Below are 173028 nucleotides of genomic sequence, written 5' to 3' on the forward strand. Positions count from 1 at the left end.
CGGGCTTTCCTCCGGGCTTTTCCCTTCGGTCTTGCGTTTCCGACTCTATCAGATCTTTCCGATCCGATTTCCCCGGTGCTTTCCGGTCCCTTTTGCTTTCGCTCCGGGCCCTTCCGGCGGTTCCGACTCTATCAGATCCTTTCGGCGTCTGATTCCCGGTCAGCGGGAGTCGTCTTTCCGGCTGTTGGGCCGTTCCGACGAGTGAGACTTTAGCGGATTCCCCGCCTCCGACGCTAATCGGGGGCCTGCGCTCAAACCTTCGAACGCGGATTCCTCATTTCGCAAAAACGCGCGGAAAGCACGACGGCACGGCAAAGCGCTGTCGGCTTCTGAGGTTCTTGCGGAATGGCTGTCCGGGGCCGACCGGGGTCGGTGCTCACGTCGGACAACTCGGAGAACACTACGGATCCGGTCGGGGGGTGTCAACCCCGGTCCGGGGCCCGGTGGCGGAAGGCGTTCCGGTAGGCGCGGGGGCTGGTGGAGAGGTGGGAGGCGAAGTGCTGGCGCATGGTGACCTCGCTGCCGAAGCCGGCGCGGCGGGCCACCTCGGGGAGGGGGTGGTCGGTGAGCTCCAGGAGCTTCTGGGCCGCGGCGACGCGCTGGGTGATGAGCCAGTGCAGGGGGGTGGTGCCGGTGGTGGCCTGGAAGTGGCGGGCGAAGGAGCGGGGGGACATGCCGGCGACGGCGGCCAGGCTCGCGACCGTGTGGGGTTCGGAGAGGTGGGCCAGGGCGTGGGCGCGTACGGCGGCCAGGGCGTCGGCGTCGCGGTCGGCGCGGGGCGTGGGGTGCTCGATGAACTGGGCCTGGGTCCCCGTACGGAAGGGGGCCGTGACCATGGCGCGGGCCACGGTCGCCGCCGCTTCGGCGCCGTGGGCCGTGCGGACGAGGTGGAGGCAGAGGTCGATGCCCGCCGCGGTGCCGGCCGAGGTCCAGACGCCGGAGTCCTCGACGAAGAGGGCGTCGGGTTCGACCCGTACCGCCGGGTGGCGGGTGGCGAGGGTCCGGGCCAGGTGCCAGTGGGTGACGGCCCGGCGGCCGTCGAGGAGTCCGGCGCGGGCCAGGACGAAGGCGCCCGCGCAGAGGGAGGCGACCGGGACGCCGGCGGAGTGGGCGCGGCGGAGGGCGTCGAGGACCGGGGGCGGGACGTCGGCGTCCGGGTCCTCGATGCCGGGGACGATGACGAGGTCCGTGGGCGCGAGGTCGTCCAGCCAGGTCAGGGGGCGGTCGGGGGTGAGGGTGAGGCCGCCTCGGAGGGGGACGGGGGCGTGCGGGTCGACGGCCGCCCGGTGGAGGGCGAACCGGGGCACGCCCCGGAGGGTGCGGTCGCTGTCCCAGACCTCGGTGATGACGGAGACGTCGAAGGCGCGGATCCCCGGGAAGACGAGGAGCGCGATGCGCTGGGGGCGGGCTTCCGGGGGCGGTGCCATGGGTGGCAGTAAACCATCGGTCGGTGGCATTCCGCCCTCTGGGACGCGGGGGCCTGCGGCGGAAGGATCGTCGGTATGGAGATCGCGGAGAACGCAGCGCTGGTGGTCGTCGACGTGCAGAAGGGCTTCGAGGAGGAGTTCTGGGGGGAGCGGAACAATCCGGACGCGGAGCGGAACATCGCCGCGCTGATCGATCTGTGGCAGGAGACCGGGCGGCCGGTGGTCTTCGTGCGGCACGACTCGGTGGAGGGGTCGCGTTCGCCGCTGCGGGCGGGGCACGTGGGGAACGGCTTCAAGGACTTCGTGGAGGAGCGGCGGGGGAAGGGCTCCGGGCCCGAGCTGCTCGTCGTGAAGTCCGTGAACTCCGCCTTCTACGGGGAGCCGTCCCTGGACGCGTGGCTGCGGGGGCGGGGCGTCGGGCAGATCGTGGTCGTCGGGATCCAGACGAACATGTGCAACGAGACGACGGCCCGGATGGGCGGGAACCTCGGGTACGACGTGGTGTTCCCGCTGGACGCGATGCACACCTTCGGCCTGGAGGGGCCGTACGGCTGGACGGCGACCGCCGACGAGTTGACGCGGGCCACGGCGGTCTCCCTGCACGGGGGCCGCTTCGCGCGGGTGGTGGCCACGGAGGACGTGGTGCGGGGGGCCTCCGCCGGGGCTCGGTGACCCCGGCGGAGGCGCGCGGCGGTCAGCCGTTGCCGGAGGCCAGTTCGCGGCTGCGGTCGCGGGCCGCTTCGAGGGCGGCGATGAGGGCGGCCCGGACGCCGTGGTTCTCCAGCTCGCGGATGGCGCTGATGGTGGTGCCGGCCGGGGAGGTGACGGCCTCGCGGAGCTTGACCGGGTGCTCGCCGCTGTCGCGGAGCATCACGGCGGCGCCGATGGCGGCCTGGACGATGAGGTCGTGGGCCTGGGCGCGGGGCAGGCCGAGGAGGATGCCGGCGTCGGTCATGGCCTCGACGAGGAAGTAGAAGTACGCGGGGCCGGAGCCGGAGAGGGCGGTGGCGGCGTCCTGCTGGGACTCGGGGACGCGGAGGGTCTTGCCGACGCCGCCGAAGATCTCCTCGGTGTGGGCGAGGTGATCGGGGGTGGCGTGGCTGCCGGCCGAGATGACGGACATGCCCTCGTCGACGAGGACGGGGGTGTTCGGCATGACGCGGACGACGGGGGTGCCGGTGGTGAGGCGCTCCTCGATGAAGGAGGTGGGGATGCCGGCCGCCGCGCTGATGACGAGGCGGTCGGCGGCGACGTGCGGGGCGAGCTCGTCGAGGAGGCGGCCCATGTCCTGGGGCTTGACGGCCAGGATGAGGGTGTCGGCGCGCTTGGCGGCCTCGGCGTTGGTGACGGTCTCGACGCCGTAGCGGGTGCGGAGCTCCTCGGCGCGGTCGGCGCGGCGGGCGGTGACCAGGAGGTTCGCGGGGCGCCAGCCGGCGCGGATCATGCCGCTGAGGAGCGCTTCACCGATCTTGCCGGTGCCGAGGACTGCGACGGTCTGGGTCATGGCTCTGTTCACCTCGCCGGAGGGGGTACGTCGTGCCGTCATCCTCGCACCGGGGGCGCGGTGGCGCGGCGGGTGTCCGAGGGGCGGTCAGGCGGTGCGGCGGCGGAGGGTGGCGGCGCCGAGGACGAGGACGAGGAGGGCGCTGCCCGCGACGACGAGGACGTCGCGGACGAAGTCGCCGGTGACCTCGGGGTGGTGGAGGACCTCGTTCATGCCGTCGACGGCGTACGACATGGGCAGGACGTTCGAGACGGCTTCGAGGGCGGGGGTCATGCGGTCGCGCGGGGTGAACAGGCCGCAGAGGAGGAGCTGCGGGAAGATCACGGCCGGCATGAACTGGACGGCCTGGAACTCGGACGCGGCGAAGGCGGAGACGAAGAGGCCGAGGGCGGTGCCGAGGAGGGCGTCGAGGAGGGCCACCAGGAGCAGGAGCCAGGGGGAGCCGACGACGTCGAGGCCGAGGAACCAGAGGGCGAGGCCGGTGGCCAGGGCGGACTGGACGACGGCGAGGAGTCCGAAGGCGAGGGCGTAGCCGGCGATGAGGTCGCCCTTGCCGAGGGGCAGGGCGAGCAGGCGCTCCAGGGTGCCGGAGGTGCGTTCGCGCAGGGTGGCGATGGAGGTCACCAGGAACATCGTGATGAGCGGGAAGATGCCGAGGAGCGAGGCGCCGATGGTGTCGAAGGTGCCGGGGCTGCCGTCGAAGACGTACCGGAGCAGGAAGAGCATCGCGCACGGCACGAGGAGCATGAGCGCGATCGAGCGCGGGTCGTGGCGCAGCTGGCGCAGGACGCGGGCGGCGGTGGCGAGGGTGCGGGCGCTGCTCATGGCCGGGGCTCCTGGTCCTGGTTCCGGTTCTGGTTCTGGTTCTGTTCCTGACCCTGCTCCTGGCCCCGCTCCTGGTCCTGGTCCTGGTTCCGTCGGGTGGTTCCGGGATCGTGCCTCTCGCGGGCCTCGGCCGCGTCGACGAGGTGGAGGAAGGCCTCTTCGACGGTGGGGGCGTCGTTGCGGCGGCGGAGGGCCCCGGGGGTGTCCTCGGCGAGGATCTCGCCCTCGCGCATCAGCAGGAGCCGGTGGCAGCGCTCGGCCTCGTCCATGACGTGGGAGGAGACGAGGAGCGTGGTGCCGCGGTCGGCGGCGATGCGGTGGAAGAGGTCCCACAGGTCGCGGCGGAGGACGGGGTCGAGGCCGACGGTGGGTTCGTCGAGGACGAGGAGTTCGGGGGTGCCGAGGAGCGCGACGGCGAGGGAGACCCGGCTGCGCTGGCCGCCGGAGAGCCGGCCGGCGAGGGAGTCGGCGCGGGAGGTGAGGTCGACGTCGGCGACGGCCCGGTCGACGGCGGCGCGGCGCTCGTGGCGGCGGGCGCGACCGGGGAGGAGGACGGCGGCGAAGTGGTCGAGGTTCTGGCGGACGGTGAGGTCGTCGTAGACGGAGGGGGCCTGGGTGACGTAGCCGATGCGGGAGCGGAGGGAGGGGTCGCCGGCGGGGCGGCCGAGGACGGTGAGGGTGCCGCCGACCCCGGCCTGGGTGCCGACGATCGCGCGCATGAGGGTGGTCTTGCCGCAGCCGGAGGGGCCGAGGAGGCCGGTGATGCGGCCGGCCGGGAGGGTGAAGTCGAGGCCGCGCAGGACGGTGCGGTCGCCGCGGACGGCGGTGAGGGCGCGGGCGGTGATCGCCGCGGGGGCGGGGGCGCCGCCGTGGTCCCCGTTCTCGCCCGCCGAGTAATTCATCATGTGATGAATAGTGCGCCTGGGGGTGCCGGCCGTCAAGCCTCCGGAAGGGGTGGGGCACTCGCCGTGCACGGGCTGGTCGCCGTGCACGGGGGGCTCGGGGCGCTCGCCGTGCCTGGGCCGCTCGGCGTGGCTGGGCCGCTCGCCGTACTCGGGGGGCTCGGGGTGCTCGCCGTACTCGGGGGGCTCGGGGTGCTCGCCGTGCCTGGGCCGCCCCCCGCGCTCGGGTTACTTGCCGCGCTTGGGCTTCTTGCGGGCGGCCGGGTTGCCCGTGCGGGAGCCCCGGCGCTTCTCGTGGCGGGCGAGGGCCGCCTCGTACTCGGCGCGGCGCAGCTTCTCGCCGGGTGCCTCGGTCAGGCAGCGGGCGCCGTACGCGAGGAGCGAGCCGATGAAGCCGATCGTCTTGAGGCCGCGCAGGGAGTCCTCGCGGGCCGGGTCGTCCGGGCGGCGCCGGAAGCCCTCCCAGGTCTTGCGGCAGGCGATGGCGCTGCAGACGGCGAACATGACGATCACCAGGCCGTTGACGAGGCCGCCGGTGTCCGCGATCTGCAGGCCCTGGAAGGCGAAGCGCAGCACGAAGCAGGCCGCGACGGCGGCGGCGAGCGCGCCGACGGCCAGGCCGGCGCGGCGCAGCCCGTAGTGGCCGGTGTGGTCGACCCAGGTCGTGCCGAAGAAACGGATCTCCTCGGGGCGGGGGCCGCCGGTGGTGCCGTCGGCCCCGCCCGCGGCCCTTCCGTCCGCCGTGCCGCCTGCCGTACGCGGGGTCTGCTCGTCGTCGCTCACGAGGTCGATTATCCCCGGGCGACGGTGGAGCGGGTCGGGCGCGGTCAGGCGCAGCGCGGTGCCACGAAGCCGTCGCTGCCCGTGCGCACGTAGGAGTCGGAGACGTACTCCCCCGGCCCGATGCCGTCCCAGACCCGGGTGGTGCCGTACGGGCCGGTGACCGACTCGCCGTACTTCTGGCAGGAGATCGCCACCGTGGCGCCCAGGGGCAGGGAGCGGACGATCGGGTACTGGGTGCTCGGGCCCGAGCGCACGTTGAGGCGGTAGCCCGGGGCGACCGGGTAGCGGGTGGTGTTCGCCACCGCCACCGCCGTCTGCCCCTCCGTCGCCTGCCCCTCCACCGCGATGCCGTTCGCGTCCGGCGTTTCCGTCGTGTTCGTGGTGTCCATCGTGTTCTCCCCCCTTGGCGCAGAAGCGCTCCGCCGAGACTCACTCTCCGCGACGCGCAGGCTAGCAAGCCCCACCGACATCGGAGGTGCCATCGACTAGGCTCCGTCGGGTCGCGCACGCGGGCGCGAGGTGAACGGGGAATCACACGGGGGTGGGCGATGCCGCCGTTGCGCGGTGCCGGTGCCGACCGGGAAGCGGAGGGGCCCGAGTACGCGGGCGACTACCGCCTCCAGGCATGTCTGGGCGCGGGCGGCATGGGCGTCGTGCACCTCGCCTCCTCGGCCTCCGGGCTGCGGCTCGCGGTCAAGGTCGTGCACGCGCGGTACGCGGAGGACCCCGAGTTCAGGGCGCGTTTCCGCCAGGAGGTCGCGGCCGCCCGCCGGGTCAGCGGGGCCTTCACCGCTCCGGTCGTCGACGCCGACCCCGACGCCGTGCGCCCCTGGATGGCGACCCTCTACGTCCCCGGCCCCACCCTCGCCGACCAGGTGAGGCGGAACGGGCCGCTGTCCCCCGCCGAGCTGCGCCGGCTCACCGCCGGGCTCGCGGAGGCGCTGCGGGACATCCACCGCGCCGGGGTCGTGCACCGGGACCTCAAGCCCAGCAACGTCCTGCTGACCGACACCGGACCCAAGGTCATCGACTTCGGCATCTCCCGGCCCGTCGACAGCGACCTGCGCACCGAGACGGGCAAGCTCATCGGCTCGCCGCCGTTCATGGCGCCCGAGCAGTTCCAGCGGCCGCGCGAGGTCGGGCCCGCGGCGGACGTCTTCGCGCTCGGCTCGGTCCTGGTGCACGCGGCGACCGGGCACGGCCCGTTCGACTCCGACAGCCCGTACGTCGTGGCGTACCAGGTCGTCCACGACGAGCCCGATCTGACGGGCGTCCCCGGCGAGCTGGCGCCGCTCGTGGCGCGCTGCCTCGCCAAGGAGCCCGGGGAGCGGCCGACCCCGGCCCAGATCATGCGGGCGTTGCAGCCGCCCTCGTACGCGGCGGAGGCGTTCATACCGGCCCAGCGGCGGCGGCCCGCGCTGCCGGGCGGCGGGGACGACGGCACGGGCGGCGGCGGGTACGGCCTCGCGGGCGGCGGGTACGGCGGTGCCGAGCCGGGCCACGCGCCCGCGTGGGACGCGGACACACCGGTACGGGCTCCCGCCCCGGCCCGCCGGGGCCCCCGCCCCGGCGGGCGGTTCGGCGGACGGGTGCGACCGCGGCCGACGATCGCCGTCGTCGCCGCGCTCGCGCTCGCCGGGGCCGGTCTGTACGCGGCCCTGGGCATCGCGCCGGGCGACGGGCCGGAGACCGCGCCGCCGCGCCCGGACAAGGTGGCCACCGCCTTCGCGGGCTGGCACACCGAACTCCAGAAGCGGGGTCCGGAGGCGGCTCCCGCCTGCGCCGCCGACGGGGACGCGCTGTACTGCGCGGCCCGGGGCGTCGGCCTGGCCCGGCTCGACCCCGTGACGGGGAAGGTCCTGTGGTCGCGGGCCGGGACCGTCGAGGAGGAGGCGCCACGCGCGCCCGTGCTCCTCGGAGACGGCGGGAGCGGCGCCGCCGGCGCTCCGGTCGGGGCCGCCGCGCCGACCGGTCCGCTGGGGGCGTACGCGGGCGGGGACGGCACGCCGCTCTGGACCGCCCGCTCGGGCCTCCCCGAGGTCTACCGGCCGGCCGGTTCCGCCGTCGTCCTGACGGACGGGGTCGGCGGGGTCCGGGCCGTCGACGCGCTCGGCGGGAAGGAGCTGTGGCGGCGCGGCCTGTCCGGCTTCGAGGCGCCGCGCACGGGACCGTACGACGCCTTCTCCGATCTGCTGGTGGTCTCCGAGGTCTCGGCCGACGGGACGCACACGCGCGTGGGCGCGGTCGAGCCCCGGACCGGCCGGGTGGTCCGGCAGCGGAACCTGGCGGGCGACCTCGAACCGCTGGGGCACGCCGGGGACGGGTCGCTGGTCCTCGCCTCCCGGTACGAGGGCGCCCTGACGGACTCGCTCGTCCTGCTCGGTCCCGACGGTGGGAAGGCCGGTCCGGTGCGCGAGCTGGCCCTGCCGCACCGGTTCGACCTCCGGGGCGCCGTCGTGCGCGGCACCGTCGTGTACCTGCTCGACGTGGACGGGCACGTGACCGCCTTCGACACCGCCGCGGAGAAGGGGCGGGTGCTGTGGGACCTGGAGACGGCCGCGAAGAACGTCTCCGAGCCGGTCCTCGGTCCCGGCGGCCGGCTCTACTTCTCCGTCCAGGACGGGCGGCTGCTCGCCGTGGACACCGCGCGCGGGGCGCTCGCCGGCCAGACCCGGCCGCGCCTGGCGAACGGGCGGCTCGGGTACGTGCCCCTGGTGCCCGCGCCGGTGGCCGCCGGGGACCGGGTGTTCGGGACGGCGCCGGACGGTTCGGTCTTCGCGGTGGACGCGCGCGACCCGGCGTCCTGGTGAACTCCCGGCGGGCCCCGCACGCGCACGCGTGAGGGGGCCCGGAGCTTCGAACGGCTCCGGGCCCCCTCATCGGGTGCGCCGCCGGGCCCGGCCCGGCCCCGCGTGCGTCTCCGCCGGGCTCAGCCCAGCTTCGTCACGTCCCGGACCGCGCCCTTGTCGGCGCTCGTCGCCATCGCCGCGTACGCCCGCAGCGCCGCCGAGACCTTGCGCTCGCGGTTCTTCGGCGCGTACACCCCGCCGAGGGCCTCGCGGCGGGCGGCGAGGACGTCCTCGTCGACGAGGAGGTCGATCGAGCGGTTCGGGATGTCGATGCGGATGCGGTCGCCGTCCTCGACGAGGGCGATGGTGCCGCCCGAGGCCGCCTCCGGGGAGGCGTGGCCGATGGAGAGGCCCGAGGTGCCGCCGGAGAAGCGCCCGTCGGTGACGAGGGCGCAGGTCTTGCCCAGGCCCCTGCCCTTGAGGAAGGAGGTCGGGTAGAGCATCTCCTGCATGCCGGGGCCGCCCTTGGGGCCCTCGTAGCGGATGACGACCACGTCGCCGTCCGTGATCTGCTTGTTGAGGATCTTCTCGACGGCCTCGTCCTGCGACTCGCAGACGACCGCCGGGCCCTCGAAGGTCCAGATGGACTCGTCGACGCCGGCCGTCTTCACGACGCAGCCGTCGGCGGCGAGGTTGCCGCGCAGGACCGCGAGGCCGCCGTCCTTCGAGTACGCGTGGGCCGCGTCGCGGATGCAGCCGTTCGCCGCGTCCGTGTCGAGGGCCTCCCAGCGCTCGGACTGGGAGAAGGCGGTCGCGGAGCGGACGCAGCCGGGGGCCGCGTGCCACAGCTCGACGGACTCCTCGGACGGGGAGCCGCCGCGCACGTCCCAGGTGTCCAGCCACTCCTTGATGGAGCGGGAGTGGACGGAGTGGACGTCCTCGTTGAGCAGGCCGGCGCGGTAGAGCTCGCCGAGGATGGCGGGGATGCCGCCGGCGCGGTGCACGTCCTCCATGTAGTACGTGCGGTCCTTGGCGACGTTCGGGGCGACCTTGGCCAGGCAGGGGACGCGGCGCGAGACCTCGTCCATGTCGGTCAGGCCGTAGTCGAGCTCGGCCTCCTGGGCGGCGGCGAGCAGGTGCAGGATCGTGTTGGTGGAGCCTCCCATGGCGATGTCGAGGGCCATGGCGTTCTCGAAGGCGGCGCGGGTCGCGATCGCGCGGGGCAGGACGGAGGCGTCGTCCTCGTCGTAGTACCGGCGGGTGATGTCGACGACGGTGCGGGCGGCGTTCTCGTACAGCGCCTTGCGGGCGGTGTGGGTGGCGAGGACCGAGCCGTTGCCGGGGAGGGAGAGGCCGATGGCCTCGGTCAGGCAGTTCATCGAGTTGGCGGTGAACATGCCGGAACAGGATCCGCAGGTCGGGCAGGCGTTCTCCTCGATGCGGAGGATGTCCTCGTCCGAGATCTTCGGGTTCACGGCGTCGGAGATCGCGTCGACCAGGTCGAGCGTGCGGACCGTGCCGTCGACCAGGGTCGCGCGGCCGGACTCCATCGGGCCGCCGGAGACGAAGACCGTCGGGATGTTGAGGCGCAGGGCGGCCATCAGCATGCCGGGGGTGATCTTGTCGCAGTTGGAGATGCAGATCAGGGCGTCGGCGCAGTGCGCCTCGACCATGTACTCCACGCTGTCCGCGATCAGGTCGCGGGAGGGCAGGCTGTAGAGCATGCCGCCGTGGCCCATCGCGATGCCGTCGTCGACGGCGATGGTGTTGAACTCGCGGGGGATGGCCCCGGCGGCCGTGATGGCCTCGGAGACGATCCGGCCGACCGGCTGGAGGTGGGTGTGACCGGGGACGAACTCCGTGAAGGAGTTGGCGACCGCGATGATCGGCTTCCGGCCGATGTCCGCGCCGGGTACACCGGAGGCGCGCATAAGGGCGCGTGCGCCCGCCATGTTGCGGCCGTGGGTGACAGTGCGGGACCTCAGCTCGGGCATCGTCGCTCGCTCCTCGTGACGGGTGTGCTTGTTTTCGAGCGTACGCCGCCGGACCAAGATCTGGACAGCGCGTCCGCATGCCGGACGGGGTGTTCAGCTTTCGGTCAGGTGTCCGGCGGGCCTCCGGTCGGTTCCCGGGCGGGTGCCCCCGGGCTTCCGGGCGGGCCGGGTCCGGTCCCGGCCGCTCCCCGGCGCGCCGGGGCCGGTCAGCCCTCGGTCAGGTAGCGCTGGAGGCTCGGGGCCACCTGGGCGACGATGTCCTCCGGGTCGGCGGAGGCCAGCGGCTCCACCCGGATCACGTACCGCAGGATCGCGATCCCGATCATGTGCGAGGCGGCCAGCTCGGCGCGGAACTTCGGGTCCGGCACGTCGAGCTCGGCGGCGATCCGCTCCAGGAGCCGCCGCAGCACGAAGGTGCGGAGGACCGCGGCCGCCGCCTCGTGGGTCAGGGCGGAGCGCACGATCGCCAGGAGCGGGGCGCGGCTGGCCGGGTTCTCCCACACGCCGATGAAGAAGCGGGCGAGGCGCTCGCCGATGCGGTCGCGGGGGCCGGAGACGATCGCCGGGACGACGGCCGCGGGCTCGAAGGAGACCTCGACGGCGGCGGCGAACACCTCGTCCTTCGACCCGAAGTAGTGGTGCACGAGGGCCGGGTCCACGCCGGCCGCGCGGGCGATGCCGCGCACCGAGGCTTTGTCGTAGCCGCGCTCGGCGAACTGGTCCCGGGCCGCCTCCAGGATGCGGGCGCGGGCGCCCGGCCCGTTCTCCTCGGCGGCGCGGGAGGGGCGGCCGCGGCGGCGGGGGGCGGGGCCGGGGGGCGGGGCGGCCGGTCCGGTCGCGGAGTCCCGTCGGGCGGCGGGAGCCGGATCCGGCTCCGTCGCGGGGTCCGGTCCCGTCACGGGCGCGGGGTCCGGGAGGGGCGGCCGGCGGCGGAGGCGAGGTGGAGCCGGGTGAAGGCGAGGGCCTCCGCGAGGTCGGCCTCGCGTTCGGCGGCCGACATCGCGCGGCGGGTGTTGACCTCGATGACGACGTGCCCGTCGAAGCCGGTGACCGCCAGCCGCTCCAGGAGTTCGGCGCAGGGCTGGGTGCCGCGCCCCGGGACCAGGTGCTCGTCCTTGGCGGACCCCCGGCCGTCGGCGAGGTGCACGTGGCCGAGCCGGTCGCCCATGCGGTCGATCATGGCGAGGGCGTCGGTGCGGGCGGTCGCGGTGTGCGAGAGGTCGACGGTGAAGTGCCGGTAGTCGTCCTTGGTGACGTCCCACTCGGGGGCGTACGCGAGCATCTCGCGGTCCTTGTACCGCCAGGGGTACATGTTCTCGACGGCGAACCGCACGTCGGTCTCGTCGGCCATCCGCCAGATGCCGCTCACGAAGTCCCGGGCGTACTGGCGCTGCCAGCGGAACGGCGGGTGCACGACGACCGTGGAGGCGCCGAGCTTCTCGGCCGCCGCCCGGGCCCGCCGGAGCTTGACCCAGGGGTCGGTGGACCAGACGCGCTGGGTGATGAGGAGACAGGGGGCGTGGACGGCCAGGATCGGCACCCGGTGGTGGTCCGAGAGGCGGCGCAGGGCCTCGACGTCCTGGCTGACGGGGTCCGTCCACACCATGACCTCGACGCCGTCGTAGCCGAGGCGCGCGGCGATCTCGAAGGCCGTCGCCGTCGACTCCGGATAGACCGAGGCCGTCGACAGGGCGACCTTCGCATCCGGTACGCGCACCACTTCTGCCACGCAGAACAGGGTACGGGGCGGGCCGGGGGGCCGGAGGGTGGTTCCGGTCACGCCCGTTCCGGCGGCGGGGCGCGGGGGCCGCCCGGGCGGCGCGGGGAGGCCCCGGGATGCCCCGGGCCGTAGGGCCTCCCCGCGTACGGGTCTTCCCGTACGGGCCGCCCCGCGTACAGGCTCCCGTACGGCCCTCCCCGTACGGGCCCCCGTACGGGCCGTCCCCGCCGTCTCCGGTCTACTCCTCCGGCAGGTGGTCCAGGCGGCGCAGGATGACGCCCTCGCGCAGGGCCCAGGGGCAGATCTCCAGCTCCTCGACGCCGAGGAGGTCCATCGCGCCCTCGGCGACGAGCGCGCCCGCGAGGAGCTGGCCGGCGCGGCCCTCCGAGACGCCCGGCAGGGCCGCGCGCTCGACGACGGTCATCCCGGCGAGGCGCGGCACCCACTCCTCCAGGGACCTGCGGGTCAGGATCCGCTGGACGTGGAGGCCCTCGCCGGAGCCGGGCGCCCCGGCGATCCGGGCGAGCTGCTTGAAGGTCTTGGAGGTGGCGACGACGTGGTCGGGGCGGCCGAAGCGGCTGAACTCGCCGACCGTGCGGGCGATCTGCGCGCGCACGTGGCGGCGCAGGGCCTTCACGTCGGCGCCGTCGGCCGGGTCGCCCGGCAGCCAGCCGGCGGTCAGCCGGCCCGCGCCGAGCGGCAGGGAGACGGCCGTGTCGGGGTCCTCGTCGATGCCGTAGGCGACTTCGAGGGAGCCGCCGCCGATGTCGAGGAGGAGGAGCTTCCCGGCGGACCAGCCGAACCAGCGGCGGGCGGCGAGGAAGGTGAGGCGGGCCTCCTCCTCGCCGGTGAGGACCTGGAGGTCGACGCCGGTCTCGTCCTTGACCCGGGCCAGGACGGCGTCGGCGTTGACGGCCTCGCGCACGGCGGAGGTCGCGAACGGCAGCACCTCCTCGCAGCCCTTGTCCTCGGCGGCGTGGAGCGCGTCCCGGACGGTCGCGACGAGCCGCTCGACGCCGTCGGGGGCGATCGCGCCCCGCGCGTCGAGGAGTTCGGCGAGGCGCAGCTCCGCCTTGTGGGAGTGGGCGGGCTGGGGGCGGGCGCCGGGGTGCGCGTCCACCACCAGGAGGTGCACCGTGTTCGAACCGACGTCGAGGACTCCGAGTCTCATGGGCGGAACGCTACTGCGCGCGCCGCATACGCTTGACGGCGTGCCAAAGACGAAAAAGGCGAAGCAGGACAAAGACAGTGCCGCCGCTGCGGACGTGAGGGCCGCCGGGGCGGTCAGGGGCGCCGGGAAGCGGGGCAAGGACGTGGTGCCGGACGAGAAGGGCCTGGACTTCGCGCGCGCGTGGGTCGAGTTTCCCGATCCGGCCGACGAGGAGCAGGTCTTCCGGTGCGACCTGACCTGGCTGACCTCGCGCTGGACGTGCGTCTTCGGCAGCGGCTGCCAGGGCATCCAGGCGGGCCGGGCCGACGACGGCTGCTGCACGCTGGGCGCGCACTTCTCCGACGAGGACGACGAGAAGCGGGTTGCGGAGCACGTGGCCCGGCTCACGCCGGAGCTGTGGCAGTTCCACGACGTCGGTACGGAGACGGGCTGGACGCAGCTCGACGAGGACGGCGACCGGCAGACCCGCCGCTGGGAGGGCTCCTGCATCTTCCAGAACCGTCCCGGGTTCGCGGGCGGCATGGGCTGCTCGCTGCACATCCTGGCCCTGAAGGAGGGCCGGGAGCCGCTGGAGACCAAGCCGGACGTGTGCTGGCAGCTTCCGGTGCGCCGGACGTACGACTGGATCGACCGGCCCGACGACACCCGGGTCCTCCAGGTGTCGATCGGGGAGTACGACCGCCGGGGCTGGGGGCCGGGCGGGCACGACCTGCACTGGTGGTGCACCTCGGCCACCTCGGCGCACGGCGCCGGGGAGCCGGTCTACGTCACGTACCGTCCCGAGCTCACCGAGATGATGGGCGAGGAGGCGTACGGGGTGCTGGCCGGGCTGTGCGAGGCCCGGCTCGCCTCGCAGCTGCCGCTGGTGGCCCCGCACCCGGCGGACCCGCCGGTCCGGTAGCTCAGGAGGGCGGGGGCGGTTCCTCCGTCGCCGGCGGCGGGGTCGTGCCCGGGTCCGTCGCCGGCGGGGGCTCCTCCGTGGCCGGCGGCGGGGTGGTCGGCGGTTCCGTCGTGGGCGGCGGGGTCGTGGGCGGTTCCTCCGTGGCCGGCGGCGGGGTGGTGGGCGGCTCGGTCGTCGGCGGCGGGGTCGTGGGCGGGGTGGTCGGGTCCGTCGTGGCGGGCGGGGGCGTCGGACCCGGCGGCCGGGGGAGGTCGGGGGCCGGGTGGAAGACGGCCTCCGCCCCGGCTCCGGTGATGCGCACCACCGCGCCCGAGGGGTCCGCGCCGACCCGGGCGCTCCACACGCCCGCGGGTTCGCGCCCGTGGTCGACCCGGACCGCGATCGTGACCCGCTCGCCGGGGCGGAGCGTGCCGGAGGCGCGGCTCACGTAGATCCAGGGCGCGTCCGTCCACAGCGACCACGCGACGGGCGAGCCGCCGTCGGCGGTGAGGGTCAGGAGGGTCAGGTCGCCGTGGCCGCGCGCGGTGACCGTGATCCAGCCGGGGGCGGGCCCGCCGGGGGCGGAGGGCGCTCCGGAGCCGGCCGGGCCGCCGGGGCTGACCACCTCGACGGAGACGTCGGGCACGCGGCTGCCCCGGGTGGAGCGGGGCTCGGGGGTGGCGCGGGCGCTGCCCGCGTTCTCGTACCGGTCGTGGGGGCGCCCGTCGGCGTCCGTCCCGTCGTCCGTCTCGCGCGCGCTGACCCGCCCCCCGTCGTGGGCGGCCGTGTCGGTGGTGCCCCGGTAGGAGGTCCACAGGGCGAGGACGGGGGCGGCGACGACGGCCGCGACGACGGTGGTGGTCACCGCGCGGGACCGCATCCGGTCGCGGCGGGCCGTGTGGTCCTTCGGGTCCACGGGGAAGCCGGTGGGTGCGAAGCGCGGGGCTCCGGCACGCGCGCGGGGCACGTGGAGCATCGCCATGTACGCGGCGGCCCGGGGCGCCTCGACGAGCGGCAGCCGGTCCGGGGGGAGGGCTCCGGCTCCGGGCCAGGGGCCGCCGGCGCCCACGCGCTCGGCGGCGCGGCGGCAGCGGGGGCAGTCGTCGACGTGGCGGACGAGTTCGGCGCGCAGGGCCGCCGAGAGGAGCACCCGGTGGTCGCCGGTGAGCCGGGCGACGGTGGGGCAGCTGCCGGTCTCGACGACGGCGAGGGCGGCGCGGGTGCGCTCGACCTCGCAGCCGGCGGTGGCGAGGAGTTCGCGGGCGGCGAGCGGGTCGAGGGAGAGGACGGCGGCGACCTGGCGGTGGTTGAGGCCGTGCCGGACGGCGAGCTCCAGGGCCTCGCGCTGCTCGGGGGTGGTGCCGGCCGCCTCGGGCCAGGCGAGGAGGGCGAGTTCGGCGCGGTGCCGCTCGGCGGTCTCGGCGGAGACCCGGGGCGGCTCGGGCGGGGTGACGGCGGGGCGGCCGGTGTGGGCGCCCCGGCGCTTGTGGCGCTGCTCGCCGAGGCTGCGCAGACAGGCCCAGCGGGCGAGGGCGTACAGCCAGGCCGTGCGCCCGTCCTCGTCGGAGGGGCGGCGTCCCCGGTGGCGCTCGGCCACGGCGAGGACGTCGCCGAGGACGGTGGTGGCCGTGTCGTGGTCGCAGAGCACGGAGAGGCAGTACGTGAAGAGGCCGTCGAGGGCGGCCTCGTAACGGGCGGGGGGCCGGCGGCCGAGCGTGCGCGGTCCCTGGTCCGTGGCGCGGTGCGCCCGGTGTGCGCCGGTGGTGCGTGCGGGGGTTTCCAGCCTGCTGCTCGTCACTGGGCGACCGTAGGCAGGCGCGGGGGCATTCTTCGTACCGGTCGCCTGGTTCTCATCCCTACGGGTGAAGGTATCGCTCGAAAGACGACGGGAACACGGCGTCGTGTGGACGGTCCGTGCGGGGTCCGGGGGCCCCGGAGGCCGGGCCGGGGCCCGTTGTCGGTGGCGGCGGCTACGGTGGGGCGCATGGCTGCCCGTACGAAATCCGCCAAGGAGCGACCGTCCTACCGCTGCACCGAGTGCGGCTGGCAGACGGCCAAGTGGCTCGGCCGCTGTCCCGAGTGCCAGGCCTGGGGGACGGTGGAGGAGTACGGCGCGCCCGCCGTCCGGACGACCGCCGCGGGCCGGGTCTCCACCGCCGCCCTGCCCATCGGCCAGGTCGACGGGCGGCAGGCGACCGCCCGCTCGACCGGCGTCGACGAGCTGGACCGGGTCCTCGGCGGGGGGCTGGTGCCCGGCGCCGTGGTGCTGCTGGCGGGCGAGCCGGGCGTCGGCAAGTCGACGCTGCTGCTCGACGTGGCGGCGAAGGCGGCGAGCGACGAGCACCGCACGCTGTACGTCACGGGCGAGGAGTCCGCGAGCCAGGTCCGGCTGCGCGCCGACCGGATCGGCGCGATCGACGACCACCTGTACCTGGCGGCGGAGACCGACCTGTCGGCGGTCCTCGGGCACCTCGACGCGGTGAAGCCCTCGCTGCTGATCCTGGACTCGGTGCAGACGATCGCCTCGCCCGAGATCGACGGCGCGCCCGGCGGCATGGCGCAGGTCCGCGAGGTCGCGGGCGCGCTGATCCGGGCCTCCAAGGAGCGCGGGATGTCCACGCTCCTGGTCGGCCACGTCACCAAGGACGGGGCCATCGCGGGCCCCCGGCTCCTGGAGCACCTGGTCGACGTCGTGCTGAGCTTCGAGGGCGACCGGCACGCGCGCCTGCGGCTCGTGCGGGGCGTGAAGAACCGGTACGGGGCGACCGACGAGGTCGGCTGCTTCGAGCTGCACGACGAGGGGATCACGGGGCTCGCCGACCCGTCCGGGCTCTTCCTGACCCGGCGCGACGTGGCCGTGCCGGGCACGTGCCTGACGGTCACCCTGGAGGGCCGCCGGCCGCTCGTCGCCGAGGTCCAGTCGCTGACGGTGGACTCCCAGATCCCCTCCCCGCGCCGGACCGTCTCCGGTCTGGAGACCTCCCGGGTGTCGATGATGCTGGCGGTCCTGGAGCAGCGCGGCCGGATCAGCGCGCTCGGCAAGCGGGACATCTACAGCGCGACCGTGGGCGGCGTGAAGCTCTCCGAGCCGGCCGCCGACCTGGCGATCGCGCTCGCGCTGGCCTCCGCGGCGAGCGACACCCCGCTGCCGAAGAACCTGGTGGCGATCGGCGAGGTCGGGCTCGCGGGCGAGGTCCGGCGGGTGACGGGCGTGCAGCGCCGCCTCGCGGAGGCGCACCGCCTCGGCTTCACGCACGCGCTGGTCCCGACGGATCCGGGGAGGGTCCCGCCGGGCATGAAGGTGACGGAGGTCGCGGACATGGGCGACGCGCTGCGGGTGCTGCCGCGCGGACGCCGCGCGAAGGCGGACGCGCCGGAGAGGGCCGAGGGGTAGCGGGGGCGCGTCCGGACGGGACGAGGGGTAGCGGGGGGCGCGCCCGGACGGGGCGGGCGGGAGAGGAGCTTCGCCGGACGCCGCGGCCCCGGCCGTGATCCGCCGGACACGCCCCGGGGCTCCGGCGGGGAGGCCGGGAAGGCGCCCGGCCGGAGCCCCGGAGCGTCCCGCGAAGGCCCCGCGAGGCGGCCGACGAGGCCTCCGGTGAGGCTTTCCGCAAGAGGAAGGGTTGGCTCCGCACCCAGGTGGGGACCCCTTTCGCACCACCTGCGTTCGGTCGGGGGCGGAGGGCGGCGGGGTGGTGTCGCTAGACTTTGCCCTGGTCTCGCCCATCCGTACGAGCCGGAGGAGTGCAGTGGCAGCCAAGGACGGGGCATCGGCTCCTGGGAAGTCCGGCGCGGGCTCCGGCAGTGAAGCGCTGATGCGCGCGGCCCTGAGCGCGGTCGCGCCGGGCACCGCGCTGCGCGACGGCCTGGAGCGGATCCTCCGGGGCAACACGGGCGGGCTCATCGTGCTCGGCCTGGACAAAGCGGTCGATTCGATGTGCACCGGCGGCTTCGTGCTGGACGTCGAGTTCACCTCCACCCGCCTGCGCGAGCTGTGCAAGCTCGACGGCGCGCTCGTCCTCGACAAGGACATCACCAAGATCCACCGGGCGGGCGTGCAGCTCGTCCCGGACGCCTCCATCCACACCGAGGAGACCGGCACCCGCCACCGCACCGCGGACCGGGTCTCCAAGCAGTGCAACTTCCCGGTCGTCTCCGTCTCCCAGTCGATGCGCCTGATCGCGCTGTACGTGCACGGCGAGCGCCGGGTCCTGGAGGAGTCGGCCGCGATCCTGTCCCGCGCCAACCAGGCGCTCGCGACCCTGGAGCGGTACAAGCTCCGGCTCGACGAGGTGGCGGGCACGCTCTCCGCCCTGGAGATCGAGGACCTGGTCACGGTCCGGGACGTCACCGCCGTCGCGCAGCGCCTGGAGATGGTCCGCCGGATCGCCACCGAGATCGCGGAGTACGTGGTCGAGCTCGGCACCGACGGGCGCCTCCTCTCGCTCCAGCTCGACGAGTTGATCGCGGGCGTGGAGCCGGAGCGCGAGCTGGTGATCCGGGACTACGTGCCGGAGCCGACGGCGAAGCGCTCGCGGACGGTCGCGGAGGCGCTCACCGAGCTGGACGCGCTCACCCACACCGAGCTGCTCGAACTCCCGGTCGTGGCAAGGGCGCTGGGCTACAGCGGCTCGCCCGAGACCCTCGACTCGGCCGTCTCGCCGCGCGGCTACCGGCTCCTCGCGAAGGTGCCGCGGCTGCCCGGCGCGATCATCGAGCGGCTCGTGGAGCACTTCGGCGGGCTGCAGAAGCTCCTCGCGGCCAGCGTCGACGACCTCCAGGCCGTCGACGGCGTCGGCGAGGCCCGCGCCCGCAGCGTCCGCGAGGGCCTGTCCCGGCTCGCGGAGTCCTCGATCCTGGAGCGGTACGTCTAGGACGCGTCCGGCCGCGGACCAGGGCCGGGCGCGGGCCCCGGTGGTCCCGGAGGACGGCCCCGGGTCTCCCCGGGTGCCGCTCAGTCCTCGGCGAGCGTGAACGGGGCCGGGAGGACCTTCACGCCCGGCATCGCGGCCTCGACCAGGTAGGTGCCGGGGCCGGCCCTGCCCGCCGGGGCGGTGGCGCACTGCGGGGCACTGCGCCCGCGGTCCCACTCCACGGTGTGGACGACGGTCGCCCCCGCCGGGAGGCTCAGCAGGAGCGGGGTGCCGGGACGCGGGCAGTGGTCGGAGGACCAGACCTCGTCGTCCTTGGCGCCGGTGATCGTCAGGACCGCGTTGCGGGGACCGAAGTCGGCCTTGCAGTCGACGGACGAGCTGTTCTTCGCGACGAGCTGGAAGCGGGGCCTCTCCCCCGCCTCGTAGGTGAGCTTGACGGACTTGAGCGTCAACTGGAGCGATCCGGCGGGGCAGTTGGGGATCGGCGAGTCGGCCGGGAGCCGCCGGCCCGCGCCGGTGCCCGCGCCTCCGTCGCCCCCGGCGCCGGTGCCGTCGCCGTTCTTGTCCACGCCGCCGGGACCGGCCGTGTCCGCGCCGCCGGAGCCGGCGCCCGCGTCCGCGCCCCCGGAGCCCGCGCCGGCCGAGCCCGCGCCGCCGTTGCCCCCGCTGCCGCCCGGGGACTCGCCGTCCTCGTCCGACTCGTCGCGCCCGCCCGGCTGTTGACTGATCGCGGGGCCCGAGCCGGAGGGTCCGGGCGTGATCGAGGGCGGGGTGGGCGACGGGCCCTTGGCGGAGTCGTTCGGCTTCTTACCGCCCCCGCCGCCGGACGTCACGGCCCACACGGTGAGCAGGGCGAGAAGGGCGATCAGGCACAACGCCACCGCCCTCCGTCGCCAGTAGATGGTGGAGGGAAGCGGCCCGACCGGATTGCGCAAAGATCCCACGACCCGAACCTTACGAGAGATCGCGCCCAACTCCCGCCCCACCCGCCGCCCGAGACCTCAAGTTTTGCCGATGATCACATCCTTCTTTCCGGGAACTTTTTCCGGGCCCGCGAGTGAAAACGGGTCCAACCGGAGCGAATCGGCGCCCCCCACTTTCGTCGGGGGTCGTTCTGGCCGATGGCCCGGGGCGGGACGTCCGGGATTCCGGTTAGCGTCGTTCCCCATGGACACCCTCCTCGACCTCTCCGACCGTCTGTATCTCGACGTCGCCGACTTCGCCCATGCCACGCCGCACTGGTTCCAGCTGCTCGCCGAGGTCTGGACCGAGGCCGGACTGCTGCTCTTCGGCGTGCTCTTCCTGGCCGGCTGGTGGCGCACCCGCGACGGTTCGAGCCGGGCGATGTCGCTCGCGCTGCTCGCCCCGCTGGCCACCGCCTTCGGCTACGTGGTGAGCGAGTCGCTGAAGTCGCTGATCGATGAGGAACGTCCGTGCCGCGCGGTCGCCGGAGCGCCCGCCGCGCTGGTCACCTGCCCGCCGTACGGCGACTGGTCCTTCCCCAGCAACCACTCGGCCATCGCGGGCGCCGCCGCGATCGCGCTCGCCCTGTCCTGGCGCGGGACGGGCCGGTTCACCGTGCCGATGGCGCTGCTCATGGCCTTCTCCCGGGTCTTCGTCGGCGTCCACTACCCGCACGACGTGACCGCGGGCCTGCTCCTCGGCGGCCTGGTCGCCTTCCTGGTGCTGCGGTTCGCCGAGCGGCCGGTGCGGACCCTGGTGGAGACGGCCCGGTCGAGCCGGAACACGCTGGTCGTGTGGTGCGCGGGTCGGGGACCCCGTACGACGGCGCCCGCCGCCGCTCCCTCCTCCTCCCTGTTCGAGCCCGCCCCCGCACAGGGCTCCGCCCCGGCGTACGGCGCCCCGGCCCCCTCGTACGAGAACCCCGCCCCCGCGTACGGCGCCCCCGCCCCGTACGGCTCCGCTCCCTCGTACGACCCCTCCGCCCCGTACGGCTCCGCTCCCTCGTACGACCCCTCCGCCCCGTACGGCTCCGCGCCCGCCCACGACCCCTCCGCCCCGTACGGCCCGGCCGCCCCGGCCGCCCCGCAGGGTTCCGCTTACCCGTACGGCCCGGCCACCCCGTACGGTAACCCCACCGCCCCGTACGGCAACCCCGCCTCCCCCTACGGGAACCCCGCCGCTCCCTCGTACGGGGACCCCGCCCCCTCGTACGAGGACCCCGCCGCCGCCCCGTACGAGGCCCCCGCCCCCCCGTACTCCACCGACCCCGGCGCCCCGCCCTCCGGGCAGGGCCGGCGCGGTCCGTACGACGCGCACTGAAACGCCCCGGAGTCGTGTCAGGATCGGAGGTGCCATGACTTCCATCGACACGCCCTCCGCCTCCGGGATCCCCGGAGTGCCCGCCGTCCCCGCCGAACTGCACCGGCCCGTCCTCGCCTGGTTCGACCGGCACGCCCGTGACCTGCCCTGGCGCCGCCCCGAGGCGGGCGCCTGGGGGGTCATGGTGAGCGAGTTCATGCTCCAGCAGACCCCGGTCGTCCGGGTCCTGCCCGTGTACGAGCAGTGGCTCGCGCGCTGGCCGCGCCCGGCCGACCTGGCCGCCGAGGCCCCCGGCGAGGCGGTCCGCGCCTGGGGCCGGCTCGGCTACCCGCGCCGGGCGCTGCGGCTGCACGCGGCCGCCACGGCCATCACGGAACGGCACGGCGGAGAGGTGCCGAGCGACCACGGGCAGCTCCTCGCGCTGCCCGGCGTCGGGGAGTACACGGCCGCCGCGGTGGCCTCCTTCGCCCACGGGCAGCGGCACGCCGTCCTGGACACCAACGTGCGCCGGGTCTTCGCGCGGGCGGCGACCGGCGTCCAGTACCCGCCGAACGCGACCACGGCCGCCGAGCGGCGGCTCGCCCGCGCCCTGCTGCCGGACGACGAGACGACGGCCGCCCGCTGGGCCGCCGCCTCCATGGAGCTGGGCGCGCTCGTGTGCACGGCGAAGAACGAGGACTGCGGGCGCTGCCCGATCTCCGGGCAGTGCGCCTGGCGGCTCGCGGGGAAGCCCGCGCACGACGGCCCGCCGCGGCGCGGCCAGACGTACGCCGGGACCGACCGGCAGGTCCGGGGGCGGCTCCTCGCCGTCCTGCGGGACTCGACGGACCCGGTGGCGCGCGAGGCCCTGGACGCGGTCTGGGACGAGCCGGTGCAGCGGGCCAGGGCGCTCGACGGCCTGGTCGCCGACGGCCTCGTCGAGCCGCTGGACGACGGCTTCTACCGCCTGCCGCTGGCCTGAGGCCCCACCGCCCGCCGCTCCCCGGGGCCCTGCCGTCCGCCGGTCCCGGGGCCTCCCCGTCCGGCGCGCTCCGGGGCCCCGCCGCCCGGCGCTTTCCTGGGGTCCCGCCTCCGAAACCTCTTCCTCCCCCGCTGTTACACAACCGATGGGTAGCCGTGCGTCCACCGACGGCTGCCCCGCACAGCCCCGTGACAACCGCTCCGTAGCGTCGTCCACGACACGAGGGAACAAGCAGGTCACGGGGATGGAGGCGGTTCGGATGAGGCACGGTGAGGTGCTCGACTTCGAGGAGTACGTACGCACGCGGCAGGACGCCCTGCTGCGCAGCGCGCGCCGTCTCGTGGCCGACCCCGTCGACGCCCAGGACCTCCTCCAGACGGCCCTGGCCCGTACGTACGGGCGCTGGGACGGCATCGCCGACAAGTCCCTCGCCGACGCCTACCTGCGACGGGTCATGATCAACACCCGGACCGAGTGGTGGCGCTCCCGCAAGCTCGAAGAGGTGCCGACCGAGCAGCTCCCCGACGCCAGCGTGGCCGACGCGACCGAGCAGCACGCCGACCGGGCCCTCCTGATGGACGTCCTGAAGGTGCTCGCGCCGAAGCAGCGCAGCGTCGTCGTGCTGCGCCACTGGGAACAGATGAGCACGGAGGAGACGGCGGCGGCGCTCGGCATGTCGACCGGTACGGTGAAGTCCACGCTCCACCGCGCGCTCGCCCGGCTCCGGCAGGAGCTGGAGAGCCGCGACCTCGACGCCCGCGCCCTGGGGCGGACCGGGGAGCGGACGACCGTGCGAGGCGACGAAGGGGGGCGTGAGCGGTGCGCGGCATAGACGGCGGACCCGACGGCGAGGCCGACGGCGAAAGACGCGGTGGCGTCCCCGCCGACGGCTCCGGCGGTTCCACGGGCCTTTCCGGGCGCCTTCCCGGGGGCTTCGGCAGGAGCCTTCCCGGGGGCTTCGGCAGGGGCTCCGGCCCCGAAGGCGGCGGCGCACGGCTCACGGCCGGGCGTCGCCGCTCTCGGCGTACCGTCCGGGCGGCGGGCGCCACGGCGACGGCCGGGATCGTCGCCGTCGGCCTCTCCCTGGCCGCCTGCTCCACCGGCGGCACGGGTTCCCGCGACGAGGGCGCGGCCCGGACCGACGGGGTCGCCGCGGCCGCCTCCCCCACCGCCGCCTCCCCGTCGGCCACCACGGGCCCCCAGTCGGCGAAGCGGGTGGACCCGATCGGGCTGCTCAAGGCCGATCCGAAGCTCAGCGAGCGGGTCAAGGCCGACCTGAAGCCGTGCGCCGCGGACTCGTACCCGGTGGACGCCTCCTACGGCAACCTCACGAACGCCCCCGCGCCCGACGTCGTCGTCAACGTGATGACCTGCGGTGACGGCATCGGCATCGGCACGTACGTCTACCGGAACCTGAGCGACGGGTACGAGAACGTCTTCGCGGCCGAGGACGGGGCGGTGTACGCCACGATCGACCGGGGCGACCTGATCGTCACCAAGCAGGTGTACGCGAAGGGCGACCCGGTCGCCTACCCCTCGGGCGAGGACGTGATCACGTACCGCTGGACGGGCAGCGGGTTCACCCAGCACGACTGGGTCCACAACGACTACAGCCGGTCGGTCGGCGAGGGCCAGGGCCTGGAGCCCGCGCCGAGCGAGCCCCACGCGAACTGAACCCCACGCGAACCGAGCCGCACACGAACCGCACCGCACGCGCGGACGACGCGCGGAGAAGGCACCGACCCCCGAAGGAACGCTCACGATGGCCGAAACCCATGTCCTGTTCGTCGAGGACGACGACGTCATCCGTGAGGCCACCCAGCTCGCCCTGGAGCGGGACGGCTTCCGGGTCACGGCCGTGCCCGACGGCCTCTCCGGCCTGGACTCCTTCCGGGCGCGGCGGCCGGACATCGCCCTGCTCGACGTGATGCTGCCGGGCATGGACGGCGTCAGCCTCTGCCGCCGCATCCGCGACGAGTCGACGGTTCCGGTGATCATGCTGTCGGCGCGCGCCGACTCCATCGACGTCGTCCTCGGCCTGGAGGCCGGGGCGGACGACTACGTCACCAAGCCCTTCGACGGCTCGGTCCTGATGGCCCGCATCCGGGCCGTGCTGCGCCGCTTCGGGCACGCCGGCGGCGGCGAGGCCGGGGACGGGACGGGCGACGGCGGGCTGCTCGTCTTCGGGGACCTGGAGGTCGACACCGAGGGCATGGAGGTCAGGAGGGGCGGGGCGACGGTGGCGCTGACCCCGACCGAGATGCGGCTGCTCCTGGAGTTCTCGTCCGCGCCCGGCACCGTGCTGTCCCGGGACAAGCTCCTGGAGCGGGTCTGGGACTACGGCTGGGGCGGCGACACCCGGGTCGTGGACGTCCACGTGCAGCGGCTGCGGGCCAAGATCGGCCAGGACAGGATCGAGACCGTCCGCGGCTTCGGCTACAAGCTCCGGGGCCAGGGCGGGTGAGGCCGTTCCCCCTGCGCACCGGGGTCCGCTGGAAGATCGCCGTCGCCATCGCGGCGGTCGGCGCCCTCATCGCGGTCACCCTGAGCGTGGTCGTGCACAACGCCGCCCGCATCTCGATGCTCGACAACGCGCGCGAGGTGCAGATGGAGCGGCTGCTCTTCGCACAGCGGCTGTACGAGACGTCGAAGCCGAAGGAGCCCCGCTTCGGCACCAAGATCAACGATCCGGCGCTGCCGCGCCAGCTCGACCGGCTGATGCGGGACAACCGGCGCGGCACGTACGTGCAGGAGCACCGGCACGGCGGTCCGCCCGACGTGTGGGCGGCCGTGCCGCTCGCCAACGGCGACGTGCTCTCGCTGCACATCCCCTTCGCCGACCGCAGCGCGAAGATCATGAGCGATCTGGACCGGGCGCTCGTCATCGGCTCGGTCTCGGTGGTCTTCGGCGGCTGCGCGCTCGGCGTGTTCATCGGCGGGCGGCTCTCGCGCCGGCTGCGGAAGGCGGCCGTCGCGGCCGGCCGGGTCGCCCAGGGCAACACGGACGTACGGGTGCGGGAGGCCGTCGGCGGGGTCGTACGGGACGAGACCGACGACCTGGCGTGGGCGGTCGACGCCCTGACCGACGCCCTGAACGAGCGGATCGAGGCCGAGCGGCGGGTCACCGCGGACATCGCGCACGAGCTGCGGACCCCCGTCACGGGGCTGCTCACGGCGGCCGAGCTGCTGCCGCCGGGGCGTCCGACGGAGCTGGTGCGGGACCGGGCGCAGGCGATGCGGACGCTGGTCGAGGACGTCCTGGAGGTGGCCCGGCTCGACAGCGCGTCGGAGCGGGCCGAGCTCCAGGAGATCGCGCTCGGGGAGTTCGTGGAGCGGCGGGTGCGGGCCCTGGACCCGGAGGTCGTCGTCCGGGTCGTGCACGACTCCTGGGTGAACACCGACCCGCGCCGGCTCGAACGGGTCCTGGGCAATCTCCTCGCCAACGCGGCCAAGCACGGGAAGCCGCCGGTGGAGGTGACGGTCGAGGGCCGGGTGGTGCGCGTCCGCGACCACGGTCCGGGCTTCCCGGAGACCCTGCTCAGGGAGGGCCCGAGCCGGTTCCGCACGGGGTCGAGCGACCGCGCGGGCCAGGGCCACGGCCTGGGCCTGACGATCGCGTCGGGCCAGGCGCGGGTCCTCGGCGCCCGGCTGACCTTCCGGAACGTGGCCTCCGAGGCGGCGCCGAACGGGGTGGGCGGAGCCATCGCGGTCCTGTGGCTCCCGGACCACGCGCCGACGACCACGGGCAGCTTCCCGATGCTGCGGCCGCCGGAGCAGTAGGGGCGCCGGTACGGCGGCGGGTCCGGACCCCTTCCGGGGTCAGCCCGTCACGGCGATGGGGCCGGTTCCTCTTCCGAGGGCCGTCCGTCACGGCGGTGGGGCCGGACCTCCTTCCGAGGCCCGTTCACGGCGGTGGGGCCGGACCTCCTTCCGAGACCCGTTCACGACGGTGGGGCCGGTTCCTCTTCCGAGGGCCGGCCCCACCGTCGTACGCGCGGGTCTCAGACCTTCTCGGAGACCTTCGCCGCGCCGCCGTCGGCGGGCTCCTTCGGGGCGTCCGGGCCCGCGCCGCGGAGCGCCACCTCCCTGACGAAGAAGGCGAGGACGAAGGAGAGGACGGCGACGGCCGCGGCGAGCAGGAAGGCGCCGTGGGTGCCGGCGGCGACCGCGTGCTGGTAGGCCTCGCGGAGCTGGGCCGGGAGCTTGGCGAGGCTGGCCGCGTCGAGCTGGGCGGTCCGCGCCGTCAGCTCCGAGCCGCCCCGGGCCGCCATCTCGTCCTGGACGCGGGTGGTGAAGAGCGCGCCCATGATCGCGACGCCGAAGGAGGAGCCGAGCGTCCGGAAGAGGGTGGTGGAGGAGGAGGCGACGCCCATGTCCTTCATCTCCACGCTGTTCTGGGCGACCAGCATGGTGATCTGCATGAGGAAGCCCATGCCGGCGCCGAGGACGGCCATCCAGACCCCGGAGACCAGGCGCGAGGTGCCGGTGTCCATGGTGGAGAGCAGGAAGAGGCCGGCCGTCATGAGGGCGCCGCCCGCGACGGGGAAGGCCTTGTACTTGCCGGTGCTGGTGGTGACCCGGCCCGCGACCAGCGAGACGACCATCATCGAGAGCAGCATCGGCAGGAGCAGCAGCCCGGAGTTGGTGGCGGAGGCGCCCTGCACGGACTGCTGGAACAGCGGCAGGTAGAGGACCGCGCCGAACATCACGAAGCCGGCGATGAAGCCGATCAGGGACATCAGGGTGAAGTTGCGGCTGCGGAAGATGTGCAGCGGCACGATCGGGTCGCTCGCCCGGGTCTCCACCCACAGGAAGGCGAGGAGGGCGAGGACGCCGCCGACGGCGAGGCCGACGATGGTGGCCGAACCCCAGGCGTACTCCGTGCCGCCCCAGGTGGTGACCAGGACGATCGCGGTGATGCCGGCGGTCAGCAGCGCGGCTCCGGCGAAGTCGATCCGGGTGTCCTTGTTCCGCGGCTTCTTCGGCAGGTGCAGGACGGTGGTGACCATGGCGAGGGCGACGGCGCCGAGCGGCAGGTTGATGTAGAAGGACCAGCGCCAGCCCCAGTGGTCGGTGATGGTGCCGCCGACGAGGGGGCCGCCGATCATGGCGAGGGCCATCACGCCGGCCATCATGCCCTGGTACCGGCCGCGCTCGCGGGGCGGGATGAGGTCGCCGATGATCGCCATCACGCCGACCATGAGGCCGCCGGCGCCGAGGCCCTGGACCGCGCGGAAGCCGATGAGCTGGCCCATGTCCTGGGCCATGCCGCTGAGCGCCGAGCCGATCAGGAAGATCACGATCGAGGTGAGGAAGACGCCCTTGCGGCCGAACATGTCGCCGAGCTTGCCCCAGAGGGGGGTGGAGGCGGCGGTGGCCAGGGTGTAGGCGGTGACGACCCAGGAGAGGTGCTCCAGGCCGCCGAGCTCGCCGACGATCGTCGGCATCGCGGTGCCGATGATCATGTTGTCCAGCATCGCGAGGAGCATCGCGATCATGAGGGCGAGCAGGACGACACGGACGCTGCGTGCCGGCGGTGCCTCTCCCTCTGCCGTTCGAACGTTCTGTCGCGTCGCCATGCCATTCCCTTACTTGCCGCCCGGCTAGTTACTACACTGAGGGACGGTAGGCCCGTAACTAGCCGGTCGTCAAGTAAGTTCTTTGGAAAGTGGAGGGCACCCCATGGCCCGAGGCAACACCCGTCAGCGCATTCAGGACGTGGCCCTCGAACTCTTCGCGGAGCAGGGCTACGAGAAGACCTCCCTGCGCGAGATCGCGGAACGCCTCGACGTCACCAAGGCGGCGCTCTACTACCACTTCAAGACCAAGGAGGACATCCTGGTCGGGATCTTCGAGGACCTGACCAGGCCCATGGACGAGCTGATCGCCTGGGCCGGCGAGCAGCCGCGCACGGTCGAGACCAAGCGCGAGGTCGTGCGCCGCTACCAGGTGGCGCTGCGCGCGGCGGCCCCGCTCTACCGCTTCATGCAGGAGAACCAGGCCACCGTGCGCGAGCTGAGCGTGGGACTCACCTTCAAGGAGCGCATGGTCGCGCTGACCGGCCTGCTGTACGACGACGACTTCCCCGTCAAGGAGAAGGTCCGCTGCATCAGCGCGGTCTTCACCCTCCATGCGGGCACGTTCTTCATGCAGAACGTCGAGGGCGACCCCGAGGACAAGCACGAAGCCGTCCTCGAGGTCGCCCTCGATCTCATCGACGAGGCCCACCGGGCCTCATAGGTTCACAGCGGGTCCGGCGGATCAGATGCCGACGCCGTGGGCGCGCAGGAAGGCGGCCGGGTTCACGGCGGAGCCGTAGTTCGGGGTGGTGCGGATCTCGAAGTGCAGGTGGGGGCCGGAGGAGTTGCCGGTGTTGCCCGAGAGGGCGATCTTCTGGCCGGCGCCGACCTTCTGGCCGATCTTGACCTGGATCTTCGAGAGGTGGGCGTACTGCGAGTACTTGCCGTTGGCGTGCTTGACCACGATGGCGTTGCCGTATGCGGGGCCGTCGCCGCCGCCGTACGGGCCGGCCTTCACGACGGTGCCGGCGGCGGCGGCCTTGACCGGGGTGCCGACCGGAACGGCGAAGTCCTGGCCGGAGTGCTTGTGGGCCCACATGGCGCCGCCCTGGTTGAAGCTGGCGCTGAGGGTGTAGGAGCCGACCGGCTTCACCCAGGCCGGAGCCTTCTTGGCGGCGGTGGCCTTCTTGGTGGCGGTCGCCTTCACGGCGGTGGCCTTGACGGTGACGGTCTTCGCGGCGGCGGCCTTCACCTGGGCGGCGAGGTGCGCCTGGGTCTCGGCCTGGGCGGCGACGGCGGCGGACGCGGTCGCGGCGGTCGGGACGACGGCCTTGCCCTCGGCGGCGAAGGCGGACCCTGCTCCGGCCACCAGCGACGCCCCCAGGCCGGCAGTGGCGAGAGCGACGGCGGCGGCACGGGTGGCGGGGTTCATAACGCGCTTCGACATACGGGGGAAAACCTCCGGGGAGTACGGGACCCGACGCGCTTTCGCTGCGGCGCCGGGCTTGCTCATCCTTGGTAACCCGGCCCCCCGACCAACCCAAAACACCCCATCTACGACACGGCGTCGTAGCGATCACGGAGGAAGTTCAGGTCTTGACGACCGGGGGCGGGGCCTTCGAAATCGGACATATCGGCCCAAGAAAACCGGTTTAACCGCACGTCTCGGGGGCCCGGACCGCCCAGGAGGCCGGTCCGGGCCCGGCCCGGGACCCGAGGGGCCCGCCAACCCGCCGCTTCGTGCCCGTACGTCCGAAATAAACCCCAATGTTCACCACTATTCCGGTTAGTACCCCTCGAAACCCCTGTGCGCCTTGTCACCAGGCGGCCCGTTCGGATGGGATCTGGGTCACGCGAAAAGGCATTCCACATGGGACCTGGGTCACGTGACGGGGGCCACTGAAAGGGGCTCCGGGACCGTGGAAAGGCCCCGGAAAGCGGCCCGGGTCACACCTCGGGGCCCCGCCCCGACCCCTCCCCCACTACGCTGACCGCTTCGGGGAGACACAGGGGGTCACCATGGAACCGGCACTCATCGGCACGCGCCTCGCCTCGGCCGCGATCGGCCCGCTCCTGAAGAGGCTCCTGGCGGGCGACGGCCCCGGGGCGGGCCTCGTCCGCAAGGACGCCGAGGTCCGGCTCTCCGGCCTCGTCTCCTTCCGGGGCGAGAAGCGCACCCTCACCGAGAAGGACGTCCGCGGGCTCGCTGCCACCCTGGTCGAACGCTCCCGGCAGGGGGCCGGGGAGCCGCCGTTCCCCGCCGACGAGACCGGGGCCGTCACCGACGCCCTCGCCGCGAACCTGCTGGCCCTCGGCGACCTCGACATGGACGACGTCCAGGCCGTCCGCCTCGGCCACCGCGACCTCGCCCGCCGGCTGCGGGCCGCCGCCCCGGCCCCCGACGGCCTCTCCACCGACGCGGTCCTCTACCTGGAGACCATGACCGAGTGGGCCTGCCTCCACATCCTGGAGTTCTTCACCAAGCGCTCCGCCTTCGTCGCCCGCAGCCTGGTCGAACAGACCCGCGCCCAGGCCGAGCTCCTCGCGAAGACGGACGAGCTGATCCGCCGGACGCCGCGGACGGAGACCCGGGACGAGGCCTTCGAGCGCCGCTACCTGGCCCACCTCGCGAAGAAGCACGGCCGCCTGACCATCTACGGCGTCGACCTGCACCACTCGCCGGACGAGTGGCCGCTGGACCTGGCCTACCTGTCCCTGGAGGCGACGGGCGGGGAGGGCACGCCCGGGGCGCCCGGACGGGAGACCGCCCACGAGGCGCCCGGACGGGAGGAGCGCCCCCGTCCCCCGCAGCGGGAACAGGCCTCCGTCCGCGCCGACCTCGCCCTCGCCCGCCACGAGAAGGTGCTCCTGCGCGGCCTCGCGGGCTCCGGCAAGACCACGCTCGTCCAGTGGCTGACGGTCTCGGCGGCGGCGACCGAGGACCGGCCGGAGGGCATGGCCTACCTCCGGGGCCGCGTCCCCTTCGTCCTGCCCCTGCGCACCCTCACCCGCCACGGCGAGCGGCTGCCCTCCCCCGACCGCTTCCTGTCCGCCGCCGGCTGCCCGCTCACCCCGCCCGACGGCTGGACCGACCGGGTCCTCGCGGCCGGCCGGGGCCTGGTCCTGGTCGACGGCATCGACGAGATCCCCGAGGCCGAGCGCGGCCGGGCCCGGGACTGGCTGCGCGACCTCCTCGGCGCGTACGAGGGCAACCGCTGGCTCGTCACCTCGCGCCCCACCGCCGTACGGGACGACTGGCTGGCCCCGGACGGCTTCGCCGAACTGGCCCTCGCGCCCATGGCCCGCACGGAGGTCACCGCCTTCGTCCGCCGCTGGCACGAGGCCGCCGGACCGGACGCGGCGGTCCACGAGCAGCCGCTCCTGGACGCGCTGCGGACCGCCGAGCACGTGGCCCAGCTCGCCACCAACCCCCTGATGTGCGGTCTGATCTGCGCCCTCCACCGCGACCGGCGCGGCTTCCTGCCCCGGGGCCGCAAGGCGCTCTACGAGGCGGCCCTGTCCATGCTCCTGTCCCGGCGGGACCGCGAGCGGGACATGGGCGCCCCGACCGGCCTCGTCCTCGACGAGGCCCCGCAGATCCAGCTGATCCAGCGTCTGGCGTACTGGCTGACGCTGAACGGGCGCACGCAGATGGACCGCGCGCACGCCGCGTCGATCGTCGCCGAGGCCGTCCCGGCGGTCCCGGACGCCTCGGCGCACCCCCCGGACCGGGTCTTCACCCACCTCCTGCACCGCAGCGGCCTCCTGCGCGAGCCCACGGCCGACACGGTCGAGTTCGTCCACCGCACCTTCCAGGACCACCTGGCCGCGAAGGCCCTCGTGGACCACTGGGACATCGGCGTCCTCGTCCGGCACGCCGCCGACGACCAGTGGGAGGACGTGATCCGCATGGCGGTGGGCCACGCGAGGCCGCGCGAGTGCGCGGAGATCCTGCGGGAGCTGCTGTCGGCGGCGGACGCGACGGAGGACCGCCGGGTCCGGCTGCGGCTCACCCTCCTGGCGGCGACGGCCCTGGACCACGCGACGGAGGTGTCCCCGGAGGTCCGGGGGGAGGTGCTGCGGAGGACGGGGGAGGTGATTCCGCCGCGCGACCCCGAAGAGGCCCGGCAACTGGCGGAGGTCGGCCCGCTGGTCCTCGGACTGCTGGGCGGGCCGGAGGAGCTGACCGACGAGGAGGCGTTCACCTCGGTGGTCGCCGCGACCCACGTCGCGAGCGACGCGGCCCTCCCCTACCTGGCACGTTTCGTGCGGCACCCGGCCCTGAAGGTCCGCTCGCAGCTCATCTGGTCGTGGTCCCGGTTCGAGCCGCACCCCTACTCCGAGGAGATCGTGGCGCGCCTCGATCCGAGCGAGCTCATCTTCACCGTCGGCAGCGACGAGCAGGCCGCCGAGCTCGTCCGCCTCGGTCTGACCCCGCGGCGGCTGAGCATCGACAGCCCGGTCTCCGAGGACCTGACGGCCAGGCTCCTGTCCCTGTGCGACCCGGTCCACCTGCAACTGGAACGCTTCGCCGGGCCGCCCGAACTCCCGCCGCTGCCCCCGTCCGCCCGGCTGAGGCAGCTCGAACTGCGCCTCTACAGCTCCACGGTGACCGTGGATCTGGCGCCGCTCGCCGCCCTGGCCCACCTGGAGACGGTGGAGGTGTACGGGCCCGGTTCCGTGACCGGCGCCGAGTACCTCCCGTCCCGGGTCCGGGTCACCGGCCCCTGAACGCGAAAGGGGCGGCCCCGGAACCGTTCGGGTTCCGGGGCCGCCCCACTACGCGCTACGGGCTCGGCGCAGCGTCACGCGTCCTTCGACAGGTTCGGCCCGGGGCCGCCCGCCGCCTCGATCGGCGGGGCGTCCGGCAGGGCCGACTTCTCCTCGCCGCGGAAGGTGAACTTGCGCTCCTCGCCCTCGCCCTCCGTGTCCACGACCACGATGTGACCGGGACGCAGCTCGCCGAAGAGGATCTTCTCCGAGAGCGTGTCCTCGATCTCGCGCTGGATCGTCCGGCGCAGCGGCCGGGCGCCCATCACCGGGTCGTAACCCTTCTTGGCGAGCAGCTCCTTCGCGGACTGGGAGAGCTCGATGCCCATGTCCCGGTCCTTCAGGCGCTCGTCCACGCGGCCGACCATCAGGTCGACGATCTGGAGGATGTCGTCCTGCGTCAGCTGCGGGAAGACGATGATGTCGTCCACACGGTTGAGGAACTCCGGGCGGAAGTGCTGCTTCAGCTCGTCGCTGACCTTCGCCTTCATCCGCTCGTAGTTGGACTTCGTGTCGCCCTGGGCCGCGAAGCCCAGGTTGAAGCCCTTCGAGATGTCCCTGGTCCCGAGGTTGGTCGTCATGATGATGACCGTGTTCTTGAAGTCCACGACCCGGCCCTGGGAGTCGGTCAGGCGACCGTCCTCCAGGATCTGGAGAAGGGAATTGAAGATATCGGGGTGGGCCTTCTCGACCTCGTCGAAGAGGACGACGGAGAACGGCTTGCGGCGCACCTTCTCGGTGAGCTGGCCGCCCTCTTCGTAGCCGACGTAGCCGGGCGGCGAACCGAAGAGACGGGAAACCGTGTGCTTCTCGCTGAACTCCGACATGTCGAGGGAGATCATCGCGTCCTCGTCGCCGAAGAGGAATTCGGCGAGGGCCTTCGACAGCTCGGTCTTACCGACACCGGAGGGGCCGGCGAAGATGAACGAGCCACCGGGGCGCTTCGGGTCCTTCAGACCGGCCCGCGTACGGCGGATCGCCCGCGAAAGACCGATGACGGCGTCCTTCTGGCCGATGACGCGCTTGTGGAGCTCGTCCTCCATGCGCAGCAGGCGCGAGGACTCCTCCTCGGTCAGCTTGAAGACCGGAATGCCGGTGGCGGTCGCGAGAACCTCGGCGATCAGCTCGCCGTCGACCTCGGCGACGACGTCCATGTCGCCGGCCTTCCACTCCTTCTCGCGCTTGGCCTTCGCGGCGAGGAGCTGCTTCTCCTTGTCGCGCAGGGACGCGGCCTTCTCGAAGTCCTGCGAGTCGATCGCGGACTCCTTGTCGCGGCGGACGCCGGCGATCTTCTCGTCGAACTCGCGGAGGTCCGGCGGCGCGGTCATCCGGCGGATGCGCATCCGGGAGCCGGCCTCGTCGATCAGGTCGATCGCCTTGTCCGGGAGGAAGCGGTCCGAGATGTACCGGTCGGCCAGGGTCGCGGCCTGGACGAGGGCCTCGTCGGTGATGGAGACCCGGTGGTGGGCCTCGTACCGGTCGCGCAGGCCCTTGAGGATCTCGATGGTGTGCGGCAGCGACGGCTCGGCGACCTGGATGGGCTGGAAGCGGCGCTCCAGGGCCGCGTCCTTCTCCAGGTACTTCCGGTACTCGTCGAGCGTGGTGGCGCCGATGGTCTGGAGCTCACCGCGGGCCAGCATCGGCTTGAGGATGCTGGCGGCGTCGATCGCGCCCTCGGCGGCGCCCGCACCCACGAGGGTGTGGAGCTCGTCGATGAACAGGATGATGTCGCCGCGGGTGCGGATCTCCTTGAGGACCTTCTTCAGGCGCTCCTCGAAGTCACCGCGGTAGCGGGAGCCGGCGACCAGCGCGCCGAGGTCCAGGGTGTAGAGGTGCTTGTCCTTGAGGGTCTCGGGCACCTCGCCCTTGACGATGGCCTGGGCCAGGCCCTCGACGACGGCGGTCTTGCCGACGCCGGGCTCGCCGATGAGCACCGGGTTGTTCTTGGTGCGGCGGGACAGCACCTGCATGACCCGCTCGATCTCCTTCTCGCGCCCGATGACCGGGTCGAGCTTGGATTCGCGGGCCGCCTGGGTGAGGTTGCGGCCGAACTGGTCGAGGACCAGGGACGTCGAGGGGGTGCCCTCGGCAGGACCGCCGGCCGTGGCGGCTTCCTTGCCCTGGTAGCCGGAGAGCAGCTGGATGACCTGCTGCCGGACCCGGTTGAGATCGGCGCCCAGCTTCACGAGGACCTGGGCGGCGACGCCCTCGCCCTCGCGGATCAGGCCGAGCAGGATGTGCTCGGTGCCGATGTAGTTGTGGCCGAGCTGGAGGGCCTCCCGGAGCGACAGCTCCAGGACCTTCTTGGCACGAGGGGTGAAGGGGATGTGCCCGGACGGGGCCTGCTGGCCCTGGCCGATGATCTCCTCCACCTGCTGGCGGACCGCCTCGAGCGAAATCCCGAGGCTCTCCAGGGCCTTAGCGGCGACACCCTCACCCTCGTGGATAAGGCCCAGAAGGATGTGCTCGGTGCCGATGTAGTTGTGGTTGAGCATCCGGGCTTCTTCCTGAGCCAGGACGACAACCCGCCGCGCGCGGTCGGTGAACCTCTCGAACATCGTTAATCGCTCCTCAGAGCGGTCAGTCAGTTAGGGGTCGATCCCCTCCCTGTCCTTCCGCAGCTTAGTCCCGCAAGCGGGGACCGCTCATTCCAACTGCCGACATCCGTCCGGATCACCCCCTTGTCCGTGGGGAGACCTGCTGCCGAACAGCCGACAAATGCTCCAACCCGATGGTGCGAGACGATGTTCCCGCAGGCCAAGTGGTTAGCCACGCCTCCAGTACGCCGATGGCGAACGTGAGACGCCGGAGCCCGCGGGGTCACCCCTCTCCACTAGGAATGTCTTACCCGTGAGCACCGACACTCCATGCCGCGCACCCCGGTTCCCTCCGCTACCAGCGAACACCCTTGCGCGCTCGAATGCACCCGTACACCTCATCCCGGACACTTCGTGCGTCCGGCGGGGGACCGAGCGTCACCGCGCGGCGGGTGCGGGACCGCTCCGGGGGCGTAACCAAGGGGCCCCCGCGGGAGTTGCCCGGGCATGGCCCCCTTCCTCCCGTCCCCCCGCGCGCCGCTCGACGACGGTCCGGCGCGGTGGTACGAGGACCGGCTCGGCTGGGCGACGGTGGCGGGCCCGCCGGTGGCCCTGGTCACGGGGCTGCGCTTCGACGTCCTGGAGCTGCCCGCCGAGGCCGGCCGGGGCGTCCTGCGCCGGGTCGGCGCGGCGACCGGCCCCGTGGCCCTGGCGGGGCCCCGGATGCGGCTGCTCGTGGCCGCGGGGAGCGCGGAGGAGCTGCCGGGACTGCTCGACTGGCTGGAATGGGGCGGGATCACCCTGGACCTCGTGGTGCTCGGCGCCGACGGCCGGATGACCGCGCCCCTTCCCCCGGGGCGGGGCGGCTCCGGCGCGCCGGACGCCGCGGTGTGGCTGCGCGCCCCCGTGCCGGGCCGCGAGGTCGAGCCCTCGCTCCCGGCCCTGCGGGCCGCGCCGTGGGGCGGAGGGGGTGCCCCCTGCCTGGTGCGGCTGGTGTCCGCCGCCGCCGCCGAGTGCCACCGGGTGCGGCTGCTGAGCGCCCGGGCCCGCGGGCCGGCGGCTCAGCGGCGGTCGCCTCAGCGGTTCGCGTCCTCGTAAGCCGCCTTCACCGTGGCGGGCACGCGGCCGCGGTCGTTGACGTCGTAGCCGTTCTCCTTGGCCCACGCGCGGATCTTCGCGGTGTCGGGGCTGCCCGCCGTCACGGCACGGCCCTTGCCGCGCCCACCGGTCGTGCGGCCACCGGTGCGCCGGCCGCTCTTGGTGTACGGCTCGAGCAGACCGCGGAGCTTTTCCGCGTTCGCGGTGGTGAGGTCGATCTCGTAGGTCTTGCCGTCCAGCGCGAACGTCACGGTCTCGTCCGCCTCGACGCCGTCGAGGTCGTCGACAAGAAGGACCTGAACCTTCTGTGCCACCGGATTTCCTTTCATCGAAAATGCAGTACGCGGAAAGGAAACCGCTTTTCCCGGGAAAACACAAACCCCTGGGAGAGGTTCAGAACCCCGACGGCGCGGGAAACGTGCGCGATTCGGACATAGGGTTCCGGGCGGGGTTCCCTTCGGGGTTCCGTACGGGTTCGGGGCGTCGTTCCCGGACCGGTTCGGGATCGCTTCGTACCGGTTCCGGGTCAGAGGTGCAGAAGCATCCGGCTGTTGCCCAAGGTGTTCGGCTTCACTCGTTCGAGACCGAGGAACTCCGCGACTCCCTCGTCATAGGAACGCAGGAGCTCGCTGTAGACATCTCCGTCGACCGGGGTCTCGCCGATCTCGACGAAGCCGTGCTTCGCGAAGAAGTCGACTTCGAAGGTCAGGCAGAATACCCGCCGCACCCCGAGCCATCGGGCGGTGTGCAACAACTTGTCGAGCACCTGATGTCCGACGCCGGCTCCCCTGAACTCGGGATCGACGGCGAGCGTGCGCACTTCCGCGAGGTCTTCCCACATCACGTGGAGCGCGCCGCAGCCGACGACGACGGCGTCCTCGTCGCGTTCCGCCACCCAGAACTCCTGGATGGACTCGTAAAGCGTCACGGTCGCCTTGTCGAGCAGGATGCCGCGCCGGACGAAAGGGTCGACGAGACGGCGGACGGCGGCGACGTCACCGGTGCGGGCCCTGCGGACGGTGACGGCTTCGGCGGGGGCCGGGTGGACGGCCGGGGAGTCAGACGGCGGCATGGGGGGACGCTATCGCTCCCCGGGCCCGGTTTCCCCGGCGCCCTCCTCGGGCGGGGCGGGCAGGGGCGCGGGGAGCGGGGTGACCCGCTGGACGATACGAATGGCGTCGTCGAGGGCTTCCCGCTGGTCCGGCGACATCATGCCGAAGAAGGCGACGAGGGCGGCGGCGGGATTGTCGCTCCGGCTCCAGGCCTCGTTCATCAGCGCGGCCGCGTAGGCGGCGCGGGTGGAGACCGCCGTATAGCGATAGGCGCGGCCTTCGACTTCCCTGCGGACCCAGCCCTTCTGATGGAGATTGTCCATGACGGTCATGACGGTGGTGTAGGCGATGGACCGTTCCTGCTGGAGGTCTTCCAGGACTTCCCGGACGGTCACCGGACGGTTCCATTGCCACACGCGCGTCATGACGGCGTCTTCGAGCTCTCCCAAAGGACGGGGCACAGCGCCACCATAGTGCGCAAAACGTCGATAAGGGTCTATTGACGCCATCCGGCGCCGGAAACCCGAAGAGAATCGAACACCGCCCGGACGCAGACGGACGGAGTCGAACCGAAAAGGACGCACGACCCGGTGAGGCCGTACGTCCCCGGTGGTGCGGACCCCCGGCGGGATCAGGAGGCGGCGGAACCGTCCGGCTGGCGGGCGGCCTCGGCGCGGGCGAGGGCGGCGTCGACGGCCGCGTCCTCCTTGGCCTTGTTCGGGCCGCCCTGGCTCTTGACGATCGTGACGACGAGGGCGATGAAGAACGCGGCCATCACGACGGGCGGCAGGAGCGCGGATACGTATTCCATGGCGACCAGGGTAGCTATCCGGCGGCCCGCTCCTCGGGCGGGGGCGGCGGAACGGGCCGGCGGCGCGGCGGAAAGACCTCGGAGGGCTTGGGCACCGGGCGCTCCGCGGGGGCGGGCGGGTTCGGCCTGGGCTCGTCGGCCGCCGAACGTCCGCCGGGCAGGGCGAGCAGCCGGGCACGGGGGGCGCGGTCGGCCGCGGGGGCGGTGGCCTGGACGACCCGGGCCAGGCGCGCGCGCACGGAGCGCTCGGCGAGGCCCTGGCAGCGGGCGAGCAGCTCGGCGGCGGCGGGGTTGCGGCGCAGCGCCCGCAGGGCGGCGAGGTCGTCGGCCCCGGGGTCGTACCCGGCGGCCAGCGCGTCCCGGAGGAGCTCCAGGTAACCGCCGAGGGAGCCCGGCAGTGCCTCGCGGTAGCGGGCCAGGTCGGCGAGGAGGAAGGCGCGCAGCCGACCGGCCTCGCGTACCGCCTCGTCCACGGATTCGGCCAGGCGCAGGCAGTCCTGGACGTCCTCGTCCTGAAGGGGGGCGGGGTGAAGGGCGATGGCAAGGGCGCGACGGAGCACACGCAGCTCGTCCGCGCTGAACGCCATGCCGCCACGGGATCCGTATGGCGTGGGCATGGGCCGACGGTACGCGCTAATCGGACAATTTTCGCTTAGGGATCATTACGGCGCGCCGGGCGGCAGCCGTTCGGCCGCCCCCGGAGGGCGGCCGGACGGGCCGGGGCCCGTCCGGCCTCGATCCGCCGGGCGGGCCCTACATGCGCGAGACGTTCCGCTCGTACACCAGGCGCAGGCCGATCAGGGTCAGCCAGGGCTCGTGCTCGTCGATCTCCTTCGACTCGCCGAGGACCATCGGGGCCAGGCCGCCCGTCGCGATCACGGTCACGTCGTCGGGGTCGCCCTGGGGGCCGACGAGCTCGCGCTTCATCCGGGCCACCACGCCGTCCACCTGGCCCGCGTAGCCGTAGATGATGCCGGACTGCATCGCCTCGACCGTGTTCTTGCCGATCACGTTCCGCGGGCGGGCCAGCTCGATCTTGCGGAGCATCGCCCCGCGCACGCCGAGCGCCTCCACCGAGATCTCGATGCCCGGCGCGATCGCCCCGCCCGCGTACTCGCCGCGCGCGGTGACCGCGTCGTACGTCGTCGCCGTCCCGAAGTCCACGACGATCGCCGGACCGCCGTACAGCTCGACCGCCGCGGCCGCGTTGATGACGCGGTCCGCGCCGACCTCCTTCGGGTTGTCGGTGATGACCGGGACGCCCGTCTTGACGCCCGGCTCCACCAGGACCGCCGGCACGTCCCCGTAGTACCGGCGGGTGACCTCGCGCAGTTCGTGCAGGACCGAGGGGACCGTCGCGCAGATCGCGATGCCCTCGATGCCGTCGCTCAGCTCGACGCCGAGCAGCGGGTGCATGCCCATCAGGCCCTGGAGCAGGACCGCCATCTCGTCGGCGGTCCGGCGCGGATCCGTGGAGATCCGCCAGTGCTCGACGATCTCGTCCCCGTCGAAGAGGCCGAGGACCGTGTGCGTGTTGCCGACGTCGATGGTGAGCAGCATCAGGCCCGCACCTCGCGCAGGTCGAGGCCGATGTCGAGGATCGGGGAGGAGTGGGTGAGGCCGCCGACCGCCAGGTAGTCGACGCCGGTCGCCGCGTACGCCGCCGCGTTCTCCAGGGTGAGGCGGCCCGAGGACTCCAGGACGGCGCGGCCCGCGACGAGGGCCACGGCCTCCTCGGTCTCGGCCGGGGTGAAGTTGTCGAGCAGGATCAGGTCGGCGCCCGCGTCCAGGACCTCGCGGACCTGGTGCATCGTGTCGACCTCGACCTCGATCGGCACGTCCGGGAACAGCTCGCGCACGGCCTTGAAGGCCTCGGCCACGCCGCCGGCCGCCACCACGTGGTTGTCCTTCACCAGGGCCGCGTCGGACAGCGACATGCGGTGGTTGACGCCGCCGCCGCAGCGGACCGCGTACTTCTCCAGGGCGCGCAGGCCCGGCGTCGTCTTGCGGGTGTCGCGGACCTTCGCCCTCGTGCCCTCCAGGGCGTCCGCCCACGCGCGCGTGGCGGTGGCGATGCCGGAGAGGCGGCACAGGATGTTGAGCGCGCTGCGCTCGCCGGTGAGCAGGTCGCGGGTGCGGGCCGTGACGCTCAGGAGCTTCTGCCCGGCCTCGACGCGCTCGCCGTCCTCGACGTGCCGCTCGACCTCGAACTCGTCGGTGCAGACGATCGACAGGACCGCCTCCGCGACCCGCAGGCCGGCCACCACGCCGGCCTCGCGGGCGGTGAAGTCGGCGGTGGCCACGGCCTCCTCGGGGACGGTCGCCACGGTCGTCACGTCGACCCCGCCGTCGAGGTCCTCCGCGATCGCCAGGTGCGCGACGTCCTCCACCTGGACCGGGTCGAGACCGGCGTCGGCGAGCAGTTCGGCGAGCGCCGGGTCGAGCCCGCACTCGAACTCCTCGCCGCCGCCGCAGCCGCAGCCGTCGCCGCAGCCGCCGGCCTCCTCGGCGTCCTCGGGACCCGACTCGAAGGCGCTGATCTGGATGAGGGGGACGTCCACGGGCTCGGGACGGGATTCCTCGGGCGTGCTCACTTTCGGCTCCCTGGGGGCATCGACGGTGGGGGGAAGGAAGGTCGGGCGGTGACGGCGGGGGGTCAGACGGTGGGCGGCAGGTCGTGCGCGGCGGTCGTGCGGACGTCGAGCTCCCGCTCCGGCGTCAGGCGTACGACGAGGTGCCGGCGCCAGTGCGCGTCGTCGCGCTCCGGACGGTCCTCGCGCCAGTGGCAGCCGCGGGTCTCCTCGCGGCGGCGGGCGGCGGCGACCAGGACCCGGGCGACGCACAGCAGGTTGGTGGTCTCCCAGGAGTCCACGCCGGGCTCGGCGGCCTTGCTGTCGTCGGTGCCGCCCGCCACGGCCTCCTCGTGCAGCGCGTCGAGCGCGTCGGCGGCCTCCCGCAGGCTGGCCTCCGAGCGCAGCACCCCGGCGCCGCTCGTCATGATCCGCTGGATGCGGGTCCGGGCGTCCGTCGCGGGCAGCGGCAGGACCACCGGGGCCGGGTGCGGCACCGGGGCGCCCGCCGCGCGCGGGGCCGCCGCCACGATGTCCTCCACGATCCGCTCGGCGAAGACCAGGCCCTCCAGGAGCGAGTTCGAGGCGAGCCGGTTGGCGCCGTGGACGCCCGTGCAGGCCACCTCCCCGCACGCGTACAGGCCGGGGACGGTGGTCCGGCCCCGCAGGTCCGTGCGGACGCCGCCGGAGGCGTAGTGGGCGGCCGGGGCCACCGGGACCGGCTCGGTCACCGGGTCGATGCCGTGGGCGCGGCAGGCGGCCAGGATCGTCGGGAAGCGCCGCTCCCACATCTCGGCCCCGAAGTGCCGGGCGTCGAGGTACATGTGCTCGGTGCCGTGCTCCAGCATCCGGCGCGTGATCGCCTTGGCGACGATGTCCCGGGGCGCCAGCTCGGCCAGCTCGTGCTGCCCCAGCATGAAGCGGACCCCGTCCGCGTCGACCAGGTGCGCGCCCTCGCCCCGCACCGCCTCGGAGACCAGCGGCTGCTGGCCCTCGGCGCCCGCGCCCAGGAAGAGCACGGTCGGGTGGAACTGGACGAACTCCAGGTCGGAGACCTCGGCCCCGGCCCGCAGCGCGAGCGCCACGCCGTCGCCGGTCGAGACCGCCGGGTTGGTGGTGGCCGAGAAGACCTGGCCCATGCCACCGGTGGCGAGGACCACCGCGGGCGCGTGGACCGCGCCGACGCCGTCGTGCCGGCCCTCGCCCATGACGTGCAGGGTCACGCCCGCCGTGCGCCCCTCGGCGTCCGTGAGGAGGTCCAGGACGAGGGCGTGCTCGACGGTCCGCACGCCCCGGTCGCGTATCGCCTCGACCAGGGCGCGGGAGATCTCGGCGCCGGTCGCGTCGCCGCCCGCGTGGGCGATCCGGCGCCGGTGGTGGCCGCCCTCGCGGGTCAGCGCGATCTCGCCCTCGGAGGTCTTGTCGAAGTCGGCGCCGGTCTCGATCAGGCGGCGGACGGCGTCGGGACCCTCGGTGACGAGGGTCCGCACGGCCCGCTCGTCGCAGAGCCCGGCACCCGCGACGAGGGTGTCGTCGAGGTGCTGCTCGGGGGTGTCGCCCTCGCCGAGCGCGGCGGCGATGCCGCCCTGGGCCCAGCGGGTGGAGCCGTCGTCGAGCCGGGCCTTGGTGACCACGACCGCGCGGAGCCCGGCGGCGGTGCAGCGCAGGGCGGCGGTGAGGCCGGCGACACCGGAGCCGACCACCACGACGTCGGCGTCGATGGCCCAGCCCGGCTCGGGGGCGTGCAGCCGTATTCCGGTCACTTGGTGGCTCCGAGGGTCGGGGTTTCGGGGCTCGGGGGCCCGAAGCTCAGGGGGATGTTGTCGATGAGGCGCGTGGCGCCCACGCGCGCGGCGACGGCGAGGACCGCCTCCCCGTCGTGGTCGTCGGCGACCTCGGTGAAGTCCGCCGGGTCCACGAGGGCCAGGTAGTCGAGGGTCAGCGGCGGCTCCGCGCCGGCCGCCTCGTCCAGGACCGCGCGGGCGGCGGCGCGCACGGCTCCGGCGCCGCCGCGCTCGGCGGCCTGCGCGACCGCGTGGGCGTCGGCGGCGGCCCGTGCCTCGCCGAGCCGGGAGAGGGCCTCGGCCCGGTTCCCGGCCCGGTCACGGCCGTTCGGCAGGGCGTCGGCCCGCGCGCGCAGCGCCTCCTGGGCGGCGAGCCGCTCCCGGCCGGCGAACAGCGCGCGGGACAGCGCGAGGGCGGTGCGGCGCTCCTCGGCCGACAGGTAGCGGTTGCGGCTGGAGAGGGCCAGGCCGTCGTTCTCGCGGACGGTCTCCACGCCGACGACCTCGACCGGGAAGTTCAGGTCGCGGACCATGCGCCGGATCAGGGCGAGCTGCTGGGCGTCCTTCTGGCCGAAGAAGGCCAGGTCGGGGGCGGTGAGGTGGAGCAGCTTGGCGACGACGGTCAGCATGCCGTCGAAGTGGCCGGGCCGGGAGGCGCCTTCGAGCCGCTCCCCCATGGGGCCGGCGGTGATCCGGACCTGCGGCTCGCCGCCCGGGTAGACCTCGTCCACGGAGGGCGCGAAGACGACGCTCGCGCCCGCGTCGAGGGCCAGCTCCAGGTCGGCGTCCAGGGTGCGCGGGTAGCGGTCGAGGTCCTCGTTCGCGCCGAACTGGAGCGGGTTGACGAAGACGGTGACGACGACGAAGCCGTCCGCCCCCACGCGCGCGCGTGCGGCGCGGATCAGGGTGGCGTGGCCCTCGTGGAGGGCGCCCATGGTCATGACCACGGCGTTGCGCCCGGGGGCGCCGTGCCGCGCCGCGGCGGCCCGGAGCTCCCCGGCGGTGGGCACGGGCCCGGCCTGCCGACGCGGGGCGGGCCGGTCGGCGTCGGTGCCGGTGCCGGCGTGACCGGGGGCGAGGGTCCGCGTGCGGGTGGGGGCCTGATCGGGAGCCGGAGCCTGCGCACGGGCAGGGGCCCGGTCCGGGACGCAGGCCTCGTCGGGAACGGCGGCCTGCGTACGGGCGGAGGCCTGACCGGGAGCCGGAGGCTGCGCACGGGCAGGGGCCCGGTCCGGGGCGGAGGCCTCGTCGGGAACGGCGGCCTGCGTACGGGCGGAGGCCTGACCGGGAGCCGGAGCCTGCGCACGGGCAGGGGCCCTGTCCGGGGCGGAGGCCTGCGTACGGGTGAGGGCCCGGTCGGGAGACGAGGCCCCCGTACCGGCAGGGGCCCGGTCCGGGGCCGCGGCCCGGTCCCGGGTCGCGGCCCGGTCCCGGGTCGCGTCGTGCTCGCGGGCGGACGGGCTGCTCATCGGTCGTCTCCTCGCGGCCCGTCGGCGGACCCGGTGGTGCCGGTCGGGCCCGCCGGGGTCTCGGCGAGCACCCCCAGCAGGTCCTCGGCCAGCTCGGGCTTGAGCAGGCCGTGCGCGAGCGCCCGGTCGGCGGTCGTACGGGCCATCGCCAGGTACCCGGTGACGGTACCGGGCGCGTGCTTGCGCAACTCGGCGACGTGGGCGGCGACCGTCCCGGCGTCGCCGCGCGCGACGGGGCCGGTCAGGGCCGCGTCGCCGGACCGCAGGGCATTGTCGAGGGCGGCGCCCAGGAGGGGCCCGAGCATCCGGTCGGGGGCGGCGACCCCGGCCTTGTGGAGCAGCTCCATCGACTGGGCCACCAGGGTGACCAGGTGGTTCGCGCCGAGAGCGAGGGCCGCGTGGTAGAGCGGGCGGGCCTCCTCGGCGATCCACTCGGGCTCACCGCCCATCTCGATCACCAGCGCCTCGGCGGCGAGCCGCAGCTCCTCGGGCGCCGTCACCCCGAAGGAGCACCCGGCGAGCCGCTGCACGTCCACGGCGGTGCCGGTGAAGGTCATGGCGGGGTGCAGGGCGAGCGGCAGGGCGCCGGCCCGGCGGGCGGGATCGAGGACCCCCGCCCCGTACCGCCCGGAGGTGTGCACGATCAGCTGCCCCGGCCGTACGGCCCCGGTGTCCGCGAGGCCCTCGACCAGGCCGGGCAGGGCGTCGTCGGGGACGGTGAGCAGGACCAGGTCGGCGAGGGCGAGGACGCGCGCGGGCTCCGCGACCGGCACGTCCGGCAGGAGTTCGGCGGCGCGGCGCCGCGAGGCGTCGGAGACCGCAGAGACGGCGACGGGGCGGTGCCCCGCGAGCCGGAGGGAGGCGGCGAGGGCGGGACCCACCCGGCCGGCGCCGACGACTCCGACGGTGAGCCGGGCGGGTCGGTCCTCGGCTCGGGGCTCTGGCGCTGCTGGTGCGTTCACGGTGGGGACGGCCTTCCGTTCCAGTCCTCGGCGGGTACCGGACGATTTCTGGTCATGCTACGCCAGCGGAGACCGCCTTTCCGTGGCTGTCCACAGGGTGTGGGCGGCGGTGTGATGATCGACCCATGGAACCTGTGGAAACCGCTGACACCACGCGTCCCGGGGACGTCGCGGACGAGGAGGCCGCCCGGCTCCACCGGGCGGAGGTCTGGGGCGGGGCCGCCCGGAAGCTGTGGCGCTCCCCGGCGGACGGCACGGTCGGGGAGCGGCTGCGCGAGCTGGCCGGGTGGGCGGAGGACGCCGGGTACGGCGGGGCCGCGCCCGACGCGTACGGCGACGGCCCGGTGGAGGTCCTGGAGCGGCGGGTCGCCGAGGAGCTGGGCCTGCCCGCCGCCGTCTTCTTCCCGACCGGCACCATGGCCCAGCAGGCGGCGCTGCGCTGCTGGGCCGGGCGCACCGGCAGCCCCGTCGTCGCCCTCCACCCGCTCGCCCACCCGGAGGTCCACGAGGGCGGGGCGCTCGGGGCCGTCTCCGGGCTCCGCACCACGCACCCCACCGACGCGCCCCGGCTGCCCACGGCCGAGGAGGTGCGGGACCACCCGGAGCCGTTCGGGACGCTGATGCTGGAACTGCCGCTGCGGGACGCCGGCTTCGTGCTGCCCTCCTGGGAGGAGCTGACCGGCGTGGTGGAGGCGGCCCGGGAGCGGGACGCGGTCGTCCACTTCGACGGGGCGCGCCTGTGGGAGTGCCCGACGCGTCTCGGCCGGGGGCTCGCGGAGATCGCGGGGCTCGCCGACAGCGTGTACGTGTCCTTCTACAAGTCCCTCGGCGGCCAGTCGGGGGCCGCGCTCGCCGGGCCCGAGGACGTCGTGGAGGAGGCCCGGGTCTGGCGGCACCGGTACGGAGGGCAGGTCTTCCAGCAGTACCCGGCGGCGCTCTCCGCGCTCCGGGGCCTGGACGTCGAGCTGCCCCGGCTGCCCTCGTACGTGGCGCACGCGCGCGTGGTGGCCGCCGCGGTCCGGGAGGCGCTCGCTGAGACGGGCACGGGCTGGTTCCGGGTCCACCCCGGGGTCCCGCACACCCACCAGTTCCAGGTCTGGCTGCCGTACTCCCCCGAGGTCCTGACGGCCGCGGCCCTCGCCCAGACGGAGGACACCGGCACCGTCCTCTTCCGCCGCTGGTCCGCCCCGGGCGCGGGCGGCCCGCCGGGGGTCGCCCTGACGGAGCTGACGGTGGCGGGACCGGGCCTGGAGTGGACGGCGGAGGACGTGAAGGAGGCGGTGCGGGACTTCCTTTCACGGGTGGAGGGCGTGGAGGGCTGAGGAGCGTGAAGGGCTGAGGAGGGCGTGGAGGACCGGTGGGCGCCCCGGGCACGGTCCTCCGCGGCCCTCGCCACCCGATGCGTCCGCCCGCCACGTCCGCCCTCCGCGGCCCTCGCCACCCGGTGCGTCCGCCCGACGCGGCCGCTCGCCGCCCGTCACCACCCGCGCGCCGCCGGGCTACGCCGCCCCGCCGCCGCCCGCCCGCACCAGGCCCGACTCGTACGCGAGGACCACGACCTGGACCCGGTCGCGCAGGCCCAGTTTGGTCAGGATGCGGCCCACGTGGGTCTTCACCGTCGCCTCGGAGAGGACGAGCCGGGCGGCGATCTCGCCGTTCGACAGGCCCTGCGCGACCAGCATCATCACCTCCCGCTCCCGGTCCGTCAGGCGCCCCAGCTCCTTGCGCTCGGGCTCCTTGCCCGTGGACGGCAGCATGGGCGAGAAGCGGTCGAGGAGGCGGCGGGTGGTCGAGGGCGCGACCACCGCGTCCCCGCTGTGCACCGAGCGGATCGCGCCCAGCAGCTCCGCCGGCGGCACGTCCTTCAGCATGAAGCCGCTGGCGCCCGCCTTGAGGCCGGAGAACGCGTACTCGTCGAGGTCGAAGGTGGTCAGGATCAGCACCTTGGGCGGGTCGGGCTGCGCGCAGATCCGCCGGGTCGCCTCCACCCCGTCGAGGCGCGGCATGCGCACGTCCATCAGGACGACGTCGACCGCCGTGGACCGCAGCACCTCCAGGGCCTCGGCGCCGTCGCCCGCCTCCGCCACGACCTCCATGTCCGGCTGGGCGGCCAGCACCATGCGGAAACCGGTGCGCAGCAGCACCTGGTCGTCGACGAGCATCACGCGAATGGACATGGGGCCTGTTCCTTAGGGGTCGTCAGTGGGCGGGCTTGAGGGGGAGCAGGGCGCTGATCCGGAAGCCTCCGCCCGGACGCGGGCCCGCGTCCAGGGTGCCGCCGACCATGCCGACCCGCTCCCGCATGCCGATCAGACCGTGGCCCCGCCCGTCGGCGCCCCCGTCCTCGTACATCTCCTGCGGCGCTCCCCGGCCGTCGTCCTCGACGAGCAGCCCGAGGCCGTCGTCGAAGTAGACCAGGCGGACGCTGGCGCCCGCGTCGGGCCCGCCGTGCTTGCGGGTGTTGGTGAGGGCCTCCTGCACGATCCGGTACGCGGTGAGCTCGACGCCGCTGGGCAGCGGGCGGGGGCTCCCCTCGATCGCGAAGTCGACGGTGAGGCCGGCGCCCCGGACCTGCTCCACGAGGTCCTCGATCTGGCCCACGTCGGGCTGCGGCACGTACTCCCCGGCCTCCTGGTGCTCGCCGGTGCGCAGGATGCCGAGGAGCCTGCGCATCTCGGCGAGCGCCTGCCGGCCGGTTCCGGAGATGGTCTCCAGGGCCTGCTTCGCGGTCTCCGGGGAGGAGTCCATGACGTAGGCGGCGCCGTCGGCCTGGACCACCATCACCGACACGTTGTGCGCGACGACGTCGTGCAGCTCGCGGGCGATCCTGGCCCGTTCGGCGGCGACCGCGACCTTGGCCTGGGCCTCGCGCTCCCGCTCCAGGCGGGAGGCGCGCTCCTCCAGCTGCGCGAAGTAGGCGCGGCGGGTGCGGAGGGAGTCGCCGAGGACCCAGGCGAGGACGAACGGCACGGTCATGATGATCGTGAAGAAGATCCGGGCGGCGCCGGAGGTGGGCTCCTCCACCGGCCATCTGAGCTGGGAGAGCGTGGCGGCGCTCAGTCCGCCGGCGAGGGCGAGCCGGGACGCCCAGCGCGGTCCGTCGTGCGCCGCGACCGTGTAGACGATCACGAACATGGCGAAGTCGGCCGGGAACGGTTCCAGGCCGAGGGCGAGCTGGGCCAGGCCGAGGGCGACGGTGAGCAGCAGCATCTTCTCGGGGACCCGCCGGCGCAGCGCCAGGACCAGGGAGAAGAGCGCGGCGACGACTCCGTACGCGACGGGGTGGTCGACTCCGGGGTGGGCCGAGCCCACCCACAGCAGGGAGAACCCGAGGAGGACGAGGGCCCAGAAGCCGTCGACGCCCGTCGGGTGTCTGCGGAGGAAGTCGTAGAGGCGCTGCACGTCACCCAGCGTAGGGAAGGGGAAAGGTTCGGGGATCAACCGTGGGGGCGATCCTCGGCCCGAGGGCCGTACTCCCCGAGGTGGAGACTATGGCCTGTGACGGATGAGACGCGGCGGTGGCGGGGGTGGCGGGAGGCCACGGAGCGGGCGCTGTACGGCCCCGGGGGCTTCTATCTGCGGCCCGAGGGCCCCGCGGGGCACTTCCGCACCTCGGTGCACGCCTCCCCGCTGTTCGCGGGGGCCGTGGCCCGGCTCCTGGGCGAGGTGGCGGAGGAGCTGGGGACGGACGGGGTCGACCTGGTGGACGTGGGCGCGGGGCGCGGGGAGCTGCTCGCGGGGGTGCTCGCGGCGACCGCCGGGAGCGGTCTCTCGGTGCGGGCGTACGCGGTCGAGCGCGCCGCGCGCCCGGAGGGGCTCGACCCCCGGGTGGAGTGGACGGACCGGCCGCCGCGCGGGGCGCGGGGGCTGCTCTTCGCGAACGAGTGGCTCGACAACGTGCCGGTGGACGTGGCCGAGGCGGACGCGGCGGGCACGGCCCGGTACGTGGAGGTGTCCCCGGACGGGGCGGAGCGGCTCGGCGCGCCCGTCTCCGGCGCGGACGCGGAGTGGCTGGCGCGCTGGTGGCCGCTGCGGGAGCCCGGCGCGCGGGCCGAGATCGGGCGGCCCCGCGACGAGGCCTGGGCCTCGGCGGTGTCCTGCCTGGCGGCGGGCCGTGCGGTGGCCGTGGACTACGCGCACGTACGGGGCTCCCGGCCGCCCTTCGGCTCGCTGACCGGCTTCCGGGCCGGCCGCGAGGTCCCGCCGGTCCCGGACGGCTCCCGCGACCTGACGTCCCACGTGGCGCTCGACGCGTGCGCGGCGGCCTGCGGAGGGGCGGACACGGAGCTGGTCACGCAGCGGGAGGCGCTGGGGCGGCTCGGGGTGACGGGGGACCGACCGCCCCTCGCGCTCGCCTCGACCGATCCCGCCGGATACGTCAGGGCCCTCTCCTCGGCCGGCGAGGCGGCCGAGCTGACCGCCCGGGGCGGCCTCGGGGACTTCCTCTGGCTGACCCGGCGGGTGCCGGACGTCCCCTCGGCCTGACGCCCCGGCGGGCGCCGTCGGCGGACGGGCCGTGGGGGCGGCGCCCGTACGGGAGATACTGGCCGCATGACGGAGACGACGGTCGGAATCGGCGGCGCGGCGGAGAGCACCGACATGGTGCTGAACATCGGGCCGCAGCACCCCTCGACCCACGGCGTGCTCCGGCTGCGGCTCGTCCTGGACGGCGAGGTGATCCGGTCGGCCGAGCCGGTGGTCGGCTACATGCACCGGGGCGCCGAGAAGCTCTTCGAGGCGCGGGACTACCGGCAGATCGTCATGCTGGCCAACCGCCACGACTGGCTGTCCGCCTTCTCCAGCGAGCTGGGCGTGGTGATGGCCGTCGAGCGGATGCTGGGCATGGAGGTCCCGGAGCGCGCGGTGTGGGCCCGCACGCTCCTCGCCGAGCTGAACCGGGTCCTCAACCACCTCATGTTCCTCGGCTCGTACCCGCTCGAACTCGGCGGGATCACCCCGGTCTTCCACGCCTTCCGGGAGCGCGAGGAGCTCCAGGCGGTGATGGAGGAGGCGTCCGGCGGCCGGATGCACTACATGTTCAACCGGGTCGGCGGCCTCAAGGAGGACCTGCCCGCCGGGTGGACGGGCCGGGTGCGGCAGGCCGTCGCGGACGTGCGCTCGCGGATGGACGTGTACGACCGGCTCGTCCTCGGCAACGAGATCTTCCGGGGCCGCACGCGCGGGATCGGGGTCCTGTCGCGGGAGGCGGTCCACGGGTACGGGGTGTCGGGGCCGATCGCCCGCGCCTCGGGCGTCGACTTCGACCTGCGCCGCGACGAGCCGTACCTCGCGTACGGGGAGCTGGCGGACGTCCTGCGGGTGGCGGTGCGCGAGGAGGGCGACTGCCTGGCCCGGTTCGAGTGCCTGCTCGACCAGACGCACAACTCCCTGGACCTGGCGGACGCCTGCCTGGACCGGATGGAGGAGCTGCCGCCGGGGCCGGTCAACCAGCGGCTGCCGAAGGTGCTGAAGGCACCGGAGGGCCACACGTACGCGTGGACCGAGAACCCGCTCGGCGTGAACGGCTACTACCTGGTGTCGAAGGGCGAGAAGACCCCGTACCGGCTGAAGCTGCGCTCGGCCTCCTTCAACAACATCCAGGCCCTCGCCGAGCTGCTGCCGGGGACGCTGGTCGCCGACATGGTGGCGATCCTGGGCTCGCTCTTCTTCGTCGTGGGCGACATCGACAAGTAGGAACCGGCGCCGTCCGTGCCGACGGGCAGGACCCGCCGCTGTCCGTACCGGCGAGCAGGACCCGCCACTGCCCGTGTCAACTCGACGAGCAGGACCCGCCGCTATCCGTCCTCGCGGCGCATCACCGCGTACGCGCGCCCCGACGTGCCGGGCGTGCGCCGGTCGTACACGGTCCAGCCCCAGCCCTCGTACCGCTTGGTCAGCTCCGGTACGTCGAGGGTCATCAGCAGGCGTGAGCCCGGGGCCAGGCCGGCGAGGATCGCGTCGTGGAGGGCGCGGCCGACGCCGAGGCCCTGGCGGGCGGGGGCGACGACGAGTTCGGCGAGTTCGAAGGCGGGCTCCCGGCCGGTCAGGACGGTGTCGGTCCAGCCGGCCGTGAAGCCCAGGAGTTCGTCGTCGGGGCCGAGGGCGGCGACGGCCCGGAAGTCGGGCCGCCCGACCGCCGAGCCGAGCAGCCGCTCCACGGTCCGTACGGCGCCGAGCGGCGGCTCGTGCCAGGGCTCGCCGCAGAAGGCCTGGGCGCACAGGGCGAGCAGTTCGTCCCGGCGGCGGGCGGCCTCACCGGCGGGGAGGGCGGCGAGGCGGTGCGTCACGAGTTCACGGCCCCGCGCAGCTCCGCCACGTCGAGCTGTTCCGTCTCGTCGTGCGCGGTCAGGTCGATGACCTGGCCGATCGCCCGCGGCGGCACGGAGGTGCCGATGCCGGTGGCGGGGCCGTCGACCGGGGTGAGGACCGGGGCGCCGAGCGCGGCCCCGGCGGCCAGGACCTCCTCGCCCACGACGTCGGCGAGGTCGGTGTTCTGCACCGCCTCGATGGCGTCCGCCGTCTTCTGCGCGCCGAAGAAGTCGAAGCCGCCCTCGGGGCGCGGGACGGGCCGGCGGGCGGCGTAGGGGACGATCGCGGCGGCCACCGGCACGGGGGCGGCGGGCGGGAGCGCGAGGGCGGCCGGCCGGGTGTGCTGCTCGGTCCCGGCGGCCGCCGCGTGCTTCCCCTGCGGCTCCTCCGTCTCCCGGGCGCGCTCGGCGAGGTCGCGGGCGCGGGCGGTCTCGGCGGTGCGGCGGGCCTGCTGGGCGGCGGCGTTGCGCGGGAGGTCGCGCAGGGCTTGGGCAGCGCGGCGGAAGGCCTCCGGGGTGAGGGCGGAGCCGCCGGCCGGCAGGGCCTTGGCGTCGCCGCCGCCCGCGTTCTCCAGGGCGAGGACGCGGCGGCCCTCCAGGGCGCTGGCGCGCTCGGTCTCGGCGGTGGCGTAGCGGCGGAGCAGGTCGGCGTGCTCGCCGCGCAGCCCGGCGAGCTCGACGCGCTTGGCGCGGAGCTTGGCGTCGAGCCGGGCGCGCAGGGCGCGGGACTCGTCGAGGTCGGACTCCAGTTCGGCGACCCGCTCCTCGGACTTCCACTGGTCGGCGGCGCGCGCCCGCTCGGTCTCGGCGACCCGCAGTCCGGCGCTCCGGTCCCAACTGCGCATGAGGAAGGCGCCGGTGACGGCCGCGGCCGCCGCGGCGGCGGTCAGCAGCCGCACGACCACCAGGTCTCCGGGCAGCCAGGCGGCCGCGGCGCACACGACCGCGGCGCCGGCGACCGCGGAGGGCGGCAGCAGCTTGTGCAGAGGCGGGGAATGGCGGTGGCGTCCACGTGGCATGGCCTGAAATTTACCGTGCGTAGGCGTCACGTGGGGGGTCGGCCCGGCAATCTCTTGGCCACTTCTCGCCACCGGAAGTGGTTATCGACCGTTCCGGTTCCGTTTCGGGCCGACTCCCTCCGTCCCGCGCCTACTTCTTGAGCAGCCCCTTCGTCGTCAGATACTCCTTGGCGACGTCCTCCGGCTTCGCCCGCTCGGCATCCACCTTGCGGTTGAGTTCGGCGAGATCCGCTGTGGTCAGCACCTTGGTGATCCCGTCGAGGGCGGCGGCTATCTCGGGAGAACCGGCGTCCTCGGCGTTGACCACGGGCAGCACGTTGTCGGCGTTCTGCAGCTTCTTGTCGTCCGCGAGGAAGACGAGGCCGTAGTTCTCGATCGTGGCGTCCGTGGTGGTCGTCAGGACGAGCTGGTCCACCCCGTCCTTGACGGCCTGCTTGGCCTGCGGGGTGCCGACGCCCTTCGGGTCTATCCCGGCCACGTCGATCCCGTACGTCTTCTTCAGACCGGGGGCGCAGAAGGGGCGCACGGCGCATTCGTCACCGGCGGCGATCTTCACCTTGATCTTGGACGCGCCGAGATCGGAAAGCGTCTTCAGCTTGTTCTTCTCGGCGAATTCCCTCGACACCGCGAAGGCGTTCTGGTCGACCGCCTCTCCGACCGCGAGCACCTTCAGACCGCGCGGCTCGGCGAGCTTCCGCAGCGCCTCGACCGTGGCCGCCGCGTCGCCGGAGGCGACCGGCTTCTCCTCGGGCGCCTTCGGCCCGTTCACCTTGGCGTTGAGGAATTCCGCGATCGTCGCCGCGTATTCCGGGACGACGTCGATCTCGCCGCTCTCCAGGGAGGGCTCGTACAGCTCGCGGTTCTTCACCGTCGTGATGGAGACGGCGTATCCGGCGTCCTTCAGCGACTGCGCGTACAGCTCGGCGAGGACCTTGGCCTCGGTGAAGGCGGCCGCGCCGACCACGAGCGAGCCCTTCGACCCGCCGGAGCTCCCGGAGCCCTTCTTTCCGTCCTCCAGGCTGTCACCGCCGCACGCCCCGAGGGTGGCGGTCAGCGCCGCCGCACCCAGCAGCGCGCCCGCGATACGCGAGACCCTGTTCACGAGATCACCCATCCAAGTCAGCTTCGTCGAGTCGTTCGGTCGTTCGTCCCGCGCGCGTGCCCCGGCCCCGACAGGAGCCGGTCCGCGCCGGCGAGCACGCCCTCCACCAGGAGGGCGAGCAGGGCCACGAGCACGGCACCCGCGACCACCTGCCCCGTGTCGTACGTGGCGAACCCGGCCGTGATGATCCGGCCGAGCCCGCCCTGGCCCACCATCGCCGCGACCGTGGCCGTGGCGACCACCTGCACCGCGGCCGAGCGGACCCCGGTCGTCACCACCGGCCGGGCGAGCGGCAGTTCCACCCGCAGGAAGACCTGCCCGCCCGTCATCCCCATGCCCCGCGCGGCCCGCACCGCGGCCCGGTCCACCTCCCGCACGCCCACGTAGGCGTTGGTGAGGAGCGGGGGCATCGCGAACAGCACCAGGGCCACCACGGTCGGCACGTATCCCGCGTTCCGCAGCGGCGACACCATGAACAGGGCGAGGACCGCGAAGACGGGGACCGCCCGCCCCACGTTCGACACGTTCACCGCGAGCGCCCCGCCCCGGCCCAGGTGGCCCAGCCACAGGCCGAGCGGCAGCGCGAGCGCCGACGCGACCAGCAGCGCGAGCCCGCTCACGTACACGTGCTCGGCGAGCCGCTGCCCGATGCCGCCGTCGCCCGTCCAGTGCGCGCCGGTGGTGAGCCAGCCCCAGGCGTCCGTCACGACCCCCACCTCACCCACCTCCCGGCGCGGTCCGTATGCGGGCCCAGGGCGTGAGGAGCCGCTGGAGGCCCAGGAGCAGCAGGTCGGCGACGACGGCGAGCAGCACGCACAGCACCGAGGCGGCGAGCACCTGCGCCTTGAAGAAGGTCGGCAGCGCGTCCTCGATGAGGTTGCCGAGACCGCCGCGCCCGACGACCGAGCCGATCGTCGTCAGCGCGATCGTCGACACCGTCGCCATCCGCACGCCGGCCATCAGGACCGGCAGCGCGAGCGGCAGTTCGACCTCCCACAGCAGCCGCAGCGAGCCGTACCCCATGCCCCGGGCCGCCTCCCGCGTCTCGGCCGGCACGGCGGCGAGGCCCGCCAGCGCGTTCCGCACGAGGATCGTCAGGGCGTACAGCACGAGGCCGGTCACCACGAGCGCCGCCGAGAGCCCGAAGAACGGCAGCAGCAGCGAGAACATCGCCAGCGACGGGACCGTGTAGAGCAGGGTGGTCAGTCCGAGCACCGGCCCGGCGAACCGGGGCCTGGCCCGCACGAGCAGCGCCAGCGGCACCGCGACGACGAGCGCGATCAGCACCGAGGCGACCGTGATTCCCACATGCTGGAGCAGCGCGTCGGTCAGCTCCCCGCTGCGCGTGCGGAGGTACTCCCCGCAGATCCAGTCGTTCGCGACCAGACAGTTCGGCGCGCTCATCGTCCCTCCCCCCGGGCTCTCCACCCACCCGAACGCATGTGTGGACGACCCTAACCCCCACCACCGACAATCCCCGAGAGCCGCCACAATGCGGCAACACGCCCTTCACACACCCCCGCCGCCCAGGGGCCAGAATGGGGAACCATGATCCGGTTCGAGCACGTGACCAAGCGGTACGACGACGGCACCACCGCCGTGGACGACCTCTCCTTCGAGGTCGCCGAGGGCGAACTCGTCACCCTGGTCGGCCCGTCCGGCTGCGGCAAGACGACCACGATGATGATGGTCAACCGGCTCGTCGAGCCGACCTCGGGCCGCGTCCTCGTCGACGGGAAGGACGTCGCGGACGTCGACCCGGTCGCCCTGCGCCGCAAGATCGGCTACGTCATCCAGCAGGTCGGCCTCTTCCCCCACCGCACCGTCCTCGACAACACCGCGACCGTCCCGTCCCTCCTGGGATGGAAGAAGGCGGCGGCACGCGCGCGCGCCGCCGAACTCCTCGACCTCGTCGGCCTCGACCCCGCCACCTACGGCCCCCGCTACCCCGCCCAGCTCTCCGGCGGCCAGCGCCAGCGCGTCGGCGTCGCCCGCGCCCTCGCCGCCGACCCGCCCGTCCTCCTCATGGACGAGCCCTTCGGCGCCGTCGACCCCGTCGTCCGCGAACGCCTCCAGAACGAGTTCCTCGCCCTCCAGGCCACCGTCCGCAAGACCGTCCTCCTCGTCACCCACGACATCGAGGAGGCCGTCCGCATGGGCGACCGCATGGCCGTCTACGGACAGGGCCGCATCGAGCAGTTCGACACCCCCGCCACCGTCCTCGCCGCCCCCGCCACCCCGTACGTCGCCGACTTCGTCGGCAGCGACCGCGGCCTCAAGCGCCTCGCCGTCACCCCCGTCACGGAGGCCGACCTCGACCCCGTGCCGACCGGCGGACCCGCGAGCGCCGACGGCACCCCCGTGCCCCTCGGCACCTCCCTCAAGGAGGCGCTCGCCGTGCTCCTCCAGCACGACACCGGACGCCTCACCGTCACCGGCGCCGACGGCGAACCCCTCGGCGTCCTCACCCCGGCCGGCGTCCACCGCGCCCTGCGCCGGGCCACGGCCGCGTGACGGCCGCGCGCCCCGGGCTCACCCCGCGCTGAGCTTCCCGCCCATCCACACGAGCCCCGGCGGGATCTCCCGGTTCCACGTGTTGAAGTTGTGGCCGCCGCTCTCCAGCGTGATCGACGAGACCTCCGCCGGGCCCTTCACCTTCCGGACGAACTCCCGCGTCCCCCTCAGGTTGTCCTCGCCCTTCAGCGACGTCGTCACCAGGAACGACGACCTCCCCTGCGGCAGGTGGTCCAGGCTCCACAGCAGGTCCGCCCGCTTGCGCAGCCGGTCGTCGCCCCGGAAGAGGTCGCCGGTCGTCACGTCCTCCGCCGCCCGGTAGTACGCCGAGAAGCCCGCCCCCGCCGCGAACCGGTCCGGATGGTGCAGCGCGATCTTCAGCGCGCAGTACGCCCCCGTCGAGTTCCCCATGAAGCCCCAGTTCCGCGCCTCCCTCCCCACCCGGTACGCCTCCGAGACCGCCTTCGGCAGGTCCCGCGCGAAGAAGGTCTCCGTCTGCGGGCCCCCCGGCACGTCCACGCACTCGGTGTCCCTGGGCGGCGCCACCGTCGGACGCAGCATCACCAGGACCATCGGCTGCATCCGGCCCCGCTTCGCCTGCTCGTACGCCGTCCTCGGGTACTTCAGGCCCTTGATCAGGTTCTCCGCCGTCCCCGGATACCCCGTGAGCACCACCGACGCAGGGAACGTCCGCCCCGCGTGCTCCTCCTGGAAGTACTCCGGCGGCAGGTACACGTAGGCCGGCGAGACGATCCTCGACCGCTCCCCCGCCACCACGACCTTCTGGATCTGCCCGCCGACCTCCGGACGCCCCCCGCCCGGCACGTCCACCGCCTGCTTCCCCACCACCCGCAGGTCCTTCGAACCCGACCCGTGGTCGACGACCACGCCCATGTCCTGCTCCTGCCCGAACAGGTCCGCCCACGAGCCGTAGAAGAGGAACGACCGGTTCGCCGTCAGGCCCACCGCGGCGAACAGCGTCACCTGCGTCACCAGCAGCAGACCCACCCGCCCCACGACCGAACGCCATCCGCCGCGCGCGAGCCGCGGCCACAGCAGGACCGTGGCCAGGAACAGCGCCACGGCCGCCACGACCGCCAGCACGAGGACCTTGGTACTGGTGAGACCCATGAGTCGACCGAGCCTTCTTTCCGAGAATTTCCTGTGAACCGATGAACCCGGCCCCGCACGGCGCCGTCCTAGAAGGCGCACCAGCCGGAACGGCCCGCCGAACGCGCCGCAGGGCCCGACCGGAGTCAAAGACCCTGCGCAGGACCACGGGAAGTACGGGAAGCCATGTCTGTCACGGTAGATGGGGACAAAAAGGGATTGGTTCCGGTGCGAGCACGCCGGATTCTCCGCGGCCCCGCGCCCGAGAAGGTGCCCTCCCTCGTCGGCACCGCCTGCACCCTCGTCGGACTCCTCGACATCGCCGCCGGAGTCTTCCCCCGCTTCCGCGCCAGCCGCGTCCACGCCGTCGCCGAAGTCCTCCCCGGCACCCTCGGCCCCCTTTCCGCCGCCCTCTCCCTGAGCGCCGGCGTCCTCCTGCTGCTCCTCGCCCACGGCCTCAAGCGCCACAAGCGCCGCGCCTGGCGCGCCGCCGTCGTCCTCCTCCCCCTCGGCGCCACCGCCCAGTTCGTCTGGCGCCACTCGGTCCTCGGCGCCCTCCTCTCCCTCGCCCTCCTCGCCCTCCTGGTCCGCCACCGCGACCAGTTCGCCGCCCTCCCCGACCCCCGCAGCCGCTGGCGCGCCCTCGCCAACTTCGTCGTCATGGGCGCCGGCTCCATCGCCCTCGGCCTCGTCATCGTCAGCGCCCACCCGCGCCGCGTCATCGGCAGCCCCAGCCTCACCGACCGCCTCGAACACGTCCTGTACGGACTCCTCGGCGTCGAAGGCCCCGTCGGCTACACCCACGGCGTCGACTGGACCGTCGGCTACTCCCTCGGCGCCCTCGGCATGCTCACCGCCCTCACCACCATCTACCTGGCCTTCCGCCCCGAGCACCCCGCCGCCCGCCTCACCGACGACGACGAGACCCGGCTGCGCGCCCTCCTCGACCGGCACGGCGGCCGCGACTCCCTCGGCCACTTCGCCCTCCGCCGCGACAAGGGCGTCATCTTCTCCCCCAGCGGCAAGGCCGCCGTCTGCTACCGCGTCGTCTCCGGCGTCATGCTCGCCAGCGGCGACCCCATCGGCGACGTCGAGGCCTGGCCCGGCGCCATCGAACGCTTCATGGACGAGGCCAAGATCCACTCCTGGACCCCCGCCGTCATGGGCTGCTCCGAGACCGGCGGCCAGGTCTGGACCCGCGAAACCGGCCTCGACGCCCTCGAACTCGGCGACGAGGCGGTCGTCGACGTCGCGGATTTCTCCCTCTCCGGACGGGCCATGCGCAACGTCCGCCAGATGGTCACGCGCATCGAGCGCAACGGCTACACCACCCGCGTCCGACGCGTCCGTGACCTCGACGACGCCGAACTCGAACGCGTCCGCCGCGCCGCCGCCGACTGGCGCGGCACCGACACCGAACGCGGCTTCTCCATGGCCCTCGGCCGCATCGGCGCCCCCGGCGACGGCGACGCCGTGATAGCGACCGCCCACAAGACCGACGACACCGGCACCGCGGACTCCCCCTACGGCGACCTCAAGGCGATCATCCACTTCGTCCCCTGGGGCCGCGACGGCATGTCCCTCGAACTCATGCGCCGCGACCGCTCCGCCGACCCCGGCATGAACGAGCTCCTCATCGTCGCCGCCCTCCAGGCCTCCCCCGCCCTCGGCATCGCCCGCGTCTCCCTCAACTTCGCCATGTTCCGCGCCGCCCTCGCCCGCGGCGAGAAGATCGGCGCCGGCCCCGTCCTCCGCCTCTGGCGCGGACTCCTCGTCTTCCTCTCCCGCTGGTTCCAGATCGAGTCCCTCTACAAGTTCAACGCCAAGTTCCGGCCCCGCTGGGAACCCCGCTTCGTCGTCTACCGCACCAGCCGCGACCTCCCCCGCATCGGCTTCGCCGCCATGCAGGCCGAGGGCTTCGTGAACCTCTCCCTCCCCCGCCCCCTCACCCGCCGCCGCCCCGCCCCGGCCCCCCGCCCCTGCGCCCACATCACCCCGGCCCGCCCCGCCGAGCACGAGGCCCGCGCCGCCTGAGACCGCCCGCGCCCCCGCCGGACCGGGGAAGTACCGCGCCGATCGGACCGGGCCCCCGCGTCCGGCCCGATCGACGGGCCACCCCCTACGCTGGTCCCATGAGTACGACGACCGACAGGGGCACGGCCCGGGGCCTGCCGGAGTGGGACCGCTGCGCGGTCATGGGCGTGGTCAACGTGACCCCCGACTCCTTCTCCGACGGCGGCCGCTGGTTCGACACCACGGCCGCCGTCAAACACGGCCTCCACCTCGTCGCCGAGGGCGCCGACCTCGTCGACGTCGGCGGCGAGTCCACCCGCCCCGGCGCCACCCGCGTCGACGAGGAGGAGGAGCTCCGCCGCGTCGTCCCCGTCGTCCGCGGCCTCGCCGCCGAAGGCGTCACCGTCTCCGTCGACACCATGCGCGCCACCGTCGCCGCCCGCGCCGTCGACGCCGGCGCCGTCCTCGTCAACGACGTCAGCGGCGGCCTCGCCGACCCCGGCATGGTCCCCGCCGTCGCCGCCGCCGAAGTCCCCTTCGTCGTCATGCACTGGCGCGGCTTCAGCGACACCATGAACGGCCTCGCCGTGTACGACGACGTCGTCACCGAAGTCCTCACCGAACTCCGCACCCGCATGGAGGCCGTCGTCGACGGCGGCGTCGACCCCGACCGCGTCGTCATCGACCCCGGCCTCGGCTTCGCCAAGCTCGCCCCCCACGACCTGGCGCTCGTCGCCCACCTCCCCGAGCTCCACGCCCTCGGCCGCCCCCTCCTCGTGGCCGCCTCCCGCAAACGCTTCCTCGGCCACGTCCTCGCCCACGAGGGCGCCGCCCCGCCCCCCGCCCGCGAACGCGACGCCGCCACCGCCGCCGTCTCCGCCCTCGCCGCCCACGCGGGCGCGTGGGCCGTCCGCGTCCACGAGGTCCGCGCCACCGCCGACGCCGTCAGGGTCGCCCGCGCGGTCGAAGGAGCCAGGTGACCCCCGCCACCGACGAAGCCGCCGTCGAAGCCGCCAACACCGCCTTCTACGAGGCGATGGAGACCGGCGACTTCGAAACCGTCTCCGGCCTCTGGCTCGCCGACGACACCGCCCCCGTCACCTGCGTCCACCCCGGCTGGCCCGCCCTCACCGGCCGCGGCGAGGTCCTCCGCTCGTACGCCCTGATCATGGCGAACACCGACTACATCCAGTTCTTCCTCACCGACCTCAGGATCTCCCTGGCCGGCGACACCGCCCTCGTCACCTGCACCGAGAACATCCTCAGCGGCGGCCCCGCCGAGGACGGCGCCGAACTCGGACCCCTCGTCGGACAGCTCGTCGTCGCCACCAACGTCTTCCGCCGCACCCCCGACGGCTGGCGCATCTGGTCCCACCACGCCTCCCCCGTCCTCGCGGAGACCGACGGCCCCGACCCCGCCGAACCCACCCTGGACGACGCCCCCGGCGACCCCGAACCACCCGCCTGACCTGCGCTTCCACCCGCCCCCGGCCCCCCGCGGGCATGCCCTGTCGGTCCTCGCGGGTAGATTCGACGACGGACACCCGGCCGTCCGCACCCGGCTGCGTGGCCACCCGAACTACGACAGCAGGAGTGATTCGCGTGGATCGTGTCGCGCTGCGCGGCCTCAAGGCCCGGGGCCATCACGGCGTCTTCCCCAAGGAGCGCGAGGAGGGACAGACCTTCATCGTGGACCTGACCCTCGGCCTGGACACCCGCCCCGCCGCCGCCGGGGACGACCTCACGAAGACCGTCCACTACGGGATCGTCGCCGAGGAGGTCGTCGACGTCGTCCAGGGCGAACCCGTCGACCTGATCGAAACCCTCGCCGAACGCATCGCCCAGAAGTGCCTGAGCCACGCCGGGGTACAGGAGGTGGAGGTCGTCGTCCACAAGCCGGACGCGCCCATCACCGTGCCCTTCGACGACGTCACCGTCACGATCACCCGGAGCCGACGATGAAAGCGACGCACAGCGACCCCACCGTCCAGCCCGTACCCGCCTCCGTCGTCGAGACCGTCGACGCGGCCGACACCACCCTCTCCAACCCCCGCTGGGCCGTCCTCGCCCTCGGCGCCAACCTCGGCAACCGGCTGGAGACCCTCCAGGGCGCCGTCGACGCCCTCGCCGACACCCCCGGCCTCCGGGTCAAGGCCGTCTCCCCCGTCTACGAGACCGAGCCCTGGGGCGTCGACCCCGGCAGCCAGCCCTCGTACTTCAACGCCGTCGCCCTCGTGAAGACGACCCTGCCGCCCTCCTCCCTCCTGGAGCGCGCCCACGCCGTCGAGGAGGCCTTCCACCGCGTCCGCGAGGAGCGCTGGGGCCCCCGCACCATCGACGTCGACATCGTCGCGTACGCGGACGTCGTCTCCGACGACCCCGTCCTCACCCTGCCCCACCCCCGCGCCCACCAGCGCGCCTTCGTCCTCGCCCCCTGGCACGACGTGGACCCCGAGGCCCAGCTCCCCGGCCGCGGACCGGTCGCCGGCCTGCTCTCCTCCGTCGGCGACGAGGGCGTCACCCTCCGCACCGACCTGGAACTCCGTCTGCCCGAGTAGTCGTTAGGCTCGTGGCAGACCGCCCGCGCCCACATGAAGGACACCCGGTGAAACGACTGCGGCTGAAGGTGCTCGCCGGACTGTTCCTGACGGCCGGGATCCTCTCCTGGGGCGGCGCCCGGCTCTGGGACGCCGTCGGCACCCTCCCGAGCGTGCCGGTCGCCGCGCCGATCGTCCTCGCCGTGATCGCCGTCGTCCTCGCCGCGACCGCCCTCTCGATCCGCGCCCGCCTCAGGGCCCAGCGGGAGCGCCGCCCCGGCGCCAAGGGCGTCGAGCCCCTGATGGCGGCCCGCGCGGTGGTCTTCGGCCAGGCCAGCGCCCTGGTCGCCGCCCTCGTCGCCGGCATGTACGGCGGCACGGGCGTCTTCCTCCTCGGCTTCCTCGACGTCCCGGCCCGCCGCGACCAGGCCCTCCACGCGGCCCTCGCGGTCCTGGCGGGCCTGGCCGTCATCGCGTCCGCCCTCTTCCTGGAACGCGTCTGCAGGCTGCCGGAGGACGACGAAGGCCCGGGCAGCGCCCGGGCCTGAGGTCCTTCTCCGCGGTGGCGCTCAGCGCGCCATGATGAGGCTCATCGCCTCGGCACGGGTCGCGGGGTCCCGCAGCTGGCCGCGGACGGCCGAGGTGATCGTCTTCGCGCCGGGCTTGCGGATGCCGCGCATCGACATGCACATGTGCTCGCACTCGAAGACCACGATGACTCCGCGCGGCTCCAGGATCTCCATCAGCGAGTCGGCCACCTGGGTGGTCAGCCGCTCCTGCACCTGCGGACGGCGGGCATAGACGTCGACCAGACGGGCCAGCTTCGACAGGCCGGTGATCTTCCCCGACGTGGACGGGATGTATCCGACGTGGGCCACCCCGCGGAACGGGACGAGGTGGTGCTCGCAGGTCGAGAACACCTCGATGTCCTTGACGAGGACCATCTCGTCGTGGCCCAGGTCGAACGTGGTCGTCAGGACGTCCTGGGGCTCCTGCCGCAGGCCCGCGAATATCTCCTTGTACGCCCGCGCCACCCGCGCCGGCGTCTCCCTCAGGCCCTCGCGGTCCGGGTCCTCGCCGACCGCGATGAGGAGCTCTCGTACGGCGCTCTCGGCGCGCTTCTCGTCGAAGTCGCCGATCCTGCCCTCGCCGTCCAGGGTCACCGGGTCGGTCATCTTTGCCTCGTTCCGTATGCCTGTGTGCGCGAATGGCCGCGCCCCCACAGGCTAAAACCTGTGGGGGCGCGGGATCCATTCCGGGTCCGCCGGGGTCAGTCCTCCGGGGACGGCGGGTCCACCGGGGCGATGTCGATGCCCTTGGTGGTGTCCACCGGGGTGGACGAGCCGTTCGCGCTGTTCGTCAGGGCCAGCTCCTTGGGGGAGAGGACCGGCGGGCGCGTGGAGGGGGTGCGGCGGGAGGAGCCGGTCCACGCCGGGCGGGCCGGGCGCTTCACGATCGGGGCGAAGATCTCGGCGATCTGCTCCTTGTTGAGGGTCTCCTTCTCCAGGAGGGCGAGGACCAGGTTGTCGAGGACGTCGCGGTTCTCGACGAGGATCTCCCAGGCCTCGTTGTGGGCGGTCTCGATGAGCTTCTTGACCTCTTCGTCGACCAGCGCCGCGACCTCTTCCGAGTAGTCGCGCTGGTGCGCCATCTCGCGCCCGAGGAAGGGCTCGGTGTTGTCGCCGCCGAACTTGATCGCGCCGAGGCGCTCGGTCATGCCGTACTGGGTGACCATCGCGCGGGCCGTGGCGGTGGCCTTCTCGATGTCGTTCGCGGCGCCGGTGGTCGGGTCGTGGAAGACCAGTTCCTCGGCGGCGCGTCCGCCCAGCATGTAGGCGAGCTGGTCGAGCATCTCGTTGCGGGTGGTCGAGTACTTGTCCTCGTCCGGCAGGACCATCGTGTAGCCCAGGGCGCGGCCGCGGGACAGGATGGTGATCTTGTGGACGGGGTCGGAGTTCGGCGAGGCCGCCGCGACCAGGGCGTGGCCGCCCTCGTGGTACGCGGTGATCTTCTTCTCCTTGTCCGACATGATCCGGGTCCGCTTCTGCGGGCCCGCGACCACGCGGTCGATCGCCTCGTCCAGCGCCTTGTTGTCGATCAGCTTCTGGTCGCTGCGGGCGGTGAGGAGCGCCGCCTCGTTGAGGACGTTGGAGAGGTCCGCGCCGGTGAAGCCGGGGGTGCGCCGGGCGACGGCGCCGAGGTCGACGTCCGGGGCGACCGGCTTGCCCTTCTGGTGGACCTTGAGGATCTCCAGACGGCCCTGCATGTCCGGGCGGTCGACGGCGATCTGCCGGTCGAAGCGGCCGGGGCGCAGCAGCGCCGGGTCGAGGATGTCGGGGCGGTTCGTGGCGGCGATCAGGATGACGCCGCCCTTGACGTCGAAGCCGTCCATCTCGACGAGCAGCTGGTTGAGGGTCTGCTCGCGCTCGTCGTGGCCGCCGCCGAGGCCGGCGCCGCGGTGGCGTCCGACGGCGTCGATCTCGTCGACGAAGACGATGGCCGGCGCGTTGGCCTTGGCCTGCTCGAAGAGGTCGCGGACCCGGGAGGCGCCGACGCCGACGAACATCTCGACGAAGTCGGAGCCGGAGATCGAGTAGAACGGGACCCCGGCCTCGCCGGCGACGGCGCGCGCGAGGAGCGTCTTGCCGGTTCCGGGCGGGCCGTAGAGCAGGACGCCCTTGGGGATCTTGGCGCCGACGGCCTGGAACTTGGCGGGCTCCTGGAGGAACTCCTTGATCTCGTGGAGCTCCTCGACGGCCTCGTCGGAGCCGGCGACGTCGGCGAAGGTGGTCTTCGGCGTGTCCTTGGTGATGAGCTTCGCCTTGGACTTGCCGAACTGCATGACGCGGGAGCCGCCGCCCTGCATCTGGTTCATCAGGAAGAGGAAGACGACCACGATGAGGACGAAGGGGAGGAGGGAGAGCAGGATCGAGACGAAGGGCGACTGCTTCGTCGGGGAGACGGTGTAGCCCTTCTCGATCTGTCCGGCCTCGAACTTCTCCTGGAGCTTGTCGGCGAGGGCGACGCCCTGGCTGCCGATGTAGCTGGCCTGGATCTTGTCGCTCTTGTTGATCTTCTGGCCGTCGACGAGGTCGATCTTGATGAGCTGCTCGTCGCCGGTGGTGATCTTTGCCTGCTTGACCTGGTTCTTGTCGATCGCCTGGACGACCTGGCCGGTGTCCACCGTCTTGTAGCCCTCGGACGAGCCGACGACCTGCATCAGCACGACCACGGCGAGGACGGCCAGCACGATCCACATGACCGGCCCACGGAAGTATCGCTTCACGTCCATCCATACGGAGCGACAGCGCTCCGTCCCTCCTGCCCGTAGGAAAATGCTGCTGTGAGTACTGCTGTGTGAAAAAGCTGTTCTTCGGACGGTACCTCAGCATCGTCGCCCGCGACCGCCTTCCCGTGGTTCAACGGAGGGAAGGCGGTGCGGGTTCCCCGTACGGCCGTGGTTTCAGCCGCCGTAGACGTGCGGGGCGAGCGTGCCGACGAAGGGGAGGTTCCGGTACTTCTCCGCGTAGTCGAGGCCGTAGCCGACGACGAACTCGTTGGGGATGTCGAAGCCGATCCACTTGACGTCGATGGCGACCTTGGCGGCCTCGGGCTTGCGCAGGAGGGTGCACACCTCCAGGGAGGCGGGCTCCCGCGAGCCGAGGTTGGACAGGAGCCAGGACAGGGTCAGGCCGGAGTCGATGATGTCCTCGACGATCAGGACGTGCTTGCCCTTGATGTCGGTGTCGAGGTCCTTGAGGATGCGGACGACGCCGGAGGACTGGGTGCCGGCTCCGTAGGAGGAGACGGCCATCCAGTCCATGGTGACGGGGGTGGACAGGGCGCGAGCCAGATCCGCCATCACCATCACCGCGCCCTTGAGGACGCCGACGATGAGCAGGTCCTTGCCCGCGTATTCCGTGTCGATCTTCGCGGCCAGCTCTGCCAGCTTGGCGTCGATCTCTTCCTTGGTGATGAGCACCGACTGGAGGTCGGTGCCCATGTCCTTCTCGTTCACCCGGGTCACTTTCGTTGCAGCGTGCGTCAGCCTTGCCGGATGACCAGTCTGCCACCCTGGCGGCGGGCTTCGACGCGGCCGGGCAGGTTGATGGCGCCCTGGCCGCGCCAGCCGGTGACGAGGCGGTCGACTTCCTCGATGTGGCGGGCGAAGAGGGATCCGGCGGGTGCGCCCTCGGCGATGACGGCGCGGCGCAGGACGCGGCGGCGCACGGCGGGGGGCAGTCCGAAGAGTTTGGCGCACTCCAGGGCGCCGGCCTCGTCGCGCACGGCGGTCTCGGCGTCGGCGGCCCAGGTGTCGAGGGCGTCGGCGTCGTCGCGGGAGAGCTGGGCCGTACGGGCGAGGGCTTCGACGACGCCTTTGCCGAGGGCCTTCTCCAGGGCGGGGAGGCCTTCGTGGCGGAGTCGGGAGCGGGTGTAGGCGGGGTCGGCGTTGTGGGGGTCGTCCCAGACGGCGAGTTCCTGTGCGACGCAGGCCTTGCGGACGGTCTGGCGGTCGAGCTGGAGGAAGGGGCGCCGGTAGCGGCGGGCGGCGCCGGAGACGGCGGCCATGCCGGAGAGGGAGCGGATTCCGGAGCCGCGGGCGAGGCCGAGGAGGACGGTCTCGGCCTGGTCGTCGCGGGTGTGGCCGAGGAGGACCGCGGCGGCGCCGTGGCGCTCGGCGGCGGCGTCGAGGGCGGCGTAGCGCGCGTCGCGGGCGGCGGCCTCGGGGCCTCCCTCGCGGCCGACGGTGACGGCGACGGCCTCGGAGGGGGCGAGGCCGAGCGCGGTCATGCGTTCGGCGACCTCGGCGGCCCGGGTGTCGGAGCCGTCCTGGAGGCCGTGGTCGACGGTGATGCCGCCGGCGCGCACGGGAAGCTTGCGGGCCTCGAAGGCGAGGGCGGAGGCGAGCGCCATGGAGTCGGCGCCTCCGGAGCAGGCGACGAGCACGAGGGGGGTGGTGTGCGCGTCGGCCGTGGTGGGGGGAGGGGTGTTCCGGTGCTCTGCCCGGTGTTCTGCAAGGACGTCGTGGAGTACGCGGCGGACCGCCAGGCGTATCGCCGCGACCGCAGGATGGGGACCCATGTCCGGTGCCCTTCGTGATGGGGGTGGGGTGCCTCGGTCGGAGTCTTAACGGTCGGAATGGGGGGTTCGGTCACTCAGAGTGCGTCGATGGTGACAGAAACCCGGCCGTTACCCGAGCATTGCACGCCTCACCCCGTGCCCAGGGTCCCTCGGACGGGTGATTGGCGGAGTGTCCGCCGGTGTTCCCGCGCCGTCCGCCCCACCCGTCTCAGGAGTCTGCCCTACGGTGCACCCTCGCGATCCAGTCGGCGGGGGCGGCGATCTCGCTCTTGGTGGGGAGCGTGTTGGGGGAGGTCCAGACGCGGTTGAAGCCGTCCATGCCGACCTGGTCGACGACGGCGCGGACGAAGCGCTCGCCGTCGCGGTACTGGCGGAGCTTGGCGTCGAGGCCGAGGAGCTTGCGGAGGGCGAGGTCGAGGCGGGAGGCGCCGCGGGCGCGGCGGGCCTGGAACTTCTCGCGGATCTCGGCGACGGAGGGGACGACCTGGGGGCCGACGCCGTCCATGACGTAGTCGGCGTGTCCTTCGAGGAGGGACATGACGGCGGTGAGCCGGCCGAGGATCTCGCGCTGTTCGGGGGACTGGACGAGCTCGACGAGGGAGGGGGCGGGTTCGCCCTCCTCTCCTTCGGGGCGTCCGCCGACGAGGGTCTGGGCGGCTTCGCGGAGGCGTTCGACGAAGGTGCCGGGGTCGACGTCGGTGGCGGCGAGGAACGACTGGATTTCGCCCTGGAGGTGGTCGCGGAGCCAGGGGACGGCGGTGAACTGGGTGCGGTGGGTCTCCTCGTGGAGGCAGACCCAGAGCCGGAAGTCGTGCGGGGAGACTTCGAGTTCGCGCTCGACGTGGACGATGTTGGGCGCGACGAGGAGGAGGCGTCCGCCGCCGTTCGCCCCGGCGGGGAGGTCGCGGGTGGCGGGGGCGAAGGTCTCGTACTGGCCGAGGATGCGGGAGGCGAGGAAGGACAGGAGCATGCCGAGCTCGACGCCGGTGACCTTGCCGCCGACGGCGCCGAGGACGGCGCTGCCGGGGACGGCGGAGCGGCGTTCCTGCATCTTGCCGAGGAGCGGCGTGAGGAGTTCGCGGAAGCCGGCGACGTTGGCCCTGATCCAGCCCGCGCGGTCGACGACGAGGACGGGGGTGTCGGGGGGTTCGTGGCCCTCGGGGATCATCCGGGTGTACGCGCGGACGTGTTCTTCCGAGGCCTTGGCGTGCCTGCGGAGTTCGGCGACGACCTCGCGGGCCTCGTCGCGGCTGACTTCGGGTCCGGGCCGCACGAGGCGGGTCGCGGTCGCGACCGCGAGGTTCCAGTCGACCATCCCGGCTGTGCCTGCTCCACCGATGCTCGTCATGTGTCAACCGTACGGTCTCGGGACCCGTTCGGTGTGTGTTCGGTGCGGACGGGCGCCGGGGGGGGGCGTCTTGTCGGTCGGGCCGGACCGGGGAGCGGTGTCCGGTGCCGTGCGTCGCGGGGCGGAGGAGGGGGGCGGCGCGGAGCGTCGGCGAGTGACGACGCCGCGGGGTGCGGTGCCGGACACCGCGGGCCCGGCGTGATCGGCGAGGCCCCCTTAGGGGCGGTCCTGTCCGGCGAGGGCGGCGGAGAGCCGGTCGAGGGCGGGCTGGGCCCGGTGCGGGGAGGGGGTGCGGCCGGCGAGGAAGGCGAAGGCGAGGAGGCGTCCGTCGGGGGTGGCGACGGTGCCGGCGAGGGTGTTGACGCCGGTGAGGGTGCCGGTCTTGGCGCGGACGAGTCCGGCTCCGGCGGGGGCGGTGTCGAAGCGGTCGGCGAGGGTGCCGGTGAAGCCGCCGACGGGGAGGCCGGTGAGGAGGGGGCGGAGGGCGGGGCGGGCGGGGTCGGCCGCCCGGGTGAGGAGGCCGGTGAGGAGGGCGGCGGAGACGCGGTCGTTCCGGTCGAGGCCGCTGCCGTCGGCGAAGCGGGTTCCGGCGACGGGGAGGCCGAGGGCGGCGAGTTCGGCGCGGACGGCCTTTCCGGCGCCGTCGAAGCTCGCGGGGAGCTCGCGGGCGAGGGCGGTCTGGCGGGCGAGGGCTTCGGCGAGGTCGTTGTCGCTGTGGGTCAGGGTGCGTTCGACGAGGTCGGCGAGGGGGGCGGAGTGGGTGCGGGCGAGGGGTGCGGTCCCGGGGGCGCGGCCGGGGGCCGGGGCGCCGGTGACCGTGACGCCGGCGCGGGCGAGGAGGGCGGCGAAGGCGGTGGCGGTGTCGCGGGCGGGGTCGGCGCTGCGGGGCGCGGGGCCGCTGTGGCCGGAGTCGAGGCGTCCGGCGCGGGTCATGAGGGCGGTGACGGGGGCGATGTTCTCGTTGGGGCCGATGGGGTGGACGCCGGGGCCGGTGTAGAGGCTCGTGTCGTAGGCGAGGCGCACGGAGGTGTGGCCGCGGGCCTTGAGGGCGCGGGCGGTGTCGGCGGCGAGGGCGCCGAGGCGGTTGTCGTCGAGGGTGGGGTCGCCGCCGCCGGTGAGGGTGACGGTCTTCCCGTCGGGGGCGGCGGCCGTGGTGGTGGCGATGCGGTGGTCGGGGCCGAGGGCGGAGAGGGCGGCCGCGGCGGTGGCGATCTTGACGGTGGAGGCGGGGGTCATGGGGGTGGTGGCGCCCTCGCCGTAGAGCTGCTTCCCGGTGGCGGTGTCGACGACGGAGGCGGTGCGCAGGGGGCCGAGGCCGGGGTCGGCGAGGAGGGGGACGAGGACGGCGGCGAGGTCGGCGGGCCGCCGGCCGGGGTCTCCGGCGACGGTTCCGGCGGAGGGGCCCGTGGAGGGGTCCGTGGAGGGTCCGGCGGGGCGCAGGGCGGTGAGGACGCCGGGGGCGCTGGGGGCGGGCGCGGGGCGGTGGGGGGCGGCGGGGGCCGGGGGCGGGGCGTGACGCGTACCACCCGCCGCGGGGGCGGCGGCGCGGGCCCGCTCGGCCGTACGCTGGCCCGAGTCCCACGGGCCGGCCGCGGTCACCGCCGCGACGGCCAGGGCCAGACCGAGGGCGGCGGAGCCCGCCGTGAGCTGCCAGGTCCTCGGCTCGGGCATTGCTGACCAGCCCCTTTCGCGATCACACACGTGCGTGAGGGACACTTAACCACCGCGCTTCGTCGCGAGCATTCACTTGTGTTGATTCAGGAGGAGCCACCCGTGGAGTTCGACGTTCTCATCGAGATCCCCAAGGGATCGCGGAACAAGTACGAGGTCGACCACGAGACCGGTCGCATCCGTCTGGACCGTCGCCTCTTCACGTCGACGGCCTACCCGACCGACTACGGCTACGTGGAGAACACCCTCGGCGAGGACGGCGACCCGCTGGACGCGCTCGTCATCCTCGACGAGCCCACCTTCCCGGGCTGCCTGATCAAGTGCCGCGCCATCGGCATGTTCCGCATGACGGACGAGGCGGGCGGCGACGACAAGCTGCTGTGCGTCCCGGCCACCGACCCGCGCATGGAGCACCTGCGGGACATCCACCACGTGGCGGAGTTCGACCGCCTGGAGATCCAGCACTTCTTCGAGGTCTACAAGGACCTGGAGCCCGGCAAGTCGGTCGAGGGCGCCGACTGGGTCGGCCGCGCCGAGGCCGAGGAAGAGATCGAGAAGTCGTACGCGCGTGCCAAGGAGCAGGGCGGCCACTGAGCCGGTTCCGGCCCCGCCGGTCCCGAGCGCGTGAAGGGCGGCGCACCCCCCGGGGTGCGCCGCCCTTCGCGTGTCCGTCGCGGCCCCTTCACACGCCCGTCGCACGCGCGGAGTGCGCACGCCCATACTGGAAGCGACGATTCCCCCAGGGAGAGCGAGGCGGCAGAGTGGTGGCGGAGCCGGGCGGCTCGATGGACGTGCGGTACGAAGGGGCCGAGGGGGCTCCGGAGGACCGGAAACCGCAGTCGGACGAGGCGCGGAGCGCGTTCGTACCGCCGGCCGGGGTGGAGCGGCCCGCGCCACCGGAGGAGGAGCACCCGACCTCCGAGTTCGCCCTGCCGTCGGGGCTGCGGACGGAGTCCGGGCCGGAGCCGGAGGGTTCGGCGTTCGCTCCCCCCGCCACGTACTCGGCGAAGAACTCGCCGCCCGCCTTCACGCCGGCGTACGGGGTGCCGCTGGTGCGGCTGGCGCGGGACGCGCCGTGGCAGGACCGGATGCGGACCATGCTGCGGCTTCCGGTGGGCGAGCGGCCGGTGCCGGAGGCGCCGCGCAAGGAGGACGAGTCGGGGCCGTCGGTGCCGCGCGTCCTCGACCTGACCCTGCGCATCGGCGAGCTGCTGCTCGCGGGCGGGGAGGGCGCGGAGGACGTCGAGGCGGCGATGTTCGCGATCTGCCGTTCGTACGGGCTCGACCGGTGCGAGCCGACGGTGACGTTCACGCTGCTCTCGGTCACGTACCAGCCGTCGCTGGTGGACGACCCGGTGACGGCGAACCGGACGGTGCGCCGCCGGGGCACGGACTACACGCGGCTCGCGGCGGTGTACCAGCTGATCGCGGACATCAGCGCGCCGGACCACGACGAGCAGGCGCACGAGGTGACGCCGGAGGAGGCGTACCGGCGGCTGGCGGAGATCCGGCGGAACCGGCACCCGTATCCGGGCTGGGCGCTGACGACGGCGGCGGGGGTGCTCGCGGGGGCGGCGTCGGTGCTGCTGGGCGGCGGTCCGACGGTGTTCTTCGTGGCGGCGCTGGGCGCGGTGCTCGGGGACCGGCTCGCGTGGCTGTGCGCGGGGCGGGGGCTGCCGGAGTTCTACCAGTTCCTGGTGGCGGCGATGCCCCCGGCGGCGATGGGGGTGCTCCTGACGCTGCTGCACGCGGACCTGCGCCCGTCGGCGGTGATCACCGGCGGGCTGTTCGCGCTGATCCCGGGGCGGGCGCTCGTGGCGGCCGTGCAGGACGGCCTGACCGGCTTCTACATCACGGCCTCGGCGCGGCTCCTGGAGGTCGCGTACTTCTTCGTGGCGATCGTGGTGGGCGTGCTGTCGGTGCTGTACCTGGCGGTGCAGTTCGACGCGCAGCTGAATCCCGAGGGGGCGCTGCGGGCGGTGGAGCGGCCCGTGGTGCAGACCCTGGCGTCGATGGTGCTGTCCGCGACCTTCGCGATCCTGTTGCAGCAGTCGCGGGCGACGGTGCTGTTCGCGACGCTGAACGGCGGGGTGGCGTGGGTGGTGTACGCGTCGATCGCGGTGACCGCGGAGGGGTCGGCGGTGATGGCGACGGCCGCGGCGGCGGGGCTCGTGGGGCTCTTCGGGCAGTTGGTCGCCCGGTACCACCACACCTCGTCGCTGCCGTACGTGACGGCGGCGATCGGGCCGCTGCTGCCCGGTTCGGCGACGTACTTCGGGGTGCTCGCGATCGCCCAGCACAATCTGGACCAGGGGTTCGCGTCGCTGGCGAAGGCGGCGGCGCTGGCCCTGGCGATCGCGATCGGCGTGAACCTGGGGAGCGAGCTGGCCCGCCTGTTCATGCGGGCCCCCGGTGCGGCGGCGGCCCGGCGGGCCGCGAAGCGCACCAGGGGCTTCTAGCGTCGTTCTTCCTCCGGAGCGTTTCTCCGGGGCGGGTTTCTCCGGGGCGCCGCTCCGGGGGTCCTACCGCTTGGCGTGGCGGCCCCGGGAGCCCTGCTGGGGTTCGGCGCCGCCGTGGTCGCCCTCGGCGGCGCGGGCCTTCTTGGACTGCGAGCGGGCCCGGAGGTACTCGATGACGATCGGGACCACGGAGATCAGGACGATCGCGATGAGGATCATCTCGATGTGCTCGTGCACGAAGTCGATCTTGCCGAGGGAGGCGCCGAGGAGGGTCACGCCGGCGCCCCACAGCACGCCGCCGATGATGTTGAACGTGATGAACGAGCGGTAGTTCATCCGGCTGACGCCCGCGATGATCGGCGTGAACGTCCGGACGATCGGGACGAAGCGGGCCAGGATCAGGGACTTCGGGCCGTGCTTCTCGAAGAACTCGTGCGCCTTCTCGACGTTCTCCTGCTTGAACAGCTTGGAGTCGGGGCGCTTGAAGAGGGCGGGTCCGACCTTGCGGCCGAAGAGGTAGCCGACCTGGTCGCCGATGATCGCGGCGGCCACGATCAGGGTGCAGACCAGCCAGAGCGGGGTGTCGAGCTTCCCGGTGGTGACGAGCAGACCTGTGGTGAAGAGAAGCGAGTCACCGGGCAGGAAGAACCCGATGAGGAGACCGGACTCGGCGAAGACGATCACCAGGACACCGATCAGACCAAAGGTCTGGATCAGATAGTCCGGGTCCAGCCAGCTCGGTCCGAGGGCAAGCGTGTTCACGGGTTCCGGGCTCCTGCGGTCGGTGGGGGCTTGGGGACGGGCTGCCCCAAGCTATCAACGTGGGGCGCACGCCCCCGGTTCCACCCGGGTCCCCACGGGATGCGGAAGGGTCCCGCGGGGCAGAAAGTGAGGAATCAGGAGGTGTATGCCGATGGGCATCGAGGAGTACGGGGGCGGCCAGGGGCCGCATCCCGAAGTGCTGGTCGTGACGACGAACGACATCCCCGGCCACGAGGTCCGGCAGGTGATCGGTGAGGTCTTCGGGCTCACCGTGCGCTCCCGGCACCTGGGCAGCCAGATCGGCGCGGGGCTGAAGTCGATGATCGGCGGGGAGCTGAAGGGCCTGACGAAGACCCTGGTGGAGACCCGCAACCAGGCGATGGAACGCCTGGTGGAGCAGGCACGGGCGCGCGGCGCGAACGCGGTGCTCGCGTTCCGCTTCGACGTCACGGAGGCGGCGGACGTCGGCACGGAGGTCTGCGCGTACGGCACGGCGGTGGTGATCGCGCCCCGGACGTGACGGGAGCGGGCGGATCCCGGGGCCCGGACGCGGATTCCCGCGTGCGGGCCTCCGGCGTGAGCGGGGCGGGCCTCCGGCGTGAGCGGGGTGGGCCTCCGGCGTGAGCGGTGCGGATCTTCGGCGTGAGCGGGGCGGGCCTCCGGCGTGAGCGGAGTGGGCGGGCGTCGTGCCGGAGGTGCGCGCCCACGGCCCGGCGGTGGTGCCCGTACGGGGCTCCGGAGGCGCCGACGGAAGCACGGCCCGCCCGTACGGGGCCCGGAGGCGCTGAAGGGAGCGCGGCCCGGTGCCCCTACGGGCCCCCGGAGCGCCGGCAGGGTCCGGCCGTGGTGTTCGCACGGGCCTCGGAGTTCTGGCGAGGGTCCCCGGCCGTGCCGTTCGCACGGGGCCTCGGAGTCCCGGCGAGGGTCCCCGGCCGTGCCGTTCGCGCGGGCTCCGGGTGGTTCGGCCTGACCTAGGGGTTTCGCGGCTTTTGCTCCCCTAGGGTGGGCCCGTGCCCACCGATCACGCCCCGGCCGCGCCGTCCCCCTCCGCCGACGAGGCCCCGCTGCGGGTCCTGCTGCCGCAGATCCTGCCCGCGCTCGTGGTCGGGGCCGGGTCGGGGCTGCTGTTCCTGGGGATCAGCGCCCTCTCGGAGGAGCTCAAGCACGTGCTCTGGGAGGACCTGCCCGACGCCCTCGGGATCGGCGGGTACTCCTCCCTCTGGATGATCGCCGTGCTCACCGCGACCGGCGTCGCCGTGGGCCTGGTCGTGTGGAAGGTGCCCGGGCACGCCGGTCCCGATCCGGCGACCACCGGGCTCGGCGGGGCGCCGCTCCCCGCCGGGACGGTGCCGGGGCTGCTGCTCGCCGGCACCCTCGCGCTCGCCGGCGGGGTCAGCCTCGGCCCCGAGAACCCGATCATCGCCTCCAACATCGCGCTCGCGTACTGGCTGGGCCGCAGGGCCGCGCCCGCCGTGCCGGGCATCGCCTGGGTGACGCTCGCCTCGGCCGCCACGATCGGCGCCCTCTTCGGCACCCCGGTCGCGGCCGCGCTCGTCATCTCCGAGGCCCTGGCCGGGCACCCGGGCCCCGGCTCCCTCTGGGACCGCCTGTTCGCCCCGCTGCTCGCGGCCGGCACCGGCGCCATGACCACCCAGCTGCTGGCCGAGCCCACCTTCGCCCTGGGGCTGCCGCCGCTGGCCGACCCCGGCTGGGGGGACCTCCTCGCGGCCCTGGTGATCGCCTCCGTCGCGGCCCTCTTCGGCCTCGCCGCCTGCGCCCTCTTCCCGTACGTCCACGCCGCCTTCCGGCGGCTGCGGCACCCCCTGCTGATGCTGCCGCTCGGCGGGCTCGTCCTCGGCCTCCTGGGGGCCCTCGGCGGGCACCTGACCCTCTTCAAGGGCATGGAGGAGATCAAGGAGCTCACGGCGAACATCGGCGGCTGGTCCTCGGGCGAGCTGGCGAAGCTGGCCGTGGTCAAGCTCGTCGCCCTGCTCGTCGCCGCCTCCTGCGGCTTCCGGGGCGGCCGGATCTTCCCCGCCGTCTTCATCGGCGCCGCCTTCGGCCTGCTCGCCCAGGCCCTCGTCCCCGAGGTCCATCCGGCCGTCGCCGTCTCCTCCGCCGTCCTCGGGGTCCTGCTCGCCACCACCCGGCAGGGCTGGATCAGCCTCTTCGTCGGCGCCGTCCTCGCCTCCTCCCCCGCCGTGCTGGCCCTGCTCTGCCTGGCCTCGCTGCCCGCCTGGCTGATCGTCACCGGCCGCCCGCAGCTCGAACTCGACGAGGACGGGCGGTCGCTGAAGTAGCGCCGCCCGTCCCGCCTCCCGGGGCCCCGTCCCGCCTGCCGGGGCCCCGTCCCGCCTCTCGGGTCGCCCGTCCCGCCTCCCGGGCCGGTCGGCCCCTTCCCGCTACTTCCCGAGCCGGCCGAACTTCCGCACCGCGAGCGGGAAGAAGACCGCGAGGAGCACCAGCGGCCAGACCACCGCCGCCGTCACGTGCCCCGGCTCGCCGCCCGGGTTGCCGAAGAGTTCGCGGACCGCCGTCGCGGTCGCCGACATGGGGTTCCACTCCACGACCGCGCCGAGCCAGCCCGGCATCGAGTCGGGCGAGGCGAAGGCGTTGGAGAGGAAGCCGAAGGGCCAGACGAGGATCTGGACCGCCTGCACCAGCTCCGCCCGGCCCGCGACCAGGGCCAGGAAGATCCCGATCCACAGCATCGCGAAGCGCAGCAGGAGCAGCAGCCCCATCGCCCCCAGGAAGGCCCCGAAGCCGCCGTTCGCCCGCCAGCCGATCGCGTGTCCGACGCCCGTCATCAGGAGCAGTCCCACCGCCGACTGGAGCATGTCCGCCGACGCGCGTCCGACCAGGACAGCGCCGTCGGTCATCGGCATCGCCCGGAAGCGGTCGACCACGCCCTTGTTGAGGTCCTGCGTGACCGCCGTCATGGTGCCTTCGAGGCCGAAGACCATGGTCAGGGCCAGCATGCCGGGCACCAGGTAGTCGACGTAGTCGCCGTCGACGGCCCGCCCGCCGCCGACCAGGTAGCCGAACATCAGGAGCATCATCACCGGGAAGACGAGCCCGACCAGGACCTGCACCGGCTGCCGGGCCCAGTGGGCCAGTTCGCGGCGGGTCATCGTCCAGCAGTCGCTCACCACGTACGCGGCGCTCATGCCGCCACCTCCTTCTCACGGGCCGTGCCGTCCGCCGTCAGGTGCAGGAACACCTCGTCGAGGGTCGGGCGCCGCAGGGCGATGTCCTCCGCCTCGATCCCGGCCGCCCCGAGGGCCCGCACGGTCTCGGTGAGCGAGGCCATCCGGTCGGCCACGGGGGCGCTGAGCAGCCGCCGGTCGGCGTCCACGGCCACCTCGGCGCGGGCCGCCGGGAGGAGGTCCGCCGCCTCGTCGAGCCTGCGGGCGTCCCGTACGACCACGTCGATCCGGTCCGCGCCCACGCGGGCCTTCAGTTCGTCGGCGGTGCCGTCGGCGACGACCCGCCCCCGGTCCACGACCGAGATCCGGTCGGCGAGCTGGTCGGCCTCCTCCAGGTACTGCGTGGTGAGCAGGACCGTGGTGCCGCCGCCGACCAGCGAGCGCACCGAGTCCCAGACCTCGGCGCGTCCGCGCGGGTCGAGTCCGGTGGTCGGCTCGTCGAGGAACAGCACCTCGGGGTCGGTGATCAGCGACGCCGCCAGGTCGAGCCGGCGCCGCATGCCGCCGCTGTACTGGCGGACGGGCTTGCGCCCGGTGTCGGTGAGGCCGAAGCGCTCCAGGAGCTCGTCGGCGCGGGTCCCGGCGCGCCGGGCGCCCAGGTGGTGGAGCCTGCCGAACATCTCCAGGTTCTGCCGGCCGCCCAGCTCCTCGTCCAGGGCCGCGTGCTGGCCGAGGAGCCCGATCCGCCGCCGCACCTCGCGGGCCCCGGTCCGCACGTCGTGCCCGGCGACGCGGACCAGGCCCTCGTCGTGCCGGAGCAGGGTCGCCAGGATCCGCACCGTCGTGGTCTTGCCCGCGCCGTTGGGGCCGAGGAGCCCGTGGACGGTGCCGCGCCCGACGGCGAGGTCGAGCCCGTCCAGGGCGTCCTTGTCCCCGTACCGCTTCCGCGCGCCCTCCACGCGGATCACTTCCGTGGTCATCCGTTTCCTCCCGAGCCTTCCGAAAAAGGCGTAGTCAAACTTGACCAGCCACCACCGACGGAGCACGGTATGCCCTCGCGAACGATTGGTCAAACTTGATTAGTCAATTCTTCCGGGCCGTTCCGTCCCGGCTGCGCCCTCAGAGGGCGGGGATCGCCGGATCGCGGGAGCCGCCGGACCCCGCTCAGCCCGCGTACGGGTCCTTCTCGCCCTCCGCGAGCACCCCCACGAACGGGTCGCCCTCGCCCGCGAACACGTACGCCCCGCCCTCGATCCGCTCGATCAGGCCGAGCGTCCACTCCTTGCCCGCGTCGGCCGAGCCGACCCACATGTGCATGATCTCGCCGATGTGCCCGAGCTGCCCCGGGCCGCCCTCCGGCGTGTAGTAGTCGGTGACCGCCGCCCGCCACTCGTCGAGCGCCCGCACCCGCCGGCGCAGCAGCTCCACCGCCTCCGCGCGGGGCAGGTCGACCATGAAGCCGATGCCCGCCGACAGCACGTCCACCTTCTGGTCGTAGGTGGTCAGCGCCTCGCGGAGCAGCGCGAAGTACTCCTCGGTGCCGGCGTCCGTCAGCTCGTACTCGACGCGGGGCGGGCCGCCGACCGCGCTCGGCGCGACCTCGTGCGCGCGCAGCAGTCCCTGCTTCGCCATCTGCTTCAGCGCGTGGTAGATCGAGCCGGGTTTGGCGTGCGACCACTCGTGCGCGCCCCAGTACTCCAGGTCGTTGCGCACCTGGTAGCCGTGGGCGCGGCCGTGCTGCCGCACCGCGCCCAGGACGAGAAGACGGATGGCCGACATCCCACGTACCTCCTGGTCGATCCCGACCAGGGTACGCGCGGCGATCACCGCCCCGCCGCCTCCGCCTCGGCCGCGATCAGCTCGAAGGAGCCCTTGCCGTCGATGCTCTCGCGGATGATGTCGGCGTGGCCGGCGTGCCGCCCCATCTCCTGGACGAGGTGGAGCACCATCCAGCGGACCGTGACCCGCCCGTCCTTGGGGAACCAGGGCGCCTCCGGCAGCGGGAAGGTCTCGTCCAGGCCGGGCACCGAGCGGACGAAGTCCTCGGTCTGCTCGGCCACGTCCGCCCAGAACGCCAGGATCTCCGGGATCGTCTCGCCGTCCACGAGCCGGAAGCCCTCGCCCCAGGTGTCCTGCGTCCGCTGCTTCTCGTTGGGCCGCCGCTGCGCGAGCCGGAGCCAGTTGAGCTCGACCTCGGCGACGTGCTTGAGCAGTCCGGACAGGCTCAGTTCGCTGGCGCTGGGGGTGCTCGCCGCCTGCTCCTCGGTCAGGCCGAGGACGGTGCGGCGCAGCGCGGCGCGCTGGGCCTCCACGAAGTCGAGGAGCGTGCCGCGCTCGTCGCCGGGGGTTCCTGCGGGAACGAGAGCAACCATGACGTCCGCCTTCCGTATGTGGTCCGTGCCGGGTTGTTCCGACACAGACCACGCTACGGAGGCTTGCGGACAGTTACGGTCCTCAATCGCCCCCGGGCCGGAGCCGGATCGGATCCGGATCGGGGCCGGCCCGGGTTCGGTCCGGATCCGGCCCGGATCAGAAGGGGAAGCGGCTGCGGCCGTGCTGGATCGAGATCCACTTCTGGGTGGTGAACGCGTCCACCATCGAGTCGCCGTTGAGCCGCCCGACGCCCGACTGCTTCTCGCCGCCGAAGGGGACGATCGGCTCGTCGTGCACGGTGCCGTCGTTGATGTGGATCATGCCGGTGTGGACGCGCCTGGCGAGCCGCACGCCCCGCTCGACGTCGCCGGTGTGGACGGCGCCGCTGAGCCCGTACGGGGTGTCGTTGGCGATCCGCACGGCCTCCTCCTCGCCGTCGAAGGGCACGATCAGGGCGACCGGGCCGAAGATCTCCTGGCTCAGGACCGGGGAGTCGGCGGCGAGGCCGGTGAGGACGGACGGGGAGACGAGGTTGCCGTCGACCGCGCCGTGCAGCAGGGCGGTGGCGCCGGCGGCGACCGTCTGGTCGACCAGGGACGAGACGGACTCGGCCTGCTGGGAGTTGATGAGCGGGCCGATGTGGGTGGCCGGGTCGGCCGGGTCGCCGACGCGCAGGGTCTTCACCTTGGCCACGAACTTCTCGGTGAACTCCGCCTCCAGGCTGCGGTCCACCAGGATGCGGTTGGCGGCCATGCAGACCTGGCCCTGGTGGACGAAGCGGCTGAAGACGGCCGCGTCGACCGCGTAGTCGACGTCGGCGTCGTCGAGGACGATCAGGGCGCTGTTGCCGCCGAGTTCGAGGACGGCGTGCTTGAAGTTCTGGGCGCAGACCGTGGCGACGTGCCGGCCGACCTTGTCGGAGCCGGTGAAGGAGATGACCTTCGGGACCGGGTGGGTCAGGAGCGCGTCGCCGATCTCGGCGATGTCGGTGACGACGACGTTCAGCAGGCCGGCCGGGAGCCCGGCCTCCTCCAGGACCTTGGCGACGAGGGTGCCGCCGCAGATCGGGGTGTTCTGGTGCGGCTTGAGGACGACCGCGTTGCCGAGCGCGAGGGCGGGCGCCACGGACTTGAGCGAGAGGAGGAAGGGGAAGTTGAAGGGGGAGATGACGCCGACGACGCCGACCGGGACGCGGTAGACGCGGTTCTCCTTGCCGTCGACCGGGGACGGCAGGATGCGGCCCTCGGGGCGCAGCGCGAGCTGGACCGCCTCGCGCAGGAACTCCTTGGCGAGGTGCAGCTCGAAGGCCGCCTTGAGGCGGGTGCCGCCCAGCTCGGCGACGATCGTCCCGGCTATCTCCTCCTCGCGGTCCTCGACGATCCGCAGCGCGCGCTCGAAGACGAGCCGGCGGGTGTACGGGTTGGTCTCGGCCCACGCGGCCTGGGCGCGCTCGGCGGCCCGGTAGGCGCGGTCGACCTCGCCGACGGTGGCGACGGTGATCGAGGCGAGCTTCTCCCCGGTGTACGGGTTGAAGTCGATGATGTCCCACGAGCCACTGCCCGGCTTCCACTCGCCGTCGATGTACTGGTGGGCCAGGTCGGTGAAGTGCGACATGGTGGAGACCCCTCTACCCGCTACCCGCGCGATGCGACTGATGTACGAATCCCGTACGCCTGATGTGGCGTCATCGTACTGATGCATCAGGAGAGTTGGAGGAGGCCCCGGAGGATGTCCCGGCTTTCGGCCGGATCCGGCCCGTCCTGCTGGAGCTTCTCCATCACCCGCCGGTACTGGGCGACCTCCTCGCGCTTGTCGAGGTAGAGCGCGCTGGTGAGCTGCTCCAGGTAGACGACGTCGGAGAGGTCGGACTCGGGGAAGCTCAGCATGGTGAAGGCGCCGCTCTCGCCGGCGTGGCCGCCGAAGCTGAAGGGCATGACCTGGAGGGTGACGCCGGGGTGCTCGGAGACCTCGATGAGGTGCTTCAACTGCCCCCGCATGACGTCCCGGTCGCCGTACGGGCGGCGCAGCGCGGCCTCGTCGAGGACGGCGTGGAGCTGCGGGGCCCGCTCGGAGACCAGGACCTTCTGGCGTTCGAGCCGCAGGGCGACCCGGCGGTCGATCTCGGCGCGCGGGGCGCCGGGCATGCCCCGGGTGACGACCGCCTGGGCGTACTCCTCGGTCTGCAACAGGCCGTGCACGAACTGCACTTCGTAGACGCGGATGTGGGACGCGGCGCCTTCGAGCCCGATGTACGTCTGGAACCACCCGGGCAGGACGTCGCCGAAGCTGTGCCACCAGCCCGCGACGTTGGCCTCGCGGGCGAGCCCGAGGAGGGCGCCGCGTTCGGCCTCGTCCCCGACCCCGTAGAGCGTGAGCAGGTCCTCGACGTCCCTGGCCTTGAAGCTCACCCGTCCCAACTCCATGCGGCTGATCTTGGATTCGGACGCGCGGATCGAGTACCCGGCCGCCTCGCGGGTGATGCCGCGCGACTCGCGCAACCGCCTCAGCTGGGAGCCCAGCAGGATGCGCCGCACCACGCTTCCGCTCGCTCCGCCCGATTCGCCTGCGGTCACGGCCCCAGCCTCCCCTTTACGGTGTCGACCCCCCGTCGAATCCCCGTCGAGCCCCGGATTCTGCCACCAAACGCTTCAGCGCGTACACATGCGATTACGGAAAGGCGACGGGTTCCGGGCATCCGCGGGCACGGAGCGTGCAGATCAGGGGAAGTTCCCTTCCGGTAGCGGTCTTCGCGTGGACGACTTATGCACAGATTAGGCACAGGAAAGGACAGGTCCGGCGCGTGCACGTGCATCTGCCCTTGCATCCGGGGGTCGCATTCGGAAGCATGGGGCCCGCGCAGCCGCGTACTCGTTCGTGTTGTCGTGTTGTCGCACCACAGTCGCGATTCCCGGGAGTGCCTCGCATGGGGACGAATGGATCGACCGTGCTCGAGCCGTTACGGCAGGGCCTTCCGCCGATCGATCCCGGCGCCGTCTCCACCTCGGCCTCCTGCGCCCTTCCCGCGCGGTTCGAAGCCGTGCGCGGGGCCCGGAAGTTCACCAGCGCGACGCTCGACCGCTGGGAGCTGTCGGAGCGCTTCGACGACGTGGCCCTCGTCGTCTCGGAACTCGTCACCAACGCGCTGCGCCACGCGGTGCCCGCGGACGCGTGTCCCGACGACGGCCGGCAGCCGCCGGTCCGGCTGCACCTGATGCGCTGGGCCTCGCGCCTGGTGTGCGCCGTGCGCGACCCCAGTGTGGAGAGCCCGGAGGCGCGCGGCGGCGAGGAGGACTTCGCCGCCGAGTCGGGGCGCGGCCTCTTCCTGGTGGACTCGTTCAGCGACAGCTGGGGCTGGCACCCGCTGGCGGGGACGCTCCAGGGCAAGGTCGTGTGGGCGCTGTTCCGGATCGGCCCGGAGTAGACGGAACGCACGCGCGAGGGCCCCGGCGGTCGCCGCCGGGGCCCTCGCGCGCGTCCGCGCGCTCACACCAGGTGGTCGAACTCCCCGTCCTTCACGCCGAGCAGGAGCGCCTCTATCTCGGCGGGCGTGTAGACGAGCGCGGGCCCGTCGGGATGACGGGAATTGCGGACGGCAACGTTTCCCCCCGGAAGTTTTGCGAACTCCACGCAGGAACCCTGGGAGTTGCTGTGCCTGCTCTTCTGCCACACGACACCGCGCAGCTCCGCGGCCGCCATGCCGTTGTACGCGTGATGCGCAGGATGCACTGGTAGCTCCCGAGTTGCTTGGTGCAGGTGTCAACTTGCTCGGATCATAGCTGTGTTCACATGACGGCTGCATGAGCAGATGCACGTGCACAAACGGTGGCGTACCGACTACGCGACAGAGTGTGCCACCAGCGGTTATCCCGGACGCGGGGCGGTCTCGGAGAGGGCCGTCGCGAGGTCTTCCAGGCTCTCCAGGAGCAGGACGGCGCCCTTGTGGAGCAGGAAGTGGTCCGGCGGTTCGCCGGACCAGGCGTCGACGGTCTCCCGCAGCTCGGCCCAGTCCGGCTCCCCGCGCTCCCGCAGCGTCTTCGCGCCCCGCGCGGTCGACCGGCGCAGGGCCTCGGCGAGCGCGGCGGCGTACGGGAGGGGTGCGGCGCCGCGCTCGGGCAGGTGCGCCTCCATGAGCATCGCGACCCGGCCGAACTCCCCGAGCGCGTGCTCGGCCTGCTCCACCGCCGCGTGCGAGAGCCCCCGGTGGCGCACCGGCTCGTGCGCCGCGCGCTCCAGCGCCTCCTGCCAGGCGACCCGGGCGGCGCGGGTCCTCAGGAGCGCCTCGCGGACGTCGGGGTCGGCCGGGCCCGCCGGGTCGGCGTACCCGGCGGCGACGACGGACGCGTACCGTCCGACCGACTCCAGCCAGTCCGCGAGCAGGCCGCGCAGCCGGGGCGTCTCCCAGGCCGGGTAGACGGCGTACGCCAGCATCGCGAGGAGCCCGCCGAGCAGGGTGAGCAGCACCCTCTCCCGCACGGTCTGGTCGACGCCCTCGCCGCCCATGCCGAGCAGGAAGACCACGTACGCGGAGACGCAGACCTGGCTCGCCGCGTACCCCGTCCGCATCAGCAGGTACATCCCGAAGGCGCACAGCACCGCGAGCACGGCGGAGAGGTGCGCGTCCGGGTGCGCCGAGCGCACCACCGCCGTCGCCAGGCCCACGCCGACCAGGGTGCCGCCGAAGCGGGCCACCGAGCGGGCGTACGTCTGCGAGAAGTCCGGGCGCATCACCATGACCGAGGCCATCGGGGCCCAGTAGCCGTGGCCGAAGGGGAGGGCCGCGCCGAGGAGGTAGCCGGCGGCGGTGACCACCGGGACGCGGATCGCGTGGCGCAGGACCGGGGACTCGTGGCGCAGCTCGGCGCGCACCTGGGCGAGGACGAGGGGGGCGAGCCGGACGAGGGTGGGCCGGGAGCGGGACACGCCCGTGCGGACCGGCGTCTCCGCGTGCGGGTCGGCGGTCTCCAGGACGTCGCCGAGGAGGGCGGCGAGGCGGACGGCGGCGCGGCGCGGCGGGCCGGTGAGGACGGAGCCGGTGCCGGGGGTGCGGAGGGCGGCGAGGGCCGGGGCGGGCAGGACGACCGGGTCGCCGCGGCGGATGGCGAGCGCGGCGGCGTCGAGGACGGCGGCGGCGGCGTCGAGCAGCTCGCGCACCCGGTCCCGCTGCGGCCCCTCCCCGGGGACGCCGACGGCCGGGTCCGCGAGCGAGGCCAGGACGGGGCGGATGCGCTCCGCGAGGCCCCGGGAGCCGTGCAGCTCGGCCGGGCGGCGGCGGGCCTGGCGGGGCGTGACGGCGGCGGCGTTGCGGGCGGTCATCAGCGGGACGGGGTCGAAGGGGGCGATCGGGTCGTGGCGCAGGCGGCGGGCGTAGTCCGCCTCGGCGGTGAGGGCGTCCGCGAGGGCGTCGCGCTGGGCGCCCCAGCGGCGGACCGGGAGGAGGGCGACCAGGGCGGCCTGGACGACCCCGCCCGCGAAGATCGTGGCGGCGTGGCCGGCGGCGGTGGCGACGGAGGTGGGGAGGGTGACCGTGACCAGCATCATCGCCACGTTCGAGGAGGCGATGAGGCCGGCGGTGGGGCCGGCGGCCCAGGCGAGGCCCGACAGGAACGTCCACAGGAGCAGCAGGGCGAGGAAGAGCCCGTCATGGGCGCCGGTCAGATAGCCGATGAAGGTCGACACGGCGAGGCTGGCGCCGGAGGCGAGGGCGAGGGTGGGGCGGGGGCGCCAGGAGCGCTGGAAGGTGGCGATGGCCGCCTGGAAGGCGCCGAAGGCGGAGGAGACGGCGACGGCGGGCCCGAAGAGGGCGAGCGAGAACCCGACGACGAGCGCGAGCCCCAGCGCGCCCCGCGCCGCTCCCCAGGGCTCGAGCCTCTGCCGCTCGACGCTGAGCCCGGAGCGGGCGGTCCCCTTCAAGGCCCGGAGCCAGCTCATGCGGGAAGCGTATCGCCACGATCCGGCACGAACCGGCCGTTCGGCCCCCGCCCCGCCCCTTCCCGGAACCCTGCCGGGGCGGGCGGGTGCCGAACGGCCGGTTCCCGGAACCCTGCCGGGGCGGGCGGGTGCCGCCGGGGCCGCGCTCCCGGGCCCGGGGCTACGCCCGGCCCTCGACCCCCCGCCGGTCCGGGTGCAGGGCCGCGCGGTCCGCGGCCGTCGCGCCGTGGTTCCAGCCCGCCTCGTCCCAGGCGGCGCGGACGCGGGTGGTGCGGGTCTCGGGGAAGAGTTCGTCCGTGCGGGTGGCGACCGCCGCCTCGCGGGAGGCGAGGACCGGGAGCAGGGTCGGGGCCTCGGCGGCCACCCGGCGGGAGGTGGCCGAGAGCCGGGCGCCCAGCCGGTTCGCGTACGCGAGGAGGAAGGACTGCCGGAAGGACTTCGTGCGCTTGCGGCCGCCCGCCCGCTGCTCCGCCTCCGCCCGCGTCATCGCCGCCGTCCCCTGCACCAGCAGCGAGGTGTAGAGGAGCTCCACCGGGTCCAGGTCCGCCTCGAAGCCGACCACGGTCGAGAAGCCGTGCGCCTCGTTCCACACCGCCCGGCAGTGGTTCGCCGTCGCCACCGCGTCGAGCAGGATCGCCTTCGCCTGCTCGTACGGCGCGTCCACCCCGATCCGGAGCGCGCCGGGCGCCTCCGGGGACGGTGCCCCCGCCGCGAGCGTCGCCCCGTCCAGGCTGTGCCGGGCCATCAGCTCCTGCGCCTTGGCCGTCAGCGCCTCCGCCTCCTCCGGGTAGCCGGTCGCCTCCGCCTTCGCGAGCAGCGCCCTGATCCGGCCCAGCGTCCGGGGCTCCCCGGCCGCCGGCGGCGGCAGCGCCTCCCCCGGCGCCGGGCCGACCGCGTCCAGGCGCGGCAGCCGGACGAGCAGCCGGTACAGCTCCAGGACGGACGTCGCGTACGAGAAGCGGTCCGCGGGGCGGCCGGGCCCGTCGGGGAGCTCGTCGAGCTGCGCCTCCCAGCGGTGCGGCAGCCGCCCGTACCCCGCCGTCTCCGTCCTGATCAGCCCGGCGAGCAGCCGTACGTGCTCGTCCCCGAGGTCCCGGCGGGCCGTGCGGACCAGGTCCGCGGGCTGCCAGCCGCGCCCCCACAGCGTCCGGACGAACTCCTCGCCCCGCCGCGCCAGTTCCGCGTCCGCGCCCCGGTCGGCGGCGAGCAGCGAGGCCGCCGTGTCGAGCGACCCGTCGTCGCTCGCGTACAGCGCCCCGAAGGCCTTGTCGATGGTGGTGCCCACGCCGTCCTCGCGTCCCGTTCCTCGTCCGTACGCCCGTCCCGTCTCCCTCCGATGGTCTCAGCACCGGCCACGGCCCCGTTCCTCCCGGGGCGGGGGAGGGCTCCGGGGCGGGGGCGGACCGGGGGGGCGGGCCCGGACCGGGGGGTAGGCCCGGACCCCGGGTGGGGCAGGCCCGGACCGGGGGGCAGGCCCAGCCCGGCCCGGAGGCAGGCCCAGCCCGGGGTCCGGGCCCGGCCCGGGGTAGGCCTGGCCCTACCCCGGGGACGCCCGCCAGTGGTCGTGATCGGCGGCGGCGGAGACGGTTCGCTGGGTCCATGACCGCAACCGACACCCGCAACGCAGCCGCGGCCGTCGCCGTACGGCTCCGGGGGCTCACCCGCCACCACCGGGACGTCCGCGCCCTCGACGGCGTCGACCTCGACCTCCGGGCCGGGACCTTCACCGCCGTCATGGGCCCCTCGGGCTCCGGCAAGTCCACGCTCCTGCGGTGCGCCGCCGGGCTCGACCGGCCGACCTCCGGGACCGTGGAGATCGACGGGACCGCCCTGGAGGGGCTGAGCGAACGGCGGCTCACCCTGCTGCGACGGGACCGGATCGGTTTCGTGTTCCAGTCCTTCAACCTGCTGCCCTCCCTGACCGCCGCGCAGAACACGGCCCTGCCGCTCCGGCTCGCCGGCCGCCGCCCGTCCCGCGCGGAGGTCCGGGAGGCCCTGGCCCGGGTCGGGCTCGCCGGGCGCGAACGGCACCGGCCCGGCGAGCTGTCCGGCGGTCAGCAGCAGCGGGTCGCGCTCGCCCGCGCGCTGATCACCCGGCCGGCCGTCCTCTTCGGCGACGAGCCGACCGGCGCGCTCGACTCGACGACGAGCCGCGAGGTCCTCGACCTGCTGCGGGAGCTGGTCGACCGGGACGGCCGGACGATCGTCATGGTCACCCACGACCCGGTGGCGGCGGCGCGCGCGGACCGCGTGGTCTTCCTGGTCGACGGCCGCGTGGCGGACGAACTGTCGGCCCCGGAGGTGGAGACGGTCGCCAGGAGGACGGCGGCGCTGGAGGGGCGGGGAGCGGGGCGCGGCCCGAGGGCCGAGCAGGCCCCGAGGGCCGAGCAGGCCCCGAGGGCCGAGCAGGCCCCGAGGGCCGAGCAGGCCCCGAGGGCCGAGCAGGCCCCGAGGGCCGAGGAAACCCGGGAGGCCGGGGAAGCCTCGGAGGGCTCGGAGGGCTCTGGTGCCGGGGAAGCCCGGGAGTCCCGGCACGTTCTGGGGGGCCGACAGACCCGGAGGGCATGGAGGTCCCGGGGGACCCGGCGGTCCCGGGGGACCCGGCAGAACCCGCAAGGCCGGCAGGACCCCCGATCCCGGCGGACCCCCGAACCCCCGCAGGACCCCCGAACCCCGCACCACCCGCACCCCACCGTCTCCACCACCCCCGCCGCCCCCGCCGGAGGCACCCCGTGCTGACGCTCGTCCTCGCCGGGCTGCGAGACCGCTGTGCCTCCCTCCTCGGCGCGTTCGTCGCCCTCGCCCTCGGGGTCGGGCTGCTCGCCGTCACCGGGCTCGGGCTCTCCGCCACCTTCCACGCGCCCGAGCGCGCCCCCCAGCGGTTCGCCTCCTCGCCCGTGGTCGTCACGGGCCACGACCGGCTGGTCCTCGACGTGCGGCGCGGGCCCGCCACCGCGCCCGTGGAGCGGCGGCTCGACCGTCCACAACCCGTGGAGGCGGAGCTCCTCCGCGCGCTGCGCGCCCGTTGGGCCGTCACCACGGCGGGCGGCCCCGACGCCGTCGGCGTCGACGCCCCCGCCGACCGGGTCCGGGACCTCGTCGGCAGCCGCGCCCGGGTCCTCACCGGGGCCGAACGGGTGCGCGCCGATCCCGACCCCGAGCGGGACGCCCGCGCGCTCACCGCCCTGAACGCCCTCCTCGGCACCTCCGGCGGCGTCACCGCCTTCGTCTCCGTCTTCGTCGTCGCGTCGACGTTCGCGTTCGCCGTCGCGCTGCGCCGCCGCGAGTTCGGGCTCCTCAGGACCGCCGGGGCCACCCCCGGGCAGGTCCGGCGCCTCCTCCTCGCCGAGGCCGCCGTGCTCGGCGTGCTCGCCTCCGCCGCCGGATGCGCCCTCGGCGCCCTGGGCGCGCCCCTGCTCACCCGGACGCTCGTGGACGGCGGCCTCGCGCCCGCGTGGTTCACGGTCGGCGGGGCCTCCTGGCCGTACCACGCCGCCTTCTGGACGGGCCTGGCCGTCGCCCTGACCGGCGCCTTCGCCGCCTCCCGCCGCGCCGGGCGGACCGGCCCGACCGCCGCCCTGCGCGAGGCGGACGTCGACGCCGACGTCCTGCCGCCCGGCCGGGCCCTGGCCGGGGCGGCGCTGCTCCTGACCGATCTGGGGCTGCTCGTCTGGACCTGCGCGACCGAGCCGTCCGAACTCCTGAAGCGGAAGACGTACACGACCCTCCCGATGCTCCTGATCGGCGGCACCGCCCTGCTCGCGCCGCTCCTCGTCCGGCCGGCGGCCCGGCTGCCGCTGCTCCGGGGGGGCGGTGGGGACGCTCGTGCGGGAGAACGCCGCGGCCTCCGTCCGCCGCACCGCCGCCGTCGCCGCGCCCGTCCTGGTGACCGTGGCGCTCGCCGGGTCCCTCTTCGGCTCGGCGGCGGGCGTCACGCGCGCGAAGGGCACGGAGCTCCGGGAGCACACGGCCGCCGCGTACGTGGCGAGCGGGGAGGACCTGCGTCCGGTGACCCCCCTCCCGGCCGGGGCCGTCGTCTCGGCCACCGGGGCCACCTCCGTCTTCGTACGGGACGGGGCGGAGGCCGTCGTGAAGTACGGCGCGCGGGCGGTCGCCGACCCGGCGGCCTTCGCGGACCTGGCCCGGCTCCCGGTGGTCGCCGGGGACGTGCGGGACCTGGACGACCGGTCGATCGTCGTGAACGAGGACTTCGAGCGGCGCCGGGTCGGCGGGGCGGTGGAGGTGTGGCGGGCGGACGGAAGCGGTCCGGTACGGCTGCGGATCGCGGCCGTCCTCGCGCTCGGGACCGGCGACAACGGCCCGTACGTCACCCGGGCGAACGCGCCGGGCGCCGTCCTCGACCGGATCGAGGCGCGCGGCGGCGGCGCGGCGACGGTCCGGGCCCTGGAGGCGAGCGGCGGGACCGTCGCGACCGCCGGCGCGTGGGCGGCGGCCGAGCGCCCGGCGAGCAGCCCGCAGACCCGGCTCGGCCTGGTCCTCGTCCTCGGCATCGCCCTCGTCTACACGGTGATCGGCCTCGCCGGCACCCTGCTCATGGCCACCTCGGTGCGGGGCGCGGAGCTGGCCTCGCTGCGGCTCGCCGGGGCCACCCGGGCCCAGGTCCTGCGGGTGGTGACGGGCGAGGCGGCGCTCGCCGTCGCGATCGGCGCGCTCCTCGGCCTGGTGGTGACGGCCGTCGTCCTCGGCGCCCTGGGCGCGGCCCTGGCCGCGCTCTCCGCCCCGGTCGTCCTCGCCCCGCCCTGGGCGGCGGTCGGCACGGCGGCGGGCGTGTGTGCGGCGGTCGCGGTCACCGCCTCGGCCGTCCCGGCGTGGCGCCTGACGCGCGCTTCCCACGGGGCGTGAGGAACACCTGACGCGCACCCCTCGACGGGCCCCTCGCGTGGCGCGCGGACCGTCGACCGGCCATGGTGGGACGACGGGGCGGTGACCGGGGTCGGAGCCGGGTCACCGCCCCGGCCCCGGTCCCGGCTCCGGCCACCGCCCCGACTCCGGTCACCACCCCAGTCCCGGCCACCGACCCGGCCGCCGCCCCGCTCCCGGCCGCCGTCCCGTCCTCAGCCGGTCGTCCCCAGCGGCTCCGCCGCCTCCGCCGCCTTCGCCGCCCGCCACTCCCCCGCCAGGACCGACCAGACCTCCTCGTCGTGGCGGCGGCCCCGGTACGCGTGGCTCTCGCGCAGGACCGCGTCCCTGGTCATGCCCAGGCGGCGGGCCACGGCGATGCTCGGCGCGTTGTCCGAGGAGACGACCCACTCCACCCGGTGGATCCCGCGCACCTCGATCGCCCAGTCGACGAGCGCCCGCGCCGCCCGGGTCACCAGGCCCCGGCCCGTCGCGGCCGGCTCCAGCCAGCAGCCCGCCTCGGCCGTGCCGTTCGCGGTGTCGAGCGTCCGGAGGATCACGGCGCCGACCAGGGTCCCGTCGAGCCGGATGCCGTGGATGCGGCCGGTGTCGGCCGCCGTCCTCTCCGCGTACGCCCGGAGGAAGGCCCGGCCGGACTCCAGGTCGGTGACGACGTCCGGCAGCCCGTTGCGGGCGCCGATGAACTCCCTCCCCCGGTCCATGTGCGCCAGGAACTCGTCCGCCTGCCACGGTTCGAGCGGGCACAGCTCCGCCCCGTCGTCCCCCAGGGACATCGTGTACATCGTCCTCCCCCTCCACGTCAGGATCCGGTGTCCGCGCCACAGCGTAGGAGGCCCGGCCCTGTCAGTGGCGGCTGCGAGACTCGCCGGTATGAGCGAGAGGTGGGCGCTGGCCGCCGAGGAGGAGGGGGACGGGGCGCTGCTCGCGCCCCTCGGCCCGGACGGCGCGCCCGCCGGGCCGGTGCGGCGCGAGCCGGACCTGGTGGCGGCCGTGCGGGACCGGCCGGAGGTGGCCCGGTGGGTGTGGCGGTCGACGGCCGAGACGTATCCCCGGCTGCTCGCCGCCGGGGTGCGGGTCGAGCGGTGCTACGACGTGGAGGCCGCCGAGCAGGTGCTCCTCGGGTACGAGGGGCGGCTCGGCGAGCCCCGCTCGGCCGCCGCCGCCTGGGCGCGCCTGCGGAACGCGCCGGTGCCGCCCGACCCGCCGCCCCGCACCGCCGAACCCGGCTCGCAGGACTCGCTGTTCGAGCCGCCCCGCGTGACCGCCGTGCCCTTCGAGGGGCTCCTCGCGGTCTACGCCGAGCAGCTCCGCCGCCACGACCGGGTCGAGCACCCGGGCAGGATGCGGCTGCTGACGGCCGCCGAGTCGGCGGGGACGCTGGTGGCCGCCGAGATGCACCGGGCCGGGCTGCCGTGGCGGGCCGACGTGCACCGGGAGCTGCTGAACGAACTGCTCGGCGAGCGGTACGCGGGCGGGGGCGAGCCGCGCCGGCTGGCCGAGCTCGCGGGCGAGGTGTCCGCGGCCCTCGGCCGCCGCGTCCGGCCCGACCTGCCCGCCGACGTGGTGAAGGCCTTCGCGGCGGTCGGGATCCGGCTGCGGTCCACGCGCCGCTGGGAGCTGAGCGAGGTCGACCACCCGGCGGTGGAGCCGCTGATCGCGTACAAGAAGCTGTACCGGATCTGGACGGCGCACGGCTGGTCCTGGCTGGCCGACTGGGTGCGGGACGGCCGGTTCCGGCCGGAGTACCTGCCCGGGGGCACGGTCAGCGGGCGCTGGACGACCAACGGCGGCGGGGCCCTCCAGATCCCGAAGGTGATCCGGCGGGCCGTGGTCGCGGACGGGGGCTGGCGGCTCGTCGTGGCCGACGCCGACCAGATGGAGCCGCGCGTCCTCGCCGCGATCTCCCGCGACCCGGGCCTGATGGAGGTCGCTGGCCACCCCGACGACCTGTACACCCGGCTCTCGGCCCGCGCCTTCTCCGGCGACCGCGAGCACGCCAAGCTCGCGCTCCTGGGCGCGGTCTACGGGCAGACCAGCGGCGACGGCCTGAAGAACCTGGCGGCGCTGCGCCGCCGCTTCCCGCTGGCCGTGGCGTACGTCGACGACGCGGCGAGGGCGGGCGAGGAGGGCCGGCTCGTGCGCACCTGGCTCGGCCGGACCAGCCCGCGCGCGGTCGGCGCGGGCGACGCCGAGGAGGCGGGCCTGCCCCAGGAGGGCGACGCCGAACCGGTCGTGGAGGAGGGCGAGTTCACCCCCGGGTACGCCTCGGGGAACACCCGGGCGCGGGGCCGCTTCACCCGCAACTTCGTCGTCCAGGGCAGCGCCGCCGACTGGGCGCTGCTGATGCTGGCGGCGCTGCGGCGCTCCCTCGCCGGGATGCGGGCGGAGCTGGTCTTCTTCCAGCACGACGAGGTGATCGTGCACTGCCCGGCGGAGGAGGCGGAGGCGGTCACGGCGGCGATCCGGGCGGCCGGGGACGAGGCCGGGAGGATCACGTTCGGGGACACGCCGGTGCGGTTCCCGTTCACGACGGCGACGGTGGAGCGGTACTCGGACGCGAAGTGAGGCGGGGAGGCGCGGTGCCCGTCGGCGTCGGAGACGCGGTCCGGCGGCTCACCGGGCGGAACGGGGCCCGTGCACGCGGAGCGATCGGACATCACGGATAAATCAGAAGAGATCCCTTCCCGGCGCATCCAAAGAAGCGGAATCGGGTAATCCGTAGATATGAACACTCTCAGCGCAGCAGAGAACCTGGCGGCTGGGGTTTGGCAGTCAGGCCTGGCACAGGTTCTCGGCGGTCTCATCGTCGTCGCCGTCCTCATCGGCGCGTTCATGTTCGGCATCCGTGTCCGCAACCGCGAGTCGGCGCCCCCGAAGACCGAGGAGCAGCCGCACCGGCCCGACGGCGGCCTGCCCGGCGAGTCGTCCGAGTACCGCAAGGGCGCGGAGATGCCGCAGACGGACGCCGAGCACCGGCTCATGCCGTACCAGCTCAACCACTCCGGAACCGAGACCTCGCCCGAGCCCCCGGACGAGGAGAAGCGCAAGTGGGGCGGGATCTCCAGCGGCGGCTTCGGCAGCGGCGGCACCGGCCACGGCGACTGACCGGCCGAACGCGCGGGAGCGCGACACCGGCGGCGGGGCACGGCCCCGCCGCCGGTCACGCCCGCCCGCCGCCACCGGTCACGCCCGCCCCCGCCGTGCGGGCCGCACGGTCCAGGCGCAGGCGACCGGCGGCGCAGCGCGGTCGCCTTCGTCTCCACCTCCGTCTCCGGCTCCGTCTCCGGGCGGGGCGGACCAGCGGACGCCGTCCCAGGTGCCCGTCCGCGCGCCGAGGGGGACCGGGACGGTCCAGGGGCGGCCGGAGAAGCCCTTCCCCACGGCCTTCACACAGGCCTCCTGAACGGCGAAGATCCGGGCGAACCCGGACCTTCGCGCCTCCTCGGACCGGGCCGCCAGGGCGTCGGCGTCCCCCGGCGCGCAGCAGAGCCGCAGCAGCCGGTCGCCGACGGCGGCCGGGACCTGCACGTCGACGCCGACGTCCCGGCCCCGGCCGACGGCCGCCGCGACCCAGCCCGCGGAGTGCGAGAGGCTCACCCCCAGGCCGGGCCGTCCGGGCAGGTACGGGCGGCCGCCCGGAAGCGCGGCGACCGGCCCGTCCCCGGCGTCCTCGCCGGCCTCCCGCAGCAGGAACCGCAGCAGCGTCCGCGAGGCGAGGTGCTCCGCCGCGCGCCACGGCGGCAGCCCCCCGGCGGTCGCCCGGTCCGCGGCGGCGACGGGCAGCGCGCCGAGGACCTCCTCGTTCCGGGCGACCAGGTGGTGCACGCCGTCGGCGGGCGTGCGGATCCGGCCGGACACGGCCCCGGGCACGGGCGCGCCGGACCCGTCAGACGCGGTCCGGGACACGCCGCAGGGTGCGGATCGGGCGGGCCGCCAGGAGGGCGGTGGCGGTGAGGAAGGAGACCACGACGCCCACCACGAGGACCTCGTCGGTGCCGAACGCGTCGACGGCGGGACCGGCCAGCGCGCTGCCGATCGGGTACATGCCGACGGAGCCCGCGACCTCGTAGGCGTGGACGCGGTTCAGGACCTCGCCCGGCACCTGGGTCTGCACGCTGGTGGCCCACATGACGCCCCAGACGCCGATGCCGGCGCCGACCAGCACCTGGGCGACGACGAGCAGCCAGACCGGCCAGCCGAGCACGATGCCGAGCGGGTAGAGCGGGTACGCCATCATCGCCACGGCCCCGGCGGCGAGCGGCCGCTGGGGCTTGTAGCGGATCGCGAGGAGCCCGCCGGCCACGGTTCCGGCGCCGAGCGCGGCGTTGATCAGGCCGAAGGCGCTCGCGCCGTGCTCGGGCACGATGACGCCGGCGGCCACCGAGAGCTGCGGCCCCCAGGAGAGCACCGCGTAGAACATCCAGATCAGGATGACGCCCCAGAGCCAGCTCCGGGAGCGGAACTCGTGCCAGCCGACGGCCAGGTTGCGCCACAGGCCCTCGCCGGCCGGCGGGGCGGGCACCACGCCGAGCCGGAGGGCGAACAGGCAGATCGCGCTGGTGCCGTAGGCGACGGCGGAGATCACCATGACCCAGCCGGTGGACCCGAAGCCGACCAGGGTGCCGGCCAGGGCCGGGCCGCCGAGGCCGGTGATCGCCTCGGAGGTGCGCAGCACGCCGTTGGCGCCCTGCACGTCGCGGGAGACCAGGGGCACGGTCGAGGAGGCGCCCGGCTGGAACAGGGCGTTGGCGGTGCCGGCGACGACGAGCAGCGCGTACAGCTGCCAGAGGTGGTCGATGCCGTGGATGAACAGGAGGGCGAGCAGGACGTGGGCGGTGAGGTTGGCCAGGTCCGCGATGATCATCATCCGGCGGGCGGTGAACCGGTCGGCGAGCACCCCGCCGAACAGCACCAGGCCGGCGAACGGGGCGACCAGGAAGGCCATCGAGTACCCGGCGGTGTCCAGGCCGTACCCGCCGCTGAGCAGACCGGCCGCGACCGCGACCGGCAGCATGGCCCAGCTCAGCAGGCCGGCGCTGCGGGCGACGAAGTAGTACCGGAAGTTGCGGGACCAGATCGCCGGCTCGTCCGGGGACGGTCCCGTCGCCCGCGTCCCCGGCTTCCCCGGCTCCCCCGGCGGTCCTCCGTCGGGCCCGTCCTTCGTCAGCGGGGGCGCCGCCGCCGGAGTGGGCTCTGCCAAGCGTTCTTCCATGACCCTTCAGTCCTTCGGTCGTTGATCGGGGTTCGGGGGGCGGGGGTTCGGGAGGGCGGAGGTTCGGGGGCCGGGGTTCAGCGGTCTTCGGGGCCGGTGCGGGGCGGCGGGGCGAGTTCGTCGAGCGCGACCGGTTCCAGGCCGCGTTCGAGCAGGCCCTCGACGATCGCGGGAAGGGCCGCCACGGTCTGGCTCCGGTCCCCGGCGCCCTCGTGCATCAGCACCACCGAGCCGGGGCCGACGCCCTCCAGGACGGTCTTGGCGATCTGCCCGGGCCCCGGCCGCGACCAGTCGCGGGCGTCCACGTCCCACATCGTCAGGGTGGCCGGGTGCCCGGCCAGGACGGCGAGCACCTCGGGGCTCAGCGCCCCGTACGGCGGCCGGAACCAGGCCGGGGCCGCGCCGGCCACCCGGTCCAGCTCCTCCGTCGTCCGGTCGATCTGCTCGCGCAGCTGCTCCGGCGTCAGGTCGAACAGGAAGGGGTGCGACCAGGAGTGGTTGCCGAGGCCGTGGCCGCCCGCGACGATCCGGCGCACCTCGTCGGGCAGCGCGGCGACGTGGTGGCCGACGCAGAAGAAGGTGGCCCGGGCCCCGTAGCGGTCCAGGATCTCCAGGACCTGCCGGGTGAAGACCGGGTCGGGGCCGTCGTCGAAGGTGAGCGCCACCTTCGGGACGTCCCGGCGGCCGTGCTCGAAGCAGCGCCCGGACGCCGTCAGGGCCTTCTGGGCCGGTTCCCCGCGCCGTACGCCCTCGAAGTACTCCTCGGCCCGGCCGGTCAGGGTGCCGCCCTCGGCGGTCACCCGGGCGAGCTCGCCCGGCGCGGCCAGGGCCCGTTCCGCGAGCTGCCGGGCCGTGACGGAGCCGAAGCGCGGCCGGGGCGGAAGGAGCCAGGGGTCCGCGCGGTGGACCTCCAGGCCGGCGGCCGTCATGGGGCCGTCGAGCAGGCCGTTGGTGCTGTCCAGGACCACGGCCGGGGGCTCGCCGCCGTCGAAGTCCCGCAGCCAGACGATGAGTTCGGCGACCCGGGCGGCGCCCCAGTCGCGCGGCTCCCCCACCGGGCGCCCGGCGCCGTCCAGGACCTCGACCCGGTAGCCCGCCTCGGTCCAGGCGATCCCCGCGTACCTCTTCGTCACCGGTGCCATCAGTCCCCCAGCGCGATCGCCTCGGCGACGATCAGCCGCTCGACCCCGCGCAGGAACTCCTCCGTGCCCGCGCGGTCGACGACCGCCGGGTCGGCGGTCATGGCGAGGTCGAGGGCGCCCGGGGCGGTCAGCACGTCCACCGCCATCGAGACGTTCCTGCGGGCCGGGAACTCCGTCGGCCAGCGCAGTTCGGTCCGGCCGATCAGCTCGCTCAGCGGCGCCTTCGGCCGCTCGACGTCGTCGAAGGGCCCGACGCCGGGGTCGCGGGTGTCGTTCCACCAGTACGAGTGGTCGGCCGCCTCCCCCTTCTCCACCAGGAGCGCCACCTCGCGGTCGAGCGCCCACTTGTCGTACGCGGCGTGCCGGAACGCGCCGAAGGCGACGGACCGCGTCCGCCGCACCGCGTCCTCGAAGTCCCGGTCCGCGTCCGTGAGCCGGAACAGCGCCTCCTGCGCCACCGTGCTGACCGAGGCGGCGGCGGACGGCTGGAAGCGGTTGCCCACCACGACCTGGAAGAGCACGTCGGCGCTCCCGGACATCCGGGCGAGCTGGTGGGCGGCCGCCCCGAGGAGCACGGCGGCGTCGCTGACCTCCAGCTCCGCCGCGACCCGCCCGACGGCGACCGCGAGGGCGGGCGAGCGCAGCAGCGCGTTGGGGAACCTGCGGTCCGGCACGTCCGCGAGCTCCGGCGCCGCCGGCTCCCGGAAGATCCGCCGGGGGCCCTCGGTGAGCTGCTCGATCCAGTAGCGGCGGGCCGCCTCGTCGCGGCGGCGGCCGAGCGGCGAGGCCTGGACCCCGGCGGCCTCCAGGGGCTGGAGGGCGGGGCGCGCCGCGCGCAGCGACTCGGCGGTCTCGCCGGCCTGGACGGACTCCAGGTCGCGGAGCAGCCGGCCGAGGCCCCAGTAGTCCATGCCGGTGTGCGCCCCGGCCAGGACGAGCCGGTGGACCAGGCCGCCGGACTCGATCAGGCCGACCCTGAGGGGCCACTCCCGGGTGTGGTCGAAGGGGCGCCCGGCCAGCTCGCCGAGGAAGGCGGCGCCGTCCTCGGCGGAGCGTCCGGCCGGGCCCGTGCGGACCTCCACCGGGAGCGCGCCGCTGCCGTCCACGACCTGTTCGAGCCCGTCCTCGCCGTCCGGCAGGAACCGGGTGTGCAGGCTGTCGTGGAGCAGCAGCAGCTCCTTCAGGTCCGCGAGCACGCGGTCGACGGGGCGGGGCGGGGAGACGGGGAGGTGGACCGGCAGGTTGTACCGGGGGGCGTCGTCGCCGAGCCGGGTGACGACGCCCCAGATGGCCCGCTGGCCCCAGGTCGCCGGTCCTCTTCCGGCCCGTGCGGAGTCCAGCCTGATGGTCCGCTCCTCAGCCGTGGTCATGGTGTTCCAGCCTTCCCTTCGGGTGCCTCGTCGGGTGTCTTTCGGAGTCGCTGCCGGAGTTGCCGTCGAAACCTTCTGCCGGAGTCCGGGCGGGGCGGCGGGGGGCCCCGGGGGGGGGGGGGGCCCCCCCGCCCCCCCCGGGGGCCCCCCCCCCCCCCCCCCGAGCGCCCCCGGGGGGGGGGCCCCGCGCGGGGGCGGGTTGTGGCCCCCCGCGCGGGGGGGGGGGGGGGGGGGGGGGGGGGGGGCGGGGGGGGGGGGGGGCCCCCCCCCCCCCCCCGCCCGGGGTCACTCCCCGCCGCCCTCGAAGAGCGCCACGTGCGTGCGGCCCGAGCGCGGGTCCGTGTCGCACAGCACGATCCGCCGGTGGTCCCGCCCCCACTCCCGCCAGTGGTCGGCGAGGTCCAGCCAGAGGCTGGTGCAGTAGCTGCCCGGGGCCACCCGGTGCACCGGGCCGTCGTGCCCGGGCACGTCCCCGGTGACCCAGGGGCCGAGCACGAGGAGCGTGCCGTCCTCGACGGGCTCCCGGCCGAGGGCGTCCGCCGGCGAACCGGCCGCGTGCGCCCGGACGAACCGGGGGCCGCCCTCGTACCGGCCTTCGTCCCCGCCGTCCTTGCCGGCGGCGAGGACGAGCGCGGCGGCCGAGTCCACCAGCGGGGTGTCCCGGACCAGCGGGAAGGGGGTCGGCAGGGTGGTCTGTTCGAGGACCGCGATCACCACCTCCGCCGCCCGTCCCGCCTTCGCGTACGCCGAGGCGATCCGCAGCGCGGTGAAGGGCGCGGCCAGGCCCTGCTGGGCGACGGAGAAGTTGGCCGCCCGGCCGCCGAGGCGGTCGGTGAGGTAGGGCGCGACGGCGGTGAACGGCACCACGTCCGGGAGGGCGTGGGTGACGATCAGGAGCTCGGGCCTGCTGCCGCCGACGCCCTCGTCGGCGACGAGCAGGTCCGCGAGGTCCCGGTGCCGGACGTGCCGGCCGCCGTCGAACAGCTCCTCGTCCGGCTTCTCCCCGAAGGGGGCCAGCAGGTCGCGGAAGTAGTCGAGCGCGGCCCGCCGGTCGTCCGGCTCCCGCCCCTCGGGCGAGCGGACCGCGGCGGCGGCCCGGACGGCGAGACCGCTCATGGTGTCCCCTCCTCTTCGCGGAGCGCGGCCTCGACGTAGTCGGCGAAGGAGCCCACGGTCCGCAGGTGGTCGATGTCGAGCGCCTCCGGGTCGACCGAGATGCCGGTCGCCTCCTCGACGGTCATGAGGAGCCCCAGGACGGCGAGGGAGGTGAGCTGGAGCTCGTCGAAGAGCGCGGTCTCCTCCGTGAGCCCGGTGACGGGCCGCTCCAGGACCTCCCCGAGCGCCTTCTCGATGGTGAGGATCAGTTCCTGACGGCTCATCGGGAACCGCCCCCCGCCCGGTGGGTGATCACCATCGCGCCGAAGGTGGCGCCCAGGCCGACGGAGACGAGGAGGTAGTGGGCGCCGTCCACCAGGCGGCCCTCGTCGCGCAGGGTGGTGTAGTTGACGAAGACGTCCGAGGCGAAGGTGTGGCTGTAGCGGGGGACGTTGTCCAGGAAGACCTTCTCCGGCTCCACCCCCAGCTCCTTGATCGTCTGCCGCCAGGCCAGCTTGTTGACGTTGTGCGGGATGACCAGGTCGACGTCGTCGAGCGTCAGCCCGGCCTCCTCCACCGCCCGGTGGATGACCTCGGCGATCCGGCCGCCGTACTGCTCCCCGAACTCGGTGTTCTGCTCGGGGGTCAGCTCCAGCCACTGGGCGTACTCGCCCAGGGTCCGGGTGGCGAAGGACCGGACCACGTCGCCCTCGCCGTCCAGGGTGATCAGGCAGGAGGCGGCGGCGTCGGCCATGATCGAGGTGTTGGGGACGTGCTGGACGACCGGCGAGTACGCCTGCTCGCCGGTGACCATGAGGGCGTACGCGCCCTCGCCGCCCTCCGCGCGGAGCAGTTCGCCGAGCACCTCGATGGCGCCGAGGCTGCTGACGCAGGCCTGGTGGCTGAGGCCGAAGGCCTCGGCGCCGGCGAGCCCGAGGTCGTCGCCGACCCGCCGCGCGATGTCCACGTCGGCGGGGGCGACCGCCTGGGTGACGTGGGCGTAGGCCAGGTAGTCCACCCGGCCGCCCTCCGGGAGGGCGGCCAGGGCGCCGCGCGCGGCGGGCGTCAGCAGGTCGAGCAGCGGGAGCTCGGGGTCGTACCGGAGCCTGTCGAGGCCGTAGAACTTGCGGAAGACGCCGAGCTGCGCCCGGTGCAGTCCGAGCCGCTCGCCCAGCTCCTCGATCCGCACGCTGCGCCCGGGCAGGTACGACTCGATCCGCTCCAGGGTGATCGGACGGTCCCCGGCCGGCCGGGGACCGGTGGTCGGCAGGCCCATCAGGACTTCACGACCTCGGCGCGGATCAGCCACAGCCGGTTGGCGCCGCGGCGGTCCCTCGGCTGCACGTCGTACGGCCAGCGTCCCTCGCCGGCGCCGGGCTGGCCCGGCTCGCGCAGGTCGGTGGTCTTCCAGCCGTTCGCGGTCAGGAACTCCTCGGGCTCGTCGGTGCCGAAGATCCACGGCGTGCCGTCGGAGGCGAGGGTGTCCAGGAAGCGCTTCGAGAACGGGCTGCGCAGCAGGGCGCGGCCGAGGATGTCGAAGGCCAGGTGGCTGCCGGGGGCGGAGGCGGAGGCGAGCAGCCGGAGCAGCCCGGCGGCCTGGTCCTCGGTGAGGAAGAAGGTCAGCGCCTCGGCGACCCACAGGGTCGGGCGGTCGCGGTCGAAGCCGGCGGCCTCCAGGGCGGGCAGCCACTCCTGGGTGAGGTCGGCGGAGACCTCGCGCCGGTCGACCCGCGGCTCGGCCCCGAGGGCGGCGAGCCGGCGGCGCTTCTCGGCGATCAGGAGGGCGTGGTCGACCTCGTACAGCTCGACGCCGTCCGGCCAGTCGAGCCGGAAGGCGCGGGTGTCCATGCCGGCCGCGATCAGCACGACCTGCTGGATCCCGCTCTCGGCCAGGACGTCCTTGATGGCGTCGTCCAGGAACCGGGTGCGGATGGAGATGAAGGGCAGCAGGCCGCCGCCGGCGTAGCGCTCGATCAGTTCGAAGCCCCGGGGTGCGGCCAGTTCGCGGGCGAACGGGTCGACGAACAGCGCGTCCTCGCGCTCGGACTCCTCGGCGCGGGCCGCGGCCATCCACTGGGCGGTGTAAGAGACTGCGTCCATGGTGAAGACCCCTCCTCGGGATCAGGCGAAGAACGCCTTCTCGATGGTGGCGAGGGTCTGGAAGTCCTCGATGTCGATGTTGTCGAAGTCGATCTCCACGCCCGCGGCGTCCTCGATCGTGTAGACGAGCTCGACGAAGGCGAGCGAGTCGACGAGGCGGCTCTCGATGAGGTCGACGTCGGAGGCGAGCTCGGTGCGCTCGGGGTGACGGCCGAGGATCCAGTCCCGGACCTTGTCGATACCTGCGGAACTCATGGCATTCCCTTCAGAGTCACTGATCCAGCGGAATGGGTCGGTCTTGTGCGGGCCGGTCCTGTGCGGGCCGGTCCTGTGCGGAGGTGGTGGTGGCCGCGACGGCGATCGCGAAGCCGGCGTCGTGGCTGATGCTCACGTCGATCGGGCCGACCCCGGCGGTACGGGCCAGCTCGGCCGCCCGGCCGGAGAGCCGGACCCCGGGCCGGCCGCCGGGGCCGCGCAGGACCTCGATGCCCTGCCAGGGGACGGGCCTCCCGACGGAGCCGAGCAGCTTGAAGACGGCTTCCTTGGCGGCGAGGCGCCCGGCGATCCCCGACGGGTCGGGAGCGCCGTCGGGGGTCCGGGAGGCGGCGAGCTCCTCGGCGGAGAGGAAACGCCCCAGGAGGGGGCCGGGGTCGGGGTCGGGAACGGGATGGGGGCCGGGGTCGGGCCCGGATCGCGCACCGGGGTCGGTCCCGGTTGCTGTTCCTGTTCCGGGTCCGGGTCCTGTTCCGGGCCTCAAGAGGTCGCGGACCCGGGAGAGCGGGACGAGGTCGACGCCGATCAGGGGCCGGGTCACGGCGCTTCGACGGCGGCGGCGCTCACGGCCGCGGCGGCCTCGCGCACCGCGCCGAGCGCGGCGTCGAGGTCCTCCTCGAAGTGCTCGGTCAGGACGGCGAGCCAGCGCTCCAGGCCGAAGGCCACGCAGGAGGTGTAGGCGTGCTCGCCGGACTCCAGGCGGATCCCGCAGCGCTCGCCGAAGAAGTTGCGGTGGGTGTTGACGGAGGCGATCGCCAGGTCGCCGTACTGGAACTCGTACTTGACCGGGCTGAGCTTCTGCATCAGGGCGCGGCCGCCGTCGTTCCGGAAGAACGGGTCGCTCGCCGCCTCCCTGCCCAGCTCGATGCCGAGCGCGGCGGCGAAGGCCCCGATCCGCCCGGTGAAGCGGGTCAGGACGCGCTGGGTGTGCTCGAAGCCGCCGAGCGCGACGATCTCGCGCATCTGGAAGCTGGCGAGGCGGCGCAGCCCGCCGTAGTGGTCCTCGTTGCGGAAGCAGCGGTTGACCAGGGTCACCAGGGCGTCGTCGGCGACCTGGCCGCCCTCGTGGAAGAGGTAGGCGCCGTAGCAGGTGGCGTGCGGGAGTCCGTACCGCGCCTCGGCCACCGCGCCGGGGCCGAACTTCCCCTCCACCGGCTTGAACTGGTCCTCGGACAGGTCGAGCGAGCCCGCGACCCAGGCGAGGTGGGGGAAGTTGGTGTAGACGTCGAACTTCTCCAGGTCGGTCACCGGGAAGAGCGGCGGGGCGCTGATCTCCTCGGCGCCGTCCGCGAGCCCCCAGCCGGCGAAGACCCCGTCCAGCTCCCGGACGAGCCGGGTGGCCCCGGGTCCGAGGATGGCGAGCGCGGGCGCGCCGTCGCTCCCGGTCAGGCGGTTCATCGGACGATTCCCGTCTTCTCGAGGTACTTGGCGGTCTTGCGGAAGGTGCGCAGCTCGGCCTCGGCGCGGGCCGGGGACTCCAGGAGGGCGCGGCGCAGCTCGTGCGGGCGCTCCAGGCCGGCGTCGCGGTAGACCTGGGGGTGGTAGAGCGACTCGAAGCTGTGCTTCATGTAGCGGCGCAGATAGGTGGAGACCTGGTCCAGCTCCTCCTCGGTGGCGGTCTGCCTGAGGTCCTGGTGGAGGAGGTTGACCAGTTCGCGGCCGAAGGCGATGTGCCGGGACTCGTCCTGGTGGTGGATGCGGTTGATGCCGCGGATGGTCTCGTGCAGCCGCTCGTCCTCGGCCATCGCCGAGTTGAAGTGGTCGACCAGCTCCTCGAAGATCAGGATGCGGGCGAAGACGAGCAGGCTCTGGATCTTGTCCGAGGGCACGGCCGCCTCCGCGCCGCCGGCCGGCTGGCGGTAGATCTTCCCGCCGTAGCGGAGGCAGAATTCGGCAAAGAACCACATGTGCTCGTTCTCCTCACCGATGAAGTGGTGGAAGAACTCCGACGGCGTTTCGAAACCGGCGGTGTGAATCCGGTTGACCACCTCGATGAGCAGTTCCCGGATTCCGTGCACGTTGAGGCTGTAGAAATTGATGCTCTCGTGCTTGGAAAGCGCGTGGAGCTGCTGCGGAGTGAGTTTCTCGGCCCATTCCGTCCCGTACGTGGTGGTGAGCTCGGGGCTCATCCACCACATGTCCTCGGGGAGCCGGTCCGGCCACTCGAACAGCCGGTACGGGTTGTAGTAGTCGTCGATCGACTTGGTGGCGAGCCGGTCCAGAATTCCTCGGAACCGGTCGTTCCGGTCGATCACGTCGCTGACCATCGCGCGATGTCTCCGTTCGCTTCGAGGGCTCTTCGCTGATTCCAGACTGGCCCCCGGGGAGGGGGGCCATCAATGCCCGGAACAGGCTGCCGAATTCGGTCAGTGGACGGATCGGCGCGACGACCTCCCGGACCTCAGGGAGAAGGCGGGCCGGCGTCCCCCCGCCACCCGGCGAGTTCCGCGCGCAGGGCGGCGTTCTCCTCCTCCAGGTGCGCGATGCGCCCGCGGACCGGCGCCAGGGCGTCGGCGAGCTCCTCCTGGCTGAAGCGCGGGGTGATGTGGTTGGAGCAGTTCCAGGCGAACGCCTCGACCCGGATCGTGACGAGCTGCTCGACCGTCCCCTCGGTACGGGTCGAGTCCAGGCGCCCGGCGAGCACGGGGTCCTCCCCGGCCGGCACGGCGGTGGCGCGGCCGAACACCTTGAGGCGGGTCCGGCGGGCGTGGTCGATGAAGAAGAGCGCGACCCGGTCGTCGCCGCGCAGGTTGCCGGTGGTGATGTACTGCCGGTTGCCCCGGACGTCCAGGTACGCGAGGGTGCGCGCGTCCAGGACGTGGACGAAGCCCGGCGGGCCGCCCCGGAACTGGATGTACGGCCAGCCGCTCTCGCTCACGCTGGAGAACAGGAAGCCGTCGAGGCCCCGGATGAAGTCGGCCGCGTCGCCGGTGAGCGGCTCGGGCCCCCCGTCCGGCTCCCGCAGGCGCCGGCCGGCGGCCGTGGCGCTGCCCATCTCCTCCTGCGCCTTGCGCACGGAGGGGGTGTACGCGATGTGGTCGTAGCGGCTCACGCGGGGCTCCCGGAGGTCAGGTCGACGTGGTCGTAGCGGCTCACACGAGGCTCCCCGAGGGTCAGGTCGACGTGGTCGTAGCGGCTCACGCGGGGCTCCCCGGGGGTCAGGTCGACGTGGTCGTAGCGGCTCACGCGGCGCTCCCCAGGGACAGGTCGACCAGGCCGGCCCGGGCGGCGAGGACGCCGGCCTGGAAGCGGCTCCCGGCCGACAGCTCCTGCATGATCGCGGCCACGTGGCGGCGCAGGGTCCGCTCGGACATGCCGACCCGGCGCGCGATGGCCTCGTCCTTGGCGCCGGAGGCGAGCAGGTCGAGCAGGGTCGCCTTCAGGTCCCCCATCGTTCCGGCGTACCCGGACGCCCCGGAGTCGAAGTCGAACGCGGACTCCCAGACCCGGGCGTGCAGCCCGGCGAGGAAGGCGGCGACCGCGCCGTCGTAGACGACGGCGATGGCGTCGCCCTCGCCGGCCGGGATGAAGGCGGTCTTCCGGTCGAAGACCAGGAAGCGGTCGCGCACCTCCTTGGTGGTGCGCACCTGCCCTCCGGCGGGCAGGACCTCGCCGAGGTGGGCGCGGGTGTCGGAGTCGCCGCGGGCGGTGTGGGGGTAGAGGATCCGGCCCTGCGCGCCGCGCCGCAGCACGTCGAGGACGAGGGGGCGGGCGAGGCGCAGCTCGGGGGTCTCGCGGGCCACGCAGGGCTGCATCACCAGGACCTCGGTGGTGCAGGCCTGGGCGGCTTCGAGGAGGCGCAGCTCGATCTCCTCGCGGTCGTCGGTGATCACCACCGCCTCGGCGCGGGCCCGGGACTGCTTCTCGAAGGCCGCGACGAAGGAGCTGAGCTGTCCCTTGAACCCGGCGAGGCGGCGGCGTCCGTCGAGGATCTCCCGCTCCAGGGGGACGAGCAGTTCCATCTGGGCGGCCTCCGGGCTGACCGCGACCAGCCGTCCGGCGCCGCCCTCGGCGGGCTTGACCAGGCGCAGTTCGCGCAGCACCCGGACCGCCTGCTCGGCCCGCCGGAGCGGGACGCCCAGCTCGTCGGCGATCCCGGACGGGCTGAAGTCGGCGCGCCCGAGGGCGCGTTCGTAGAACGTGACCACGAACTCGTCCACTTCGGCGGTCCGTCGGCCTTCCTGTCGTGGGATCTGTGTCGCGGTTTCCATCGTCACCTCGTTCTGGTCGCACGGATGTGATCGGCAGGGGGAACGGCGTGGCAGACGTGCGGGAGCCCCCTGTGGGGCGGCTCCGGGAACGCTTCGGGAACGCTGCGGGCAACGGTCTTCGGGCAACGGCTGTGCGGTGCGGCCACCGTATGGCTCCGGTCTGGGCGGGCTCCTACAGCCGGACCAGAGGACCGGAAGCCGCCGGAGGACCACGCCCGCGCCGGCGCACCGGTGCCGACCTGTGGTTCCGGCGCCCGCCGCAGGTATGCCCGTGGCAACCGGCAGAACTGGCGTGACTGCCGGAGCACTTGCCCTTCCGCTCCTTCAACTTCCCGCAACAAAGAGGAGGGTGGCGGGGGCTGCCGCGCACCCACGTCCACACCGGGACAGGCACGGGCACAGGCACCGAATCAGGCACCGAATCAGGCACAGGCACCGACACCGACACCGACACCGACACCGGATCAGACTCAGACTCCGGATCAGAATCAGGATCAGGCGCAGGCTCAGGCTCAGGCTCAGACGAGACCGTCCTCGTACCCGCCCCCCGCCTCCGCCCCGCCCTCCGCCCCTGCGTCGGTGCCGGCTCCCGGTCCCCGCCCGCACCGGGTGAGCTCACGGGCGCGGGAGAGGTGTTCGCAGGCGAGGCGTTCGGCACCGTTCTGCTGGTGCGCGGCGCCGATGCGGCGCAGCGCGAGGACCTGCCCCTCGGTCCAGTCGGCCTGCCGCGCGAGTTCCAGGGCGCTGCCGAACAGCTCCAGGGCCCGGGCGTCGTTCGCCAGGGCCCGGTGGCACTCGGCGCGCCGGAGCTGGGCGGCGGCCTGGGCGCGCGGCTCGCCGTCGGCGACGGCGGCGAACAGGCTGGCGGTCGCGACCTTGAGGCAGTCGCCGGTGTACATGCCCGTCGAGAGGTAGGGGTGCAGGCTCTCGGCGAGGCGCCAGGCGACGGCGGTGAAGCCGGAGCCGGACGCCTGGAGGACGGCTCCGGCCAGGTTCTCCCGCTCGTCGTCCAGCCACTCCGCGGCCTCGCCGTGGTCCGAGAAGACCAGCGCGGCCGAGGGGGCGGGGGGCGTCCCGGCGGCCGGGGCCGTCTCCGCCGGGTAGAGCAGCCGGGCCGCCGCGTCGGCGTGGTAGAGGTACCAGTCGAAGAGCCGCTGGCGGGCGGCGTGCGCCTCCTCGCGACCGGCCAGCTCGCGGGCGTAGGAGCGCAGCAGGTCGTGGAGTCCGAACCGGCCGGCCGCCCGTTCCCGTACCAGGTGGGCGTCGGTCAGGACCGCGAGGAGCCCGGCCGCTTCGGCCGAGGTCGAGTCCGCGAGGGCCGCGGCGCCGTCCACGGTGAGGTCCGGGCCGGGCATCAGGCCGAGCAGCCGGAACATCCGCCGGGCCGCGGTCGGGAGCGCGCGGTACGAGAGGTCGAAGGCGGCCCGCACCGTCGAGCGCCGGTCTCCTTCCACGCGCAGCCGGCTGAGCATGTCGTCGCCGGGTAACTCGGCGGAGTAGTCGGCGATGCGGGCGTCGCGGGCGAGCAGGTTGGCCCCGGCGATCCGGATGGCGAGCGGCAGGCCGCCGCAGACCCGGACGAGCCGGCGGGCCGCCTCCTCCTCGGCCGCGACCCGGCTCTCGCCGATGGTGGCGGCGAGCAGCCGCCGGCCCTCGTCCGGGTCGAGGACGTCGAGGACGAGCTGGTGGGCGCCGTCGCTGGCGACGAGGCCGGCGAGCCGGCTGCGGCTGGTGATCACCACGGCGCAGCCGCGGGCGCCGGGGATGAGGGGCCGGACCTGTTCGGCGTCGCGGGCGTTGTCGAGGACGATCAGCGTCTGCCGGTCGGCGAGCAGGGTGCGGTACAGCGCGGCGGCCTCGTCCTCGTCGGCGGGCAGCTGGTCGGGCGGGGCGCCCAGGGCGCGGAGGAACTGCGCCAGGACGTCGGCGGGGCGCAGCGTCGGGAGCGGGGAGTGGCCGCGCAGGTCGACGAACAGCTGCCCGTCCGCGAAGTGTTCGCGCCGGGCGTGCGCCCAGTGCTTGGCGAGGGCGGTCTTGCCGACTCCGGGCGCGCCGACCACCGCCACGACGTGCGCGCGGGCCGCCGGGTCGGGCGAGACGAGGGCGTCCAGCTCCCGCATCTGCCGCCGCCGTCCGACGTAGGAGCCGGCCGTGGCGGGGAGCTGGGCGGGGAACGGCCCGGAGGGGGCGCGTTCGGGCTGCGCGGGGCGGCCGGGACGCCGCGCGGGGGGAAACTGCTGGCGCAGGACCCGGAGGTGGGCGTCGCGGACTTCCGCGCTGGGCGCGATGCCGAGTTCCTCGTCGAGGCGGTCGCGCAGCCGGTTGAAGACGTTGAGGGCGGCGGCCTGTTCGCCGGAGCTGGCGAGGGCGAGGATGAGCCGGGCGTGCAGGCCCTCGTGCAGCGGTTCGGTGTTGACCATGTCCCACAAAACCGGGACGGCCTCCTCGGGGCGGCGCAGCAGCAGCGCCGTGTCGGCGTGCAGGAGCGCCGCCTTGACCCGCCGCTCGTTGACCACGACGGCGGCGGGGTGCTGGCGCAGGACGGGGTCGGCGTCCGCGAGCACCGGTCCGCGCCACCACCGCAGGGCCCGGGTCAGGGACTCGTAGGCGGAGGCCGGGTCGGGGGCGCGGTGCAACCGCTCGGCCTGGTCGAGGAGTTCGTTGAAGTGGCCGAGGTCGATCTGGTTGCGGGGCGCTTCGAGGAGGTAGCCGGTGGGCGTCCGGACGACGGTGGGCGGCGGCCCGTTCCGCGCCCCGCCCTGTTCGAGGAGCCGCCGCACCTGGCTGACGTACGTGTGCACGAGGCTCTGATGGGAACTGGGCGGTCCGGACGGCCAGAGGACGTCGGTGATCTCCTGCTGGGTGGAGGGCTCGGGGTGCTTGAGCGCGAGCAGTCCGAGCAGGCGGCGCAGCATCGGGCTGGTGACGGGGACGGGGGTGCGGCCGCGCTGGAGGGAGAGCGGACCGAGGATGAGCAGCCGGGGCCGGCCGGCGCCGCGCGGCGACGGTCCTGCGCGGTCGGCGGCAAGCAGTTCTCCCAGTTCGCCGCTGCTGAGCCCGAGCGCCTCGGCGAGCCGCTGGAGGGTCCGCGACTGGGGCCGCTGGACCCGCCCGCGCTCGATGTCGCGCAGCGCCCTGGTGCTGATCCCGGCCCGCGAGGCGGCCGTCTCCTGACTCAGCCCGGCCCGCCGGCGAAACGCCCGGAGCCGTAATCCGAACGGCCCCCGCTCACCTCCCGGACCCTCCTGGGGGACCCCCGTGGCCGACGTCCTCCCTGACATGGCATCCCCCTCATCCGACGACCGCGAACCGTCGATCATGACCGGCGGCGGCCGTGCGGGCCGCGCGCGGCCGACTCTGCAGAGGCTTCGTCAATGATCAGTTTGGACTAGACCAATGCCCCGGGCAAGGGCACGCTCCTCCCCGGCACGCCTGCGCGTGCGCGCGCGTGCGCGTGCGCGCGCGTGCGCGTGCGCGCGGTGCCGTGAGGCCCCCTGGCCACCGCCGGACGACGACGGCAGGAGGACAACAGAAAAAGCCGGGTCAGAATGATCTGACCCGGCTTCCCTCTGAGCCGCCTTCGGGATTCGAACCCGAGACCTACGCATTACGAGTGCGTTGCTCTGGCCAACTGAGCTAAGGCGGCAAGCCATGCGGTCCCATGGTGGGTGCAGCGGCGTCGCCAAGTCTACACAGTTTCCGGGGGTGGTCCGACCACCCCCGGAGAGGGCCTACGAGCAGCGCTTTCCCTTCTGGGGAGGGGTGCCTTCGAGGAGGTAGGTGTTGATCGCCGTGTCGACGCAGTCGCTGCCGCGGCCGTAGGCGGTGTGGCCGTCGCCCTCGTAGGTCAGGAGGGTGCCGGAGGAGAGCTGGCCGGCGAGGGACTCGGCCCACTTGTACGGGGTGGCCGGGTCGCGGGTGGTGCCGACGACCAGGATCGGGGCGGCGCCCTCGGCCGTGATGCGGTGGGGGCGGCCGGTGGCCGGGGACGGCCAGTAGGTGCAGTTGAGGGCCGCCCAGGCGAGGCCCGCGCCGAAGACCGGGGAGGCCTTCTCGAAGGACGGGACGGCCTGCGCCGCGTCGGCGGGGCCGCGGTAGGCGGCCGGCAGGTCGAGGCAGTTCACGGCGGCGTTGGCGGCCATCAGATTGGCGTACTCGCCGTTCGGCTCGCGCTCGTAGTAGCTGTCCGCGAGCGCCAGGAGGCCCTCCCCCCGGCCGCCCTTCGCCTGGGTGAGGGCCTCGCGGAGCTGGGGCCAGGCGCCCTCGTCGTACATCGCCGCGATCACGCCCGTGGTGGCGAGGGACTCGCCGAGCTTCCGGCTCTCCCCCGTCGGCAGCGGCTCGGCGTCCACGGCGCGGAAGAACCTCTTCAGCTCCTCGCCGGCCGCCGGGACGGAGCCGGTGCCGAGCGGGCAGTCCGCCGTGGCGACGCAGTCGGCGGCGAAGGCGCGGAAGGCCGTCTCGAACCCGGCGGTCTGGTCGCGGTTGAGGTCCAGCGCGGGGAGCGAGGGGTCCATCGCCCCGTCGAGGACGAGCCGCCCGACCCGGCCGGGGAACAGCTCGGCGTAGGTGGCGCCGAGGAACGTGCCGTACGACGCCCCCACGTAGTTCAGCCTCTCGTCGCCGAGGACCGCCCTCAGCACGTCCATGTCGCGGGCCGTCTCGACGGTGGAGACGTGCGGCAGGACCTTCCCCGAGCGCTGCGCGCAGCTCTCCGCGAACTCCTTGAAGGCGGCGCCGAGCGCCTCGGTCTCGGCCGCGTCGTCGGGGGTCTGGTCGACCTGCGTGTACGCGTCCATCCTCGGGCCCGTCAGGCACTCGACCGGCTCGCTGCGGGCGACCCCGCGCGGGTCGACGGCCACCATGTCGTAGCGGGCGCGGACGGGCGCCGGGTAGCCGACGCCCGCGTACCCCTGGAGGTAGCCGACGGCGGAGCCGCCGGGCCCGCCGGGGTTGACCAGGAGCGAACCGATCCGCTTCCCCGGCCCCGTGGCCCGCACCCGGGAGACCGCGAGCTCGATCTCCCCGGCCTCCGGCTTCGCGTAGTCGAGCGGGGCCTTCAGGGTCGCGCACTGGAAGCCCTCCACCCCGCAGTCCCGCCACTGCAGCTTCTGCGCGTAGAACTTCTTCAGCGCCCCGGGCGCGGCGGAGGGCGCCGGCTGGCCCTGGGCCGTCGTGCGGGGCGCGGCGGCGTCGCTCCCGCCCGAGCAGCCGGAGAGGAGGAGCCCGGCCGCGGCGAGGGCCGCGGCGGACGTACGGAGCAAGCGCCTGGAGTCCATCCCCGGAGCGTATCCGGACCGGTCGGTACGCAACGTGTCCCCTCGTGACGGGTCGCGTACGGGACGCTTCCGGCGCACGCCGTGACCGGCCCCGCCACGAGGCCCCCGGGCCCTCTCGCTGCCGCAGGCACCGCCACGAGGCCCCCGGGCCGTCCCGCTACCGCAGGCCCCGTCACGATGCCCTCGGACCGTCCCGCTACCGGCAGACCCCGCCGCGAGGCCCCCGGGCCGTCCCCGCTACCGCGGACCCCGCCGCGAGGGCTCCGGGCCGTCCCGCTACCGCAGCGCCATCGTCATCGCCTCCACCGCGAGCAGCGGCGCCACGTTCCGGTCGAGGGCCTCGCGGCAGGCGAGGACGGCCTCGATGCGGCGGAGGGTCAGCTCCGGTGTGGTGGCGCGGGCGGCGGTCTCCAGGGCGTCCCGCACGTCCTCGTTCGTCAGGGGCGCGCGGGAGCGGAGCTGGAGGGCGAGGACGTCCCGGTAGAAGCCGGTCAGGTCGGTGAGGGCGAGGCCCAGGCTGTCGAGCTGGGTCCGGCGGCCGCGCCGCTTCTGCTTCTCCTCCAGCTCCTTCATCATCCCGGCCGTGCCGCGCGGCATCCGCCCGCCCTGCACGGCCCCGAGCGCCGCCTTCAGCTCCTCGGTCTCCTTGGTGTCGACCTCCTCCGCGACCTGCTTCGCGTCCTCGGCGGCCGCGTCGACCAGCTCCTGGGCGGCCTTGAAGCAGCCGCCGATGTCCGCGACCCGCGCCGGCAGCTTGAGGACGACGGCGCGGCGCGCGCGGGCCCGCTCGTCGGTGGCGAGCCGGCGGGCCCGGTCGACGTGCCCCTGCCCGGCCCGGGCGGCGGCCAGGGCGATCCCGGGCTCGATGCCGTCGCGCCGCACGAGCACGTCGGCCACGGCCTCGACCGGGGGGGTCCGCAGGTTCAGGTGGCGGCAGCGGGAGCGGATCGTGGGCAGCACGTCGTCCAGGGAGGGGGCACAGAGCAGCCAGACGGTGCGGGGGGCGGGCTCCTCCACGGCCTTCAGGACCGCGTTGCCCGAGCGCTCGTTGAGCCGCTCGGCGTCGGTGACCAGGATGACCTGCCAGCGGCCGTTGGCCGGCGCGGTGAAGGACTTGCGGACGGTGTCGCGCATGTCGCCGACGAGGATCTGCGTACCGACGGCGGAGACCGTCGTGAGGTCGGCGTGGGTGCCGATCATCGTCGTGTGGCAGCCGGTGCAGAAGCCGCAGCCCGGCGTCCCGCCGAGGGCGCGGTCGGGGCTCACGCACTGGAGGGCCGCCGCGAAGGCCCGCGCGGCGTCGACCCGGCCGGCCCCCGGCGGGCCGGTGAAGAGCCAGGCGTGGGTCATCTTCGAGGCCCCGGGGACGGGCTCGCCGTTCTCGTGGGCGGTGACGAACGCGTCGGCGTCGCGCGCGGCGGCCGCGAGCTGCTCCTCGACCTGGCTCTGTCCGACCAGGTCGTCCCATACGGCCATGTCTGCCCCTCCTCAGGTACGCCCTCCATTGTGGGGCAGTCCTCTGACAGCCCCCGCCCACCGCGGGGCGGTCCTGCCCACGGCCCCGTCCACCGGGCGAGGGCGCGGGAGCGCGAAGGCACGGAACGACGTCCGGCCGGGTACCCGAGGGTCCCGGCCGGACGGAGGGAACGGAGGCGTCAGCGGCGGCGCCGGGGCTCCTCGCCCTCGTCGTCGTGCGGGCCGAACAGCTCGTCCGCCAGCGTCGGCAGGTCGTCGAGCGGGGTCTCCTCGGCCCAGTCGGAGCGATGGCGCGGCCGGCCGTTCTCGTCGAGCTGGGGCAGCTCCCGGGTCCGGTCGTTCGCCCCGTGCGGCTCGTCCTGGCGCGCGCCGCCGGAGCCGCCGGCGGCAGGGGAACCACCGGCACCGGCGCCCGAGCCCGCACCCCGCTCGTCGCGGAAGAAGTCCTTCGGCAGCCGGTCGTCGGCGGCGGATCCGGACGCCCGAGGAGCCCGGGCCCCACGGGAAGCCCGGGACTCACGGGGAGTACGGGCCTCACCGGAAGCCCGGCCCTCACGGGGATCCCGGGACTCACGGGGATCGCGTACGGAAGGCAGTACGGCCGTCTCGTCGACGCCCCGGTCCTCGCGGACCTGCGGCAGCACGGCCGTCTCCGCCTCCGGTCGGGGCTCCGCGTCGAGCCGGACGATCGGCGTGGCCACGGTGACCTCGTCGGGCGAGACGCTCGGGGCGTCCTGCTCCGAGGGGCGCGGTCCGTCCGGCTTCACGACCGGCGTCGGCACGGTGACCTCGTTCGCCGACACCTCGGCGGCGCGGGCGGCGCGCTCGGCGGCGGCACGGGCGGCGGCCTCGGCCTTCTTCCGCTCCGCCCGCTCCGACGCCTCCGCGGCCTTCGCGCGGGCCTCCCGCTCGGCGGCCGCCTCGGCCTCGGCCGCCGCCCGCTCCGCCGCGGCCTTCTCACGGACCGCCTGCTCACGGGCGGCCCGCTCCCGGGCCTCCTTCGCCTCGGCCGCCCGCTGGGCGGCGGCCTGCTCCGCCGCGGCCCGTTCGGCGGCGGCGCGCTCGGCGGCGGCCTTCGCGGCGGCCTCGGCCGCGAGCCTCTCCGCGGCCGCCTTCGCCGCAGCCTCCTCCGCCGCCTTCGCGGCCGCGGCGGCCTCGGCGGCCCGGCGGGCCTCCTCGGCGCGGAGCAGGGCCTCCTCGGCCTTGCGCTGCTTCTCCAGGCGGCGCGCCTCGGCCTCGGCCCGCAGCCGGGCCTCCTCCTCGGCCTCCTTGCGGAGCCGCTCCTCCTCTTCCTCGCGGGCCTTCTCCTCCGCCGCGAGGCGCTTGCGCTCCTCCTCGGCGGCGATCCGCTCCTCCTCGGCCTTCCGGCGGGCCTCCTCCGCCTGCCGCTCGGCCTCCAGGCGGCGCGCCTCTTCCTCCTCGCGCCGCTTGCGCTCCTCCTCCTCGGCGCGCAGCTTGGCGAGCTGCGCCTGGCGCTCGCGCTCCAGGCGCTCCTCCTCGGCCTTGCGGGCGGCCTCCTCCTCGGCCCTGCGCCGCGCCTCCTCCTCCGCCTTGCGGCGGGCCTCCTCGGCGGCCTTCACCTCGGCCTCGGAGAGCGGCAGCATCCGGTCGAGCCGGTGGCGCACGACGGTGGTGACGGCCTCCGGCTCCTGGCCGGCGTCGACGACGAGGTAGCGGCTGGGGTCGGCGGCGGCGAGGGCGAGGAAACCGGCCCGCACGCGAGCGTGGAACTCGGGCGGCTCGGACTCCAGCCGGTCGGGCGCCTCGGTGAACCGTTCCCTCGCGGTCTCCGGGGAGACGTCGAGCACGACGGTCAGGTGCGGGACGAGGCCGTCGGTGGCCCAGCGGGAGATGCGGGCGATCTCGGTCGGGGACAGGTCGCGGCCCGCGCCCTGGTAGGCGACGGACGAGTCGATGTACCGGTCGGAGAGGACGATCGCGCCCCGCTCCAGGGCCGGCCGGACCAGCGAGTCGACGTGCTCGGCGCGGTCGGCCGCGTACAGGAGGGCCTCGGCCCGGTTCGAGAGCCCCGCCGACGACACGTCGAGGAGGATCGAGCGGAGCCGCTTGCCGATCGGCGTGGCGCCGGGCTCGCGGGTGACGACGACCTCGTGGCCCTTGGCCCGGATCCAGTCGGCGAGCGCCTGGACCTGGGTGGACTTCCCGGCGCCGTCGCCGCCCTCCAGGGCGATGAAGAAGCCGGTCGGGGAGGGCGCCTGGGCCGGGTCGGAGCCGCGCAGCGCGTCGCGCAGGTCGCGCCGGAGCGGGACGCCCGCCCGGTCGTCGGTCTTCGCGAGGACGAGCGCGGCGACCGGCAGCAGCAGGGCGCCGGTGAGGGCGAGCGTGAAGGCGGCGCCGCCGTGCTCCAGGACGGAGCTGCCGGAGGCGAGCCGGTGCGGCCCGATCGCGGCGGCGAGCAGCGGGGCGGCGAGCGCGCCGATGCCCATCGCGAAGCGGGCGGTGGCCTGGAGGTGCTCGGTGGTCCGGGCCCGGCGGGGCTCCTCGGTCTCCTGGTCGACGAGGACGTGGCCGGTGCGGGCGGCGACCCCGGCCGCGTACCCGGCGAGGACGGAGAGGAACAGGACGGTCGCCGTGTCCGGGACCAGGCCCGCGGCGATCAGGGCGACCCCGGTGACGGTGATCGCGAGGGCGAGCAGCCGGCGGCGGGACAGGACGGGCAGCACGGAGCCCGCGGTGCGGATGCCGACGGCGGTGGCGCCGCTGAGGGCGAGGAGCAGGAGGGCGTACGCGACGGGGCCGCCGCCCAGGTCGTCCGCGTGGAGCACGGCGACGGACGCGGCCGCGGCGATCGCCCCGGCGACGGTGGCGCAGGCGAGGACGAGGAGGGACAGGATCCCGGTGCGGCCGGCCCTCTCCGCGGCACCGCCCCTGCCGCCCTCGTCGCCCTTGTCCGCGTCGGCCTTGTCCGCGTCGCCCTTGGCGGTGTCCGCCTTCTTCGCGTCCGCCTTCTTCGCGTCCGTCTTCTTCGCGGACGGCCGGCGCAGCCCCTCCAGGGGCGAGCGGGGCCGGGGGGTCTCCCCGCCGGGCAGGGCCATCGCGTACACGACGGTGACGGAGGCGGCGAACAGGCCGGCGGCGACGTACGAGCCGAGGGCGGCGCTGTGCAGCGAGAACCAGTCGAGTCCGACGCCCAGCAGCTCGCCGACGAGGGTGGCGACGAGCAGGACGACGGCCGCGGCCGGGACGGACAGGAAGCCGGTGCGCAGGGACAGCGTGCGCAGCGCGCCGAGGTGGTCGGGCAGCGGCCGTACCGCGGCGCCCTCCAGCGGCGGGGCGGGCAGCAGCGCGGGCGCGGCGCCCTCGCGGCTGATCGTCCAGAGCCGTTCGGCCGCTCCGGTGACGAAGACGGTGCCGAGCAGGTACCAGAGGGCGCTGCCGGGGGTCCAGTCGATCCACAGCGGCGCGATGACGAGGAGCGCGATCCGCACGCCGTCGGCGCCGATCATGGTCCAGCGCCGGTCGAGCTTCCCGCCGGGTCCGGTGAGCGCGATGAGCGGTCCGAGGAGGACGGCCCCGAAGAGGACCGAGGCCAGCAGGCGCGCGCCGACGACGGCGGCCACGGCGAACGCGGCGCCCCGGTAGCCGCCCCCGAGCGCGTCCTCCGTCACGGCCGCCTGGAAACCGAGGAGGACGAGGACGAGGAGGGCGAGGGCGTCGCCGGTACTGCCGAGCAGATGGGCGCTCCACAGCCGGCGCAGCGGCTGGTGGCGCAAGAGGGCGCGTACGGCGCGCTCCCGGGAATCCGCGACGAGTGCGGCGTCGGAATCGCCGAGACGGTCTGGCTGCTCTGCTCGCGTCATCCGTCCACCCTATCCGGACGGCCTTCCTCCCCGTGGCCCCCGCCCGAACATCCGGACGAGGCTGTGACAGGAGGAGGGAGGGGGCGGAGAAGGAGGGGCGGGGAAGGAAGGACGGCGGAGGGAGGAGGGGCGGCGGAAGAGGAACGGCGAAGGGCGGAGGGGGCGAAGGAGGAGGAACGGCGAAGGGCGGAGGCCGTCCGGCCCCCGCCCCCCGTGATCGTCCCCGGGCCGCCCCGAAGGGCTACTCCGGCTTCGCGGACGCCGTCTTCCCGGCCGCGGCCGTCTTCTTCGCCGCCGTGGTCTTCGCCGTCGTGCTCTTCGCCGCCGTCGTCTTCTTCGCGGCCGTCTTCTTGGCCGCCGTCTTCTTGGCGGGGGCGGCCTTCTTCGCGGCGGTCTTCTTCGCCGGGGCCTTCTTGGCGGTCTTCTTGGCCGGTCCCTTGGCCCGCTTCTCCGCGAGGAGCTCGTAACCGCGCTCGGGCGTGATCGTCTCCACGCTGTCGTCGGTCCGCAGCGTCGCGTTCGTCTCGCCGTCGGTCACGTACGGGCCGAACCGCCCGTCCTTGACGACCACGGGCTTCTCGCTGACCGGGTCGGTGCCCAGCTCCTTCAGCGGCGGCTTGGCCGCGGCCCGGCCCCGCTGCTTCGGCTGGGCGTAGATCGCGAGGGCCTCGTCGAGCGTGATGTTGAAGAGCTGCTCCTCGTCGGTGAGCGACCGCGAGTCCGTGCCCTTCTTCAGGTACGGGCCGTAACGGCCGTTCTGCGCGGTGATCTCGACGCCCTCGGCGTCCGCGCCGACGACCCGGGGCAGGGACATCAGCTTGAGCGCCTCCTCCAGGGTCACCGTGTCGAGGGACATCGACTTGAAGAGCGAGGCGGTGCGCGGCTTGACCGCGTTCTTGCCGGTCTTCGGGGTGCCCTCGGGCAGGATCTCGGTGACGTACGGGCCGTAGCGGCCGGCCTTCGCGACGATCTGGTGGCCGCTGACGGGGTCGGTGCCCAGCTCGAAGTCGCCGCTCGGCTTGGCGAGCAGCTCCTCGGCGAGCTCGACGGTCAGCTCGTCGGGCGCGAGGTCGTCGGGGACGTCGGCCTTCTGGTACTCCTCCTGGCCCTTCTCGCCGCGCTCCACGTACGCGCCGTAGCGGCCGACGCGGAGCACGATGCCGTTGCCGACGGGGAAGGAGGAGATCTCGCGCGCGTCGATGGCGCCGAGGTCGGTGACGAGCTCCTTGAGGCCGCCGAGGTGGTCGCCGTCGCCGTTCCCGGCGTCCGCCGCGCCGCCGTGGCCGCCCGCGCCCCCCTCGGTGTCACCGAAGTAGAAGCGCTTCAGCCACGGCACGGACTGGGCCTCGCCGCGCGCGATGCGGTCGAGGTCGTCCTCCATGCGGGCGGTGAAGTCGTAGTCGACGAGCCGCCCGAAGTGCTTCTCCAGGAGGTTGACGACGGCGAAGCTCAGGAAGGACGGCACGAGCGCCGTGCCCTTCTTGAAGACGTAGCCGCGGTCGAGGATGGTGCCGATGATCGAGGCGTACGTCGACGGGCGGCCGATCTCGCGCTCTTCCAGCTCCTTGACCAGCGAGGCCTCGGTGTAGCGGGCCGGCGGCTTGGTCGCGTGGCCGTCCGCCGTGATCTCCTCGGCGCTCAGCGCGTCGCCCTCGGCGACCTGCGGCAGGCGCCGCTCGCGGTCGTCGAGCTCGGCGTTCGGGTCGTCGGCCCCCTCCACGTACGCCTTCATGAAGCCGTGGAAGGTGATGGTCTTGCCGGAGGCGCTGAACTCGGCGTCGCGGCCGTCGGAGGCCCGGCCGCCGATCTTCACGGTGACCGAGTTGCCGGTGGCGTCCTTCATCTGGGAGGCGACGGTCCGCTTCCAGATCAGCTCGTACAGCTTGAACTGGTCGCCGGTCAGACCGGTCTCCGCCGGGGTGCGGAAACGATCACCCGAAGGCCGGATCGCCTCGTGCGCCTCCTGCGCGTTCTTGACCTTGCCCGCGTAGACGCGGGGCTTCTCCGGCAGGTAGTCGGCGCCGTACAGGTGCGTGACCTGCGCCCGGGCCGCCGAGACGGCGGTGTCGGACAGGATCGTGGAGTCCGTACGCATGTAGGTGATGAAGCCGTTCTCGTACAGCTTCTGCGCCACCTGCATGGTCGCCTTCGCACCGAAGCCCAGCTTGCGGCTCGCCTCCTGCTGGAGGGTGGTGGTCCGGAAGGGGGCGTACGGGGAGCGGCGGTACGGCTTCGACTCGACCGAGCGCACGGAGAACGCGGTGTCGGCGAGCGCGGCGGCGAGCGTCCGCGCGTTCCGCTCGTCCAGGTGGAGGACGTTCGCGGTCTTCAGCTGCCCGTCGGGGCCGAAGTCGCGGCCCTGCGCGACGCGCCGGCCGTCGACCGACGCGAGGCGCGCGACCAGCGAGGACGGGTCGGAGGCGTCGCCCTTGCGGCCGGTGGAGAAGGTGCCGGTGAGGTCCCAGTACTCGGCGGAGCGGAAGGCGATGCGCTCGCGCTCGCGCTCGACGACCAGGCGGGTGGCGACGGACTGCACGCGGCCGGCGGAGAGCCGGGGCATGACCTTCTTCCACAGGACCGGCGAGACCTCGTAGCCGTAGAGGCGGTCGAGGATGCGGCGGGTCTCCTGGGCGTCGACCATGCGCTGGTTGAGCTCGCGCGGGTTGGCGACGGCCTCGCGGATCGCGTCCTTGGTGATCTCGTGGAAGACCATCCGGTGGACCGGGACCTTGGGCTTCAGGACTTCCCTGAGGTGCCACGCGATGGCCTCGCCCTCGCGGTCCTCATCGGTGGCGAGGTAGAGCTCGTCGGACTCGGCGAGCAGCTCCTTGAGCTTCCTGACCTGCGCCTTCTTGTCGGCGTTGACGACGTAGACGGGCTGGAAGTCGTGCTCGACGTCGACTCCGAGGCGGCGCACCTCGCCGGTGTACTTCTCGGGCACCTCGGCGGCGCCGCTGGGGAGGTCGCGGATGTGCCCGACGCTCGCCTCGACGACGTAGCCGGGGCCGAGGTAGCCCTTGATCGTCTTCGCCTTGGCAGGCGACTCGACGATGACGAGTCGGCGGCCGCCGTGTGCGGTCTCGCTGGTCGGGGACAACTTCGCTCTTCTCTCCGGTTCGGCACTCTCAGGGCACGTACGGCGCGCGTACCGGGCACGTACGGCGCCGGCACGCACGGCAGCGGCACGGACGGTGACGCTCCCGTCGCTGCGGAGTGTGACGGTACAACCCGCCCCCGTGTCAAACGGCAAAAGACCGCAACGGCCACTCGAACGGTAACCCGAGTCCTGGCATTCCTGCCGCCCGGACTCCCGGACCGGCGGGGCGGAGCGTGCGCGCCGGTGATCGGCGGCGGCACCGGAGGGGGTGGTCAGAGGCGCCCGAAGCACCAGACGCCGAGGGCGAGGGAGAGGGCCCCGGAGAGGCTCGTCAGCGCGACCGCGGCGCGCGGCGGGATGCCGTGCGCGACGGGCTCGCGGTGCAGCGCGCGCACGGCGGTCCACAGCAGCAGCGCGCCTCCGAACAGCGTGAACGCCGCTCCCGCGAAGATCGCCGGCCCGCTCTCCATGCCCGTACCCCGTTCCGTCCGCGTGCGGTGATTCGTCTCCCGGAGGGGAGGCTCGCACTCCCGGGAGACGCGGGCGCGAACTCCGGATGAACGCCGTGGGCGACCCGGCCGGGTTTCACGAAGATGGCCGGTAGTGACCCGCCCCTCACTCCTCCCCGTCCCCGCCGCTCCCCCGGCCGCCCCCTCGTCTGTCACTCATGTCACTCCCCTCTTTCCTCACACCGCGCGTCACGCGCCACACCTCACGCGTCACGCGTCACGCGTCACGCACCGCGCCACTCGCCCCACGCCGACGCGGCCCGGTGGCGGTGCGGGTGCCGGTGCCGGCGAAGAGGCCGGCGAACGGTCCGTCGGTCGTGTCGCCCCGCACGCGGGAGGCGGAAGCCGCGGGGGCGGCGTTTCCGCGGAGGGGGAGCGGTCGTGGACGGCGTCCGGGCACCCGTGCGGGCGGGCGCAGGGGAAAACCTGGAGGAGGGGCGCGACCAGCGGTGTTCCGACGGGCATCGGCGGGGCGGCCCCGTCGGACGGCGCCCGGCGGAAGATCGTTCCGCGGACGGCCACGAGCCGGGCGGCAGCGGGAAACGGAACACGCCTGTCCGGCCCTCCGGGCCCGGACGGAGGGCCCGGGCGGAGGGGCCGGGCGGAGGGGCCGATCCGGATCAGGCGTGCGGCGCGGTCCTCGTCGAACGACCGGCGCGGTCCTCGTCGAACGACCGGACCGAACCGTGCCGGACGGCCGGCCCGAACCGCGTCAAGAGCCCTCCTCCGCGTCCCCTTCGCCGACGGGCAGCAGGAAGCCCTCCTCGACGAGGAGCCTGATCGCCTGCGGGGTCCGGTCGCGCAGCAGGACCGGGTCCTCGCCCATCAGCTGACCGATGGCGTCGAGGATGCGGCCCGCGCTGAGGGTGCCGTCGCAGACCCCGGCGAACCCGGCGCCGACGTGGTCCACCCGGGTCGCGCGGCGCATGCCCCGGTTCTGCCGGAGCACCACGTGCTCCGGGTCCTCGGCGCCGGGCAGGCCGACCTGCTCCTGGACCACCTCGGGCGCGAGCGTGAACCGGTCGGCGAGGAGGGCGGCGTCGTCGTGGGTCCGCAGGTAGTCCTGCCGCTCGAAGTGGGCGCGGACGGCGGGTCCGAGGGGCTGCTCGACCGGGTGCGGCCACTCCTCGATCACGATCGAGGGCTCGACCGCGCCGGAGGCCACCGCCGCGTTCCGCCGGAGCGTGATCCAGCCGAAGCCGACCGCGCGCGTCCCGCGGGCCTCGAACTCGTCGAGCCAGCGGGCGTACGCGGCCCGGTAGGCGGCCGGGTCGCCCCGGTGGTCGCCGCTGTCCCGCAGCCACAGCTCGGTGTACTGGGTGACGTCCTGGACCTCCCGCTGCACGATCCAGGCGTCGCAGCCTCGCGGCACCCAGGACCGCAGCCGCTCCTGCCACTCCTCGCCGTCCACGTGCTGCCAGTTGGCGAGGAACTGGGCGTACCCGCCGTCGTTCAGCCGCTCGCCCGCCTGCTGCACGAGCGTGCGGCACAGGTCGTCGCCGCCCATCCCGCCGTCCCGGTAGGTGAGTCCGGCGCCGGGGGAGATCACGAACGGCGGGTTGGAGACGATCAGGTCGTACGCGCCGTCCCCGACCGGCTCGAAGAGCGAGCCCGCGACCAGCTCGGCCTCCGCGGCCCCGGAGAGGGCGAGGGTGAGCCGGGTGAAGTCCAGGGCGCGCGGGTTGAGATCGGTGGCGGTGACCCGGGTGGCGTGCTGGGCGGCGTGCAGCGCCTGGATGCCGGAGCCGGTGCCGAGGTCGAGCGCGGAGGAGACCGGCGTGCGGACGGTGATGCCGGCCAGGGTGGTGGAGGCGCCGCCGACGCCGAGCACGACCCCCTCGTCCTTCTTCCCGATGCCTCCGGCGCCGCCGACGGCGCAGCCCAGGTCGGAGACGATGAACCAGTCCTCGCCGTCGGGCCCGCCGTACGGCCGGACGTCGACGGTGGCGCGCACGGTGTCGTCCTCGCGGACCACCCAGCCGTCGGCCACGGCCTCGTCCAGCGGGAGCGCGGCGGCGGCCCGGGCGTGCTCGACGGGCTCCTGGAGCAGGAAGAGCCGGACGAGGGTCTCCAGCGGTCCGTCGCCGCCGGTGGCGCGCAGGGCGGGCACGGTCTCGCTGCGGGCGAGCGCCGCGTAGGCGGGGGCGCCGAGCAGGTCGAGCAGCCCGTCGGCGGTGAAGGCGGCGGCGAGCAGCGCCTCGCGCAGACGGGTGGCGTGCGCGGGCACCGGGAGGCGGGAAGTCAGGCTGGTCGTACTCACCGCCCCATTGTGACAACCGACACCGACATCGGCCGCCATCGACATCGGTGGTCGGTGGTTGGTGACGGGTGACGGGTGACGGGTGACGGGTGACGGGCAATGGGCGCCGACGGCGACGGGCCGTCGGCAGCCGTCGATCGGCCCTCCGCCGCTGTCCGCCCGCCTTCTGCGGCCGGGTCTTGGAGACGGGCCAAGCCCGGGGGACGGGCCGAGCCCAGGGGACGGGCCGAGCCCAGGAGTCGGGCCAGGCCCGGGGAACGGGCCGAGCCCGGAAGCCAAGTCCGGACCCGGAAAGCAGGCCCGGCCCGGATGGCGGGCCCGAGCTCGGAAAGCGGGCGCCCGGGCCCCCGGAGGCCTACTCCTCGCTCTTGGCGGCCGTGGCCGACCCGCTCGGCTTCGCGGACGCCCCCGGGGCGGGCTCGGCGGCGCCGCCCGCGTCCGCGGTGGCTCCGGCGCCCGGGGCGCCGGAGCCCGAGGGCTTCGGCGGGGTCGAGGCGGTGGGCTTCTGGCAGCCGGGCTGCTTGGCCATCGCCTTGCCGAGCTCGCCCTCCTCCAGCTTGGAGAGGGCGTTCTGGTCCATCTTCTCGATCTTGGTCAGCCCGTTGGCGACGTTCTGGAGGCCGTCCGCGAACTTCTGCTGGTTCGACGGGTCCAGGGCGTCGACCTGCTTCTTGAGCCCCTCGTAGGCCACCGCGGTCTCGTTGAGCTCCTTGATCGCGTCCTGCTTGATCTTCTCGCCGTTGTCCACGGGCGGGGCGCCGGCGCCCTCGACGGCCTTCGCGAGGGCGCGGTCGGCGTTGGCGATGTCCTGGAACGCCTTCGAGTCCGCGGCCTGGATCTCGGCGGGCTTGCTGTCGGCCGCCGTCGAGATGATGATCTGGTGGGCGTCGGCCCGCTTCTGGATCTGGGGCTTGGCCTGGTCGCAGAACGTCTTCGCCCAGTCGTCCACCTTGTTGCCCTCGTCGTCGCTGCAACCCGACAGCGCGAGCACCAGTACCGCGCCGCCGGACAGTGCGGCCGCAAGCTTCTTGTTCACCGGATCGGTCCCTTCCAAGGCTCTCGGCCCCGGAACATACACGCCGAACGGGCTACTTCCACCTTTCGTACGACCGATTCATCCCCTATTGAAGCCTTTTGAACCAAGGGAGAGACCGCTCACGCTCCTCCCGCCGTCTCCCTGGGCGAGACGATTCCGCGTCAGGAGACCTCCACCGAACGCCTCTTGGAGAGGAGCACGGCGGCGACGACGACGAGCAGCGCGACCGCCGCGACGGCTCCCCGCGCCCAGGCGTTCGCGTCGTCCCCGTGGCCGAACCGCACGACCGCGGGGGCGATGAGGAGCGCGACCAGGTTCATCACCTTCAGGAGCGGGTTGATCGACGGTCCCGCCGTGTCCTTGAACGGGTCGCCGACGGTGTCCCCGATGACGGTCGCCGCGTGCGCCTCGCTGCCCTTGCCGCCGTGGTTACCGTCCTCGACCAGCTTCTTCGCGTTGTCCCAGGCGCCACCGGAGTTGGCGAGGAAGACCGCCATCAGCGCCCCCGTCCCGATCGCCCCGGCGAGGTACGCGCCGAGCGGGCCGACGCCGAGCGCGAAGCCCACCGCGATCGGGGCCGTCACGGCGAGCAGGCCGGGCGTGGCGAGTTCGCGCAGCGCGTCCTTGGTGCAGATGTCGACGACCCGTCCGTACTCCGGCTTCTCGGTGAGGTCCATGATCCCGGGGTGCTCGCGGAACTGCCGCCGCACCTCGTACACCACCGATCCCGCCGACCGGGACACGGCGTTGATCGCGAGGCCCGAGAAGAGGAAGACGACCGAGGAGCCGAGGATCAGGCCGAAGAGGTTGTTGGGCTGGGAGATGTCCATCGAGAGCGTCGCCCCGCCCGCTTCCGCGCCGACGTCGGCGACCGCGGTCGCGATGGCGTCCCGGTACGAGCCGAAGAGCGCGGCGGCGGCCAGGACGGCGGTGGCGATGGCGATGCCCTTGGTGATGGCCTTGGTCGTGTTGCCGACGGCGTCCAGGTCGGTCAGGACCCGCGCGCCCGCGCCCTCGACGTCCCCGGACATCTCCGCGATGCCCTGGGCGTTGTCCGCGACCGGGCCGAAGGTGTCCATGGCGACGATCACGCCGACGGTGGTGAGCAGGCCCGTCCCGGCGAGCGCGACCGCGAAGAGCGCCAGCATGATCGAGGTCCCGCCGAGCAGGAACGCCCCGTAGACGGTGAGCCCGATCAGGAGCGCCGTGTAGACGGCGGACTCCATGCCGAGGGCCACGCCCGCGAGGACGACCGTCGCGGGGCCGGTGAGCGAGGACTTCCCGATGTCCCGCACGGGCCGCCGGTTCGTCTCGGTGAAGTAGCCGGTGAGCTGCTGGATGAGCGCGGCGAGGACGATGCCGAGGGCGACGGCGACCAGGGCGAGGACGCGCGGGTCGCCCCCGTGGCCGGGGACGCCCGGCTCGGTGACGCCCTCCAGGTCGGCATAGGAGGACGGCAGGTAGGCGAAGGCGGCGACGGCGACGAGCCCGAGCGAGATCACCGCCGAGACGAGGAAGCCGCGGTTGACCGCGCTCATCCCGCCTCGGTCGGCCCGCCGGGGCGAGACGGCGAGGACGCCGATCACGGCCGTGACCACGCCGATCGCGGGCACGATCAGGGGGAAGGCGAGGCCGTGGTCGCCGAAGGCCGCCTTGCCGAGGATGAGGGCGGCGACCAGGGTGACGGCGTACGACTCGAAGAGGTCGGCCGCCATGCCGGCGCAGTCGCCGACGTTGTCCCCCACGTTGTCGGCGATGGTGGCGGCGTTGCGCGGGTCGTCCTCGGGGATGCCCTGCTCGACCTTGCCGACCAGGTCGGCGCCGACGTCGGCGGCCTTGGTGAAGATGCCGCCGCCCACGCGCATGAACATGGCGATGAGCGCCGCGCCGAGTCCGAACCCCTCCAGGACCTTGGGCGCGTCGGCGGCGTAGACGAGGACGACGCAGGCGACGCCGAGCAGCCCGAGGCCGACGGTGCACATGCCGACGACCCCGCCGGTGCGGAAGGCGATCCGCATGGCCCGGTGCGCGGCCCCGTCCGGGTCCCCCTCCGGCTCGCCCGGCGCCGGGGCGGCGCCCCTGGCCGCCGCGGCGACGCGGACGTTCGCCCGTACGGCGAGCCACATGCCGATGTATCCGGTGACCGCCGAGAACAACGCCCCGACCAGGAAGAACAGGGACCGTCCGGCGCGCTGCGACCAGGTGTCGGCGGGCAGCGCGAAGAGCAGGAGGAACACGGCGACGGCGAAGAGGGCGAGGGTCCGCAACTGTCGCGCGAGGTAGGCGTTGGCCCCCTCCTGCACGGCGGCGGCGATCTCCCGCATCCGCTCGGTGCCCTCGCCGGCCGCGAGCACCCGGCGGGCGAAGAACCACGCGACGACCAGCGCGGCGAGGGCGACGGCCGCGACGCCGACCACGATCGCCCGGTTCCCGCTCGTGAGCACCGCCGCGGCGAGGGGAGCCGGGTCCGCGGGCAGGGAGAGGGAGCCCGAAGGGAAGAAAGCGGAACCTGCGGCGAGGGAGGCCGGATCCGTGGAGAGGGAGACGGGGTCCATGGAGAGGAGAACAGGATCCGTGGGCAGGGAGCCGGGGTCCCCGGGGAGGAGAGCGGGGCCCACGGGCGGGGAAACGGGTCCCGTGGAGAGAGAAGCGGAATCCTTGGGGCGGAGAGCCGGGCCCGGGGCGAGGGAAGCGGGGTCCGTGGGGACGGATCGGTCCATGGGGACGGATCATAGGGAGGCGAACCGGTACATACGGGGACCCGGAAGGCCCCCGCGCGGATGCACCAATCACGGCCGCCCCGCCCGGGACCGGACGCACCGGGACACGGGAAGAGGCCCCGCCGGGCGGGGCCTCTTCCCTCACTGCCGTTACTGCCGCGTCCCGCGGGTCCGGGCGCGTCTCAGGACAGGACGCCCGCCGGGCTCACCGGCCAGGTCATGCGGAGGGTGCCGCCGTCCGTGCCGGCGCTCACCTCGACGTCGTCGACGAGCCCGCGGATCACCGCGAGACCCATCTCGTCCTCGCCGTCGGCGTCGTCGAAGTCCTCGGCCGGGGCCTCGGCGCGCGCGCCGGGAACCCCGACGGCATCGGCCGCCGCCACCCCCGCGCCCGGCACCTCGTCGCCGACCTCGATGGAGAAGGACTTCTCCTCCTCGGTCAGGACGACCCGGATGGGGGTCGTGACGTCGTTGCTGCGGTGCAGCCCGACGGCACGGGAACACGCCTCGCCGACGGCGAGGCGCACCTCGTCGAGGACCGCCTCGTCCACTCCCGCCCGGCGCGCCACCGCGGCCGCCACCAGGCGGGCCGTCCGGACGTGCTCGGGCTGGGCGCTGAAGCGGAGTTCAACGGTGGCCATGCGAACCCCCTGGGCTCAGTCGACGGCGTTGACGGCCTCGTCGACCGAGGTGTGGATCGGGAACACCTTGGTGAGGCCCGTGATCCGGAAAATCTTGAGAATGCGCTCCTGGTTGCAGACGAGGCGCAGCGAGCCCTCGTGGGCACGGACGCGCTTCAGGCCGCCGACGAGCACGCCGAGGCCGGTGGAGTCGAGGAAGTCCACGCTCTCCATATCGACGACCAGGTGGTAGCTGCCGTCGTTCACCAACTCGACCAACTGCTCGCGCAGCTTGGGCGCGGTATACACATCAATCTCGCCACCGACCTCGACGACCGTACGGTCACCACCAGCACCGGTCACATTGCGAGTCGACAGGGACAGGTCCACGGATCCTCCAGCACCTTGCTATCGGGCGATCGTTCTCTCGGGTCTCCCGGACGGAGCCGAGAAACGGATCGCCAGCCGCGATGGCATTCAATCACTTACCAACAGCCATGCACGACGCCTTGGAAGCATTGTCCGTCATGGCAGTGACACACTCGATGCCGATGGCCAAGAATCACCGCCCCAGTCGTCCCGCCGGGGACAAGGGCAGCCGCCCCTCTCCCGGCATGGTCCTCGACCGGCTCTCCTCGGGCGAGAGCCGAGCCGCGCGCATCACTCATACGGAGCACATGCCCGCCCGGGCGGGTCGTCATGCGGTCTGGCCGCACCGCATCCGCCCGGAGGTGATCGCGGCGATCCAGGAGGCCGGGATCGAGCACCCGTGGGCCCATCAGGCACAGGCCGCCGAGCACGCCCTCGACGGCGAGTCCGTGGTGATCGCCACCGGTACCGCCTCGGGCAAGTCGCTCGCCTACCTCGCCCCGGTCCTCAGCACCCTCCTGGACGGCTCCGAGGCCCCCAACGGGCGCGGGGCCACCGCCCTCTACCTCGCCCCCACCAAGGCCCTCGCCGCCGACCAGCGCCGCGCCGTGCGGGAACTGGCCGCCCCGCTCGGCAACCGGATCCGCCCCGCCCTCTACGACGGCGACACACCGGTCGAGGAGCGCGAGTGGGTCCGCCAGTACGCGAACCTCGTCCTGACCAACCCCGACATGCTGCACCGGGGCGTCCTGCCCTCCCACCCCCGGTGGTCCTCCTTCCTGCGCGCCCTGCGCTACGTCGTGATCGACGAGTGCCACACCTACCGGGGCGTCTTCGGCTCCCACGTCGCCCAGGTGCTGCGGCGCCTGCGCCGGATCTGCGCCCGGTACGGCTCCGAACCGGTCTTCCTCCTCGCCTCCGCCACCTCCGCCGACCCCGCCCGGGCCGCCGGCCGCCTCACCGGCCTGCCGGTCACCGAGGTCTCCGACGACGCCTCCCCGCGCGGCGAGCTGGTCTTCGCGCTGTGGGAGCCGCCGCTGACCGAGCTGCACGGGGAGCGCGGCGCGCCCGTCCGCCGCACGGCCACCGCCGAGACCGCCGACCTGCTGACCGACCTGACCCGGCAGGGCGTCCGCTCGGTCGCCTTCGTCCGCTCCCGGCGCGGCGCCGAACTGATCTCGGTGATCGCCCAGGAGCGCCTCGCCGAGACCGACCGCGCCCTGGCCCGCCGCGTCGCCGCCTACCGGGGCGGCTACCTGCCCGAGGAGCGCCGCGCCCTGGAGCGGTCCCTGCACTCCGGTGAGCTCTTGGGCCTGGCCGCCACGACCGCCCTGGAGCTGGGCGTGGACGTCTCCGGCCTGGACGCCGTCCTGATCGCCGGCTACCCGGGCACCCGGGCCTCCCTGTGGCAGCAGGCGGGCCGCGCCGGCCGCTCGGGCGAGGGCGCCCTCGCGATCATGGTCGCCCGTGACGACCCGCTGGACACCTTCCTGGTCCACCACCCGGAGGCGATCTTCGAGCAGCCGGTCGAGTCGACCGTCCTGGACCCCGACAACCCCTACGTCCTCGCCCCCCATCTGTGCGCCGCGGCGGCCGAGCTGCCGCTCACCGAACCCGACCTGGCCCTCTTCGGCCCGGCCGTCCCCGACCTGCTCCCCCAGCTGGAGACGGCCGGCCTGCTGCGCCGCCGCTCCACCGGCTGGTACTGGACCCGCCGCGAGCGGGCCGCGGACCTCGCCGACATCCGGGGCGGCGGCGGCAGCCCCGTGCGGATCGTGGAGGCCGGCACGGGCCGCCTCCTCGGCACGGTCGACGAGGCCGCCTCCCACACCTCCGTCCACGAGGGCGCCGTCCACCTCCACCAGGGCCGCACCTACCTGGTGCGGGAACTCGACCTCAAGGACTCCGTGGCCCTCGTGGAGGAGGCCGCCCCGCCCTACTCCACCACCGCCCGCGACACCACCTCCGTCTCCGTCCTCGACACCGAAACCGAGATTCCCTGGGGAGCCGGTCGCCTCTGCTACGGCTCCGTCGAGGTCACCAACCAGGTCGTCTCCTTCCTCCGCCGCCGCCTCGTCACGGGCGAGGTCCTCGGCGAGACCAAGCTCGACCTCCCGCCCCGCACCCTGCGCACCCGCGCCGTCTGGTGGACGGTCACCGAGGACCAGCTCGACGCCGCCCGGATCAACCCGGAGATCCTCGGCGGCGCCCTGCACGCCGCCGAGCACGCCTCCATCGGCATGCTGCCGCTCTTCGCCACCTGCGACCGCTGGGACATCGGCGGCGTCTCCGTACCGCTCCACCCCGACACCCTGCTGCCCACCGTCTTCGTGTACGACGGGCACCCGGGCGGCGCGGGCTTCGCCGAGCGGGCCTTCCACACGGCCCGCGCCTGGCTGACGGCCACCCGGGAGGCCATCGCCTCCTGCGAGTGCGAGGCGGGCTGCCCCTCCTGCATCCAGTCCCCGAAGTGCGGCAACGGCAATGACCCCCTCCACAAGCGCGGCGCGGTCCGCCTCCTCACGGAACTCCTCCGCGAGGCCCCGGAGGACCGGGGGACGGGGGAGGAAGGCCAGGAGGTTCCTGCCCGCTCGGAGGAGGCGCCTGTCGACCCGGTAGACCCGGCGAGCCCGGCGGCCCCTGCGAGCCCGGCGGCCCCTGCGAGCTCGGCGAGCCCGGTGGACCCGGTGAGTCCGGAGAACCTGGCGGACCCGGTGAGCCCGGCGAACCCTGCGAACCCTGCGGACCCGGCGGACCGGCCCCGCCCGGCGGGAGTCCCGGGGGCCCCGCCCGCGATCTGACCTCCTGCCGGTACGGGCCCCGCGCCACCCGTGCGGCCACCTCGGCGAGCTCGCCCCGCACCGCGCACCGCACCAGCTCGGCGCCCTGCGCGCCGGCCACCCGGGAGGCGGCGGCACACGCCTCGGCCTCGCCCCACAGGGCCCGGTCGGCGGCGGCGAGGGCGGCCAGGTCCGCGGCCCCGCCGGCCCGGTGCCGGGCAGCCACCGCCTGACCGAGGGCGAGCACCGCCCCGAACACCACGCACAGCGCACAGGCCGTGAACGCCGTCCACACGGTCGCCACGCCCCGGTCACCCCGGTCACCCCGGCGGCCGGGACGGCGCCGCCCGGCCGTCACGGCGGGCCCCCGGTCCCCGGTCCCTCGACCGCGGGCTCCCCGAGGTCCGGGTCCCCGTCCGTCGCACCCCCTGTGGAAAACCCGGTGCCCCCTTCGAGGAACCCGCCGCCCTCCCCGAGGAACCCGGTGTCCTCCGCGAGGGCCGCCGCGTCCGCCCGCAGGGTGAGGCCCAGGCCCCGGGGGCCGGGGGCCGCCGCCTCCACCGTCACCCGCCACAGCTCGCCCGAGCGCGTCACCGACACCCGGGCGCCCTCGGGCGCCGCGGTCCTCGCGGCGGCCTCCGCGGCGGTCACCGGCTCGGAGCGGGCCGCCGCCCGCGCCCCCGCCCGCGCCGCGTCCACGCACCGGATCTGCGCGGCGGCCGCGACCAGCGCCCAGATCAGGGTCACCGCGAACAACGCCAGGACGGGCAGGACCATCGCCGCCTCCACGGTCGCGAAGCCCCGGTCGGCGCGACGCGCCTCAGAACGACGCATCGAGCGCCTTCCCGATCATCGACTCCAGCGCTCCCGAGACCGTCCCGCTGGTCACGACCTTGTAGAGCACCGCGGCGAACGCCGCCGCCGCGATCGTCCCCACCGCGTACTCGGACGTGCTCATCCCCTCGTCGCGGCGCGCGGCCTCCCGCCGTGTCCGCCACCACCCGCCGACCCGCTCCTTGAGCGCCGTCGCCACCACTGCCGCCGTAACCGCCATGTCGTTCTCCTCGTCGTGTTCGTTCATGCCGTGTCCCGGCATGCCTTGCCGTGCCTTGCCGTGCCTTGTCGTGCTTCGTCGTGGCGTATCTCGTCGTGCCGCGTCGCGCCCCGTCTCGTCGTCGTGCTCATCCGTCTCACCCGTCTCATCCGTGCAGCAGGCCCGTCGCGAGGCCGATCACCACCGGGGCCACGCCCACCGCCAGGAAGGCCGGCAGGAAGCAGAGCCCCACGGGTGCGCTGATCAGGACCTGCGCCCGGCGGGCCCCGGCCGCCGCCGTACGGCTGCGGGCCGCTCGCAGGGCCGTCGCGTGCCGGGCCACGGCCTCCGCCGAGGGCGCGCCCGAGGAACCGGACCGCTCCAGGCAGCGGGCGAGCCCCGCGGCACCCGGTACGGCGCCGAACCTCCGCCACACCTCGGCCGGTTCGCCGCCGAGGCGGAGTTCGGCCGCCGTGCGGGTCAGGCGCTCGCCGAGCGGGCCGCCCAGCGACCGGCCCACCGCCTCCGCCGCCTCTCCCGGCCCGGCTCCCGAGGCGGCGCAGGCCGCCAACAGGTCGGCCGCGAGCGGCAGATGCCGCGCCGCCTCCTCGTCGCCGTCCGAGTCGGACGGCGGCCGGCGCCCGGGGATCCGCCCCCGGACCCCACAGGCCACCAAGGCTCCCGCGCCCAGACCGGCGATCCCGCCGAGGAGCGCCCAGCCGAGGCCGACCGCCACCGCCGGCACCGCCCAGAGCCCCACCCACGGCGGCAACCCCGCCCGGACCTTCCGGGGTGGCGCGGCGGGCGTCCCGAGGAGGTTCCGCGCCCGCCTCCGCGTCCGGCGCGCCCACAGCTCGCGCAGCACCTCGCGGACGCCTTGCGCGCACAGGCACACCGCCGCCGTCAGGAGCGCCCCCGTCTGAAGAACGTCCAGCGGCATCACGCCCGCTCCCCTCCCCGTACGATCCGCGCGGCCCACCAGAGACCGGCCGCCTCCAGGGCGCCGCCGACGGCCAGGCAGCCCAGGCCGGCCGGGGTGTGGAGCAGCACCCGCAGCGGGTCGGCCCCGAGGGCCGTGCCGAGGGCGAGTCCCGCCGCCGGGAGCAGTGCGAGGACGGTGACCGTGGCCCAGGCCCCGGCCAGCTCGGCCCGCAACCGTTCCCGCTGCTCGTGGTGGCCCCGCAAGGAGGCCTCCAGCCGGTCCAGTCCGGCGGCCAGGCCCGCTCCCCCGTCGACGGCCACCTGCCAGCAGGCCGCCATGCCCGCGAGGCCGTCGGCGCCGTCCTGCCGGGACGCCCTCCGCAGGGCCTCCGGCACGTCCCCGCCGAACCGGGCCGCCGCGAGCACCCGCGCCTCCTCGCCGCCCAGGGCGCCGGTCTCCCGGGCCGCGAAGGACAACGCCTGCGCGGGCTGCCAGCCGGCCCGCAGCTCCCCCACGACCGCCCCGCACAGGGCCGCGACCCGCTCGGCCCGCGCCTCCTCCTCCCTCCGCCGCCCGGCGGCCCGCAGCCGCCGTCCGACCAGGGGGACCGCGAGCGCCCCCGCCACCAGCGGCAGCGGCGACTCCCCCAGCAGCGCGACGGCACCCGCCACCGGCAGGCACAGCCACGCACGCCGTCCCCGCAGCAGGGCCCGCCGGCGCGCGACCACCGCCGCCCACGCACCGGCGCCGGACCCCTCGGACCGGCCTCCCGCGAGCACGACACGCGCCCGGCCGGCCCCGCGCCGCCGCTCGACCGCCCACCACAGGGCGAGTCCCGCGCAGAACACCGCCACGCCCTGCGCCGCGCCCCGTACCGCTTCCGGCTCCGCCGTCACCACGCCCCTCCTCCGATCAGCGCCCTCAACCGCTCCCAGCCCCGCTCCCGTTCGAACCCGGACGCGCTCCACCGCAGCGCGGGAACCGTCCGCACCAGCCCCTCCCGGTCGCGCTCCAGGACGTGGACCTCGGCGATCCGCCGCCGTCCGTCCCGGTCCCGCACGAGGTGCAGCACGACGGAGAGCCCGGCGCCCAACTGGCTGTGCAGGGCGGCCCGGTCGAGCCCGGCCGCCGTCCCCAGGGCTTCGAGCCGGGCCGGTACGTCCGCCGCCGTGTTGGCGTGCACCGTCCCGCAGCCCCCTTCGTGGCCCGTGTTGAGGGCCGCGAGGAGGTCCACGGCCTCCCCGCCGCGCACCTCGCCGACCACCAGCCGGTCGGGCCGCATTCGCAGCGCCTGCCGGACCAGGTCCCGCAGGGTGACGAGCCCGGCGCCCTCCTGGTTGGCGGGCCTCGCCTCCAGGCGCACCACGTGCGGATGGTCGGGCCGCAGCTCCGCCGAGTCCTCCGCGAGCACGATCCGCTCCCGCTCCCCCACCAGGCCGAGCAGGGAGGCGAGGAGCGTGGTCTTGCCCGTGCCCGTGCCGCCGCTGACGAGGTACGAGACCCTGGCGTCGATCAGGGCCCGCAGGACCGGGGCGCCGCCGGGCGGCACCGTGCCCGCCCCGGCCAGCTCGTCCAGGGAGAAGGCGCGGGGGCGCACCACCCGCAGCGAGAGGCAGGTCGAGCCGACCGCCACCGGCGGCAGCACCGCGTGCATGCGGGTGCCGTCGGGGAGCCGGGCGTCCACCCAGGGGCGGGCGTCGTCGAGCCTGCGTCCGGCGACGGCCGCGAGCCGCTGCGCGAGCCTGCGGACGGCGGCGGCGTCGGGGAAGGACACCGGGGCCCGTTCGAGCCCGGTGCCCCGGTCCACCCACACCCGGTCGGGAGCGGAGACCAGGACGTCGGTGACCGCCGGGTCGGCGAGCAGGGGTTCGAGGGGGCCGGTGCCGATCAGCTCGCACCGCAGCTCCTCGGCGGCCCCGAGCACCTCCGCGTCGCCGAGCAGCCGCCCCTGGGCCCGCAGCGCCGCCGCGACCCGGGCCGGGGTGGGCTCGGCCCCGCTCGCCGCGAGCCGCTGCCGCACGGCGTCGAGCAGGCCCGTGCCGCCGCCTCCGTCCCGAGCCCCGGTCACACCGCACCGCCGGGCGTGAGCGCGCGCTCCCAGAAGGCGGCGCAGAACCGGCCGAGCGGCCCCCGGGGCTCGGCGCCCGGCGGGAGCCCCGCGTCCTGGTCGGCCACGATCCCCGGGTCGTAGGGCAGTTCGCCGACGAGCGGCAACCGCAGCGCGTCGGCGACCCACCGCTCGTCGAGCCCCGTCGCGTACGGCCCGCGCACCACGGCCCGCAGGTCGTGCACGGCGGCCCCGAGGACCGAGGCCATCCGGTGGGCCGCCGCGACGGCCCTCAGCTCCCCCGGCACGACGAGCAGTCCGAGGTCGATCTGGGCCAGTGCCTCGGCGGTCGACCGGTCGCCCCCGCGCGGCAGGTCGACCACGACGACCCCGCCCCGGCGGCGGGCGGCGGCGAGCACGGACCGCACGGCTTCGGGCGGCACCGGCGGCGCGGGCTCCCTGCCCCAGCTGAGCACCCGGACCCCCCGCACCGACGGCAGGGACTCCTCCAGGGCGCCGCCCGCGAGGCGGCCCTTCGATGCGGCGAAGTCGGGCCACCGCCTGCCCTCCTCGCGCTCGCCGCCGAGCAGCACGTCGAGCCCGCCGCCCAGCGGGTCGCCGTCGACGAGGAGGGTGCGCCGCCCGGCCCTGGCGGCGGCGAGGGCGAGGCCGCAGGCCAGGGTGGAGGCGCCCGCGCCCCCGCGCCCGCCGACGACGCCGACGGTCAGCGCCTGCCGGTCCACCCCCTCGGCCGCGTCGGCGATGCGGTCCACGAGGAGGCCCTCGGCGTCCGGGAGCCGCACCACGCACTCCGCACCGATCTCCACGGCGAGCCGCCACACCTCCGGATCGTCCGGATCGCGCCCGACGAGGACGGTCCCCGGCCGGCGCACCGCTCCCCGGCATCGGGCGGCGACGTCGTCGCCGACCAGGACGAGCGGCGGGTCCGTCCAGCTCGCCCGCCGCTCGGGCACCCGGTGGTGCACCTCGGGGTCGACCCCGGCCGCCGCGCACAGCCGGAGGAGGTCGTCGAGCAGCCCGAGGTCCTCGGTGACGATCAGCGGCCCGGCCCGCCGCGCCTCGTCCGCCTCCCGCGCCTCCGGCCCGGGGACCTCCGCCCGCCGCCGACCGGCTCCGCTCGCACCGCCTCCCCTCGCACCGCCTCCCTGCGGGCCGGCTCCCCGCAGACCGGCTCCCTTCGAACCGACTCCCCTCGGGCCGGCGTCCCTCGCCCCGGCCCCTCCCCGCAACGCGCCCCGGATCGTGCTCCCGGTCCCGGAAGTCCTGGATGCCACCACGGCACACCCCTCTCGTGATTCCCACCGCCGCGAACTCCGCGACAGGAATCACCGTGGGGCCGCCCGGGAAATCGTGGGGATCCCACCGAAAAACTGTGGATAAGGGTGGGCCTGTGAATAACCGCGCCACCCCTCCGGAGACTGCCCGGAACGCATCCCGCCGGTTACTCTGAGTGAGGAATCAGGAGCACGACAGCCCGATGTCCGGCCGGTGGCCGAGGGGCGAAGAGAAGGGAGCGGGCGATGTCACTCGGGCCAGAAACGGCTCCGGACATGCGACGACCCCCGCCGGGGGGGAGAGCGGGGGTCGTCTCTCCGGCCGACTCGGGGGGGGAGGAGTCGGACCGGGGTAGCACGGTCGCGAACGATCCGTGACTTCCATGGTGTACCCGAGAGGCTTCTCAGGCAAACCCACGCGCCCCAGCGTACGCCGAATGGCGGGCACCTATGCTCGGGCTCGTGGAAAACCACTCCTTGCCGCGCACAGCCGCCTTCTTTGACCTGGACAAGACGGTCATTGCGAAGTCCTCGACGCTGACCTTCAGCAAGTCCTTCTACCGGGGCGGGCTGATCAGCCGCCGTGCCGCCCTGCGAACGGCCTACATCCAGTTCGTCTTCCTGGTGGGCGGGGCCGATCACGACCAGATGGAGCGGATGCGCGAATACCTTTCCGCGCTCTGCAAAGGCTGGAACGTCGCCCAGGTGAAGGAGCTCGTCGCCGAGACCCTTCACGACCTGATCGACCCGATCATCTACGACGAGGCGGCCTCGCTCATCGAGGCCCACCACGCCGCCGGCCGGGACGTCGTCATCGTCTCGACCTCCGGCGCCGAGGTGGTCGAGCCGATCGGCGAGATGCTCGGGGCCGACCGGGTCGTCGCCACCCGGATGGTGGTCGGCGAGGACGGCTGCTTCACCGGGGAGGTGGAGTACTACGCCTACGGGCCGACGAAGGCCGAGGCCGTCCGGGAGCTGGCGAGGTCGGAAGGCTACGACCTCTCGCGCTGCTACGCGTACAGCGACTCGGCGACCGACATCCCCATGCTGGAGGCCGTCGGCCACCCGCACGCGGTCAACCCCGACCGGACGCTGCGCCGCGAGGCCGTCGCCCGGGAGTGGCCCGTCCTCTCCTTCGAGAAGCCGGTCCGCCTCAAGCAGCGGCTGCCCGAGTTCCGGATGCCGCCCCGGCCCGCGCTCGTCGCCGCGGCGGCCGTGGGCGCAGCCGCCGTCGGAGCAGGGATCGTCTGGTACGCCGCCCGGCGCCGGGCGGCTCTCGCCACCCCTCGGGCCGCCGCCGACTTTGCCCGAATGTGAGCGAAACCCCAAGAAGTGGAACCAGCACTTTCGCTTCCACCCCAAGAGGAGTAAAAAGGAATCAGGCCCGCGAGACCCAGGACATCCGAGAGGATCACCTGTTGAGCATGAAGGCCCCACGGACCTAGCACGAAAGCCAGGTACCCACGCGACGTCGACCCGTCGATTACGGGCCAGCCGCACCAGGCCACGGGCAAAGTTCCCGGCCTGATGGGCACATATCGAGGACGCTTGGTAACTGGGTGGACGTGTCAGCGGCGGTACCCGAACAGGTACCGCCGCAACCCTTTTCAGGCCTCGGAGCCGAAGCGCTCCCACCCCGGAACAGGAAGGTCCCGGAACAACCGGAGCGCCTCCGCCACGACCTCTCAGTCCGAACCGGTCTCGGTCCGACCCGGCCCCGGCCCGGTCCGGACCTCAGGCCGACCCGCTCCCGGCCCGCCGGCCCGCTCCCGACCGGTTGTTCCCGGCCCGCCGTCCTGCCCTCAGGCCGCGCCCCGCTGGAGCGCCTCGCAGACGGCCGTCGACTCCCGGGCGCCCAGTTCGACCGAGCGCCCGCAGTGCGCGATCCAGCCGCCCACGCCCTCCGGGGTTCCCGACAGATAGCCCTCGAACGCGGCGAGGTACGCGGCCCGACCCTGCTCCGCATGGCCGACCTCGGCCGGGCAGACCGCCTTGGGGTCGAGACCGCTGCCGACGAGCGCGATCCGCTCGGCCGCCCGCGCGACCAGGCCGTTGTACGAGGTGAAGGGGCGCAGCGCGAGCAGTTCGCCGTGCACCACGGCGGCCGTCACGAGCGCCGGGGCCCCGCTGCCCGCGACGATCAGCTCCGCGAGGCCGTCGAGCCGTCCGGCGACCTCGGCGGGCGTCGGCGCAGGGCCCTCGATCAGCGGCTCGTCGACCCGCTCGCCGTCCAGCCGGGGCCGTCCCACCGAGTCGTCCGGGTCGCCCGCGGCGACCAGGTGGAGGCGGGCGAGCACGCGCAGCGGCGACTGGCGCCAGATGGAGAGGAGCTGCCCGGCCTCGGCGCCCAGGCGCAGGGCGGCGCCGACCGTGCGGGCCTCGGGATCGGCGCTGAAGTCGGTGCGCCGGCGGACCTCTTCCAGGGCCCAGTCGGCGCCGGACAGGGCGGCCGAGCCGCGCGCGCCGCGCAGGGCCGCCTCGGAGGAGATCTCGTTGCTGCGGCGGCGCATCACGCGGTGGCCGTAGACCCGGTCGACGGCCTTGCGTACGGAGTCCACCGCGTCGGCGACGCCCGGCAGGGAGCCGAGGGCGGCCAGGGGGTCAGAGGCGTGCGTACTCATAGGTAGGGAGGCTACGCGCCCGGCGGCCCCGCCCCACGATGGAGTGGTCTTCTTCACGCAACCCGACCACGCAAGGCGATCGTACGGCTACCCTAGGTGAACATGAAGATCGCTTTCGTCGGGAAGGGCGGCAGCGGCAAGACCACGCTGTCCTCGCTCTTCGTCCGCCACCTCGCCGCCAACGAAGCTCCGGTCGTCGCCGTCGACGCGGACATCAACCAGCACTTGGGCGCCGCCCTCGGCCTGTCCGAGACGGAGGCCGCCGAACTGCCCGCGATGGGCGCGCACCTGCCGCTCATCAAGGAGTACCTGCGGGGCGCCAACCCGCGGATCACCTCCGCCGACACCATGATCAAGACGACACCGCCCGGGGAGGGCTCCCGGCTGCTGCGGGTCCGCGAGGACAATCCGGTGTACGAGGCGTGCGCGCGCCCGGTCCGGCTCGACGACGGCGAGGTCCGGCTGATGGCGACCGGCCCCTTCACGGAGTCGGACCTCGGGGTCGCCTGCTACCACTCGAAGGTCGGCGCGGTGGAGCTCTGCCTCAACCACCTGGTCGACGGCCCCGACGAGTACGTGGTCGTCGACATGACGGCCGGCTCGGACTCCTTCGCCTCCGGTCTCTTCACCCGCTTCGACATGACCTTCCTGGTCGCGGAGCCGACCCGCAAGGGGGTCTCGGTCTACCGCCAGTACAAGGAGTACGCACGGGACTTCGGGGTCGCGCTCAAGGTCGTCGGCAACAAGGTGCAGGGTCCGGACGACCTGGACTTCCTGCGCGAGGAGGTCGGGGAGGACCTGCTGGTGACGGTGGGCCACTCGGACTGGGTCCGCGCCATGGAGAAGGGCCGCCCGTCCCGCTTCGAGCTCCTGGAGGCGGAGAACCGCATGTCGCTCCAGGCCCTCCAGGACGCGGCGGACGACTCGTACGCCCACCGCGACTGGGAGCGGTACACGCGGCAGATGGTCCACTTCCACCTGCGGAACGCGGAGAGCTGGGGGAACGCCAAGACCGGGGCCGACCTGGCGGCGCAGGTCGACCCCGGTTTCGTGCTCGGCGAGCCGCTGGCCGTGTAGCGTCCGGCGGTTCCCGCCGGATCCCCGGGCGGGCCGGACGGCCCGCCGCGGGATCAGCCCGCCGCGGGAGCGCCGGCGCCCACCGGCTTCGCGACGGCCGACTTCGCGGCGGCCGGCGAGGAGAGGAAGTTCTTCCAGCCGGCCGCGGGGGCCTCGCCGACCTTCAGGGTGCGCATCTTGGCGACGACGTCGGGGTCCTGGGCGTCGAGCCAGTCGGCGAGCTGGCGGAAGGAGACGCACTCGACGTCCTTCTGCACGCAGACGGTGGCGATGGTCTCCTCGATGGCCCGCATGTACGTGCCGCCGTTCCAGGACTCGAAGTGGTTGCCGATGATCAGCGGCGCGCGGTTGCCCCGGTAGGAGCGCTCGAAGGCCTGCACCAGGCCGTCCCGCATCTGGTTGCCCCAGTACCGGTGCTGGGCGGGGTCGCCCTGGGTGGTGCCGGGGGACTGGTTGACCAGGAAGTTGTAGTCCATGGACAGCGTCTGGAAGGCGCGGCCGGGGACGGGCACGAGCTGCAACGACAGGTCCCAGAGGCCCAGGTCCTTCTTGGGCCAGATCTGGTCGTTGACGCCGCTGGTGTCGTAGCGGAAGCCCATCTGCGCCGCCGCCTGGACGAAGTTCTTCCGGCCCTCCAGGCAGGGGGTGCGGGCGCCGACGAGTTCCTTGTCGTAGTCGAAGGGCAGCGGCTGCTCGGTGCGCAGCCCCGCGTTGGTCTTCCAGGTCTTGACGAAGGACTTGGCCTGGTTGATCTCGCTCTTCCACTCCTCGACGGACCAGGTGCCGACGCCGCCGTCGGGGCCGCAGAAGTGCCCGTTGAAGTGGGTGCCGATCTCGTTTCCGTCCTGCCAGGCCCCGCGGAGTTCGCGGACGGTGGCGCGGATGCCCTCGGTGTCGTTGAAGCCGATGTCGGAGCGGCCGGCGCTGTGCTGGGGCGGCTCGTAGAGGCTCCGCTTCTCCTCGGGCAGCAGGTACACGCCGCTGAGGAAGTACGTCATGGTGGCGTCGTACTTCTTGCCCACCTGGCGGAAGTGGGAGAACAGCTTCTGGCTGTCCTCGCCCGCGCCGTCCCACGAGAAGACCACGAACTGCGGCGGGGTCTCCCCCGGCTTGAGGCGCTGCCAGGCGGGCTGCTTCGGCTGGGCTCCGGTGAAGGCGGTCGAGCCGTCGCCGATCAGCCGGGGCACCGTCTGGGGGGCCGCGGCCGGGCCCTTCTTGGCGCCCGGGCCGCCGCCCGGCGTTCCCTTCGTGGCGTCGCCGTCGGAGCCCGAGCAGCCGGCGACGCCGGTGATCAGGGCGACGGTGAGGGCGCCCGCGGCGAGCGCTCTCCTCCGGGCAGTGGTCCTTCTTCCGGCGACTGTCATCCGCCCACCTCTCCTCGGTTCCGTGCGAGCGGCGTCAACGTCGCACCACGACCACCGGTGAGATGAAACGACAAGCGGATAAATACGCACTAATCACCGAAACAGGTGAACCAATGCACCATTTGCCCGGAAAGTGCTGCCAGGATCTTTACTCTCCATTACGATTCATTTACTGAGCGTTGATGATTTCTTCGAAGGGCCTCGCGTCGAGAGGCCCCTGGCGCACACCCCGCCGCTGTACGCCGTGCCCCACGGCCGCGAGCACCCCATTCGTCCCGCACGAGCCGCGACCGCGTCGCCCCGGAGGAGACGGGAACATGACCCTCTGCACCCCCGACCGCACGACCACCCGCCCCCGCGTCCAGCGGCCGCACAGCCCTCCGGAGGGGCCGCGCCGCTTCCGCGTCGCCGGCGTCGACGTGTCCGCGTCGATCGCCGTCTTCCTGATCGCGCTGCCGCTCTCGCTCGGCATCGCGCTCGCCACCGGAGCCCCGCTCCAGGCCGGCCTGGTCGCCGCCGCCGTCGGCGGCCTCGTCGCCGGCCGCTTCGGCGGCTCCCCGCTCCAAGTGAGCGGCCCCGCCGCCGGCCTCACCGTCGTGACCGCCGAGCTCATCCGGCTCTACGGCTGGCGCACCACCTGCGCCATCACCGTCCTCGCCGGACTCGCCCAACTCGGCCTGTCCGCCCTGCGCGTGGCCCGCTCCGCGCTCGCCGTCTCACCCGCGATCGTGCACGGCATGCTGGGCGGCATCGGCGTCACCATCGCCCTCGCCCAACTGCACATCGTGCTCGGCGGGACCCCCCAGAGCTCCGCCGTGGACAACGCCCTCGGCCTGCCCGCCCAGTTGACGCACGTCCAGCCGGCCGCGTTCGCCATCAGCGCGCTCACCGTGGCCGCCCTGCTCTGCTGGCCGCGCCTGCCGGGCCGCGCCGGGAGACTCCTGCGCAAGGCCCCGGCCGCGCTCGTCGCGGTGGCGGGCGCGACGGCGGTGGCGGCACTCGCCGGACTCGCCGTGCCCCGCGTCGACCTGCCGTCCTGGAGCAGCCACGCCCTGCCCGGACTGCCCGAGGGCCCCGTCCTCGGCATCGCCGCCGGCGTACTCACGATCACCCTCGTCACCAGCGTGCAGTCGCTGCTCTCCGCCGTCGCGGTCGACAAGCTCGTCGCCGCCCGCCCGGACCACGGCCTGGGCATCCCGCGCACCGCCCTCGACCGCGAGCTCGCCGGCCAGGGCATGGCGAACGTGGTCTCCGGCGCGCTCGGCGGCCTGCCGGTCGCCGGGGTCGCGGTCCGCAGCGTCGCCAACGTCTCCGCGGGCGCGGTGAGTCGCGCCTCCACCATGCTGCACGGCCTGTGGATCGTGCTCGCGGCCCTGCTGCTCGTGCCCGTGCTCGACCTGATCCCGCTGCCCGCGCTCGCCGCCCTCGTGATGGTGGTAGGCATCCAGATGGTCAGCATCACCCACATCCGTACGGTCACCCGTCACCGCGAGGCCGTCGTCTACGCGGTGACGCTGACCGGAGTCGTCCTCGTCGGGATCCTGGAGGGCGTGGCCCTCGGCATCGGCGTGGCCGTCGCGGTCGCACTGCACCGGCTCACCCGCACCCGGATCACCCACGAGGAGCGCGACGGGCGCCACCTGCTGCGCGTCCGGGGCCAGCTGACGTTCCTCGCGGTGCCCCGGCTGAGCCGGGCGCTGCACCAACTGCCGCAGGGCTCCGACGTGGTGGTGGAGCTGGACGGGTCCTTCATGGACCACGCGGCGTACGAGACGCTGAGCGACTGGACGGCCGGGCACCTCGCCCACGGCGGCGAGGTCGAGACGACCGGCCCCTCCGGCGCCCGGATCGCCGAGCCCTCCCCCGGCACGGCCCCGCACTCCTGCTGCCGCCCCTGGACCCCCTGGCACAACCACCAGTGCGGAGAGCCGCCGACCGAGCCGGCCGGGGCCGGCGGGACGGGTGCGGACCGGCCCGCGCCGGGGCTGAGACTGGCGAGCGGTATCGGCAAGTTCCAGCGGAACACCGCCCCGCTCGTCCGGGACGAGCTCGCCCGCCTCGCCCGGGAGGGCCAGCGCCCCTCGCAGCTCTTCCTGACCTGCGCGGACTCCCGCCTGGTCACCAGCATGATCACGTCGAGCGGTCCCGGTGACCTCTTCACCGTGCGCAACGTCGGCAACCTCGTCCCGCTCCCCGGCGAGGAGAGCGGCGACGACTCGGTGGCGGCGGCGATCGAGTACGCGGTGGAGGTGCTGCGGGTCGAGTCGATCACGGTCTGTGGCCACTCCGGCTGCGGCGCCATGCAGGCCCTGATGGGCGCGGGGCCGGACGATCCGCCGTCCCCGCTCCGCCGCTGGCTCCGGCACGGCCGGCCCAGCCTGGAGCGGATGGCGAGCAGACGCCACGCCTGGGCACGGATCGCGGGCCGCCTGCCGGCCGACGCGGTCGAGCAGCTCTGCCTGACCAACGTCGTCCAGCAGCTGGAGCACCTGCGGGCGTACGAGCCGGTGGCGCGCCGGCTCGCCGACGGCAGCCTCACGCTGCACGGGATGTACTTCCACGTGGGCGAGGCCCAGGCGTACCTGCTCGACGGCGCGGACGAGCCGCACGGCCACGACGCCTACGACGACGTCTTCACCCGGGTCATGCCGACCGCCCTGTCGGCCGCCCCGTCGGCCGCCGAACCCGGATCCGGTCCGGTGGCCGACGGCCCGGGATCCGCCCCGGAGCCCGAACCGACGTCCGAGCCCCCGTCCCGCCGGGAAACAGCGCACGCCTCCTGAGCGGACGCCCCTGAGCAGACGTCCCTGAGCAGACGTCCCCGAGCAGGCGTCCCCGAACGCGCACCCCCGGAGCGCGCGTGCCGATCGCGCGCGCTCCCTCCCGCGCCCCCACCCCGGGGCGCACGCGCCCTGAACCGTCGGGACCGTCCGTCCGTGAGACTGTGTGGCCCCTTCTCCCACCGCTCGGGAAGAAGGGGCCACCCGCATCGAGCCGCCCACAGGTCTAAACCAATTGCCCGGATGCTCTTGTCACCCGGGCATCTGACTGATGAGCTATGACGCGGGACACATACGCACAGAGGACGCCCTGGGAAAGGGAGATGTCGTGAGCAACGAAAGCCTGGCCAATCTGCTTCGCGAGGAGCGCCGCTTCGCGCCCCCCGCCGAGCTGGCGGCGGACGCCAATGTGACGGCGGAGGCGTACGAGCAGGCCAAGGCGGACCGTCTGGGCTTCTGGGCCGAGCAGGCCAAGCGGCTGACCTGGGCCACCGAGCCGACCGAGACCCTGGACTGGTCGAACCCGCCGTTCGCCAAGTGGTTCGCGGACGGCGAGCTGAACGTGGCGTACAACTGCGTCGACCGGCACGTCGAGGCCGGGCACGGCGACCGGGTCGCCATCCACTTCGAGGGCGAGCCGGGCGACAGCCGCGCGATCACCTACGCCGAGCTCAAGGACGAGGTCTCCAAGGCGGCCAACGCGCTGACCGAACTGGGCGTCCGCAAGGGCGACCGGGTCGCCGTCTACCTGCCGATGATCCCCGAGGCGGCCATCACGATGCTGGCCTGCGCCCGCGTCGGCGCCGCCCACTCGGTGGTCTTCGGCGGCTTCTCGGCCGACGCCGTGGCCTCCCGCATCCAGGACGCCGACGCCAAGCTGGTCGTGACCGCCGACGGCGGCTACCGGCGCGGCAAGCCGAGCGCCCTCAAGCCGGCCATCGACGAGGCCGTCGCCAAGTGTCCGCAGGTCGAGCACGTCCTCGTGGTCCGCCGCACGGGCCAGGACACCGCCTTCACCGAGGGCCGCGACGTGTGGTGGGACGACATCGTCGCCCGCCAGTCCGCCGAGCACACCCCGGAGGCGTTCGGAGCGGAGCACCCGCTCTTCATCCTCTACACCTCGGGCACCACAGGGAAGCCGAAGGGCATCCTGCACACCTCCGGCGGCTACCTCACCCAGGCCGCCTACACCCACAACGCCGTCTTCGACCTCAAGCCGGAGAGCGACGTCTACTGGTGCACCGCCGACATCGGCTGGGTCACCGGGCACTCGTACATCGTCTACGGCCCGCTGGCCAACGGCGCGACGCAGGTCATGTACGAGGGCACCCCGGACACCCCGCACCAGGGCCGGTTCTGGGAGATCGTGCAGAAGTACGGCGTCACGATCCTCTACACGGCGCCGACCGCGATCCGCACGTTCATGAAGTGGGGCGACGACATCCCCGCGAAGTTCGACCTGTCGAGCCTGCGGGTCCTCGGCTCGGTCGGCGAGCCGATCAACCCCGAGGCCTGGGTCTGGTACCGCGAGCACATCGGCGCCGGCAGGACCCCGATCGTGGACACCTGGTGGCAGACCGAGACCGGCGCGATGATGATCTCGCCGCTGCCGGGCGTCACCGAGACCAAGCCGGGCTCCGCCCAGCGCCCGCTGCCGGGCATCTCCGCCACCGTCGTGGACGACGAGGCCAACGAGGTGCCGAACGGCGGGGGCGGCTACCTGGTCCTCACCGAGCCCTGGCCGTCGATGCTCCGCACCATCTGGGGCGACGACCAGCGCTACATCGACACGTACTGGTCCCGCTTCGAGGGCAAGTACTTCGCGGGCGACGGCGCCAAGAAGGACGAGGACGGCGACATCTGGCTGCTCGGCCGGGTCGACGACGTCATGCTCGTCTCGGGCCACAACATCTCGACGACCGAGGTCGAGTCGGCCCTCGTCTCCCACCCGGCCGTCGCCGAGGCGGCCGTCGTCGGCGCCGCCGACGAGACGACCGGCCAGGCGATCGTCGCCTTCGTGATCCTGCGCGGCACCGCCAGCCAGGACGAGGGCCTCGTCGCCGAGCTGCGCAACCACGTCGGCGCGACCCTCGGCCCGATCGCCAAGCCGAAGCGGATCCTGCCGGTGGCGGAGCTGCCGAAGACCCGCTCGGGCAAGATCATGCGCCGTCTGCTCCGCGACGTCGCCGAGAACCGGGAGCTGGGCGACGTCACCACGCTGACCGACTCCTCGGTCATGTCGCTCATCCAGACCCAGCTGCCGGCCGCCTCCAGCGAGGACTGAACCGCAGTCGGTACGACGTGGCGCCCGCCCCGGAAGGCACCATCCGGGGCGGGCGTTCCCGCGTACCCGTACGTCCCCCGGGGCTCCCGAGGCTCCCGAGGCTCCCGAGGGGACGAAACGGGAGAAACTTCATAGGCTGCTTCTCGCCGGATGCCCCACCGCCTCCTTGGGTATGGTGTGGGTCGCGTCAGAAACGCGACAGAAAGACCCAGGTGCGCCGGGAAGTCTGGTCGGCATGTGCTTCGCCCTGCCCGCCCGACGGAGGTCTCCCGCATGTCCGCGCCCACCGACCGCAAGTTCCTCGGTCTGCTGCCCCTTCCCGAGCGCCGCTACCTCGCCGACGCCCTGCGTACCGAGACCGTCGGCGGCATGCTGCTCCTCCTCGCCGCCGTCACCGCCCTGATCTGGGCGAACACCCCGCTGAGCGACAGCTACGAGTCCGTCCGTGACGCCCACTTCGGCCCCGCCGCCCTCGGCCTCGACCTCTCCGTCGAGCACTGGGCGGCCGACGGCCTCCTCGCGGTCTTCTTCTTCGTCGCCGGCGTCGAGCTCAAGCGCGAACTCGTCGCGGGCGAGCTGCGCGACCCCCGGGCCACCGCGCTCCCCGTCGTCGCCGCGCTCTGCGGCATGGCCGCGCCCGCCCTCGTCTACACCCTGGTCAACGTCCTCGGCGACGGCTCGCTCGACGGCTGGGCCGTCCCCACCGCCACCGACATCGCCTTCGCGCTCGCCGTCCTCGCCGTGATCGGCACCTCGCTGCCGTCCGCGCTGCGCGCCTTCCTCCTCACCCTCGCCGTCGTCGACGACCTCTTCGCCATCCTGATCATCGCGGTCTTCTTCACCTCGGACCTGAACTTCGCCGCGCTCGGCGGCGCCTTCGCCGGGCTCGCCCTCTTCTGGCTGCTGCTCCGCAAGGAGGTCCGCGGCTGGTACGTGTACGTGCCGCTCGCCCTGGTGATCTGGGGCCTGATGTACAACAGCGGCGTCCACGCCACCATCGCCGGCGTCGCCATGGGCCTGATGCTGCGCTGCACCGTCCGGGAGGGCGAGGAGCACTCCCCCGGCGAGCACATCGAGCACCTGGTCCGCCCGTTCTCGGCCGGTGTCGCGGTGCCGCTGTTCGCCCTCTTCTCCGCCGGCGTCGCCGTCTCCGGCAAGTCCCTCGGGGACGTCTTCACCCAGCCGGTCACCCTCGGCGTCGTCCTCGGCCTCGTCGTCGGCAAGGCCGTCGGCATCTTCGGCGGCACCTGGCTCACCGCCCGCTTCACCCGGGCCGAGCTCAATCCCGACCTGTCCTGGCCGGACGTCTTCGCCCTCGCCACCCTCGCCGGGATCGGCTTCACCGTCTCGCTCCTCATCGGCGAACTCGCCTTCACCGACGACCCGGCCCTCACCGACCAGGTGAAGGCCGCCGTCCTGACGGGCTCGCTCGTCGCCGCGGTCCTCGCCGCCGTCCTGCTGAAGCTGCGGGTGCGGAAGTACAGCGCGCTCTACGCGAACGAGGAGCGCGACGAGGACGAGGACGGCATCCCGGACATCTACGAGGAGAACAGCCCGGAATACCACCTCCGGATGGCGGAGATCCACGAGAGGAAGGCCGCCGAACACCGACAGCGCGCCCAAGTGGCGGGGGCGTCGAGCAAGGAGGCCGACCGTCCGGCATGATCTGAGTCGGACCGTAGACGAGGAGAGGGAGCAGCGATGAGCGACCTGTACGACAAGGGCGAGCCGAGCCTCGGCCAGCTGGTCGCCTCGGCGACCGCCGAGATGTCGGCACTGGTGCACGACGAGATCGCCCTGGCCAAGGCCGAGATCCGGCAGGACGTCAAGCGCGGCGCGATCGGCAGCGCGGCGGGCGTCGCGGCCGGCGTGGTGCTGCTGTTCTCGCTGCCGATGCTGAGCTTCGCTCTCGCGTACGCCATCAACACCTGGACCGGCGGGCACAACGGCAACGGGGGCTGGAACCTCGTCTGGTGCTTCCTGCTCTCCTTCACGGCGAACGTGCTGCTCGCGGGGCTCCTCGGCCTCCTGGCGTACTCCAAGTTCAAGAAGGTCAAGCCGCCGGAGAAGTCCATCGCGTCGGCCAAGCAGACGGCCGCGATCGTCCAGAACGTCAAGCCGCACCCGCGTCCCGAGGCGCCCAAGGCACTGGTCAAGGGCTCCCTCGACCTGGACAAGGGCACCGTTGTGGCACGCTCGTCCGTATGACCCTTCCCGAGAGCAGCACCGTCGTCGGCGGACCCGTACGGCTCGACGGGCCGTGGACCCACCGGGACGTGGCCGCCAACGGCGCCCGCTTCCACATCGCCGAGATGGGCGACGGGCCGCTGGTGCTGCTCCTGCACGGCTTCCCGCAGTTCTGGTGGACCTGGCGCCACCAGCTCCCCGCGCTCGCCGAGGCCGGGTTCCGGGCCGTCGCGATGGACCTGCGCGGGGTCGGCGGCAGCGACCGCACGCCCCGGGGCTACGACCCCGCCAACCTGGCCCTCGACATCACCGGCGTCGTCCGCTCGCTCGGCGAGCCGGACGCGGCGCTCGTCGGGCACGACCTGGGCGGCTATCTGGCCTGGACGGCGGCCGTGATGCGGCCCAAGCTGGTGCGCCGGCTCGTGGTCTCCTCGATGCCGCACCCGCGCCGCTGGCGCTCGGCGATGCTCTCCGACCTCTCCCAGTCGCGGGCCGGCTCGCACGTCTGGGGCTTCCAGCGGCCGTGGCTGCCGGAGCGCCGGCTCGTCGCGGACGACGCCGCGCTCGTCGGGGAATTGATCCGGGACTGGTCGGGGCCGCGGCCGGTCGCCGACGCGGAGGCGGTCGAGGTGTACCGGCGGGCGATGCTCGTCCCCTCGACGGCGCACTGCTCGATCGAGCCGTACCGCTGGATGGTGCGGTCGCTCGCCCGCCCGGACGGCATCCAGTTCAACCGGCGCATGAAGCGGCCGGTGCGGGTGCCGACGCTCCATCTGCACGGCTCCCTGGACCCGGTGATGCGGACCCGCAGCGCGGCCGGTTCGGGCGAGTACGTGGAGGCGCCGTACCGCTGGCGGCTCTTCGACGGCCTCGGGCACTTCCCCCACGAGGAGGACCCGACGGCCTTCACCGCGGAGCTCGTCAACTGGCTGAAGGACCCCGAACCGGACCGCTGACGGGCCGTCGCGCGCCCCGGCGGGACCGCTGACGCGCCGTCGGGCTCCTGTTCGGCGAACGGAGTTGCCCCGGACGGCCATGTGCCTCGCGCATACTCCGATTGGCGGGCTCCGGGGAGATTACCGACCTTGGGGCACGGGCAGACGTCCGGGTATGGGCTGGACGCACGACTACGGTGACACGACGGCACGCGACCGCGGCTCGGCCGCCGGACCGGGACCCCTCGAAAGGGGTGGACCTCCGGAGCCGGGCCGTACGCACGCCGTGCAGGGGGTGGGGATCTCTCGCATCCTGCGCCGCCGGGCCCGCTGGGTCTCGGCCCGGCTCAGGCATCCCCGCGGCTGACCTTCCGGAAGAGGACCCTCCGGGAAGGACGTCCGGGGGAAGTACGGGGAGCGCGCGGGAACGTCAGAGGGCGCAGCCCTGGGTGTCGACCTGCTGGTTGGCCGCCAGGCCGCGCTCGACGTCCCCGCGGACCTCGTCGGCCGTCAGGGCGTAGCCCGTGTTCGCGTCGTCGCGGGAGCGGGCGAAGATCACGCCGTACACCTCGCCGTCCTCGGTGAGGAGCGGGCCGCCGGAGTTTCCCTGACGGACCGTCGCGTAGAGCGAGTACACGTCCCTGTTGACCTGGCCGCGGCTGTAGATGTCGGGGCCGTCGGCGCTGATGCGGCCCCGGACGCGCGCCGAGCGCACGTCGTACGCGCCGTTCTCCGGGAAGCCGGCGACGATCGCGCCGTCGCCGCTGCGGGCGTCCTCGTCGGCGAAGACGAGCGGGGTGGCCTTGAGGTCCGGCACGTCCAGGACGGCGATGTCGCGCTGCCAGTCGTAGAGGACGACCTTGGCGTCGTAGAGCCTGCCTTCGCCGCCTATCTGGACGGTCGGCTCGTCGACGCCGCCGACGACGTGGGCGTTGGTCATGATGCGGCGCTCGGCGAAGACGAAGCCGGTGCCTTCGAGGACCTTGCCGCAGCTCTGCGCGGTGCCGACGACCTTCACGATGGAGCGCTGGGCGCGGGCGGCGACCGGGCTGTCGGCGAGCGCCGGGTCGGGGGGCGTGACCGGGGTGATGGGCTCGTTGACGAAGGGGCTGAAGACCGGCGGGAAGCCGCTGCGGGCCAGGGTGGAGCGGAAGTCGGCGAACCAGCCGGACGCCTGTTCCGGCATCACCCGCTCCAGGCCGAGCAGGACCCTGGAGCTCCGCACCTCCTTGCCCAGGGTGGGCATCGAGGTGTTGGCGATGAGCGAGCCGATCAGCCAGGCCACGAGCAGCATCGCGACGACGTTGACCAGGGCGCCGCCCGTGGCGTCGAGGGCGCGCGCGGGCGACCAGGTGATGTGCCGGCGCAGCTTGTTGCCGAGGTGGGTGGTGAAGGCCTGGCCGACGGAGGCGCAGACGATGACCACCATCACGAAGACGACCGTCGCCGTGGTCGAGACCTCGCTGTTGTCGGTGAGTTCGTTCCAGAGGACCGGAAGCAGCAGGACGGCGACGAGACCGCCGCCGAGGAAGCCGATCACCGAGAGGATGCCGACCACGAACCCCTGGCGGTAACCGATGATCGCGAACCACACGGCGGCGAGCAGCAACAAGATGTCCAGCACGTTCACCGTCAATAGCCTCGCAGATTCGTTTCCGGTCGCCCCGGGGTCAGCCTGTCATGAGCGCCAGTCGAGCGGGACCTGTCTGGACCTGTCCCAGGGCAGCTCCCAGCCGGCGAAGTGGAGGATCCGGTCGATCACCCCGGCCGTGAAACCCCAGACCAGGGCGGATTCCACCAGGAACGCCGGACCTTTGTGGCCACTGGGGTGGACGCTGGTCGCGCGGTTCTCCGGGTCCGTGAGATCCGCCACGGGGACGGTGAAGACGCGGGCGGTCTCTCCGGGGTCGACGGCGTCGACCGGGCTCGGGGCGCGCCACCAGCCGAGGACCGGGGTGACGACGAAGCGGCTGACCGGGATGTAGAGCCGGGGCAGCACGCCGAAGAGCTGGACGCCGGCGGGGTCGAGCCCGGTCTCCTCCCGGGCCTCGCGCAGGGCGGCGCGCAGCAGTCCGCCGTCCTCGGGGTCGCCGTCCTCGGGGTCGAGGGCGCCGCCGGGGAAGGAGGGCTGTCCGGCGTGCGAGCGGAGGGTGCCGGCGCGCTCCATGAGGAGCAGCTCGGGGCCCCGCTCGCCCTCGCCGAAGAGGACGAGGACGGCGGACTGGCGCCCGTCGCCGCTCGCGGGCGGCAGGAAACGGCTCAGCTGCTCGGGCCGGACGGTGAGGGCGGCCCGGTCGACGGGGGCGAGCCAGGCGGGCAGGCCGTCGCGGCTGACGAGGCCGCCGGTGCCGAAGCCGCCGGCCCCGTACCCGCGTGGCTCGGGCCCGTGGGCTCCGTGCCCCTGGGTCTCTTCTTCCGTGCGCGTCATAGGCACCCCCGTTGGTTCACAACGCGATGGATGGACGGGATCGTTCCCGGGGCCCGCGCCCCGGCGGGGGGCGTCGGGCTCAGCCGCCCGCGCCCAGGGGCGCCGCCGGGCGGCCCGGGTAGTCGGGCGGCGGGTTGAGCCGCTGGCCGGGGAAGCCGCCCTTCTCGTACTTGAGCAGCTTCGCCGCCTTCTCGGGATCGGTCTCGCCCTCCCCGTACGACGGGCAGAGGTGGGTGATCGGGCAGGCGCCGCACGCGGGCTTGCGGGCGTGGCAGATGCGGCGGCCGTGGAAGATCACCCGGTGCGAGAGCATGGTCCACTCGCTCTTCGGGAAGATCGTGGCGACCTCGGCCTCGATCTTCACCGGGTCGTCGGACTCGGTCCACCTCCAGCGCCGGGCGAGGCGCATGAAGTGGGTGTCGACGGTGATGCCGGGGACCCCGAAGGCGTTGCCGAGGACGACGAAGGCGGTCTTGCGGCCGACGCCGGGGAGCTTGACCAGGTCCTCCAGGCGGCCGGGGACCTCGCCCCCGAAGTCGTCCCGGAGGGCGGCGGAGAGGCCCATGATCGACTTCGTCTTGGCGCGGAAGAAGCCGGTCGGCCGGATCAGCTCCTCGACCTCCTCGGGCACGGCGGCGGCGAGGTCCTCGGGCGTGGGGTACTTCGCGAAGAGGGCGGGGGTGGTCTGGTTGACCCGCAGGTCGGTGGTCTGGGCCGAGAGGACCGTGGCGACGAGCAGTTCGAAGGGGTTGCGGAAGTCGAGCTCCGGGTGGGCGTACGGATAGACCTCGGCCAGCTCGCGGTTGATCCGCCGCGCCCGGCGCACCATCGCGAGCCGCGACTCGGGCTTGGCGGCGCGGGGCTTCTCCGGCGCGGCCGCGCGGCGCGTCCCCTGCTGGGCGGCGCGGGCCGGACGGGCTCCGGCGGCGCGTCCCGGCTCGGGCGAAGACTTCCGATTTGTCGCCTTCACCCGTTTCGACGCACCCTGTTCGCCCACGGCGGAATTACTTTCGGCCGACACTCTTACAGCCCCCTTGGCCTGCGCTCTCACCGGCGAGTTGGACACGCGGCCAGCCTAGGGGCCGCCACCGACATCTGCCCCGGGCACGGCCGATCAGCCCCCGATCGGGCCCCTGACGTACGGAAGTGCGGCACGGTGCGTCAAACTTGTTGTGATTGATCGCACTGTTTTGTACGTCCGGCATCATGGGATCCGGATCCCGTGAGCAGGTCGACAGTATGGAGAGAACTCGTGGACGACGTTCTGCGGCGCGCCCCGCTCTTCGCGGCGCTCGATGACGAGCAGGCTGCCGAGCTGCGCGCCTCGATGAGTGAGGCGACGCTCGCCCGTGGCGACGCGCTCTTCCACGAGGGCGACCCCGGCGACCGCCTGTACGTGGTCACCGAGGGCAAGGTGAAGCTGCACCGCACCTCCCCCGACGGCCGCGAGAACATGCTGGCCGTCCTCGGCCCCGGCGAGCTCATCGGCGAGCTGTCCCTCTTCGACCCGGGCCCGCGCACCGCCACCGCGACGGCGCTGACCGAGGTCAAGCTGCTCGGCCTGGGCCACGGCGACCTCCAGCCCTGGCTGAACGCCCGCCCCGAGGTGGCCACCGCGCTGCTGCGCGCGGTCGCCCGCCGCCTGCGCAAGACCAACGACCAGATGTCCGACCTGGTCTTCTCCGACGTGCCGGGCCGTGTCGCCCGCGCGCTCCTCGACCTGTCGCGCCGCTTCGGCGTCCAGTCGGAGGAGGGCATCCACGTCGTCCACGACCTCACCCAGGAGGAGCTGGCCCAGCTCGTCGGCGCCTCCCGCGAGACGGTCAACAAGGCGCTCGCGGACTTCGCCCAGCGCGGCTGGCTGCGCCTGGAGGCCCGCGCCGTGATTCTCCTCGACGTGGAGCGCCTCGCGAAGCGCTCGCGGTAAGCGCGGGAGGTACGCACGCGCGTACACGCGGAGAAGGCCGCCCCCGGCTCCCGGGGGCGGCCTTCCGCGTACGTACGCGCGTGCTACCGGATCAGCGCTTCGTGCCGTCCACGATCACCGGGGCGGACCCGCCGTTGGCGCAGGGCACGGTGTAGACCGGGTTCGCCGCCGCCGCCTCCTTGAAGGCGTCGATGCACTGGTTCATCAGGACCTTGTCCGTCAGCGAGTCGTTGAGGATCTTGTTGGCGCGGGCGATGCCCTCCGCCTCGATCCGGCGCCGGTCGGACTCGGCCTTGGCGGTGCGGGCGGCCTCCAGGGCGCGCTCGGTCGCCTGCTGCTGCTGGATCTTGCGGTCGATCTGGTCCTGCAGCGCCTTGGACGGCTTCACGTTGCGCAGGTTGACGGTGGTCACGTCGATGCCGCGCGGGGCCAGGCGCTCCTTGACCAGCGTGGCGATCTCCGCGTTGATCTTCTCGCGGGCGGAGCTGTAGCCCTCCTCGCTGGTGTGGCGGGCGAAGACGTTGCGGACGATCTCCCGGCTGTCCGGGAAGACCAGCCGCTGCTGGATGGCGGACTCGCTGCCGGCGAGCCGGTACAGCTCCACGGCCTTGGACGGCGCGACCGCCCACTTCACGGTCACCTCGGCCTCCATCACACCGCCCTGCGAGGAACGGACCTCGACCACGTCCTGGTCGGACAGGTTCAGGTCCACCGGGCGGGTGGAGAAGGAGGTGACCGTGGTGAACGGCGAGATGACGTTCACGCCGGGCGTCATGGGCGAACCCACCTTGCCGAAGGTCACCGGCACGCCCACCTCGTACGCGCCGACCACGTGGACGACGCTGGTGACGCCCGCGAGGAGGGCGGCGATCAGCGCGCCCAGCGCGCCGAGGCGGAGGCCGGTGCGGTCCAGGGAGCGCCCCACGAAGTAGAGCACCACCGCCGCTATGAGCAGAAGAATGGCCAGGACGAACACGAGAAATCCCCCCGGTGGAACGATGGCCGAGAACAACGGACGTAAAGGGACCGTAAAGCATGGCGTGCCCGCCGGGCCATGCCGCCTCCCGGCAACCGCGCCCCGGCCTCCGCTGCCGGGCCCGGACCCGTTCCGGGGCGCCGGTCAGATCAGTCCGCGCCCCCGCAGGTACTCCAGCTGCGCCCGCACCGACAGCTCGGCCGCCGGCCACAGGGAGCGGTCCACGTCCGCGTACACGTGGGCGACGACCTCCGCCGCCGTGCGGAGGCCGTTCTCGGCCGCCGTCTCGACCTGGGCGAGCCGGCTCGCCCGGTGCGCGAGGTAGAACTCCACGGCGCCCTGTGCGTCCTCCAGGACCGGCCCGTGGCCCGGCAGGACGGTGCGCACCCCGTCGTCGACGGTCAGCGAGCGCAGCCGCCGCAGCGAGTCCAGGTAGTCCCCGAGGCGCCCGTCCGGGTGCGCGACCATCGTCGTCCCGCGCCCCAGGATCGTGTCGCCGGTCAGGACCGCCCGGTCGGCGGGCAGGTGGAAGGAGAGCGAGTCCGAGGTGTGGCCGGGCGTCGGGACGACACGCAGCTCCAGGCCGCCGACCGTCACCACGTCCCCCTCGCCGAGCCCCTCGTCGCCGAGCCGGAGCGCCGGGTCGAGGGCCCGCACGGGCGTCCGGGTCAGCTCGGCGAAGCGCCCCGCGCCCTCCGCGTGGTCCGGGTGGCCGTGGGTGAGCAGGGTGAGCGCGACGCGCTTGCCGAGCTTCCCGGCGGTGTCGATCACGTTCCGCAGGTGGTCCTCGTCGAGCGGGCCGGGGTCGACGACGACCGCCAGGTCCGAGCCGGGCTCGGAGAGCAGCCAGGTGTTGGTGCCGTCGAGGGTCATCGCAGACGGGTTGGGCGCCAGGACGTTCACGGCGCGGTCGGTCGCGGGCCCGGTGACCACGAGCCCGCGCGGCTGCCCGGGCAGGGCGGCGGCGTCGCTCATCGCGCACCGCCGGAGGGGATGATCTTGGTGAACTCCTCGTGGCCCGGCCAGCTCAGGACCAGCTCCTCGCCCTCCAGGCGGGCCCGGGCGAGCACGGGGGCCAGGTCCTGCGCCTCCGCCGCCGCGAGGGCCTCGGCGGCCGTCCCGTACGGCTCCAGGGTGCGCAGGGTGGAGATCGTCGGCGGCATCATCAGGAGCTCGCCCCGGTCGTAGCCGGCGGCGGCCTCCGCCGGACGGATCCAGACCGTGCGGTCGGCCTCGGTGGAGGCGTTCCGGGTGCGCTGCCCGGCCGGGAGGGCGGCCACGAAGAACCAGGTGTCGTACCGGCGCCGCTCGAACTCCGGCGTGATCCAGCGGGCCCAGGCGCCGAGCAGGTCGGAGCGCAGGACGAGACCGCGCCGGTCGAGGAAGTCCGCGAAGGACAGCTCGCGGGCGACGAGCGCCTCCCGGTCCCGCTCCCACTCCTCGCCCGTGGTGTCCCCGACGACCCCGTCCTCGGTCTCCCCGGCGAGCAGCACGCCCGCCTCCTCGTACGTCTCGCGCACGGCGGCGCAGACCACGGCCTGGGCCTGCGCGGGGTCGTCGAGGCCGAGCCGGGCCGCCCAGGTCTCCCGGGAGGGGCCCGCCCAGCGCACCGGGTGCTCGTCGCGCGGGTCGACGCCGCCGCCGGGATAGGCGTACGCGCCGCCCGCGAAGGCCATCGAGGTGCGGCGGCGCAGCATGTGGACGTCGGGCCCGGCGGCACCGTCGCGGAGGAGCAGGACGGTGGCGGCGCGCCGGGGCGCCACCGGGGTCAGCTCACCGGCGGCGAGGGCGCGGATGCGGTCGGGCCACTCCGGCGGGTACCACTGACCGTTCGACTGCTTCGACTGACCATTCGACATGGCCGGATGCTATGCGCAAGCGCAGGAATGCACGAGGGCGAGCCGGTGCGCGGGGCCCGCGACGCGCGAAGGCCGGCCGCCCCGGTGGGGCCGGCCGGCCTTCCTGCGCGTACTGCGGCCTGCACGCGCGCGTACCGCAGCCTGCCCACGCGCGCGTGCCTCTGCTCCCCGCGCGCCTGCCGTGGTCGGCCTTCGCGCGCCTGCCTGCGGCGCGAGGGGCGGTCAGGCCTCGGTCAGCTCGACCTGGATCTCGACCTCGACCGGCGCGTCGAGCGGCAGCACGGCCACGCCGACGGCGCTGCGCGCGTGCACGCCCTTCTCGCCGAGGACGGCGCCGAGCAGCTCGCTGGCACCGTTGACGACGCCCGGCTGCCCGGTGAAGTCGGCGGCGGAGGCGACGAAGCCGACGACCTTCACGACGCGCTTGACGCGGTCGAGGTCACCGGCGACCGACTTCACGGCCGCGAGGGCGTTGAGCGCGCACGTGGCGGCGAGCTGCTTGGCCTCCTCGGCGGTGACCTCGGCGCCGACCTTGCCGGTCACCGGGAGCTTGCCCGCCACCATCGGGAGCTGGCCCGAGGTGTGGACGTAGACGCCCGACTGCACGGCCGGCTGGTACGTGGCCAGCGGAGGGACGACCTCCGGCAGGGTCAGGCCCAGCTCGGCGAGCTTCGCCTCGACGGCCCCGCTCACGACTTGGGCCGCTTCAGGTAGGCCACGAGCTGCTCGGGGTTGTTCGGCCCGGGCACGACCTGGACGAGCTCCCAGCCGTCCTCGCCCCAGGTGTCCAGAATCTGCTTGGTCGCGTGCACCAGAAGCGGCACCGTGACGTACTCCCACTTGGTCATGGGCCCGACTGTATCCGCTGCCGCGGGGCGCTTCTCCGAGGCGGCTCTCCCGGCGGCCTCCCGGACGTCCCGCCGGCCGGCTCGCCGGAAGGACTCCCGCCGCGTCCCCGAGGCGCCCCCTAGGGAGCTTCTCGGGGGCGGCCTCCTGATTGGGCGCGGCCGCCAGTGGTTAGGCTCGACAGCGTGAGCAGGCTCCAGGTCGTCAGCGGCAAGGGCGGTACCGGTAAGACGACGGTCGCCGCCGCCCTCGCCCTCGCCCTCGCGACGGAGGGGAAGCGGACCCTCCTCGTCGAGGTCGAAGGCAGGCAGGGCATCGCACAGCTCTTCGAGACGGAGGCGCTTCCGTACGAGGAGCGCAAGATCGCCGTCGCCCCGGGCGGCGGGGAGGTGTTCGCGCTGGCGATCGACGCCGAGCGCGCGCTCCTCGACTACCTCCAGATGTTCTACAAACTGGGCAGCGCGGGACGGGCCCTGAAGAAGCTCGGCGCGATCGACTTCGCGACGACGATAGCGCCGGGCGTACGGGACGTCCTGCTGACCGGCAAGGCGTGCGAGGCGGTCCGGCGGCGGGAGAAGGACGGCCGCCCGACCTACGACCACGTGGTCATGGACGCGCCGCCCACCGGCCGCATCACCCGCTTCCTCAACGTCAACGACGAGGTGGCCGGCCTGGCCAGGATCGGCCCGATACACAACCAGGCGCAGGCCGTCATGCGGGTCCTCAAGTCCCCCGAGACGGCGGTCCACCTGGTGACCCTCCTGGAGGAGATGCCGGTCCAGGAGACGGCGGACGGCATCGAGGAGCTCCGCGCGGCCGAACTGCCGGTGGGGCGGGTCGTGGTGAACATGGTCCGGCCGCACGTCCTCGACGCCGCGGCGGTACGCGCCGCCTCCGGCGACCACCGGAAGGCGATCGCGAAGACCCTGGCCTCCGTCGGCGTCACGGGCTCCGCGCGGCTCGTCGAGCCGCTCCTCGACCAGGCGGCCGAGCACGCCCGGCGGGTGGAGCTGGAGCGGGCGCAGCGCGCCGTCCTGGACGGCATCGGCGTCCCCGCGTACGAGCTTCCGTACCTGGGGGACGGGGGAGACATCGCGGGGCTCTACCGGCTGGCGAAGGAACTGCGGAGGCAAGGGGTGGGCGCGTGACGGAGAAGACTGCGACCGCCGGCGCGGGCGGGACCGCCGACGGGCCCGGCGCGGCTCCCGTCCCGGCCGCCGACGGGATCGACGCGGCCCCCGTCCCGCCCTCCGACGGGCCCGGCGCCGCCCGGGCCGCCGGGGGGCTCGACACCGCTCCCGCCCTGGAGCTGGACCCGCTGCTCGACGACCGGGGCACCCGCATCATCGTCTGCTGCGGCGCGGGCGGGGTCGGCAAGACGACCACGGCGGCGGCACTCGGCGTGCGGGCGGCGGAGCGCGGGCGGCGCGTCGTCGTCCTCACCATCGACCCGGCCCGCCGCCTCGCGCAGTCGATGGGGATCGACTCCCTCGACAACACCCCGCGCAGGGTGGAGGGCATCAAGGGCTCCGACGGCGGCGAGCTGCACGCGATGATGCTCGACATGAAGCGGACCTTCGACGAGATCGTCGAGGCGCACGCGGACGCCGGGCGGGCCCGGGCGATCCTGGAGAACCCCTTCTACCAGTCCCTGTCGGCCGGCTTCGCCGGTACGCAGGAGTACATGGCGATGGAGAAGCTGGGCCAGCTGCGGGCGCGCGAGGAGTGGGACCTGATCGTCGTCGACACCCCGCCGTCCCGGTCCGCCCTGGACTTCCTGGACGCGCCGAAGCGGCTCGGGTCCTTCCTGGACGGGAAGTTCATCAAGCTGCTCATGGCCCCGGCGAAGGTGGGCGGCCGGGCCGGGATGAAGTTCCTGAACGTCGGCATGTCGATGATGACGGGGACGCTCGGAAAGCTGCTCGGGGGTCAGTTCCTCAAGGACGTGCAGACGTTCGTGGCGGCGATGGACACGATGTTCGGCGGTTTCCGGACCCGCGCGGACGCCACGTACAAGCTGCTCCAGGCGCCGGGCACGGCCTTCCTGGTGGTGGCCACGCCGGAGCGGGACGCGCTGCGCGAGGCCGCGTACTTCGTGGAGCGGCTGGCCGCCGAGGAGATGCCGCTGGCCGGTCTCGTCCTCAACCGCGTGCACGGCAGCGGGGCCCCAGGCCTGTCGGCGGAGCGGGCGCGGGCCGCCGCGGAAAATCTTGACGAGGGCCGCATTGTGGATCAGGGGGACGGGAAGACTGGTGAGCGTGGCTCCCCGGCCACCGACTCCGAGCCCTCCGAACTCGCCACCGCCGCCGCACCTGCCGTATCCGCCGGGTCCGAGGCTGCCCCCACAGCCACAGCCGACCCGGCCGCACAGCACGACGACGCCTCCGCCGTACGGAACGACGACACCGACGCCACCGACGTGGACGTACGGCACCTCACCGCCGGGCTCCTGCGTCTGCACGCCGAGCGCATGCGGGTCCTCGCGCGCGAGCGGCACACGCGTGACCGCTTCACCGCGCGCCACCCCGAGGTGGCCGTGGCGGAAGTGGCCGCCCTGCCCGGCGATGTGCACGACCTCGCCGGGCTGCGGGCCATCGGTGACCGGCTCACGGGCGGGCGAACGCCCTCGGCCTGAACCCGCCGCCACCGTCTCCGGGTCGCGCTCCGACGTCACTCCCCGAGCGACGTGATCCGACCGTCACTCTCCGGCCGTCGCGCTCCGAGCGGTCGCCCTCCGACCCCGGCCGTTCTCCGGCCGATCGTCCTCCGGCGATCCGTTTCCGGCCGGCCGCGTCCTCCGGCCGGTCGTACCCACCGTGTCGGGGGCGTGCGCCCCGGCGCGTTCAGCCGACCGCCGCGTACGCCTCGTACGTCGCGTCGTCGTCCATCGCCACGGGCAGCAGGCCCGCTCCCCGCTCGTACTCCGTGCGCGCGGTCTCCAGGAGCCGGCGCCACGAGGTGACGGTCGGTCTCCGGCGCAGCAGGGCGCGGCGCTCGCGCTCCGTCATCCCGCCCCACACGCCGAACTCCACGCGGTTGTCGAGGGCGTCGGCGAGGCACTCGGTCCGCACCGGGCATCCGGTGCACACCGCCTTCGCTCTGTTCTGCGCCGCTCCCTGCACGAAAAGTTCATCCGGATCGGTAGTGCGGCAGGCCGCCTGCGCACTCCAGTCAGCTACCCAGCCCATACCGGCGCCGTCCTCTCCCGAATCGAGGCTCCCCCACGGCGGCAGCGGCATATTCACCGCTGCCAGTTGGGACGTTACGGAAGGTGGGCACAGCGCAACACCCCCTTCGGGCCCAATCTTGAATGGCCCGAACGGACTATGCGTGCGCGTCAGATCACCCAGGGGAGTGATCGATGGACATGCGTGGGATAAAGGGCATACCTCGCGGATATGCCCTTCCGCGGCGGTGTCACTTCGGACACCGCGTGACGCATGAGCCGGAATCGGACACGAGCTTCCCGCGTTTCGGGGACACGGAAATTCATGCCGCCGTCACAACCGGGCCTTGTTGACGGACCGCACTGCTGTGACAGTTGTGAGCAGCTTAGGCCAACGCCTGTCCGCCTGTCCGGCGAATGGGAAGGCGGGCGCCCGGTGCCTCCGCACCACCCGTGGATGTCACGGTCCGGTACCCGAACGCTCCGAGAGGCCCCCGCTCCCGCTGTTCGCTCATGTCTACGGATTAGGCTGCCCCCCATGGCAAAGAAGCGCTCGGGCGGTGGTCTGACCGGGACCCAGCAGGCCGCCAAGTTCCTCGGTGTCAGTGTGCTCGCCGGAGCCGTGCTGGCAGGCATCGCCCTGCCCGCGGCCGGGGCACTCGGGCTGGCCGCGAAGGGCACGGTCGAGGGGTTCGACGAGATCCCCTCCAATCTGAAGACCCCGCCGCTGAGTCAGCGCACCAAGATCCTGGACTCCGAGGGCGGTCTGATCGCCACGGTGTACTCGCGGGACCGGACGGTCGTCCCGATCGAGAAGATCTCCCCGTACATGCAGAAGGCGATCGTCGCGATCGAGGACGGGCGCTTCTACGAGCACGGGGCGGTCGACCTCAAGGGCGTGCTGCGCGCGATCAACCGGAACGCGCAGTCCGGCGGGGTCTCCGAGGGCGCGTCGACGCTCACCCAGCAGTACGTGAAGAACGTCTTCGTCGAGGAGGCCGGCGACGACCCCGAGAAGGTCGCGCAGGCCACCCAGCAGACCATCGGCCGCAAGGTCCGCGAGCTGAAGTTCGCGATCCAGGTCGAGGAGGAGCTGGGCAAGAAGAAGATCCTGGAGAACTACCTCAACATCACGTTCTTCGGGCAGCAGGCGTACGGCATCGAGGCCGCCTCGCAGCGGTACTTCTCCAAGCACGCCGCCGACCTGAGCCTCGGCGAGGCGGCGATGATGGCCGGTCTCGTCCAGTCGCCCAGCCGCTACGACCCGATCAACGACGTCGAAGAGGCGACCAAGCGCCGCAACGTGGTCCTCCAGCGGATGGCCGACGTGAAGGACATCAGCCAGGCCGAGGCGGACGAGGCGAAGGCCGCCCCGCTGAAGCTGAAGGTGAAGACCCCGAAGAACGGCTGCATCACCGCCGTCCACGGCGCCGGCTTCTTCTGCGACTACGTCCGCAAGACGATCCTCACCGACCCGGTCTTCGGCAAGACGTCCGAGGAGCGCCAGAAGCTGTGGAACCTGGGCGGCCTCACCGTCAAGACCACGCTCAGCCCGCGCGCGCAGGCCGCCGCCAACGAGGCCGCCACCGCGAAGGTCGACAAGGACGACCCGGTCGCCGCCTCGGTGGTGCAGGTCCAGCCCGGCACCGGCAAGATCCTCTCGATGGGCCAGTCCCGCCCGTACGGCCTGGACCCGAAGAAGCACGAGACGACGCTCAACCTCGGCGTCGCCAACCGGATGGGCGGCAGCACCTACGGCTTCCAGGTCGGCTCGACCTTCAAGCCGATCACCGCCGCCGCGGCCCTGGAGAAGGGCATCAGCCCCGCCCAGACCTACACCACTCCGTGGAAGATCGAGCTGGAGAACAGCTCCTTCCGCACCTGCAAGGGCTCCCCCACCGGCTACGACAAGTGGGAGTTGCAGAACGAGCTGGAGGAGGAGGCCGGCACCTGGGACATGACGGGCGCGCTCGGCAAGTCCATCAACACCTACTTCGCGCTCCTGGAGCAGCAGACCGGCCTCTGCGAGACCGTGCAGATGGCGCGGAAGCTGGGCTACGAGCGCGGTGACGGCAAGCCGGTCGAGGAGAACCCCTCGATCACCCTCGGCGGCGAGGTCAGCACCCCGCTGTCGATGGCGTCCGCCTACGCGACCTTCGCCAACCGGGGCCTGTACTGCACCCCGGTCGCCATCGAGTCGATCAAGGCCGCCAACGGCGACAAGCTCAACGTGCCGCAGACGAAGTGCACGCGGGCGATGAGCGACCGGACCGCCGACACCATCAACCAGATGCTGAAGGGCGTCGTCGAGGACGGCACCGGCACGAAGGCCGGTCTGAGCGACCGCGACAACGCGGGCAAGACCGGTACGACCAACGACCGCATGGACGCCTGGTTCGTCGGCTACACCCCGAACCTCTCCACCGCGGTCTGGGTGGGCGACGACATCGGCAAGAAGGACACGTCGATGTTCAAGATCACCATCGGCGGCGAGTACTACCCCAAGGTCTGCGGCGGCTGCCTCCCCGGTCCGATCTGGAAGGTCGCGATGACGGGCGCGCTGGACGCCGGCGAGACGCCGTCCTTCAACACCGTCTCCGTGCCGCGGGCCGAGACGCCCGAGGACAAGGAGAAGGAGGGGGACCAGGGCCCGAACAAGCCCGGGAAGCCCAACAAGCCGAACAAGCCCCGCGACGGCAAGCCCGGCGACCGCCGGCCGAACATCCCCGGGATCACGCTCCCGCCGGGCATCTTCGACTGAGACCGGCGCCGGTACCCGTACCGGTGGACCTCCGAGCGCACGAGAGAGGGCGCCCCCGCACGACGGGGGCGCCCTCTCTCGCACTCCTGGCGGGGATCAGCCCGCGAGCAGCCTCTTCACGGCGGCGGCGACCCGGCCGCCCTCGGCCAGGCCGGCCACCTTCGGGTTCACGATCTTCATGACGGCGCCCATGGCGCGCGGACCCTCGGCGCCCGCCGCCCTCGCCTCCTCGACGGCCGCCGCGACGATCCCGTCGAGCTCCTCGTCACCGAGCTGCTTCGGCAGGTACGCGTCCAGGAGGACGCCCTCGGCCCGCTCGCGCTCGGCGGACTCGTGGCGACCGCCCTGCTCGAAGGCGTCCGCGGCCTCGCGGCGCTTCTTCGCCTCCTTCGCGATCACCTTCTGCACCTCGTCGTCGGAGAGTTCGCGCTTGGTCTTGCCCGCGACCTCCTCCTTGGTGATCGCGGTGATGGTCAGCCGCAGGGTCGAGGAGCGCAGTTCGTCGCGCTCCCTGATCGCGGCGTTGAGGTCGTCCTGGAGCTTCGCCTTGAGCGTGGTCATGACCCAAGTGTGGCAGGTGCCGCGCCCCGACCGCCCGCGCATTTCCCCCGCACGGGTCTGCGACGATGGGGGGATGCGCGCACGGTACGGGATCCCCCTGAAGATCACGGCAGGCCTCACGGCGACGGCCGCGGCCGGACTCGTCTACGCGGCGGGCTTCGAGGCCCGCTCCTTCCGGCTCCGCCGGGTGACGGTCCCGGTGCTCCCCCGGGGCATGGGCGACCTGCGGGTCCTCCAGGTCTCCGACATCCACATGGTGAGCGGCCAGCGCAAGAAGCGGGCCTGGCTCCAGTCGCTCGCCGGACTCCGCCCGGACCTCGTCGTCAACACCGGCGACAACCTCTCCGACACCGAGGCGGTGCCGGAGGTCCTGGACGCGCTCGGGCCGCTGATGGAGTTCCCGGGCGTGTACGTCTTCGGCTCCAACGACTACTACGGGCCCAAGCTGCGCAACCCCGCCCGCTACCTCCTGGAGAAGGCGCAGGGCCGCCACGGCCTCAACGGCAACAAGCCGGCCGTCGGCGTCGTCCACAACCCCTGGGAGGGGATGCGGGACGCCTTCGACGCGGCGGGCTGGGTGGACCTCACCAACACCCGGGGCCGGCTGAAGCTGTCGGGGGCCGAGCTGGCGTTCACCGGCCTGGACGACCCGCACATCAAGCGCGACCGGTACGCCCGGGTGGCGGGCGGCCCGGACCCGGACGCCGACTTCACGGTGGGCGTGGTCCACGCCCCGTACCTGCGCTCCCTGGACGCCTTCACGGCGGACGGGTACGAGCTGGTCCTGGCCGGGCACACCCACGGCGGCCAGCTCCGCGTCCCCCTCTACGGGGCGCTCGTCACCAACTGCGACCTGGACACGGACCGGGCGCGGGGCCTCTCCACCCACACGGTCGGCAGCCGCACGTCCTACCTGCACGTCTCGGCGGGCTGCGGCACCAACCGCTTCACCCCGGTCCGCTTCGCCTGCCCCCCGGAGGCCACCCTCCTCACCCTGACGGCCCGCCCCTGACCCCGGGGCGACGCCCCCGGATACCGGATTTCGCCTCAGCGCGCGCGTGGGCTAAAGTAATCGATGTCGCCGCGACGTGAACACGCAGAGCAGCGACATCGGGGTGTAGCGCAGCTTGGCAGCGCGCTTCGTTCGGGACGAAGAGGTCGTGGGTTCAAATCCCGCCACCCCGACAGCCGAAACAGCAGGTCAGGCGGTCACTGGATACAGTGACCGCCTGACCTGTTTCTGTTGTCCTTCTCGACGGGCGGTGCCGCGGGGGCCGCGGTGCGGAACGCCGCGGCCCCGCCCGGGCCCCGCTAGATCACCGGCGGCCGCCCCAGCCGCGTCATGCGCAGGACCGTCGACCAGCGGATCGGGGTGCGGGGGCCGGCCGGGCGGCGGACGCCCTCGGCGAAGCCGGCGAACCAGGCGCCGAGGCCCGGGAGCGAGCGGGTGCGGGCCACCGTGAGGAGGGTCCAGACGCCGAGGTAGACGGGGACGAGGAGGGCCGGGAGGTTCCGCTTGGCCAGCCAGACGCGGTTGCGGGCCGTCATGCGGTAGTAGACGGCGTGCCGGGCCGGGCTGGTCCTCGGGTGCTGGAGGAGGAGCTTCGGCTCGTAGACGACCTTCCAGCCCGCGTCCAGGGCCCGCCAGGCGAGGTCCGTCTCCTCGTGGGTGAAGAAGAACTCCTCCGGCCAGCCGCCGATCGCGTCGAGCATCCGCATCGACAGGCCGTGGCCGCCGCCCAGGAAGGTCGTCACCTCGCCGCCGCGCAGCGGGTCCTTCGCCCCGAGGCGGGGCACGTGGCGGCGCTGGGTCTCGCCGGTCTCGTCCGCGATGCGGAACGAGACGACGCCGAGCGCCGGGTCCCCGTCGTACAGGTCCGCGAGGCGGCGGAAGACGTCCCGGTCGACGAGGAGGCCGTCGTCGTCGAGGTCCACCACCACGTCCACGTCGCCGAAGGAGCGGAGCGTCTCGATCGCGACGTTCCGGCCGCCCGACACCCCCCGGTTCTCGGGCAGTTCGACCCCGGTCACGCCCTCGGGCAGCTCCGGGAGCGTTCCCGTGCCGTTGCCGACGACCACGATCCGGGCGGCCGGCTCGTCCTGGGCCGCCACGGCGTCGAGCAGCGCCCGCAGTTCGGCCGGGCGCGTGCCCATCGTCAGTACCGCCACGCCGATACGCGGTCGCGCCACGATCCGCTCCGTTCCTCGCAGGCCACAGGTCCTCGCGGGCCCCGAAGGCCCCACGGGCCGCGATGCTAGCCGCCCCCGACACCTCGCGTTCATCCGCACCACGCATGTCGTGCACCGAGGGGGCGTTCGGGGGGAGCGCGGCGAGGAGCGCGATCGCGCGGCTCTACGCTGGTTTCCTTCCGTCAGGTTGATCGATCTTCGAAAGGGTGGTCTCCAGGTGCTGGTCGCGGACCGATATCGGCTTCACGTGTGTATCGGCCGGGGCGGCATGGGCGAGGTGTGGCAGGCCACCGACGAGGTCCTCGGCCGGGCCGTGGCCGTGAAGCTGATGCTGGCGAACGCGGCCGACCCCTCCGCGGGCGACCGGTTCCGCCTGGAGGCGCAGACCGCCGCCCGGCTGAGCCACCCGCACGTGGTGGGCGTCTTCGACTTCGGCACGTGGGACGGGAAGCTGTTCCTCGTCATGGAGCTGGTCGAGGGCGACAGCCTCGCCGGAAGCCCCTCCGACCCCCTGGTCCTGCCGCCCGAGCGGGTCGCCGTCGTCGCCGCGCACGCCGCCGCCGGGCTCGCGGCCGCGCACCGGCAGGGCGTGGTGCACCGGGACATCAAGCCGGGGAACCTGCTCATCGACGCCGAAGGGACGGTGAAGCTGGCCGACTTCGGCATCGCCCGCTTCGTCGACGACCCCTCGGCCGCGCTCACGACGACCGGTCAGATCGTGGGCACCGGGCTCTACCTGGCGCCCGAGCGGGCCCTCGGGCAGCCCGCCTCGCCCGCGTCGGACGTGTACTCGCTGGGCTGCGTGCTCTACCAACTGCTGACCGGAAGACCCCCGTTCAACGCGGACACCGCGACCGCCCTGCTCTACCAGCACATCGACACCCCGCCGGCGCCGCCCGCGCACCTCGGGGTCGCGCTGCCCGCCGAGTTCGAGTCGTACCTGCTGAGCCTGCTGGCCAAGCAGCCGGAGCAGCGTCCCTCCGCGCAGGCCATCGCCGACTGGTTCTCCTCCGGTGCCTGGCGCTCCCGCCACCAGGCCCCGTCCGCCCCGGGGCCGCGCCGCTCCGCCGGGTCCGCGCCCGCCTCCCGCCGCGCCCCCGCCCCCGCCTCCCGGCGCGCCTCCGCCCCCGCTCCCGCCCCGCAGACGACGGCCAGGGCCGCCGCGCCCTCCTCCCGGCGGCGCGAGCGCCCGACCCCGGCCGGCGGGCTCGCGGAGCTCTCCCGGCGCCGCCCCCGCAAGACGGCCGCCGTGGCCGGTGCCATCGCCTTCGTGGTCTTCATGATCATCGGGATGGCCTGGCTCTCCTGAGGCGGCCGCCCCGCCCCACGGCCCTGCCGCTCGACACGGCCCGAGAGGTCCGCGCGCGGCCCCGGCCCCTCAGTACGCCCTCGGTGCCATCACCAGGGGATCTCCCCCGTCCGCCGGGACCAGCAGGCAGCGCGGTACGCCGGGGCCCGCCGCCACCCGTACCGTCGCCGTCGTCGGCGGGTCGGTCGGCAGCTCGACCGGGAGGGCGACCTGACGCTCGTGCCCGATCCCGGCCCGGGCGGTCTCCTTGCCGTCGACGAGCACGTCGACGACCGCCGAGTGCCCCGTCTCCACCGTCACGGAGACCGAGTGCCCGAGGTGGTCGACGTGGAAGTGGTGCCGTCGTCCCATGAGTCACCTCCGTACCTCCCAGAGTAGGTACGGCCCGCTCCTCCCGCCCCTCCCCAACCTCCCGCCCCGGCATGCGGGCACGGGGGCACGGTGGTCAGATGGACCGGTACACGTCTGGACGAACCACCACGTACCGGTACGGCGAGCACCGCCCGTGCGGAACGGAGCACCCCGCCCATGAACGACACCCTCCCCTCGTTCGAGGACACGACGGACTTCGAGAACGCCGACCGGGGCTTCCTCGCCGCCCTCGTTCCCGGCGCGGTCGCGGACGACGGCGGGCGGACGGTCTGGGACGGCGACGCCTACCGGTTCCTGGAGGCGGACTGCCCCGACACCGCGCACCCCAGCCTCTGGCGCCAGTCGCGGCTCTGCGCCAGGCAGGGGCTCTACGAGGTCACCGAGGGCGTCTACCAGGTGCGGGGCCTCGACCTGTCGAACATGACGCTCGTCGAGGGCGGGCGCGGGGTCGTCGTCATCGACCCCCTCATCTCCACGGAGACCGCCGCCGCGGCCCTCGCCCTCTACCGCGAGCACCGCGGCGACCGCCCGGTCACCGGCCTGATCTACACCCACTCCCACGGCGACCACTTCGGCGGCGCCCGGGGCGTCCTCCCGCACGGCACCGAGGAGGGCGTGCCCGTCCTCGCCCCGGCCGGCTTCCTGGAGCACGCCGTCAGCGAGAACGTGTACGCGGGCAACGCCATGACCCGCCGGGCGGGCTACATGTACGGCGCCAACCTGCCGAAGGCGCCGGACGGCCAGATCGGCGCCGGACTCGGCCAGACCACCTCCATCGGCACCATCAGCCTGATCCCGCCGACCGTGGACGTCACGGAGACCGGCCAGGAGGAGACGGTCGACGGCGTGCGGATCGTCTTCCAGCTCACGCCGGGCACCGAGGCCCCGGCCGAGATGAACTTCCTCTTCCCCGACCTCCACGCCCTGTGCCTGGCCGAGAACGCCACGCACAACATGCACAACGTCCTGACCCTGCGCGGCGCGGTCGTCCGGGACGCCCGGGTCTGGTCCGCGTACCTCGACGAGGCGATCGAGTACTTCCACGGGCGGTACGACGTCGCCTTCGCCTCCCACCACTGGCCGACCTGGGGCCACGACGAGGTGGTGCGGTTCCTGACCGAACAGCGCGACCTCTACGCGTACCTGCACGACCAGACGCTGCGGCTGCTCAACGAGGGCCTCACCGCGCCGGAGATCGCCGAGACGATCGAACTGCCGCCGGCGCTCGCCCGCGCCTGGCACGCGCGCGGGTACTACGGCTCCCTGAACCACAACGCGAAGGCGGTCTACCAGCGCTACCTGGGCTGGTTCGACGGCAACGCGGCCCACCTGTGGGAGCACCCGCCGGTCGAACTCGCGAAGCGGTACGTGGCGGTGGCGGGCGGCCCCGCCGAGACCCTGGCCAAGGCACGCGCGTACGTGGAGGAGGGCGACCTGCGGTTCGCCGCGACCCTCCTGAACCACCTGGTCTTCGCCACCGCGCCGGAGGTCCCCGTCGGCGAGGAGCGCCCGGCGAGCGCGGTCCACGAGGAGGCCAAGGAGGCGCTCGCCGGGGTCTACGAACGGCTGGGGCACGGCTCCGAGAACGGCCCCTGGCGCAACTTCTACCTGACCTCGGCGCAGGAGCTCCGGCAGGGGGCCGGGGGCGAGGTCATCGACACCACCAACCCCGAGATGGCGGCGGCCCTCACCGTCCCCATGCTGGTCGACTCGCTCGCCGTCGCGATCGACGGGCCGCGCGCCTGGGACGACGACCTGACCCTCGACCTGGTCCTGACGGACGACCCGGAGGGCGGACGGAGGCGCCTCACCCTGCACAACGGCGCCCTCACCCACCGGACGGTCACCGACCCCCGGACGCCCGCCGGGCTCACCCTGACCCTGTCCAAGCCACAGCTCCTCGGGCTGCTCGCCGGGCAGGGGCCCGCGGAGCTCGGGGTCGGGGTGGAGGGCGACCCGGCCCTGCTCGGCCGCCTCCTGTCGTACGTGACGAAGCCCGATCCGCTGTTCCCGATCGTGACGCCGTGATCCCGCGGGAGCGCGGAACCTAGAACTCCTCGGAGAGGGCGAACAGGCCCAGGTGCGCGCCCTCTTCGTACGCCCGGCGCAGTTCCGCCGTGCCGAGCGCCTCCCGCAGGGACCGCTCGCTGCGCTTCCGCGCCGCCGCGCTGGAGGCCGCCGGGCGGTGGGCCTCGCCGAAGACGGAGCTCCGCAGCACGTCCACGGCGCCCAGGAGGTGGGCCGCCGAGACGGGCCTGCCGGTCGCGATCCGCAGCTCCGCGAGGAGCTCGGCCGCGCAGGACGCCCCCGCCGCCGAGCCGAGCGCCAGATGGGCGCGGAGCGCCCGCCGGGCATGGTCGGCGGCCCTCCCCCGCTCCCCGTCCCCGGCGAGGAGCTCGGCGCGCGCGTGGTGCGCCCAGGCCTCGGCCCACAGGTCCCGCCCCGACCAGGCCCACCGCCCCGCCCGTTCGAGCGGCAGCCGGTCCAGGGCCTCCCGCGCCGACTCCGGATCGGTGCGGGCGAGGGCGAGGGCGAGTCCGGCCCAGGCCGGTTCGCGGCCGGGGCCGAACTCCGGGGACTCCTCCGTCAGTGCCAGCGCCTCCCGGAACTCGGCCGCCGCCGCGCGCGTGCGCCCCCGGTGGAGGGCGGTGGAGCCGCGGAGCTGCGCGAGCAGGCCCAGGCAGCGGTCGTCGCCGTCCCGCACGGCCGCCGCCCAGGCCCGGACGAGGAGCGGATCGGCGTCCTCGGGGCGGCCCGCCTCCAGCTCCAGGTGGGCGGCGAGCCACAGGGCGCGGGCCGGCGGCGGCCCGGGGTGCAGGGCGAGGGCGTGCCGCAACCGGGTCCGGCCCTCGGCGACCCGTCCGCAGACCGCCCACAGGAACCACAGGGAGACCACGATCTCGACGGCCGTGCCGTCCTCGGCGCCCGGGGACGGCGGGGCGGTCGTGGGGTCCATGGCGACGGCCAGGTCCGGGAGTTCCCGCAGGGCGAGGTCGCGGGCGTCGAGCTGCCGGCCGCTCTGCCACCGGTCGGCGGCCCGCCGGGCGAGCCGGGCGCACCACCTGCGGTGGTGCAGGACGACGGACCGGCGGTCGCCGCGCGCGGTGAGCCTGCGGGCGCCCACCGCGCGCACGGGGAGCGGCATCCAGTAGCGGGGCTCGTCCTCCTCGCCCTCGAACAGGTCGTCGACGGGCAGCAGCGCGAGGGGGGCGAGCCGGTCCAGGGCCGCCCGGACCCGTGCCGGGGAGAGCGTGCCGGAGGCGCACACCTCGCGGACGGCGTCCCGGCAGAAGGCGCCCTCGAAGACGGAGAGCCGCTCCCAGAGGAGGCGTTCGTCCGGGCCGCAGCGGGCGTACCCGCTCTCGGCGGCGGCGAGTTGGCCGGCGGTCACCGGCTCGCCCCAGAGCAGCTCGGTCCCGGCGGGGTCCCCGGCTCCGGCGCCCCGGACGCCCCCGGCGCCTCCTCCGGCGTTCCCGGTGCCTCCTGCGCCGTTCCCGGCTTCCCCGACGTCCCCGGGATCCCCGGCGTCCCCGGCCTCCCGGACGCGGCCGATGCGCCGGACGCGCCCGGTCGTGCCGCCGGCCGGGCGACCGGCCGGACGGCCCTTCTCCCGCAGGTGCCTCGTCATCCCCGCCCTTCCCGGTTCACGCGCGCGCGTGGGGTGTGTGCCGTGGAGCCCCGGCCCGCGCGGCGGCCCTTCGTGCCCGTGGCCCGCCGCATCCGCGGCCGCCGCACGGACCGTAACCCGCCCGCCGTGTTGGCGCGTTGTGCCCGGCGTCATGGCGGAGGCCGTCGCCACGGGATTGAATGCACGTGCCCCGGTGCCCATCCTGGGGCGCCTCGGAACCCACAGGCCGGGTTTTCCGGGGATCGGCCAAGGAGGCACATGGATACCGGGGAATCCGTCCTGGGAGAGGCGGATCTGGCGCTGATCCACGCACTGCAGATGGCCCCGCGCGCCAGCTGGACCCAGCTCTCGGCCGTCCTGGAGGCGAGCCCGGACACCCTCGCCCGCCGCTGGGAGCACCTCAGCGGCAACGGCTACGCCTGGAGTTCCCTGCTCGTCGCCCGGCACGGCAAGGAGGCCACCCTGTACGCGTGGGTGGAGCTGGAGTGCGTCGCCGGGGCCATCGAGGCCACCGCGGGCGAGCTCTCGGAGGACCCCTGCACCCTCGGCGTCCACCAGGTGACCGGCGACGCCGACCTGGTGCTGCTCGTCGCCTCCCCCGACCTCCACGCCCTCGACGCCTACCTCGCCGGCCGGGTGCGGCGCCTGCCCGGGGTGCTCAGGTGCCGCGCGCAGGTCGTCACGCGGCTGCACAACCGCCCGTACCGGTCGCGGATCGACCAGCTCACCCCCGGTCAGATCCAGCACCTCACGGAGCTGACGGGCGGGGACCGGCGGAACAGGACCCACGCGCGCGCGTACCCGCGCGTCACCGATCTGGACCGGCGGATCGTCGCGGAGCTGGCGGGGGACGCCCGCCGCAGCGCCGCCGAGCTCGCCCGGCGGTGCGGCGCGAGCGAGTCGACGGTGCGGCGCAGGCTGGACGTCCTGGCGGCGTCCGGCGCGTTCCACCACCACTGCCTGCCCGCGCCGCGCTTCTCCGGGCGCCCGGTGTGGGCGCTGGTCACGGCGGACGTCCCTCCCCTGGAGGTGCCGGAGACGGTCGCCGCGCTCGGCCGGCTGCGCCAGACCCGGCTGGTCACCTCGGTCACCGGACCGCACAACCTGGCGCTCGCGATGTGGCTGCGTACCGTCGACGAGCTGCACGAGGTGACGGCGGTGCTCGTACGGGCCGCCCCGGCGCTGCGGATCACGGGCACCGCGCTCTCGCTGCGCACGCACAAGGTCGGGGCGCAGGTCCTCGGCCCGGACGGGCGGCGGACGCACCACGTGCGCCCGGAGGAGAGGCCCTAGGGCCCGTCCGGCCCCGGCCTGCCGGACGCGCCCCGGGGCCGGTCCGGGCGGGACGCCCTGACCGAGTACATCAGCGGGACGCGGGGGCGGTCCGCCGGGAAGCGGTAGCAGCCGTCCTCGTGCCGCTGGAGGGTGCCGTAGCGGGGGACGGACGAGACGTCGTGCTCGTGCAGGAAGTCGATCCGCAGGCCCGCCCGCGCGAGCGCCGTGACGACCTCGCCGACCGGGTGCGCCCGGTCCGCGCCGGAGTCGGCGTGCGCGCCGGGGGCGGTGTCCGTCCACGGGTCGCGGACGAAGTAGTCGCGCACGACCCGGCTGCCGGTCTCGTCGTCGAGCGAGTCGGCCAGCGGATGGAACTCGGCGAGGTAGAGGAAGCCGCCGGGGGCGACGAGCGAGGCGGCGGTCTCCGCCCAGCGCTCGGCGTCGGGCAGCCGGCGCAGCGCCCCGCCGCCGGTGTAGACGACGTCGTACGAGCCGTCGGGGACGGCCTCGGCCGCGTCGTACACGTCGGCGGCGACGAAGGCGGCCCGGTCCTGCGTGAGGCCCAGGTCGGCGGCGAGCGAGCGGGCGGTCTCGACGGCCCGCTCGGAGGGGTCGAGGCCGACGACGTGGGCGGCGCCCCGCCGGGCCCAGGAGAGGGTCTCCAGGCCGGTGCGGCACTGCAGGTGCAGCAGGGTGCGCCCGGTGACGTCCCCGACCTCCGCGACCTCGAAGCCCCGCAGGACGTCCTCGCCCGCGCGGAAGGCGTCGAGGTCGTGCGGGGGGCCGGCCGCGTGGGCCGGGACGCGCTCGTCCCAGTCCTCCCCGTCGGCCCCGTACCTCTCCTCGGGGGTCGGATCGTGCATGTCGGCGAGGTTATCCACAGGTTGCGGAGCACGCGACCCGGTGGCCCTCCGCCCGGAGCATGATGGGTGCCATGACTGAGAGCAGGAACCCCGAGAACCCCGAGAATCCCGAGAGCACCGAGAGCACCGACGCACCCGTCTGGGAGCGGCGCTTCCGCGCGCCCCGCGTCTCCCTGCCCGAGTGGGCCGAGGAGGCGCCGGACCGCTCGCTGTTCGTGTCCAACGCGACGGGGACGTACGAGCTGTACGCGTGGGACCGGGCGACCGGCGGGCAGCGGCAGGTCACGGACCGGCCGAACGGGACGACGGACGGGACGCTGTCCCCGGACGGCGCGTGGGTCTGGTGGTTCGCGGACACCGACGGGGACGAGTTCGGGGTGTGGATGCGGCAGCCGTTCGCGGGCGGCGCGGACGAGCCGGCCGTGCCGGACCTGGCCCCCTCCTATCCGGCCGGGCTCGCGATCGGCCGGGAGGGCACGGTCGTGGTGGGCCGCTCCACGGACGAGGACGGCTCGACGGTCCACCTCGTGCGGCCCGGGGGCGGCGCCCCGGTCGAGATCTACCGGCACCGGGAGTCGGCCGGGGTCGGCGACCTGTCGTACGACGGCTCGCTCGTCGCGGTCGAGCACACCGAGCACGGGGACGCGATGCACTCGGCGCTGCGGGTCCTGCGCGCCTCCGACGGGAGCACGGTCGCGGAGCTCGACGACACCGAGGGCGGCACGGAGGAGCTGGGCCTCACCGTCCTCGGCTTCGCCCCGGCCGCCGGCGACACCCGGCTGCTCGTCGGCCACCAGCGGCGCGGGCGCTGGGAGCCGATGCTCTGGGACGTGGCGACGGGCGACGAGACCGATCTGCGGCTCGACCTGCCGGGCGACGTGTCGGCGGAGTGGTACCCGGACGGCTCGGGCCTGCTGATCGTGCACGGCTTCGAGGCCCGCAGCGAGCTGTGGCGGTACGAGATCGCGACCGGCGCCCTGGTGCGGGTGGACACCCCGGCCGGTTCGGTGTCGAGCGCGACGGCCCGGCCGGACGGCAGCGTGGAGTACCTGTGGTCCTCGGCCGCCGAGCCGCCCGTGGTGCGCTCCACGGACGGCGGGGTCGTCCTGGACCCGCCCGGCCCGAAGGCGCCGCCGTCGCTGCCGGTGGAGGACGTGTGGGTGGAGGGCCCCGGCGGCAGGGTCCACGCGCTCGTGCAGCGCCCGGCGGAGGGCGAGGGCCCGTTCCCGACGGTCTTCGAGGTGCACGGCGGCCCGGCCTGGCACGACAGCGACGCCTTCGCGTCGGGCCCGGCGGCCTGGCTGGACCACGGGTACGCGGTGGTGCGGGTCAACTACCGGGGCTCGACGGGGTACGGCCGGGAGTGGACGGACGCGCTGAAGCACCGGGTCGGCCTGATCGAGCTGGAGGACGTCGACGCGGTCCGGACGTGGGCGGTGGAGAGCGGGCTCGCGGACCCGGAGCGGCTCGTCCTGTCCGGCGGCTCGTGGGGCGGCTATCTGACGCTCCTCGGTCTCGGCACCCAGCCGGACGTCTGGGCGGTCGGGCTCGCGGCGGTCCCGGTCGCGGACTACGTGACGGCGTACGAGGACGAGATGGAGGCCCTGAAGGCGCTGGACCGGACGCTCCTGGGCGGTTCGCCGGAGGAGGTGCCCGAGCGGTACGCGGCCTCGTCGCCGCTGACGTACGTGGACGCGGTGAAGGCCCCGGTGCACATCTCGGCCGGGGTCAACGACCCGCGCTGCCCGATCCGCCAGATCGACAACTACGTCGACCGGCTCGCGGCCCGGGGCGCGGTGCACGAGGTGTACCGGTACGACGCGGGCCACGGCTCCCTGGTGGTGGAGGAGCGGATCAAGCAGGTCGCCCTGGACCTGGCGTTCGCCGCGAAGCACCTGGGGACCCGGCCGGTCTAGGGGGTGTGTCGAAAGTAGCGCCGTCTGCCCGGAGGGCAGGCCCGGCGGTGTCCGGTGCGTGCGATCGCAAGGCGGAGGGTCGCCCCGATACCGGTTGT

General features: G+C 74.0%; 146 protein-coding genes, 2 tRNA genes and 4 pseudogenes. 52 read left to right on the forward strand and 100 right to left on the reverse strand.

Annotation, left to right across the window (positions count from 1 at the left end):
• Positions 1-422: 422 nt before the first annotated feature.
• Positions 423-1427, reverse strand: coding sequence for a GlxA family transcriptional regulator (locus tag ACIQKA_RS24040; RefSeq protein ID WP_383152538.1), 1005 nt, complete (start codon positions 1425-1427; stop codon positions 423-425).
• Between the two features lie 75 nt (positions 1428-1502).
• Here ACIQKA_RS24040 and ACIQKA_RS24045 point away from each other — a divergent pair, with 75 nt between their 5' ends.
• Positions 1503-2099: a cysteine hydrolase family protein gene (locus ACIQKA_RS24045; RefSeq protein WP_383443279.1), complete on the forward strand. Its 597-nt coding sequence runs from the start codon at positions 1503-1505 to the stop codon at positions 2097-2099.
• Between the two features lie 22 nt (positions 2100-2121).
• Here ACIQKA_RS24045 and proC read toward each other — a convergent pair whose 3' ends face one another.
• The 5 genes from proC to ACIQKA_RS24070 form a co-directional block, all read right to left on the reverse strand.
• Positions 2122-2931 carry a pyrroline-5-carboxylate reductase gene (proC, locus tag ACIQKA_RS24050; protein ID WP_376242758.1) on the reverse strand — a complete coding sequence of 270 codons (810 nt, stop codon included), beginning with the start codon at positions 2929-2931 and terminating at the stop codon, positions 2122-2124.
• Positions 2932-3018: 87 nt separating this feature from the next.
• Positions 3019-3756 carry an ABC transporter permease gene (locus ACIQKA_RS24055; protein ID WP_402542360.1) on the reverse strand — a complete coding sequence of 246 codons (738 nt, stop codon included), beginning with the start codon at positions 3754-3756 and terminating at the stop codon, positions 3019-3021.
• Positions 3753-4661: an ABC transporter ATP-binding protein gene (locus ACIQKA_RS24060; RefSeq protein WP_402542361.1), complete on the reverse strand. Its 909-nt coding sequence runs from the start codon at positions 4659-4661 to the stop codon at positions 3753-3755. The genes ACIQKA_RS24055 and ACIQKA_RS24060 overlap by 4 nt, the downstream gene beginning before the upstream one ends.
• A gap of 225 nt (positions 4662-4886) precedes the next feature.
• Positions 4887-5441, reverse strand: a complete 555-nt coding sequence (locus tag ACIQKA_RS24065; protein ID WP_391095603.1) for a hypothetical protein — start codon at positions 5439-5441, stop codon at positions 4887-4889.
• Between the two features lie 44 nt (positions 5442-5485).
• A complete protein-coding gene (locus ACIQKA_RS24070; RefSeq protein WP_402542362.1) occupies positions 5486-5830 on the reverse strand; it encodes an SH3 domain-containing protein in 345 nt (114 codons plus the stop codon).
• A 159-nt stretch (positions 5831-5989) separates the two neighbouring features.
• Between ACIQKA_RS24070 and ACIQKA_RS24075 the strand changes: the two genes are divergently transcribed.
• Positions 5990-8251, forward strand: coding sequence for a protein kinase (locus tag ACIQKA_RS24075; protein WP_402542363.1), 2262 nt, complete (start codon positions 5990-5992; stop codon positions 8249-8251).
• Between the two features lie 119 nt (positions 8252-8370).
• Here ACIQKA_RS24075 and ilvD read toward each other — a convergent pair whose 3' ends face one another.
• The 4 genes from ilvD to ACIQKA_RS24095 all read right to left on the reverse strand — a co-directional run bounded on the left by ilvD (position 8371) and on the right by ACIQKA_RS24095 (position 13115).
• Positions 8371-10224, reverse strand: a complete 1854-nt coding sequence (gene ilvD, locus ACIQKA_RS24080; RefSeq protein WP_383431041.1) for a dihydroxy-acid dehydratase — start codon at positions 10222-10224, stop codon at positions 8371-8373.
• Positions 10225-10430: 206 nt separating this feature from the next.
• Positions 10431-11123, reverse strand: a complete 693-nt coding sequence (locus ACIQKA_RS24085; RefSeq protein WP_402542364.1) for a TetR family transcriptional regulator — start codon at positions 11121-11123, stop codon at positions 10431-10433.
• Positions 11120-11953 carry a sugar phosphate isomerase/epimerase family protein gene (locus ACIQKA_RS24090; protein ID WP_376242742.1) on the reverse strand — a complete coding sequence of 278 codons (834 nt, stop codon included), beginning with the start codon at positions 11951-11953 and terminating at the stop codon, positions 11120-11122. The genes ACIQKA_RS24085 and ACIQKA_RS24090 overlap by 4 nt, the downstream gene beginning before the upstream one ends.
• 229 nt (positions 11954-12182) lie before the next feature.
• Positions 12183-13115, reverse strand: a complete 933-nt coding sequence (locus ACIQKA_RS24095) for a Ppx/GppA family phosphatase (protein ID WP_383152547.1) — start codon at positions 13113-13115, stop codon at positions 12183-12185.
• A 40-nt stretch (positions 13116-13155) separates the two neighbouring features.
• Here ACIQKA_RS24095 and ACIQKA_RS24100 point away from each other — a divergent pair, with 40 nt between their 5' ends.
• Entirely contained in the window at positions 13156-14016 is an 861-nt protein-coding gene (locus ACIQKA_RS24100) for a hypothetical protein (protein WP_383152548.1), read from the forward strand.
• Position 14017: 1 nt separating this feature from the next.
• On the opposite strand, the gene ACIQKA_RS24105 is transcribed toward ACIQKA_RS24100, so the two are convergent.
• Positions 14018-15793: a hypothetical protein gene (locus tag ACIQKA_RS24105; RefSeq protein WP_402542365.1), complete on the reverse strand. Its 1776-nt coding sequence runs from the start codon at positions 15791-15793 to the stop codon at positions 14018-14020.
• Positions 15794-15979: 186 nt separating this feature from the next.
• Here ACIQKA_RS24105 and radA point away from each other — a divergent pair, with 186 nt between their 5' ends.
• Positions 15980-17389, forward strand: a complete 1410-nt coding sequence (gene radA, locus ACIQKA_RS24110) for a DNA repair protein RadA (protein WP_383152550.1) — start codon at positions 15980-15982, stop codon at positions 17387-17389.
• Between the two features lie 355 nt (positions 17390-17744).
• Positions 17745-18869 (forward strand): DNA integrity scanning diadenylate cyclase DisA, encoded by a 1125-nt coding sequence (gene disA, locus ACIQKA_RS24115; protein WP_383152551.1) that lies wholly within the window; start codon positions 17745-17747, stop codon positions 18867-18869.
• Positions 18870-18949: 80 nt separating this feature from the next.
• On the opposite strand, the gene ACIQKA_RS24120 is transcribed toward disA, so the two are convergent.
• A complete protein-coding gene (locus tag ACIQKA_RS24120; protein ID WP_391095614.1) occupies positions 18950-19813 on the reverse strand; it encodes a hypothetical protein in 864 nt (287 codons plus the stop codon).
• A gap of 223 nt (positions 19814-20036) precedes the next feature.
• Here ACIQKA_RS24120 and ACIQKA_RS24125 point away from each other — a divergent pair.
• From ACIQKA_RS24125 to cseC, 6 genes and pseudogenes are all read left to right on the forward strand, one after another.
• Positions 20037-20660, forward strand: a pseudogene (locus ACIQKA_RS24125) (phosphatase PAP2 family protein); the annotation flags it as partial.
• A gap of 526 nt (positions 20661-21186) precedes the next feature.
• Positions 21187-22113 (forward strand): A/G-specific adenine glycosylase, encoded by a 927-nt coding sequence (locus ACIQKA_RS24130; RefSeq protein ID WP_383431033.1) that lies wholly within the window; start codon positions 21187-21189, stop codon positions 22111-22113.
• A gap of 259 nt (positions 22114-22372) precedes the next feature.
• Positions 22373-22945: a SigE family RNA polymerase sigma factor gene (locus ACIQKA_RS24135; protein ID WP_030219524.1), complete on the forward strand. Its 573-nt coding sequence runs from the start codon at positions 22373-22375 to the stop codon at positions 22943-22945.
• Positions 22942-23787: a hypothetical protein gene (locus ACIQKA_RS24140; protein ID WP_402542416.1), complete on the forward strand. Its 846-nt coding sequence runs from the start codon at positions 22942-22944 to the stop codon at positions 23785-23787. The genes ACIQKA_RS24135 and ACIQKA_RS24140 overlap by 4 nt, the downstream gene beginning before the upstream one ends.
• 88 nt (positions 23788-23875) lie before the next feature.
• The gene (gene cseB / locus ACIQKA_RS24145; protein ID WP_383152555.1) at positions 23876-24577 is read left to right on the forward strand and encodes a two-component system response regulator CseB; all 702 of its coding nucleotides are present in this window, start codon (positions 23876-23878) and stop codon (positions 24575-24577) included.
• Positions 24574-25893 (forward strand): two-component system sensor histidine kinase CseC, encoded by a 1320-nt coding sequence (gene cseC / locus ACIQKA_RS24150; protein WP_383152556.1) that lies wholly within the window; start codon positions 24574-24576, stop codon positions 25891-25893. The genes cseB and cseC overlap by 4 nt, the downstream gene beginning before the upstream one ends.
• A 221-nt stretch (positions 25894-26114) precedes the next feature.
• Here cseC and ACIQKA_RS24155 read toward each other — a convergent pair whose 3' ends face one another.
• Positions 26115-27692 (reverse strand): MDR family MFS transporter, encoded by a 1578-nt coding sequence (locus ACIQKA_RS24155; RefSeq protein ID WP_383431031.1) that lies wholly within the window; start codon positions 27690-27692, stop codon positions 26115-26117.
• A gap of 103 nt (positions 27693-27795) precedes the next feature.
• On the opposite strand from ACIQKA_RS24155, the gene ACIQKA_RS24160 reads away from it, so the two are divergent.
• Positions 27796-28353: a TetR/AcrR family transcriptional regulator gene (locus ACIQKA_RS24160; protein ID WP_383152558.1), complete on the forward strand. Its 558-nt coding sequence runs from the start codon at positions 27796-27798 to the stop codon at positions 28351-28353.
• A 21-nt stretch (positions 28354-28374) separates the two neighbouring features.
• Here ACIQKA_RS24160 and ACIQKA_RS24165 read toward each other — a convergent pair whose 3' ends face one another.
• Positions 28375-29079, reverse strand: coding sequence for a M23 family metallopeptidase (locus ACIQKA_RS24165; RefSeq protein ID WP_383152559.1), 705 nt, complete (start codon positions 29077-29079; stop codon positions 28375-28377).
• Positions 29080-29651: 572 nt separating this feature from the next.
• Here ACIQKA_RS24165 and ACIQKA_RS24170 point away from each other — a divergent pair.
• Positions 29652-32363, forward strand: coding sequence for an NACHT domain-containing protein (locus ACIQKA_RS24170; protein ID WP_391095624.1), 2712 nt, complete (start codon positions 29652-29654; stop codon positions 32361-32363).
• Between the two features lie 74 nt (positions 32364-32437).
• Here the strand turns inward: ACIQKA_RS24170 and ACIQKA_RS24175 are convergent, their stop codons facing one another.
• On the reverse strand, positions 32438-34960 hold the full coding sequence (locus tag ACIQKA_RS24175) for an ATP-dependent Clp protease ATP-binding subunit (protein WP_366379036.1): 2523 nt from the start codon (positions 34958-34960) through the stop codon (positions 32438-32440).
• Positions 34961-35446: 486 nt separating this feature from the next.
• Between ACIQKA_RS24175 and ACIQKA_RS24180 the strand changes: the two genes are divergently transcribed.
• Entirely contained in the window at positions 35447-36037 is a 591-nt protein-coding gene (locus ACIQKA_RS24180) for an SCO3374 family protein (protein WP_402542369.1), read from the forward strand.
• On the opposite strand, the gene ACIQKA_RS24185 is transcribed toward ACIQKA_RS24180, so the two are convergent.
• The 10 genes from ACIQKA_RS24185 to ACIQKA_RS24230 all read right to left on the reverse strand — a co-directional run bounded on the left by ACIQKA_RS24185 (position 36016) and on the right by ACIQKA_RS24230 (position 44685).
• Complete coding sequence (locus ACIQKA_RS24185; protein ID WP_383152562.1) at positions 36016-36351, reverse strand: Lsr2 family protein; 336 nt, start codon at positions 36349-36351, stop codon at positions 36016-36018. The two genes, ACIQKA_RS24180 and ACIQKA_RS24185, sit on opposite strands and share 22 nt — an antisense overlap.
• 212 nt (positions 36352-36563) lie before the next feature.
• The gene (locus ACIQKA_RS24190) at positions 36564-37109 is read right to left on the reverse strand and encodes an amino-acid N-acetyltransferase (RefSeq protein ID WP_383152563.1); all 546 of its coding nucleotides are present in this window, start codon (positions 37107-37109) and stop codon (positions 36564-36566) included.
• Between the two features lie 9 nt (positions 37110-37118).
• Entirely contained in the window at positions 37119-37550 is a 432-nt protein-coding gene (locus tag ACIQKA_RS24195; protein ID WP_383152564.1) for a BlaI/MecI/CopY family transcriptional regulator, read from the reverse strand.
• 170 nt (positions 37551-37720) lie between these two features.
• Positions 37721-37900: a hypothetical protein gene (locus ACIQKA_RS24200; protein ID WP_062754418.1), complete on the reverse strand. Its 180-nt coding sequence runs from the start codon at positions 37898-37900 to the stop codon at positions 37721-37723.
• A 14-nt stretch (positions 37901-37914) separates the two neighbouring features.
• Positions 37915-38487 (reverse strand): hypothetical protein, encoded by a 573-nt coding sequence (locus ACIQKA_RS24205; protein WP_383152600.1) that lies wholly within the window; start codon positions 38485-38487, stop codon positions 37915-37917.
• A gap of 166 nt (positions 38488-38653) precedes the next feature.
• Positions 38654-39460, reverse strand: a complete 807-nt coding sequence (locus tag ACIQKA_RS24210) for a type III pantothenate kinase (RefSeq protein WP_383431023.1) — start codon at positions 39458-39460, stop codon at positions 38654-38656.
• Complete coding sequence (nadC, locus tag ACIQKA_RS24215; protein ID WP_383152566.1) at positions 39460-40494, reverse strand: carboxylating nicotinate-nucleotide diphosphorylase; 1035 nt, start codon at positions 40492-40494, stop codon at positions 39460-39462. The genes ACIQKA_RS24210 and nadC overlap by 1 nt, the downstream gene beginning before the upstream one ends.
• A gap of 62 nt (positions 40495-40556) precedes the next feature.
• Complete coding sequence (locus ACIQKA_RS24220) at positions 40557-42233, reverse strand: L-aspartate oxidase (RefSeq protein WP_383431019.1); 1677 nt, start codon at positions 42231-42233, stop codon at positions 40557-40559.
• The gene (gene panC, locus ACIQKA_RS24225) at positions 42230-43264 is read right to left on the reverse strand and encodes a pantoate--beta-alanine ligase (RefSeq protein ID WP_391095703.1); all 1035 of its coding nucleotides are present in this window, start codon (positions 43262-43264) and stop codon (positions 42230-42232) included. The genes ACIQKA_RS24220 and panC overlap by 4 nt, the downstream gene beginning before the upstream one ends.
• A gap of 455 nt (positions 43265-43719) precedes the next feature.
• Positions 43720-44685, reverse strand: coding sequence for a Rossmann-like and DUF2520 domain-containing protein (locus ACIQKA_RS24230; RefSeq protein WP_383152568.1), 966 nt, complete (start codon positions 44683-44685; stop codon positions 43720-43722).
• Positions 44686-44810: 125 nt separating this feature from the next.
• On the opposite strand from ACIQKA_RS24230, the gene ACIQKA_RS24235 reads away from it, so the two are divergent.
• Positions 44811-46007, forward strand: a complete 1197-nt coding sequence (locus ACIQKA_RS24235; protein ID WP_402542370.1) for a threonine aldolase family protein — start codon at positions 44811-44813, stop codon at positions 46005-46007.
• A gap of 177 nt (positions 46008-46184) precedes the next feature.
• On the opposite strand, the gene ACIQKA_RS24240 is transcribed toward ACIQKA_RS24235, so the two are convergent.
• Both ACIQKA_RS24240 and ACIQKA_RS24245 read right to left on the reverse strand, forming a co-directional pair.
• Complete coding sequence (locus ACIQKA_RS24240; protein WP_383152570.1) at positions 46185-46862, reverse strand: response regulator; 678 nt, start codon at positions 46860-46862, stop codon at positions 46185-46187.
• Positions 46863-46884: 22 nt separating this feature from the next.
• On the reverse strand, positions 46885-48087 hold the full coding sequence (locus ACIQKA_RS24245) for a sensor histidine kinase (RefSeq protein WP_383152571.1): 1203 nt from the start codon (positions 48085-48087) through the stop codon (positions 46885-46887).
• 96 nt (positions 48088-48183) lie between these two features.
• On the opposite strand from ACIQKA_RS24245, the gene ACIQKA_RS24250 reads away from it, so the two are divergent.
• Together ACIQKA_RS24250 and ACIQKA_RS24255 are read left to right on the forward strand one after the other, a co-directional pair.
• Positions 48184-49170, forward strand: coding sequence for an SAM-dependent methyltransferase (locus tag ACIQKA_RS24250; protein WP_383152572.1), 987 nt, complete (start codon positions 48184-48186; stop codon positions 49168-49170).
• A 66-nt stretch (positions 49171-49236) separates the two neighbouring features.
• Positions 49237-50379 carry an NADH-quinone oxidoreductase subunit D gene (locus ACIQKA_RS24255; protein WP_366379050.1) on the forward strand — a complete coding sequence of 381 codons (1143 nt, stop codon included), beginning with the start codon at positions 49237-49239 and terminating at the stop codon, positions 50377-50379.
• Positions 50380-50480: 101 nt separating this feature from the next.
• Here ACIQKA_RS24255 and ACIQKA_RS24260 read toward each other — a convergent pair whose 3' ends face one another.
• From ACIQKA_RS24260 to ACIQKA_RS24280, 5 genes are all read right to left on the reverse strand, one after another.
• The gene (locus ACIQKA_RS24260; RefSeq protein WP_383152573.1) at positions 50481-50972 is read right to left on the reverse strand and encodes a GNAT family N-acetyltransferase; all 492 of its coding nucleotides are present in this window, start codon (positions 50970-50972) and stop codon (positions 50481-50483) included.
• A complete protein-coding gene (locus ACIQKA_RS24265; RefSeq protein WP_383431005.1) occupies positions 50969-52012 on the reverse strand; it encodes a hypothetical protein in 1044 nt (347 codons plus the stop codon). The genes ACIQKA_RS24260 and ACIQKA_RS24265 overlap by 4 nt, the downstream gene beginning before the upstream one ends.
• 130 nt (positions 52013-52142) lie before the next feature.
• A complete protein-coding gene (locus tag ACIQKA_RS24270; RefSeq protein WP_383152575.1) occupies positions 52143-53126 on the reverse strand; it encodes an ABC transporter substrate-binding protein in 984 nt (327 codons plus the stop codon).
• A 5-nt stretch (positions 53127-53131) separates the two neighbouring features.
• A complete protein-coding gene (locus ACIQKA_RS24275) occupies positions 53132-53830 on the reverse strand; it encodes an ABC transporter permease (RefSeq protein WP_383431004.1) in 699 nt (232 codons plus the stop codon).
• A 1-nt stretch (position 53831) separates the two neighbouring features.
• Complete coding sequence (locus ACIQKA_RS24280; protein WP_383152577.1) at positions 53832-54518, reverse strand: ABC transporter permease; 687 nt, start codon at positions 54516-54518, stop codon at positions 53832-53834.
• A 144-nt stretch (positions 54519-54662) separates the two neighbouring features.
• On the opposite strand from ACIQKA_RS24280, the gene ACIQKA_RS24285 reads away from it, so the two are divergent.
• Positions 54663-55628: an ABC transporter ATP-binding protein gene (locus tag ACIQKA_RS24285; protein ID WP_402542373.1), complete on the forward strand. Its 966-nt coding sequence runs from the start codon at positions 54663-54665 to the stop codon at positions 55626-55628.
• A gap of 18 nt (positions 55629-55646) precedes the next feature.
• Here the strand turns inward: ACIQKA_RS24285 and ACIQKA_RS24290 are convergent, their stop codons facing one another.
• Positions 55647-56759 carry an alpha/beta hydrolase gene (locus ACIQKA_RS24290; protein WP_402542374.1) on the reverse strand — a complete coding sequence of 371 codons (1113 nt, stop codon included), beginning with the start codon at positions 56757-56759 and terminating at the stop codon, positions 55647-55649.
• Between the two features lie 165 nt (positions 56760-56924).
• On the opposite strand from ACIQKA_RS24290, the gene ACIQKA_RS24295 reads away from it, so the two are divergent.
• The 6 genes from ACIQKA_RS24295 (at position 56925) to ACIQKA_RS24320 (ending at position 61836) form a co-directional block, all read left to right on the forward strand.
• Positions 56925-58772, forward strand: coding sequence for a phosphatidylglycerol lysyltransferase domain-containing protein (locus ACIQKA_RS24295; protein WP_402542375.1), 1848 nt, complete (start codon positions 56925-56927; stop codon positions 58770-58772).
• Positions 58773-58870: 98 nt separating this feature from the next.
• Entirely contained in the window at positions 58871-59731 is an 861-nt protein-coding gene (gene folP, locus ACIQKA_RS24300; protein ID WP_383152581.1) for a dihydropteroate synthase, read from the forward strand.
• The gene (locus ACIQKA_RS24305; RefSeq protein ID WP_383152582.1) at positions 59728-60219 is read left to right on the forward strand and encodes a nuclear transport factor 2 family protein; all 492 of its coding nucleotides are present in this window, start codon (positions 59728-59730) and stop codon (positions 60217-60219) included. Before folP ends, ACIQKA_RS24305 begins: the two co-directional genes overlap by 4 nt.
• Before the next feature lie 134 nt (positions 60220-60353).
• On the forward strand, positions 60354-60713 hold the full coding sequence (folB, locus tag ACIQKA_RS24310) for a dihydroneopterin aldolase (RefSeq protein ID WP_356539075.1): 360 nt from the start codon (positions 60354-60356) through the stop codon (positions 60711-60713).
• On the forward strand, positions 60710-61309 hold the full coding sequence (gene folK, locus ACIQKA_RS24315; protein WP_383152583.1) for a 2-amino-4-hydroxy-6-hydroxymethyldihydropteridine diphosphokinase: 600 nt from the start codon (positions 60710-60712) through the stop codon (positions 61307-61309). Before folB ends, folK begins: the two co-directional genes overlap by 4 nt.
• A gap of 47 nt (positions 61310-61356) precedes the next feature.
• Complete coding sequence (locus tag ACIQKA_RS24320) at positions 61357-61836, forward strand: DUF3180 domain-containing protein (RefSeq protein ID WP_383152584.1); 480 nt, start codon at positions 61357-61359, stop codon at positions 61834-61836.
• Positions 61837-61857: 21 nt separating this feature from the next.
• Here the strand turns inward: ACIQKA_RS24320 and folE are convergent, their stop codons facing one another.
• The 6 genes from folE to dacB form a co-directional block, all read right to left on the reverse strand.
• Complete coding sequence (gene folE / locus ACIQKA_RS24325; protein ID WP_383152585.1) at positions 61858-62463, reverse strand: GTP cyclohydrolase I FolE; 606 nt, start codon at positions 62461-62463, stop codon at positions 61858-61860.
• Between the two features lie 95 nt (positions 62464-62558).
• Positions 62559-64580, reverse strand: coding sequence for an ATP-dependent zinc metalloprotease FtsH (ftsH, locus tag ACIQKA_RS24330; RefSeq protein WP_383152586.1), 2022 nt, complete (start codon positions 64578-64580; stop codon positions 62559-62561).
• Between the two features lie 171 nt (positions 64581-64751).
• On the reverse strand, positions 64752-65291 hold the full coding sequence (hpt, locus tag ACIQKA_RS24335; protein WP_121832400.1) for a hypoxanthine phosphoribosyltransferase: 540 nt from the start codon (positions 65289-65291) through the stop codon (positions 64752-64754).
• Between the two features lie 41 nt (positions 65292-65332).
• Positions 65333-66370, reverse strand: coding sequence for a tRNA lysidine(34) synthetase TilS (gene tilS / locus ACIQKA_RS24340; RefSeq protein WP_383152587.1), 1038 nt, complete (start codon positions 66368-66370; stop codon positions 65333-65335).
• A gap of 208 nt (positions 66371-66578) precedes the next feature.
• The gene (locus ACIQKA_RS24345; protein WP_383152588.1) at positions 66579-67718 is read right to left on the reverse strand and encodes a zinc-dependent metalloprotease; all 1140 of its coding nucleotides are present in this window, start codon (positions 67716-67718) and stop codon (positions 66579-66581) included.
• 216 nt (positions 67719-67934) lie between these two features.
• The gene (gene dacB, locus ACIQKA_RS24350; protein ID WP_402542377.1) at positions 67935-69389 is read right to left on the reverse strand and encodes a D-alanyl-D-alanine carboxypeptidase/D-alanyl-D-alanine-endopeptidase; all 1455 of its coding nucleotides are present in this window, start codon (positions 69387-69389) and stop codon (positions 67935-67937) included.
• Between the two features lie 102 nt (positions 69390-69491).
• Between dacB and ACIQKA_RS24355 the strand changes: the two genes are divergently transcribed.
• Together ACIQKA_RS24355 and ACIQKA_RS24360 are read left to right on the forward strand one after the other, a co-directional pair.
• Positions 69492-69983: an inorganic diphosphatase gene (locus tag ACIQKA_RS24355; protein WP_024758444.1), complete on the forward strand. Its 492-nt coding sequence runs from the start codon at positions 69492-69494 to the stop codon at positions 69981-69983.
• Between the two features lie 167 nt (positions 69984-70150).
• Complete coding sequence (locus tag ACIQKA_RS24360; protein ID WP_383430996.1) at positions 70151-71848, forward strand: threonine/serine exporter ThrE family protein; 1698 nt, start codon at positions 70151-70153, stop codon at positions 71846-71848.
• Between the two features lie 63 nt (positions 71849-71911).
• Here ACIQKA_RS24360 and ACIQKA_RS24365 read toward each other — a convergent pair whose 3' ends face one another.
• The gene (locus tag ACIQKA_RS24365; protein ID WP_383152591.1) at positions 71912-72610 is read right to left on the reverse strand and encodes a DedA family protein; all 699 of its coding nucleotides are present in this window, start codon (positions 72608-72610) and stop codon (positions 71912-71914) included.
• Positions 72611-72761: 151 nt separating this feature from the next.
• Between ACIQKA_RS24365 and ACIQKA_RS24370 the strand changes: the two genes are divergently transcribed.
• Positions 72762-73130, forward strand: a complete 369-nt coding sequence (locus ACIQKA_RS24370; protein ID WP_383152602.1) for a YbjQ family protein — start codon at positions 72762-72764, stop codon at positions 73128-73130.
• A gap of 490 nt (positions 73131-73620) precedes the next feature.
• Positions 73621-74910 carry an ion channel protein gene (locus tag ACIQKA_RS24375; RefSeq protein ID WP_383152592.1) on the forward strand — a complete coding sequence of 430 codons (1290 nt, stop codon included), beginning with the start codon at positions 73621-73623 and terminating at the stop codon, positions 74908-74910.
• 102 nt (positions 74911-75012) lie between these two features.
• Here the strand turns inward: ACIQKA_RS24375 and ACIQKA_RS24380 are convergent, their stop codons facing one another.
• The 6 genes from ACIQKA_RS24380 to ACIQKA_RS24405 form a co-directional block, all read right to left on the reverse strand.
• Positions 75013-75777: an ABC transporter permease gene (locus tag ACIQKA_RS24380; protein WP_383152593.1), complete on the reverse strand. Its 765-nt coding sequence runs from the start codon at positions 75775-75777 to the stop codon at positions 75013-75015.
• The gene (locus ACIQKA_RS24385; protein WP_383152594.1) at positions 75774-76736 is read right to left on the reverse strand and encodes an ATP-binding cassette domain-containing protein; all 963 of its coding nucleotides are present in this window, start codon (positions 76734-76736) and stop codon (positions 75774-75776) included. Before ACIQKA_RS24385 ends, ACIQKA_RS24380 begins: the two co-directional genes overlap by 4 nt.
• Positions 76737-76920: 184 nt before the next feature.
• Positions 76921-77535 (reverse strand): PadR family transcriptional regulator, encoded by a 615-nt coding sequence (locus ACIQKA_RS24390; RefSeq protein WP_383152595.1) that lies wholly within the window; start codon positions 77533-77535, stop codon positions 76921-76923.
• 44 nt (positions 77536-77579) lie between these two features.
• Positions 77580-78128: a DinB family protein gene (locus ACIQKA_RS24395; protein ID WP_383152596.1), complete on the reverse strand. Its 549-nt coding sequence runs from the start codon at positions 78126-78128 to the stop codon at positions 77580-77582.
• Positions 78129-78285: 157 nt separating this feature from the next.
• Complete coding sequence (locus ACIQKA_RS24400; protein ID WP_383152597.1) at positions 78286-79743, reverse strand: aldehyde dehydrogenase family protein; 1458 nt, start codon at positions 79741-79743, stop codon at positions 78286-78288.
• A gap of 86 nt (positions 79744-79829) precedes the next feature.
• Complete coding sequence (locus ACIQKA_RS24405) at positions 79830-80702, reverse strand: helix-turn-helix domain-containing protein (RefSeq protein WP_383152598.1); 873 nt, start codon at positions 80700-80702, stop codon at positions 79830-79832.
• 350 nt (positions 80703-81052) lie between these two features.
• Here ACIQKA_RS24405 and ACIQKA_RS24410 point away from each other — a divergent pair, with 350 nt between their 5' ends.
• Complete coding sequence (locus tag ACIQKA_RS24410) at positions 81053-81550, forward strand: ATP-binding protein (RefSeq protein ID WP_383152599.1); 498 nt, start codon at positions 81053-81055, stop codon at positions 81548-81550.
• A gap of 62 nt (positions 81551-81612) precedes the next feature.
• Here ACIQKA_RS24410 and ACIQKA_RS24415 read toward each other — a convergent pair whose 3' ends face one another.
• The 3 genes from ACIQKA_RS24415 to ACIQKA_RS24425 form a co-directional block, all read right to left on the reverse strand.
• Positions 81613-81825: a DUF397 domain-containing protein gene (locus tag ACIQKA_RS24415; RefSeq protein WP_189832228.1), complete on the reverse strand. Its 213-nt coding sequence runs from the start codon at positions 81823-81825 to the stop codon at positions 81613-81615.
• Between the two features lie 165 nt (positions 81826-81990).
• Positions 81991-84057: an FUSC family protein gene (locus tag ACIQKA_RS24420; protein ID WP_391095649.1), complete on the reverse strand. Its 2067-nt coding sequence runs from the start codon at positions 84055-84057 to the stop codon at positions 81991-81993.
• A gap of 160 nt (positions 84058-84217) precedes the next feature.
• Positions 84218-85342, reverse strand: coding sequence for a DUF2786 domain-containing protein (locus ACIQKA_RS24425; RefSeq protein ID WP_386367824.1), 1125 nt, complete (start codon positions 85340-85342; stop codon positions 84218-84220).
• Positions 85343-85656: 314 nt separating this feature from the next.
• Between ACIQKA_RS24425 and ACIQKA_RS24430 the strand changes: the two are divergent.
• Together ACIQKA_RS24430 and ACIQKA_RS24435 are read left to right on the forward strand one after the other, a co-directional pair.
• A pseudogene (locus tag ACIQKA_RS24430) lies at positions 85657-86403 on the forward strand (ABC transporter ATP-binding protein); the annotation flags it as partial.
• A gap of 386 nt (positions 86404-86789) precedes the next feature.
• A pseudogene (locus ACIQKA_RS24435) lies at positions 86790-88920 on the forward strand (FtsX-like permease family protein).
• A gap of 212 nt (positions 88921-89132) precedes the next feature.
• On the opposite strand, the gene ACIQKA_RS24440 reads toward ACIQKA_RS24435, so the two are convergent.
• Positions 89133-89720 (reverse strand): GNAT family N-acetyltransferase, encoded by a 588-nt coding sequence (locus ACIQKA_RS24440; protein ID WP_391095653.1) that lies wholly within the window; start codon positions 89718-89720, stop codon positions 89133-89135.
• 88 nt (positions 89721-89808) lie between these two features.
• On the opposite strand from ACIQKA_RS24440, the gene ACIQKA_RS24445 reads away from it, so the two are divergent.
• Together ACIQKA_RS24445 and ACIQKA_RS24450 are read left to right on the forward strand one after the other, a co-directional pair.
• Entirely contained in the window at positions 89809-91503 is a 1695-nt protein-coding gene (locus tag ACIQKA_RS24445) for a bifunctional 3'-5' exonuclease/DNA polymerase (RefSeq protein WP_402542379.1), read from the forward strand.
• A 159-nt stretch (positions 91504-91662) separates the two neighbouring features.
• Positions 91663-92043, forward strand: a complete 381-nt coding sequence (locus tag ACIQKA_RS24450) for a DUF6479 family protein (protein ID WP_383150334.1) — start codon at positions 91663-91665, stop codon at positions 92041-92043.
• Positions 92044-92121: 78 nt separating this feature from the next.
• Here the strand turns inward: ACIQKA_RS24450 and ACIQKA_RS24455 are convergent, their stop codons facing one another.
• The 27 genes from ACIQKA_RS24455 to ACIQKA_RS24585 form a co-directional block, all read right to left on the reverse strand.
• Complete coding sequence (locus tag ACIQKA_RS24455; protein ID WP_383443202.1) at positions 92122-92808, reverse strand: 4'-phosphopantetheinyl transferase family protein; 687 nt, start codon at positions 92806-92808, stop codon at positions 92122-92124.
• Between the two features lie 16 nt (positions 92809-92824).
• Positions 92825-94138, reverse strand: coding sequence for an MFS transporter (locus ACIQKA_RS24460; RefSeq protein WP_383150330.1), 1314 nt, complete (start codon positions 94136-94138; stop codon positions 92825-92827).
• Positions 94139-94227: 89 nt separating this feature from the next.
• Positions 94228-95283 carry a polysaccharide deacetylase family protein gene (locus tag ACIQKA_RS24465; protein WP_391095657.1) on the reverse strand — a complete coding sequence of 352 codons (1056 nt, stop codon included), beginning with the start codon at positions 95281-95283 and terminating at the stop codon, positions 94228-94230.
• An 8-nt stretch (positions 95284-95291) separates the two neighbouring features.
• Entirely contained in the window at positions 95292-96662 is a 1371-nt protein-coding gene (locus ACIQKA_RS24470; RefSeq protein ID WP_383150327.1) for a condensation domain-containing protein, read from the reverse strand.
• 285 nt (positions 96663-96947) lie between these two features.
• Positions 96948-97778, reverse strand: a complete 831-nt coding sequence (locus ACIQKA_RS24475) for a hypothetical protein (RefSeq protein ID WP_391095659.1) — start codon at positions 97776-97778, stop codon at positions 96948-96950.
• Entirely contained in the window at positions 97775-98041 is a 267-nt protein-coding gene (locus ACIQKA_RS24480) for an acyl carrier protein (protein ID WP_366373648.1), read from the reverse strand. The genes ACIQKA_RS24475 and ACIQKA_RS24480 overlap by 4 nt, the downstream gene beginning before the upstream one ends.
• Positions 98038-99033 (reverse strand): 3-oxoacyl-[acyl-carrier-protein] synthase III C-terminal domain-containing protein, encoded by a 996-nt coding sequence (locus tag ACIQKA_RS24485; RefSeq protein ID WP_383150323.1) that lies wholly within the window; start codon positions 99031-99033, stop codon positions 98038-98040. Before ACIQKA_RS24485 ends, ACIQKA_RS24480 begins: the two co-directional genes overlap by 4 nt.
• Positions 99033-99857: a class I SAM-dependent methyltransferase gene (locus ACIQKA_RS24490; protein ID WP_383430972.1), complete on the reverse strand. Its 825-nt coding sequence runs from the start codon at positions 99855-99857 to the stop codon at positions 99033-99035. The genes ACIQKA_RS24485 and ACIQKA_RS24490 overlap by 1 nt, the downstream gene beginning before the upstream one ends.
• A 21-nt stretch (positions 99858-99878) precedes the next feature.
• A complete protein-coding gene (locus tag ACIQKA_RS24495; protein ID WP_030219305.1) occupies positions 99879-100112 on the reverse strand; it encodes a phosphopantetheine-binding protein in 234 nt (77 codons plus the stop codon).
• 16 nt (positions 100113-100128) lie between these two features.
• A complete protein-coding gene (locus tag ACIQKA_RS24500) occupies positions 100129-100671 on the reverse strand; it encodes a holo-ACP synthase (RefSeq protein WP_402542381.1) in 543 nt (180 codons plus the stop codon).
• Positions 100668-101528 (reverse strand): hypothetical protein, encoded by an 861-nt coding sequence (locus tag ACIQKA_RS24505; protein WP_383150318.1) that lies wholly within the window; start codon positions 101526-101528, stop codon positions 100668-100670. Before ACIQKA_RS24505 ends, ACIQKA_RS24500 begins: the two co-directional genes overlap by 4 nt.
• On the reverse strand, positions 101525-102397 hold the full coding sequence (locus tag ACIQKA_RS24510; RefSeq protein WP_383150316.1) for a diiron oxygenase: 873 nt from the start codon (positions 102395-102397) through the stop codon (positions 101525-101527). The genes ACIQKA_RS24505 and ACIQKA_RS24510 overlap by 4 nt, the downstream gene beginning before the upstream one ends.
• Before the next feature lie 134 nt (positions 102398-102531).
• Positions 102532-103182, reverse strand: a complete 651-nt coding sequence (locus tag ACIQKA_RS24515; protein WP_402542382.1) for a pyridoxamine 5'-phosphate oxidase family protein — start codon at positions 103180-103182, stop codon at positions 102532-102534.
• Positions 103179-103316, reverse strand: coding sequence for a hypothetical protein (locus ACIQKA_RS24520; RefSeq protein ID WP_402542384.1), 138 nt, complete (start codon positions 103314-103316; stop codon positions 103179-103181). Before ACIQKA_RS24520 ends, ACIQKA_RS24515 begins: the two co-directional genes overlap by 4 nt.
• Positions 103313-104341: a LuxR C-terminal-related transcriptional regulator gene (locus tag ACIQKA_RS24525; RefSeq protein ID WP_402542385.1), complete on the reverse strand. Its 1029-nt coding sequence runs from the start codon at positions 104339-104341 to the stop codon at positions 103313-103315. Before ACIQKA_RS24525 ends, ACIQKA_RS24520 begins: the two co-directional genes overlap by 4 nt.
• A gap of 518 nt (positions 104342-104859) precedes the next feature.
• Complete coding sequence (locus tag ACIQKA_RS24530; protein WP_402542386.1) at positions 104860-107622, reverse strand: BTAD domain-containing putative transcriptional regulator; 2763 nt, start codon at positions 107620-107622, stop codon at positions 104860-104862.
• 291 nt (positions 107623-107913) lie between these two features.
• Positions 107914-107987 (reverse strand) — tRNA-Thr (locus tag ACIQKA_RS24535).
• An 85-nt stretch (positions 107988-108072) separates the two neighbouring features.
• Positions 108073-109620 carry an alpha/beta hydrolase gene (locus ACIQKA_RS24540; protein WP_383443180.1) on the reverse strand — a complete coding sequence of 516 codons (1548 nt, stop codon included), beginning with the start codon at positions 109618-109620 and terminating at the stop codon, positions 108073-108075.
• Positions 109621-109896: 276 nt separating this feature from the next.
• Entirely contained in the window at positions 109897-111096 is a 1200-nt protein-coding gene (locus ACIQKA_RS24545) for a DNA polymerase III subunit delta' (protein WP_402542387.1), read from the reverse strand.
• A gap of 179 nt (positions 111097-111275) precedes the next feature.
• A complete protein-coding gene (gene tmk / locus ACIQKA_RS24550) occupies positions 111276-114917 on the reverse strand; it encodes a dTMP kinase (protein WP_402542389.1) in 3642 nt (1213 codons plus the stop codon).
• A gap of 241 nt (positions 114918-115158) precedes the next feature.
• Entirely contained in the window at positions 115159-118014 is a 2856-nt protein-coding gene (gene topA / locus ACIQKA_RS24555; RefSeq protein WP_402542391.1) for a type I DNA topoisomerase, read from the reverse strand.
• A 272-nt stretch (positions 118015-118286) separates the two neighbouring features.
• Positions 118287-118484, reverse strand: coding sequence for a hypothetical protein (locus ACIQKA_RS24560; RefSeq protein ID WP_383430954.1), 198 nt, complete (start codon positions 118482-118484; stop codon positions 118287-118289).
• Between the two features lie 751 nt (positions 118485-119235).
• Positions 119236-120822, reverse strand: a complete 1587-nt coding sequence (locus tag ACIQKA_RS24565; protein WP_383150354.1) for a methyltransferase — start codon at positions 120820-120822, stop codon at positions 119236-119238.
• 316 nt (positions 120823-121138) lie between these two features.
• Positions 121139-121819, reverse strand: coding sequence for a small secreted protein (locus tag ACIQKA_RS24570; protein WP_383150299.1), 681 nt, complete (start codon positions 121817-121819; stop codon positions 121139-121141).
• Positions 121820-121980: 161 nt separating this feature from the next.
• Positions 121981-124374 carry a sodium-translocating pyrophosphatase gene (locus ACIQKA_RS24575; RefSeq protein WP_402542393.1) on the reverse strand — a complete coding sequence of 798 codons (2394 nt, stop codon included), beginning with the start codon at positions 124372-124374 and terminating at the stop codon, positions 121981-121983.
• A gap of 347 nt (positions 124375-124721) precedes the next feature.
• On the reverse strand, positions 124722-125180 hold the full coding sequence (locus tag ACIQKA_RS24580) for an ATP-binding protein (RefSeq protein WP_383150296.1): 459 nt from the start codon (positions 125178-125180) through the stop codon (positions 124722-124724).
• A gap of 15 nt (positions 125181-125195) precedes the next feature.
• On the reverse strand, positions 125196-125549 hold the full coding sequence (locus ACIQKA_RS24585; protein WP_030205962.1) for an STAS domain-containing protein: 354 nt from the start codon (positions 125547-125549) through the stop codon (positions 125196-125198).
• Positions 125550-125629: 80 nt separating this feature from the next.
• Between ACIQKA_RS24585 and ACIQKA_RS24590 the strand changes: the two genes are divergently transcribed.
• Positions 125630-128329, forward strand: a complete 2700-nt coding sequence (locus tag ACIQKA_RS24590) for a DEAD/DEAH box helicase (protein WP_402542395.1) — start codon at positions 125630-125632, stop codon at positions 128327-128329.
• Positions 128330-128369: 40 nt separating this feature from the next.
• Here the strand turns inward: ACIQKA_RS24590 and ACIQKA_RS24595 are convergent.
• The 7 genes and pseudogenes from ACIQKA_RS24595 to ssd form a co-directional block, all read right to left on the reverse strand.
• Positions 128370-128666: pseudogene (locus tag ACIQKA_RS24595) on the reverse strand (Rv3654c family TadE-like protein); the annotation flags it as partial.
• Positions 128663-129142, reverse strand: coding sequence for a TadE family type IV pilus minor pilin (locus ACIQKA_RS24600; protein ID WP_402542397.1), 480 nt, complete (start codon positions 129140-129142; stop codon positions 128663-128665). The pseudogene ACIQKA_RS24595 and the gene ACIQKA_RS24600, both read right to left, overlap by 4 nt.
• Positions 129129-129362 carry a DUF4244 domain-containing protein gene (locus tag ACIQKA_RS24605; RefSeq protein WP_383150352.1) on the reverse strand — a complete coding sequence of 78 codons (234 nt, stop codon included), beginning with the start codon at positions 129360-129362 and terminating at the stop codon, positions 129129-129131. The genes ACIQKA_RS24600 and ACIQKA_RS24605 overlap by 14 nt, the downstream gene beginning before the upstream one ends.
• A 145-nt stretch (positions 129363-129507) precedes the next feature.
• Positions 129508-130281 (reverse strand): type II secretion system F family protein, encoded by a 774-nt coding sequence (locus ACIQKA_RS24610; RefSeq protein WP_402542398.1) that lies wholly within the window; start codon positions 130279-130281, stop codon positions 129508-129510.
• A complete protein-coding gene (locus ACIQKA_RS24615; protein ID WP_402542400.1) occupies positions 130281-131159 on the reverse strand; it encodes a type II secretion system F family protein in 879 nt (292 codons plus the stop codon). Before ACIQKA_RS24615 ends, ACIQKA_RS24610 begins: the two co-directional genes overlap by 1 nt.
• Positions 131156-132331 (reverse strand): TadA family conjugal transfer-associated ATPase, encoded by a 1176-nt coding sequence (locus ACIQKA_RS24620; protein ID WP_390111520.1) that lies wholly within the window; start codon positions 132329-132331, stop codon positions 131156-131158. Before ACIQKA_RS24620 ends, ACIQKA_RS24615 begins: the two co-directional genes overlap by 4 nt.
• Positions 132328-133371 carry a septum site-determining protein Ssd gene (gene ssd / locus ACIQKA_RS24625; protein ID WP_402542418.1) on the reverse strand — a complete coding sequence of 348 codons (1044 nt, stop codon included), beginning with the start codon at positions 133369-133371 and terminating at the stop codon, positions 132328-132330. The genes ACIQKA_RS24620 and ssd overlap by 4 nt, the downstream gene beginning before the upstream one ends.
• A 684-nt stretch (positions 133372-134055) precedes the next feature.
• On the opposite strand from ssd, the gene ACIQKA_RS24630 reads away from it, so the two are divergent.
• A complete protein-coding gene (locus ACIQKA_RS24630; RefSeq protein ID WP_383150206.1) occupies positions 134056-134922 on the forward strand; it encodes an HAD family hydrolase in 867 nt (288 codons plus the stop codon).
• Between the two features lie 485 nt (positions 134923-135407).
• Here the strand turns inward: ACIQKA_RS24630 and ACIQKA_RS24635 are convergent, their stop codons facing one another.
• Positions 135408-136226: an oxidoreductase gene (locus ACIQKA_RS24635; RefSeq protein ID WP_383150204.1), complete on the reverse strand. Its 819-nt coding sequence runs from the start codon at positions 136224-136226 to the stop codon at positions 135408-135410.
• Positions 136227-136328: 102 nt separating this feature from the next.
• Here ACIQKA_RS24635 and ACIQKA_RS24640 point away from each other — a divergent pair, with 102 nt between their 5' ends.
• On the forward strand, positions 136329-137303 hold the full coding sequence (locus ACIQKA_RS24640; protein WP_383150203.1) for an ATP-binding protein: 975 nt from the start codon (positions 136329-136331) through the stop codon (positions 137301-137303).
• 53 nt (positions 137304-137356) lie between these two features.
• Here the strand turns inward: ACIQKA_RS24640 and ACIQKA_RS24645 are convergent, their stop codons facing one another.
• Positions 137357-138667 carry a hypothetical protein gene (locus ACIQKA_RS24645; RefSeq protein ID WP_402542403.1) on the reverse strand — a complete coding sequence of 437 codons (1311 nt, stop codon included), beginning with the start codon at positions 138665-138667 and terminating at the stop codon, positions 137357-137359.
• Between the two features lie 317 nt (positions 138668-138984).
• Between ACIQKA_RS24645 and ACIQKA_RS24650 the strand changes: the two genes are divergently transcribed.
• The 6 genes from ACIQKA_RS24650 to ACIQKA_RS24675 all read left to right on the forward strand — a co-directional run bounded on the left by ACIQKA_RS24650 (position 138985) and on the right by ACIQKA_RS24675 (position 147220).
• Positions 138985-141450, forward strand: a complete 2466-nt coding sequence (locus tag ACIQKA_RS24650; protein ID WP_402542404.1) for a SulP family inorganic anion transporter — start codon at positions 138985-138987, stop codon at positions 141448-141450.
• 325 nt (positions 141451-141775) lie between these two features.
• The gene (acs, locus tag ACIQKA_RS24655) at positions 141776-143731 is read left to right on the forward strand and encodes an acetate--CoA ligase (protein WP_383150197.1); all 1956 of its coding nucleotides are present in this window, start codon (positions 141776-141778) and stop codon (positions 143729-143731) included.
• A 273-nt stretch (positions 143732-144004) separates the two neighbouring features.
• Positions 144005-145396: a Na+/H+ antiporter NhaA gene (gene nhaA / locus ACIQKA_RS24660; RefSeq protein ID WP_402542405.1), complete on the forward strand. Its 1392-nt coding sequence runs from the start codon at positions 144005-144007 to the stop codon at positions 145394-145396.
• 36 nt (positions 145397-145432) lie between these two features.
• Positions 145433-145939: a phage holin family protein gene (locus ACIQKA_RS24665; protein WP_383150194.1), complete on the forward strand. Its 507-nt coding sequence runs from the start codon at positions 145433-145435 to the stop codon at positions 145937-145939.
• The gene (locus ACIQKA_RS24670; RefSeq protein WP_402542406.1) at positions 145936-146874 is read left to right on the forward strand and encodes an alpha/beta fold hydrolase; all 939 of its coding nucleotides are present in this window, start codon (positions 145936-145938) and stop codon (positions 146872-146874) included. Before ACIQKA_RS24665 ends, ACIQKA_RS24670 begins: the two co-directional genes overlap by 4 nt.
• A gap of 154 nt (positions 146875-147028) precedes the next feature.
• The gene (locus tag ACIQKA_RS24675; RefSeq protein WP_376246666.1) at positions 147029-147220 is read left to right on the forward strand and encodes a hypothetical protein; all 192 of its coding nucleotides are present in this window, start codon (positions 147029-147031) and stop codon (positions 147218-147220) included.
• 63 nt (positions 147221-147283) lie between these two features.
• Here the strand turns inward: ACIQKA_RS24675 and ACIQKA_RS24680 are convergent, their stop codons facing one another.
• From ACIQKA_RS24680 to nth, 3 genes are all read right to left on the reverse strand, one after another.
• Complete coding sequence (locus ACIQKA_RS24680; protein WP_376246670.1) at positions 147284-148483, reverse strand: MarP family serine protease; 1200 nt, start codon at positions 148481-148483, stop codon at positions 147284-147286.
• Positions 148484-148531: 48 nt separating this feature from the next.
• The gene (locus ACIQKA_RS24685) at positions 148532-149281 is read right to left on the reverse strand and encodes an NUDIX hydrolase (RefSeq protein WP_383150188.1); all 750 of its coding nucleotides are present in this window, start codon (positions 149279-149281) and stop codon (positions 148532-148534) included.
• 79 nt (positions 149282-149360) lie between these two features.
• Positions 149361-150302, reverse strand: a complete 942-nt coding sequence (nth, locus tag ACIQKA_RS24690) for an endonuclease III (protein ID WP_383150187.1) — start codon at positions 150300-150302, stop codon at positions 149361-149363.
• A 231-nt stretch (positions 150303-150533) separates the two neighbouring features.
• On the opposite strand from nth, the gene ACIQKA_RS24695 reads away from it, so the two are divergent.
• A complete protein-coding gene (locus tag ACIQKA_RS24695; RefSeq protein ID WP_015034542.1) occupies positions 150534-151208 on the forward strand; it encodes a Crp/Fnr family transcriptional regulator in 675 nt (224 codons plus the stop codon).
• Positions 151209-151299: 91 nt separating this feature from the next.
• On the opposite strand, the gene ACIQKA_RS24700 is transcribed toward ACIQKA_RS24695, so the two are convergent.
• From ACIQKA_RS24700 to ACIQKA_RS24720, 5 genes are all read right to left on the reverse strand, one after another.
• Positions 151300-152184 carry a prohibitin family protein gene (locus tag ACIQKA_RS24700; RefSeq protein ID WP_383150185.1) on the reverse strand — a complete coding sequence of 295 codons (885 nt, stop codon included), beginning with the start codon at positions 152182-152184 and terminating at the stop codon, positions 151300-151302.
• A 144-nt stretch (positions 152185-152328) separates the two neighbouring features.
• Positions 152329-153159 (reverse strand): MBL fold metallo-hydrolase, encoded by an 831-nt coding sequence (locus tag ACIQKA_RS24705; protein WP_402542408.1) that lies wholly within the window; start codon positions 153157-153159, stop codon positions 152329-152331.
• Positions 153156-154043, reverse strand: coding sequence for an NUDIX hydrolase (locus ACIQKA_RS24710; RefSeq protein ID WP_402542409.1), 888 nt, complete (start codon positions 154041-154043; stop codon positions 153156-153158). Before ACIQKA_RS24710 ends, ACIQKA_RS24705 begins: the two co-directional genes overlap by 4 nt.
• Positions 154044-154265: 222 nt before the next feature.
• Entirely contained in the window at positions 154266-154736 is a 471-nt protein-coding gene (locus ACIQKA_RS24715) for a RidA family protein (RefSeq protein WP_383434670.1), read from the reverse strand.
• Positions 154733-154891 (reverse strand): DUF4177 domain-containing protein, encoded by a 159-nt coding sequence (locus ACIQKA_RS24720; RefSeq protein WP_106969341.1) that lies wholly within the window; start codon positions 154889-154891, stop codon positions 154733-154735. Before ACIQKA_RS24720 ends, ACIQKA_RS24715 begins: the two co-directional genes overlap by 4 nt.
• Before the next feature lie 183 nt (positions 154892-155074).
• Here ACIQKA_RS24720 and ACIQKA_RS24725 point away from each other — a divergent pair, with 183 nt between their 5' ends.
• Positions 155075-156037 carry an ArsA family ATPase gene (locus ACIQKA_RS24725; protein WP_383434673.1) on the forward strand — a complete coding sequence of 321 codons (963 nt, stop codon included), beginning with the start codon at positions 155075-155077 and terminating at the stop codon, positions 156035-156037.
• A gap of 155 nt (positions 156038-156192) precedes the next feature.
• Positions 156193-157524 carry an ArsA family ATPase gene (locus tag ACIQKA_RS24730; protein ID WP_402542419.1) on the forward strand — a complete coding sequence of 444 codons (1332 nt, stop codon included), beginning with the start codon at positions 156193-156195 and terminating at the stop codon, positions 157522-157524.
• A 208-nt stretch (positions 157525-157732) separates the two neighbouring features.
• Here ACIQKA_RS24730 and ACIQKA_RS24735 read toward each other — a convergent pair whose 3' ends face one another.
• On the reverse strand, positions 157733-158077 hold the full coding sequence (locus ACIQKA_RS24735; RefSeq protein ID WP_030206027.1) for a WhiB family transcriptional regulator: 345 nt from the start codon (positions 158075-158077) through the stop codon (positions 157733-157735).
• A gap of 516 nt (positions 158078-158593) precedes the next feature.
• Here ACIQKA_RS24735 and ACIQKA_RS24740 point away from each other — a divergent pair.
• Complete coding sequence (locus ACIQKA_RS24740; protein ID WP_402542410.1) at positions 158594-160816, forward strand: transglycosylase domain-containing protein; 2223 nt, start codon at positions 158594-158596, stop codon at positions 160814-160816.
• A gap of 96 nt (positions 160817-160912) precedes the next feature.
• On the opposite strand, the gene ACIQKA_RS24745 is transcribed toward ACIQKA_RS24740, so the two are convergent.
• The gene (locus ACIQKA_RS24745; protein WP_383150173.1) at positions 160913-161377 is read right to left on the reverse strand and encodes a GatB/YqeY domain-containing protein; all 465 of its coding nucleotides are present in this window, start codon (positions 161375-161377) and stop codon (positions 160913-160915) included.
• Between the two features lie 73 nt (positions 161378-161450).
• On the opposite strand from ACIQKA_RS24745, the gene ACIQKA_RS24750 reads away from it, so the two are divergent.
• Together ACIQKA_RS24750 and ACIQKA_RS24755 are read left to right on the forward strand one after the other, a co-directional pair.
• A complete protein-coding gene (locus ACIQKA_RS24750; RefSeq protein ID WP_383150172.1) occupies positions 161451-162389 on the forward strand; it encodes a metallophosphoesterase in 939 nt (312 codons plus the stop codon).
• A 99-nt stretch (positions 162390-162488) separates the two neighbouring features.
• A tRNA-Pro gene (locus tag ACIQKA_RS24755) sits at positions 162489-162562 on the forward strand.
• A 126-nt stretch (positions 162563-162688) separates the two neighbouring features.
• Here the strand turns inward: ACIQKA_RS24755 and ACIQKA_RS24760 are convergent.
• Complete coding sequence (locus ACIQKA_RS24760) at positions 162689-163567, reverse strand: glycosyltransferase family 2 protein (protein WP_383150170.1); 879 nt, start codon at positions 163565-163567, stop codon at positions 162689-162691.
• Between the two features lie 217 nt (positions 163568-163784).
• Here ACIQKA_RS24760 and ACIQKA_RS24765 point away from each other — a divergent pair, with 217 nt between their 5' ends.
• Entirely contained in the window at positions 163785-164876 is a 1092-nt protein-coding gene (locus ACIQKA_RS24765) for a protein kinase domain-containing protein (protein ID WP_383434678.1), read from the forward strand.
• 69 nt (positions 164877-164945) lie between these two features.
• Here ACIQKA_RS24765 and ACIQKA_RS24770 read toward each other — a convergent pair whose 3' ends face one another.
• Entirely contained in the window at positions 164946-165227 is a 282-nt protein-coding gene (locus ACIQKA_RS24770) for a hypothetical protein (RefSeq protein ID WP_383150166.1), read from the reverse strand.
• Positions 165228-165404: 177 nt separating this feature from the next.
• Between ACIQKA_RS24770 and ACIQKA_RS24775 the strand changes: the two genes are divergently transcribed.
• Complete coding sequence (locus ACIQKA_RS24775) at positions 165405-167276, forward strand: alkyl sulfatase dimerization domain-containing protein (RefSeq protein WP_391095696.1); 1872 nt, start codon at positions 165405-165407, stop codon at positions 167274-167276.
• Positions 167277-167295: 19 nt separating this feature from the next.
• Here ACIQKA_RS24775 and ACIQKA_RS24780 read toward each other — a convergent pair whose 3' ends face one another.
• The gene (locus ACIQKA_RS24780) at positions 167296-168876 is read right to left on the reverse strand and encodes a tetratricopeptide repeat protein (RefSeq protein WP_402542411.1); all 1581 of its coding nucleotides are present in this window, start codon (positions 168874-168876) and stop codon (positions 167296-167298) included.
• A 258-nt stretch (positions 168877-169134) separates the two neighbouring features.
• Between ACIQKA_RS24780 and ACIQKA_RS24785 the strand changes: the two genes are divergently transcribed.
• On the forward strand, positions 169135-170169 hold the full coding sequence (locus ACIQKA_RS24785; RefSeq protein WP_391095700.1) for an AsnC family transcriptional regulator: 1035 nt from the start codon (positions 169135-169137) through the stop codon (positions 170167-170169).
• Here ACIQKA_RS24785 and ACIQKA_RS24790 read toward each other — a convergent pair.
• Positions 170166-171014 (reverse strand): class I SAM-dependent methyltransferase, encoded by an 849-nt coding sequence (locus ACIQKA_RS24790; protein WP_402542412.1) that lies wholly within the window; start codon positions 171012-171014, stop codon positions 170166-170168. The genes ACIQKA_RS24785 and ACIQKA_RS24790 overlap by 4 nt on opposite strands.
• A 71-nt stretch (positions 171015-171085) precedes the next feature.
• Here ACIQKA_RS24790 and ACIQKA_RS24795 point away from each other — a divergent pair, with 71 nt between their 5' ends.
• Positions 171086-172930: a prolyl oligopeptidase family serine peptidase gene (locus ACIQKA_RS24795; protein WP_402542414.1), complete on the forward strand. Its 1845-nt coding sequence runs from the start codon at positions 171086-171088 to the stop codon at positions 172928-172930.
• Positions 172931-173028: the final 98 nt, after the last annotated feature.

Origin of the sequence: Streptomyces sp. NPDC092045, assembly GCF_044756005.1 — a bacterium.
GTDB lineage: Bacteria > Actinomycetota > Actinomycetes > Streptomycetales > Streptomycetaceae > Streptomyces.

Bases quoted from the DNA above. Each gene is read 5' to 3' on its own strand.
- cseB (WP_383152555.1), top strand. From the start codon at position 23,876: ATGGCCGAAACCCATGTCCTGTTCGTCGAGGACGACGACGTCATCCGT.
- ACIQKA_RS24505 (WP_383150318.1), bottom strand. From the start codon at position 101,528: ATGAACCGCCTGACCGGGAGCGACGGCGCGCCCGCGCTCGCCATCCTC.
- ACIQKA_RS24610 (WP_402542398.1), bottom strand. From the start codon at position 130,281: ATGCCGCTGGACGTTCTTCAGACGGGGGCGCTCCTGACGGCGGCGGTG.
- ACIQKA_RS24395 (WP_383152596.1), bottom strand. From the start codon at position 78,128: ATGGTTGCTCTCGTTCCCGCAGGAACCCCCGGCGACGAGCGCGGCACG.
- ACIQKA_RS24790 (WP_402542412.1), bottom strand. From the start codon at position 171,014: ATGCACGATCCGACCCCCGAGGAGAGGTACGGGGCCGACGGGGAGGAC.
- ACIQKA_RS24170 (WP_391095624.1), top strand. From the start codon at position 29,652: ATGGAACCGGCACTCATCGGCACGCGCCTCGCCTCGGCCGCGATCGGC.
- ACIQKA_RS24630 (WP_383150206.1), top strand. From the start codon at position 134,056: ATGCTCGGGCTCGTGGAAAACCACTCCTTGCCGCGCACAGCCGCCTTC.
- ACIQKA_RS24480 (WP_366373648.1), bottom strand. From the start codon at position 98,041: ATGAGCCGTCAGGAACTGATCCTCACCATCGAGAAGGCGCTCGGGGAG.
- nhaA (WP_402542405.1), top strand. From the start codon at position 144,005: ATGTCCGCGCCCACCGACCGCAAGTTCCTCGGTCTGCTGCCCCTTCCC.
- ACIQKA_RS24735 (WP_030206027.1), bottom strand. From the start codon at position 158,077: ATGGGCTGGGTAGCTGACTGGAGTGCGCAGGCGGCCTGCCGCACTACC.
- ACIQKA_RS24590 (WP_402542395.1), top strand. From the start codon at position 125,630: ATGGCATTCAATCACTTACCAACAGCCATGCACGACGCCTTGGAAGCA.
- ACIQKA_RS24165 (WP_383152559.1), bottom strand. From the start codon at position 29,079: ATGTCGAAGCGCGTTATGAACCCCGCCACCCGTGCCGCCGCCGTCGCT.
- ACIQKA_RS24635 (WP_383150204.1), bottom strand. From the start codon at position 136,226: ATGAGTACGCACGCCTCTGACCCCCTGGCCGCCCTCGGCTCCCTGCCG.
- ACIQKA_RS24450 (WP_383150334.1), top strand. From the start codon at position 91,663: ATGAACACTCTCAGCGCAGCAGAGAACCTGGCGGCTGGGGTTTGGCAG.
- ACIQKA_RS24400 (WP_383152597.1), bottom strand. From the start codon at position 79,743: ATGTCGCACTTCACCGACCTGGCCCACCAGTACATCGACGGCGAGTGG.
- ACIQKA_RS24530 (WP_402542386.1), bottom strand. From the start codon at position 107,622: ATGTCAGGGAGGACGTCGGCCACGGGGGTCCCCCAGGAGGGTCCGGGA.
- tilS (WP_383152587.1), bottom strand. From the start codon at position 66,370: ATGGGTCCCCATCCTGCGGTCGCGGCGATACGCCTGGCGGTCCGCCGC.
- ACIQKA_RS24490 (WP_383430972.1), bottom strand. From the start codon at position 99,857: ATGGACGCAGTCTCTTACACCGCCCAGTGGATGGCCGCGGCCCGCGCC.
- ACIQKA_RS24475 (WP_391095659.1), bottom strand. From the start codon at position 97,778: ATGAGCGGTCTCGCCGTCCGGGCCGCCGCCGCGGTCCGCTCGCCCGAG.
- ACIQKA_RS24205 (WP_383152600.1), bottom strand. From the start codon at position 38,487: ATGGCGTTCAGCGCGGACGAGCTGCGTGTGCTCCGTCGCGCCCTTGCC.
- ACIQKA_RS24675 (WP_376246666.1), top strand. From the start codon at position 147,029: ATGGGCTGGACGCACGACTACGGTGACACGACGGCACGCGACCGCGGC.
- ACIQKA_RS24705 (WP_402542408.1), bottom strand. From the start codon at position 153,159: ATGAGCGACGCCGCCGCCCTGCCCGGGCAGCCGCGCGGGCTCGTGGTC.
- ACIQKA_RS24740 (WP_402542410.1), top strand. From the start codon at position 158,594: ATGGCAAAGAAGCGCTCGGGCGGTGGTCTGACCGGGACCCAGCAGGCC.
- ACIQKA_RS24295 (WP_402542375.1), top strand. From the start codon at position 56,925: ATGTCTGTCACGGTAGATGGGGACAAAAAGGGATTGGTTCCGGTGCGA.
- ACIQKA_RS24055 (WP_402542360.1), bottom strand. From the start codon at position 3,756: ATGAGCAGCGCCCGCACCCTCGCCACCGCCGCCCGCGTCCTGCGCCAG.
- ACIQKA_RS24575 (WP_402542393.1), bottom strand. From the start codon at position 124,374: ATGGACCCCGTCTCCCTCTCCACGGATCCGGCCTCCCTCGCCGCAGGT.
- ACIQKA_RS24060 (WP_402542361.1), bottom strand. From the start codon at position 4,661: ATGATGAATTACTCGGCGGGCGAGAACGGGGACCACGGCGGCGCCCCC.
- ACIQKA_RS24665 (WP_383150194.1), top strand. From the start codon at position 145,433: ATGAGCGACCTGTACGACAAGGGCGAGCCGAGCCTCGGCCAGCTGGTC.
- ilvD (WP_383431041.1), bottom strand. From the start codon at position 10,224: ATGCCCGAGCTGAGGTCCCGCACTGTCACCCACGGCCGCAACATGGCG.
- proC (WP_376242758.1), bottom strand. From the start codon at position 2,931: ATGACCCAGACCGTCGCAGTCCTCGGCACCGGCAAGATCGGTGAAGCG.
- ACIQKA_RS24385 (WP_383152594.1), bottom strand. From the start codon at position 76,736: ATGACCACGGAAGTGATCCGCGTGGAGGGCGCGCGGAAGCGGTACGGG.
- ACIQKA_RS24750 (WP_383150172.1), top strand. From the start codon at position 161,451: ATGCGCGCACGGTACGGGATCCCCCTGAAGATCACGGCAGGCCTCACG.
- ACIQKA_RS24380 (WP_383152593.1), bottom strand. From the start codon at position 75,777: ATGAGCGCCGCGTACGTGGTGAGCGACTGCTGGACGATGACCCGCCGC.
- ACIQKA_RS24545 (WP_402542387.1), bottom strand. From the start codon at position 111,096: ATGGCCGTATGGGACGACCTGGTCGGACAGAGCCAGGTCGAGGAGCAG.
- folP (WP_383152581.1), top strand. From the start codon at position 58,871: ATGAGTACGACGACCGACAGGGGCACGGCCCGGGGCCTGCCGGAGTGG.
- folK (WP_383152583.1), top strand. From the start codon at position 60,710: ATGAAAGCGACGCACAGCGACCCCACCGTCCAGCCCGTACCCGCCTCC.
- ACIQKA_RS24780 (WP_402542411.1), bottom strand. From the start codon at position 168,876: ATGACGAGGCACCTGCGGGAGAAGGGCCGTCCGGCCGGTCGCCCGGCC.
- ACIQKA_RS24485 (WP_383150323.1), bottom strand. From the start codon at position 99,033: ATGGGCCTGCCGACCACCGGTCCCCGGCCGGCCGGGGACCGTCCGATC.
- ACIQKA_RS24420 (WP_391095649.1), bottom strand. From the start codon at position 84,057: ATGAGCTGGCTCCGGGCCTTGAAGGGGACCGCCCGCTCCGGGCTCAGC.
- ACIQKA_RS24160 (WP_383152558.1), top strand. From the start codon at position 27,796: ATGGCCCGAGGCAACACCCGTCAGCGCATTCAGGACGTGGCCCTCGAA.
- folE (WP_383152585.1), bottom strand. From the start codon at position 62,463: ATGACCGACCCGGTGACCCTGGACGGCGAGGGCAGGATCGGCGACTTC.
- ACIQKA_RS24345 (WP_383152588.1), bottom strand. From the start codon at position 67,718: ATGACGAGCATCGGTGGAGCAGGCACAGCCGGGATGGTCGACTGGAAC.
- ACIQKA_RS24775 (WP_391095696.1), top strand. From the start codon at position 165,405: ATGAACGACACCCTCCCCTCGTTCGAGGACACGACGGACTTCGAGAAC.
- ACIQKA_RS24135 (WP_030219524.1), top strand. From the start codon at position 22,373: ATGAGGCACGGTGAGGTGCTCGACTTCGAGGAGTACGTACGCACGCGG.
- ACIQKA_RS24045 (WP_383443279.1), top strand. From the start codon at position 1,503: ATGGAGATCGCGGAGAACGCAGCGCTGGTGGTCGTCGACGTGCAGAAG.
- ACIQKA_RS24560 (WP_383430954.1), bottom strand. From the start codon at position 118,484: ATGGAGAGCGGGCCGGCGATCTTCGCGGGAGCGGCGTTCACGCTGTTC.
- ACIQKA_RS24525 (WP_402542385.1), bottom strand. From the start codon at position 104,341: ATGGAAACCGCGACACAGATCCCACGACAGGAAGGCCGACGGACCGCC.
- radA (WP_383152550.1), top strand. From the start codon at position 15,980: ATGGCTGCCCGTACGAAATCCGCCAAGGAGCGACCGTCCTACCGCTGC.
- ACIQKA_RS24685 (WP_383150188.1), bottom strand. From the start codon at position 149,281: ATGACGCGCACGGAAGAAGAGACCCAGGGGCACGGAGCCCACGGGCCC.
- ACIQKA_RS24370 (WP_383152602.1), top strand. From the start codon at position 72,762: ATGGGCATCGAGGAGTACGGGGGCGGCCAGGGGCCGCATCCCGAAGTG.
- ACIQKA_RS24510 (WP_383150316.1), bottom strand. From the start codon at position 102,397: ATGGTCAGCGACGTGATCGACCGGAACGACCGGTTCCGAGGAATTCTG.
- ACIQKA_RS24410 (WP_383152599.1), top strand. From the start codon at position 81,053: ATGGGGACGAATGGATCGACCGTGCTCGAGCCGTTACGGCAGGGCCTT.
- ACIQKA_RS24640 (WP_383150203.1), top strand. From the start codon at position 136,329: ATGAAGATCGCTTTCGTCGGGAAGGGCGGCAGCGGCAAGACCACGCTG.
- ACIQKA_RS24580 (WP_383150296.1), bottom strand. From the start codon at position 125,180: ATGGCCACCGTTGAACTCCGCTTCAGCGCCCAGCCCGAGCACGTCCGG.
- ACIQKA_RS24290 (WP_402542374.1), bottom strand. From the start codon at position 56,759: ATGGGTCTCACCAGTACCAAGGTCCTCGTGCTGGCGGTCGTGGCGGCC.
- ACIQKA_RS24265 (WP_383431005.1), bottom strand. From the start codon at position 52,012: ATGCCACGTGGACGCCACCGCCATTCCCCGCCTCTGCACAAGCTGCTG.
- tmk (WP_402542389.1), bottom strand. From the start codon at position 114,917: ATGACGCGAGCAGAGCAGCCAGACCGTCTCGGCGATTCCGACGCCGCA.
- ACIQKA_RS24270 (WP_383152575.1), bottom strand. From the start codon at position 53,126: ATGGGTGATCTCGTGAACAGGGTCTCGCGTATCGCGGGCGCGCTGCTG.
- ACIQKA_RS24130 (WP_383431033.1), top strand. From the start codon at position 21,187: ATGACTTCCATCGACACGCCCTCCGCCTCCGGGATCCCCGGAGTGCCC.
- dacB (WP_402542377.1), bottom strand. From the start codon at position 69,389: ATGCCCGAGCCGAGGACCTGGCAGCTCACGGCGGGCTCCGCCGCCCTC.
- ACIQKA_RS24600 (WP_402542397.1), bottom strand. From the start codon at position 129,142: ATGCGTCGTTCTGAGGCGCGTCGCGCCGACCGGGGCTTCGCGACCGTG.
- ACIQKA_RS24770 (WP_383150166.1), bottom strand. From the start codon at position 165,227: ATGGGACGACGGCACCACTTCCACGTCGACCACCTCGGGCACTCGGTC.
- ACIQKA_RS24710 (WP_402542409.1), bottom strand. From the start codon at position 154,043: ATGTCGAATGGTCAGTCGAAGCAGTCGAACGGTCAGTGGTACCCGCCG.
- ACIQKA_RS24075 (WP_402542363.1), top strand. From the start codon at position 5,990: ATGCCGCCGTTGCGCGGTGCCGGTGCCGACCGGGAAGCGGAGGGGCCC.
- ACIQKA_RS24280 (WP_383152577.1), bottom strand. From the start codon at position 54,518: ATGAGCGCGCCGAACTGTCTGGTCGCGAACGACTGGATCTGCGGGGAG.
- ACIQKA_RS24445 (WP_402542379.1), top strand. From the start codon at position 89,809: ATGAGCGAGAGGTGGGCGCTGGCCGCCGAGGAGGAGGGGGACGGGGCG.
- ACIQKA_RS24190 (WP_383152563.1), bottom strand. From the start codon at position 37,109: ATGCCGCCGTCTGACTCCCCGGCCGTCCACCCGGCCCCCGCCGAAGCC.
- ACIQKA_RS24720 (WP_106969341.1), bottom strand. From the start codon at position 154,891: ATGACCAAGTGGGAGTACGTCACGGTGCCGCTTCTGGTGCACGCGACC.
- ACIQKA_RS24495 (WP_030219305.1), bottom strand. From the start codon at position 100,112: ATGAGTTCCGCAGGTATCGACAAGGTCCGGGACTGGATCCTCGGCCGT.
- ACIQKA_RS24235 (WP_402542370.1), top strand. From the start codon at position 44,811: ATGGAACCTGTGGAAACCGCTGACACCACGCGTCCCGGGGACGTCGCG.
- ACIQKA_RS24070 (WP_402542362.1), bottom strand. From the start codon at position 5,830: ATGGACACCACGAACACGACGGAAACGCCGGACGCGAACGGCATCGCG.
- ACIQKA_RS24785 (WP_391095700.1), top strand. From the start codon at position 169,135: ATGGATACCGGGGAATCCGTCCTGGGAGAGGCGGATCTGGCGCTGATC.
- ACIQKA_RS24745 (WP_383150173.1), bottom strand. From the start codon at position 161,377: ATGACCACGCTCAAGGCGAAGCTCCAGGACGACCTCAACGCCGCGATC.
- ACIQKA_RS24605 (WP_383150352.1), bottom strand. From the start codon at position 129,362: ATGGCGGTTACGGCGGCAGTGGTGGCGACGGCGCTCAAGGAGCGGGTC.
- ACIQKA_RS24200 (WP_062754418.1), bottom strand. From the start codon at position 37,900: ATGGAATACGTATCCGCGCTCCTGCCGCCCGTCGTGATGGCCGCGTTC.
- ftsH (WP_383152586.1), bottom strand. From the start codon at position 64,580: ATGGACGTGAAGCGATACTTCCGTGGGCCGGTCATGTGGATCGTGCTG.
- ACIQKA_RS24650 (WP_402542404.1), top strand. From the start codon at position 138,985: ATGACCCTCTGCACCCCCGACCGCACGACCACCCGCCCCCGCGTCCAG.
- ACIQKA_RS24180 (WP_402542369.1), top strand. From the start codon at position 35,447: ATGGCCCCCTTCCTCCCGTCCCCCCGCGCGCCGCTCGACGACGGTCCG.
- ACIQKA_RS24285 (WP_402542373.1), top strand. From the start codon at position 54,663: ATGATCCGGTTCGAGCACGTGACCAAGCGGTACGACGACGGCACCACC.
- ACIQKA_RS24670 (WP_402542406.1), top strand. From the start codon at position 145,936: ATGACCCTTCCCGAGAGCAGCACCGTCGTCGGCGGACCCGTACGGCTC.
- ACIQKA_RS24540 (WP_383443180.1), bottom strand. From the start codon at position 109,620: ATGGACTCCAGGCGCTTGCTCCGTACGTCCGCCGCGGCCCTCGCCGCG.
- hpt (WP_121832400.1), bottom strand. From the start codon at position 65,291: ATGGGCACCGACCTCCAGTCGGTGCTCATCACCAAGGAAGAGATCGAC.
- ACIQKA_RS24795 (WP_402542414.1), top strand. From the start codon at position 171,086: ATGACTGAGAGCAGGAACCCCGAGAACCCCGAGAATCCCGAGAGCACC.
- ACIQKA_RS24255 (WP_366379050.1), top strand. From the start codon at position 49,237: ATGACGGAGACGACGGTCGGAATCGGCGGCGCGGCGGAGAGCACCGAC.
- ACIQKA_RS24390 (WP_383152595.1), bottom strand. From the start codon at position 77,535: ATGTCGGCCATCCGTCTTCTCGTCCTGGGCGCGGTGCGGCAGCACGGC.
- ACIQKA_RS24210 (WP_383431023.1), bottom strand. From the start codon at position 39,460: ATGCTGCTCACCATCGACGTCGGCAACACGCACACGGTCCTCGGCCTC.
- ACIQKA_RS24645 (WP_402542403.1), bottom strand. From the start codon at position 138,667: ATGACAGTCGCCGGAAGAAGGACCACTGCCCGGAGGAGAGCGCTCGCC.
- ACIQKA_RS24095 (WP_383152547.1), bottom strand. From the start codon at position 13,115: ATGAGACTCGGAGTCCTCGACGTCGGTTCGAACACGGTGCACCTCCTG.
- ACIQKA_RS24415 (WP_189832228.1), bottom strand. From the start codon at position 81,825: ATGGCGGCCGCGGAGCTGCGCGGTGTCGTGTGGCAGAAGAGCAGGCAC.
- ACIQKA_RS24175 (WP_366379036.1), bottom strand. From the start codon at position 34,960: ATGTTCGAGAGGTTCACCGACCGCGCGCGGCGGGTTGTCGTCCTGGCT.
- ACIQKA_RS24240 (WP_383152570.1), bottom strand. From the start codon at position 46,862: ATGTCCATTCGCGTGATGCTCGTCGACGACCAGGTGCTGCTGCGCACC.
- ACIQKA_RS24040 (WP_383152538.1), bottom strand. From the start codon at position 1,427: ATGGCACCGCCCCCGGAAGCCCGCCCCCAGCGCATCGCGCTCCTCGTC.
- ACIQKA_RS24155 (WP_383431031.1), bottom strand. From the start codon at position 27,692: ATGGCGACGCGACAGAACGTTCGAACGGCAGAGGGAGAGGCACCGCCG.
- ACIQKA_RS24470 (WP_383150327.1), bottom strand. From the start codon at position 96,662: ATGACCACGGCTGAGGAGCGGACCATCAGGCTGGACTCCGCACGGGCC.
- ACIQKA_RS24565 (WP_383150354.1), bottom strand. From the start codon at position 120,822: ATGGCGGCCGATGTCGGTGTCGGTTGTCACAATGGGGCGGTGAGTACG.
- ACIQKA_RS24440 (WP_391095653.1), bottom strand. From the start codon at position 89,720: ATGTACACGATGTCCCTGGGGGACGACGGGGCGGAGCTGTGCCCGCTC.